The sequence below is a fragment of the Acidaminococcus fermentans DSM 20731 genome (assembly GCF_000025305.1).
GTDB classification, from domain to species: domain Bacteria; phylum Bacillota; class Negativicutes; order Acidaminococcales; family Acidaminococcaceae; genus Acidaminococcus; species Acidaminococcus fermentans.
Genome location: NC_013740.1, coordinates 1,091,994 through 1,322,679, shown reverse-complemented (window position 1 = coordinate 1,322,679; position 230,686 = coordinate 1,091,994). Strand labels below are relative to the sequence as shown.

Below are 230,686 nucleotides of genomic sequence, written 5' to 3'. Positions count from 1 at the left end.
CCCTGATGTTCGCCGTGTACAGCGCCGCCGCCGATGATGCGGAAAAAGTGCTGAAAGCGGAAAACTGCCAGTACACCAAGGTGGAAAACTGCGCCAAAGTGACCGTGGTGGGCTCCCACATGGGCGGCGTCCCCGGCATCATGGCCCGGTTCATCAATGCCCTGGCCAAATCCGGCATCGAAATCCTTCAAACAACAGATTCAGACAACCTGATTTCCGCCATTGTACGGGAAGAACAGGTAAAAGAAGCAGTCAATGCCCTGCACGCTGCTTTCCAACAATAAAAGGTGGTAAGCATGAACAAGAAACCCTATTTCGGACGACTGATTACAGCCATGGTGACCTTCTTCCATGAAGACGGTTCCCTGAATGCGGACGGGACGGCGGAATTCGCCGCCTGGCTGCTGGACCACGGCTCTGATTCCATCCTGGTCAGCGGCACCACAGGTGAAGCCCCCACCATGACCTATGCAGAAAAGGAAGAACTGTTCACCAAAGTCATTGCCAGGACCAAGGGCAAGGGCCAGGTGATCGTGGGTACCGGCTCCAACAATACGGCCGATGTACTGGAAATGAACAAACTGGCGGAAAAAGTGGGCGCCGACGGCGTCCTGGTGGTGGGTCCCTACTACAACAAGCCCTCCCAGGAAGGCTTCTACCGCCATTACAAGACCATTGCGGACAACACCAGCCTGCCCATCATCATCTACAACGTACCCGGACGGACCGGCAGCAACATCCTGCCCGCCACCATTGCCCGGCTGGCCCACGAATGCAAGAACATCGTGGCCATCAAGGAAGCCGCCGGCAATGTGAGCCAGGTGGAAGATCTGTACCGCCTGGTACCGGAAGATTTCTCCATTTACAGCGGGGATGACGCCCTGATCCTGCCCTTCATGAGTGTGGGCGCCGTGGGCCTGATTTCCGTCCTGAGCAATGTGAACGGGGAAATGATCCAGGAACTGATGCAGAGCTATGAACGGGGCGAAGTCCAGAAAGCCCGGGACCTGAACAGAACCATGGTACTCCAGTCCCGGAGCATGTTCCTGGTGAGCAACCCCATCCCGGTGAAAGAAGCTGTGGCCAAAATGACCCCCTTCAACCCGGGGCCCTACCGTCTGCCTCTGTGTCCCATGACCGACGAAGAAAGAGAAAAGGTCACCCGGGCCTGGAAAGAAAGCGGGCTGCTGAAGTAAATACGGTCAGCTGTCAACGGTCAGCTGCCGGAAGAAAGAACCTGTCCCCTGGGGGCGGGTTCTTTTTTGATGAGATGGGACCCGTTCCCAGTGGCCGCTGACAAAATGGAGACATTGAGGTTTTGCCTCAATGTCTCCATTTATATACCCTGACCTTTTTCTTCTTCTCCACTTCCGTGGCCTTTTCCTGGATTTCATCATCTTCTTCTGAATCCCACAACAGCTCGAACCGGGGATCGTTTTTCAGGTTCACGTACAGGGGGTCCAGATCAGTGGTGAGGAAGTGGGTGAAGGGATACCGGGTGACAAAATCACGGTAATCCAGTTTCCCCAAAAGCAGGGAGCAATATTCCTCCATCACATCTTTCTGGTGATTCAGTTTGGGCTTGAATACTTCCGCCCGGGTATCCATGTAGCAGGGAATCCCCTGGAATTCCGCATAGGGACCATCGTTGTATCCTGTCCACAGGCAGATGGGGTTGCTGCCGGCATCCTGTTTGATGATTTTCACACTTTTAGAGAGAATGACATCTTCCCGGGGCGGTTGGAACCAGGCCACGGAAAAGGGAATCATCAGCATCATGACAACCAGCGCAAAGAACATCCGGATATTTTCTTTCAGGGTTTCTTCCTGATTATGGGTTTTCCACAATCGCCAAAGAGACCAAAGGGTCATCAGCGCCAATAAGATAAAGCTCCCAAAGAACAGGGCTCCCCGTCCTTCCGGAATTTTGGTCTGTTGGAACAGGGCAACGGATCCTGCAATGGCTGCCAGCACCATAAGGGCCACCATCCGGCGGGCCCGGGACCAGGCATAGGAAGCACCGGCAGTCTTTTGGAATTTGTGGTTGGCCAGGATTTCCGCCAATGGAAACAGACCGGCCAGCAGGAACAGCAGACTGCTGCGGGTGGCCTGGAGGGCCATGAACCCGGTGCCCAGAGCCAGCAGCTGCTGCCGGAGAGGCAGGGAATGGCGGGCGTAACAGACCGTGCAAATAAACAACAATGTGAAAATCATGACCATAAAAGGAGTTCCGAAATCGAGGCATAAGGGATGCATTTCAGAAACCAGTTGGTTGATTTCATGGTATCCGTAAGAATGAAAGGCATAGGTCATGGCTTCCGTTCCATAGGGGTTGCAGAAACCTCCGGCCAGGACGGCTGCCAATAGCAAAAAGAAGTCCCTGGCCTGCCATGTCAGTTCCCATCGACCAAAAGGAAGTTTGGGCCCTGCCAAAGCTTCACAGGCATAGGGCAGCAGGAAAACGGTGAACATGGGCCACATGGCTCCATGCAGGTTACTCAGAAGAGCAGAAAGCAGAAAGAAAACCGGGAGAAGGAACCGGGGCATACGATCCCGTTTGGAGGACTTTTCCAACAGGTAGATTTCCAGAAGAAAAATTAAACCGGACATTGTCTGAGGCCGCTGGAACAAATACCCCATGGACATCAGAAGAAGCCAGAGCAGCAGAAAAAAGTAAACAGCTCCCGAAATCTGTCCAACTTTCAATTTTATCAAACGGGAATATAGAAAAAGAAAGACAGCTGATATAATCCAGTTGTAAGCAATCATGGCTTTCAGACCGCCCAGTTTATACAGTTTCCACAGCCCCAGATCAAAGAGCCACTGATGCATGACAAAATGGAAGTTCTGATGGATGGTAAAGGGCTCCACATGGGGAATGCCAAATTGTTCTACATACCGGCCACTGTTCAGCAGGAACCAGCCATCATTGTCAAACCGGTTGGTGAAAATCACTACAACCAATATCATCAGAAAAGCATAGACCAGAGATCCCATCTTATTTTTCATGGTTCTGCCCTCCCTGTGTTTCCGTTTCCTGGTACTCCTGTTCCGTATTCACCTGCCACAGAGCAGTTTTATTGGTTTCGCCCTGGCGGATCAGATCCACGGCAGTGAGGGCGGAGAGCATGGAATGGTCCATGTTGTTGTACCGGTGCTGGCCGTTCCGGCCCATGCAGTAGAGATTGGGGATGGTGTCCAGTTCCTGCCGGAGCCGGGGAAAATCCCGGTAGCTGCCATAATAAGCCGGGTAGGCTTTTTTCATCCGCACCACATGGCCTTCCTGCACGGCGCCGGGCCGGATCACCTGGATGGTTTCCAGTTCCTTGGCCGCAAAAGCCAGAAAATCCTCATCGGTCATGGACCAGAGGGCATCCCCTTCCTGGCAGAAGTATTCCAGGCCGATCCACAGGGTGTGGAGGGGATCCCGGACCAGATAAGGGGACCAGTTGTTGAAAATCTGCAGCCGCCCCAGTTTTACCTCCGGTTCCTGGACATAGATCCAGCAGTCCGGGACAATATGGTTCAGGGTGGGATGGTCCGTTTCATTTTTCAGTTCCAGCCGGTCCACCAGGAGCCCGGCCGTCATAAAGTCCCGATAGGGGAGGGTGGCAGCGGTTTCCCGGGCTTTGGGGGAAAGCCAGTCCTGGGGCAGCCCCGCAGCCAGGTCTTTTACCGGCATGGTGGAGAGGACAATATCCCCGGGCACCTGGTGCAGGTTCCCCTGCTGATCCCGGTACTGGACGGCGGACAGGGTCTTTCCCGGGCCGCTGGTGAATCCGGTGACCGTGGCTCCCATGCGGATCTCTCCGCCCAGCCGGATCACTTCGTCCCGGAGGGTTTCATAGAACTGGCCGGGGCCCAGTTTGGGATAGGCGAACCGTTCAATGAGGGAGGTCTGGACGGATTTGGGCTGGATGTGGAAAGTCCGCTGGAAAAGGTCCTTCAGCACGGCGCCGATGGAGATGCCTTTGATCCGCTGGCTGCCCCAGTCGGCGGAAAGGTTTTTGGGAGAGCGGCCCCAGACTTTTTCCGTATAGCCGGCAAAGAAGGTCTGGTAGAGTTTTTCTCCGAACCGGTTCACCATAAAGTCTTCCAGGGTGTGTTCCGGTCGTTTGTGGAGGCAGGAAGCCAGGTAGGAACAGCCGATTTCCGCCATGGTGCCCAGGCCCAGGTTCCGGATGGTGGTCCGGTTCAGGGACACCGGGTAATCAAAGAATCTGTGCCGGTAGAGGATCCGGGATACCCGCTGCCGGTCCAGAAATACCCGGTCGGCCTGTTCCGGGTCGGCCCCCTGGGGAACCAGGGTGCAGGAGCGGTGGAGCAGCCGGTCGTCCAGGGCCGGGGCGGAGGCATGGGGCATCAGCTGGTCCCAAAGGGCCTGGACCCGAGTGTTTTTGGTAAAGAACCGGTGGCCCCCGATGTCCATCCGGTTGCCGGAAAAGTTGACGGTGCGGGAAAGACCGCCTACCTGGGTATCAGCCTCCAGAAGGAGAGGATGGATGGAAGTGGTGCGCAGAAGTTCATAGGCAGCCGTAAGCCCTGCGGGCCCGGCCCCGATGATTACGGCCTGTTTTGTCATGTGGGATCCCTCTTTTGTCAGTGGTTTAAATAACAGTCAAAACTGTTTTTATTATATACGATTGTGGAAGAAGAAGGAAGAGGGCCCTTTTTCATACGATTCCTCAGCCAAACAGTGGTACAACCGGTGTAAATGTGGTAAAATAGAGAAAAATATTCACAATTCGGTCACGTGACCATTTGTGACGGATAGGAACAGGAGGAGGACGGTTTGGGGATGTTGCCGTCTTTTTCCGGGGAACGAAGGGGGAGCATTGTGAAGAAGCTGGAGAAACTCACTGAAATCATCGAGAAAATGTCGCCCAGGAAACTGATGCTGCTGTGCGGATCCGCGGCACTGGCTGTATTCCTGCTGCTGTACGTGATTTTATCTGCCCTGTTCCCGGACCAGAAGCCCGGAAATGTGGCGGCCGGGAATGTGACCGTGGTGGAAGCGGCCCGGGATATCGCACCCCAGACCGTGCTCACGGAGGAAATGCTGAAAACCGTGGAAGTACCGGCCAATCTGGTACCGGCCGGGGCTCTGACGGACAAGAAACAGGCCCTGGGGAAGAAAACCGGCATCGACCTGTTTGCAGGGGATATCCTGACGGAACGGAAACTGACCTCCCACGGGGGCGGCTTCGTGGGGATGATCCCTGACGGGATGCGGGCGGTTTCCTTCGGGGTCAATGATGTGACCGGGGTTTCCGGTTTTGCCAAACCCGGGGACAAAGTGGATATCCTGCTGGTGACGGATAAGGAAGGGAACGGAATCGTTTCCAAGACCCTGCTGAAAGATGTGCTGATCCTGGCAGTGAACAAAAGCTCCGACCGGCCCCAGGGTACCACCCAGACCAGCGGCAGCGATAAAAAGACCCTGACAAGCGGCAGCCAGCCGGCGGGAAATTCCGGCAGCACCGGTTCCATGGGCACTCCTTCGGTGGTGACCGTGGCCCTCACACCCTATGATGCAGCCAAACTGATCGGGTCCTCCCGGATCGGCCAGCTCCAGATGATGCTCCGGCCGGCGGATGGTTCCACAGATGACAAATCCATCGGCTATTACGTGATCCCTCTGCCTGGCAATACGGCATCCTCCAGTACCCCAGCACCGGCACCGGCAGTTCAGCGTGACTATACGCCCCGGCCGGCTCCCCAGGCACCGGCGGCTCCTTCCGGAGACGGTGGAGGCGACGCCGGCGGACTGTCGGGTATCGAAGTCATTCGGGGAACCAGTGCAACCAGGGGGAAATGATCATGATCAATTACAGTAAACGGATGGGCCTCCTTGTGACGGCGGCCATTTTGGGAATGACGGGACAGGCGCTGGCCGCCACCACCCTGAGCGTGGCGGTGAACGGGTCCCGGTATATGGAAGCTTCGGGAATCACCCGGCTGGCAGTGGGGAATCCGGAAATCGCCGATGTGCGGCTCCTTTCCGGCAATGATTTCCTGCTGGTGGGGAAAAAGCCCGGTTCCACCACGCTGCTGGTCTGGTCCGACAACGGCCGGGAAGAATACAATGTGTTCGTCTCCGGCAGTGATGCAGGCACGGCCCAGGCCATCCAGGAAGCCATCGGGTATCCGGAGGTCCAGGTGCAGATGATGAACGGCAAGGTGCTGCTCCGGGGCCGGGTCCAGAACCAGTATGAACACGATTCCGCCATCAAAGTGGCCCAGATGTATCTGGGCAGCGGCGGGGGCACCACCTCCACCGCCCAGGCGGGAGGCAAGGAAGGCACCGCGGCCCAGGGAGGGACCACTGATTCCAACATCATCGACATGCTGGACATGACGGAACCCACCCAGGTGCGGCTGGTGGCCCAGATCATCGAAATCAACACCTCAGCGGAAAAGGACCTGGGGATCCAGTACTGGTCTCCGACTCTGGGGGATAATACGACGGGGAACAGCAATTCCACGGACATTACCCGGGGGACCCCCGGTCTGTTCTATGCCGGGGAAAACTTCTACAAACAGCGGGGGAGTTTCGGCTGGTTCGGCAGCCATCTGTCCAACCTGAACGCCTCTCTCCAGGCCCTGGTAACCAGCGGCAAGGCCCGGATCCTGTCCCGGCCTTCCATTACCACCATGAGCGGCCAGAAGGCCAAGATCCTGATCGGGGGCCGGATCCCCATCCCCACCTCCGCCGGGGACGGGCAGATTGCCATTGACTGGCGGGATTACGGGGTGAAACTGGACATCGAGCCGGTGGTGGATGCGGACAACAAGATCACCTCCAAGGTCCATGCGGAAGTATCCACCCTGGATTACGGCCACAGTGTGAAGGAAAACGATTTTTCCATCCCGGCCATTGCCTCCCGGGAAGCGGAAGCCATGATCAATGTCCGCTCCGGTATGACCATGGCCATCGGAGGGCTGCTGAATTCCGAGGACAGCAAGTCCGTTTCCAAGATTCCGCTGCTGGGGGATATCCCCATTATCGGCCAGTTCTTCCGGCATACCTCCACCACCCGGGACAACCGGGAACTGCTGATCCTGATCACGCCGCTTCTGGTAGGGGACGATTCTCCTGTTTCCATGAGCCAGCGGATGAAGGAAAATTACGAGGCTTCGGAACGGTATGAACGGAATGCGGAAAAAGTGGATGTGAATACGCCGGTGAAACCGGGGAACGACAAGCAGGAACGGGATATCTGGGGCGGCCGTCCGGAAGAACATCCGGATACGGAGATCCTGGAAGAAAAGAAAGCACCGGAACCACCTTCCCGGCTGCTCCGGACCACTGACGAAAAGGGCGAAACCGTCCTGGTGCCTCTCTCCGAAGATGATTATCAGCTGCGGAAAGAGAAACTGAAAGTGGTGGGGGTGGAAAAACCCAACGGAGAGATCCAGCTGGACGAACCGGAAGCCCGGGAAGCGGAAAACAAGGGACGGAACATGGGGAAGGAACCCCTGCTGGTGGAAAAGAAAAAGCCGGAAACCCGGCGGCCCACCAGCTTCCGGGAACGGATCCGGAAGCTCCGGCAGGCGTACCGGAACCAGTGGCAGAACCCGGCCCGCCCCTGACAATCAATGAACCATGAACCAGAAACAGCAGGAGGCATGAAGCTATGGAAGGCAGGAAAGGGACCCTATTTACCGTTTTCAGCACGGCCTATGCCGTGGGCAAGACGCTGCTGGCCATCAACATTGCAGCGGAACTGGCCCGGCAGGGGCTGAAGGTGTGCCTGGCAGACCTGGATCTCCAGTTCGGGGATGTGTGCTACTACCTGAAGCTGAATCCGGAACGGACCATTGCGGACGCCCAGAAATCCATGGAACAGCATCCCAAAGATACGGTGGCCGTGGAATACCTGACCCGGTACCAGGAAGGGAACACGGGATTCGATGTGCTGGCCAATCCCAAACTGCTGGAAGAAGCCTACAATATGGACAACAACATCATCAAATCCCTGGTGCTCCAGCTCCAGCTGGAATATGATTATGTGATCCTGGACACCACCTCCACCTTCAGCGCGTTGAACCTTCTGCTGATGGATATGTCCACCCTGATCAACTTTGTGGGAATCGTGGATTTCATCCCCACCATCAAGAACATGAAGCGGGGGTCCGACACCCTGAAGGAACTGGGCTACGACGACAGCAAGATCCGCTACGTGCTGAACCGGAGCAATGCCAAGACCCGGATCGATGTGGAGGATGTGGAATCCATTCTGGGGAAGCATTTCGATTTTGTGCTGCCCAACGATTTCCAGACGGCCCAGGATTCCATCCGCACCGGGGTGCCCTGCATCCTGAGCAGCCGGCATACGCCCCTGGCCCAGGGGATGGCTTCCATGGTGGATGGCTACGTGCATCCGGAAACCGACAGCCGGGACAGCGGAGACGGCCATTCCGGCGGCAGCTGGCTGAGCCGTATCTTTTCCTGAGGAGGCATGAACCGTGGGTTACAGAACCGTACTGATCGAAGACAACCAGGTGATGCAGGAACGGCTTTCCAGTGTCATCCGGAATACGCCCGGGTTTGAGCTGAGTGCCCGGTACCGGAATGCAGGGGATGCCCTGGGCCAGATGCAGGCCTTCAAGCCGGAACTGATCCTCCTGGACATCGACCTGGACCGGAACAGCACCCTGCTGCCGGATTTGAAAAAAGCCTATCCCCACACGGTGATCATCGGCATGAGCCGCCGGTGGGATGCGGAAGCCCAGTCCCGGCTGCTCCGGTCCGGAGCCGGGGGCTTTATGGTGAAGCCCTTTTCCGGAGAGGAACTGCTGGATACCCTGAAGAATCTCCAGAACACCTCGGCATCCCGGCATTCCCAGGTGGTGGCCTTTTTCAGCCCCAAGGGGAAAAGCGGGAAGACCACCCTGATTGCCAATCTGGGGGCCGCCTTGGCCCAGCAGACCGGGGAACCGGTGGCCATCATCGACGGGGATCTCCAGTTCGGGGATATGGGGGTGTTCTTCAACCTGACCCCCCAGAGCACCATTGTGGAGGCAGTGCGGGATATTTCCTTCCTGTCCCCGGTGACTTTGAAATCCTATTTTGTGCCGGTGAACGAGAATCTCTCCGTGCTGTGCGGGGCCGCCAAGCCCGACCTGGCGGAAACGGTGACCATGGAAGGGATGACCAGCCTGATCGAAATGGCCCGGGGCATCTTCCGGTATGTGCTGGTGGATCTATCTTCCGGGTTTTCCGATGTGGCCTGCACCGCCTGTGAAATGGCGGACAAGACCCTGGTGATGGCCATGGTGAACGGGGGCTACGAAGTGGAACACATGAAACGGGCCCTGGAGATCTTCCGGGCCTGGGAGGACTGTGACCGGCGGGTGAAGCCGGTGTTCACCCGGGTATCCCCCTGCACGGAGGAAGAACGGGACCGGTATTCCCAGGCCCTGGGCTTCCCGGTATTCCAGGTGCTGCCCAATGAATACCTGGCGGTATCCGCCGCGGCGGACAATGGCCGGCTGCTGCTGAACCAGGCTCCGGAGAATCCCTTCTCCCAAGCCGTGGGACAGATGGCGGACCAGGTTAAACACTGGTGAAAATTTAGCAAACTTGACCGTTGTACAGCGGTCCATCCATGGTATAATACAGATAGAAAGGAGCGAAAAGCATGATTGGTCTGGTTTCTCTGCTTTTTGCCTTTCTGTTTTTCCTGGGGCTGTATGCGGGACTTTCCGTATACCTCCAGCGGCGGCGGGAAGTATCCCAGCGGATCCAGCAGTATGCAGGATACCAGCCGGCAGCTGTCCGGAAGACCCCGTTCTGGGAAATCCTCCGGAACCGGTTCCATGAGCTGTTTGCGGAACGGAACCGGAGACCGGGGCGTCCCTGGAACCGGAAGAAGCTGGATCTGATGATGATCCAGGCCGGGCTGCCTTTGTTGGGGAAGGAATATGTGGCCATTGCCGGGGGACTGGCAGTGCTGGTGTTCCTGGTTACGGCGGTGGCCGGCCGGAGCCTGGTGACCGGGCTCCTGGGAGGGATCCTGACACTGTTCGGGGCCGTGATCTTTCTCCAGCGGCGGATCAGCCGCCGGAAGGAAGCCTTTGAACGGCAGCTGGCGGATTGTCTCACCCTGGTATCCAACTCTCTCCGGGCCGGGTTCTCCTTTTTGCAGACCATGGAGATCATCTCCCGGGAAATGCAGCCTCCCATGTCCACAGAATTCGCCAATGTGATGCGGAATACCTCTCTGGGCCGGACCATGGAGGATGCCCTCCAGGAAATGGACCAGCGGGTGGGCAACGAGGATTTTTCCCTGGTGATCACCGCAGTGCTGATCCAGCAGCAGGTGGGGGGCAATCTGGCCACCATCCTGGATACCATCCGGGAAACCATCAGTGAACGGATCCGGCTCCGCCGGGAAGTGGGAACACTGACGGCTCAGGGGAAATTTTCCGGATTGGTGCTGACCTGTATTCCTGTGGCTCTGGGACTGTTTTTTGCGGTTACTTCTCCGGAATACCTGAAACCCCTGCTGACCACCAGCATTGGCAAAATGGCCATTGGGGCAGCCGTGGTGATGGAAATCATTGGCTACCTGATTATCAGCCGGATCGTGGACATCAAGATTTAACATGTCCCCTGAATTTTGGTAAAAAGGGACTTTCCCTTTTTATAAATACTGCAATTGTACAAACTTACTCAAGGAGGTGAAAACTATGATTACCATGGCAAAGATGATGTACGATATGTACATTAAACCCCGTCTGGGTGAAAAAGGCCAGGACATGGTGGAATATGCCCTGATGCTGGCCATCATCGTTGGGATTGGCTGGCTGATTTATCAGCAGACTAACCTGGCTGGTCAAATCAACAATGTATTTAACAATGCCGGCAACCTGATGACAGAGGCAGCAGCTAAAAACTCTAAAGGGCAATGATCTATTGATTGTCGCATTGGTTTTACAGCCAAAGAACTCCTGCTCTTGCAGGAGTTCTTTCGAAAGGGCGTCAGCTCCGGCTGGTGCCTTTTCGAAAGAACAGTAGAAAAATAACAACGAAAGGGGGAACCACCATGAAACGGCAAAGGGGACAGGATATCATCGAATTTGCCATTCTGGTCCCTCTTTTTTTTCTCATCCTGCTTGCCATGTGTGCTTTCGGGATGTTCTTCAGTGATTACATCACCTTCAACAATGTGGCCCGGTCCGTGGCCCGGGAGGCGGTGGTCCGGGAGCCCGGGGACAACTGGGACAATGTGCGGAACCGGAACTTCGACGAATACAAAACTGTGGGGAACCTGTACAATCTGACCAGTGTGGACAACATCACCATCCAGCAGACTACGGTGGATGGGTCTCCTTCGGTGACGGTGACGGTGCAGGCCCCCATCAAAACCCAGGGGGCTTTCTTTTCCAACCTGGCCTGGGCAGGGCTGCTCCAGGGCAGCGACCTGAAGACCATGAAGGCTACCTACACCATGTACGACGAAAATCAGCAAAAATAAGAAATGAACCGCCGGATCCGGGGACCTGGCGGAAACAAGGGGGATACGGCGTTGAAACTGCTGGAACGGCTGGGACGGAAAACTGAACAAGGCAAGCCCGAGGTCCGGGAGAATCCCATATTTGCCGGACGGGCGGCAGATGCCCGGGAAGAAGAATACCAGAACCTGAAGGTTACCGTCCACCGGGCCATTGTGGATGAAATGAGTGCGGAACAGCAGCGGGTACTGGATTCTGCCACCCACAGCCGCCAGGAAATCGAAAATGTGATTTCCGGCTATGTCCAGCGGGTGCTGGAGCACAATCCCTTTGTGGTGCCCCGGGGGGAACGGGCCCGGCTGGTATCGGACATCTGCGACGAAATCCTGGGCCTGGGGCCCATCGAACCCTTCCTGAAGGACGACAGCATCACCGAAGTGATGGTGAACGGGCCCAAGAAGATCTATGTGGAACGGATGGGGAAACTCCACCTTACGGGAGCCCAGTTCCACGACAACAATCATCTGATGGCCATCATCGACAAGATCGTCACCCCCATCGGCCGGCATGTGGATGAAGCCTCGCCTCTGGTGGATGCCCGTCTCCAGGACGGCAGCCGGGTGAACGTGGTGATCCCGCCTCTTTCCCTGATCGGCCCCTGTGTGACCATCCGGAAATTCTCCCGGACGCCACTTTCTGTGGAGAATCTCATATCCTTTGGCACTTTGTCGGAAGAAATGGCCATTTTCCTCCGGGCCTGCGTGAATGCCAAACTGAATGTAATGATCAGCGGCGGTACCGGTTCCGGTAAAACCACCACCCTGAACGTGCTCAGTTCCTTCATCCCTCATGATGAACGGATCGTGACCATTGAAGACGCGGCGGAACTGCGGCTGGAACAGCCCCATGTGGTGACCCTGGAAGCCCGGCCTGCCAACATTGAAGGCAAAGGGGCCGTGACCATCCGGGACCTGGTGAAGAACTCCCTGCGGATGCGCCCGGACCGGATCATCGTAGGGGAAGTCCGCGGGGGCGAAGCCCTGGACATGCTCCAGGCCATGAATACGGGCCACGAAGGGTCTTTGACCACCGCCCACGCCAACAGCCCCCGGGATGTACTGTCCCGTCTGGAAACCATGGTGCTCATGAGCGGCCTGGACCTGCCGGTACGGGCCATCCGGGACCAGATTTCTTCGGCTCTGGACCTGATCATCCATCAGGAGCGGATCCAGGACGGATCCCGGAAAATCACCTATATTACGGAAGTCCAGAAGATGGAAGGGGATGTGATCGTCCTCCAGGACCTGTTCCGGTATGTCCAGACCGGGTTTGACGAAAGCGGCAAGGCTCTGGGGGAATTCCGTCCCACCGGGCTCCAGCCCCAGTTCCTGAGCAAGTTCAAATCTCACAATGTGGAATATCCGGCCTTTATGCAGAAGGCCCGGCCGGGGATTGACTGGGAAGAAGGTGACTGACCATGCTGGCACTGTCTCTTTCCATTGCCTTGGCGCTGTTCTTCTATCTATCCCTGTCGGTGCTGGCCCTGAAGAAGATCCAGGGCGAAGAAGTGAAGCGCCGGCTGGAAACCTTCCGGGAAGAAGAAAAGCCCCAGGAAGCAGAGGACAATCCCAATGACCTGAAGAAGATCCCCCTGTACCAGCGGACCATTGGCCGGCTGCTGGCCCAGGCCATGGACTTTTTCTCCAAATTCGCTCCTTCAGCCCTGCCCCAGATGATGGAACAGCGGATCATCCTGGCCGGGAAGCAGGGGATCTGGAAGCCCCGGACCCTGGTGGGCATCTGGTTCGTTTCCATGATTTTCTGGGGGTTCCAGGGGTTCCGGTACACCACCGGCCATCCCATGAGCACCTTCGGGGGCCTTGTATTGATCTGGGGATGTCTGCTGTTCGGAGCCATGCTGCCTTTCGGGGTGCTGAACCATATCATCCGGAACCGGCAGACGAAGATTATCCGGCAGCTGCCGGATGTGCTGGATCTGCTGTCCATTTCCGTCCAGGCCGGTCTGTCGCTGGACGGGGCCATGCGAAAAGTGGTGGAACGGATGGAAGGCCCTCTGATCGATGAATTCCGCCGGATGCTCCGGGATGTGCGGATGGGCATGACCCGCCGCCGGTCCATGCAGCTGATGGCCAGGCGGTGTGATGTGCAGGATGTGTACCTGTTCGTCATGTCCGTGGTCCAGTCAGAACGGCTGGGAGCTTCCATGTCCGATACCCTGGTGATCCAGGCGGACAACATGCGGGACCTGCGGAGACAGCGGGCCAGGACCCAGGCCATGAAGGCACCGGTGAAGATGATCTTCCCCCTGGTGTTCTGCATTTTCCCCGCCATTTTCGTGGTGGTGCTGTTGCCGTCGCTGATTTCCCTGATGCAGGGGATGAAATGAGAAAGCGGGGCTGTTGCAGGAGCAACAGCCCCGTCGTACGTCATGGGGTCATACGCCGAAGGAGAAAATAAATTGTCCAAACAGGAAACCTGGTCCTTTGGGGACCATGCTGAAATCCGGATTGCTGTGGAAATCGCTGACACCTGGTGGGGACGGTTCCGGGGGCTGATGCTGCGGAAGCCTTTGCCTCCGGCTGCGGGCCTGTGGCTGAACCCCACCAACAGCATCCACATGTGCTTCATGGGGTTTGCCATCGATGCGGTGTATTTCAACGACCGGATGGAAATCGTGAAAATCGTCAAAAACCTCCACCCCTGGCTGGGTCTTTCCGCCTGCCTGAAGGCCACTTCCGTGCTGGAAATGAAAGCCGGAGAAGCGGACCGGCTGGGGATGAAGGTGGGGATGAAGCGGATTGTTGCATAAGCAACAATCCCTGTCAACGGTCAGCTGTCAAAATGGCCCGCCCGGGCGGGCAAAAAAAATCCACCCTCGAGGGGTGGATTTTTTTTATTTGATCTTCGTCTTGTTCAACTTGGCCGAAATCTTGTTCCCGATGGTCTGGACCAGCTGGACCAGGGCAATCAGGACGATGACGGTGGCAATCATAGTGTCGGCCTGGAACCGCTGATACCCGTAGCGGATGGCCAGGTCCCCCAGGCCGCCGCCCCCCAGGGCACCGGCCATGGCGCTGGAACCGATCAGGCTGATCACCGCCAGGGTGATGCCCAGCACAATGGAATGCATGGCTTCCGGCAGCAGCACCTTCCAGATGATCTGGAGAGGGGAGGCCCCCATGCTCTGGGCCGCTTCAATGACCCCGGGATCCACTTCCAGCAGGGAGGATTCGATGATCCGGGAAATGAACGGGGTGCAGGAAATGGTCAGAGGCACGATGGCGGCGGTGGTGCCGATGGAAGACCCCACTATGATCCGGGTGAGGGGAATGATGGCCACCATCAGGATAATGAAAGGCACGGACCGGAGGGCGTTGACAATGGAGCCCAGGGTTTTGTGGAGAGCCGCATTTTCCTTGATGTGGCCTTTTCCGGTAATGGTCAGGATCACCCCCAGGGGGATGCCGAACAGGGATGCAATGGCCGCAGAGAGGGCCACCATGTAGAGGGTCTCTCCCAGGGCCTTAATCAGCAGATGGATCATATTAGGAGACATAACCGATCACCTCGTCTTTGACTTTTCTTTCGTGGAGGTAATCCAGGGCTTTCTTCAGATGGGCCTCGTCCCCTTCCACTTCAATGAGCAGGGTCCCGAAGGGGGTATCCTGCAGGGTTTCAATGTTGGCCGTGAGGATGTTCACGTTGGTATCGTATTCTTTGATCAGCACGGAAACAATGGGCTCTCCGGCGCTGTCCCCGATGAAGCTCAGGCTGACCAGGGCCTTGTCTCCGGCTTTGTAATCCTTGTGGATGTCCAGTTTCCTGACGAAATCAGGCAGGTCGTTGTGCTGGATGCTGGCCACGAATTCCCGGGTGGTGGCTTTCTGGGGGTTGGTGAAAATATCCACCATGGACCCCTGTTCGATGATTTCCCCGTTTTCAATGACGGCGACCCGGTCGCAGATTTCTTTCACCACATTCATCTGGTGGGTGATCATGACGATGGTGATGTGGAGCCGTTTGTTGATGTCCCGGAGCAGGTTCAGGATGCTTTCCGTGGTCTGGGGATCCAGGGCGGAAGTGGCTTCATCGCAGAGCAGCACTTTGGGATCGCTGGCCAGGGCCCGGGCGATGCCCACCCGCTGTTTCTGGCCCCCGGACAGCTGGCTGGGGTAGTGGTCCGCCCGGTCTTTCAGGCCCACCAGGTCCAGCAGGGGTTCCACTTTCTTCTGGATGGCGGCTTTGTCCAGCCCCTGGATTTCCAGAGGGAAGGCAATGTTGCCGAAAACCGTGCGGCTGGACAGCAGGTTGAAATGCTGGAAGATCATGCCGATGTTCTGCCGGGCCTTCCGCAGCTGTTCTTCGCCCAGGGCGGTCATTTCCTGGCCGTCCACGATCACCTTGCCGCTGGTGGGTTTTTCCAGCATGTTGATGCACCGGACCAGGGTGCTTTTGCCGGCCCCGGAAAGGCCGATGATGCCGAAGATCTCACCTTCGTTGATGGTCAGATTGATGTCTTTCAGGGCGTGCAGGTCGCCGGAAGACGTATGATAGATTTTGTCGATGTGCTGCAGTTCTATCAAGGGGGTTCACCTCCGTAAAAATAAAAATTCCCCTTCATGAAAATGAAGAGGAATCAGTTGAGCTCACTCATCTTCATCTTTCAGGCAGTGCCTGATGGACTTAGCACCGTTCAGCCAATAGAAGCGCTGATGGTTGCCGTAACTTCATAGGGCCAGTCCCTCCGTTACTCTGGATGAATTCTGTGCGTATTAAATGATACCGTATAAAGTACAGTTTGTCAATGGGAATTGGGCCATTAAGTGCAGAAAGAAGAGTGCAGAGGGGGATGGAAGGAGCGAGCAGTCTTGAGGAGATTGCGGGCCTGTTTTATCGATATGTAATGTTTTAGAATAAGTCGGAATGGGAACCTGTACGAAAAAGGAACAATTCCAGTACAACGATTTTAAGGACTGCTGCACGTCACATTACGTGCAACAGCCCCCATTTATCACGCTGTTGCACGCGATTTCACATGCAACAGCTCACTTTGTTACGTTCTTATTTATCAAAATTTATTATCTGTCCATCATCCGGTACAGCTACCTGTTTGTCTATCTTTCTGCTATGGACAAAGTCGCGCATATTCTTGCGTGATATGGTGCAATGGTTAATGGCATCCATATGCACCGCTACAATTTTGGCATTTGGCATTCTCGTTGCCGCTCTGCCTACATCTTCTGTACCCATAATAATGGAATCATTGTAGCAGATGGACTTAGCATAACCAGTATTCATAATCAGAATATCGGGCTGACGATTTTGCAGCGTTTTATCAACCCGGGCCGTCCAGACTGTATCGCCCATCAGGTAAGTAGTTTTTTCACCGGGAGCAGCAAAGACCACGCCCATACTTTCTCCGAGCAGTGCGCTGTAAGCGGGATTGGCATACATCTCTTCCGTGCCATGCGTGCCTTCTACTCTGGTCAGGCGCACCCCTTGGAACTCGATATCCCGATCCAGCACCTGAATATTGCGGAAACCTTCCTTGCGAATTTCAGTAGCGTCCTTATCATCCTGCACAAATACAGGAATATCTTTGTTGATGAACTGCTGAGCTACTTCATCCCAATGGTCAAGATGGGTATGCGTGACAATTAACGCATCAACATCCTTTAATACATCCTCCTTTGATTCGGGCAAGTCCACCTTGGGATTGCGCACCTCACTGTTAAAAGAACCAGCAAAGCCTTCATAACGGCCTTTTTCTGCCAGCATGGGGTCTATCAAAAATACCGTATCGTTGTACGCCAGTTTGCCCGTAGCATTGCGTACATGCTGGTAAGAAACCTGTGCAAAGGCACTGCCCGTCATCATCGTCATTCCCAAGAATGCAGCCAGTAAAGTTTTTCTCCACTTCATTTCATTTCCTCCTCTGAATCACAATTTAATTTACATTGTGATTATACTTTGCTAGAATTTTACTTACGATACAGGATTTCAAGAGATGCAGACAAATCACTTGAAATTTTCAAGTTTTCAAGTTAGGAGCATTGCCATGAATTTTTTACCTGCCAACAACAAAAAAATTGACAAAACTGACCATGAAATCCTCAGCATTCTGCATAAAGAGGCCAGAATTTCCATGACTGAACTGGGAAAACGCGTTCATTTAACCAGTCAGGCGGTCAGGAATCGTCTTGACCGCCTGACTGATTTGGGCGTTGTCCATCACTATACCGTGAATGTCAACTGCCCCGTATATGGTTATAAAACACATGCCCTTATAAAAATAACCCCACACAGCGGTTTTATGAAGTCCCTGTTGGATTATCTTACTCAGTGCCACTGCCATATCAACCACTGTTATCAGATAACTGGTGCTCAAACACTGTCCATCGACAGTTATTTTACGGACGAGGCCGAATTGCAGGAATTTATTGACACAATCCAAAAATGGGGGGATTATGAAATCGAATTGGTATTAAGGGACATCTTACTCTCTGAAGGTGATGAATGATTTTTTTCTGTAACAGACACATTCACTATCCGCAGACATAAGATTTTGTGTGGTTTCCGTCAGGCTTTCCCAAACACCAAGGCTGACAGTGATACCATTTATCTGCTACGGCACTACGGGGGCGCGAGGCTGGAGAGGCGCATGAACTGGGGATAACAGAAACATATGAAGTAAATTTACATTCAGATACAGGAAAACTTGCTCGCAGGAAAGGGTACGGCAAGGGAGATGGTCCGTGGCGGGAGTCCTGCCACGGCTTTTTTCTTTAGTTGTCCTAAAATTAGCACAGCGGCTATGTTATAATAAACCATAGTATTAACAATGGAGAAACGCATTGAAAACAGCCAATGTAGTGGCTGCACCGGCAATCAGCCATGATAAAGTCTTTGACAAAATAAAAAATTATTAATAACTAGCAAAGTAAGGAGATATCAAAATGAATAAACAAAAACTGGCTTCCAAAATCTGGGAAAGCGCCAATAAGATGCGTTCTAAAATTGAAGCCAATGAATATAAAGATTATATACTGGGATTTATTTTCTATAAATATCTGTCCGACCAAGAAGAACGGTACCTGCTGCAGCGGGATTACCGTCCGGAGGATATCCGTGACTATGTGAACGAGGAAGATGCGGAAACGGTTCAAATGGTCCAGGACAATTTGGGCTATTTTATTGCTTATAAAGACATGTTTTCTACTTGGCTGAGCATGGGAAGAGACTTTACTGTAGACAATGTCCGTACGGCTCTCAGTTCTTTTACCCGTTTGATTTCTCCTACGCATAAACTGGTATTTGATAAAATTTTTAATACACTGGAAACCGGGTTAAGCAAACTGGGAGAAAATACCAAATCCCAGACCAAAGCGGTGCGAGACCTGCTTCAGTTAATCAAAGATATTCCCATGGATGGGAAACAGGATTATGATGTGCTGGGTTTTATTTATGAATATTTAATCAGTCAGTTTGCAGCCAATGCCGGGAAAAAAGCCGGGGAATTCTATACCCCCCATGAAGTTTCTCAGTTGATGTCAGAAATCATTGCCCACTATCTTCAGGGCCGGGAAGAAATTTCCATCTATGATCCTACATCAGGGTCCGGATCTTTGCTGATCAACATAGGGCATGCAGCGGCCAAGTATATGAAAGATGCCAACAAAATCCGGTATTATGCCCAGGAACTGAAACAAAATACCTATAACCTGACCCGTATGAATCTGGTAATGCGAGGCATCCTGCCTGCCAATATCATTGCCAGGAATGGGGATACACTGGAAGAAGATTGGCCCTATTTTGATGACAGTGATCCCACCGGGACTTACAATCCGCTTTATGTGGATGCGGTGGTCTCGAATCCTCCCTACAGCCAGCAATGGGATCCCAGCGGTAAAGACAATGACCCTCGGTATTCTCGCTTTGGACTGGCTCCCAAATCCAAGGCGGATTATGCATTTTTACTCCACGACCTATATCATCTTAAACCGGACGGCATAATGAATATCGTCCTGCCCCATGGGGTCCTTTTCCGGGGCGGCGAGGAAGGAACCATCCGGAAAAACCTGGTGGAATACAATCATATCGATGCCATAATCGGCCTGCCGGCCAATATCTTTTTCGGCACGGGGATTCCTACCATTATCATGGTACTGCGACAAAAACGGGAGAATACGGATGTATTGATTGTAGATGCTTCTAAGGGTTTTGTGAAAGAAGGAAAAAATAACAAGCTCCGGGCTTCTGACATTCGTCGGATTGTGGATACAGTCATCAGCCGGCGGGATGTACCCCAGTATGCCCGGAAAGTGAGCCGGGAAGAAATCCGTGCCAATGACTACAATCTAAATATTCCGCGGTATGTGGATTCATCAGAGCCTACGGAAAGCTGGGATATCTATGCCACCATGTTTGGCGGTATCCCGGAAAGCGAGCTGGCAGGACTCCAGCCCTACTGGGATACGTTCCCTACTTTAAAAGAGGAGCTTTTTGTCACTTGTCAGGGATACGCTCAGCTGAAAAATCCGGATATCCGAAAGACAGTGGAAAACAATCTGGCCGTAAGAGATTTTCAAGAAAAATTTACCCAGAATTTCAAGGATTTCCCCCAATATCTGCACCATACCCTGATTGACGGAATGGAGAAAATTTCCATTGCCCAGGCGGAAGAAGATGCTACCCAGGAGCTTTTTCGGCATTTTTCCACAGTTCCTCTTCTGGATCCCTATGAAGCTTATGAATTATTCCATAACCAGTATGGACGGATTGCCGGCGATCTGGAAATCCTCCAGGCAGAGGGACTTTCTGCTGCCAATCAGGTAGACCCTCATATGGTGGTGAAAAAGAAGAATGGCAAGGAAGCAGAAGTCCAGGAAGGCTGGCAGGGACATGTGCTGGCTTTCAGCCTGGTACAGGAGACGTATATGCAGGACCAATTGATCGAGTTGCATAACAAGCAGAACCGGCTACAGGAAATTCCCGAAGCAATCCAAAATCTATTGGATGAAATGGGGGAAGAAGAAAAAGAGAGCATAGCCTCTGCTTTGAATGAGAATGGCGATGCTTTTGTAGTGAAGAATATATCGCCTTTGTTGAAAGAACTGAAAAAAAATCCGGAAGAAAATGAAATGGCCCTGAAGACTCTTCAGCAGGTGGAAAGTCTTGATAAGGAAGAAAAGAGCCTGAAACGGGCAGTTAAAGAAAGCGAAGAGAAATTGGTGGAACAGACTCGGGAAAAGATCCATAATCTGACTCCGGATGAAATCATCCATCTGTTGGATTTACAATGGATACGGCCTATTTCTACCCAATTGGCGCAATTGCCTGTCAATCTGCTGGAATCCCTGATTCGTAAGCTGCAGGACCTGAATGAAAAATATGCTGAAACTCTGGATGATGTGGAACAGGGCATCCAACAAACGGAGCATGAGCTCATCCAGATGCTGGGAGAACTGACTGGACCGGAAATGGATCTGAAAGGGATTGAAGAGCTGAAGAAACTTCTGGGAGGGAAATAAAATGGCCCTAAAGAAAAAACCGGCACTAAGATTCAAAGGCTTCACAGACGATTGGGAACAGCGTAAGGTTTCTGATATCGTAGGCCGGTATGATAACCTTCGTGTTCCAGTATCGTCGAATAAACGTGTCCATGGAACAACTCCTTATTATGGAGCAAATGGGGTTCAAGATTATGTAGACGGATATACGCATGATGGAGAATATATTTTAATAGCCGAAGATGGGGCGAATGATTTACAAAATTATCCAGTGCATTATGTAAATGGGCGAATTTGGGTTAACAATCATGCGCATGTACTTCAAGGTAAAACTGGAATAGCAGATACTAAATTTTTGAGTTATGCTTTTAGTCAGATTGATATATCATCTTTGCTTGTTGGTGGTGGGCGTGCAAAACTCAATGCAGGCGTACTTATGAAGTTGGATTTGTTGTTGCCAGAGCATAAAGAGCAGGAAAAGCTGGGAAACTATTTTAGTCACATCGACTCCCTTATCACCCTTCATCAGCGTAAGTATGAGATGCTAAAAAAGATAAAAAAATCCTTTTTGGAAAAAATGTTTCCGAAAAATGGAAAACGGGTTCCAGAACTACGATTTAGCGGATTTACGGACGATTGGGAACAGCGTAAGCTGGGAGCTATCTTTGAAGAATACTCAGATAAAGGCCATCCGAATCTTTCTGCGCTTACAATAATTCAAGGTGGTGGAACGATACGGCGTGATGATTCAGACCGAAATTTACAATATGATAAGAAAAGCCTTGCAAACTATAAAAAGGTAGAGACAGGGGATTTTATCGTTCATCTTCGTTCTTTCGAGGGAGGTCTTGAAAAAGCAACGACATCAGGAATTATCAGTCCTGCATACCATACATTTCATGGGGAAGGCACAGACTCCAGATTTTATTATTGTTACTTCAGATCTGAACGCTTTATCAATCACGATTTAAAACCGCATGTCTATGGAATACGGGACGGTCGTAGTATTGATATTGAAGGCATGAAAACCATCAACATTCCTTGGACGAAAGTTGAAGAACAAAAAGCAATCGGGAACTATATTGATTGTTTGGATAACCTCATCACCCTTCATCAGCGGAAGCTCGAAAAACTTCAAAATCTGAAGAAAGCCCTACTAAAAAAGATGTTTATCTAAAGCAAGGATGAAGAAAAAGAGGACTAACAGTATTTTCAAGTCTTACGAATTGGTGAATATACATTAAATCCTAAATTATTGATTTTTTATACGTAAGAACTAGAATGCAATTCCGTAGCCAGCGCTTTTTTTGTGTTTTTTCTTGGGAACAGCGTAAGTTGGGGGAACTCACAATAGAGTTTAAAAGCGGTAAAGGAATAAAAGCGAATGAAATAGAAGCGCGAGGAACATATCCGGTATACGGCGGTAATGGTCTACGAGGTTATGCAGAGCAATATAACCATGACGGTGAATATGCCTTGATAGGTCGTCAGGGTGCACTTTGCGGTAATATGACTTTTTCGATGGGCAAGGCCTATTTTACAGAACATGCAGTGGCTGTAAAAGCCAATGAAATTAATGACACAAAATTTCTCTATTATATTTTATGTAATATGAATTTGGGACAATATTCGGGCCAATCTGCTCAACCTGGATTAGCCGTAAATAAACTTATTGCATTGAAGGCATTTGTTCCAGGTAAACAGGAACAACTTAAAATCAGTTCCTATTTGGGGGCCTTTGATAACCTCATCACCCTTCATCAGCGTATGCAAAAAAGTGCTTTTTGATACGATCTTGATTTAAACGGATATATATACAGTAAGGAGCCAAAAAATATGAGTGGATTTACGAAAGAAGCTGATTTTGAGGCCGCTTTGATACGGGTTCTGCAAAATCATGGATGGGCCAAAGAGGTCCTTCATCATCCGACGGAACAGGACCTGATCCAGAACTGGGCGGATATCCTGTATGAAAACAATCAGAATATCGACCGGCTGAATGGGGTCCCTCTCAATAAAGAAGAAATGGACCAGCTGCTGGACCAAATTCGTTCTTTGCGGACGCCTCTGGCACTGAACGGATTCATCAATGGCAAGACGGTTTCCATTACTCGGAGAAATCCTAAGGATGCCCTTCATTATGGTAAAGAAGTGAGCTTAAAGATTTACGACCGATTGGAAATTGCCGCGGGCCAAAGCCGATATCAGATTGTGGAACAGCCGGAGTTCGCTCGAAAAAATCTCCTGGGACAAGATCGGCGGGGAGATTTGATGCTGCTGATCAATGGGATGCCTTTGTTTCATATTGAGTTGAAACGGAGCGGGGTTCCCGTATCAGAAGCAGCCAATCAGATTGCGAAATATGCCGAGGAACAGGTTTTTACAGGGCTGTTTTCACTGGTGCAGGTATTCGTGGCCATGAATCCGGAAGAAACTGTCTACTATGCCAATCCGGGTCCAGAGGGAAAATTCAATCCGGATTTTTACTTCCATTGGGCAGATTTCAATAATGAACCAATCAATGACTGGCAGCGTATAGCTTCTGAACTTCTATCCATTCCCATGGCCCATCAGTTGATTGGGTTCTATACAGTTGCCGATGACAGCGACGGTATCCTGAAGGTTATGAGAAGCTACCAATACTATGCTTCCACCAAGATTTCCGACCGGGTGGCCAAAAATGACTGGGAAGATGGAACCCAGCTTGGGGGATATGTGTGGCATACCACCGGTTCCGGGAAGACCATGACTTCTTTCAAGAGTGCCCAGCTGATTGCCAGCTCCAAGGATGCGGACAAGGTCGTGTTCCTTATGGACCGAATTGAATTGGGAACCCAATCTTTGAAGGAATATCGGGGTTTTGCTGATGATGCAGATGATGTGCAGGCAACAGAAGATACCATTGCCCTGCTGACCAAACTGAAAAGCAATGATCCCAAAGATACCCTGATTGTTTCGTCCATCCAAAAGATGAGCAAAATACGGGAAGACGGCATGGCCAAAGGGCGGGAAAAAGATCTGGAAGAAATCCGGGAAAAACGCTTAGTCTTTATCCTGGATGAATGTCACCGGTCCACCTTTGGAGAAATGCTCAGCAATATCAAAACGACCTTCCCTCATGCCCTATTCTTTGGCTTTACAGGCACTCCTGTATTCCAGGAAAACGAAAAGGCACTCAGCACTACGGCAGATGTGTTTGGCAATGAACTGCACCGGTACAGCATTGCTGATGGAATCCGGGACAAGAATGTGCTTGGATTCGATCCTACGATGGTAATGGTTTATCCGGACAAAGCCCTGCGGGAAAAGGTGGGGCTGCAGGAAGCCAAAGCTCAGACTGTGGCGGAAGCCCTGGCAGATCCTGCCAAAAAAGCAATTTATTACCGTTTTGTCCGTCCCAATGAAGTTCCCATGGCAGGACGAGTAGGGAATGATGGAAACTGGATCAAGGGTATCGAAGATTATGTACCAAAAGCCCAATTTGAAACGGACGAGTATCAGAATGCAGTGGTGGACGATATCCTGAAGAACTGGATGACGTTGAGCCAGGGAGGACAATTCCATGCCATTTTTGCCACCAGCAGCATTCCGGAAGCCATCCGGTACTACAAAAAATTCCGAGCCAAAGCACCTCGGCTGAAAGTAACCGGGCTGTTCGATCCTACCATTGACAACAAAGGAGGTCAGCGGTCTTTATCCAAGGAAAATGGGCTCATAGACATGCTGCAGGATTATAACAATCTTTATCAGCAGCAGTTTGATTTGGCAGGATATGATCGGTTCAAAAAGGATGTGGCTGCCCGGTTGTCCCATAAAGCCCCTTATAGAGGATGCAAAAAGGAACAGCAACTGGATCTGCTGATTGTGGTGAACCAGATGCTTACGGGATTTGATTCCAAATGGATCAATACATTATATTTGGATAAGATGCTTACCTATGAAAATTTGATCCAGGCTTTTTCCAGGACCAATCGACTGTACAACATCAATGAAAAACCCTTTGGTTCCATTCGGTATTACCGGTATCCTCATACTATGAAACAGAATATTGAAAACGCCATGAAACTGTATTCCGGGGATAAGCCCTGGGGACTGTTTGCTGACCATTTACCTCAAAATCTACAGCACATGAATGAACGATTCCAGGATATGGCGCAGGTCTTCCGGGAAGCTGGCGTTCCTGATATGGAACGGCTTCCGGAAGACAATACAGTCCGGGGCAAATTTGCCAAGCTGTTCCGGGAATTTTCTACTTATCTGCAGGCGGCACAAATCCAGGGCTTTACCTGGGACACACAGGAATATTCGATTACGGATCTGGATACGGGAGAGAAAACGGGAACCATTTCTGTCATTCCGACCCGGGAACAGTATAAGATACTTCTTGAACGGTACAAAGAACTGCGGAATGAACCCTCAGGTGGAGGTGGCGGTGTGGATCCCACTTTTGCCATCGATCCTTATCTGACGGAACTTTCCACCGGATTGATTGATTCCCAATATCTGAATTCCCGATTTGAAAAGTATCGAAAGATCCTGACCCAGCCAGATGTGGATCCTGCAGAAAAAGAGACGACGCTGGAGCAACTGCACAAAGCTTTTGCGTCCTTGTCTCAGGAAGAACAGAAGTATGCCAATTTGTTCCTCCATGATGTGGAAGCAGGGGACGTTCGTATGGAACCAGACTGCACGTTTATGGATTATATCCATCAGTATGCCAATGCGGAACGAAAACGGCAGGTGGGAAAAGTTACAAAGTATTTTGGGATTCCGGAAGAAGTGGTCTGCCAAATGCTGGATGCTCACGTTAATGAACAAAATTACAATGCCTATGGACGGTTCGATGACGTGAAAAAATACATTGTGAAAGAAGATGCTGCTACCTATATAACGGCACTGGAAGGGAAAAAGGTGCCTCCTTTCAGAGTCAACAATATGGCTGAATCTATTTTGAAGGAATTCTTCCTTTCTGATGGAAAGAAACTGCCGGATGCACCGGATTTGGATAAGTAATCCCCTTCATCAGCATAGGAGTACGAAAGGAGTACACTTATGCAGGAGCGAAAAGGCGGGGAACAGCTGTTTCGAGAATACTATGCCCATTGGGTGACCATGTACAAAGAAGGAGCCGTACGGCCGGTGACTCTGGCGAAATATCAGATGACCCAATCCTGGTTGGAACGGTTACTCCCAGAATTACGGGTGCAGGATTTGACAAGGCTTGCTTATCAACAGCTGATTAATGATTATGCCCAGTACCATGAGCGTCAGACAACCATGGATTTCCATCATCAATTGAAGGGCGCCATTTTGGACGCTGTGGATGAAGGGCTTATCCAACGGGATCCTACCAGGAAAGTTATTATTAAGGGAATGGCTCCGAGAGAGAAGAAAATCAAGTATCTGAATCAGTTTCAACTCCACACACTCCTGAAACATCTGGATTTGGGTGAAAGAGTAAACTGGGACTGGTTCATCCTGCTGGTTGCTAAAACAGGAATGCGATTTTCTGAAGCTTTGGCACTAACGCCAGATGATTTTGACTTTGCCCATCAAACAGTCTGCATAAACAAAACGTGGAATTATAAAGGCAATGGAGGCTTTTTGCCGACCAAGAATCGGTCTTCTATACGCAAAATCCAGATTGACTGGAAGACAGTGATGCAATTTGCTGTATTGACTGATTCTTTGCCAAAGGAAGTGCCTTTCTTCATCCATAAAGGAAAATTGTATAATTCCACCGTGAATAACATCCTGGAACGGCACTGTAAGAGATTAGAGATTCCAATAATTTCAATCCATGGGTTGCGGCATACTCATGCTTCTCTGCTGCTTTTTGCCGGTGTTTCCATCGCCAGTGTAGCTCGCAGATTGGGGCATGCCAGTATGACGACTACGCAGAAAACATATCTTCATATTATCCAAGAACTGGAAAATCAGGATATTGACCTGGTGATGCGTTCATTGGCTAATTTGTTGTAATATATGGCTGATGAAGGGGATTGACATAAAATCAACCGGTGCCGGCAGCTGGTTATTGATTAAAACTGAAACGGAAAGCCTGTCATTTGACTTGCTTAAGCGGAATTACGATGCCAACCAACGTTACTATCTGAAAATCATCAACGCACGGACTGAAAGGGAAATCGATTCTCGGGAAGTGCTGCTGGATTTACCAGAGATGGAATACTGAGTTGGGGCATATGATGTGAATGGGACTGCAGACAGCATCATTACAGCTGAACTGTCGAATTGGAATGGCAAGGCAATCAAAATTCCCCGCATTGAAGTGATACAGTACTGAAAGAATCCGATTATGCTGTTATGGAAGAATTTATTGATGACGTTAAAGTGGTCATCAATGCATTAGGGTATAAGGTCCTTGAACCACTGATTCAAAAAGAGATTATTGGAAAAAATGATGAAGGATTGCTTTATATCTCTTCAGGATCAGCCAATGCAGTTGGAAAAATTACACCGGAAGGCTTTGTAGTTTTACAAGGAGCCAGACTAAATGAAAAATTAAGTGCGAAATATCTCAGCAATGGAATCGTTAAACTGAGAGAGAAATGGATGGCGGATGAAAAAGTAGAAGATTGGGTAACAACGGAAGATTTGCTTTTTTCCAGTTCTTCTGCAGCTGCCGATTTTGTGCTTGGATACAGCGTCAGTGGTCCTAAGGCATGGAAAGATGCGAATGGAAAGTCTTTAAAGGAAATCGAAGCAGAAAAAGATAACGGATGATTGTAAAATCAAATCGAACCATGGTTAAAAATAAAAAATCCATAGAACATCTCTTCTGGTAAAATGTAAGTGGCCAAATCAACACTCAAAGGAAAGAATTCTGTGAATCAAGTACATTTTACAATCCAAGTGGCAAGCGGATAAACAGCTACAGGAATGAACTGATTGTACAAAATGAGAGTCATGGTACGGCATCCGGGAAAAATCCCCGGATACGCAATCGCTTAGGAAGAACTTGTTGGGTGCACTGCTTTTTCAGGAGGAACTGAATGGGGTTATTCCGAAAGTTTGTAAACAATACAAGAAAGCCTGAAGGACTCCTTGGATCAATCATGATTTGGGGGATGAATGTAGGACATGCCAGAATGGCGAAATGGGGGATGAACCATTTTCCTCAGATGGATCCAAAGACAATTCTTGATATTGGATGCGGGGGAGGGCGGAATGCAAGTGAACTGCTCAAAAAGTACCAGAACGCTACATTGACAGCCATTGATTATTCCCCCTTATCGGTTGCAAAAACAAAAGCCTATAATCGCAGGCTTATGGAGCAGAAACGATGCATTGTACAGGAGGCCAATGTAGTTTCTCTTCCTTTTGAGAATGGTGCATTCGATTTGGCAACAGCTTTTGAAACAATTTATTTTTGGCCAGATTTGCCAAGGTGCTTTATTGAGGTTCGCCGCATTCTAAAAAATAGAGGATATTTCTGTATTGTATCAGAAAGCGATGGCACGGACATAGAGGGCCAGAAGTATGAAAAAATCATTAAAGGAATGAAAAACTATACAGTCCCTCAAATCATGGATACGTTGTATGCAACGGGTTTTGGCTCTGTGCAGAGTTTTCATCATGAGACCAGGCCATGGATTATAGTTATTGCCGAGAAATAAATGCTTTTATATTGGACCTTTCAAAAAATTGTAAATAAGAAATACATCCGTCAGCACAATCTGAGCAAAGAAGAAAAACAAATCTTGCTGGAACGGGCCGTATCTTCCGGGAGGATTCCAGGTGGCCGCGGACGATGAAATCTTGTGGAGAAATCCCTTTGCGGCCATCCTGGAGCGGAGACCGTCGCCAGGTCGCCCAGGGGGCTCTTTCCACAAGGTTCGCCGAAGGAGGAACGTAAAATGCGGATGTCTTTTTCACCAAGAGTAGAAGAACTTGAAAAGAAATTGAAACCTTATTTTGCAAGAATGGGTGGCATTGTTCCTGATGCTCCAAAAGAAATACAAGAAGCATTTGAGGAATATAAAAAACTCGTTAAAAAAGAAATGTGGTTGTAAGCCCCTGCTCCGGCAGCGGGCTTTTTTCTTATGCCTGAAAAGGAGGGGACCATGAATGCCATAGCGTGGGGTCTTCTCCAGAGAGGTCTGGTTGAGTGTGTGGCTTTTCTGCTATCATAGCAGAGAAAATTTCACCTGGAGCTGGTGAAGCGGAAGGCAGTCTACAACTATACTGATGTGGCGGTTGATAGAGTAAATATATTTCTCTATCAGCCGTTTTTTTTGCTTATAAGCATTGACATATCGCGAAAAATAGATATAATAGACGTATGGATAAGATTGAAATATTTAAAGCACTATCAAATGAAACACGGCTCAGCATTATTGAGTGGTTGAAGGAACCGGAGAAAAACTTTCCACCGCAGGGAGGACATTTTGATGATGGGGTGGATCTGAAAGGCGGTGTGTGTGTTGGAAGCATCCGCGACAAAGCCGGGATATCACAGTCAACCGTATCTCATTACCTGGATATGCTGCAAAAAGCAGGCTTGCTTCTTTCCGAAAGGCACGGAAAGTGGACATATTACAGACGGAATGAAGAGACCCTCGCTGCGCTGGCAGACTACTTCGGTCACGAAATTTAACCTAAGCCGCCAGAAGTCCTCCACCTCTTAGGTGGGGGATGAAGGCGGGTATGGCGAATTTACGTAAGTCATTGAGCCATACCATTGCTCTGTAGATAGTTATGTAGTATAATCAGTCGTAGATGAGAAAGGATTGATTATACTATGAAATTGGATAGTAATAACCATTCAGTGTTCTTACTCTATTACCATCTTGTTTTGGTGGTACAGTATCGCCGCAAAGTATTCTCTGACCAAATGAGCCAATACGCTAAAGATATTTTTGTCCGCATTGGTTCATCGTATAACATAACCTTGGAGGAATGGAATCACGACCAAGACCATGTTCATATCATGTTTCGCGCTCATCCCAATACAGAACTATCAAAATTCATCAATGCTTATAAAAGTGCCAGCTCTAGGCTGATCAAAAAAGATTTTCCAGAGGTTAGGCGTAAATTGTGGAAAGAAATGTTTTGGTCAAGAAGTTATTGCCTGCTGACAACAGGCGGTACTCCTATTGAGACAATACGAAAATACATAGAACATCAAGGCAGGTGAGATTATAGTGAATAAGACCTACCGATACAGGCTCTACCCGACAACTGAACAAAAGATTATGTTTGCCAAGACTTTCGGCTGTGCCAGATTCATCTATAACAAGATGCTTGGAGATCGTCTTGATTACTATAAGGAAACAGGCAAGAGGCTGAACAATACACCTGCACAGTACAAGAAAGAATTTCCTTGGCTGAAAGAGGTTGACAGCCTTGCTCTCGCCAATGCCCAAATAAACCTGAACAAGGCATATAACAACTTTTGGAGCAATAGGAAGCATTTTGGCAAGCCACACTTCAAGTCGAAAAAAACAGGTCATGCTTCATATTCTACGAATAACCAACATGGCTCTGTAAGAATCGAGGGAAACAAGGTCAAGCTGCCTAAAACAGGCTGGGTAAAGCTGTGTCTGCATCGTCCATTGATGGAGAATAGCACCATAAAGACTGTAACCATAAGTAAAACACCGTCCGGAAAATACTATATCAGTATTTTGGTTGAGTATGAAAACCAAATACTTTCCATCATACCGAAGAATTTTCTTGGATTGGATTTTGCTATGCACGGTCTGTATGTTGCTTCCGATGAGGACAATGCCGATTATCCAAATTTCTTACGGAAAGCCGAAGAGAGATTGGTCAAGGCACAAAGAAAACTCTCTAAGAGACAAAAAGGGAGCCGTAACAGGAATAAGCAAAGACTGCGTGTGGCTGTACTCCATGAGAAAATTGCTAATCAACGCCGTGACTTCCTGCATAAGAAAGCTCGTTATCTTGCAGACCGCTATGATGCGATTGGCATAGAGGATATTAGCGTAAAAGCCATGGCGAAGCGAAAGAAGGGTGGCAAGTTCAGCTTTGGTAAATCCATATCCGACAATGGCTGGAGCATGTTCACAAGTATGCTGGAATACAAACTTGCATGGCAGGGCAAGCAACTTATCAAGATAGACAAATGGTATCCAAGCAGTCAGCTATGCCATGTTTGTGGCTACCAGAACAATAACACCAAAGACTTATCTGTGCGGAAATGGGATTGCCCTAAGTGTGGCAGTCATCATAACCGTGACAAGAACGCTGCAATAAACATTAGAGAAGAAGCTAGGCGAATATCTGCCTAGCGTAACTTATAAAGTACCGTGGGTCGCACGGGAATCTACGCCTGTGGAGAGAGTGTAAGTCGCCATAACTCTTCGGAGTTAGCGGTGCTGTTCTCGCCGAAGCAGGAAGCTCCCGCCTCTATAGGCGGGGGTACGTTCACGTTGTGCATAGATTAGACGGGATGAAGATCCCGTTTAATTTAAACCATTACATATCGACAAAGCGAGATATAAGGATATATAGAAACGAGGAGGAATTCGTATGCATTTTTCATGTGGAATCGTCAGACCGCCTTATGAGGCTGGTTCCTGTTTTTTACAAGTAACGTCGGGTTGTTCGCATAATAAGTGCCGCTTTTGCACCTTTTACAAGGAAGCACCTTTTTCCGTATCTCCGGAGAGTGAGATACGGGAGGATCTTCAGGAGATCCGGGATTCCGGATGGAAGGTAAAGCGGATTTTTCTGCAGGGGGCAGATCCGTTCCTGCTGAGCTACGACAGGCTTAAAAGAATCATGGACCTGATAAAAGAATACCTGCCCTGGGGTGTTTCCGTCGGCGGATATGGCCGGGTGGATAGTGTAAGGAACAAGTCTGTAGGTGAGCTGAAGTCGTTGAAAGAGATGGGATACGACATGATCGTATTCGGGATCGAGTCGGGCGATGATGCTGTCCTTGATAAGATGAACAAGGGCTATCATGCCAGTGATATAGTGGAACAGCTCTCCAAGATGGATGAGGCGGGAATGCATTATTCTGTCATCTTCTTATACGGGCTGGGAGGTCATGAGTATGGTATGGGGCATGCCGTGAAAACAGCAGAAGTGCTAAACCACCTGTCGCCCGTCAGAGTACTGGCTTCCGGACTCTCGATCTTCCCTGATACGCCGCTTATGGAAGAAGTAAGAAGAGGTGAGTTCGTAGAGGCTACAGAGACAGAGAAGATACAGGAACTGTATACCTTTGTGAAGACGCTTGATATCCACACTCTGCTGGATGCGACGAATGTCTCCAACATGATGCCGGTATATGGATATCTTCCGGAGGACAAAGAGAAGATACTGGCGATGCTCAAACAGGGTGCAGACGAACAGGGGGAAGAGCGATTGCGGATGCGAAGAGACAGCATGAGAAGCCTGTGACCAGGACAAAAATCAGAAAGGCGGTATTTAGATGAAGGTGTATTATATTTTTGACAGCTATTGCGGATGGTGCTATGGGTTTGAGACAATTCTTAAACCGTTTATTGAAGCACATCCGGAATTGGAAGTAACGGTGCTATCAGGTGGATTATTTATGGACGGACATTCGCTTTCGGCATTTCCGTATATGAGTGATACGAATAAAAGAATCGCGGATATGTTTGGAGTGGAATTCGGCAAGCCATATCTGAACCTGTTAGAGACGGGAAGTATGGTTCCTGACTCGAATGATGCCGCAATAGGATTTGGAGTTCTCAGGAGCTTCTTACCCAAAGGAGAACATGTTAATCTTGCGTCAAAGATGCATGAAGCATTCTATTTGGATGGTAAATCACTTTCTGACGTGGAGACAATCGGATCAATCGCCAAATCCTATGACCTTCCTGCAGACAAGATTGCAGAGGAGTTCATCCGTATTTCTGAAGAGGGCAAGTACCATCCGGACTTTTATGAGGCAAGAAAAATAGGAGTCACATCCTTCCCGACGCTGTTTCTTGAAATAAATGGGAAGCATTATGACTTAAAAGGAAGTGCGATTACCCTCAATGATTTAGAGGAAAATCTGAATATCATTAAGGAAAAGGGCGGGATCCTCAATGATGGATACAATACGCCCGTTGCCTGAAATATCGACGGTACAGGTTGTTGATCTTAATCGAAATGTTATAATGAAATTGAGGATTTCCAGGTCTATTTGTGCCTGGAAAACGAAGATCAGCAGGTGTGATAGTTTGCATACACCCAGTGCACCCATCTGTATGAAACGAGGAAATACAGACCCAGTGTGCATTTTGGGTTAAGGAGTGTAAATGCCGGAAAAGTTACATTGTATCAGATATAGAAGGGCAACAGATACGGCGCGAGTGTCGGGATTAGATGTCATGTACAGCTAGAATCTTTTAACGATGGGTGTCGCGGAGCCAGTAGCAGAATGCCAGCCGAGAATCTGCGACGGTAGAAAACCGGACATTGAAAAGCAAAACTGGACATTCAAATAGAAAACCGTACATTGGAATCATGCCGGAGCAGGTTTAAGAAAAAAGCAACTTGATCGCTGACCGATCAAGATAAGCGACCAAGATACCGACCAAGTTAACGATATACGGGTTGAGACCCTGATCATAAACCGACTGAGCAGAGGAGGGGAGGTAGAGACGATGGCCTCCCTCCTGCCCGCCGTGTTATAGGTAGAAAAACAGGTGGACAAATTCCCGCAAACGGAGAGCACATGTAAAAGCACTGATTTTCGGCTTTGAGCAGTTCCCACAAACGGGCGGAAATGTGTACGGAATCCAGACATTCAGGTGCTTGTCTCATGCCAAAGTGGTCGGTTTCCCAATAAGGCGTGAGGAAAAGAGCAGGACCGCAGTCGAGGTGATTGTGGACTTTCTCTATTTTCAATGCTTGCGGATATATGCCGTAGCCGGACCAGAGCCGACTTTGCTGATATAGCCTTCTTTTACCAGACTGGACAAAGTGCGTTCTATAGTTCCCTGGCTGATATCCGGGCAGCGTTCCATCAGATCCTTTTTGCTGATTTTCCCTAGTGTTTGGGAGATGATGGCTTTGATACGGTCTGGCTTGGAAATCTTTTTGGTTACCAAGTATTGAATCCGGTCTTCGAATTCATCATATGCTTTTATGAGGATGCCCAAATAATATTTCACAAAAGGAGCATAGGTGTTTTGATTTTCGTGCCAGCCGAAAGAACTGGCCTGAAGGGCTTCATAGTAAGTTTTCTTGGTCTTTTCAATCAGCATTTCCAGGCTGATGTATTTCCCGACGATGTAGCCGGCACGATATAAAAGAAGGAGTGTCAGAAGCCGGCTCATCCGTCCATTTCCGTCATTGAATGGATGAATGCAGAGAAAATCCAGGATGAACATGGGAGTCAACAGCAATTTATCTATTATGTTTTCCTGCCAGGAATTCTGGAACGATTGACATAAAGAATCCATAGCGTCAGCTGTCTGAAAAGCAGGAACGGGAATAAACCTGGCCTTTTGATGCCCTTGTGCATCCGTTTCCGCAATGACGTTATCTGCGTTTTTATAATCTCCGCCAATGGCTCCTGTTGAGTAAGAGTACAGATCTCGGTGGAGCTGCCTGATGACATTAGGGGCAGGGGAAATATAGTCGTGATTTTCATGGATCAAGGCGAGTACTTCACGATATCCGGCAATTTCCTGTTCAGACCGATTGTGCGGTTTCGCTTTTTGGCTGACCAGTGCTTCTAATCGTTTGTCACTGGTGAGGATTCCCTCGATACGGTTGGAAGCCCCTGTACTCTGGATCATAGCAACGTCTACCAGTGTTTTCAGTTCGTCTGTATTCGCTTCCAGAAATAAATCCTGCCGTCCTTTGTGTTCATGGATACAGGTGAGAAGCTGGACGATTTCAGGTGTCAGTAAATTTTGTATTTCCTGCGAGTAGTTAAATGTCCGCATAAAAATCTCCCTCATCTTTTTATTATCTGCCACATTTTAGCATGAAATGAGGCAGATAGCAAGAGAATGAGGTAGATAAGGTGGGAGGAAAGAGAAGAGGGAAGATAAGAAGAAAAACGAATCTTGCTGGAACGGGCTGTATCTTCCGGGAGGATTCCAGATGACCAGGGACTGAATGAAGGAAGAGTGCAGAGTAAGAAGCAGGACGGTGTGGGTCCAACGATCTTTTGCAATGCCGTAGGGTCCGATCGGTGATCCGCCCGCTTACAGACCTGGGAACGGACGCCCCTGACGGGTCGTCCCTACGCATATCACGTACTGTACGATATCATTCCGTAGGGGCTACCCGTCAGGGGAGACCGTCGCCAGGTCGCCGGTCGGGCAAAAAAGCAGGCCCGCAGTCGTAGTGATTGCGGGCCTGCTCTGTAATTATCCGGCAGCAGCCACCTGAAGCTTTAAGTCCAGTGCCTGCAATAGTTTTACAAGCGTATCCAGTTTGGGAGTTGTCTTGAGGGTTTCGATACGGGCAATGGAAGATTGAGGAATACCGCACCTTTCTGCAAGAGTACGTTGACTGATTCCCAGTTCCTGTCTCCGCCGAATGATAGAAGAAACAATACTGCTTAGTTCTTCGATTTCTTCCATGTTGCGGCGTTCTTCCTCACTAATGGATTTTACGTGATTTTTATAATCTTCCCACGTTCTCATGACTTTTCCTCCTTCTGACGGATATAGTCATCCCGCTCTGACTTGGCTCGGATGATCTCGCGTTTTGGCGTTTTCTGGGATTTCTTGCGGAAATGATGGAGCAGTACATATTGGCTTTCGTCATAATAGAAATAAAATACTCGGTTATTTCCAGGACGAAGTTCCCATATATTATCTTCTAAATGCTTGGTGATATTGGTCGGGAGATTTGTCCCGTTTTTAGCAAGCAGGTCAATGTAGAAAATAATCTGGTTGTATTGAATACGAGCATCTTTGCTGGTTGTACTCTTTTTACGTAACGCTTCCAAGAAATCCCAGACGTCTGATTCGCCATGTTGATTCTCGTAGAATTCAATCTTGTACATTATATACTCCTTACAGTGTTCTCGTTTAATGATAGCATTAATGCTATCAAAAAGCAAGAAATCTACATATAAGATGTCCGGGAAAGAACTGGAGCAGGTGGGAGAAATCCAGGCCAAGGTGATCCGGTTTCCAAAGCTAAGTGCATAGTGAAGAGCGAAGAGTGCAGAGCAGGACGGAAGGGGTAAACCGTACCCCTTGTCAAGGACAGTTTCTAAAAGTAGGACCCCTTGTTTTAGACAGTTCAACAATCCTGGTACCTTTAAAATGGACGTTTGGTAATTGTCTATCAGAAGGCCCCTAACCATCCAATCTTATGCACTGGCTCCTTACTCATAAAATGGCTGCTTTTGCCATTTTATGAGGTGAGCTGGTTCCCCAGCTCACAGGCTCTCCGCTTCAATGTAGGAACCTCGGGCATCTTGGGAATATCGAGCGGATAAACCCCTGTTGTTACAAATTGGTAGAACTCGTTTGGCGACAGTTTCGCCAGTTCCCACTGGTAGCGCTCGTTGTTGTAATAATCCATGTAATCATCTACGATGGCCTTCACCTCCCCAAAGCTCACTGCTGCTGCAATTTTCTTTTTCACATGGTCTTTCATACGGCCGAAGAAGCTTTCCTGCGGCGCATTGTCCCAGCAATTCCCCCGCCGTGACATGGATTGTCTGAGATCCTTGTCATGGAGGATATCGATGAAGCTGTGACTCGTGTAATGGCAACCCTGGTCAGAATGCACGATGGTTTCAGCATGCAGTGAGACGCCGTGATCTCGAATCAGGTTGTTCACCGTTTCTACCACGAAATCCACCTCCAAAGAATCGCTGAGGACATACGCCAGAATCTGCTTGGTATAGGCATCCAGTATGGTGGAAAGATAAGCAAAGATCCCATTGTAAGGAAGATAGGTAATATCTGTCAGCAGTACCATGCGAGGACCATAGTCCTCAAACTGGCGCTGCAGCAGATTATCGGCCACCGTATTGGTCTTCAGGGCTTTCGCCAGCTGCCGATAGGGATTCGCCTTCCTGATGGGGCAAAGCAGGTGGAACTTTTTCATCAGACGACGGATTTTCTTCACATTCATAATGACGGGCGGATCCATGTGGAGCAGCTCCATATAGATGCTGCGGGCGCCCTTCTTGTACCCTCGTCTTTTGTAAGCGGCAAGGATCAGTTCAAAGTCCTTGCGGTCCTGTTCTTGCTGGGCCTGCCGAAATGCTTCCGCCTTTACCCAGGCATAATAACCGCTTCGGGACACGCCTGCCATCTTGCATAAACTGCTGATGGAAAGTCTGTTCTCGCTGGTACTTACCGTCTTTTCTATGATTTCGAACACACAAGAGGAATCGTTCATGAGCAGAGAACCTACCTTTTTGTGTTCTTGATCGCGGAAATTTTTTTTAAATATTCCACTTCCTGCCGCAAGTATTCAACTTCATGTCTGAGGGCCTTAATGTCATCTTCAGGCTTGACCTTGGCGGCGGTGTCAGACCTGTCGGCGGGTCTCCTGCCTTCATAGAAACAACCATATTTGGCATATTCCTCTTTGATATGCTGGAGAGCACCGCCAATGCGTCTTTCGCCCAGCACAGCAGGGTCAAAGCCGTATTTTTTGAAGACGTCTTTAGGATAGACTCCTTCCATATATTCGGTGTAAAAGATTTCTTTAAAGGACTTCCTCAGGACCAGGGTAGAGCGGCTTACGCTATACACATAAGGGTTCTGGCGCAACGCTGCAATCTGCTCCTCAGTAAAAAGTTTTCTGCTCATGTGGATTCTCCTTGGCTTTATTGGATTTGAGGATACCACATGCATATGATTGTGTTCAATAGGTTGGGTCCAAAATGAGCACGCCAATTTTAAAGGATTCAAATTGTAGCCTGTCCAATTTTGTGGGCAGGTGCTACTCTTAAAAAGTGTCCACACTTATGGGGACAGTATAGGGCGAATGGTCCATTGCGATGCCGTAGGGGCCTCACGCCGGGAGGCCCGCCAGATGCACGATCCCCCGATCCCAACGTGATAGGGGCTCCCCGCAGGAAAACCCATCCCCGGCCGCTCAGAAGGCAAAAAAGCAAGTCTGCCAGTATTATTCAGGCATTCTCCCGTACCAATCGACTGTATGACAATCAAAAGAGGTATGGGCAGATTGTGACTTTCCAGGTGCCGGCTCATTTCAAACGGGCAGTAGACCATGCAATGAAACTGTATTCCATGGGTGGCGGCAGCTATGTGCAGGCTCCTACTTGGGAAGAGGCAGAGGAAACCTTTAAGGAATCACTTAGACAACTTCGTAAGGTAGCTCCCACCCCGGAAGCAGTTGACGGTTTAACCCCGAAAGGGAAAATTCAGTTCTTGAAGGCTTACCGGGATTTCGATGATGCTTACTCTGATTTGCAGGTCTATTCGGAATACCAGGAACGGAATCTTGAACGGGATTATCATATTACAGAGCAAGACATAGAAGATTATAATGGCAAGTTCGTCAATGTTAAAGAGGAACTGAAAAAAGATCCTGCAGGGGGAGATGACCCGGATATTAATCTTGCCATTAGCTATGACCTGCGCTGCTGGCATAGAGACCAAATTGATGAAGACTATATCCTGCAATTGATGGAAGCAACACGTACAGATGAAACTGCTTTGATTATTGCTCAGGATACTAGGACTAAGAGAATTATTAAGGAAATCAACGAAGAAATCGCCCGCTTCCGGAAAACAAATCCTGCCCGTGCAGAGATTCTGGAAGGAATCTGGAAGGAATATCAGGACAACCCGTCAATGTTCATTAACCAGAATTTTGCCGACGTTATGAATAACCGTGTTCGTGCTAAGGTAAAAGGATTGGTGGATGACTTTGCTAAGGAATGGTGCGTTGAACCAGGAGCTTTGGAATTCTTCATTGAAACTTACGATGTCAATAAAGACCCGCATGAAAAACAGGTAAATCAGGATGCATTGAAAAGGGCAAGCAACATAAGGGAATATCGCAAGACTCATCCTAATATCGGACTGAAATATTGGGGACTTTTACTGGAAAACATTCGAAAGCTTTATGTAGAAAAGCTGCAGAAGCTGCTGGAATGCTAGGCCATGTTAAGCTCATCAGAAATGGTGGGCTTTTTTCTTTTGCTCTTAAATAACTGAACATTTTGTGTACTAGTAAGCGGGTGGAAGGAGGTTTGGTCATCATGAGCCTTAAAGAAGAAGGAACATACCTTGCGACTATGAACCTGGCAAAGCGGCTCCTGGCCCAAGGGCTTATTACTCGAAAAGAATATCGCCGGTTCAAGGAGCGGATGGAAGAGAAATACAAACCGAAGATAAGTACAATATTTATCGAATAATCGGCTTGCTATTATGTACCTTTAGAGTGATATATATACACAAGAAAAGGGGAAACACCCCAAAGAAAGAGAGGTACACAAAATGAAAAAGATGGAAATGATTGCAAGGTTCTACGAAAGAAGCCTGGACCTGGAAAAGAAATTCAACGAGGCCGAAAAGGCAAAAGACGAAAAGGGCATGGAAGCCTGCAGGGAAGGTTACCAGGAACTGCTCCAGGAGGTTCGGGCCGAAGGGAAAGACTTCAGCAGCATGATGCGGCTTTACAGCGAAATGAAGCAGCGCGGCAACAAGCTCCTGGACGTAAGCGGCTCCTACACGGAACCAGAAAGAATCATCCAGATGTTCAAAGAGTTTGGGGTAAAAGAATTCACCTTCTCCTCCAACTGGACCAACGCCAAGGACACCGCCTGGGTCTTCACGAAAATGGGCTGCAACCTGAAAGGTATGGTTGAAATCTACAGCGATAACAAAAAGCTCATGAACAACGAATATGAAAAAAGACCAACCTTCCTTTTCACACTTTAATAAAAAGAGAGCCTTTGGTAGGCTCTTTTTTTGTACCTTAAAAAACTGAATATTTCGTGGACTAGTAAGTGAGAAGTACTTGCTATTATCGGCGGTTAGAGTGATTAAAGAAATTGTTAATGTTTAGGAGTTTAGTCAAATTCTCCAAATCGAATGCAAGTAATTTTATTATTTAACAAATCAAATATCAGGTCAATTCTATCCTCTACTTCATAAACTATGGAGGTATCCATTGTACTATTCTTCCCATTGTATGAGAACGAAGGCTGGCCATAAGCATCAATAATGTCTTGAGCTGTCATGCCACAGTAAATTCCTCGCCGGGATGGAGCAGGGTATGGCAGCATAGCTACCGAGCTTGGGATTTCTATCAACACAGTAAAATCTTTCTGCAGGAGGAATAGCCTTACAGCGCCAAAGACGGGAACTGTCTGTGAAGAGTGTGGCAAACCGATCACACAGAATCCTGGCCGGAAGAGGAAACGCTTCTGCTCGGACGCTTGCCGCAATAAGTGGTGGAATAACCATCTGAACCTGGTGCGGAGGAAAGCAAACTATACTTTTACCTGCCCTGCCTGTGGAAAAGAGTTCATGGTCTACGGGGATAGCCACAGAAAGTTCTGCTCCCATGACTGCTATATTGCTTACCGGTTTAGAGGTGTTCGCCATGGATAAGAAGACGTTTCAACAAGAAGTAGCTTTCCAGGTGACCCTGCATTTGGCTCGGAAGATGCTGGCCAAGAAGCTCATCACAGAAAAGGAATATCATGACTTTGAGCGCGACATGCTCCGACGATACCAGCCGTTTTCTGGGGACTTATTTACTTGCTAATTGTATCAAACAGAGTGATATATGGTGTTGGAAGGAGTTGATACTATGCGGACAATTCGTAAAATCGAGCAAAGCGTTCCTAATCTCAGGCCACGTAAAAAAGTGGCTGCATATGCCCGAGTATCCATGGAATCGGAACGAATGCACCATTCCCTTTCAGCCCAGATTAGCTATTACAGCAGTCTGATACAGAAGAACCCGGAATGGGAATACGCCGGGGTCTACGCTGACTACGGGATTTCCGGGACGGGAATAAAAAAGCGACAGGAATTCCGGCGGATGCTGGAAGATGCTAAAGCAGGGAAGATTGATATTATTCTTACAAAATCCATCCAGCGCTTTGCCCGTAACACGGTAGACCTACTGCGTACTGTTCGACACTTGAAAAAACTGGGTATCGAGGTATGGTTTGAAAAGGAAAATATCCATACCATGAGTGGTGATGGCGAATTGATGCTGACAATCTTAGCATCCTTTGCTCAGAAGGAAAGCCGCTCCATCAGTACGAATGTGAAATGGGGAACCCGGAAGCGTTTTGCAAAAGGGATTCCCAACGGACGCTTTAGAATCTATGGATACCGTTGGAAAGGTGACCAGCTTGTTATTGAACCGAAAGAAGCGGCTGTGATAAAGCTCATTTATGATAATTTCTTGAATGGGCTATCCGCTGAGGCTACAGAAAAGCAACTGGCTGAACGGGGAGTGAAATCCTCCAATGGAAAACATTTTAGTAATACGTCCATTCGGGCGATATTAAAGAATATTACTTATACCGGCAACCTGCTATTTCAGAAAGAATATGTTACGGACCCCATTACAGGAAAGACAAAAATCAACCGTGGGGAGTTACCTCAATATTTCGTGGGAAATACCCATGAAGCCATCATCCCTATGGAAGTCTATCAAAAGGTACAGGCGGAGCAGGAACGGCGCAGGAAACTAGGGGCTTTGGCAAACTGGTCCATTAACACCTGTCTTGATGGTGGAAAGGAACGGTACTGGCGCTGCGCCGGCAAATGTGGCAATGGCTCCATCAAGGATAGCACTATGAAAAATTTGACAGCTTCTGTATTGGGAATGGCTTTCTTTGATGAAGGAAGAATGGATGAACTTCTGGAAAAGGCTGTCATCCAAAACGGCGAAGTAGTCTTTTATTTCAAGGATGGACATACAGAGACCAGGCAATATAAAGAAAAAATACATAGGTGCCGCCACAGTGCAGCATACCGGAGATATATGCATGACCTTATGAAATTGGCAAGAAGCAAGAACCCAGAAGCAAAAGTGAAAATAATGGAGTTAAAAAAGGAATGGAGGAGAGATGATAACCGATGGAAAGAATAGTAAGAGCAATTCCGGCGACAATCAGCCGTTATACAGCGGCTCCGATTAACAGCCGGAAGAAACGGAAGGTTGCAGGTTATGCAAGAATTTCAACAGATCATGACGAACAGCTTACCAGTTATGAGGCACAAGTTGATTATTATACGCGTTACATTAAAAGCCGATCTGACTGGGAATTCGCTGGAATGTATACTGATGAAGGTATCTCAGCCACCAATACAAAGCATCGAGAAGGGTTCAAACGAATGATAGAGGATGCCCTCTCGGGGAAAATAGACCTTATCATCACAAAGTCTGTTAGCCGTTTTGCACGGAATACAGTAGACAGTTTAATGACTGTACGTAAGTTAAAAGATAAGGGCATAGAAATTTATTTTGAAAAAGAAAACATTTGGACACTGGATGCAAAAGGAGAACTTCTCATTACGATCATGAGTTCCCTAGCACAAGAAGAAAGCCGGAGTATCTCAGAGAACGTTACTTGGGGACATCGGAAGCGATTTGCTGATGGAAAAGTTAGTCTTGCATTTAGTCATTTTCTTGGATATGAGAGAGGTGCAGATGGTAATCTGGTAATCAACAAAGAGCAGGCGGAAACTATAAAAAAATATACGGGCTATTTCTTAGCGGATATACATATCATTCTATTGCCCGTAAGCTGACGGAAGATGGTATTAAAAGTTCAGCAGGGAAGACTTCTTGGTGTGCAGGAACAGTACGAAGCATTTTAACGAATGAAAAATATAAAGGTGATGTCTTATTGCAGAAACGACTCACAATTAACTTCCTTACGAAAAAAATGAAAAATAATGAAGGCGAAGTACCACAGTATTATGTGGAACATAATCATGAAGCCATTATAAGTCCGCAAGTCTTTGAATGGGTCCAGGAAGAGATCCAGAAACGGAAACGAGAAAAAGTACGATACAGTGCTCAGATAGGCGAATTTATTGGTGTGCTCGAAAAGCAAGGAATTATCACCGAGTTTGATGAAAATTTATGGGTGAGTCTATTGGATTTTATAACAATATATAGTGAGAAAGATATGAGGATAACATTTTGTGATGGAACGGAAATACAGACGTAAAAGAAGCAAAGCTTTGAAACATGATGTGCCTAGTAAGCTAGAATAATTGGTCTAACGAGGTTGAGAGCAACAAGGGTCTCGTGAGCGTATTTTCAGAGCACTATTTAAAATGAATAAATATGCATAAATAGAATAAACTATCAAAAACATAAACTCATAGCAGCAGAAAATCCATAATTATATAGATAAAATATAATTATGGATTTTCGTACATTTACAGTAGGACATATTTTAAATAGCTTTGTAATTAATAAACAAAAACCACTATATATAGTAGGGAATACACTAAATAAAACAAAATATGTCAATATATAGATATATGACTATACATAAAAGTTTATAAAAATATAGAAAAATATATTGTTAAGTAGAAATAAGAATGATAGAATAAGGCAAAACAAATTTATGAAATGACAAAATTACTTCTATGATTTTGCTGCATAAATGAATATTTTTTCAAAAGGAGGCGATTAGATTGAATAGGGTTTACAAGGTTATATTCAATCGCGCAAAAGGGCAGTACCAGGTTGTTTCAGAATTAGCAAAAAATGGCGGAAAAACATCGGGAAATTCTTTATTAAGATCGATTGTTAAATCTGGGAAGGCACTGACTAGCACCGTATTAACAGCTATGTTCGTATTTGGAAGTGTGCATTATGTTAACGCAGAAGTTGTTCATGACGGTGATATTTTGAATGCCGGAACTAACATCTCTGTAACTAAAGACGACACAACAAAGACAATCACAATATCCACTGATGGGGTCGCAACCAGTGCAGAAGTGGATGCAGTTAAAACAGATGTACAAAATAACCAAACAGCTATTGCTGCCAATACTGACAAAATTGCGGATAACAGCACAGAGATTGCTAACAATAAGGCTGGGATTAACCAGAATGCCAATGAAATCCAGCAAAACAAGACGGATATTACAGCAAATAAAAATGCAATTACGACTAATACAGGAAAAATCAACAATAATACAGCCGATATTACAGAGCTAAAAAATGTGAATTCTGCTTTGGGATTGGATAAAACAAAACCGGGAATGAAGTATTTCCGCGCCAATTCCACAGGAGAGGACGCTGCAGCTGCGGGTAAAGATGCTGTTGCCATCGGTGTCAGTGCAAAAGCGAATGGCAAAGATTCTGTAGCCCTGGGCGATGCTGCTCGTTCTGCTTCATTTGCTGAAAACAGTATTGCCATTGGCCGAAAAGCTGTCAGCGGATCTTTCAACGGTATGACGTCTGATGGTGATAGCTCCACTGTGGTTACAGGCGGAGGCAAATCCAGCATATCCATCGGCGATGCAGCCAATGCTCGGGGAAATTCTTCGATTGCCCTGGGGGATGGAGCGACGGTCTATAATGACGGGACAAACGCTCAGCTCAACAATAACAGTATGGCAATTGGAACGAAGGCCAGCACGGTCGCTTCGAATCATGCAATTGCGATGGGCAACAGCGCTGCTGTGACGAAAAACAGTCATAGTGCTGTAGCAATGGGAGACAGCGCAAAGGCTGAGGCAGAAGAGGCAATGGCGCTAGGTAAAAGTGCGGCTGCTTCTGGAGCTGCCAGCATTGCGGTTGGAACGGAGGCAGCAGCCAGTGGAGCAGATGCCCTGGCTATGGGGAAGAGTGCGCAGGCCAGTGGGGCAGATGCCGTAGCTATTGGGAACGGAGCCGCTGCTGGGAGCAGTGCTTCTGTGGTTTTGGGTAAAGATGCCAGTGCCAATGCCGTCCGGTCTGTCGTACTTGGCCCGAATGCAGGGGTAGGTATGGTAGGGGATGTATTAGGGGCCAAAGGATCCCATGTGGTCATTGGCGATGGTGCCGGCAACAATATTGACGGACAGCAAAATATTGCAATTGGCTATAAAACGGGAAATGATGTCAAAAGCGACCATAATGTAGCCATTGGTTCTGAAGCTGGAACTAACATCGGGGCTGGCGGAAACACATCGGAAGGGAAAAATGTTTCTATCGGCTATCATGCGAACAAAAATGATGCGGCTGTTTCTCGGATCCAATCTACAGCATTGGGCAGTGAGACAAAGGCTGCCGATGACGCTGTAGCCGTAGGCTATCAGGCCCAAGCGAATGGAAATGGATCTACGGCAGTTGGGTTTAACGCCCAGGCAGCAGATGCAGCCAGTGTGGCTTTGGGGCAGGGGGCAAAAGCTTCAGAAGGCAATGTTGCCATCGGCAATGATTCCGTAGCGAATGCCGCAATGATCAGTGGAACCGGATATCTGACGGGCCAAGCGGCCCCTAAGACGGCTGTTTCAGTCGGCAGTGCATCGGCTTTGCGCCGCATCACCAACGTTGCTGACGGGGCACTGGATCAGGATGCCGTCACTGTGGCACAGCTCAAAAAATCAATAGACGCTACGGTAGCTCAGGTCAATGCGAATGTTTCTTCTGCAACGGCAAGTGGGGTATATTATGATACGGTCACTTCTGGAGAGGGAGACAGTATTACCCTTCGCAATCATGACAATAAGGGAACGAAAATCCATAATGTCGCTGCAGGGACACTGGGGACTGATGCTGCGAATGTCGCTCAGGTCAATGAGATCGTCGATACGGCAAAAACACATTACTACTCTGTAAAATCTGCCAATCTGAATAATTATGATAACGATTTGGCCACCGGGGAAGACTCTATGGCAGCTGGCGTGAGCGCCAAAGCTTTAGGTGACAGGAGTGTTGCCCTGGGGAATAATACGGAAGCACAGAGCCTTGGCAGTATCACAGTGGGAGCCGGTTATGAAGATCCGGCTAACCCGGGCAGCCTGAAACAGACGTTAGCCATCAGCGGTTATCAATATAACACGGCAATCGGGGCTGGCGCTCAGGCAGCCGGAAATCATTCTCTGGCAATAGGGTCTTTGGCAACCTCCTCTATAAAAAATGGTGGAAGCAGTGTAGATAAAGCTGTGGCCATTGGCTATTCTGCTGGCGTTTCTGATGACAAAGCCATCGCCATCGGCAGCGATGCCAAGAGCAACAGCAAAAGTGCTTCCGCTATTGGTGATACGGCTCAGGCACTGGCAGAAAATGCTCTCGCAGTGGGTACGAATGCACAGGCAGAAGGTGTTTCTTCCGGGGCGATCGGCACTAAAAACAGGGTCACGGGAGCAAATACATATGTTTTGGGCAGCCAGAACAGTACGGCTGCAACAGGTACAGCTGCTGATGTAAGTGCTTCGAATTCTGGGATCTTTGGGAATGAAAACCGGATGGAAGGGGACAGCAATCGTATTGTCGGGAATCAAAACGTGCTGAAAATGGAATCCCTTTCCAATAATTCTGCCAACCCGAAAGCTTTTGGTAATATCTTTGTAACGGGCAATCAGAATATGGTGACCGGAGATCCGGATACAAGTACAGCAGGCGATGCGGGCAGTGTGTCTGATATTACTATTACTGGTTCGGAAAACACCATCCGGTCAAAAAACCAGAAAAACATGAATCTGACAGATATCCAAATCGTGGGGAACCAGAATACCGTTGATGCCACGACTCAGAATACGGATTTGTCCAACACCCAGATCTTGGGCAGCCATGTAACGGCCACTTTGGGGAATTCCGTCTATCTGGGCAGTAACTCTGCTTATGTTGTATCGGGAGCCACTACGAAAGGGAAGGATGCTTATAGCAGCAATGGAACCTATCAATATGCTGGGGGGACCCCTGCTGGTATTGTAACGGTGGGCTCCGTAGGGAAAGAACGGCGCATCCAGAACGTTGCGGCTGGTCTGGTCAGTGCAAAGAGTACGGATGCTGTGAACGGAAGCCAGCTTTACACCATGACCCGGCCTCTGCGGTTTGCTGGAGATAATTCGACCATTGGCAATACTTCAGAAGCAGATGTCAATGTGCTCCATCGCGGTTCCGACCAGGCCATGTCCCTTTTGGGCGGTGCTGACAGCAGCAATTTAAGTGATCATAATATTGGGGTGGTCGCTGATCCTGCCAATAATACGATGAATGTGAAACTGGCAAAAGATGTGACTGGGCTGAACAGTATTACATCGAAAATCGTAAATGCTGAGACGGTAAAGGCTGGAGATACCACCATCAATAATCAGGGCATGACCATAACTGGCGGACCATCTGTGACCAAGGAAGGAATCAATGCCAACGGCACGAAAATTACCAACGTAGCTGCTGGTACAGCAGATACAGATGCTGTCAACGTCAGTCAGTTGACGAAACAGTCTGCTGATTTAACGGAAAAAGGGTTCGGATTAAAGGATCAGGATGGGAATATCGTCCACAAATCTCTGGGAGAGGATATTGAAGTTACCGGGGACGGCAAAAATATTTCTACGAAAGTGGAAAACGGAACGATGAAAGTGGTCCTGAACGATGATTTGAATGTAACCAGTGTAACTACCGCCGATACGAACGGAAATAAGACCGTGACCCAGGGAAGCGGCACGACCATTACGGATAAATATGGGAATGAGACAACGATTGGTGCTGGCGGTATTACGATCAAACCGAAAAATCCGGCACCAGGGACTTCTCCAGTTTCTTTGACAGAAAAGGGGCTGGATAATGGCGGCAACCAGATCCACAATGTGGCTGCTGGCACTGCTGAGACGGATGCGGTGAATGTCAGCCAGCTGAAAGATGAAATAGCCAAGAATGCCACCAAACTGGTAGACGGAAAAAATACCACAGTTACAGGCACAGGCACAACGGAAGATCCCTACAAGGTCAATGTCAATGACAATCTGAATCTGGGTGAAAAAGGCGAAAATGGTATAGACGGTTCCATCGGTGTAGCGGGCAAAGATGGCTCAGCTGTTACCATCAATGGGAAAGATGGCTCTATCGGAATGAATGGAAAAGACGGGAAAGATGGGCTTACCATGAAATCCGCGAAGGGTCAGGACGGCGTGGATGGTTCCAATGGTGCCAATGGTATGACCCGTATTGTTTACGAAGATGATGGGCATGTCACCCATGAAGTTGCCACATTAGATGATGGACTGAAGTTTGCGGGGAATACAGGATCTGTGGCCAAAAAACTGAACAGCACCATGACCATCAAAGGGAATGGGACGAAAGCAGACGCAGAATATGATGCTTCCAACATCAAGACTGTAGTGGATGCAAATGGAGATCTGGTCATTGGATTGGACAAGAATCTGAAAGCAGATACGGTTACCGTAGGCGGCCAGGGCAAAGACGGCGCTGATGGCATCAATGGGGCTATCGGTGTAAAAGGTGCTGATGGCAAAGATGGGGTTACCATTTCTTCTATAGGCAAAGACGGAACCAATGGTACCGATGGTCATATTGGCATCAATGGCAAGGATGGTGCTTCTGCTGACATCCATGTTGTAAAAGGTGTGAATGGAGTAGACGGCACGGATGGCTATAATGGCACAGATGGTATTGATCGGATCGTCTATGAAGATCACAATGGGAATACCCAGACGGTCGCCACTATGAACGATGGAATGAAGTATGGCGGTGACGTAGGGAATGTAATCAGTAAAAAACTCAATGGGCAAGTAAATGTCGTTGGGGGCATTAAGGATTCTTCTCAACTGTCAATGGAAGACAATATCGGAGTGGTATCTGATGGCAGTGATAACCTGAAAGTGCGGCTTTCAAAGGATTTGAAAGGACTGGATTCGGTTACCACGAAGACTGTTACAGCAGACACTGGGAATATCACGACGGTAAATGCCAGCACTGTCAACGTTGGAGACACCACCATAACCACAGGAGGGGTGACAATCCAAAACGGTTCCGCAGGTCAGGATGTTACGCTCAATAAAGATGGGTTGAATAATGGTGGAAATAAGATCACTAACGTAGCTCCTGGAGATATTTCATCGACCAGTACGGATGCCGTAAATGGAAGCCAGCTGTATCGTGCGGAAAATCGGATCAGCCGATTGGGAGATCGGGTGAACCGTGTTGGGGCAGGTGCCGCAGCTCTGGCAGGATTGCATCCTTTGGATTTCGATCCAGATGACAAATGGGATTTTGCTGCAGGGTATGGGAATTATAAAGATGCTCATGCAGTCGCTATCGGAGCGTATTATCGTCCTAACGAAGATACGATGTTCAGTGTGGGCGGTTCCTTTAGCGGAGGCGAAAATATGGTGAATGTAGGAGTCAGTTGGAAATTTGGACAAAAGAACCATATCTCTCGCTCTAGAGTGTCCATGGCCAAGGACATGCTGGCCATGAAAAACCAAATCGAAACACTCACGAAAAAATTAGCCGCTTATGAATCAGGCCAGCCTGCCAAGGCGATCCCTGCGTCTACGCACAGCATGAACTTCCCTGATGTACCAGAGAACCACTGGGCTTACCAATATGTGAAGACATTGGCCGAAAAAGGCTACTTGGAGGGATATCCGGACGGAGAATTTAAGGGAGATCGTTCTATGACTCGCTATGAGTATGCTGCGATCATCTACCGGGCTTTACAGAATGGGGCACCTTCTGATGGAAATATGGCCCGGTCGGTGGATGAATTTGGACCTGAACTGGTCAAAGTTCAAAATATTGACCGGTTCCGTGTGGATCGTATTTCTGGTAAGGATAATGACCGTCATAAGGTAGAACGTGTCCGTATCAATGATAAGGAAGATAAAAACAGAGGTGATTTCCGGGATGTGTATGGATCGCATATCCAGAAATCATAAAGGCATGTAGGATAAGTTATGAAATTGGGGCAATGCTTGATTTCGTTGCCCCAATTCTCTATTCAATTGTATTTGGGAGGGAACCCTATGAAAAAGTACATTTCAGAGTTCATTGGTACGTTTGTCTTGGTCGTGTTTGCTTGTGGCACAGCGGCTGTCTCGGGGGCTAAAGTCTTGAATGGAATGTTCATGCCTGCGTATTTTGCAACGGCTTTTGCCTTTGGCCTTTCTATTGTGGCAATGGCCTATTCCATTGGTAATGTTTCTGGCTGCCATGTAAATCCAGCAGTATCTCTTGGTGTATTTCTTTCAGGGAGGATGAGTGGACGAGACTTTATCGGATATGTAATTGCTCAGTTTTTAGGGGCTATTATCGGGGCCGCAGTCCTTTTTGCGTTGATTGGTACGAAAGGGAATTTAGGCTCTAATGGGCTCTACTTAAATGATGTTGGGGCATCTTTAACCGTAGAAGTCATTCTGACTTTTGTCTTTGTTTTAGCGGTGCTGGGTGTTACTTCAAACGTTGAAAATAATGTAGTTGCTGGATTGGTCATCGGGTTATCGTTGACATTAGTCCATTTATTGGGCATTTATTTTACAGGAACTTCTGTAAATCCTGCACGGAGCTTTGGCCCGGCTATCTTGTGTGGAGATCCAGCCGCTTTATCTTGCGTATGGGTGTTCGTGGCAGGCCCGTTCATTGGTGGAGCTTTAGCAGCATATGTGTATAAATTTATTTCAAAATAAAAAATTTGTAGATATACCATTGCTTATGTAATAAAAATAGTGAGACTTTATGGATGGGCATATCCATATTCTCCCACTGTTTCTAATTTAAACGACTGAATGAGAATGGCTTAGAATGGATACAGAAAACAACTCTTAGTAGTAAAAATATAGAGAAAAAATATTACTGATTGAAGTAATCATGGAATTTTATAGTGAATGTTCTTATGGGCAGAATCATCAGAAGGAGACATAGATGTTTACATTCATAAAAGAAATAAAACAAGCAATTAGTGAAGGGTTAGAAGAAGCCAAAGAAGAAATAAGGCGGGAAGAAGAGAAAAGGAAAAAAGAGGAAGATAAACAAAATGCAGAAAGGGAAAGAATTTATTCTGCACCGTTGAGCCTTGAAAAATTGGCGTTGGCATTCAGCTGCCCAATGAGAGAAATCTTAATTCCAGGGGATTCCATCCGTTTGTTTAAATTTTTCGCCCTTTCGGATGATGATAAAAATGCAGCTAGAATGGTACTTGAAAGAGATTTTGATATCCGGGACAGGGAAAGCTTTGCCAGGTCCGTGTTGGAATTTCAAGAGTTCGATGAGAAAAGCGTGTTCATCAGTTCGATTCTACTTTATCAGATCACTACTGCAGTTGATTTAAGATATGCTTCTTTGGAAGAGTATCGGGAGGAATGCAAACAGCTTATTCAGGAAATCGTAGAGCGTGATTCAGTGAATTCATGGGAGGAATTTTCAAAAGAATTTGTTGCTGGCGATGTCATTAATCATGCCATTGGAAAAAAGATAATTTCCAGAGCATCAAATAAACTTTTGCAAGAAAAAGATAGCCCGTGGACAAGATATCAGTGGGAAGACGTGGAAAACTTTTTTTGATTGATCAAATTAACTGTCTACGGATATAAATTCGTATGCCTGAACTATTAGCCGGCTAATAGTCTAATGGGGGGAAAGCATATATGATAGAAGATAGTCAAAATAGCTGTCTGTATGCGATGAGCATTCTTTTGCTACTGAATTTGATCATCATCATTTGGGACAGACAGGTCCAGGATAAAATACTCTATGTAATAAACGCTGTCTTAGCAGGAACTGAAATTACAACGTATTTCATTCTGGAATCTCTACCGCTAGGGTGGGGAGCAGACTATCCACACCTGGGCTTCCTTCCTTTTTTATGGGTAGGGTCTATTGTAGGGATTGTGTTGTTGTCTTATTTTATCTTATGGGACTTTTTTGACGCTCATCGCAAAACCTGGTGGGGAAAAACAGGGATGACATTTCTGATTTTGGCGCATATTGCCATTATAGCGGTCGGGTTATTCATCTTGTTTGGAGCGCTTTATTCACTGAAATGGGGATAAAGTTTACAGGAAAGAAATTAATTTAAATTGGGTAATCGTAAAGTAGGTGTTGATAATGAATACTGAAAACCAATGTCAATCTTAAAGATGAGGAAATCAAATCTAGAATCTACGTAAAATGATTATCGGCCTCTTTTCTTTTTAATTTTTTTAGCAAAACGAGAAATAGAAGAAATCAATTTGCAGAAGAAAACTGAATTATATGTAAAGCAAGGAGCGTTTAACGAGTGATTGAACATTTTTTTGATGGTCTCAAGCTTCTTTGGGATATAGCAATTTTCAGATATGCAGTGTTTGCAAATATTTCAATTATAACGTTTGTATTTGTGCGCAGGTTGACAGCCGCCTATCACAGTCAAGGAAGTTTTTTTTCGCCATATCGTATTTATAAGGGGGAGTTTTGCATTCATAATGCCCTTTATTTAAGGCAAAGAAACATTCCGCTAAACGAGATAAAGCGTATAGAAGTACATTGTGCTCACGGAAGAGGCGGTAAAATATATATTTTGAATATTGAAAGGAAAAACGGCAAACCTACTGGTAGTGTTATATTTGGGAAATCTAAAAGAAATGATAGGCTGTTAGAGAAGTTGGAAGAGGATGCTCAAAAGTATCACATTCAAATTTCTAAAGAAACATGGGATTAAAATTTGAGCTTGCGGGAAAAATGGAGAGAATGTGCGGTGCATGTGAATCTTGACCACCTTTGAGAAGGGGGGCAAATTGGCGGAATATCTTTTGACAGGAATGGAATTTGCTTGGAATGACTATGTAAGCCGCTCCCTATTGATCCTTATTGTCTCTGTTTGCACTTGTTCTTTTTCTACGCAGAGTATATGCAGTTCATCGCAGCGGCGGAGCGTTTTGGGCACCTTATCATATAGCCCGGGGCAATTTTTATATTCATTCGGCCCTGTTTTTCGGCAAGAGAGTGATTCCTATGAACACAATACAAAGCATCAGATTCATCGGCTATTTTGGCAGAAGAATGGGATCCGGTCTAAGGTACACCATGTATATAGAACGAAAACGGGGTAAGACAATGACAGTCTTTTTTGGAAAGTCGAAGAGAATCGATAAATTGATGGAGAGGTTGAAAAAAGAAACCAAAAGCTACGGGATTAGGGTTACTACATATCGGAGGCCGCTATGACAGAAGAAGAACGAGTGAAAAAATGGAGCCGGGGAATTTCTGAAATGGATGAGCTGTCCATGGACGAGAAGAAAACAGTCTGTCATCAGGCAGCGGTGCAGATGGTAATTTTATGGGGCGCTATAGAGATAGTAGTTGTAGGCTTCCTCATTTGGGTGGCATTCCAGTATCCGGAAATTATACCCGGTTTCAACCGCATAACTGATCTGGTGAACAGCAACTTTGAACATAGCGGAACACGGGCTAAGCGCATAGGAGCTATCATAGTCAGCCTGCCTGCTCTTCTTCCCTTAATCGCAACGGTGTCGATTCCTATGATTGCAGTTTTTGTTGGATGCAGAAAGCACTTGGTCAGAAGGGCCGCGGGGAAGCTGTCTCATCAATGGCGCATGGAAACAGATTTGAAAATGACACGGGGGATTACCTTTGCGGATGTGAAACAGGGAATGGAGCTTTTACAGGATGATAAGATCCAGTATTTGATTATATCGCCGCCGTTTGAAGTAATGGATAGCCTTTTCATGCAGACTGCTCATGAAAAAGGAAACCTGTTTACTATAGAAGTAAGCAGGAGGGAAAATAACGGCAGTGTTATTTATGAACAAAAAGAGCAGACGAAAGAACAGGTGCTGCATGCTATACAGGGCTATATAAACAGAAAGATCGTTCCGGATACCGGTAACTGGAAAAAAATTGCCTCTTTTGAGAGCGTACCAAAGGAAGTATTGAAAAATGTGTATTGGATGTTCAATGAAATAATATATGTTTCGACAAATACTTTTTCTCACGATGTGATGGAATACATAGAGGATAATCATAAGAATTGGCATCCCGGAGAAATGGCTGTCGAGGCGGAGAAAATATATATTATTTTTGAAGCTTTTATTATTGGAAAGGAAGCGTTGCTTGCCAATGAATATGTTACGGACATTTCGACATTAGAGGAAAAATGCAAAATAGATGGATTGTTCCAGACCGATATTGCCGCACTTCTTTTTGCTGATAATGGAAAATACTTTACAAATGAAGAACTGCTAATGAAAATCCATAATCAGATGGCAGAAAAAAATCTGGGAGACCATGACTTTTTTGAAGGATTGGAAAAGAGCGACCCATTAGAGGGGATCCCCTGTTACTACGTTTTGCTTGGATCCTAAGGAATAGTAGATACTGCCAATTCTACAGCTAGCCTCGTAGAATTGGCAAAGACTGGAAAAAGAATGGTAGCCTTTTAAAGGCGCTGCATATCAATCAGGATCTGAACGGGCGTGGGGGAGGAGGTTTTATCATGAGCATTTACAATTGGATTCAAAAAACGATTTTTAATATCTATGAAGAATGGCATATGAAAAATTCAAATTATAACCGTAACGGTTTTCATATTGATAGCATTAACAATTCACTAAAGAATATGCGGGATGGATATATCATGTATACAGAGATATGTCCGCCGTATGCAGTGAGAGGCTGTACTTCTATGAAGGCTGTTGTCGGAGAAGGTAAGGATTTGGTGAATTTATATATGGAAATCTTTGGCAAAAGATACTGTGCCGCTGATTTGAGCTACGATGAGACAGTACAGATCATGAGATCCTTTGTGAAGGATTCGGTACTGCCGGAAAAAGAAAAATACATAGAAGTTTTGGAGAATGATAGCGAGAAGATCAAGAATTCATTTGCTCAATTATCGGAGCTGCTGATAGAGGATTCCAAACATACTGAGACATTTCTAAAAAGGGTAAAGCTGGAAAATATGGAGGATGTCGAAACCGCATGGGGTAAACTTTGTGAAGATCTATTATTTAGGGGAAAGGCAGCAAACCTTGATTGGAAAAGTGGAAAAGATATTTTCCTTCATGCCGTAAAGAAATTGAGTGCAGATTTAGATCTTGAAATTAATGAAACCGTAATGGATGAGAATGAAGACATTCCGAGATGGAGTAAAATACTTAATGCCCAATGGACCGATTATATTTTAGCGGCTATGGATATGGGCAGTGACGGATATGTGTTAATTGTTCTTGAAAAAGGGGCCTTTCATAAGGCAAAAGAATTGGCAAGGGGCCTTTTGCATCGGATAGCTGCTGCGGAAGAAATGTGAAAAAGAGGTTGTGACATTTTTTCGTTTTGCCATTCTCTTTCTGCCTTTATTTTGCTGCAGCTTGACAGATGAGATGTTGAAAATGGTTCGCTAATTCCCTTTCCTGGGTGTTTGCATCTGTTATGTCCAGAGGACAATTTATATTATCTTTCAAGACTTTGTTCCATTCCTTATGTCCTTCTCTATTGATGCGGAAGGTCATGAGGTAAACGGCTTTTTTTAAATCCTCCTGGCCGGAAGGCAGATAATAAAAGGCAATGTTCCGTAATCCCAATGTGCGTAAAAGGGCATCATCATTATGGGGGCGGTAGAGATGATATATTTGTTTACATAGGTTCGCGGCATCCTCTCCTGTTGTATCAGCATTGACAAAAACGAAATGATTGGCCTGAAACAGAGGTATTTTATCCCCCATCCCTACCGTTCTCGTCAATTTGGAGGTCTGCAGTTCCTGGGCTTCAGCCTCCGTGGTTAGACGGATGTTTCGGGTAGCTTCGCTGGGGATGATGTTGGCATTGATATAGTGGCTATAGGCTGCAGCCTAATTGAACAATGCATTGGTGGTACGCTGACCTCCCGGGAATGGCAGTGTAGGGCGCCGTACATTGGCTGTGCAGGTGAAAAAGATGTCATGGGCTTGGTCGTACAGGTGGTAGAGATTGCGCTGGAAGGGTTTTTCTTTCTCCACTGCTGTAGATTGGATGACAAGGTGGGGTTGAAGGGCAGCAAATTCTTTTTCTACCATGGAAACGACATCGGCGGGTGTATAGGGATCTCCTTGTTCCGTAGTCAATAAAAACGAACATCCCGAAAGCAGAAGGATACATACAGTGAATAGAGAAGATAAGGCCAATTGCAGGAAAGTATGCATAGGCAGCACCTCGTTTGAAAAATCTATTTTAGCAGTTACTTATTTTAATTATACAGTAATTTGATTCCGTAAGGTTATAGAAAGATCTATTTATCTTTTCTCCGTCGGGGATGGACTGCAGAATGGCATCGTTGCGCCGCCCAATGGACAAAAATATATCAAAGGATACAAGAGAAGAAGGAGTCAGCCATGTATGCGTATCAGATTTTCTGGATTGCCTTTGTGGTATCCACCCTCGCCATAAGTTTTGGAATTATTTTCTTTGCTTGGCGGTATCAGGTGCATAAGCGAGAAAAACTGGCGTCCTCTCATAAAAGCAGTGCCATCATCCGGCTGCGGACAAAATCATGGCAGGGATTTAATTGTGCTTCTTCCGTATAGATTCTTACTGTGGATGGGAAGAAGGCAAAATCGTTTCTTTATAGGTGGCCATGGAAACGCGCAATATATGTGCCCCCCGGAGTACACCGCATGGAGGTTCGTGCGGATTGGCCTGTACGGTCCGGGCCTAGTGCATTTTGCTGGTTCCATTACACGGTGGAAAAGCTGCCGAAAGTTGTTGTGGAGGCGGGAGCTGTGTATGTGCTGGAGTATGAAGTGAAGACCGATACATGGAGTTTATTTCGTTTGGAAAAGGTTAATAATACCATCAGCGGACGTGAATTTGTGGAGGAGCGGTTTATCTGTCCTGAAGGATATGTATCGGATAATCATCTGTGGTTTTGGAATGCCGTAATTATTATTTTATGGATTGCAGGCGTGCTGTTTATGAAATATGGATAAGGAATTAACGTAATACTTATATTTTAGGATAGCATGCAGGGGTGTGCAAAATCGAAGTAATCGTTACATTGTATCAAAGTCGTGCTGCTCTGCGAGCAACAAGTGTTCGATGGAATACAACATTATGAACGGTGCGCATAGCTGAAAAGTCAACATGTAGCGGGGTTCCCGGCCAGGTCGGCAAGGGGCCGATTTTTTTTTGCTCAAAAATTGTGTGGATTTTAGCTTGAAGGAGACGCCAGCGGCCAATGAATATGAACACGGCAGTAACGATAGCTTTTTATCGTTACTGCCGTGTTTGTTCATGCCTAAAATTATTTTATCAAAACAATATGAATGTCATATTAGAAACTGAATACATCATTCAAAAATCCATATCGTCCTACATTTTTGCTTCCAGTAAATTCAATTACATGGATACCTTTCTTAGGATTTTCAGAAGGAATAAAAGGCATACGTTCTTTTTGCTCAATCATAATCACTTGACGTTTTAAAGCATTATCAATGAGGTATCGGATAAAATTATGTTTGATAGTTTCTATATCTTTGACCTGCTCAGGTTCAGAAAGTTGGGTCAGAGAAGAGTCCGTTATAAAGAAATCAGGAGCGTAGCCATTTTTACTAATAATGTATTCGCTCATTGCGTATGTTGTGATTGTATTAAAAAGCGCACAATATCCGCCACCCATTATAGATGCTTTACCTTTATTATTTATTTCAATATCAAAGTTCTTCATATTGAGGCGAGCGGTAGTAGCACCACTAACTTTTGATGCACTCAAAAATTTTATTAATGTTTCTTCAAAGCCATGTACAAGGTCATAATCAAAATAATCCGCTATTTTGTGTTTAACAGATACCGGATCTTCCTCATTTTCCTTGTCGAATAACTCCTTTCGGTATTGTGATTCAGTTTGACGTAAGAATTCTAGTTCACTAAACACTTGTATAAGATGCATTTTGTCTTCTAACTCTTTTTGGAACTCTGAAAGCCGCGGCGACAGTTCATTGGAGATCAGTACATCAATATTATTTTTTTCATCCTCTAGCACCTTGATATGTGTTTGTATGCTTTGCTTCTTCTTTTCAACACTTTGGTTTGCTGTGTATAAGCCTTTAAGATGTGATTTGATTTTTTCCAGTTCAGCTGAAGATGCTTCTATATATTTTGTATTAGGAGTTTTTGTTATATCAGAATTGCAGAAGGGGCAGTGTGCTACATGAGCGAGTTTTTGAGTAGCTAAGCCACCGTCAATTATAAACTCTAATCTATTAATATCAGATTGATACTGTTGATGAAGAATTGAAAAACTGTGAATAACAGTTTCACATTCAGCGAGCTTTCCATTTAAGTCATAAATTTTTGACATAATGGAATGTCCTTTAACTACAGCTGTATTAATCTGTTTTTGAACATTTAGCATTTCCTTCTTTAGGTCATTAACAGCATCGGTTATGTTCATATCCTCATACTGTGAGGCAATTTTTTCTAGGCTTTCTTGTCTGGAACTTAAATTATCGAGTTTATCTCTAATGTACGAGATAAGAGCTTTCTTTTTTGCTTTACTTATTTCAGGATCTTCTGGCTTTTGCAGATTATTAGCGTCCTTGCCAGTTAGTAAAAAAAGTAGAGTTGCTTTTGAAGGAGTTGAAGCAGGCCAACCTGGAGTTATAAAAGGTGAAGTCTCCCGAGCGATATCTGATTGACAGATAAAGAAAAAATGAAGCATCGTCCGCCAAGATAATTTTTGAGTATCTCCGGCTTCAGAAGACAAAATATTATGGTCAGAATTAACCCCTAAAAGTGCTAAAAAAACGAATTTATGTTTTTCTTTGTATTCGATTTAACACTATAACACCCAGATTCAACTGCAGTATCTGAGCTTGTCACCTCTATTTTATTTTCTCCAATTTTTCTTTTTAATGTGACGTCACCATTTGCTGTTTTAATTTCTAATGTAACAAATTCATAACCTTCGTTGGCATCAATGACTTTTGAAGGGTGATTTGCTTTAGGCATTGCTCCTAAAGCATAATCCAAGCAAGCCATTATAAAACTTTTTCCTGTATTGGAAGGACCAATGATAAGGTTAAATCCTCGAATAAAATCGATAGAAGAACTCTTATGCCCTCCGCCAGATACAATTAATTTTTTAAAATAAAATCTATTCATGGGAATCCTCCTGTAAAGAACGGAGTGTGTATTGATTGATTTCTTTTAGCATACGTGATTCTGAAAGTTTGTATGCGTTAATAACGGTTTCAACAGCCAACCTATATTCTTCAGCGTATGGCGCGGTAATTCCATCAGCAAAATTAAGACCTACAGCATTTATTTTAAAAAGATACCCCTTTTTGGATAACTTAAAATCTAGAAGCCGTTCGATCACTAAGTCCTTTACTGCTTCCCATACAACAGATTTTCTTGCTAGAAATTCACTGAATCTATATTCCCCGTATCCATGTAAATTTTCATCCAATAATCCGAAATCTGCAGCATATACAGCAATAAAGTCTATTTCGCATATTTGCATTATGTTTAAAGTATGACTTCTAACTCTACTTAATAAAAGTAAGATGCGTAAAGCCATTTCAAATGTTGAGCTAATTGCTTTTGTATTATTCATGCTTTTCCTTTATCCACCTTATTTTATGGTCGTTTACAAGATGGTGACACACACCTTTTTTGATTTTTCCGCTAATCCAGAATGGGGACGAACTTAAAAGGTAGTTTGGAACTGGCAATGCTACGGCAAGTTCCATTACGGAAAGCATTCGTTCGTACCCATTAGGGTGGGATTTTCGGACAGTATCTTTTACTCCATCTAGGACTTCCTCTTTAAGGACATCGAACTGGTTAGCGAGATTTTTACCGTGCAGCTCTAAAACACCTCTTTGGATAGAAACAGCAGCATAGAAATCAATCCGACGATCATTAAGGTCCTCGAAATAATCTGGGTATTTGTCTAGATCAGTTGCAGAAAACATCGGAAGATTTTCTGCATCACCATAGGCCCTGAATAATTCTTCAATATACTGTTTTTCATTTTCAGTTGCTTTCTTTGGAACCGGTACAGAGATCGGCCGAGGGAGGCACTTTATTTTTTCCTCTATATCATTAATTACTGACAAATCAACTTTTAGTTGTGAAACATCGTTTGATGAGGTGTTGTCGGTAAGTGCCAATATGATTTCTTCAAATAAGTCTGCACAGGCGTCATCTACATACTCATCATTTATACCATTACTTTCCAACCATTTTTTTATACCGTCATATGAATTAAATTCGTCATCCTGATGTGCAATCCAGGCCGAGAACTTTTTTTTGTCGCGATAATCATATATGTATTTGGCATCACTAGGGGTAAAGTTACGTTTACCTTGTATATATCGATATTTTGTGTCACGTTTTTTCCCAAGAACAGGGCATGAATCCAAAGCGGAATCTTGAATAAAATTTCCAATTAATTCATTGAAATATTGTTCTTTTTTCAAGCGTCCCGAACAAAAAGGGTATAAGCCATTGGCGAAATCTGAAAATTTCAATTAGTGCACCCCCTTCGGAAGATAGGTCTGTCCGAATCTGTCCGAATCTGTCCGTCCAGTCCGATTTTCAAAACAAGCAATTTGGTAGACTGAAGGCAGATCCAAGAAACAAATATTTGAATCCCAAGGAAAATATCACAATTTACCTATATTTTATCATACTCTCGATAAATACAAAAAAAATTACGGATCTTTGTGGAAAAATTTCTGTCCCAAAGTTCACTATCGGACGCGGGAGTGCCCAGAGCGATGGGACAGACGGATAATTTAGCACCAGCCTACTGGGATGGTTGGCCATACGGAGCGAGGAGCACCTATGACCGATTACAACAGGCTGCCTGTGTGGATCTTCGCTTCGCATTTTGCGAAGGAGTCCGCACATGGCCAATCAAGCGAAAAGCAGTGTCAAACAGCAGTACTACATTCCCTTGGAAGTGAAGGAGGGGACCATTATTACGAAGGAATTTGAAAACGCGCCACAGCAGTGGTTGAAAATTGGAAATCGGCTAGTCCGTGCTATCCTCATACCGGCTACCAAAGAACAATATGAGGCCTATATGCGGCCAATATGGAGGGAAGATAAACGGCAGCAGCGGCTGGCCGAAAAACGGAAGAAACGGGAAAAAGCCCAAGAGGAACACCGGTATGATCCCTCCGTCCAGGGTTGGGATACGCCTGTTTCCTTTGAGCAGCTGTGTGAAACGGAATACGGATTTATGGATGAAACTGGGCAGGATAGTTTGGACGAGATTTTGGTGAAAGAGGAACTTCTGAAAGTCTTGCGTGAGGAGCTGGCCAAGTTGGAAGAAGTGGACCGGACCATCCTGAACATGGCTAGCAACGGAATCAGTGAAGTGGACATTGGCCGTGAGGTGGGCCTTTCTCAGAAAGGGGTAAATAAAAGAAAGCATAAGCTCTTGGAACAGCTTCGCGAGCAGATGAATGACTATCGGTAAAGGTTTGGCACATCCGGCTGGAAAATTTCTGGCCGGATTTTTCTAAAATCGGTACTTAAACTAGGTGAACTTGTCCTGTTAATGGTGAAGGGGGGAAAAACAAGAAACCTTCAGAAAGGAGGACAAGCCATGGAGAATGCACAAGCGCTTCAAGAGCGGAGTCAGGCTTTGGACCGGGAACTGGCCAGAGTGCTGATGAAAATCAGTGACACGGCAGAACGTGCGGCCCGGCACATCATGATCCTGAGACAAGAGAGAAAAGCGAAAGGAGTCAAACATTATGACAAAGGAAACGTTGGTCAAATTATCCGCTGAGCTGGAAACCTGTGGAAAAGCCCTTCTGAAGATTGCGGAAGCCCTGCGGTCCGAAGAAAAAGCACCGGCTCCGGAATCCCCGAAGAAAGAACCCGTTCCCAGAACGCTGACACTGGAAGAAGTGAGGAAAGTGGCGGCGGACAAGTCCCGGCAGGGGTTCACGGAAGAAGTCCGGAACCTGATCCACCATTACAGGGCGGACAAGCTGTCCAGTCTGGATCCGGAAAAGTATGATGCTTTCTTGAAGGACCTGGAGGTGATGGGCCATGCCGGGTAACCATGCGGTCCTTTCCGCTTCGTCCAGCTACCGCTGGCTGGCCTGCCCGCCCTCAGCTATAGAATGCGCCAGACTGCCGGATGTACAGAGCGACTTTGCCAAACAGGGGACGGAAGCCCATGCCCTTTGCGAATACAAGATGAAGAAGGCCCTGGGACAGAAAGGGAAAGATCCCACCAAGTCCCTGACGTATTTCGATGAGGAAATGGCTGAATGCACCGATGCCTATGCCCAGTTTGTACTGGAAACCCTGGCCGCTGCCAAAACGACCTGCAAGGATCCCCTGGTCCTGGTGGAACAGCGCCTGGACTTTTCACGGTGGGTGCCGGAAGGATTCGGCACGGGAGACTGCCTTATTGTGGCGGACGATACCCTTTCCGTCATCGACTACAAGCATGGGCTGGGAGTCCTGGTGGAAGCGGAGAAAAATCCCCAGATGATGTGTTACGCCCTGGGGGCCCTGGAACTTTTTGACGGGATCTACGATATCCAGAAAGTCTCCATGACCATCTTCCAGCCAAGGCGGGAAAACGTCAGCACCTGCACCCTGTCCAAGGAGGAGCTGCTCCAATGGGCTGAAACGGTGCTGAAGCCTACGGCGGAACTGGCATCCGGGGGAGAAGGGGAGTACAAGGCCGGTGACCACTGCCGGTTCTGCAAGATCAGGGCTACCTGCCGGAAACGGGCGGAGTACAACCTGGAACTGGCCAAATATGACTTTGCCATGCCTTCCACCCTGGAAGATACCGAAGTGGAAGCCATCCTGGCCAAAGCCGATGAACTGGTGACCTGGGCTGGGGACGTGAAGGAATATGCCCTGCAGCAGGCTCTTTCCGGCAAGAACTGGGCTGGATGGAAAGTGGTGGAAGGTCGGTCCAACCGGCGGTACGTGAACGAAGAAGCCGTAGCCGCCAAGGTGGAAGAAGCCGGGTATTCTCCCTATGAGAAGAAACTCCTGGGGATTACGGCCCTTACCAAACTGCTGGGGAAACGCCGGTTCGATGAACTGTTGACGGACCTTATTGAAAAGCCCCAGGGCAAACCGGTCCTGGTACCGGAAACAGACAAACGGCCGTCCATGCATACAGCGGCTGATGATTTTTCTAAGGAAAATGAAGGAGAAAACGAGAATGTCTAAGAATTATGTGAATCCGTGCAAAGTGATTACCGGGGCAAGCACCCGCTGGAGTTATGCCAAAAGGTCCGGGCTGCCATCAAGGCCGCCTACCAAGAAGGGGAAGAGAAACTGAAGGGGAACGGCCGTGTGGTGCCAGCCCTGGAAGCCATCAAGACCCCGCTGCGGGACGGGGACCTGGAACGCCCTGGAGATGATGCCTACAAAGGCAGTTTCTTCATCAACGCCAACTCTGCCACGAAGCCCGGAATCGTGGACGCCGACTGCCAGCAGATCCTGGAACGCCCCGAAGTGTATTCCGGGGTGTATGGCCGGGCCTCCATCAACTTCTATGCTTTCAACAGCAACGGGAATAAGGGGATTGCCTGCGGCCTGAACAACCTGCAGAAGATCCGGGACGGGGAACCTCTGGGAGGCAAGCCCCGGGCAGAGGATGACTTTGCTTCCGCAGACGATGATGATTTCCTGGCTTAAGGGAGGATAAATTATGGAAACGACACTGAAACTGATTCTGGAAGCTCTGTATTGCCTTGTTGCACTGGGTATTTTTGGATTCATTCTGGCACTGACTTACACCGACATCAAGAAAGACCAGCGTGATGAAGAAATCGCCTGGCATCGGGAAGAAGAGTATCACCGTAAACAAATGGAATCTTTCCTGAAATAAAGAACGGAAAATGGTGGCGGCGGGGCTTTATGCCTCGCCGCTTTTCTCGAGGTGAAGTTTATGAAAACTCTCAGTATTGATATCGAAACATACAGCGATGTGAACCTGGCCAAATGCGGTGTCTATAAGTATGCCGAGTCTCCCGCCTTTGAAATCCTTCTTTTCGGGTATGCAGTGGATGGAGGACCCGTGCAGGTCGTCGATCTGGCCCAGGGAGAATCCATCCCGGAAGAAATCCTGGATGCCCTGACCGATGACACCGTTACCAAATGGGCCTTCAATGCCAACTTCGAACGGGTGTGTTTGTCCCGGCACCTCACTGACCTGGGAAGGAGCTTGGACCCCTTTCATGACCAGCATCCCCTATCCAAGAAATGTGCCCGGTTCCTGAATCCGGCCGGATGGAAGTGTTCCATGGTCTGGTCCGCCTATCTGGGGCTGCCCCTTTCTTTGGAGGGAGTGGGGGCCGTGCTGAATCTGGACAACCAGAAGATGAAGGAAGGGCGGGAGCTGATCCGGTATTTCTGCATCCCCTGCAAGGAAACCAAGGCCAACGGCGGCCGGACCAGAAATCTCCCTCAACATGCCCTGGACAAATGGAACCTGTTCAAATCTTACAACAAACGGGACGTGGAAGTGGAAATGGCCATTCAACAGCGATTGCAAAAGTACCCAGTGCCGAAACAGGTGTGGGAGGAATACCATCTGGACCAAGAAATCAACGATCGGGGTATCGCCATTGATCTGGAACTGGCCAAACAAGCGGTGGCCCTGGATGCCAAAAGCCGGGAGAGCCTAATGGCAGCCCTGAAGGAACGGACTGGTCTGGAGAACCCCAATTCTGTCATCCAGATGTTGGACTGGTTGGAACAGCATGGATTAAAGACGGATTCCCTGGGAAAGAAGAATGTCCAGGAACTATTGAAAACCGCCCAGGAGCCTTTGCGCAGCGTCCTGTTGCTCCGACAGAAACTGGCCAAGTCCTCGGTGAAGAAATATCAGGCCATGGAAATGACGGCTTGTAAGGATGGACGAGCCAGAGGTATGTTCCAGTTTTATGGGGCCAATAGGACCGGACGGTTTGCCGGCCGGCATATCCAATTGCAAAATCTTCCCCAGAACCATCTGCCGGACTTATCCGAGGCCCGGGAGTTGGTGCGTCAGGGAAACTACGAAGCCCTGGACCTTCTCTACGATTCTATCCCCGACGTGTTGTCCCAGCTGATCCGGACGGCTTTTGTGCCTCGGGCTGGGATGAAATTTGTGGTTTCGGACTTCTCAGCCATCGAGGCAAGGGTCATTTCCTGGTTGGCGGGGGAAAGGTGGAAGTCCGAGGATTTTGCAGCCGGGAAGGATATCTACTGTTCAACGGCCAGTCAGATGTTTGGGGTGCCTGTTGTGAAACATGGCATCAATGGGAATCTCCGCCAGAAAGGGAAAATCGCAGAATTGGCCTGTGGCTATGGCGGGTCTGTTGGTGCTTTGAAGGCTATGGGAGCTCTGGATATGGGAATCCCGGAAGAGGAGCTGGGGAACCTGGTTCAGTCCTGGCGGTCAGCCAATCCCCACATCGTAGATTTCTGGTGGCAGGTAGATGGGGCGGTGAAGACCACCATCAAACAGAGAATCCCCGTCTGGGTGAATAACATTCGCTTTTTTTGCCAGAGCGGGATGCTGTTCATCGAATTGCCCAGCGGGCGGAGACTTTCTTACGTAAAGCCCCGGATAGGCGAGAACCGCTTCGGCGGGGAATCCGTCACCTATGAAGGCATTGGAGCCACCAAGAAATGGGAACAGCTGGAAAGCTACGGACCAAAGTTCGTGGAAAACATCGTCCAGGGCATCAGCCGGGACATTCTCTGTTATGCCATGCAGACGTTGCGATGCTGTGCCATCGTCGGCCATGTCCATGATGAACTGATTATCGAGTGTCCCAAAGACACCAGCGTCGATGCTATCTGTGAAGAGATGGGACGGACACCTCCCTGGGCGGAAGGGTTGGTGCTTCGGGCAGATGGGTATGCATGTGAGTTTTATCAGAAGGACTAAAAAATAAATGGGTATGCGAGCGAATCACATACCCATTTCTATTATTCAAATAAAAAAGTACTCTTCTCTGGTGGCGGCTACCTTCACCAACCGGCTCCGGCGCCGATTCTATTCTGGACAGTAATCCGCCCGACGGAAAAGCTGCAACCTGATATATATTGCTGCTAATCCGCGACGAAAATCACCGCTCCGCAAAGTGCCGGAAAGAGCGCTGCCCTGAAGCCTAGAAAGAAGAGTACTTTGGATTGATTATTTTATCAGGTAACTACAAATCAGTCAAGAATGAAAACTGTGATATGTATGTCAGTAAGAAACATTGCGGATCAGGAATGTAGATTTCCTGAAGGTAACAACAGTATACTCCCATTACTTGTGCCATTGCGATTCAATCATAGTCCATCCACAAAATAACTAATAGCTTTAACATACCCTGATTTATTTAGGTGAAAACAAAGGTTATATGGGCCTTCTCCATAAAAATAAATATCTGATTGTACATAAGCAGGCCTTCCATATGCTTTTAGAATCTGCGTCTTATATTCTCCGACAGTTACTCCTCGTGGAGTGCTAAGTGTTTCACCAGTTGGAGAAGTTGGGAAAATTACAGTTGCACCGACAACTTTATCAAATAAAACATCAACAGTACCTCTTTCAAAATAATAGGTTTTTTCTATAAATCCAGTATCAGTTATTGTTTTTTCGACACTATCAAAAGGACCTAATACTTCACTAATCGTATCTAAGTCAAAATCATCATCAAAGGTAATGTTTCCTATACTAGCATTTTGGATATAATTCGAGTTGTCTATATCATTGGCATATACTGGTACAATAATAGTAAAAATGAAGAATACTATCAAAATAAATGTACATACAGATGCTCTTTTGGTTCTCAATTTATCAACATCTCCATTGCTTTCGATTTACTGATTCTGTGTATATTTAAGATTTTGCGCTAAATCTTTGACAGCATTATATATGTATTCTTCATCGCTTTCTGGAAAAGGATGGATATGACCTTCATATCGGATCCAAGGCGACGTCGGTTGTGCTACCCATATGGTTTTATCAACAAAATTAACGGAATATAATGTTTCTGGCCTATAATTATTAAGATATATTCTTTTTGTCCAAATTGAGTACTCAGATAGATCTGGATCATATGTTATTGTATCTTTTGCTACATATAATCCATATTTATCTGTCGAACGTAACCATTTCCAACGATCTGGACCCCCTGGGTATATTGGTTTAATGTGCAGTTCAGAGGCAACACTATTGGCCAAGGCTTCAATAGGAGTGTCTGGAGGAATATAACGCCATGTATATGTTTCTGAAATCTTTCTAGTTATCGGATCTCCATTATCATTATATGTAACAATTTGCATTGCCATATCAGAAGACTTATATTTAAAGGATATCGCTGATAACTCTAGCCTTTTTGATTCTCCACTTTTACTATCTGTACATAAAGTCCAGACTTTGGCAATTTGTTCATTAGGATCATATTCAATAGTTTTAATGTCATAATATTGATTAAGGCTGCTTACAGAGTTATATAATTTCCAACGTGAATCTAATGGTGCTGCTAATGCCTTGGAGTAACCAGATAGGAATATTGAAAATAGAAATGCAAAAAATAGAAGCGATTTGGTTACGACATACCCTTTTTTCATGTTTAATGCTCCTTCCTAAAATAAAAAATACCCCTATCTATTCTGCTGTCTTTATAATACTACTAATTGCCCATAAAGTGAAAATATCTTTAAAAATCAAATAATTCCGGTACTCAACCCAGCGGGTTCTGTCCTGTTACAGGTAGAGAAGAAGATCTTCTCTAGTCCATGTAGCGGGATTGGAATCCGCTGTTTATTTTTTGAAGGAGTGATAGCGCCATGTTTTATGTGAAGGAACCTATTACGGACAATATGGAATTCCAGATGGGAATCACGGACAAAAATGTATTCTGCCGGTGTCCGGTATGCGGGAAGGAAGTGCCGGTGAATCTGGAAAAAGTCTTGGGCAATTGGAGTCCTTCGGAAGATGTGTACTGTGGGCCTCAATGTGGACGGTACAAAGGGCGGGCACTCCATATTTCAGGTTTCCAGCGGTAAAAGAAAGGAGGGGCAACATGGATTTTATCAGCTACACCTTTGTAAACGCCGTGATCAGTGCCCTGGCCGTATTCGGGTGCTGGCTCATCCTGCGTCCTCAAAAGATTGAGAATCGGGCGCTCCACAAGAGTATCGACAATAATACCAAGGCCCTGGAGGACCTGACCGGTCTGATCAACGAAATGCGAGTGGCCCAGGCAAGTGTGGAGACGAACATTACCAATCTCTGGCACCGGTACAAAGATCTGAAGGGAGAAGTGGACAGAATCCATGACCACAATCGGGATCTGGGGAATCCGCCATGTTTGAAAAAGTAAAAGGGATACTGACTAAAGGCCTGGATGCGGTGAAAGCACGCCTGAACCAATTCCAGCAGCCCATCAAATGGATCGTCATAGGGTATCTTGTGACGGTCTTTCTTTTTGTGCTTTCCTACTATGGCTTCTGGCTGTATCTGGCGGTGACGGGGAAAATCCAGCTGCCGGACCTTCTGGCCATGGTGCGCGAACTGGTCGGGCCTGCCATGGTGGGGTTTGTCACCTTCATTGCAGGCTGCTTTGTGGATCTTGACGGGAACGGCATCCCGGACCACTTTGAAAAGGAGGAGAAGAAATGAAGATTTTTATCAATCCAGGGCATATGCCCGGTGTGGACAGCGGGGCTGTTAATGACAAATACGGCGTCACGGAAGCCGGTATCGTGAAGGAAATCGGGGCAGGAGTCCAGCAGTACTTGAACCGGGTGGGTTATGACTGCCTGCTGGTCCAGTCCGACAATCTCTGCGGGGAGTCTCCCAATTATACCAACATTTGTGCCAGTGCCAACGGATGGAAGGCAGATCTCTTTATCTCCATCCACTGCAATGCGGCGGCAGCAGAAGAAGCTAAAGGCACGGAAACCCTGGTGTACAGTGAAGACAGCAAGGAAGCCACGGCTCTTGCTGAATGCATCCAGAACCAGATTGTTAAGAGCCTCCATACGGTAGACCGCGGTGTAAAAGAGCGTCCGGGCTTGGCCGTACTCCGTGAAACGGAGATGCCGGCAGTTCTTGTGGAGACGGCTTTCATCACCAACGAAGAGGATGTGCAGCTCTTGATGAATCGGAAGGATGAATTTGCCCGTGCCATCGCCCGCGGGGTGACGGATTATGTGGCCTGGAAAGGATGAGAGACCATGGACATGTGGCGGATCAGCGATGAATTTCTCTTAGGCTATCTTTTGGGCATCTTGACCGGGGTGCTCCTGTTCACCTTGGTCATCTGAAGAAAGAGGGTGGGGATGATTGAGAAAAAGCGTCTGGGTCTTGCTGCTTTGTTTGTTATTCTCCTTTCCGCAGGTGTCCTGGGCCTCTACGTATACCATAACAGAAGAGGAACTGACCCAGTTGGAGCAGAATATCAGCGAGCTGCAGACCATCAACAACAGATTACAGAAGGAATCCAGTCAGCAGAAGAAACGCATGAAGGAATTGGAGACGCAATTGACCGCAGCACAGACCGAATTACAGAAAGCCAGGGAACAGTCCAATCGGCTCGGGAGTCAATTGAAAGATCTGGAGAGGACCTCGATCAGGCAGGAAGAATCCTTGCGGATTGCCAACGAATCCTTAGCCGCATACGAGAAAGAAACCAATAGAACACAGAAACGGCTGAAGGCACAGCGGAACCTGGCCTATGGAATAGGTACGGTTTTGCTGGTGGCTTTGGTGCGGAAATGAATAGAGCCATGGTGGGAATTCCTGCCATGGCTTTTTTTGCATTATGGGTACTTATTCCTACCATTCTTGTCCTGCTACTCTTAGAAACGAAATTTTAGGAGGAAACTGATCATGAAAGAACAAAGCCAAAAGCTGCCATTGAACCAGCGTTTTACGTTAACCCTGAAAGAAGCCAGTCAGTATTTCCATATAGGAGAAAAGAAACTTCGGAAGATGGCTGCCGAAGACCCTGGCGCGGGGTTTTTGATTCATAATGGACGGAAAGTGCTCATCATCCGGGAAGAATTTGAACAATTCCTTCGCCAAACTTCGTGTATTTGATAGAAGTTGACTTATTTTGTCTTCAGAGTGATGTATAGGATGCCAAAAGAAACGAAAGGGGAAAAGCAATGAAAAGACGTATGACAGGCCGGATCCGAAGAGATAAGAAAAGACGGATCCTACGGCCGGGAGAGTCTGTTCGGATTGATGGTAAGTACCAATTTAAATACATGGTGGATGGCAAACCCAAATTCTTTTACAGCTGGAAACTGGAGCCTACGGACCCATTGCCACCAGGAAGAAAGCATTGCCGGTCCCTTCGGGAGATGGAAGACAGCCTGGAGGTCCGCTTGGTGATCTGCCCCAATGCCAACAGCGATTCCATGACCGTCCTGGAACTGGTTCAGCGCTATCTGCTTCTCAAAAAGAGTGTGAAACCAAACACATTGACCAATTACCGGTTTGTGGTCAATGCCCTAAAGAAAGAGCCCTTTTCCCAGAAGGCTATTGGGAAGGTGAAAATGTCCGATGCCAAATTATGGTTGGTCAAGTTACAGTCAGAAGGAAAAAGCTACAGTTCCATCCACAGCATCCGGGGTGTGGTGCGGCCCGCCTTCCAAATGGCCGTAGATGATGAAATCTTGTGGAGAAATCCCTTTAACTTCGAACTGAAAGAAGTCCTGATCAACGACAGCGTAAGGCGGGAGGCTCTTTCAAAAAGAGATATGCGGATTTTTCTGGATTTCATTAAAAACGACTCCCACTACAAGAGATATTATGAAGGAATCTTCATCCTGTTCCATACAGGGTTGCGGGTATCAGAATTCTGTGGACTGACGGTGAACGATATCGACCTGGAAAAAAGGACGATCAACGTGGACAAACAGCTCCAAAAGGGGAATGGAAAATATTACATTCTTTCTACAAAAACCAAAGCGGGGGCCAGGTTGCTGCCCATGACCGATGAGGTCTACCAATGCTTTGCGGCTATCCTGGAGCGGAGAAGACCGCCGAAGGTAGAACCCATCATCGATGGGGTGGGGAAATTCCTTTTTTATGATGTGAATGGACATCCAACAGTAGCCTTGCACTGGGAACATTACTTCAAACTTATCGTGCGGAAACACAACAGCATCTATAAATATCAGCTTCCCAGGATTACGCCCCATGTTTGTCGCCATACATACTGCACCAATATGGCCCTTTCCGGGGTCAGTGCCAAGACTCTCCAGTACCTGATGGGGCACAGCGACATTTCCATCACCCTGAATGTGTACACCCACATCAAGTTCGATGACGCCCAGAAAGAAGTGGCACTCATCCAGGCCCGGCAGCAGAAGGAGATGGAAAACGTCCGAAAAGAACTGGAGCAGGTGGGCGAGATCCAGCCCAAGGTGATCCGGTTTCCCAATAAGGCGTGAGGGACTGAATGAAGGAAGAGTGAAGAGTAAGGAACAGGACGATGTGGGTCCAACGATCTTTTGCAATGCCGTAGGGTCCGATCGGTGATCCGCCCGCCCGCTTACAGACCTGGGAACGGACGCCCCTTACGGGTCGTCCCTACGCATATCACGTACTGTACGATATCATTCCGTAGGGGCTACCCGTCAGGGGAGCCCACCCCGGCCGCCCAGAGGGCAAAAAAAGAAGGCCTGCAGTCTTGAGAAGATTACGGGCCTGTTTCTGTCCGCTTTTTTGCACAGGTCATATGATATACTGAGAATAAGAAAGATTTGGGCATCACCAGAAAGTAAAGGAAGTGAACAAAATGAAAGTTTGGATACAGGCTCACAAAGGGGAACGTCCTGCCAGCAAGAATTTTTTTGAGGCCATGTGCGGGTTTGAAGAACTGGGGGCCGAAATCCGCTTCTTTCATAATCCCTTGGAAATGCGGCAGGCTGAGCCAGAAGATATTTTGGTTGGTTATGTAGAAGCGGTCCAGCAACATTTGGAAGAAATGGGTTTCTCCTATCCAGACTTGGATTATCCGGCAGAGCTGGAATATTGTCTGGGAAGAAAAATCTGGAAATCCACCATCAATACCATTAACTCCCATCCAGAACAGTGGCCTGTATTCGTCAAATCCATTGCTGATAAAGAAATCACCGGCGTACTGGTCCGTTCTCCCAAAGATCTGATCGGCTGCGGAAACTGGGAGTACGATGTACCTGTGTGGTGTTCGGAACCCGTCCGGTTTGTAACAGAGTGGCGCTGTTTTATTCGCTATGGAAGAATCCTGGATGCAAGGCACTATCGGGGAACCTGGGAGAAAATACCGGATCCGGCAGTCATCAAAAGGGCCGTACGGGATTACAAAACCGCGCCAGCCGGCTATTCTTTGGATTTTGGTGTGATGGATACGGACAAAACTCTACTCATTGAAGTCAATGATGGATATGCACTGGGAAGTTACGGGCTGTTTTATATTGACTATGCAAAAATCCTGGCAGCCCGTTGGGCAGAATTAACAGGCACGAAGGATGAGTATGAAGATATTTAACTATCTGGATTGTTGAGATACAACCATCTATTTTGATTGGAGAACTTTTATAGAACGTTTTCAATCTTTTAGGTGGGCTGTTTTCTCCAACTGTTGACATATATAATGAAGGGCATATGTCTATGAAAAAACGAAGAAATAACGTAATGATAAAAAAACGGCAAGACCCACCAGTAAGAAAAAAGCGGAAGAGACCATCCCGGGAAGAAAAAGAATTTTGGGAAAGATATAAGCAGGTTCGCAACTTGCCAATGGATAAACTTACAGCAGACGAAATATCAACTTTATGTATTTGTTATGATGGGCCCACAAAGCCACTAAAGATTACGCCAGAAGAAGCAGAGCTCCTTTTTCAAAAGAAGTTTGTGGAAGGGAAACCTGATAATGAGGAAGTATGTCCAGTTTGCGGAACCAGAAGTGTTGTGAAAGAATTTGGCAAATGTATTGAATGCGGATGGAAAGTGGATGACAGGCAAACCGCAGACCCGGACATGAAAAACGGCGCCAACAAAATGTCCCTGAACGAGGCACGTGAAGCTTGGAAAAAGGGGGATGAAATTACAGGATGAATCCTTGCGGATTGCCAACGAATCCTTAGCCGCATACGAGAAAGAAACCAATAGAACACAGAAACGGCTGAAAGCACAGCGGAACCTGGCTTATGGAATAGGTACGGTTTTGCTGGTGGCTTTGGTACGGAAATGAAAAGAGCCATGGTGGGAATTCCTGCCATGGCTTTTTACTGTCCGTATTTTCACTCTTGTAAGATGATATACTAGAATTAAAGATAGGATGCGCTATTTTGTTTTTTCAGAATCCGGAAGATGTAAATCATCCTCCTCAATGTATTCAAAAATATCTTCCACAGGTTTACCAAATACATGAGCAATGTCCAAGGCCAATTTTAAAGAAGGATTATATTTGCCGTTTTCAATATTACTGATTGTTTCTCTGCGGACATGAACTAATTTGGCTAAATCACTTTGTTGCATTTTATGGATCCGGCGTAAGTCACGGATTTTTGTAATTAGATACTCCATGATTCAAGCATCCTTTTCTAGGTCACTAAAAGTAAGTCCAGCAGCAGTCATTCCAGCTCCTAAGATAATATTCAACAGAGCTTCTTGTGGAAAGTTAATAGGTGTTGGTAAAAAACTATTACCTATGGCGAAGATAAGAGATAACATTGTGGTCATACACATAACCTTAAAACCCCTATAACAGGATTCCATAATATGGGATTTAGCCATTTCATCCCTTTCTTCTTCTTGTCCCATTGTAAATAAAATAATACTTAAAATAGTAGCCAGTGAAACGAAAACTAAAGCAGTCAATGTGAAAATGAAAGAATGCAGGAATTTACATATTCCAGCTATAATCCAGCATATACCGGTAAAAGTATAATTCAAAAAGATAGACTGCTTTACAGTAACAAAGATCTTTTTAGACATTACGGATACACCTCTACTTTGGGAAATAGAATACATATATTGAAAATACATATTTCATGTTAAAAATATATCACATACAGAGCAGGCGGTCAAGAGAGTAAAAAAGCAACTAGGCGCAGGCCCGGCGCCCCGCCAGATGCACGAGCCCATCCCCGGTCGTCCAGGGGACAGAAAAGAGAAAGCCCGCAGTCGGGGTGATAGACTCACGAGAAAAGAGAATAAAGAGAAGCCTTGCAGGATGTAAAAATCCTACAAGGCTTTTTTCTTGCAACAAATGGCATGGAGCTATTCTTGATGAATGATAATCCAGTGAAGAAGATCTTGCTGCGAGAGTTCTCCAGAGGCAATTTTTAAAAATGTATCTGACAGTTCATCTTGTGTATAGGTGAGCTCAATCTTATTAAGAGCGAGAAACACCAACATTACATGTGCACCGATACGTTTATTGCCGTCAATAAAAGCATGGTTCTTTACAAGACCATATCCGAGACGAGCAGCCTTCTGTTGTAAAGATGGATAAATGTCTGTGCCTGAGAAGGACTGAAATGGTGCGGCCAATACGGATTCCAGTAATCCTTCATCCCGGATGCCATCAGTTCCCCCTGTCTCTTGAATCAGTTGCGTATGAAGTTTGATGATTTGATCTTTTGAAAGAACAATCATTTGGCAAGAACCTCATAGGCCTTCCGATTCTTGGCGATTAAACGTCTGGAAACGGTAAGTACATCTTCGTCGTCAGCAAGCTGTTCCTGTTCAGCGTTGTTGAACTCAACCAGTAGATAGCGAGGCGAGTTGTTTTTCAGAATGACAACAGGACCTTTCTCATCAACCATTCTGGCTACACGGGAAAAGTTCTGGTTTGCTTCTGTGATGGAAACAAGATTTTCTGTATTGACATTCATAGTTGATGCCTCCTTAAAGTTTGATGATTTAATTGTAACCCATAAATAGGATAAATTCAACCTATAGAATAAAAAACGGTACTGTGGATATCCAATGACCCATTGCAATGCCGCAGGGGCTACCCGTCATGGGAGACCGTCGCCAGGTCCGCCCAGGGGGAAAAAACAGACCTGCAGTCAAGGCGATTGCGGGGCTTTTTCTTGCAATAAAAGGCATGGAGCTATTCTTGATGATTGGGGGTCAGCCCATTATTTCAGGCATGAAAAAAGCACCAGGCATTTCTGCCAGGTGCTTTCTATTAGATTTTATTCAGCTTCTGGATGCGCTGGTTCGTATTGAATCCCATGATCGCCTGGATACGGTTTATCATGCTTCACTTTTTCGGTAAAAATATCAAAAGGAATCCCTTTTGGAAATGCATCACAGTAGGGACATCCCCGCATATCTTCCCGCGGATAAACCACATAATGCTTACAACACCTACATCTATTTATCGGAAACATATTCCAGGGCTCCTTCTTTTTTTAACAAAATTACCACGGTTTGGGCATATTTGCAAGGAATTTTACGAAGCCATGCAGCAAGTGCATCTGCTGTAAACTCATACACATTAAAAGGGGAAAAGGAATGGCAGCGGGGCAGAGTTTCCTGAGAAAGCGATGAGATTGCAAGATTATTTGCGAATCCTGAAAATCTCGTTATAGCTAAAGAAAAGTTATATGATTATTGTTTGAATAAGGATCATCTATCAGGGGGCCAAACGCAGTTGCTTTTGAAAAATATTTAGGGTATACTCAAAGTGTCTATAAAAAGCTTGATGATTTGATAGGTCAAAATATTATTAATGCTAAGTTTGAGGATAGAGGAATAAACGAACAAGGCCATAATATGGCGCTAATTTCTTTGTTACTGATTTGCAAAATAACAGGATTTTGCTAACAACCGGGTGGATTATAGATAATGGTTCAATAAAGCCACGTCTAACATCTTCTTATTTAAAACCTGAAATTAAGGAGGGGAAGCCATGAAGGCAAAAGAGTTAGATTGTGTAGAACTAAAGAATGGGAGAAAAGGGTGCTTGCTTCACGAATTTCCTAACGGAGATTTCTTGATGGAACCTTATGAGAGCCCTGAAATAGAGGATCAGATAGAAATTTCAAAGGAAGACATAAAAAGAATAATTTATGTTTCATAAGCCCCCTGCCCCGGCAGCGGGCTTTTCTTATGCCTGAAAAGGAGGGGACCATGAATGACATAGCATTGGGTCTTCTCCAGAGAGGTCTGGTTGAGTGTGTGGCTTTTCTGCTATAATAGCAGAGAAAAATTCACCCCAGAAAAAGTTCGGTAGTAGGAAAATGTCAAGGCCGGGTTCAATAAGTTCGATGACGCCCAGAAAGAAGTGGCACTCATCCAGGCCCGGCAGCAGAAGGAGATGGAAAACGTCCGGAAAGAACTGGAGCAGGTGGGAGAGAGCCAGCCCAAAGTGATCCAGTTTCCTAATAAGGCGTGAGGGGTTGAATGAAGGAAGAGCGAAGAGTGCAGAGCAGGACGGTGTGGGTCCAATGATCTTTTGCAATGCCGTAGGGGCCGATCGGTGATCCGCCTGCTTACAGACCTGGGAACGGACGCCTTATGGGTCGTCCCTACGCATATCACGTACTGTACGATATCATTCCGTAGGGGCTACCCGTCAGGGGAGCCCGTCGCCAGGTCCGCCCAGGGGGCAAAAAAGCAGGTCTGCAGTCTTGAGAAGATTGTGGGCCTTTTTCTGTCCGCTTTTTTGCACAGGTCATATGATATACTGAAAATAAGAAAGATTTGGGCATCACCAGAAAGTAAAGGAAGTGAACAAAATGAAAGTTTGGATACAGGCTCACAAAGGGGAACGTCCTGCCAGCAAGAATTTTTTTGAGGCCATGTGCGGGTTTGAAGAACTGGGGGCCGAAATCCGCTTCTTTCATAATCCCTTGGAAATGCGGCAGGCTGAGCCAGAAGATATTTTGGTTGGTTATGTAGAAGCGGTCCAGCAACATTTGGAAGAAATGGGTTTCTCCTATCCAGACTTGGATTATCCGGCAGAGCTGGAATATTGTCTGGGAAGAAAAATCTGGAAATCCACCATCAATACCATTAACTCCCATCCAGAACAGTGGCCTGTATTCGTCAAATCCATTGCTGATAAAGAAATCACCGGTGTACTGGTCCGTTCTCCCAAAGATCTGGTCGGCTGCGGAAACTGGGAGCACGATGTACCTGTGTGGTGTTCGGAACCCGTCCGGTTTGTAACAGAGTGGCGCTGTTTTATCCGCTATGGCAAAATCCTGGATGCAAGACACTATCGGGGAACCTGGGAGAAAATACCGGATCCGGAAGTCATCAAAAGGGCCGTACGGGATTACAAAACCGCGCCAGCCGGCTATTCTTTGGATTTTGGTGTGACGGATACGGACAAAACTCTACTCATTGAAGTCAATGATGGATATGCACTGGGAAGTTACGGGCTGTTTTATATTGACTATGCAAAACTCCTGGCAGCCCGTTGGGCAGAATTGACCGGGACAAAGGATGAGTATGAAGATTTTTAAATATCTGAGCTGTTGAAATAACCGCCTATCATGAATTATTTTTGCGAACCGAGTAAGGGAGAAAATGAAATGTGGAAGTCAATTAAAAATGATATTATTGGTTCAGAGGGTGGAATCATTCTTCAGGATGAAGAGTATGAAGATTCGTGCCGCATAACATTGGAACGCTGTAGACGATATGATGCCATTACTTGTGGTGTATATGGTGACATGGTGCATACTGTCTATTCGGATCCTTTAGTATCCCAGCATCTTTATGAAATGATGAAAAAAGATTTACAGGCTTTCATTGATGCAGATATCGAAGATCTAGGCCAGCGCAGTGATTTTTATGAGGCATTTGTTGAAAGGTATCGTTGATTTGCCAATTCTGATATAAGCTGGCTGCCTATAGAAAAATAAAATGCTGATCAATAAAGATAAATAGGGGTGAGAAGATGAGAGTAAGATATGTTGGGCCTTCACAGCTGAGCCATTACGATGCCGTAGGACTCGCAGGACCGGTGCCCCGCCAGATGGACAAGTCCATGACTCCAACGGTGTAGGGGCTACCCGCAGGGGAGCCCATCCCCGGCCGCCCAGTGGGTAAAAAAGCAGGCCCGCAGTCAAATTGATTGCGGGCCTTTTTCTGTCGGGATTTTTGGATAGGTCATTTGCTATAATGAACATAAAGCAAGAAGTAAGGGGACTGTTGGTAAAGGAACAGGATGGAGGTGTGGCAAATATGAGCATAAACCGTTGTCATAAACATGGGTTGTCCATTGATACAATGTGGGATGACTTGAACCCCCAGGCACATCAGGTAATTCAAAAATACTTTGCAGAACATAACCTTTCAGTAGAAAAATTAAAGAAATGTCATGTAAGCGAGAATTATGAAAGCCGTGTCTATCAGGCTCCTGTCTCTCCCTATAATGTACCTAACAAGGACGACGATAAGAATTTACTGGATAATTCAGTTGTTCCGCCCATTGTTTTGATTCTGTATAAAAAAGACGACAGGCTGGAAATCGAAACTACAAGGTACACAAGACCGTTTTTAACGATGGAAACGGATTATCTGCTTGCGACGGCTGCCTATTTAAGATACCGGATCAATTCTTTGATTCAACATGTTCTTTTTGACTATAAAGGAATTCCTTGTGGAGTAGATCCATTTTCTCATAAAGAGTTCGATGTTTGGTATGGAGATAAGGCAGAAACCATGACAAGCATAGACGAGGTTATGAACAAACCGTTTTTTGATGGAAAAAGTCTTACGGAAATTGTTCCCGAAATCGAAAACCTGGAATTGTAAAACGGAGAGGTGAGGAAAATGCTCAACGACGTTATGACTTTGGCCGAAGCCTCTGTTATCTGGGGTATCAAGTATGAAGGCTTACTAAAATGTATAACCGCTGGGCCTTTAGATCAGCCCAAATTTCATGATGATGAAGTAGATAAAATCCAAGATACATGGCTTGTGACAAGGCAAGCCATGGAACGCCTTTTTTGGCCGATGAGGGCCATTACTGCTGATAAAGCTTATATGCTTGCCCAATTAGAATGGCCTGGTGCCCTGATTACGAACTATTATGAAACCGAGCGTGGATTCGTATTTTCTGGGCGATGGTATGGCGGAGGACTCCCAAAAGTAGAGAAAAAGACCGGTCGAGTCGGCTGGTATTTGGAGGAATGGGGTAATAGGGATAAAGCCGAGTGGAAAGCAACAGAAGATCTCTTTATGGGCAGTTTTGAGGACTCTTTAGGACCAATTTACGATTCTATAAAGGAAAAACAAGAAATAGTAAGGAAAAATCAGCTTCCTGGTGTCCACAACCCCTATCCTGAATCTAAAGAACATAAATCTATCCTTCAAAAGTTTTTAGATAAAATCGGTTTGTAGCAAATAGCTGGATAAAAGGGGTTTGGTGAAATGACCAACAATAGTATGACCGTAGGAGAAGCTTTGAAAATTGCCGAAAACCATGTGGGAACTAAATTTCATAAATATGCTGATTCAGAAGATAGTTTTGCCTTTTCCATTTTTAAACCTGGAGAGGTGGTATATGGTCCAAAGTCATATATAGTGTCTAAGAGTACAGGAGAAGTTAAGCAAGATCCCCATAAATTCTTTGACCCATGGCCATTTGGAGAATGGCATGTAGTGACGGATGATTTGAATTGAAAGGTAGTCGGCCATGACGAAAGAAGAACTGGAAAATGAAATGTTGGGAGACGTCGTTTGTTCCCTAGAAAATTTTCAGTTTGCAATATATACGGGGTTAAAAGGCCCTGGTAGCATTACCGCTACTACAGATATATATGGGAAATACAAAGACTCTGCTCAGGAATTTAAAGACATGGACGATTTATTGAATAATTTCATAGTGAGTGGACGTCCTTTGAAGGAAATTTTGCCAATGGTAGATGTGTCCCAATTGGATTAAGATGATTGTATTATGTGCAAGAAAAAAGCACCCAGCAAAAATGCCAGGTGCTTTTTTCTTGCCTGATTGCTATAATAACAGAGAAAATTTCACCCCAGAAAAAGTTCGGTAGTAGGAAAAACCCGTTTTACTACCATTTTTACTACTACAATGGGGAAAGTTGTGCCGTTTTTTGCAAAATTATGTCCTTTTCTCCGTGAACAGGTGAAACGGGCAAAACCGCATTAACTCGGCATATTTCGGCATAGAAGGGAGTTTCGTGTCCATGATCAAAATACTATTTATCTGCCACGGCACTACGAACACCTGTTTTTAAATACCCGCATAAACTGGGCGCATAACCAAACATGTGTACGAAAATGACTACTGTATTACTACTAACCACAAGATATAGTGGTTCATAAAATGTGGTACTAATACATATTGTGTACTTGGAAAACGCCTAAAATGCTGCGGATCTTGGAGAAAATGGCGCCCTGGCGTTCAGAGAAGTAAATTAATATTCGTAAGCACTCATACGTTCACTCAGAAAGGACAAACACCGTGGTGGGGAGGCTCCCGTCACGGTTCTTTTTTCTTCCCGTCCCAAATTTCGCACACTGTCTATGGTATAATAAACTATAATGTAACTGCGGGGAGAAGGGGAGATGGCTTTGAAAACGGTACGGGTTGTGGCAGCGCTGATTCTCAACCAGGATAAGGTTCTGGCCACCCAACGGGGGTATGGAGAATTCAAAGACGGATGGGAATTCCCTGGAGGCAAGATCGAGCTAGGGGAAACTCCGGAACAGGCCATCAAACGGGAAATCCGGGAAGAACTGGCTACGGACATCCGGGTGGAACAGCCTCTCACTACGGTGGAATACGACTACCCCACCTTTCACCTCTCCATGGAGTGCTTCATCTGCAAAGTGGAAAAAGGCGACCTGACTTTGCTGGAACACGAAGCGAAAAAGTGGCTTTCCTATGATGACTTGGATGATGTGGATTGGCTGCCGGCGGATCGGATTGTGGTGACGGCTTTTCGGAAATACCTAGTTAAAGATAGAGCTGCTCTTGTCACAACCTTGAAGGAATTTCGGGAAGAAATCACCCAAGAAGGGTTTGTGGCCGCTTGTCATGATTTTGTAGAAAAGACCTGCGGTTGTTCAGTAGGGGAGGCCAACGATCGCTCCTGGTACGATTGCTATGAGTTCCTTCAAAAATATCTTCCTATCGATGCGGCACTGGATAATTTTACCCTGGCCTTTGAATATATGATGCCCGATTCCCAAAAGCGTGCGGACGTACTGCTCCTTTCCCGGGATAAGGTGATCATCTTGGAATTTAAGGAAAAAAGGGCCATCCTCAAAGATGATGTGGCCCAGGCTGCTGGGTATCGGCAAAGCATTTCCCATTATCATTACGAAACGGAAAAGAACGAGATGCAGGTGGAAGCTCATCTGGTTTATACCCATGTGGACCCGGAAGGGAATCATCACCTGGTGGATGTGTTGCATCCTGGTAACTTTACGTCCACCCTTCTAAACACCCTAAAAGACCAGGTTCCCATGACCGAACAAGAATGGTACAATTGGATTGCTTCTCCCTTCTACCCATTGAAGAATATTGCCGATGCCACTCTGCAGCTTTTCAAAGAAGGGGACCTGCCCAATATCAAGACCATCCGAGAAGGCGATATTAAAGAGACCCTAGACTCCATCAATGCCGTCATTGCGGATCCCTCTATTGCCAAAAGCATCATCTTTGTTTCTGGCGTCCCGGGCTCGGGGAAGACCCTGGTAGGTCTGAAAACCGTCTACGATCATGCCCATGACCTGGAAACCTTGACACCCATCTACCTGTCCGGAAATGATCCCCTGGTCAACATTCTGCAGCATACCTTATCCACCAACGGGGTGGACAAAGAAGGCGGAAGCTACATCCAGTCCATGAAAGACTTCAAATACCTGGCCCATGGGGTAACGGTTCCTTTGCACCATATTATTGTATTTGATGAAGCCCAACGGGCCTGGGATACGGACACCAAGGAACCAGGAGAAAACGAAGCCACCCTGCTGTTACGTCTGGGGGACCGGATTGCGGCGAAATATGGAAAGGTGACCATCTTGTGCTTGATTGGAGATGGCCAGGCCATTCATCGTCACGAAGAAACGGGCATGCCCCTTTGGGTGGATGCCTTATCCAATAGAAGTGATTGGAATGCCTATGTTCCTGATTCTTACAAACAGCTTTTTAGCAGTGTTCCTACCCTTCATGTGAGCCCGGAATTGATGCTCACCACATCCATCCGGCATGACTTTATCAACGTAAGCCCTTGGGTGGAAGCGATCTTGGAACTCAACATGGACAAAGCCAGGAAGGCGTACCAGGACATGCTGGCCAAAGGGTTTCTATGTTGGAGAGCCTGGGACCCCAAGAAACTCCCCGGTTTCGTTTCCTATGTCCAGCAGAACTATCCAGGAGACCATACGGGGATCGTGGTTTCCTCCCATCTTCGACATATCCCAGGGATGTTTGGTCCCCAGTATAGGGGCAGCTATGTTAAGGCTACCGAAGCCTATCAATGGTATAATGAAGAAAGTTACAAGCTGACCCGGGGCGCATCAGAATTCCTGATCCAGGGGATCGAATTGGAATTTCCCATCGTTTCCTTCATCGGTGATTTCTACATCCAAAATGGAAAATGGGTGGTAGATCCCAAGGCCACCAATCCAGGGTTGAAGGATCTGAGAAAAGTCCTGGAAAACGTGTACCGGGTGCTTCTAACCCGAAGCCGCAAAGGGATGCTCTTGTATTTTCCCAGGGAATCGAAGGAGTGGAAACTGGAGGAGACGTATCAGTGGTTTGCGGGGATGATGGGGATAGAGGAGTAGGTATTTCGAAATATCTGATCATAAACTGAATTTGTTTTGTTGTTCAGTGAAGGTTGAAAGTAACACATTTATTCAGTATGGATAAGGAGAGTAATAAAATTATGGCTCGCAAGAAACGTATTTTGACTGTTGAGGAATTATCTAAGGCGCAACACCTTGATAAACTTAGAACGATCGATGCCTATGATCATCTAGATAAGAAACGAACAAATAATCCGCCCATAGGAATTGCTAAATTTGACCGAGTGGCTGAGGATATAACGACTTATCAGTTTGATCCTAATCTTGATCCTACACTTGAATGGGCAGGGAAAGCAGAAGGAGTTTCATTTGATGTTCCTGATACCTCTATCCATATTCAGGAGTCCATAAAGCCTTCTAAAATTTTGCGTCCCGTCCAGGTCATTGGTGATGATTTTGAAAATCCTCAAATGAGCTTATTTGGAGAGGATCCCTTAGAAAAACAGCGCCGCCGCCGTGATGCGTTGGAATTTTATAAACACGGGGTTGACTGGACGAACAGACTCATTGCCGGGGACAGCCTTGTCGTTATGAATTCGCTGTTGGAAAAAGAAGGCATGGCAGGGCAAGTACAGATGTGTTATATAGATCCACCTTATGGAATTAAATACGGGTCAAATTTCCAACCATTTGTTAATGATATGTCTCTTAAATCTGGAGATAAAGATGAGGATTTAACACAAGAGCCAGAAATGATTACTGCCTTTCGAGATACTTGGGAATTAGGTATCCACTCATATCTTACCTATTTAAGAAACCGAATTTTATTAAGCTATAATTTATTAAAAGATTCTGGAAGTATTTTTATTCAAATTAGCGATGAAAATGTGCATTTTGTAAGGAATATTTGCGATGAAATTTTTGGACCAGAAAATTTTGTTTCTCAAATTTCAATAAAAAAAGGATCAGTTATGTTTGCTAAAAAGTTGTTAAATAGTGCAACTTATTATTTAGTATGGTACGCAAAGGATAAAAATAAAATTAAATTTCATTCTTTGTTCAAAAAGAAAGATCCTCAAGATTTTGCTGATACTTGTGGTTCACATTTATGGTTAGAAAATATACATGGTCAAGGGTGCAAGCGGGTACCACCAAACAAACGACATAATATTGAAGCCTTTATGAAAGATAATAAAAACATCAAATTATTTGGCACTTGGAGTTTGAATGCACAAGGTAATGAAAAGCAACAAGGATACCAATATAATGGAAAAACATACTATCCTCCAAAAGGTACACAGTGGAAAACTTCTTACCCTAATGGATTGAATGACTTAAAAATTGCAAATAGGCTGCAAGAAGAGGGAGATAATCTTAGAGTAAAACTTTATTATGAAGATTATCCTATTTCGCGTCTTAATAATTTGTGGACAGGAATTGGGGCGGTAAATGATAAAATGTATGTTGTACAGACACCTAATGAAATTCCCAAAAGATGCATACTTATGACGTCTGATCCTGATGATTTAGTTCTTGATATCACCTGTGGTAGCGGTACAACAGCTTATGTAGCTGAACAATGGGGACGCCGCTGGATTACTTGCGACACGTCCCGCGTGGCCATTGAGTTGGCTAAGGAGCGCTTGATGACAGCATCTTTTGATTATTATAAACTTGCGCATCCAGATCAGGGAATTTCCAGCGGGTTCATCTATAAAACAGTTCCTCATATTACATTAAAATCTATTGCTAATAATGAGCCCCCAGCAGAAGAAACTCTTTATGATCAGCCTGAGATTGATAAAACGAAAGTGCGTGTATCTGGTCCATTTACAGTAGAATCTCTTCCTGCACCAATTGTCAAACCATTAGAAGAGACATTATCAACTGCTGAAGCCGAAAATATGACTTCTAAACAAAGTCAATGGAGAAGTGAATTACTTGCTACTGGGATACTGGGGAAAAATGGCAATAAACTTGATTTTTCCAGAATCGAGCCGCTTGAAGGAAGTGTTTATTTTCAGGCAGAAGGAGAAACTAAAGAAGATTCACCCAAAAGAGCTATCATTTGTTTTGGCAGTGAGACTAAGGTCATGGATGCCAGATTTATTGATATGGCTCTTAATGAAGCACAGAATATGCGTCCAACACCGGGATACATTATTTTTGCAGCTTTTCAATTTGGACCTGAAGCTTCCCAGATGCTTGATGAGGCATTGTGGCCAGGGGTCACGGTGCTTAAAGTCCAAATGAATACGGATCTGATGACGGAGGACTTGAAAAAGAAACGTTCTTCCAACCAGAGTTTCTGGTTAGTCGGGCAGCCTGATGTGGAACTTATTAAAGACGGAAGAACTAAAAACCGATATAAAGTAATAGTCAACGGTTTTGACTACTATGACGTAAAAAAAGGGACTGTTATTTCTGGTACGGATAGTAATATTGCCATGTGGATGCTGGATACAAATTACGATCCAATGAACTGTATTGAACCCAACCAGGTCTTTTTCCCTATGGGTGGAAAAAAGGATGGGTGGAATAAACTGGCAAAAACATTGAAAGCTGAAATCAATCAGGAATTGATTGGTAAATATGCTGGAAATGAATCTTTGTGGTTTACGGCAGAGCCCAATACCATGATTGCTGTCAAAATCATTGATGATCGTGGTATTGAAAGTTTGCGTGTTTTGAAAGTCGGTGAAGAGTGATGGCAGGAATTACAAAACTTATTATCAATTCTGCATATAAAGAACCATCTACTCACTGGAAATATGATATTCCAACTAAAAAGTTTTATCAGGAAAAAGGTAGGAGACCAGCGGGATATATCGTTTCGGGGCAGGAACGCAATGCTTATAATGATATGGGCCGTTTTGTTGAGCTGCCATTGGTCAATAAAATCCGTCCTAGAGTAAAAACGTGGAGAGAGGCAGGGTATCCTGGCATCACAGGGATTACAAAGCGATTACTGGAACATTGGCATGATAAGGATGCCAGGCAGTATCAATTTTTCTTCTGTCAAATGGATGCTATAGAAACGTTAATTTGGCTTACAGAAGCCCCTGATGCCGATAAAGTGGGCATACATATTCCATCTGATGGTGGATTATTCAGACGTCTCTGTACTAAGATGTGTACGGGCAGTGGAAAAACAACCGTTATGTCCATGCTAATAGCATGGCAGGTTTGTAATAAAGTCGCTTACCCACAGGATACAAGATTTTCTAAAAACGTATTTATTGTAGCACCTGGTTTAACAGTTAAAAGCCGGTTGGAAGTTCTGAAAACCGGTGGCAATGAAAACTATTATATCCAATTCGGCGTAGTACCAGCTGGCCTTTTAGATTATTTGCGCCAGGGAAACATCAAAATTATTAACTGGCAAAGTCTGGCATGGGAAACGGCAGAACAACTTGCAAAGAGGAAAAGTGTGGATAAACGCGGGCCATTGAGTGATGAAGCTTATACTCGTGAGATTTTAGGTGATATGGCAAATGCACATAATATCATTGTTATCAATGATGAAGCACATCATGCCTGGCGTAAAAATCCTGAAGTTAAAATTGCTTTAAAAGGTCAGGAAAGGAAAGAATATGTAGCCAATGAGGAACAGGCCACAATTTGGATTAGTGGATTGGACCGTATTAATAAAACTCGAAATATTCTTTGCTGCTATGATTTTTCGGCAACCCCATTTGCTCCTTCTGGGAAAAAAAACGGAGAAGAAGCTTTATTTGATTGGATTGTCAGTGACTTTGGCTTGAACGATGGAATTGAATCAGGGCTGGTCAAAACTCCTAGAATAGTAGTCCGAGATGATGGTATTTCTGTAAAAGATGGAAATGAATTCAGATCCAAACTTTATCATATATATTCAGATCCTGACGTAAAAGATGATATTAACAGACCTGCTGAGGCAACAGAACCATTGCCTGATTTGCTCATCCAGGCATATTACCTTTTAGGGAAAGATTGGCAAGTCACTTTTAAAAATTGGAAAGAACATGGAATGCCAACTCCTCCGGTTATGATTACGGTGGCGAATCGGACAGAAACGGCTGCACGCATCAAAAATGCTTTTGATAAGCATCGGATTGACATAAATGAACTCTGTGTACCAAAATATACGGTGCGGATTGACTCAAAGATTTTGGATGCGGCTGATTCAGGAAGCGGAACAAAGAAAGAAGCTGCCGAGAAATTACGTGAAATTGTTGATACAGTAGGACAAAAAGGAAAACCTGGAGAACAAATACGCAATGTGATTTCTGTTGGGATGCTTTCAGAAGGCTGGGATGCTAAAACTGTAACTCATATTTTGGGATTGCGCGCTTTCAGCAGTCAGCTTTTATGTGAACAAGTGGTAGGGCGGGGTCTTAGAAGGACCTCTTATGATCTACAGGAAGGTAATGAGCTGTTTTCTCCTGAGTATGTCAATATATTTGGGATTCCTTTTAGATTCTTGCCCACTGAAGATGATGGAAGCAATAGCGGCCATCCTCCTAAGCCTAAAACACAGATTGAATCTTTGCCAGAAAGAGCGGAGTATGAAATCGCATGGCCTAATATTATTCGTTTTGATCGTGTCTGGAAACAAAAACTTACTTTGGATGTTCAGCATATACCTGAATTAGTGCTTGATGCTACGGATACAAGACTTAGAGCTGATCTGGCCCCGGTTCTTGATGGGCAGACTGATTTAAGTCAATGTACCGAAATAGATCTTGAGAAGCTGGATAAAGAACTCAGACTTCAAAAGATAATTTTTGAAACGGCTGGTCAGGTTTATGATACTTTACAATCTTCCTGGCAAAATGAAGGGACGAAATATGCACTTTTAGGTCAGGTTATTCGTTTGACAGAACAATTTTTGAAATCCGGAAAAATTCATATCAATCCCGTGCTCTTTAACACGAGCCCTTTGAGGAAAAGAATTATGTATGTGCTGAACATGAATAAAATTGTCCAGCATATCTGGGATTATATAAAATCAGATCAGACCGAAAAAATGGTGCCACTCTTTGATTCAACGAAAAAAATTCGTAGTACGGCAGATATGATGACATGGTTTACCAGTAAGCCTTGTACAGTAACCAATAAATCCCAGATTAGCCATGTGGTTTCTGATAGCAGCTGGGAAGATACAGAAGCGTATGTCCTGGAAAAAAATCCCTATGTAAAAGCTTATGCTAAAAACGATCATCTTGGATTTAAAATCTTCTATACATTTAAAGGAGTAATCCATAGTTATTTCCCTGACTTTCTGATTAAGCTGAGCAACGGAATCATGTTGGTTTTAGAAACAAAAGGCCAGAAGTCAGAGGAAGTGATTGCTAAACAGAAAGCTTTGGAAGAGTGGATTATAGCTGTCAATGGTACAGGAGAATTTGGACATTGGGTCAGTGACATGTCATTTTCAGTTAAAGATGTAGATGGAATCATTAACAAATATATCAATATTTAATGATAGTTTGTTTTTAGATTTTTTGCATTGCGTGAAGAAAGGGCAAGAAGACAAATATAAGCAGGTAAAAAGTCGGTATATGGAATTTCTACCTTTAGAATGAATTCGAAGCAAAGCAAGACCAGCAAGATAGTGAACAGTGTTGAATCGGAGGATATGACTATGATGCGGCTAAAGAAAATGGATCTGGATCTTACGGTCTGCAAGGTCCCGACCATACGTGAACTTACTCTGGACCAGGGGTTTTATTTTATCGGGAGGACCGATGAAGAGATTTCCCTTGTCTGTGAGACGGACCGCACGCCGGCAAACACCCTGGAACGGGACGACGGCTGGAAAGCCTTCCGGATCGAGGGGATCCTTGATTTTTCCCTGATTGGCATTCTTTCAAAGCTTTCCTCCATCTTGGCGGAGGAGGGAATCGGGATTTTCGCTGTTTCCACTTTTAATACGGATTACATCCTTGTCAAAAAGGGAAATTTTGAAAAAGCGCTGCAGGTTCTGGCGGACAAGGGGTATGGGATCCGTTAACGGCAGCCGTTTTGCAGATCCTTAATCCCCGCAAGGGGACGGAGCACTGGTACGTCTGATTTCCACTATTTTCTTTGCCGCGCATGTCAGGCAGCCTAGGCTGCACTTACAAAGCAAAGGAGAGTTAAAATGGAACGGTATTATGATCTGGTGATGGCGAATGCACTGCAAGAGTACGCCAGGAAAAGCGGGCTGCCCGGTGTTGCCCCTGAGGGTGCTTCTGAAGAGGAGCGTTGGGAAGCGGCGAAAAGGGAGCTTTCCGGATCCAGGCTGGGGGTCATCACGGAATGGGGATTCATTGATTTTGATCCCAGTGGGCTGAAAAATCTGGTGGGCGGAGAAGGAATGTCCTATGAGGAATACCTGGAACTGCAGAAGGCATCCGGGGATCAGGTAAGACATGACTTGGAAAAAGCCTACTATGAAAATTGCTGGGTAGCCTGCAAAGGGCAGATTGAAAAATCAACAAGGCCAAAGGCCGGATTTGCTTTGAGTGGGTTTATCTGGGTGCCTCCTCCTGTGATGGGAGTGGATTCTTCGGCAAGGAAGACCATGTGTGGATGGAATGCCGTGGTTTTGAATCCTACAAGGCCGGAGACAATTTGTCTTTTACCGCAAAAATCTATCGCTATGTGAAGACCGGGAATGGAAAGATGCTGGATTTCGGCCTAAGGAATCCCCAGGGCATCTGGAAAATCGGGGCGTATGATCTGCCGTCAGATGAGGACCTGGAGCTTCAGACTGCAGATCAGTTCATCTGCCGTGAACTTTGCCTTTACAAGGATCACTGCAATGGGACGGCGTGTCTTGCCAATGCTGATTGGCGGGAAGATATGAGAAAGTAACCGCTTAATAATCCGGTGTATATACGAAAAGCACAAGGCCCTGCCGGTCAACGCCGGCAGGGTGGCTTTTTTATATTATTCTAGCTAAAAATAGTGATTTCATGTAATAATTGAAATATTTTGTGTGATTAAATAAGAGCATTCTAAGTTTTATTTTGGGATAAGACAAAATTTATTGACAATTTATTTTTTCTTGCTTATAATGAACTTGTAAGACAAGTTGTAGGAGATAAAATTATGATTAAAAAAATAAGTGTAACTGAACAAGTTGTCGATTATATCAAAAATAATATTCAAACACATGCATGGGAAGTTGGACAAAAAATTCCTTCTGAAAATGAATTGACTAAAATTTTAGGAGTCAGTCGCTCCAGTGTGCGTTTTGCCATTCAACAATTTATTGCTGTCGGAGCATTGGTTAGTCTTCATGGAAAAGGCACATATGTGAAATCGGAGGATTTAAGTGCTTTTTCTAATTTCACATCAACTCCTAAATCTGTTGAAAGTGAAATTATGCAAATGTTGCAGTTTCGTCAAATATTAGAGCCGGAAGCAGCTTATTTAGCAGCCTTAAATCGGACAGATGAGAATCTTGAATGTTTAACGAAAGCAACGGAAGAAATGCTGTTACATGTCGGTGATGATGATAAAATGGCAGATCTTGATGCTAAGTTTCATTTGGAAATCGCTAGAGCATGTGGCAATATGTTTATTGAAAGCAGTCTCATAGATACTATACGGAGAAGTGCATCAAATAAAAATAAAGCTAAAGAAATTTTTGGCTATCAAAATAACGGTTATCAAAATGCTATTTATTACCATACTATTTTATTAAAATCTATTCGTGAGCAAAAACCCAAATTGGCAAAAAAAATAATGAAGGAACATATTCAAGGGAATTTGAACAGAATCAGTATGATAAAAAAAGAATAAAAAGCAAACTTGTAGGACGAGTAACAAGTAGATAAAAGATTGAGAGGTGCAAAATGAAAAATAATTACAAAGATGTTATTTCAGGACTGTTTATTATGGCTATCTCAAGTATCTGCTTTTATATGACATTTTTCATGAAAAGATTAACGGTAATGGCCATTGGACCGGAATTTATGCCAAGGCTGGTATTCGGCTTAATGTTCGTCTTAGGTGCAATTGTTTTTATTTCAGCAATTGTGAAACTGAAAAAAATTGATAAAAACGACACGAACGGATCAGAAAGTGAAAAAACAAAATCCGTTTTAAAAACTTCTTTTATGACGCTGCTTTTGATGGTTGCTTATGCATTGTGTTTAGCGCAAATTGGTTTTCTTATTACGACAGCAGTTTATCTTTTCTTCCAAATTATGGTGCTTTGTCCTAAAAAGAAAAGAAAGCCTTTGCTCTTTGGCGTTGTTAGTATTGTGACTGTTTTGATTGTTTATTTCACATTCCGGGATCTATTTCAACTTATGCTTCCGGAAGGAATTTTAGGCTAATGGGAGGGGATGAATTATGAGTGAACTATTTTCTGTAGGATTCAGTAATATTTTAATGCCCACAAATATATTACTTATGGGACTGGGCGTGTTAATCGGAATCATGTTTGGTTCTATCCCAGGATTAACAGCAACCATGGGAATAGCTCTTTGTTTACCATTGACCTATTCTATGGATATGGTTCCATCGATGGCGTTATTATGTGGTATTTTCATTGGCGGTATATCAGGGGGACTGATTCCGGCAATTTTGATTAATGTCCCAGGAACTCCATCCTCCATTGCAACTTGCTTTGATGGGCACCCTATGGCAGTTAATGGGCATGCTCAGAGAGCAATGGGAATTGGCGTGTTTTACTCTTTTATTGGGGGGACATTAAGTTTTTTAGCATTGTTTTTCATTTCGCCGCCTCTAGCTAAAATTGCTATTCATTTTGGACCGTATGAATATTTCGGCGTTGCAGTTTTTTCTCTGACATTAATCGCTTCTATTTCAAAACAATCAATGGCTAAAGGTCTGATTGCTGGTTTGATAGGCATGGCGTTTGCTATGGTTGGACCAGCACCAATTGATTCTTTTTCAAGATATACTTTTGGCGTTAAAGGACTCAAAGGTGGCTTTGATATCTTAGTCGTAATGATTGGCCTTTTTGCAATCAGTGAAGTAATTAAGGCAGGAAATGACTCTCCTGAACTACAAAAGGCTACATTAAAAAGGGAAAATATAAAAGGTTTTGGATTTTCTATTAAGGAATTTAAAGAACAATTTGTAAACTTTATTCGATCTAGCTTCATTGGTATTGCGATGGGAATTCTGCCTGGAGTTGGTGGATCGACCTCGAGTGTGCTTGCATATTTTGCAGCTAAAAATAGTTCTAAACATCCTGAAAAATTTGGGACTGGGATAATGGATGGTGTTGTAGCTTCTGAAAGTGCAAATAATGCAACAATTGGTGGCGCAATGATTCCGCTTTTGACTCTCGGCATTCCAGGTGAATCAACGACAGCCATGTTATTAGGTGCGTTTATGATACATGGTTTAACGCCTGGACCACTGTTGTTTGCAAAAAATGGTACGATAGTTTATTCCATCTTTGCAGCTCTGATTGTTTCCAATGTCATCATGCTGATAATGGAGTTTTATGGTTTAAGGTTATTTACAAAGGTTTTGTATATTCCTAAATACATATTACTCCCGATTATCTTTGTACTTTGTGCAGTTGGGGCATTCGGACTAAATAACAGAACTTTTGATATTTGGACTGTTATTTTCTTTGGAATTATTTCCATTGCATTTGATGTCTTTGACTATCCATTGGCACCTGTTATTCTTGGGTTCATCTTGGGGCCAATCGCTGAAAAGAACTTGAGATCAGGATTGATGTTGACTGGCGGAAGCTTCTGGCCCTTTTTGCAACATCCCATTTGCTCATTCTTTATTGTTGCTACTGTACTCTCCATTGTTATTACCCTGATTCAGCAGGTAAGAAAAAATAAAAACCAGGAACACAGTAGAATAACCTTAGGTTAAAAATTTTAAAGGAGGCGTGTTAAAAATGAAAAAACAATTGGCAGTCCTTTCAATGGTGGTGGCACTTGGTATGCTTTTGGCAGGGTGCGGATCAGATGCAACCAAAAATCCTTCTAGTAAGGCAAATCAAGGTGCAGCAAAAAACTATCCGAACAAAACAGTGCAAATTGTAGTGCCCTATGGAGCAGGAGGAGATACAGATACAAACGCACGGGTAATGTCTAAATACTTAAGTAAGGAACTTGGAAAACCCGTTATTGTAACCAATGTTGCTGGATCTTCTGGAGTAGTTGGGTCCCAGCAAGTATTGGATTCTAAACCAGATGGTTACACTGTTTTGTTTAACCATCCCACTATGCTCATGAACAACTTAATCGGCCTGACAGATATCTCGTGGAAAAACTTCAAAAACGCTGGTATTGGGCTTACTGATGACGCCAATGTTTTTGTAGTTTCCAGTCATTCTAAATATAAAAATCTGCAAGACCTCATTAATGATGCAAAAGCAAATCCTGGGAAGATTCGCTTTGCTACTTCTATTGGGTCGTTTACGCACCTGCAACTGCTTGCATTTGAACAAATGACTGGTACTAATATCGTTGCGGCAGATCTTGGTGATATGGCTGCTTATACAACCGCTCTTCTCGGCAACCAGATTGAGGTAATCGGTTGTCAATATGGTGTAGTGAAAGATTACATTGAATCTGGCGATTTCCGTTGCCTTGGTGTAATGTCGGAAAAACGGAACCCGCTCATTCCAAACGTTCCCACTTTTAAGGAACAGGGAGTAGATTTGTCGATTTCTAAGTTCTTCTTCTACGCTTTTCCTAAGGATACACCTGATGAAATTGTTAATAAATTCTCCGCTGCAATGGAGAAGGTGTGCCAGAACAAGGATTATATTAAAGAAGCAAATTCTGTTTTAGTTACGCCTAAGTATATGAAACCGGAAGATGCGGTTACTTATATTGGTAAAGAAGAAGAAAACTATAAAAAGTGGCTTAAAGATTACAAAAAGTAAATAAAATATCATTTTTTGGTAAAACAATTAATGATAAATCTAACGGAACTGTTTCGCTTGAAATTTGCTAATGATGTGCAAATTTTCAATTGAGGCGCTTAAGCTAATTGGGGATGCCCGGAAAAATGTTTGCTAACAGAATCGCAAGGCGTCCCCAAATTTTTTCTAAAAGAGGTCATTGGTCTCTGTTACAGCGTCTTTTAATATAAAAATTCCAGTCCTTTTCTATATGGTCTTTTTCAAGCTTTTTGCGAAAAGCAAATGATTGAATTCTACTCGATGAAAAAGGTGAGAAAATGAAAGTATCAGTAATTCAATTTGAAAGAAATGAAAAGTATGATGTGGATGCCAATATTGCACAGATGGAACAACAAATTGATTTGTGTAAAGAGTCAAGTCTTATTGTTCTTCCAGAAATGTGGGCGACGGGCTATTATTGTTTTGAAAGATATCATCATATCGAAGAAAATAATAAAATTATTGATTTTTTATGTAGAAAAGCAAAAGAAACTGGTGCTTATATTGCAGGGGGGACAATTATTGAAAAAATAGAAGATCAATATTATAATTCTTTGCCGTTTATTTCTCCAGAAGGAAAATGTATTGCTACTTATCGTAAACGGAATCTTGTGACATTTAATTCTGAAGAAGTAAAACTAATTCAAAACGGTAAAGAATCAACAGTCGTCGATACTCCGTTTGGACGTATTGGATTCGCAATTTGTTATGATGTTCGATTCCCTAAGAATTTTATTGAAATGACAGAAAAAAATGTTGATATTATTGTTCTTTCAGCTGCTTGGTCTTTTCCGAGGTTGGAACATTGGTGCTTACTTTCTCAGTGCCGAGCTATAGAAAATGTCAGTTATTTACTTGCCTGTAACTGTGTTGGGACGGAACGAGGAAATGTTTATTTTGGACATAGTGCCATTTATGACCCTTGGGGTACAAAAATTGCAGCAGCAGGAATTGAAAAAACGATTGTTTCGGCTGAAATCAACCCAGAACATGTTCAGGAAATTCGTAAAAAGTTTCCCGTCCTAAGAGATCGTCTCCAGTGATGTTAGAGTCGGATTAAAACAGCCACTCAGAGTCGGTGTCAAGGCCGGACTTAAAATGAACAATTCTGGTCGGATTAAAATGACCAAAGCATCAGCCATCTTCTTTCATTTAGTAATTGTGTTGTTCGGATTTCTGCATCATGCTGTTCCCGGCAATAACCTCTATTATCCGACGGCAGTTGCCATCGGATGAAGAACTGAAACGCCAGGATGCAGATCAGTTCATCTGCCGGGAACTTTGCCTATACAAGGAGCATTGTTATGGGACGGCCTGCCTTGCCAATGAAGCATGGCGAAAAGCGATGCGGAAATTCCTGATTTCATGAACTGAAAATAACCAGGTGAAAGACGGAAACCAAACAGGATTTCCCCAGAAAACTTGGGGGAGTCCTGTCTTTTTACCTTTATTAAGCGAACTTTTGTTCGAGCGTAGCCATGATAAAATTTTCTTAAATCCGGAGGAGAAACCGGGAAAAATAAATTTTCTTGGAATTTTTGAGAAATCTTACACAGCTAAGAATCCGCAAAAGCCTAGATATAATGCGGTTTTGCTATCTTTCTATCCAAAAAGTAATCCTTTACCCTGAGAAACGGGCACAAAATTTTCCCTTCTAAAATTGCAGACTTATGCTATAATAAGCATATAAACGAACAAATGTTCAATAGCGTGAAAATCCGAGGGGGTATGGCAATATGGGGAAAGTGAGAAAACACATCCGGAATCTCCGCGATGGTTCTGCGGATGGAGAAAGATTGTTTGATGCCATTGTAGAGGGAGGCCGGGTGATCATTGAACTGAAGACCAGCAGGAAGCAGCTGGTCCAGGTTCCCTGGGAAGATATTTTGCTGCAGGTGGAGGCAGCGAAACGGGCAAGTTCAGAAGGATAAAGAAGTTACCATAACAGTCCGTATTTTGTACGGAGCTGTCAGACGGAGCTATCTACATTGACCAGAAGGTCATGTGGATAGCTCTTTTTTTGTATCTGTAAATTCCCGGCTCAAAGTTCACTCCCGGACGCGGGGGTGCCCAGAGCGATGAGCCGGACCCAAGTTTATCGTCAGCCTACTGGGGTGGTTGACCATGGAAGAGAGGATGCATCTCATGGTCAATACAGACAGGCAGCCTATTTGCGTCTTCGCTTCGCATTTTGCGAAGGAGATCGCACATGGGCAACCAAAAGAAAACCAGAGTCAAACAGCAGTACTACATTCCACTGGAAGTGAAGGAGGAAACGATCATCACGAAGGAATATGAAAACGCGCCACGGCAGTGGTCGAAAATCGGGAACAAGATGGTCCGCACCATCCTCATCCCGGCTACCAAAGAACAGTACGAGGCCTATATGCGGCCGGAGTGGAAGGAAGACAAGCGTCAGCAGCGGCTGGCCGAGAAACGGCGGAAGCGGGAACAGGCCCAGGAGGAACACCGGGTGGATCCGTCCGTCCAGGGCTGGGACACGGCCGTTTCCTTTGAAGAATTGCATGATACGGGATATGGATTTATGGACGATACCCGGCAGGACACCCCTGATGCCATTTTGGAAAAGGAAGAGCTTCTGGATGCCCTGCACAGAGAGCTGGCCAAGCTGGAAGAACTGGACCAGACCATCCTGCAGATGGCCATGAATGGAAGCAGTGAAGCCGCCATCGGTCGGAAAGTTGGTCTTTCCCAGAAAGGGGTCAACAAAAGGAAACACCGGCTCCTGGAACAGCTCCGGGAACGTCTGGAGGACTACCGGTAACGGGAACAGAAGATCCGGCTAAAAAATTTCTGGCCGGATTTCTAAAAATGGGTACTTATCCTAGGGGAACTTGTCCTGTTATGGATGAAGGGCAAAACAAGAAGCCCCTGGAGAGGAGGACAAGCCATGGAAAATGGACAAATGCTGAGAAACCGAAGTCAGGACCTGGACCGGGAACTGGCTGGGGTACTAATGAAAATCAGCGACACAGCGGAACGGGCTGCTAGGAATCTCATGATCCTGAGAAGCAAGAGAAAATCGAAAGGAGTCAATCTCAATGAAAGAGGAAACGTTGGTCAAATTATCCGTTGAACTGGAAAACTGTGGAAAAGCCCTGTTGAAGATTGCGGAAGCCATGAAGTTCAAGGAGGAAGCTCCGGCTCCGGAACCTCCAAAGAATGAGGTGGTTCCTACAAAACTCACCCTGGAAGAGGTGCGGAAGGTGGCGGCGGATAAATCCCGTCAGGGATTCACAGATGAAGTCCGTAGGCTGATCCAGAAGTATGGGGCCGACAAGCTGTCCAGTATGAAGCCGGAGAAGTATGAGGCCTTTTTGAAAGACCTGGAGGTGATGGGCCATGCCGGGTAACCACGCGGTTCTTTCCGCTTCGTCCAGTTACCGGTGGCTGGCCTGTCCGCCGTCTGCGCTGGAGTGTGCCAAACTGCCGGATGTGCAGAGCGACTTTGCCAAACAGGGGACGGAAGCCCATGCCCTGTGCGAATACAAGGTGAAGAAGGCCCTGGGGGAGAAGGTGACGAACCCCACAAAGTCCCTCACCACCTTCGATGAAGAAATGGCCGAATGCACCGATGCCTATGCCCAGTTTGTGCTGGAGAGCCTGGCAGCGGCCAAAACCGTCTGTAAGGATCCTCTGGTGCTGGTGGAGCAGCGCCTGGACTTTTCCCGGTGGGTGCCGGAGGGATTCGGAACCGGGGACTGCCTCATTGTGGCAGATGACACCCTGACCGTCATCGACTATAAGCACGGGTTGGGAGTGCTGGTGGATGCAGAGAAGAATCCCCAGATGATGTGTTATGCCCTGGGGGCCCTGGATCTTTTTGACGGGATCTACGATATCCAAAAGGTGTCCATGACCATCTTCCAGCCTAGGCGGGAAAACGTCAGTACCTACACTCTGCCCAAGGAAGAATTGCTTCAATGGGCAGAAACGGTGCTGAAGCCTACTGCAGACCTGGCGGCCAAGGGAGAAGGGGAATACAAGGCTGGTGACCACTGCCGGTTCTGCAAGATCCGGGCCACCTGTCGGAAACGGGCCGAGTACAACCTGGAGCTGGCCAAGTACGACTTTGCCATGCCATCCACTCTGGAAGATCCAGAAATGGAAGCCATTCTGGCCAAAGCCGATGAACTGGTAAGCTGGGTTGGGGACGTGAAAGATTATGCCCTACAGCAGGCTCTTTCCGGCAAGACCTGGGCCGGGTGGAAAGTGGTGGAAGGCCGGTCCAACCGGAGGTACGTTAATGAAGAAGCGGTTGCCGCCAAAGTGGAAGAGGCAGGATATTCTCCCTATGAGAAGAAACTCCTGGGGATTACGGCCTTGACCAAACTGTTGGGAAAGAGACGGTTTGATGAACTTCTGACCGATTTGATTGAAAAGCCCCAGGGCAAGCCGGTCCTGGTCCCGGAAACGGATAAACGGCCGGCCATGCATACGGCGGCAGATGATTTTTCTAAGGAAAATGAAGGAGGAAACAAGAATGTCTAAGAGTTATGTGAATCCGTGCAAAGTAATTACTGGAGTGAATACCCGTTGGAGTTATGCCAATGTGTGGGAACCCAAATCCATTAATGGGGGAACGCCCAAATACAGTGTCAGCCTGATCATCCCCAAATCCGACACCAAGACGGTGGAAAAGGTCCGGGCAGCCATTAAGGCTGCCTACCAGGAAGGGGAAGGGAAACTGAAAGGGAACAGCCGGGTAGTCCCGGCCCTGGAAGCCATCAAGACCCCACTTCGGGACGGGGATCTGGAACGGCCGGGAGATGATGCCTACAAGGATAGCTTCTTTATCAATGCCAACTCTGCCACTCAGCCGGGCATTGTAGATGCCAACTGTCAACATATTCTGGAACGCTCTGAAGTGTATTCCGGGGTGTATGGCCGTGCTTCCATCAGCTTCTATGCTTTCAACAGCAATGGGAATAAAGGCATCGCCTGCAGCCTGAACAACTTGCAGAAGATCCGGGACGGGGAACCTCTGGGCGGCAAGCCTCGGGCAGAGGACGACTTTGCCACGGCGGATGATGAGGATTTTCTTGGGTAAGCGGATAGAAGAACGGAAGGTGGCGGTGTTCCAACTGCCACCTTTTTCTATAAGGAGAAAGGTATGAAAACTCTTTCGTTGGATCTGGAAACCTATAGCGATGTGAACCTGGCCAAGTGTGGTGTGTACAAGTATGCAGAATCCCCGGCCTTTGAAATCCTTCTTTTTGGATATGCGGTAGATGGGGGAGCGGTGCAGGTCATCGACCTGGCTCAGGGGGAGACCATTCCGGAAGAAATTCTGGATGCCCTCACCGATGATACTGTTACTAAATGGGCCTTCAATGCCAATTTCGAGCGCGTGTGTCTCTCCCGGTATCTTACCGATCTGGGGCGGAGCGTGGACCCCTTCCAGGATCAGCATCCTCTGTCTCAAGAATGTGCCCGGTTCTTGAGTCCTGCAGGGTGGAAGTGCTCCATGGTCTGGTCCGCTTATATGGGGCTGCCTCTTTCCTTGGAAGGAGTAGGGGCCGTGCTGAATCTGGACAATCAAAAAATGAAGGAAGGGCGGGAACTGATCCGGTATTTTTGCGTTCCCTGCAAGGAAACCAGGACCAACGGCGGCCGGACCAGGAACCTTCCTCAACATGCTTTGGACAAATGGAACCAGTTCAAAAGTTACAACAAACGGGACGTAGAAGTGGAAATGGCCATCCAGCAGCGATTGCAAAAGTACCCGGTGCCGGAACAGGTGTGGGAGGAATACCATTTGGACCAGGAGATCAACGACCGGGGCATTGCCATTGACCTGGAACTGGCCAAACAAGCGGTGGCCATGGATGCCAAAAGCCGGGAAAGCCTGATGGCAGCCCTGAAAGAAAAGACCGGGCTGGAGAATCCCAATTCCGTCCTTCAGATGTTGGGATGGCTCGAAGACCATGGATTAAAGACGGACTCCCTGGGGAAAAAGCAGGTGAAGGAATTATTGAAAACGGCCCAGGAGCCTCTCCGCAGTGTGCTGCAGCTCCGTCAAAAGCTGGCCAAGTCCTCGGTGAAGAAGTACCAGGCCATGGAGAATGCAGTCTGCGAAGACGGGCGAGCGAGAGGAATGTTCCAGTTTTATGGAGCCAATAGGACCGGACGGGTTGCCGGCCGGCACATCCAATTGCAAAATCTTCCCCAGAACCATCTGCCGGACCTTTCCGAAGCCCGGGAGCTGGTGCGCCAGGGAAACTACGAAGCCCTGGACCTTCTCTACGATTCCATTCCCGATGTGCTGTCTCAGTTGATCCGGACGGCTTTTGTGCCCAGGGCGGGGATGAAGTTTGTGGTTTCGGACTTCTCAGCCATTGAGGCGCGAGTCATTTCCTGGATGGCCGGGGAAAAGTGGAAGTCGGCAGCTTTTGCAGCCGGGAAGGACATCTACTGCTCAACGGCCAGCCAGATGTTTGGGGTCCCGGTGGTGAAACATGGAGTCAACGGGGAACTCCGTCAAAAGGGGAAAATCGCAGAACTGGCCTGTATAGCAGAAGGTCAGCTTGTCCTTACAGACCATGGCCTTATCCCCATTGAGAAAGTAACAACGGATGACCGTGTGTGGGATGGAAATCACTGGGTAAAGCACGAAGGTGTGGTTTATAAAGGGGAAAGAGAGGTCATTACCTATGAAGGACTCACAGCTACTGCCGACCACCTGGTTTGGGTGCAGGGGAAACAAGAGCCGGTACAGTTTGGAATCGCCGCCTCCAGCGGCGCACATCTCCTGCAAACCGGAAATTGTAGGAAAGCAATACGGATGGGTGAAAATCATCAGTCCGGAAAAACGTTGGAACAAGAAGCAGAACCATTGTTATGTATTGACGCAATGCCAGGGCTGCGGCTCCATCCAATGGACTCTGTTCGATGCTCTGGTAAGCGGCAAAAGCAAGGGATGTCAGCATTGTTCGCAAACAAGAAAAATACCTTTGTGGCTCTACAAACGTTTGACGGCAGCCAAACAACGCTGCGAAAATCCGAGGGATCCTGGGTATCCGAATTATGGAGCACGGGGAATCCGTTTCATGTTTCCAAGTGTACTTGCAGCAGGGTTATATTTGCTGGAGCATTTCGGTATTCCAGAAAGAGGATACGAAATCGACCGAATCAACAACAATGGAGATTATGCTCCGGGAAATCTCCATATGGTCCCATTGAAGGTGAATCGGGGCAATCGCCGATTAACGGTACTGTCGGAATTCCAACAGAAATATTGGCCGTATGCTTACACAACTGTGATACGGAAACTGACGCACGGAGAAAGCAGAGAGCAGATTATAAAGGACGCAGTGGAAGCAGTGAAAGAGAAACGAAAAAGGTGGCATATCATAAGCGCACGGCTCGACTTTATGACATACGAAATGCCGGACCATATCACCGTTTTACCGTATCGGGATGTCTCGTCCACAACTGTGGCTATGGCGGGTCTGTTGGAGCACTGAAGGCCATGGGAGCCCTGGACATGGGAATCCCGGAAGAAGAACTGGGGTCCCTGGTCCAGTCCTGGCGCTCAGCCAATCCACATATTGTGGATTTTTGGTGGCAGGTGGATGGGGCTGTGAAGACCGCCATCAAGCAGCGGATCCCCGTCTGGGTGAATAACATCCGGTTCGTCTGTCAAAGCGGCATGCTGTTCATCGAACTCCCAAGTGGCCGGCAGCTTTCCTATGTGAAACCTCGGATCGGGGAGAACAAGTTCGGCGGGGAATCCGTAACTTATGAAGGCATCGGGGCCACCAAGAAGTGGGAGCGCCTGGAAAGTTACGGGCCCAAGTTCGTGGAAAACATCGTACAGGGAACGGCCAGGGACATTCTTTGCTACGCCATGCAGACCCTTCGGTGCTGTGCCATTGTGGGTCACGTCCATGATGAACTGATCATCGAGTGCAGTAAAGAGGTCAGTGTAGATGCCATCTGCGAGCAGATGAGTCGGACCCCACCCTGGGCGGAGGGATTGGTACTTCGGGCAGATGGGTATGAGTGTGCGTTTTATCAGAAGGACTGAAAAATAAAAGAAGCGGCCGCAAGGGAACCATCTCACTTGTGGCCGCTTCTTCTTTCAGTTATCTTTGTTTACCTGTTTCTTCTTCGTTTCATAGAGTGCGATTTGGTCAGGGGATAGAAATTCTGCCAGGCTTAAGGGCGGCAAGGGAGTACCGAATATCCAGGAAAGGCTTCGAATGAAATTCACGGTCTCAACTGACCGGTCAAAATATTTTACTTCTTCGTCCAGAACGGACTGGTTGCAGTACGCATCAAATCGTTCCCGTAAGTAGTTCCGGAGCCTTTCCTCGTCGGAAAAATTTTTCTGCATCTGGAGCTTGAAATAATTGATGGATTTCTTTTTGCTGATTTTACATTTTCTGGTATGAAAAGAATAGGAAAAAGTAAGGAGACTGGAATCAGCGGTTTTCTCTGAAACGGCTTCTAACCGGAAACAGAGGGTGGAGTCCATGGTATCGACTTCTTCGAGATGGACCGTTTCATATCCTCTGTCAAGGGCATAAAAGAAGGCCAGTATTCCCTTGAGCCCAGGTTCATAGAAGATAAAGTGATCATACGATCTAAGATTCCGCCCTTTATATTTCAGGCGGTACCATTCGCCACCAGATAAATCAAATTGAAATTTCAAGACATCCTGGGTTGCAAAATCAAGGCTGCAGTCAGAGACTTTTGCTTTCTTTGCAAAAAATAAGTCATCCGGAATATGCTGCAGCAACTCATCCATCTTTTCATCCCGAGAGGACTCCGCGGGATGGACTTTCTGCTTTTCCATATTGGTGATACGCCTCCTAAAACAGGAAATCATCAGGCCGAAAAGGCACTTTCTATAACAATATCATAACGAAGTTGACCCAGAAAGACAACCAGAGATTCTGCTCAAAATTTTTCTCTTTTTTGGTACTTAACCCCGCGGATTCTGTCCTGTTACAGGTAGAGAAGAAAATCTTCTCTAGTCCATGTAGCGGGATTGGAATCTGCTGTTTATTTTTTGAAGGAGTGATAACGCCATGTTTTATGTGAAGGAGCCGATTACGGACAATATGGAATTCCAGATGGAAATTATGGACAAGAATGTGTTTTGTCGGTGTCCGGTTTGCGGGAAGGAAGTGCCGGTGAACCTGGAAGAAGTCTTGGGCAAAGGAAAAGGGGACTTATTCGGGACAGCCGTCTTGTGTGAAGACTGTTCCCGGGAGCTGATGGAGGTGGGCCATGGAAATGGATCAAAAGCGGAATGCTGAACATTATCCAGATCCCACGGCTTATCAGGCTATCCGGAATGCAGAGCCGCCCAGGTTTCCCTTCCGACCGGTAGTGTACGTTTGTTCACCTTATGCAGGAGACGTGGAAAGAAATGTCCTGCGGGCTCGGCGCTGCTGCCGGTACGCCGCAGACCATGGGTGCATTCCCCTGGCGCCCCATCTGTTCCTGCCCCAGTTCCTGGATGAAAAGACGGAACGGAATCTGGCTCTTTTTATGGGGATTGCTCTTTTGTCCAAATGTGCGGAACTTTGGATTTTTGGGGAGACCATCTCCCAAGGAATGGAACTGGAGATCCGCTATGCCCAGAAAAAGGGAAAGCCCATCAAGTATATCAGTGAGGTGATCTAGGTGAAATTTACATTATTTACGGCATCCTATACAGGGGTGGAATCCAACTGCCGGTATCCTCAGAAACGGGAAATCCAAAATGCTCAGGACCTAAAAGTGGCGGCTCAATTCGATCATGTTTGCGCGGCCTACAAAAACAGCTACCGGAGCCGGGATAACTTCCTTTGGTCCGATGTGGCCGTCATGGATTGTGACAATGATCATACGGAAAATCCCCGGGAATGGGTGAGTGGAGAACAGTTCCTGGCCCAGGTGCCCCGGGTGGCTGTGGCCATCGTCCCTTCCCGGAATAATGGGAAAGCCAAAGACGGCCGGAAAGCCCGGCCTCGGTTCCATGCCTATTTCCCCATTCCGGAGATGCAGGACGAAGAAGCCTACACGGCCCTGAAGCAGGCCATCTGGGAGGTGTTCCCTTTCTTTGACGGAAAGGCCCTGGATGCGGCCCGGTTCCTTTATGGCACAGATGTCGATCCGGAAGATATCCTCTGGCAGGAAGGGGAGATGACGATAACTGAATTCCTGACTGGCCGGGAACCAGTGGAACATGACCAGATGGAGCCACCCCTGTACACGGGAAATTCCATCCCCGAAGGCAGCCGTAACAACACTATGTCCCACTTCGCCAGCCGGGTGCTGAAACGTTTCGGGGATACGGAAAAAGCGTATGAAGCCTACCTGGAAAGGGCAGGAAAATGCGACCCGCATTTGCCGGAAAAGGAACTGGGGACCATCTGGAAAAGCGCACTGAAATTTTTCAGGAACAAAATCGAAGGCAGTGAAGGGTATGTCCCACCAGAGGAATATGACAATGTATTCAGCAAAGGTATTTTGAAGCCGGAAGATTACTCCGATATGGGGGAAGCGAAAGTACTGGCCATGGCTTGTATTGGGAAACTTCGGTATACGAGTGCCACAGACTATATCGCCTTCGTTGGTGACCACTGGTATGAAGACCGGGCGAAGGCCCTCGGAGTTATTGAAGATTTTATGGATGACCAGTTGAAAGATGCAGGAGAGAAGATTCGCTTGGCGGAAGAAGCCCTGGTTGCCATCGGAGTCTCAGAGGCCGAGGTAAAGTCCAGAAGCAAGACCCTTGTGAACCAGATTCCCGAGAAAAGCTGGGATTGCTTTTGGCCCTGCAGGGAGCTGATGCCTACAAAAAATTCGTCATGAGGTACCGCAACTACCGGTATATCGTGAACACCCAGAATGCAGCCAAACCGATGCTGGCTCTGGATGTCAGTGAACTGGACTATGATCCGGAACTCCTCAATACACCTGAAGCTACGTATGACTTAACCCAGGGAACGAGGGGAAGCCATCCTCACGATCCGGATGACCTGATCACGAAAATTACGGCCTGCTCTCCGGGGGATAAGGGAATGGAACTCTGGCAGGAGAGCCTTGACCTTTTCTTCTGCCATGACCGGGAACTGATCCAGTATGTTCAGCAGATTGTTGGGATGGCAGCTGTTGGAAGAGTCTATGCCGAACAGATGATTATCGCCTATGGTGGCGGGGCAAATGGTAAATCCACCTTCTGGAATACCATCGCCAGGGTCCTTGGCACCTATTCCGGAAAAATTTCTGCAGATGCCCTGACCATGAGCTGCAAGCGAAACGTGAAACCCGAGATGGCAGAACTCAAGGGCAAACGGCTCATCATTGCATCAGAACTGGAAGAAGGGCAGCGTCTCAATACAGGAATGGTCAAACAGATTTGTTCGATTGATCCCATTGAGGCAGAAAAGAAGTACAAGGATCCATTCCATTTCGTACCCTCCCACACCCTGGTTCTTTACACCAACTACCTGCCCAAGGTGACGGCTAACGATGATGGTACCTGGCGCAGACTGATCGTCATTCCCTTCAACGCCAAGATTACCGGCAAGAGTGACATCAAGAACTACTCGGACTATCTGTTCGAACATGCAGGCCCTGCCATTCTGAAGTGGGTCATCGAGGGGGCGGAAACTGCTATCCGAAAGGGATTTAAAATCGAGGAACCGAAAGCAGTGCGGAATGCAGTGGAAAAATATCGGGAGGACAATGACTGGCTGGGGCAGTTTCTGGAGGATCACTGTGAAATTGACCCATCATTCACAGAGAGATCAGGGAAACTGTATCAGCATTACCGGGTCATCTGTCTGCAGAGCGGTGAATACATCAGAAGTACCACGGATTTCTATGGAAACCTGGAAAAGGCGGGATTCTTCCGTCATCGCACACGGGATGGAAGTTTTGTCCGTGGTTTGAAACTGAAGGAAGGACAGGATTTCCTGGACTAAATCTGGAAAGGTGTGACGCTCATGATACTCTCATTACTAAGTTCCTATAGGGATAAAAATAAATATACCTATATAAGAAGTTAAGAGTGGGATAAACATGAGTGTCACACCTCCAAAAAGTAAGGGAGGATAAGATTATGATTTATAAAAAAGAACGGACGCTTGACCTTTACAAGGAAGCTGGAGCAGAAATGAGACTGTTCATGGCTCTAGCTGATATACTTGTACTCCACATTTCTCAGGTTCTTTTGGCTCCGGATACGGATAAGTTTTTACGGGCCATTCAAAAGATTGATGAAGTGCGTTCCCGGGCAGAAGATAAATATGTTCCATGACCATCCGGAAATCAGCAATGAGTACCTTGATGTGTTTTACGGGAATTTCATCGAAAAACCGAGAAATGTCGTTGATGAAGAAATCAGGGCCCTGGCGAAGGAAAAAACGGATGAACTTTTTAAGAGAGAAACAGATTGAACACAGCCTGGTGACGGCAGTTCGGAAACAGGGCGGTCTGGCCCTGAAGTTCGTGTCTCCGTCCTATGCCGGCATGCCGGACCGGCTGGTCCTTCTGCCTGACGGGAAAATGGCCTTTGTGGAAGTGAAGGCACCTGGGAAGAAACCACGGGTGCTGCAAGAGAAACAGCACAGGATGCTGCGGGCCCTTGGCTTTCAGGTGTTTGTCCTGGATGATGCCAGCGCCATTCCCGGGCTGCTGAAGAAAATTGCGGAAGGAGGTGAGACCCCATGAAATTCGTACCCCATGCGTATCAGCAATACGCCATCGAATACATCAAGACTCATCCGGTAACGGCGCTTCTCCTGGACATGGGTTTGGGAAAGACGGTGACCACCCTTACGGCCATCCGGGACCTGATGCAGGACACCTTTGAAGTCCAGCGGGTCCTTGTGGTGGCTCCCCTTCGGGTGGCTCGGGACACATGGCCGGAGGAGATCCGGAAATGGGACCACCTGAAAGATCTCACCTGCAGCGTGGTGGTGGGCACCGTGACGGAAAGAAGGCGGGCCCTCCAGAAAGCGGCGGACATCTACATCGTGAACCGGGAGAACCTGGTGTGGCTCTCCCGGAACTGCCGACTGGATTTTGACATGGTGGTCCTGGACGAACTTTCCTCTTTCAAGAATCCCCAGGCCCAGCGGTTCAAAGCCATGAAGGCCCTGCGGCCTAAGGTGAAACGGATTGTGGGCCTTACAGGAACTCCCAGCGGTAATGGGCTTATGGACCTGTGGGCCGAATTCCGGCTTTTGGATATGGGGGAAAGACTAGGAAAGTACATCAGCCAGTACCGGAACACCTACTTTCAGCCGGACAAGCGGAATGGAATGGTGGTCTTTTCCTACAAGCACTTGCCAGGAGCGGAAGAAGCCATCTACCGGAAAATTTCGGATATCACCGTCTCCATGAAGGCCACGGACTACCTGAAGATGCCGGACCTGGTGAGCGTCCGGACCGAGGTGAATCTTTCAGAAGCGGAACGGAAGCGGTATCAAGATTTCAAAAAGTCTCTGGTGATGGAACTGCCAGGCGGGGAAGTGACAGCAGCCAATGCGGCTTCCCTGACGTTGAAGCTCACCCAGATGGCCAACGGAGCCATCTATACCGATGATGGGAAGACCATCCATCTTCACGACCGAAAGTTGGATGCCTTGGAAGATCTGGTAGAAAGTGCCAATGGCCGGCCGGTGCTAGTGGCCTATTGGTTCCGTCATGACAAGGAGCGGATCTGTCAGCGGATGGAAGCTAGGGAGCTGAAGTCATCCCAGGATTTTGCAGACTGGAATGCCGGGAAGATTCCGGTGGCTCTCATTCACCCAGCTTCTGCCGGCCATGGCCTCAACCTGCAGCAGGGTGGGTCCATCCTGATCTGGTTCGGGCTCACCTGGAGTTTGGAACTGTACCAGCAAACGGTGGCCAGGCTCTGGCGGCAGGGACAGGAAAGCCGGACGGTGATTGTCCAGCACATTGTGACCAAGAGCACCATTGACGAACGGATTCTGAAAGCCCTGGAAAAGAAAGACAGTTCTCAAGCGGCATTGATTGAAGCTGTCAAAGCGGATTTGGAGGAAAAAGCATGAACGCCAAAGAGTATTTGCAACAGGGATTCTACCTGGATAAAAAAATAGAGAGCAACCTGCGGGAAGTAGCCGAACTGCGGCACCTTTGCCTGGGAATCTCCGCAGCCGGACTGGAAGAAAGCCACAACCCCAACCGGCCTACAGAAGCACCCTTTGTCCGGACACTTGAAAAGATCTGGGAGAGGGAGCAGGAAATCAATCGGGAAGTGGACCATCTGGTGGATCTGAAGTATGAAATCGGTCAGGTCATCGATCAGGTGGAAGATGAAGCCCAGCGGTTGGTACTTCGAGATCGGTACATTCATTTCGATGCCTGGGAGGACATTGCCCGGAGCATGGGCAAAGGAATCCGATGGGTCTACACAGTCCATGGGGAAGGGATGGCAGCTGTTGAAAAAATTTTGGAGGCGTGCAGTGAATTGCAGAAAAATGCAGTAGATACACACTAGAATTTAATAGCCCCTTCGTGGTATGATAAACTCACGAGAAAAGGGAATAAAGACAAGCCTTGCAGGATGTAAAAATCCTACAAGGCTTTTTTTATACAAGGGAGTAGACTTTTTCAGGAATCTTCCCCGTTTCTTGATATTCCATAAAAGCATTATCAAGAAGCCGAAGGGCTATGAAATCAAACTTTTTAGTGTTGGCAGAATCTGAGTAAAATTTCCAGGCGAACCGAGAGTTATCTATTTCGATTAAACCTTTTTCCACTGCATTGCATACTATATCAATACAAGAAATATAGACGGGTCTAGTAACCAGCTTTTTCCTGCCAGATGGCATCTTTTTTATCTTTTGATGGATTTCTGGACCGACAAAACATTTCTTTGGGATCAGGATAGAACCATCAAGTGTGTAATCATCGTTCTTACATTCAGGGAGGTTCCAGTTGAAGGCACCATATGCGTAGAGCACATAGGTATTATCTTCATTTACTTTTTTTGCAATACCGCCGTAACCCAGACTCATGAGGTGCGCTCCTTCCCATTGTTTTTCTTATTTTATTGTAAGTTAAACCCTGTGAAAATACAATCGTGGGGTAGCCTTGCAGAGAAATCTGCAGGGCTTTTTTCATGCCTGAAAGGAGGTGGCAGCTGTGCCGAGAAAACCAAAACGACCCTGTTCTTTTCCTGGCTGCCCGAACCTGACGGACGGGCGGTACTGTGAGAAGCACCAGAAGATCATCGCCAAACGGTATGAAAAGTATGAACGTAGTCCTGCAACAAAGAAACGGTACGGCAAATCGTGGAAGAAGATCCGGGATGCTTACGTGTCCAGCCATCCTCTCTGTGAACTCTGCCTGAAGAACGGCCGGTACGTGGTGGCAGAAGAAGTCCACCATAAGAAACCTCTGGCCGAAGGTGGTACCCATGCCTGGAACAACCTGATTGCCCTGTGCAAAGCCTGCCATGCCCGGATCCATGCCCAAAGAGGAGATCGGTGGCACCAGAAAGTCACAAGAAAAAGTGAACTCTCAGAATGATAAATCTGAAACAAAGTGACATACCCAGGGGGCGTATGAATCTCTGGAAGCCCGGAAAGCCAGAACGGGCGAGGGGTCACGCGCACAAAAAACGCGTATTCAAACAAGGTATTGACCCATGGAAATAAGGGGGGTGTGAAAAATAGCCAAAGACGGAACCATGCGAGGCGGACTCAGAGTCGGCCAGGGCCGGAAACCCAGGGCCCTGCTGGACAAACTGCCAGACAATCCGGGGAAACGGCCGCTGAAAGTGATGGACATACCGGAAGGAGCGGACCTTAACGGAGAAGACATGCCGGAACCAAAAGCCTACATGAAGGAAAAACAGAGAAACGGTGGGAAGCTGGAAGCCGAAGAAATCTACCGGGAAACCTGGCTGTGGCTCAAAGCACGGCACTGCGAAAAGCTAGTGAGCCCCCAGCTGATCAGCCATTATGCCATGGCTGTTTCCCGGTGGATCCAGTGCGAACACGCCATCTCCGAATACGGGTTCCTGGCCAAGCACCCTACCACTAATGCGGCCATTGCTTCTCCCTACGTGACCATGAGCCAGAACTATATGAAGCAGGTGAACCAGATCTGGTACCAGATCTACCAGGTGGTGAAGGAGAACTGCTCTGTGGAGTTTGCCGGAAACACGCCCCAGGATGACGTGATGGAGCGGCTCCTGCGATCTCGAAAGGTTTAAAGGGAGGAAAGTATGGAAAAAACGACCAAGGAGATGAAGCTCATTCCCATCGATGAGCTGATCCCCTATGTAAACAATGCCCGGACCCATTCCCCGGAACAGATCAACAAGCTCCGGGCCAGCCTGCGGGAATTCGGATTCATCAACCCTGTGATCATCGACAGGGACAAGAACATCATCGCCGGCCATGGTCGGGTGATGGCTGCCCGGGAGGAAGGAATCAAAGAAGTCCCCTGCGTCCTGGTGGATTATCTGACAGAGGCCCAGAAAAAGGCCTATATCCTGGCCGACAACCGGATGGCTCTGGATGCCGGCTGGGACGAAGAGATGCTGCGGGTGGAAATTGAATCCCTCCAGGGAGTCGACTTCGATGTAAGTCTCACCGGTTTTAGCGATGATGAAATTGCCCATATCTTTGACGAAGAAACGGAAGCTAAGGAAGACGATTTCGATGTGGAAGAAGAACTCCAGAAGCCTGTGTTCTCCAAAGCTGGAGACCTTTGGCAGCTAGGCAAGCATCGGGTCCTGTGCGGGGACTCTACCAAACCGGAAAGCTATGAAAAACTTCTGGATGGGGTCAAGCCCAACCTGGTCCTGACGGATCCTCCGTACCTAGTTAATCTCCAGAGCACTTCCGGAAAGATCAAGAACGATGACCTGAACGACCAGGAAGGGTACGAATTCCTGAAGAAAGCCTTCTCCTGCTTCCATGATGTCATGGCCCAGGACGCCTCCATCTATGTGTTCTATGCCACCATGAAGGCTCGGGTCTTTTATGATGCCTTTGAAGATGCAGGATTTAAAGTAGGTGCCGGGCTCATTTGGAAGAAACCCAAAGCCCCGTTCATGCGTACCGATTGGAAGTTCAACATGGAACCCATCATCTTCGGGTGGCGGAAAGACGGGAAACACAACTGGTATGGGGATCAGAAGCAGAAAGCGGTATTCGAGTTTGATGGAATTAAGAATAGTAAAGAGGACGGATTTGGGCATCCTTCCAGCAAGCCCGTACCCATGCTGGCTTATCTGATCAAGTTGAGCAGCCAGATCAACGGGGTGGTGCTGGATGGCTTTCTGGGGTCTGCTTCCACCCTGATGGCCTGTGACCAGCTGGGCCGGATCTGCTATGGGGTGGAACTGGAACCCAAGTTCGTAGACGTAGCGGTAAAAAGATACCTGGCTTCTCATAAGAACGAAACGGTAACCGTCCTCCGAGATGGGAAAGAGTACACCTACCAGGAATTGGTAGGTCCTGAAAAATAAGTACAAAAAGGGCTACATTTTGCTTGCTATTATTCGCCTTTAGAGTGATGAATAACAGTACCAAAATACCCTAAGGAGGTACTCATTATGAAGGTTGAATACTACAGACAAGGTGCAGCGAGAAAAGAACTGGTGCAGGCCATCAGCGACATTACCTGCACAAAGGCGAAATACCTGTTTCTTCCCACCCGGGCTTACCAGATCGGCAGCATTCGGGTGGAGGAGTTCGGAACCGTGGAATGTGAAGACGCCGAGCTTCTCCAAAAGGTGGTGAAGGAACTGGTGAACCTGGGAATCAAGCCGGCAGAACCGGTGGACTTTTTGGAGGAAACGGCTCCGGAAACCACGGATCCAGTGGAAACGGTGGCAGCCGAGGAATCCCCAGAGCCAGCGGAAGAACCGGAAACAGCAGGAACTCCTGAAACAGAGTCGGCCCAGAATGGTACGGAATACGCAGAAGAACCGGAAACGAATGAGGCCGATACCCTGACCATTTCCCTTCCGGACAATCTGACGGACGAGGATTTTGCCAAGCTCCAAAACCTGGTGGATTCCAAGGCCAACCTGTTCAGAAAGGCCCTGGGGACCGACAACCTGACCATCCAGCGGGCAGATGGGAAGATTTCCTTCCCCTGGTTCCATGGAACAGGCAGTGCCAGAGCCCAGGCCTATGCCAAACTGGTGACAGCCCTTTGCCAAATGGCCAAGAAGTCTAAACGGATCACCGCCAAAGAGCACGAAGTGCTCAATGAAAAATACACCTTCCGGTGCTTCCTCCTGCGGCTGGGGTTCATCGGACAGGAATACAAGGAATGCCGGAAGATCCTGCTGGAAAACCTCAGCGGTTCCGCAGCCTATCGGGATGGAGGGGAAAAAGATGCGGTTTCCCAATAAAGAAATGCTGGAATTTCTTCGAAGAGAGTATCCTTCCGGGACGCGGGTTATCCTGGTGCGGATGGATGATCCCCAAGCTCCGCCTTTGGGGACAAAAGGGACGGTAACCGGGGTGGATGATATGGGATCTATTCTAGTGGATTGGGACAACGGTTCCCACCTGAATGTGATCCATGGGGTGGATGTAGTCCAAAAACTGAATAAAAAAGCAAAATAACGGATAATTATTCTCGAAATCCCTTGCTATTATGTGCGTTTAGAGTGATTAATACACATGCCAAAGAACACACAAACCTAGCGAAAGGATGACGAGAATTATGAAAACACTGCACTTCGGGATTGAAATGGAAATGACGGGGATTACGAGAGCACAAGCCGCCAATCTGATGGGCGCCTTTTTCGGGACGGGAAGAGGTACCCATAAAGGCGGTGCCTACGACACCTACACTGCCAGCGATGACAAGAGTAGAACCTGGAAAGCCATGAGTGATTCCAGCATTTGGGCGCAGAGAAAGGTGGACGGCCAGATCGAAGGAGCCACCAATGAGTATCGCACAGAAGTGGTTAGCCCCATCCTTTCCTACGATGACATCCCGAAGCTGCAGGAACTGGTACGGACTCTGAGAAAAGCAGGAGCCCTGGTAAATAGCTCCTGCGGGATCCACATCCATGTGGGAGCCGAGCAGTTCACTCCGAAAACCCTGCGGAACCTGGTAAACCTGATGGCCAGCAAGGAAGACATGATTTACCATGCTCTCCAGATCGATCCGATCCGGGAAGGCAGATATTGCCAGAAGACAGATTGTACTTTTCTTGCCAAACTGAACAAAAAGCAGCCTCAGACTATGGCAGAATTTGCCGATATCTGGTACATCCAGGCCCCCTTCGGACGGAATGAACATTACAATTGCAGTCGGTACCACGGACTTAATCTCCACGCCACTTTCACCAAAGGGACAGTAGAGTTCCGGCTTTTCAACGGTACCCTCCACGCTGGGGAAATCAAGGCATACATCCAGTTTTGCCTAGCGTTAGCCCATCAGGCCCTGACCCAAAAGAAAGCCTCGGCCAAAAAGACGGAGACGGACAACGAAAAATATGCCTTCCGGTGCTGGATGCTCCGGCTTGGGCTCATTGGAGACGAATTCAAGACCTGCCGGCTGCACCTGCTGAAACATCTTACTGGAAACGCCGCCTGGAGAAACGCCGCTTGAAGAAGGTAGCTACAGGTAGGGAACGGGGCCCCGAAGGCCCTGTTTCTCTCTCTTGTATACTTGCATAAATATACAGATTTTGCTTGCTATTATGTGCCTTTAGAGTGATTAATAGACATGCCAAAAGGCAAAGATACACAATCACAAGGAGGAAAAAACAATGACGAAGATGGAAATGATCGAAAGATTCTACGGGCGGAACGAGGAACTGGAAAGAAAGTTCGAGGCAGCCGAAAAAGCCGGGGACGCAAAAACCATGGATGCTTGCCAGGATGCCTACCAGGATCTTCTCCAGGAAGTCCGGGCTGAGGGGGAAGCCTTCGGGGATATGATGCGGCTTTACAGCGACATGAAAAAGCATGGCAACAGCCGGTTGGACCTTTCCGGGACCTACCGGGAACCAGAAAAGATCCTCGAAACCTTCCGGGAATTTGGGGTGAAGGAATTCACCTTTTCCTCTACCTGGTCCAGCGCCATCCAGGTGGCTTGGGAATTTACCCAGATGGGCTGCACTCTCAAAGGGATGACCGAGATTTACGGATCTGGCAGGAAACTCATGAGCAACGAATACGAAAAAGTCCCCGCCTACATCTTCAGCCTTTGAGGAGCGGGGAAAACCCAAAAGAAGGAGCCTGCGGGCTCCTTTTCTACTGCAACTTTTAGAAGAAGGGAGGGATCCTCGTGCGGAAACTCAAAAAGTACAAGCCCACCAAGTTCAAAGCTAAAACGTCCACCTACAACAAAGAATTAGCAGATTATGCAGTGGCCTTCATCGAGAGCCTGTGCCACACCAAGGGGACCTGGGCCGGCCATCCGGTGCGGGAATAATGCCCATGGGAGTGTCTATGATTCACGGGGGGTGTTGTTTGTATAAAAAAAGACCCTGCTCAAAACTGGGCAGGGGAGCTTTTATACACTTAATTTCTTTTTGGGCTCAAAGGATATTTTTAAAACCATTCCCATTCCTTCTGCTAAACGCTGCAGGATTTTTAGGGATGGGTTGCGGGTTCCATTTTCGATTCGGCTGATTTCTGTTTGTGCAATCCCAGCTTTTGCAGCTAATTCCTTCTGGGTAAGGTGTTGATTAATTCTTGCGTCCACAATAGCACGGATGATATTCATCTCGGGTTCAAGTTCCATATAAGCGGAAGCGAAATCAGGATCTTTCATTTGTTCCGCTTTGAATTCTTTTAAAGTTTTCATTTTGCCTCCTCCATTCGTCTGATGTAATCGGCTCGGCGTTCTTGTGCCAGACGGATTTCCTTCTGTGGTGTTTTCATTGTCTTTTTTATAAAGCCATTGGTGACAATGATTTTTTGGCCAATATAGAAGAAAAATAAGGCACGGGAAATATCGCTCGCTAGCTTACATCTCAATTCAAAAATACCATCTCCCAATGGCTTAGTGTAGGGCTCTCGAAGCGCAAGCCCTTTATCTTCAAGAATTTCCATCATTTGAACCATTTTGGTTCGCATTTTTGTGTTGAGGCTTAACAAAAAATCTTCAACAGGTTTTTGACCGTTTTCCGTTTCATAGAAAATTACTTCAAATTCCATTTGTACCTCCTGATACCATAATATGAGTTATATCTCATCATGTCAAGGGAAATAATTAAAATTTCTGTGGATGTCAACGAAAAAGTGAGCCATATATCAACTCCTCTTCTTCTTAATATGGCATTGCAAACTGAATGAGGTTATCATTCATGTTCAAAATCTGGAAGAAAAAATGAGAAGCCAATTCTTCCGGTGATCACTGAATCACTCTGCAATAGAAATCCCTGCCTTCAGAAGTCCCGGTTTTTACAAACCGGTGCCTTTTTTTGCTTATTTTCCGAACTGATCTTTGAGAATGGTGATGAAGTCCTTTTGGGCCTGATCCAGGACATGGCCTTTCCGTGTGGCAACGAAGAATTCGGATTGAATCGGTTCTGTTCCGGTAGAAAGGTACAGGGGCGGGGCATCGAAATCATGGAAACAGGATATACAGATATCAAAGCTGAAAGTACAGCCCAAACCACGGCTGGCGAGGGCCAGACAGGTATCCAGACTTCGCAGGAGCAGAACGGGCGGCTGGAGCTGATACTCCCGCAGCAGACGCTGGGCAATCTGTCCGATGCGCCACTGCAGAGGATCGTTGATGAGGAATGTTTCTCCCTGCAGGAGTCTCAGATCAAGCCAGGGATATTTAAAACCGGGTCTGGAAGTGATGAAACGTCTGCAGGGGTGGTCAGCAGCCAGACAGAGGACAACTTCTTCCGTGTTGATGGGATAATGTTGGAATTCCCGGTTTTGTTCAGCCTGAGAATAGACACCAATGTCAGCGAGGCCGTTCCGCAGTGCATTTTCCAATGCAGGAACCGACAGGTCCAGGATTTCGATATGGTAACTGGGATACAGCTTTTTAAAAGCCGGCAGTACTTTGGGAAGAACATAATAACCGCGGTTTGTTGTAATTGCAATATTCAGGGTCCCGGCTTTGTTGCTGGCAACCTGCTTCAGCGTATTCTTTAACTGGCTCTCAATCTGGAAAATCTGGGACCCGGCGTCAAGGAATTTTTGTCCGGCATACGTTGGAATGAGCCGGCGGTTGACCCGACTGAACAGAGGGGTCCCGATTTCTTTTTCCAGTTTCTGCAGAAATTTCGTCAGGGAGGGCTGGGAAACAAAAAGCTGTGCCGCTGCTTTGGAAAGAGTACCGGCCTGTGCAATCGCCTGCACAAAGGTGAAGTCTCGAAAATCCATAGAACCTCCTTGTATAACTTCAATGCATACAAAATATAGATTTCATGTAGTGTACTTATAAATTATATCCTGCGATAATAGAAGTGTAAATAGACTAAATAGTATGAAAAGAGGGAAAACAATGCGGAAGGGATATTTTGAAACCAGCGATCACGCTTTCATTTATTTCGAAGATACAGAAGTGGGAAACGATACGATTGTTTTTGTCCCTGGTCATATGTGCACGACGAAATTCTATCAGAAAAATGTAGAGGAACTTAAGAAAAATCATCGTGTCGTATGCTTTGACAGCCGGGGATTTGGAAACTCGTCTAAACCTCTCCAGGGAAATTCCATCGAACGGCACTGCGATGATATCCATGAACTGATCCAGTTCCTGCATCTGGAAAATATCCTGCTGATTGGATGGTCTCTTTCCGGAAGTGTGGTGACGACCTATGCCCATAAGTATCATGAAGAGAAAATGATTGCCCTGGGGTTGCTGGATGCCTGTCTGTTTCCGTTTTCGCCAGATGACTGGAATTCCTATAATTCCAAAAACTACAACATGGATGACTGGAATCGGAAATACAGACTCTGGTATGCAGACCCGGAAACCTATCTGGATAACTTTTGCAACAGGGTCAAGCCCGGGCTTTCTGAAGAAGCTGCGAATATGGTCCGGGAAGAAATCAAGAAGACTCCGCCCTGGATCGGATTTGCCCTGCACAGTGACTGGTGCCACCGGGACTGCACGAAATTTCTGCCGGAACTCACCGTTCCTGTCATTATTTTTAGCGGCAGTTCCAAAGGGCATACTCCTTCTATGGGAAAACATTATGAAGAACTGATCAGAACCTATCATGAACACTATATTTATCAAGAAGGGGGCCATATGCTCTTCTGGATCAAAGCGGATACGTTTAACCAGCAGATTGAAAACTTCTTACAGAAAGTCCATGAACAGCAAAATCAATAAGGGAGGCGTAAGTTATGTATCAAGCAATTATTGGGTATGGCATCCTGGCCGTCATGATGGTGATGATTTTGAAGAAAAAGGCAACGGCAGCCTTCTGCTTTGCCATGCTGCCGGTCATCGGTGCGGTCCTGTGCGGCTTTGGAGCCAAAGATATTTTAGGCTTTGTCAATAAAGGGGAAACCACCATGTGGAAAACGGCCATCCTCTTTATTTTCTCGGTATGTTATTTCAGTACCATGAATGATGCGGGGCTGTTTGATCCTCTTGTGAAGGCACTGGTCAGAAAAGCAGGAAATAATGTTACCATGATTATGGTGGCCACCAGTCTGATTGCTATGGTTGGCCATATGGATGGTGCTTCCGCTTCCACATATCTGATTACGATTCCTGTGATGCTGCCGATTTATAAACGGATGCACCTGAATCCGCTGGTGCTGCTGCTTCTGGTTGGGCTTTCGACAGGTATCATGAATCTGGTCCCCTGGGGAGGGCCGACCATCCGTGCGGCAACGGCTATCGGATATGATGCCACGCAGCTGTGGGTTGAAATGATCCCCATGCAGGTATTTGGTCTGCTGGTTTCTGTGGTGGGGGCTGTACTCTGCGGCAGGATGGAAAAGAAACGCCTGGCCAAAGAAGGCTATGATCTGAGCCAGACTGCTTCTGAACAGGAAGGCGGTACTGCGGATATGGATACATCCCTGGCCCGGTCGAAACTGTTCTGGATTAATCTGCTGCTGACGGTTGCTGTTATTGCAATGCTGGTATTTACGAAGATTACACCGTTCCTGATTTTCATGTTTGGAACGCTGATTGCCATGATGATCAATTACCCGGATATGGAACTGCAGAGCAAGCTGCTGAAAAAATATTCTCCCAACTGTATCGATCTGACGGTCACCCTGCTTTGCGCCGGTGTGTTCCTGGGAGTCTTTGCCAATGCCGGTATCATTACGAAGATGGCACAGGTCCTGATTAATCTGCTTCCTGCATTCCTGCTGCGCTATCTGCACCTTATCATGGGTGTGCTGGGGGCTCCTATCGGTATGATCATGGGGCCGGATCCGTATTACTATGCAGTTATGCCGCTGATCATCGAAACGGTGGCTCCTTATGGTGTTACAGCAACGGAAGTCGCTCATGCCATGCTGATCGGGGAAAACGTTGCCCTGAGCGTCAGCCCGTGCGTAGCTACTACGTTCCTGGGTGTTGGCTTGGCTGGTGTGGAGTTGAATGACCATATCAAGTTCACGTTCAAATGGGAATGGCTGGTCAGCATTATCATGCTGGTGTTTGCCGTGATTGTTGGCATTGCGTAAAGGAGAAAGTGAAATGACCGGGAAAAAGGACGCTGCAGTTTACTGTCTGGCCGGCAATCTGTGTGCTCCTGATGTCTTTGCCAAAATCCAGTTTCCGCCGTGCTTCCGGAAAGAACACTTTGATTATCTGAATCAGTGCTCTTCAGGAAACGTAGATCAGATTGCGGATGAACTGATCGGGCAGGTCAGAAAAGATCAATATGAAAAGGCTGTTCTGCTGGGATATTCGGCCGGCGGAGTCATAGCTCTGGCGGCCGCCTCCAAAGCACCTGAACTGTTCCAGGGGCTGATCCTGTCCAATACCGGTGTTTGTGCATCCGGGAACAGCCAAAGTCATTTTCCGCAGGAGCTGAAAGAGCATGGCCGGGAGCCGGAGTTTATGCAGGGTTTTTTGTCAAGCTGTTTTGTGGATGGCTGTCTGCCAGAAGAAATCGGAGGGAAAATGCTTCAGTATGCGTTTCAGGCACCTTTGGATAAAGCCATTGAAGTTTCAGCATCCCTGCGGGAGGCGAATTATTCGGAGTCTGTGAAAAGATTTAAAGCACCTGTCCTGATTTTATGGGGTGAAAAAGACCGGAGACGGACGCTGACTTCCTTACTGCAGCTGGAAAAATGTCTGCCTCAGGCGGAAGTTTATAAACTGGATGCCGGACATACTCCCATGTGGGATGCGGCCGCTGAATATCAGAAGCATTGTATGGAATTCTTAAACAGCCTGTTCCGGAAATGAACCGGAGCTGAAAATCAGATTCCATCAAAAATGCCCGTCAGAACATCTCGAAAAGATTGTTCTGACGGGCATTGCTTTATTCTGCAAGGCCTTGAATATGCTGTACAAACGCTTTCAGCAGAGGAAAATAGTTGGGATTTTTCTTATAAGCCAGATAGACACAGCGGGTGATGGGAGGATTTAACGGCCGAAGGACGATGTGCGAAAAATGGTAATAATCAGCTACTTCCGGACTGCAGAAGGCGATACCCATGTTTTTATCAGCCAGGGCCAGGCAGGATTCGATCTGGCTGCATTTCATGCTGTTTGCGGGCGGGGTATTTCCGGCTTTGATGTTTTCCAGGATGATTTGCTGGAGAACGAAGCTGTCGCTGCTGAGAATCAGCGTTTCTCTGGTCAGCTGCTCTGCAGTCAGCGCTGAAAAACCTGCCAGAGGATGGCTTTCATGGAGGGCGGCGCAGATGGGAGAGGTTTTGAATGGAAGGAAGGAAATGTCTTTTTCCAGATCTTTTTCTTCCAGAATGGCCAGGACTGCATCCAGATCATCTGAATCCAGTTTTTCCAGCAGCTGGCGGCTGCCTTCTACGGTCAGGGTTAACTTTACTTTCGGATAGATCCGCTGAAAATCGGCAATGGCTTCCGGCAGCTGGAGCGGGCAGAGGATGGGGAGCAGTCCGACACGAAGGGAGCCATTCTGCAGTCTGGAAAATTCCTTCATGGCGTATTCCAGATTGCGGCTCTGGGTCAGGATCTTATACGACTGGTTGGCAAAATACAGGCCGGCGTCTGTCAGATAGATCCGCTTGCGGCGGCGTTCCAGCAAAGGGATGCCCAGCTGTTTTTCAAGGGCGATGATCTGATTGCTCAGGGAAGGCTGTGAGATATGCAGCTGCTGGGCGGCTTTGGTAATATTCCCGGTGCGGGCAACAGCCAGCAGGTATTCCATTTGGATGTGGCTGATCACAGGAAGGCCTCCTTTTCAGTTTTTTTAAGAAGATAATATAGTTTTAAACTATGAAGTTTATAGAATCAATGATTTTTACTGCTTAAAATTTGAATATTATAATAAATATATAAAAAACAGGGGGGCATGTCAAATGCTGCGGAAAAATTATGATGTTGTGGTAGTTGGGGGAGGTGCTTCCGGGATTGCGGCGGCGATCGGGGCCGCCAAAACGGGAGCCAGCTGTCTGCTTTTGGAACGGTACGGATGTCTGGGAGGACAGGCAACCACGGCCAATGTGGCTTCCTACTGCGGTTTTTTTACCCATGGGAAGAATGCACAGCAGATTGTTAAAGGGGCAGGGGAAGAAGTGCTGGAGGAACTCCACAGGCTGGGATATTATGATGGATTCAGTTTCTCCCCGGTAGGAAATGCCATTGTAACGCTGGACCAGGAAGCAACAAAATTTGCTCTGGACAATGTGATTTCCCGCTATCCGGTGGATGTGCTCCTCCACTGCCGGATGATCCGGGCAGAAGCCGATGCGGAGAACGGAACGGTGCAGCATATTGTTTGCGTGGATGATCAGGACAGTTACGAATTTTCTGCTGATGCCTTTGTGGATGCCACAGGCGATGCCAACCTGGCCTATTTGGCAGGGGCCGAACTTCGGTATGGGGACGGAAATGGAAAAGGGCAGGCTTCCACCCGGATCCTGATGCTGGACCGGGTAGATCCTAAGGTCCGGTTCAAACTTGATCTTTTGGATAAGATCTTTACCCAGGCGAAAAAAGACGGGTATCAGCATCTTACCAAAGAATCGGGTATCGTATTCAGAGTCAACGACGATACAGCTTTTGCCATCCTGCCCAGTGTGTGGGTCCCTGATTTAAGTGCCAAGACGCTGACCCAATGCGAAATGGATACCCGGAGACAGGCACAGGATTATCTGGACGTATTCCGGAAATATATGCCGGGAATGGAAAACTGCCGGCTGATTTCCACTGGTGTTCAGCTGGGTCTGAGAGATACCCGGCATATCCTGGGAGAAAAAGTCCTTACCGGAGAACAGGTGCTCCATGCTGTGAAACCGGAAGATTCGGTGGCACGGGGCGGCTGGCCCTGTGAAATGCATACGGAAATTAATAAAATGGCAAAATATATTTTTGTGGACAATGACGATTATTATGGAATCCCGTTGAGCTGTCTCCGTCCCAGAAACTGGAAGAATCTCTGGTGTGCCGGACGGACCATCAGTGCCGATCCTGTAGCTTTTGCATCCGTCAGAGTCATGGGCTGCGGATTTGCTACCGGGCAGGCAGCCGGAGTTGCAGCAGCACTATACAGAAACGGAAAAGAATCGGTGAGTGCTGTTCAGCAGGAACTGCTGCGGCAGGGTGCTCTGATTTGAAAGAGAGGTAAGGGATATGAAACGAAATGTGGCAGTAATTGCGGGACTTCTCTGTATGGCTTTGGGAAAGGTACTTCCTCCATTGGGAGGACTGACACCTGCCGGAATGCAGGTATTGGGCATATTTGCTGGGGTGCTGCTCATGTGGCTGACCATTGCCATCCACTGGCCCAGCCTGTTGGCTATTGCCATGCTGGCCACGGTGCCGGGGCTCAGCCTGAATAAACTTCTGGCGGTATCTGTGGGGAATTCCACCTTTTCTTTTCTGCTTTTTACTTTTATGTGCACTTATGCACTGTCCAAGACTCCTTTTGTCAAACGGTGTGCCATTGGGTTCATCTGCAGCCGGATTGCCCGGAAGGGATCATGGTGGTTCCTGATTTCCTACTGTGCTTCCGTCCTGATTATCGGGATGTTTATGTCTCCTGTGGTGCTTTTTGTTATCTATCTTCCCATTCTGGACGCCATCTGTGAAGAACTGAAGCTTCGGAATGAAGATTCCCTAACCAACAGCCTGATCCTGGGACAGCTGATCTGTTCCGAGATGTCCTGTGGCATGACCCCTATTGCTCATGTATTTCCTATTATGGCGCTGGGCTTCTACAGTGCCGCCACCGGCAGGACCATAGCGTATGGGGACTATATGCTGTTTGCGGTTCCCGTAGGCCTGATCTGCTTTGCGGTACTCATGCTGATCTTCCGGTTTGTTTTGAAACCGGATATGTCGAAAATTGCCGATCTGGATTTTGATGCTCTGGAAAAAACGGTTCCGCCTATGGAAAAATACGAAAAAACCGTACTGGGCATTTTTGTCATGGTAGTGGTTATGTGGATTGTGCCCGGATTCCTGAAAAACGTCAGCCCGGCAGTCTACCAGTTCTTTAGAACACAGGGAACGGCTTTTCCGCCTCTTGTGGGGGCCAGCCTGCTGTGTATGCTGACGCTGGACGGCAAACCTCTGCTTGATTTTAAAGAAGCCGTCAGCAAAGGCGTGGACTGGGGCAGCATCATTATGGCCGCCGGGACTCTGGCCCTGGGTGCCGCCATGACCAATAAGGCTGTAGGAATCACCAGCTGGATTTCTCAGGGCCTAGCCCCTGTCCTGCAGTCTGCTTCTCCCCTGTCTCTGGTTGTCTTCCTTATTGCCTGGACATCCATCCAGACGAATGTTTCGTCCAATATGGTTACTGTCACGGTGGTGACAGCCATTGCCATCCCTCTGTGCAATGCAACACAGGGGGCGGTGAATACGGCGGTCATCTGTGCCCTGATCGGAATGATTGCCAGCTACGCTTATGCAACGCCGCCGGCCCATCCGGCCGTGGCACTGGCCATTGGTTCTGAAAAGACCACTACCGGTCAGGTCCTGAAAGTAGGGGGAGCCATGATGATTGTGGCTATTGCCGTGACCGTCCTGGTGGGGTATCCTCTCGGAGTGGCCGTGCTGGGGTAAAATGAATAGCAAAAGCACCCTGCCTGTAATGACGGCAGGGTGCTTTTGTTTCAGTTCAACCTGTTATCTTTTGATGAAATCTTCTTCAAGAATCTTATCCACTTCCTCAGCGGTATATACCCGCCCGGCCTTGAGGGAATCAATGCTTTTCAGAATTTCGGCAGTCAGTTCTTTTCTTGTCATACTGCCGAGAGCTTTTAGATTGTAAGAGGGGAACGTGAGTTCAGCAAGTTCTTCGATATTTTCCATATTGCGGCGTTCTTTTTCACGGAGGGATTTCACGTGGCTTTTGTAATCGTCCCAGGTTTTCATGAGCGGACCTCCTTCTGATGGAGTATTGACATCATCATAGTGTTCTACCCTATATTAAATAAAATTTCAAAGGATAAAACGATTTCCGCAGCGCAGGCATACATAGGAATGTTCCCAATCGCGCATTTTTTGCGGGAATGTATATTTGTTCCATCGGTAGGCATCACGAGCCATGAAGAAAGCTAAAATAACGGCTCCCCAAACGAGAATATTCACTATCAGATAATGGAAATTCAAATATTTACAAATTACACCTGGAATTGAAAACACCAACCAACTACCGAAGAAATCTCCTGCAGGACTTCGTTTTTTAGGAGGAGCTGTACTGGCTGACATGGCTGTCTGCTGGGTTCCATGACTTTCGGCTCTCCCAACTCCTAGGTTATTGGAATACCCAACACCGACAGTTGACAAATCAATTTTAGAGATACCCATGGAATGAATTAATGAATAGCTTTGTATATTTTCTGAATGACAGCGAGGACATTGATATTTTGAATTTTCTTGATTATCCGTCATAGTATGCCTCCTTTAGCTAGGCTTTAAAGTTTAAAACGGGCTCCACAACGCAGGCACATATATGAATGTTCCCAATCCTGTATCAGTTGGGGAAATACTGATTTGTTCCATTGAAATGCTAAGTAGGCTAGTATGCATCCCAAGATAAGTGATCCAATTTCTGCGATTTTAGCGATTAAATCAAATCTGCAAAGACGAAGTATCCAAACAATAGGCCCGCTTCCTATGGCCCAGGTAAAAAGAAAACGCTTCCAGACAGACTTCTTCTTGGGAGGAGTGGTGAAGGCAGCAAGATTTGTCTGTTTTGTTCCATGGCTTTCTGCCCGTCCTACTCCTAAAGAATCGGAAAATCCTACACCTACAGTTGTCAAATTGATTTTAGAGAACCCAGTAGAATGGATTACAGGATAGCTCTGAATATTTTCTGAATGGCAACGGGGGCATTGATATTTAGTACTTTTCTGATCATCTGCCATAACGTGTCTCCTTTGAGAACTAAATGCTTTCTTTTATTTTCGGACAAAACAAATAGACTTGTCAATAGTTTTACAGAAATACGGCATGTATTAATCGTTAGAACACAGAAACGGCTGAAGGCCCAGCGGAACCTGGCTTATGGGATAGGGACGGTGCTGCTGGCGGCTTTGGTGCGGAAATGAGTGCAGCCATGGTGGGAGTGTTCCTGCCATGGCTCTATTTTTATCTATATTTATAATAGCCTGTACCATTTAATTGATTAGCCGTACTTTGGGAAACGGGATGTGGTGCACTGTCTTTCAGAATTGCTTCAGCCGCAGAGTCTTTGTACATTATCTCTGATCCAAAATTTCCTTCTGCATTAAAAAGTTGTTGATAGGTGTTAGTATCAAAAACCTTGAAGCTTTTCATTACGACACTGAAGGCACCTTTGGCTGCAATCCTATAGCTGCATATAATTGTACCTGCATAAGTGCCTGATCCCATCGTTGTTCCGTAAACATTTAACGGGACAATTTTAACTTGGAACTGAAAACTGTGGTTATTATACTCATGGTGGTTATCACCAGTATCTGTTGAATGATCATGTTTATAATAGACATCATATGGTAACTGACTTTCAGAATCCCTCATAGACGTAATTCCGCGAAAGGTTGTTAGATGATTGATTAAATACATATCTACATTATGTGCAACTGGTGGGGTCCATAACAGACCAAATCGCCCAGCGTAAGTCCAGTCGTCATCCGCTGCAGAGACTGATGATGAAAACGCAAAGGTAAAAAGTGCAACAAGTATGAAAAAGAATTTTTTCATTTTTTCCAACCTCCCTATGTGAATAAAATTAAATTAATATAGCGGCTTTAGTTGGGAAATGAAGAGAGCTATGGTGGGATAGTTCCTGCCATGGCTTTTTTATTATAAACCAAATATTTTGTAATATTATAGTTATAGTTTTGTCATTTAAGTTGACTTTACTTTTTTGAATAATTTTTGAGATAGAAGTATTTAGCAATTTTGTATATCTTTTCTGAAGCGGTTTCAGGAACAACTGGTTTCCAAATTCGATTATTTTCATCATCTTCTATTTGATCTATGAGATTCCAATTCATATCATAAACATATACATTGTTCATCGAGAGCTTTCTATTTATAAGATCTACAGTCCAGTCACATTCCATTATCTCTTCTTTTGGAGAATTTCTATAAAATAACAACCATAAATTGACCTTTTTATAGCCATCTTCTTTTCTTGCATAGATTGATTGTCTATCAAACCATATACTTCTAGTAGAATTTGATGCAATCCATGTCCATCGCTTAGGATTTGGTTGAAACTCTGCAAAACAAGGTGTTAGAAAGCAAGAAAACATTGCAATAAGTAGAAAAACATTAATTATTTTTTTCATTTTAACCTGCTCCTTTTCAACAAAACGGAACTTGCTAGAACTAAATTTCATCTATAGAAATTTCGTCCATGCGTGTGTTTCCGTTCCTTACCGTAAACAGTGTCAAACTATAGCTTGTATATTGAATTCCATCTCCAAAGGGACTGGGTTTTTCTTCTATTTTTACTGGTTGTGATTTTGATCCAGCCTTAGCATCTTGTTCTTCATAAAGATATTTAAAACGGACATCATAGTTCCCAGGAGTTATATTTTTTGCTGTGAATTTTTCACCCTCTCTAATGGTAAAACACCGTACAGGTCTAGGGGAGCCATCTAAGGACCAAATCCTCACATAAACTGGTGCACTGTTCTGGGAATTGTCGACTTCGATCGTGCTATACCCTTTATTATTTTTAATGGGTTCTCCTTTGACATATCCTGTTACTACACCTTTTTTGGGAGTCAATTTAGAAGCGGATTTTACTGGGGCTGCTTTAGCAGGGGCTTTATTTACTGCTTTATATGGAGCTTTTGGCGGTTGAGATTTTTTACTTGTAGAATTCGATGAACTTACGCCTGCAAAAATTATTAAGCCCCATATAGCAAATGCAACAGCTTGCAATAATTTAAATCCGGAAGATCGCCTAGAACTTATGATAATGTATGAATCCAGGGAAGGACTCAAAACACGATATTCTTTTATAGGAAAAACAGGAATCCATAGAATGGTAAACCAGTATGATTTAATATAGCTTCCGCTATATTTATCTTCTTCTTTTTTTCCAATTAAGGTAAAGCCAATTCCGTTTACTCGCCTTAATGTTAATGGATCCTCTGGATTGTATATTTTTTCACCATTTTCTTTGGCTAAATGTAAGGCACGGAGAATACAAATTTGCAATGGTGATAGGTCATCGTATGTACTGTCATCTTGATATTGTTGTTTCTGTCTTTCGGTCGTGTTTTGGGATGAGTTTCTTCTTGAAGAAGATGTGTTTCGACTCTGATTATTTTGGGTTGTTTTACTGGCAGTTCCATTTCTCTGAGCATCATAAGCTCTTCTTTTGTCAGGATTACCTAATACATCGTAAGCTTCATTTAAAATTGCCATTTTTTTAACGGCAAATTCCTTGTCTGGATATACATCAGGATGATATTTTTTGGCCAAAGTAAAATAGGCTTTTTTAATTATTTCTTGGGATGCTTTTGGATGCACCTCTAAAATTTCGTAATAATCTGTCATCAATTAATACCTCCTGATGGGATATCGTGAATATATAGTTGTCTCTTATTGAAAAAAATTAAAACCACATAAATATTTTTTATTCTTTTAAAGACAAGAGCCGGTGTATGTTAGTAAATTAATTTTACCGCATTTTTCAAACAAATGCATTAGCAAAAATTGTACTCATCTTAAAGTTTAAATATAAGCTCATAATGCATTAGAATCCAACTTTACTGTCGATTTTTTCACCCAGGATATGTGATATAATGATTAAACTAGGAGATAATGATCGCAAAGTGAAAAAGGATTTTCGATTATGATTATTGGGAGAAGTTATGAAACGAAAGGGGCAAAGAAAATGAAAAGATTAAGCAGTCGAATTGTTATAGTTTTAGCAGTCTTACTTTCTTTTATGACTCTTTGTTTTGCTGAATTTCAGCCGGATCCAAGTAGATGGGTATGGATAAATTCCAATGAAACAACAGGGTTGTGGTTTGATAAAAGAACGGTATCCGTTAAACAAAATTATGGTAGGTATCAAGTAAGATTGTGGACATTACAATATGAAAATTCGCCAGATGAATATTATGCTAAAATTCTATACAATGTAGATATAAATAATAGACAGATTTACATTATGGAAGGCCTTAAATACGATATGCAGGGAAATTTAATAGACTCTGTGTATGCAAATCAAATTAAAGATAATCCAGTTAATGTTGTTCCCGATACGAACAGTGAACTTATATATTCAATTGCTACTATTTACATTCCTCATAAGGCATAGAATACAAGGAAATTTTCATACGGAACGAGCAAAGTCTGCATTTTTTGTGCAGTAATAAAGAGAGCCATGGTGGAAAAAATCCTGCCATGGCTTTTTTTCGTGGAAAAAGTACTTATTTCCCCCTTTCCTGTCCTGTTACCAGTAGAAACAGACAGAACAGGAGGTTTGAAATTATGGAAAGTAAAGAAATCCCCATCAACCAGAGGTACGCTCTGACCGTGAAGGAGGCCAGACAGTATTTCCACATTGGGGAAAAGCGGCTGCGGCGGATTGCGGCGGAACACCCTGGAGCGGAGTTTTTGGTCTGGAATGGACGGAAGGTGCTGATCATCCGGGAGGAGTTTGAAAAGTTCCTCCGCCAGACGTCCTGTATTTAAGTTGACTTATTTGACATTTGGAGTGATGAATTAGGATGCCAAACAAGGAGAAAGGGGAAAACCAATGAAAAAAATCCATATGCGGGGCCGTGTGCGCCGGGACAAGAAAAGAAGGATCTTACGGGCGGGAGAGTCCGTGCGGATCGATGGAAAGTATCAGTTCAAATATATGGTGAACGGGCGGCCGAAATTCCTGTACAGCTGGAAGCTGGAGCCTACGGATCCCTTGCCGCCGGGACGGAAACCCTGCCTATCCCTCCGGGAAATGGAAGACAGCCTGGAAGTGAAACTGGTGATCTGCCCCAATGCCCATTCGGATTCCATGACCGTCCTGGAACTGGTCCAGCGGTACCTGATGCTGAAAAAGGGTGTCAAACCCAATACCCTGAGCAACTACAAGTTCGTGGTCAATGCCCTGAAGAAAGAACGCTTTGCCCAGAAAGCCATTGGGAAAGTGAAAATGTCCGATGCCAAATTATGGCTGATCAAATTGCAGTCCGAAGGAAAGGGATACAGTTCCATTCACAGCATCCGGGGTGTGGTGCGGCCCGCCTTCCAAATGGCTGTAGATGATGAAATCTTGTGGAGAAATCCCTTTAATTTCGAAATGAAAGAGGTCTTGATCAACGACAGTGTGAGAAGGGAAGCTCTTTCCAAAAGAGATATGCGGATTTTCCTGGATTTCGTAAAGAATGACGAGTATTATTGTAGATATTATGAGGGAATTTTCATCCTGTTCCATACTGGGCTGCGGATCTCGGAATTTTGCGGATTGACGGTAAACGATATCGACTTGGAAAAAAGAACAATCAACGTGGACAAGCAGCTCCAGAAAGGGAACGAGAGGAAGTACTACATCCTTTCTACAAAAACCAAGGCCGGAGCCAGGCTGCTGCCCATGACGGATGAGGTTTACCAATGCTTTGTGACCATCCTGCAGCGCAGAAGACCTCCGAAGGTAGAACCCATCATCGATGGCGTTGGTAAATTTCTCTTTTATGATAAAAATGGGAATCCAATGGTAGCCTTGCATTGGGAACATTATTTTAAGCAAATCGTGAATAAATACAACCGCATCTATAAATATCAGCTTCCAAAAGTTACACCTCATGTCTGCCGCCACACCTACTGCACCAATATGGCTCTGTCCGGGGTCAGTGCCAAGACCCTCCAGTACCTGATGGGCCACAGCGACATTTCCATCACCCTCAATGTGTACACCCATATCAAGTTCGATGATGCCCAAAAGGAAGTGGAACTGATCCAGATACGGCAGCAGAAGGAGATGGAAAACGTACGGAAAGAACTGGAGCAGGTGGGAGAAATCCAGCCCAAGGTGATCCGGTTTCCCAATAAGGCGTGATAAATTAACGTAAAATAAAGGCCCATAAATCATTTCATTGAGGGTCTTTATTTTTTTAGTGAAAAGTAAATTTTTTTCTGTTACAATAAAATTACAAGTTTTCAATTTAGACTTAACTAATTCATGGAAACAGGAGGCTAAAATGCTCAAGACAATATTCATTGCCATATACCTGATGATGATACCAATTTTCACGTATGCCAATGATAACAGATGGGAATGGTTTTACCAAAATCCTTTTCATTTGAATTCTTTCTTTGATAAAAAATCAATTCAATATAATCCTCAAAAGAGAAAAGCAGTTGTATGGGTAAAATCAGAAGCCTTAGATGAACCTGGAACGTTCATAATAAGTAAATACTTGTTGGACTATGAAATTAAAAGCTATATTAGATTAGAAGAAGGAAGCCAAGTTAATCAACAAACTTCACATTTGAAGAAAGCAAATAAAGTCTTGATACCTAATGGGATTTCGCCGGAAGGATATGAAAAAGACTTAGCAGATAGAGTTTCTTCCTATTTAAAAATTCCTAAAGTATATGGAGATAAGCCCATCCAATGGAACTACATTGGCCAGTTTAATGGAAAATTGTATTATATAACACCTGACGCAAATGTTTACTTCAAGGACATAAATTATTTTAGAGCATTTTTTAAGACTAAAGATGTTCTTGAAAGCAGCGATAAAAGTGCAATGAAGCAGGTAGTGGATCAAATTCTTTCCATCAGGGGCTTTGGTTGTGAATTTAATAAACATAAGATTATTATTGGCAGGGGACCAGAAGAAATTATACCTGAATCAAGAGAAGAGGCTATTTATAACGCTGCTTTCAAGATGTTTAAAGATAAAAAATTTTATATAACATCAGAAGGAAAGAAACGATTAGTTTTATATGATACTAATGGAAATGCCGTAAAACATGATTTAAAAAAGGAAAAGAAGAAAAAAGTATTTCAAAAATCAAACAGGCGATCGAATAATTACAAAAATGAATAATAACAGTAACGTTTCCAAGTGTAGTTGAATAAGAAGAAAAGACCGACAGTCTAAACAGTTGTAGGTCTTTTCTTTTTGGTTAAAGATGCAGAGCCCTCATTTTCTGTTATAATAAATACGCATATCATATTACCGACAGTAGAAGGGATTTGTTAAAAGAAAGTCTTACTAATCTGATAAAGGGTAAAAAGATGATACTTTTGGAAATGCCCAAACCGTTCGTACCATTTTGGAGAAGGCCATAGCCTTTCAAGCAAATCGCTTAACAGGATTAAAAACACTTCCAAAAGACCTATCAACGTTAAATGAAGCAGATATAAAAAGATGCTTTCAAAAATTGTAAGGGAATTGATTAAGTGGATAGATTGTTAATGTATATTCATTTTCGTAATGATGAGCAGCTGTTTGTAACTAACTCTACCTCACAGGTGTAAAACAGAAGATTGCATGAGAAAAGCTGGTGTGGAGCATCGGGAAGGAGTTCCATACCGGCTTTTTTTGCTCCCAAAAGGTACTTAACCGTAAGCGCTTAAAAATCCGGTGTATGGAATCCCCACCTCCAGTTTGAGATAATACGAATGTAGAAAATGTCACACGAAAAGAACGAAATTCCCTACGGCGTAGAGATTGTCGCTTTTTTCGAGCCATTCGTGCTACTCATTCCTGGAGGTGGTTTTTTGAGTAAAATCCAAAACATAAAACATCAGCAGGCTCTGGAATACTGGATCCACATGGTGAAGGAGCAGCAGGAAAGCGGACTGTCTGTCAAGGCATTCTGCCGTTCCCGTCAGATAAGCCATCATGCCATGTACTACTGGATTAAAGAAATGAGGGAGGAAGTGCTGCTGGCCAATGCAAATCCCAATGCTTCTGCCTGCCCAACGACCCAATTTGCCGCCGTCTCTCAGGCGCGGGAGGAACACCATCCCTGCGGAAATATGGTTGTTCATGTAGGGCCTGCTTCTCTGGAAATCCCAGCAGGAATCTCTGCATCAGAGCTGCAGCGCATGCTGCAGGTGCTGAAAGATGTGTTTCTGTGTTAATATATGGAGTCCATCCAGGATAAGTCCTTTACGTAGTCCGATGGTTTCCCGTTGCCCCTTACCTAGATTCCAACAAATATGCTCCCAGATGTCAACAGCCTGGTCTGATGGACCTGTTGATAGCTGGGAGCATATTTGTTATAGATTTCCCGAAGGGGCAACGGACTTAAAATACCCGTACGCAACGTATCATGTCTGATCTGGGCTGCCTCTTTCAAAGATACACTCCAGATAATGTTTAATCCGCCATCTCACGGCCGACCATATCTACCTTGCCTGTGGATATACGGACATGCGGAAATCCATCGACGGCGTTGAAGCAGAATTGCAAGTGAAAATGGTCCCGAAAAGAAGGAAACCGTGGTAGGAAGACCCTGCCACGGTCCTTTTTTCTTGTTGTCCCAAAATTTGCACATTGCCTATGTTATAATAAGTGTAAATGCAGGGAGAAGTGGAAATGGCTTTGTGCCAGAACACTCATCTACGTACATGTTGATTTGCGGGGGGTTACATATGGAGAAAAAAATATACCATCAAAATAGTGGCCTTGCCGAGAAGCTGCGGAAAAATGCCAACGAACAAGAAAAAGTAGATACTGGTAAAATTGGCGGTTCTCTTTATGGATCAATGGATAGTGCCGCACACAACGAACAGATGTTACGGTTTAATGCCAGACAGGGGCAGGGATTTGCTGCGGAGCAGGCAAACGACCTTATTGACAGTATGGGAGGAAAAAACGCACAAATTGTTGGCAACGACAATGCTAAAAATGGTGCAGATCGGCTGGTGGATGGAATGCTCATCCAGAGCAAGTACTGTCAAACTGCCCAGGCTTCCGTCAATGCAGCATTTAACCCCCAGACGAAATACTACAGATACATTGATAGAAACGGAACACCAATGCAGCTCGAAGTACCCAGCGACCAATATAACGAAGCCGTTCAGCTTATGCGCAGAAAAATCGCCGAGGGCAAAGTGCCAGGTGTGAAGGATCCAGATGCTGCGACTAAGCTTGTACGCAAAGGGAATGTTACCTATCAGCAGGCCTGTAACATTGCCAAAGCCGGTACAATAGATTCTCTCGTCTTTGATGCTACGCACGGGGCAGTCATTGCCAAAAGCGCGTTTGGTATTTCTGCTGTGATCACATTTGCAAGGAGTATGTGGTCTGGGCAAAGTGTGGAGCAATCCATTGATAACGCCATGTACGTTGGGCTTCAATGCGGCGGTGCTGCTTTCATCAGCTCCGTCATTTCTGCTCAGCTGACGAGGACATCCCTTAACGCGGCTATCCAGCAACCAGTAATTGGTGCCATCAAGGCACTTCCACCGGCAATAAGAAAATCCCTGGTATCTGCCATGAAAAACGGGGCCCTGTTCTATGGCAGGGGAACGGCGGGCAATCTGGCAAAACTGTGGAGCAGTAATATCATTACTTCTGCAGTATTTACAATCGTTCTTTCTGCTTCTGACATCAGTCATTTCTTTAGTGGCAAGATTTCGGGGAAACAGCTCTTTAAAAATGTTACTACACTGGGTATCAGTATGGGTGGGGCCTATGCAGGGGCTGCAGCAGGGGGCGCACTTGGAGGACCCGCAGGAGCAATCATCGGTGGCATAGCAGGCGGTATGCTCGCGGGAAAGGGAGCGGATAGTGTTCTGGGGCATTTCATTGAGGACGATGCGGTCGCAATGGTAAGAATCCTGAATGACAGATTCGTAGTACTGGCTCAGGAGTATTTGCTGGATGAGGAAGAAGTCAACCTTGTTTTAGAAGATCTTAATGTCCAGCTTGTACAAGATAAACTACTCCAGATGTTTGCCAGCAAGGACAGAAAGCAGTTCGCCGACGAGCTTCTGAGAGAAATCATTGATAAGATTGTAAGGCTCCGTACCCGGATCCTAATTCCGGAGAATAGCGATTTTATGGAAGGACTTGGCAGGATTTTGGAACTGGGAAAAAATCCGGTTGCCTTGCAGAACCATCTGAAAGGAATACAGGTGGATACTGTCGCTATGGGAAAGCAACTGCTGGGTAGGGATATTTCTAAGCACGCGGCTGATAAGGCCTGGTACGCGACAAAGCAAATGAACCTGGTTGGCTTGCAGCAGGAGATGTTTCTATCAAGAATGAAACGTGATGAGGAAAGACACACTGAAAAAGTTAGGCGGCAGGAAAAAGAATTAACCGAGCTGAAAAATGCACTGGACGAACTTGTGGAGGAGTAAAGGCTATGGACAATCAACTGGCAATTGTAGATGGGAATGCCGTATTTACGGTAGAGGAGCAGAATGCTCTGAACCAGGAAATCGACCGTATCATCAGAGCTCATAAAAACAACCGGCAGGAAATCAATCGGCTTGCCTTTGAATGCACGGCTGCCCTTACGGAAGCGGATGACGCCTCAAGCCAACTGGCCAATAAAGGCTTTTTTCGCAGATTGATTGGTGGGATTACCGGAAGCAATAAACGCCTCCAGGACAAGATCAACAGTAATATGCGGGCTGCACGGTATGCTTCTCAGGTGACGCTGCAGAAGCTGGCGGAGCAGAACATGATGACTTTTGACTTGGTAACAGCCATCAACAATAAACTGAACGCGTCTATCGAGGCAACGAATGAGATGTTCAAGAATCAGTTCATGATGATGGGCAAGTTCTTCCTCAAAAATCGCAGGGACATTGTAAACCTTGAAATGCGGATGAACGCGGTCGAAAAGAATGTGAAGCTCCTCAACTGGCAAAATGCTATCGAATATCTTGACTATGATGGGATAGAATACAGCGAGCTGGATGATGCAAGTAAGATTGTCTGCCTGACCCGTGACTTTTATGATATTACAGGCGGCAACTGGACGACGTCCGATCTGCTGCTTTTAAAAGCAGCAATGGGGCAAGTGGGAATTTCTCCACATCAGAAAGTCAATTTCTTTGCAACAATCAAGGAAATTGCAGAAAATCCTAATCTAAAACAGAAACTCTTGGGGAAACAGGAGCTTAAAACGATTGATGATCCGTCCTATCTGATTTCTCTTGGTACTTTGGATAAGCTGGATGCGTTGGAAAACCGGGAAAATTATGTAGTAAATACTACGGTTTCCTGTGTGAAAAAAATAGGCGTAAATATGGCACCTGATACCATCAAAGACCAGTTGGTCAACGAATACATGAAACAGTGCGCCGCTGTGGACCTGCAATGCGATATAGAAGCGTATGATTTTCTTCTGGATCTGCTTTTTAACCTGTCGGAAGCTAAATCTGAAAAGCTCTTGAAACCTGTAGGTGATTCCCTCTCTCGTCTGTTTGTCGAAGACCATTCCAAGGAGGCTTTTGATACCATTCGTGAGGCAGCAGAACAGGAGGATGGGAAGGCACTCTATATGCTAGGAAAGTACTATGGAGGCGGATATGGAATTGTACCGATAGATTCAAAAAAGGCAGCGGAGTGTTATAAGAAATCCTTTGAGGCGGGGTACGCTGTTGCAGGATATGATTATGCAAGCCGGATGCCGGATTCTTCAGAAGAGAAAAATAAAACTATTGAAGAAGTAAAGAACGAAATATCTGTATTAGCAGATAAGGGGGATTTTTTGGCAGAGAACGTCAAGGGCCTTATGTATGACAGTGGAGTTGGTTTTCCTAGTAGCCAAACAGAAGCGGCCAAATGGTATCAGCGGGCTGCAGAACAAGGTTACGCCCGAGGTCAATGCAATCTTGGGTTTATGTATGAGTACGGGCAAGGAGTAGAGCAGTCGTACGAGAAGGCGGTAGAGTGGTACCGTAAGGCAGCAGAACAAGGAAATGCCAGAGGTCAATGCCATCTTGGTGTTATGTATGAGTACGGACAAGGAGTGGAGCAGTCGTACGAGAAGGCAGTTGAGTGGTATCGAAAGAGTGCTGAACAAGGAGAGGCATGTGGACAATATAATCTTGGGAGTATGTACCGATATGGGAAAGGGGTAACCCGGTCGATTGAAAAGGCACGTGAGTGGTACAAAAAAACCTCTGACCAAGGGATTGAGCAAGCAAAAAAAGCCTTAGCATCTTTAAAGGCTGCTGAAGAAGCTGCCGGTTCTAAGGTGAGCAGCTTCACTTCTCCCACTTCGGAGATTCCGCATGAAGAAAACATGGGATTAATAGAAAGCATAAGAAAATGCTTCCAAGAAGTGAACAAAAGGAAGTGAACAAAATGAGAGTATGGATACAGGCACACAAAGGGGATCGTCCTGACAACAAGAATTTTTTTGAGGCCATGTGCGGGTTTGAAGAACTGGGGGCTGAAATCCGCTTTTTTCATAATCCAACGGAAATGCGGCAGGCTGAGCCGGAAGATATTTTGGTCGGTTATGTAGAAGCGGTCCAGAGACATTTGGACGAAATGGGTTTCTCCTATCCAGACTTGGATTATCCGGCAGAGAATGTCCGAAAGGAACTGGAGCAGGTGGGCGAGAGCCAGCCCAAGGTGAGTGCAGAGTAAAGAGTGAAGAGTGCAGAGCGGTACGGAGGAAATCCAATGAGCTATTGCAATATCGTAGGACCCGCAGGTCCGGCGTTCCCGCTAGATGCACGAACCTATGACTCCAACGGTGTAGGGGCTGCCCGCAGGGAAGCCCATCCCCGGCCGCCCAGGGGACAAAAAAGCAGGCCCGCAGTCGAATTGATTGCGGGCTTTTTTCTGTCGTGATTTTTGGATAGGGCATTTGCTATAATGAATATAAAGCAAGAAGTAAGAGTGACTGTGGGTAAAGAACCAGGATGGAGGTGCGGCAAGTATGAGTACAAACCGTAGTCATAAACATGGGCTGTCCATTGATACAATGTGGAAGGACTTGAAACCCCAGGTTCATCAGGTGATTCAAAAATACTTTGTAGAACATAACCTTTCCGTATAAGGACGACGGCAAGTGTGTGTTGAATGATTCCGTTGTCTCGCCATTTTCCATAAAGAGTTTGATGTATGGTACGGTGATAAGGCGGAAACCATGACAAGTATAGATGATGTGATGAATAAACCGTTTTTTGATGGAAAAAGTCTTACGGAAATTGTTCCCGAAATTGAAAACCTGGAATTGTGAAACTGAGAGGTGAGCAAAATGCTCAACGACGTTATGACTTTGGCAGAAGCCTCTGTTATCTGGGGTATCAAGTATGAAGGTCTACTAAAATGTATAACTGCTGGGCCTTTAGATCAGCCCAAATTTCATGATGATGAAGTGGATAAAATTCAAGATACATGGGTAGTGACAAGGCAGGCCATGGAACGGCTTTTTTGGCCTATGCGGACCATTACTGCTGATACAGCCTACATGCTTGCCCAATTAGAATGCCCTGGTGCCCTAATTACAAACTATTATGAAACCGAGCGAGGATTCGTATTTTCTGGGCGATGGTATGGTGGGGGACTCCCAAAAGTAGAGAAAAAGACAGGTCGAGTCGGCTGGTATTTGGAGGAATGGGGGAATAGGGATAAAGCCAAGTGGAAAGCAACAGAAAATCTCTTTATGGGCAGTTTTGAGGCCTCTTTGGGACCAATTTACGATTCTATAAAGGAAAAACAGGAAATAGTAAGAAAAAACCAGCTTCCTGGTGTCCACAACCCCTACCCTAAATCTAAAGAACATAAAACCCTCTTTCAAAAGTTTTTAGATAAAATCGGGTGGTAGAGAATAGATGGATAAAAGGTAAACCGTACCCCTTGTCAAGGACAGTTTCTAAAAGTAGGACCCCTTGTTTTAGACAGTTCAACAATCCTGGTACCTTTAAAATGGACGTTTGGTAATTGTCTATCAGAAGGCCCCTAACCATCCAATCTTATGCACTGGCTCCTTACTCATAAAATGGCTGCTTTTGCCATTTTATGAGGTGAGCTGGTTCCCCAGCTCACAGGCTCTCCGCTTCAATGTAGGAACCTCGGGCATCTTGGGAATATCGAGCGGATAAACCCCTGTTGTTACAAATTGGTAGAACTCGTTTGGCGACAGTTTCGCCAGTTCCCACTGGTAGCGCTCGTTGTTGTAATAATCCATGTAATCATCTACGATGGCCTTCACCTCCCCAAAGCTCACTGCTGCTGCAATTTTCTTTTTCACATGGTCTTTCATACGGCCGAAGAAGCTTTCCTGCGGCGCATTGTCCCAGCAATTCCCCCGCCGTGACATGGATTGTCTGAGATCCTTGTCATGGAGGATATCGATGAAGCTGTGACTCGTGTAATGGCAACCCTGGTCAGAATGCACGATGGTTTCAGCATGCAGTGAGACGCCGTGATCTCGAATCAGGTTGTTCACCGTTTCTACCACGAAATCCACCTCCAAAGAATCGCTGAGGACATACGCCAGAATCTGCTTGGTATAGGCATCCAGTATGGTGGAAAGATAAGCAAAGATCCCATTGTAAGGAAGATAGGTAATATCTGTCAGCAGTACCATGCGAGGACCATAGTCCTCAAACTGGCGCTGCAGCAGATTATCGGCCACCGTATTGGTCTTCAGGGCTTTCGCCAGCTGCCGATAGGGATTCGCCTTCCTGATGGGGCAAAGCAGGTGGAACTTTTTCATCAGACGACGGATTTTCTTCACATTCATAATGACGGGCGGATCCATGTGGAGCAGCTCCATATAGATGCTGCGGGCGCCCTTCTTGTACCCTCGTCTTTTGTAAGCGGCAAGGATCAGTTCAAAGTCCTTGCGGTCCTGTTCTTGCTGGGCCTGCCGAAATGCTTCCGCCTTTACCCAGGCATAATAACCGCTTCGGGACACGCCTGCCATCTTGCATAAACTGCTGATGGAAAGTCTGTTCTCGCTGGTACTTACCGTCTTTTCTATGATTTCGAACACACAAGAGGAATCGTTCATGAGCAGAGAACCTACCTTTTTGTGTTCTTGATCGCGGAAATTTTTTTTAAATATTCCACTTCCTGCCGCAAGTATTCAACTTCATGTCTGAGGGCCTTAATGTCATCTTCAGGCTTGACCTTGGCGGCGGTGTCAGACCTGTCGGCGGGTCTCCTGCCTTCATAGAAACAACCATATTTGGCATATTCCTCTTTGATATGCTGGAGAGCACCGCCAATGCGTCTTTCGCCCAGCACAGCAGGGTCAAAGCCGTATTTTTTGAAGATGTCTTTAGGATAGACTCCTTCCATATATTCGGTGTAAAAGATTTCTTTAAAGGACTTCCTCAGGACCAGGGTAGAGCGGCTTACGCTATACACATAAGGGTTCTGACGCAACGCTGCAATCTGTTCCTCAGTAAAAAGTTTTCTGCTCATGTGGATTCTCCTTGGCTTTATTGGATTTGAGGATACCACATACATATGATTGTGTTCAATAGGTTGGGTCCAAAATGAGCACGTCAATTTTAAAGGATTCAAATTGTAGCCTGTCCAATTTTATGGGCAGGTGCTACTCTTAAAAAGTGTCCACACTTATGGGTACAGTATAAGGGGGGGGGTGAAACGACCAATAATAATATGACCGTAGGAGAAGCTTTGAAAATTGCCGAAAACCATGTGGGAACTAAATTTCATAAATATGCTGATTCAGAAGATAGTTTTGCCTTTTCCATTTTTAAACCCGGAGAGGTGGTATATGGTCCAAAGTCATATATAGTGTCTAAGAGTACAGGAGAAGTTAAGCAAGATCCCCATAAATTCTTTGATCCATGGCCATTTGGAGAATGGCATGTAGTGACGGATGATTTGAATTGAAAGGTAGTCGGCCATGACGAAAGAAGAACTGGAAAATGAAATGTTGGGAGACGTCATTTGTTCCCTAGAAAATTTTCAGTTTGCAATATATACGGGGTTAAAAGGCCCTGGTAGCATTACCGCTACTACAGATATATATGGAAAATACAAAGACTCTGCTCAGGAATTTAAAGACATGGACGATTTATTGAATAATTTCATAGTGAGCGGACGTCCTTTGAAGGAAATTTTGCCAATGGTAGATGTGTCCCAATTGGATTAAGATGATTGTATTATGCGCAAGAAAAAAGCACCCAGCAAAAATGCCAGGTGCTTTTTTCTTGCCTGATTGCTATAATAACAGAGAAAAATTTCACCCCACAAAAAGTGCAGTAGTAATAACATCCCGTTTTACTACCATTTTTACTACTACAATGGGGAAAGTTGTGCCGTTTTTTGCAAAATTATGTCCTTTTCTCCGTGAACAGGTGAAACGGGCAAACCCGCAGTAATTCGGCATATTTCGGCATAGAAGGGAGTTTCGTGTCCATGATCAAAATACTATTTATCTGCCACGGCAACATCTGCCGTTCCACCATGGCGGAATTTGTTATGAAGGAACTGGTCCGGCGAGACCATCTTGGGGATGCGTATGAAATCGCTTCGGCTGCCACCAGCCGGGAGGAAATCGGCAACGATACCCATTGGGGGACGAAGGAGCAGCTGGAGCTCCACCACATTCCTTACACGTCCCGGAAGGCCCGGCAGATGACCCGGGAGGACTATGGGTACTATGATCTTCTCATCGGTTTTGACGATGAAAACCTGCGGGAGATCCGCCGGATCGCCGGGGGAGACCCGGACCGGAAGATCCATCTGCTGCTGGATTTCACGGATCACCCCCGGGAAATCGCCGACCCCTGGTATACGGGGGATTTTGTCAGCACCTATCGGGATGTGATGGATGGGTGTGAGAGCCTGCTGCATGAGCAGCAGGCCTGTCAACATCCACGTTTAGGGAAACAGGGTCTGATTGATTGAATGGAAAGGATTCGACCAAAAGGGGCCTTACGACAAACGACTCACGGCCCACGATGAACGAACCCTGCTTCCTAATAATTCTCCCAAAACAACCGGGCGGACTCGTGGAGAGCCCGTCCTTTTTTGCGTACCAGGCACACCTGGCTTTCCAGGGCCTGTTCCTGGATGGGGACGGCGGTCAGTCCCTGGCTCAGGTTCACCACGCTTTCCGGCACCAGGGCCACACCCAGCCCGGCCTGGGCCCACTGGAGGCAGCTCCGGGCATCGTCGGCCAGGCAGCGGAAATAGAGCGTGAACCCCTGTTTCCGGCAGGTGTCCTGGATAATCCGCTCCCACCGCCGGTAGCCCAGAAGGGGCAGATCCTGGAGATCTTTCAGGGCAAAGGTTTCCGGCACAGGGTGGGGGAACAGGTCTTCCATCCCCACGGCGCAGAACTTTTCCCGGCACAGCTCCTTTCTCTCCACCCGGCTCCGGGAAAAGGGGGTCCGGATCACGGCCAGATCCACGGTTTCCTTTTCCAGGGCATCCAGCATCTGGTAGGTGTTCCCTTCGTACAGCTGGAAGGCGATATCCGGATACTTCTGGAGAAAATACCGGATCCCCCGGAAAAACCGTTTCCCGGCTCCCGAGGAGATCATCCCCAGATGGAGACTGCCTTTTTTCCCCAGATGGAAATTCTTCATATCCTCCTGGGCTGCCAGGGTCAGGCTCTGGATCCGTTTGGCGGTATCGTACAGGCTTTTGCCCGCTTCCGTGAGACGGATCTTCCGGCTGCCCCTTTCCAGCAGCTGTACTCCGCACTGGGCTTCCAGCCGCTGGAGCTGTAGGGATACCGGGGGCTGGGTAAGGTTCAGGCGTCGGGCTCCTGCAGAAATGGAGCCTTCTTCCACTACGGCAATGAGACAGTTCAGCTGTTCCAGATTCATGTTCCATCCTCCTATTTAGAAAACATATAGATATCTATAGATTCAATATCTATTATATAGCAATATCGGTGGTAAGATAAAGACAGTTCAAAAAATGAGGTGCGAATCATGAAAAAATTTCTTCCCTATTTTCAGGGATATGGCTGGGACTGCATCCTGGCGCCCCTGTTCAAACTGCTGGAAGCCCTGATGGATCTGGCGGTGCCCCTGGTGATCGCCGCCATGATCGACCGGGGCCTTTCCCAGGCGGATAATGCTTTCCTGTTCCACTGTTTCCTGGGGCTTATGGGGCTGATGGTGTTGGGCATGGGCTTTTCCTTTACCGCCCAGTATTTTGCCGCCCGGGGGAGCGTGGGGGTCATTACCCGGCTCCGGCAGGCCCTGTTCGACCATATCCAGAGCCTGTCCTACCGGGAACTGGATACCCTGGGCACCGATACCCTGATCACCCGGCTGACCAGTGATGTGACCCAGGTCCAGACGGGCCTGAATCTGGCTCTGCGGCTGCTGCTCCGGAGTCCCTTCATCGTGTTCGGTTCCATGGTCATGGCCTTTACCATCGATGTGCCCAGTGCCCTGGTCTTTGCCGCCGCAATTCCTTTGCTGCTGGTGGTGGTCCTGGGAATCATGCTCCGGAGCATCCCGCTGTTCACCCGGGTCCAGGAGGCCCTGGACGGCCTGCTCCAGACCACCCGGGAAAACCTCACCGGGGTCCGGGTGATCCGGGCCTTCTGCCGGGAAAAGGCGGAAGTGGATGAATTCGACAGCCGGAACGCCGACCTGACCCGGAAAAACCTCCATGTGGGCAGCTGGTCCGCCCTGATGACTCCGGGCACTTACCTCTTGGTGAACCTGGCCACAGTGATTCTGATCCGCCAGGGAGCCATCCGGGTGGAACTGGGTGCCCTGGCCCAGGGCGACGTGGTGGCCTTGTACAACTATATGGCCCAGATGATCATCGAACTGGTGAAACTGGGCAGCATGGTGATTACTTTGAATAAATCGGCAGCTTGTGCAAACCGTATCCAGAGCATTCTGGAGGTGAAAAGTTCCATGACCTGTCCCTCCGCCGACGGACCCCTTCAACCGGTAGGCCAGGGACCGGCCGTGGCTTTCCATCAGGTTTCCTTTGGGTATGCAGGGGGTGCGGATGCTGTTTCTGAACTTGATTTTACCATTCCCAAGGGTGCGACCGTGGGGATCATCGGGGGTACTGGCAGCGGCAAGACCACTCTGGTGAACCTGATCCCCCGATTTTATGATGTAATCCGGGGCCGGGTGGAAGTGGACGGCCGGGATGTGCGGGACTATCCTGCAGGCACCCTGCTGGACAAAATCGCCCTGGTGCCCCAGAAAGCGGTGCTGTTCGAAGGCACCATCCGGGATAACCTCCGGTGGGGCAAAGCCGATGCCACCGATGAAGAACTGTGGCAGGCCCTGGAAACCGCCCAGGCCAAAGACGTGGTGCTGGGCAAGGAGGGGCAGCTGGATGCTTTGGTGGAACAGGGGGGACGGAACCTGTCTGGAGGCCAGAAACAGCGGCTGACCATTGCCCGGGCCCTGGTGAAAAAACCGGAGATCCTGATCATGGACGATTCCGCCAGTGCCCTGGATTTTGCCACCGATCTCCACCTGCGCCAGGCCATCAAGGCTCTGGGAGGGGAAATGACCGTATTCATCGTATCCCAGCGTACCAGCAGTGTCCGCCAGGCGGATCTGATCCTGGTGCTGAACGACGGACGGCTGGTGGGCCAGGGAACCCACCGGCAGCTCCTGGAAACCTGTCCGGTGTACCAGGAAATCTTTGATTCCCAGTATCCGGGCCGCCGGGACCAGGAACTGGCACAGGAAAAGGAGGAAGCCTGATGGGCAAGGAAAAGAACGATTCCAGTTGGGAAACTCTGAAAAAAGTCTGGCAGATCATCGACGCCTACCGGCTGCTCCTCGTGGGGAGCCTGGTCCTGGCCGGGGCTTCCGTGGCCCTGCAGCTGTATGTGCCCATCCTGTTCGGCCGGGCCATCGACGGCATTGCAGGGCCGGGCAAGGTGGATTTCGCTCTGGTAAAAGGGTACACCTTCCAGATCCTGGTGCTGGTGGTCCTGTCCAGTCTGGCCACCTGGGCCATGAACCTGATCAACAACAAACTGGCCTTCAACACCGTCCGGGATATCCGGAGCCGGGCTATCCGGCAGATCCAGCAGCTGCCCCTTTCCTTCCTGGACAGCCACAGCACCGGGGACCTGGTCCAGCGGGTGATCGCCGATGTGGACCAGATCTCTGACGGGCTGCTCCTGGGCTTTACCCAGCTGTTCTCCGGTCTGGTGACCATTGTACTGACCCTGTACTTCATGTTTTCCACCCACGGGAAGATTTCCCTGATGGTGATGGTGCTGACCCCGGTCAGCTTTCTGGTGGCCCGGTTCATCGCCAACCGGTCCTACCGGCTGTTCCAGAAACAGACCGCCATCCGGGGGAAACAGACCGCTCTCATCAACGAAACCGTGGGCAATGAAAAGGTGGTCAAGGCCTTCCGCCATGAAGAACGGTCCTCCAGACAGTTCCGGGGCCTGAACGAAGACCTGCAGCAGGCCACCCAGGGAGCCCTGTTTTACAGTTCCCTGACCAACCCCTCCACCCGGGCAGTGAACAATGTGATCTATGCCCTGGTGGCCCTGGTGGGGTGCTGGGAGATCCTGGCGGGAGGGCTCACCGTCGGGGGGCTCACCGTGCTGCTCTATTACGCCAACCAGTACATGAAGCCCTTTACGGATATCAGCTCCGTGGTCACCGAACTCCAGAATGCCCTGGCCTGTGCCGCCCGGGTGTTCGCCCTCATCGAGGAAACGCCTCAGAGCCCGGATCCGGACCGGCAGCTGACCTTCCAGGAAGGCCGGCTGGCCATCGACCATGTGTATTTTTCCTACAATAAAAAGCGGCCGCTGATCGAAGACTTCAACTTCCAGGTGGAGCCGGGCCAGACCACCGCCATTGTGGGGCCCACCGGCTGCGGCAAGAGTACCTTCATCAACCTGCTCATGCGGTTCTATGATGTGGATCGGGGGACCATTGCCATCGACGGCCAGGATACGGCCCGGGTGGACCGCCATTCTCTCCGGCGGACCTACGGCATGGTGCTCCAGGAAACCTGGCTGAAGCAGGGGACCATCCGGGAAAACATCGCCTTTGGAAAACCGGAGGCTACGGAAGAAGAAATCATCCGGGCCGCCAAAGAAGCCCACAGCTGGGAATTCATCCGCCGGATGCCCCAGGGACTGGATACGGTGGTGAGCGATGACAGCCTGAGCCAGGGACAGAAACAACTGCTGTGCATCACCCGGGTGATGCTGGCCCTGCCGCCCATGCTGATCCTGGACGAAGCCACCTCCAGCATCGATACCCGGACCGAGATCCTGATCCAGAACGCCTTTGCCAAGCTGATGGAAGGACGCACCAGCTTCATCGTGGCTCACCGGCTCAGCACCATCCGCAATGCGGACCGGATCCTGGTAATGAAAGACGGGAAGATCATCGAACAGGGAACCCACGAAAAACTGATGGAACAGGGCGGGTTTTACAAAGACCTGTACAACAGCCAGTTCGCAGGGTGACTTTTCCCATTCATGCCGGTAAAACGCCCGTTCTTATCGGTGAGGGGTTTTCATTTCCGGAAACTCCGGTATAATGGAATCGAGGGGATATAAACTACCGAGGAGGAAGATCATCCATGGACAGAAACAAATCCGACTTCAGCTATGAAATCGCCGACGAACTGGGCACCCTTTCCACCAGCCCCAAAGGCTGGACCAAAGAGGTGAACCGGATCTCCTACAACGGCCGTCCGCCCCGGTTCGATATCCGGGAATGGGCACCGGGCCGGGAAAAAATGGGCCGGGGGATCACCCTCAGCGAAACCGAAGCCAAGGACCTGTGCAAGATCCTGTTCCAGTATTTCAAGAATCGGGGCTGAAAAAGAAGCAGAGGGGGTACCGCAAACGCAGGCGGTACCCCCTTTTGTGGGTTCTACCTCCATCTGGTGGGTTCCACCCTGCTGGCGCCTCCTTCTTCTCCCTTTCCCTGCAAAATGGTATAATAAAAACACCATTTCAGCTTTTCTAAGGAGGGGATCCTTTGGTGCTTTCTCGTATCCATTCTTTCTTCCTGGGCATCTGGGAGCGGAACCAGCGGTTCAAACCGGCTCTGATCGCCACCTGGGGCATTGCCCTGGCCTGGTTTTTTGTGCTGGTGTCCGGCAACCTTTCCTGGCTGCTCCAGAAGAACAACTTTTCTTCGGCCCTTTTGGCCGCGGGTGTCGTCGCCCTTGTTTCCGTGCCCTGGCGCCTGTACAACGAACGGTACGGCCGGGTGGAACTGCGTCGGGATGCAGCCTGCTTCCTGTTTTTTCTGCTTTTGTGGCGTTTTTTGGAGCGACTTCCCGGTACCGGCTTTTCCCAGTATGTGCTGCTGGTGCTGGTCGGCCTGATACCTTTCTGTCTGGGACTCAGCCTGTTTTTCTGTGACAGCCGGGAAGGCAAACCCCAGCTGTTTGGCCATTTTGTGGTGGCGGGCGTGAAGACCTTGCTGCTGGCGGCCGTGGTGAACTGTATGCTGGGTCTGTGCTATGCCAGCGTCAGCTTGCTGCTGTATCCCCTGGGCCTGCCCTGGGTGCTGTGGATTTCTTATCTTTCTTTTGGTGTGGTGGGGTTCCAGTATTTCATCTCCTGCATCCCCAAAGCTGACGACCCGGTCTCCGTGCCGCCGCTCTATACCACTCTCTGGAAACGGATCCTGCTGCCCTGCGCCATATTCCTGCTGCTGGTGATCTACCAGTACCTGGTGCGCATCCTGTGGCAGAAGAGCCTGCCCGTGGGGTTCATGAACCCCTTCGGCCTGTTCCTGATGGCGGTGTACGCCCTGTTGTATTTCTCCTTCTGGAAGGGGGAACCGGCCTGGCAGAAAAAAGCCCTGCACTGGGGCGCCCTGCTGCTGATTCCGGTGCTCATCGGCCAGTTTGCCGGCCTGCAGATCCGGCTTTCCGCCTACAGCCTGACCTCTCTGCGGTACCTGTCCCTGTGCTGTACGGGCTTCGGAATCTGCACCCTGGTGTGTGGCTTCTTACGGTGGAAACCCCGGAAACTGTACCTTTTGAGTAGCCTGCTGACTCTGGTACTGATCCTGACGCCGCTCAATCTCATCGACCTGCCCGCCTGGTTCCAGGCCCGGCGGCTGGATGAGGTACTGGCCCGGAACCAGCTGGTACAGGGAGATCAGCTGGCCAGCGGACGGAATCTATCGCCGGAAGACAGTAAACTCCTCCGCAGCAGCTTTGCTTACCTGTCCCATAGTCCGGGCAGATGGCGATATCCCAATGTGGAACGGATCCGGCAGCAGCTGGACTTTCTGGCCACGCTGCCTCGGGAACCTGTCCAGACCGCACGGGGCAATAACCTGCATTATCGGACTGAACGGCTGAAGATCCCTGTAGCCGGATATAGTACCGCAAGCCTGGAACGCGGGTTTGCCATCCGGGCAGGGAAACTGCAGTACGGGCTGCCCAGTCAGACGGAACAGACCTGGGACGTGTCCCGGCAGCTGAAGAAATTGACTGAGAAATACCCTTCCGGCGGCGCCGTTCCTCCGGAGGCCCTGGAATTCCAGCTGGACGGCCAGCACAAGCTGATTCTCTTCTCTCTGAGTGGAGACCGGGCAGGATTCCAGGCCCAGCCGGGTAAACAGATCAATGGCAGAGGAACCCTGCTGACAAAATAAAGAAAGAAGGCATCCTCCTCTATGACCAAGAACCAGAAGGCCATTTTCTGCATGCTGCTGGCAGGGGTCCTGTTCAGCCTGACGGAAGTGGCCATGAAAAAGATCAATGCGGATCTGAACGGGGTCCAGGTGAACGCCACTCGGTATTTTCTGTGCGGAGTGTTTTTGATGCCCTGGAGCCGGGCCCGGCTGAAGGCCACGGATACACACATCCATGCAGCCCAGATGAAGCTGTGTGCCCTGCTGGCCTTTTCCGGCATTACCATCGTAGGCCCCCTGTACCAGATGGCTTCAGCCACTCTGGGGGCAGGCAACACCGGCGTCATCTTTTCCAGTACGCCGCTCTTCATCATCATGCTGGCGGCCCTGCTGCTCCATACGCCTGTTACCCGGCGGGAGGGAATTGCCCTGGCGTTGCAGGTGCTGGCCATTGCCATTCTGGTGGATCCCTTCCATATGACCATGGAACCGGTGGGAGTGGCAGCCCTGCTGGTGTGCGTGGTCTGCTACAGCCTGTACGCCGTGGGCGGCAAGAAGCTGATAACAGATCTGGGCAGCATCACGGTGACTGCCTGGTCCTTTTTCTGGGGTGGTGTCCAGCTGCTGCTGGTGGCCGGCCTGTCCCACATCCCGGCTGTGTCCCAATGGCTGATGGCCCACGGCTTTGCCAATTACGCCTGTGTTCCTCTCTTCACCGGCTACACCTGGGAAAATCTGCCCTGGGTTCTGGTACTGTACATCGGCATCACCCTGGTGGCCTTCCTGAGCTGGTTCCTGGCCATCGAATGGGGTGGTGTGGCCCTGGGCAGCCTGACCTATTTCATCAAGCCGGCCCTGAGTCCCTTGTTTGCCCTGATTTTCGCGGGGGAACCCATCACGACGAAAATGATGATCGGCATGGTGCTCATGATCGGAGGGGCGTTTGTGGCATTAAAAAGATAAAAAAGTCTCCAGGCACTCGTCTCGAGTCTCTAGCCGATGGAGCAAATTTGCCTGAGGCAAATTTGGATCAATGGTAAACAATTAGAAAGCGAGCGTGTAGAATATGAAAGAAATCAACGATGCATTGCTGCAGTCCTTCCGTGCCAAAGTGGCAGCGGACCCCAGTGTTTCTGTTTTGAACAGTGCCCTGGCCAAAACCGATCTGGCCGACCTGTCCTTTGTGCCCATGGCGGCGGCCCGGCACCGGGGGCCTTTTGCGGTGGAAGTGAAGACCCGGGGCATCACCGCCCAGCAGAAATCCGGCCGGTGCTGGCTCTTTGCGGCCCTGAACATCCTGCGGGAAATCGTGGCGGAAAAATGCGGCCTGGAAGAATTCGAACTGTCCCAGAACTACCTGAGCTTCTATGACAAACTGGAAAAGGCCAACAATTTCCTGGAAATGGTCATTGAACAGGCCGGGGAACCGGTGAAAGGCCAGAGTATGCAGTACGTGCTCCGGGGCATGGTGGATGGGGGCTACTGGAGCGAAGCGGCCCATCTGGCAGCCAAATACGGGGTGGTGCCCAAAACCGTCCATCCGGAATCCTATCAGTCCGGCCATACGGACCGGTTCCTGGCCGCCATGAACCGCCTGCTCCGGAAAGACGCCATGGAACTCCGGGACCTGGTGGCTGCCGGGAAGGATCCCTATCCCCGGAAGAAGGAAATGCTGGCGGAAGTGTACAAGGCCGAATGCATCGCCTTCGGGGCTCCGGTGGAAACCTTCGATTTTGCCTGGCGGGACAAGGACAAGAACTATCACTGCGACCGGAACCTGACACCCAAAGCTTTCTACGACAAATACGTGGGCCTGGCCCTGGAGGACTATTATCCGGTGATCAACGAGCCCACCCCGGACAAGGAAATGGATACCCCGGTGGCTTTCCATGCGGTGGAAAACATGGTGGGGAAGGATATGGAAGCCCTGAACCTGTCCCAGGAGGCCCTGGAGGATCTGTGCATCCGGCAGCTCCAGGCCGGGGAGCCGGTGTGGTTCGCCTGTGATGCCGGAGCCTGCGGGGCCCGGAAAGAGGGCATCTGGGATCCGGACAGCGTCCAGGTGGAAAAACTCCTGGGCGGGATTTCCTGGGAGATGCCCAAAGGGAAACGGCTGGAATACGGAGCCAGTTCCGCCACCCACGCCATGCTCCTGACCGGTGTGGATTTCGACGGGAACGGCCGTCCCACCCGGTGGAAGATCGAGAATTCCTGGGGCAGTGGGGTGGGCGAGAAAGGGTACTTCGTCTGCTCCGAAAAGTATTTCAAGGAATACGTCTACGAAGCAGTGATCAAAAAATCCCATTTCACCCCGGAACAAAGAGAAATGCTGAAAAAAGAACCCATCCGGATCAATCCCTGGGAGGAAGACGTATAAGGAAAGAGGGTGTGAAAAAATGCTTTTTCACACCCCGTCACTAGTCACTAGTCTCTAGTCACTAGCCGATGGAAGCCAGCTGACGCAAGCGAAATAAAGGCGCTGTGGATGATTTTTTCACAGCGCCTTTATTTATAGGATTACGCTCTTTCCTTCTTTGCCAGTTCCGGCAGGATGAATCCGATGCCGATCAGTACCAGCGGGGTCAGGATATTCATGGCAAACTGGAAATACCAGGTGTCCGTACCGCTTTGCACCCCACGGGGGAACATGCCCATGATGCAGGCAAAAGCGGTAAAGGCAAAGCACCAGAACCCGGCCAGCATGCCCAGGCCGCGGCTCTTCACAAAATGGTATGCAGAAACATACTGGTCCGCGTGTTTCTTCAACATCATGTAGGCGAAGAACACCCACAGGTACCGGAGCGGCATGCACACCGCATTCAGGCGGATCAGCCAGTTGTAGAGGCTGGTCATGTCGCCGATCCCCAGGGCCGGGACGATCAGCAGGATGGAAACCAGCACGGCGGTCAGTTTATACCCGGTGACCGGCACCCCTTTGGCGTTCACTTTGGTGAACACTTTGGGCACGAACTGGGGATCCACGTCCGCCAGCAGGATCTTGATGGGGGCGTCGATGGAAATGGCCAGGGTGGCCGCCTGTCCCAGGGTGTTGCAGATGGCGTAGATGATCACGAAGGTCTGGCCGATGCCATAGTATTCACCCAGCTTGGAGAAGCTGTAGTAGGCCCCGTTCATCATCAGGTCCTTGGGGATGTTGGTGGGGTCGAACATCAGGCCCATGGCAAAGGTCCCCAACAGGGCGGTGACCGCCACCATAGTGGCCATGAAGATCATGGATTTGGGATATTCCGAAGAAGGTTTCTTCAGGTTGTTGACATAGGGGCTCAGCCGTTCGCAGCCGCCCACCGCAAAGACCAGGATGCCCAGTGTGGTCATGTAGTCAAAATCGAAGGTGGGCATCAGGGTATCCCAGTTCAGGCTGTAGGTGAAGGTCCTGGCGGTGGTCAGGTGAGGAGCCGCCAGGGCCAGCAGGATGTAGAGGATGCTCATGACGAACATGAAGCTCCCGGCCAGGGCCCCGATCCGTTTCAGGGCGTTGACCCCTTTGGAGGCGTACCACAGGAAGAAAAAGAAAATCACCAGAGCAATGCTCTGGAGCACCAGGGGCGAGATGGTCTTGGTCAGGCTGCCGTTCTGGAATACCGCCCAGCCAAAGGCAATGAGCATGTTCTGGGGCTTTTGGGCCAGATAGGGCATATGGACGATCCAGTAGGTCCAGCCGGCGAAGTAGGCCAGTTTGGCTCCGGAGGTGGAGCGGATCCAGGAGGATACCCCGCCTGCGCTTTCCTTGAAGGTGGAGCCCATTTCGCCCACCATGAGCACATAGGGGATGAAGTAGAGGGCAAACATGAGGATCCAGGATACCACCGCTTTGAGACCCTGGTTGGCATAGCCGTTGACGATGTTCCCGAACCCCCATACGGAGGTGAAGGTCATCAGGCCCAGCGCCTGCCATGACAGAACTTTGTTGCTTCCATTGAGTGATTTTTCTTTTTCGGCCATTGGAAAGCCTCCTTTTCAAAAGATGGTATTATTATACCATGGAAGCTTTTACTTTCCCAGTTAAATGAAAAAGTTTTTGAACAATTTTGTATCTTATGATACAATGGCCCCAGGAGGTGTCAACATGAATCAAACCACAAAAGAGTTACTGAACCTGATCCACAAGAGCACGTCCCCGTATCATACGGTGGCAGCCAGCCGTGACCTGCTGCTGGCCAACGGCTTTGCTGAACTGTCCCTGGCAGAGGACTGGACCCTGGCCCCGGACGGCAAGTATTTTGTCACCTGCTTCGATTCGTCCCTGTTTGCCTTCCGCACCGGCAAGGCAGGCTCCCGGGGACTGAAGATTGCAGCAGCCCATACGGATTTTCCCTGCTTCCGGCTGAAACCGGCTGCCGAAGTCAATACCCAGGGCTACGGCACCCTGAACGTAGAAGGGTATGGCGGCATGATCGTATCCACCTGGATGGACCGGCCCCTGTCCCTGGCCGGGAAGATCGTCACCCGGACCGAAGATCCCTTCAAACCCCATACCCACCTGGTGGATTTCAAACGGCCTCTTTTGAGCATGTCCAGCCTGGCCATCCACATGAACCGGGAAGTGAACGATGGATATAAATGGAACAAGCAGAAAGATGTGCTGCCCCTGGCCACCATGCTGGGAGAAGATCCGGAAGACAAGCACTTTTTCACCAACTTCCTGGCCAAAGAACTCCAGGTAAAGCCGGAAGACATCCTGTCCTTTGAACTGTCCACCTATCCGGTGGAAGAAGGCTGTACCTTCGGGCTGAAGGACGAATTCATCTCATCCGGCCGGCTGGACAACCTGACCTCCTGCATGGGCTGCCTGAAAGGCATCATCAACGGCAACGGCACGGAAGGACTCCATGTGGCCTGCCTGTTCGACAACGAGGAAGTGGGCAGCAACACCAAACAGGGTGCGGATTCCCTGGTGCTGAACAACCTGCTCCACCGGATCTACGCCAAACTGGGGCTGACGGAAGAAGCCCTGTACCAGGATATGGCCACCGGGTTCATGCTCAGCGTGGACGTGGCCCATGCCCTTCATCCCAACTATACGGACAAATGCGACATCACCAACAAGCCCCTCCTGGGCAAAGGGGTGGTGCTGAAACAGGCCTGCAGCCAGTCCTATGCCGGGGATGCGGAAGCGGTGGCCATTGTGAAAGGGCTCTGCGCCGCCAACGGGATTCCCTGCCAGCTGTTCGTGAACCGCAGCGACATCAAGGGCGGATCCACCCTGGGCTCCATGGCCTCGGCCCTGACTCCCATCCGGACCATGGATATCGGTGTGGCCCTCCTGGCCATGCACAGCGCCCGGGAAACCATGGGCGCCGCCGACCAGAAGGCACTGGAAGATCTGATTACGGTGTTCTTTGGGTAAAGAGTGTGAAAAAGAAAAGGTGTGACCGCGGTCACACCTTTTCTTTTTCCTTCAAAATAATGTCATACGCCTTGTTCACATTCTCCCGGATGGCCGCTGCGCAGGCTTCGAACTGTTTCTGTTCTTCCGGGGTCAGGGGCAGTTCCAGGACCTTTTCCACCCCTTCTTTGCCGATTACAGCCGGGACGCCGATGAACAGGTCCTGCTGGCAGTATTCCCCGTCCAGTTCCACAGAGCAGGGGAGCACCCGCTTTTCATCCCGGAGGATGGTGCCCACCAGGGTGGCTGCAGCTCCGGCAATGCCGTATTCCGTGCACCATTTGCCGGAAACCGTCACCCAGCCCCCTTTGATGGCCTGTTCCTGGATGGCTGCCCGGGCAAAAGGCCGGCCGCTGTGCTTTTCGTACTGGTCCACGGTCATGCCGGAGAAGTTCAGCAGGGACCAGGGGACAAACTGGGCATTCCCGTGCTGGCCCAGCATAAAGGCGTTGAAACTGCGGCTGTCCAGGCCGGTGGCATCGCTGAGGGCATGGCACAGCCGGGCCGAATCCAGCAGGGTGCCCGTGCCCATTACCTGGGAACGGGGCAGGCCGGACAGATTGGCGATTTCCGCCGTGATCAGATCACAGGGGTTGGTGATATTCACAAAGATCCCGTCGAACCCGGCATCCATGATCCGGGGAATGAAACGGGCCACCTGGACCACACTGTTTTTCAGTTCGTCATCCCGGTTGAAGTTCCGGCACAGGGAAATATCTCCCACTGCGTTGACGATCACCGCACAGTCCTTGAGACCGGCATAATCCGTGGTTTTATACTGGACCCGGTGGGGCATGAAAGGGACGGCATCGTTCAGATCATTGCATTCACTGGCAAGCTTTTTGGCATCGATGTCACAGAGCAGGATTTCGTCAGCAATTCCCATCATCCCCAGGGAATAAGCCACATGGGCGCCCACATGGCCAACGCCGACAATGCCTACGGTGGTTTTTTCAATCATGGCAGAGCCTCCTTGGTTTGGCATAAAATGAATCCCTTGTGTCATCTATTGTAACATGGTTCCAGAACTGTCGAAAGACAAAACAGAAATGTATACTGGATACAGGGAAATGGTCATGGGCAAAGGAGACCATCTGCCGGCGGCAGCCGGGCCTCCCTTATTTTTTGAGGATCTCCGTCAATGCCAGGCTGGCCTTTTTGTAGATCAGATAGGTGATCCCCGATACCAACGCGTACTTCAGCAGGTTAAAGGGAAGTACCGTCAGCAGCAGAAAATCCGTCAGGCTGTGGACCAGGGGATTGGTGGCACTGGCCATTTTCAAAATCGCCGCCAGGGGGATCTTGTACAGCTTCACATACAGGGGAATGGCCAGGAACCGGTTGGCCCCCACCGCAAACACACTGGCCACCAGGCTGCCGGCCAAAAGCGCCGTCATGGCCCCTTTCCGGGTCCGGTGCAGGTGGTAGAACACCGTGCAGGGCAGCACATAGGCCAGGGCGCACAGCAGGTTCATCCCTTCTCCCACAAAGGCGGAAGAACTCCCCACCAGCACCAGTTTGATCAGGATCTTCAGCAGCTCCGTCAGCCCGCCGGCCAGAGGCCCGATAAAGAACCCGGCAAAGAGGGCCGGCAGATCCGAAATCTCAAATTTCATATATGCCGGGGCAAAGGGCAGGGGGAATTCAAAAGCCATCAAAAGAGAAGACAAAGCCCCCAGCACCGCAATAAAGACCATGGCCCGGGGCGTAAGTGCACGATTCATGGGAAAATCTCCTTTCCATATAAAAACAAGTCCAGTGTAGCAAAAGGGGTGGGGGATGTCAACGGAAGAAGGGGAGTGGAAGTGACCAGGTGGGTAAGTGGGATGTCAGCTGACTAACCACCTAACCACCTAACCACCTAACCACCTAATCACTTACCCCCTGATTCCCCTACAAAATTCCCTCCCCATCTGATATAATAAATAGTCAAAACAATATCCATTCCAGCCATCTGCGGCTGTTTACTTTTGGAAAGGATGGCTTCCATGCCCAAACAACTGATTGTCAATGCTGATGATTTCGGCCGCCATACCCTGATCAACCGGGCGGTGGAACAGGGAGTGGCCCGGGGACTGATCCGGTCGGCCACGGTCATGGTCACCGGCGCCGCCTTTGCAGAGGCGGTGGAACTGGCTCGCCGGACCCCCGCCCTGGGGATGGGCATCCATTTCACCCTGGTAAATGCCAGACCCGTCCTGCCTGCAGCGGAAATCCCAAGTCTGGTGGATCCGGCCACCGGGGAACTGTATCCGGACCACGGTGCTTTCGTGAAACGTTTCCTTACCGGCAAGATCCGGCTCCAGGATGTGAAGCGGGAATGCACCGCCCAGCTGGACCGGTTCCTGGATACGGGACTGGTGCCCACCCATGCGGACAGCCACCAGCACATGCACGTGCTGCCCGGGATCATCGACATCATCCTGGACCTGTGCCTGGACCATGGGATCCCGGCAGTGCGGATCCCGTCCATCCCGGTGAGCCTGCTGGCCACCCGTCCTTCCAACCTGGGGGAACAGGTGGGAAGGACCGGGCTCCATGTGCTGGCGGAACGGGCCCGGAAAAAAGCCCGTGCCCTGGGCATCCAGGCCCCGGGTCATTTCGGGGGCATCGTGGCCGGGGAAGCCGTGGACAAAAAGGCCCTGCGGACCATCCTGCTGAACCTGAGGGAGGGCACCACGGAAGTGATGCTCCATCCGGGCACCAGCAATGAGATCCTGATCCCCGCCACCCAGTGGGATCACGATTTCGAAGGAGAACTGGACGCCGTAACCGACGACGGAATCCTTCAGCTGGTGCAGGAACAGAAGATTAGCGTACAAAATTTCAGGGACCTGTAAAAAAGGAAACGGCGCCGAACAAAAGCGGCGCCTAACCCACCACTTCCATCCAAACAGAAAGGAAGCTTTTCATGATTTACACCATCACCTTCAACCCCTCCCTGGACTACGTGGTGACACTGTCCCAGCTCCAGGTGGGGGCCATCAACCGGAACCAGGCCGAGGAAATCTTCCCCGGAGGCAAGGGCATCAACGTATCCTGGATCCTCCAGAACCTGGGGGTCCCCACCCGGATCCTGGGCTTCAAAGCCGGCTTCACCGGGGACGAAATCCAGCGCCTGGTGGAAGATCGGGGCATTCCCTGCAGCCTGCTGCCGGTGGAAAGCGGCTTTTCCCGGATCAACGTGAAGATCCGGGCGGAAGAAGAGACCGCCCTCAACGGCAAGGGCCCGGAAGTGACCCCTGCCCACCTGGACCGGCTGTGGCAGCAGCTGGAAGCCTTGGCAGAAGGAGATTTCCTGGTTCTCTCCGGCAGCGGTCCCAGCGGCTGCGCGCCCTCTTTGTACGGGGACATTGCCGGAAAAATGCACCAGCGGAACATCCCCTGTGTGGTGGATGCCACCGGGAAACTGCTGGCCGGGGCCCTTTCCGCCCATCCCTTCCTGGTGAAACCCAACGGGGAAGAACTGGAAGACCTGCTGGGCCGGAAACTGCCCGATGATAAGGCCCTGATCCAGGGCGCCCGGGAACTCCAGGAACGGGGGGCACGGAATGTGCTCATCAGCCTGGGAGGCGACGGCGCCCTGCTGGTGGATGAAACCGGCAAAGTCCACCGCCACCAGGCCCCCAAAGGGACCATGGTGAATACGGTGGGAGCCGGGGACAGCATGGTGGCCGGTTTCCTGGCCGGCTATCTGCGGAACAAAGACTATGGGGAAGCCCTCCACTGGGGCATCTGCGCCGGCAGCGCCACGGCGTTCACCATGCATCTGGCAGAAAAGGAAGCTATTGAACAACTGGTAAAGGGGAATTGACATGCAGATCACAGATCTACTGAAACGGGAAAGTGTGGAACTGAACGGTTCCGCCGGCAGCAAGGCGGAAGCACTGGACAAACTGATCCAGCTCATGGTGAAACAGGGGAACATCGCCGATCCGGAAGAATACCGGAAAAAGGTCTTTGCCCGGGAAGAAGAAGGCAGCACCGGGGTGGGCGAAGGGGTGGCCATCCCCCATGCCAAGACGGCAGCCGTCACCCGTCCGGGCCTGGCCTTTATGCGCTGCACCGACGGGGTGGAATTCGATTCCCTGGACGGCCAGCCGGCCAGGCTGTTCTTCCTGATCGCCGCACCGGATACCAGGGACAATGTGCACCTGGATGTGCTCAGCCGCCTCTCCACCCTGCTCATGGATCCGGATTTCATCGACGGGATCATGGCCGTGGACAGTGTGGATGGGCTGTATGACCTGATCGGCAAAGCGGAAAAAGAGAAGTTCCCGGAAGAATCCGGGGAAGATCAGCCCGCAGAAGAAGCCACTCCTGCACCGGAAGCCGCTCCCCAAGGGTACCAGGTGCTGGCGGTCACCGCCTGCCCCACCGGCATCGCCCACACCTATATGGCGGCGGAAAGCCTGGAACAGCACGCCTCCCGCCGGGGCATTTCCATCAAGGTGGAAACCAACGGTCAGAGCGGGGTGAAGAATGCCCTGACGGCGGAAGACATTGCCGGTGCCACCGGGATCATCGTGGCGGCGGATAAGTACGTGCCCATGAACCGGTTCAAAGGCAAACCGGTGGTGATCGTGAAAGTGGCCGACGGCATCAACAAGGCGGACCAGCTGCTGGATGAAGCCCTCAGCGGCCAGGCACCCATCTACCAGGGCGAAGCCGGTGGGGAAGCTGCCGGAGAAGCGGTGGCGGAAGAAAGCGGCGCCCGGAAAGCCTACAAGCATCTGATGAACGGGGTTTCCCACATGCTGCCCTTCGTCATCGGCGGGGGCATCCTGATCGCCCTGGCCTTCCTGTTCGATATGGGAGCTGCCGGTACCGCCCAGTTCGGTTCCAGCACTCCCCTGGCCGCCTTCTTCAAGAACGTGGGCGGGCTGGCCTTCAGCTTCATGATGCCCATGCTGGCCGGGTTCATTGCCGCCAGTATCGCCGACCGTCCCGGGCTCCTGGCCGGGTTCGTGGCCGGGGCCATGGCTTCTGCCGGGGGCAGCGGATTCTTCGGGGCCCTGGTGGGAGGCTTTGCCGCCGGGTATCTGATCCTGGCCCTGAAAAAAGCCCTGTCCTTCCTGCCCGAATCCCTGGAAAACCTGAAACCCATCCTGCTGTATCCTGTACTGGGACTGATGATCATGGGGGCCCTGATGGTGGTTCTCATCAACCCGGTGATGGGGGCTGTGAATCACTGGGTCAATGACGGGCTCACCGCCATGAGCGGCGGCAGCAAGGTGCTCCTGGGCCTGGTGCTGGGGGGCATGATGAGTATCGACTTCGGCGGGCCCCTCAACAAGGCGGCCTATGTGTTCGGGACCGCGTCCCTGGCCGGGGCGGATGGCCAGGCCGTATCCTCTCCCTTTATGGCATCCGTGATGATCGGGGGCATGGTGCCGCCCCTGGCCATTGCCGTGGCCTGCCGGCTGTTCCCCAAAAAGTTCACGGAACAGGAACGGAACTCTTCCGTGACCAACTTCGTCATGGGGCTCAGCTTCATTACCGAAGGGGCCATCCCCTTTGCGGCGGAAGATCCTTCCCGGGTGATCCCCGCCTGTGCCATCGGGTCTGCGGTGGCCGGGGCCCTGTCCATGGTGTTCGGCTGCACCATCCCGGCTCCTCACGGCGGCATCTTCGTGTTCGGTGTGGTCCACAACTGGCCCATGTACCTGGCCGCCCTGGCCGTTGGAACGGCCGTAGGCGCCGTGCTGCTGGGTGTGTTGAAGAAGAACAGGGAATGAAAAAGAGGGGTGTGAAATTTTTCACACCCCCTTTTTGTCAGCTGACTGAATTTCCTGTATAATAGAACCAAAAGGAGCGTACCTCTGCCATGACATTTTTTCCTGTGATCCTGCTGCTCCTGGCTGCGTTGGGGGTAGCCTGGGGCGGGTCTTTCTGGATCGACCGGCTTTATGACCGGAACCGGCCCATCCTTACTTTCCCCGACGCCACAGCCTCCCGCAGCCGGTGGCGGAAACCCCTGCTGGGTCTGGGCTTTTTCGGCTGCGGATTCCGGCTGCTCCAGATGACCTCCGGCCTGCCCCTGGTGCTGATGCTGGTGTTCACCGCCTTCCTCCTGTGGATGACCGCCACGGATTTTGAGCAGTACTGCCTGTTCGATACCATGATGCTTCCCTTTGCCCTGGGCGCCCTGGTGATGCTGGCCCGGTACCCGGATATGCTGGTGAGCCACCTTTTGGCCGGCCTGGCCGGGGGCGTGGTGTTCCTGGCGGTGGGGCTCCTGTCCCGGGGGGCACTGGGCGGGGGAGACATCAAACTGCTGGCCGCCCTGGGCCTGTGGATGGGGCCCCGGCTGGTGTTTGTGGCTGCCGCCGGTACTGTTTTAGGGGGAGCGGCGGCCCTGGTGCTGCTCCTCACCGGGCAGAAAAGCCGGAAAAGCGCTTTTGCCTACGGACCGTATTTTACCCTTACCGCCCTGGCCCTGATGCTGGTCCGGGGATTGTAAGAAACCTGTTATCTGCTGTTTGAAGGAGGCGGCTTCGTCATGATGAGTCTGCATAAAGAACGGAAACAGAAAGGGGCCTTCCTGGTGCTTTTCGCCGTCCTGCTGCCGGTGTTCCTGCTGCTGGTGGCCCTGGTCAGCGAAATCGGCCGGATCTGGGCCTACCACACCAAGCTCCAGAACGCTGCTGACGCCGCCGCCCTGGCCGGAGCCGCCAATTTCGTCAACGGGGATACCATCGATGCCCATCCCAATGCCGATACCTTCGCCGCCCGGTACGTGGCCGCCAACCTGGGCCACAACCTGACCAGCAGCCCCAACCTCCAGCAGTTCGAGGCCGAAACCAAAGCCGCCTCCGGCAGCGAAGGAGAAAAAGCCTACTACCGGGTCCATCTGGAAGAAGAGATCCCCCTGATCCAGGCCACCGCCGCCTGGCTCCACCGGCCCACATTCCTGGTAAAGGCCACCGCTGTGGCGCTGATCGGGAAGGAAGGGACCAGTGGAGGGGGAGATGGAAAGAAACTGGGGAAAATGATCAGTATTGGATTGGAATTCGCAGGTTCTGTAAATGAAGCCAATAATGCGGCTATATACGGAAGTGTCTTTGATGGTGATGTTGCGATTTGGAATCGACAAACCTATGAGCGAATGATGCAGACTGAGAAGGATTCCAAATATTTTATGAAAGAGGCAAAGGATCGTTATTTGACCAGAGAACAGGCAATCGCAGCAGGCTTATATAAAGAACCCCTATGGGCAGGGAATGAGTATCCAGGATTGGATACTCAGGCCTTGATGAATCAGCGAAATGCCATCATTGCTGAAGATGCGGAATCTGTAAAAAAAATATTTGACAATGCCAACAACGTTGTTGTAAAAAATGACCGGCAAACCTATAATTTGCCACAAGATACTGGCTCAGACAGTAGGTATTATAAATTGACCTCCAGCGACAGCAATAATTTTACGATTAACTTGTATAATTTTGGCGGCAATCAGGATGAACCGGTTTATATTTATATTCCCAATGATTACCCATCCATAGAAATACAACTGCAGGAAGATATTGTTCGACCGATCATATTTTGTTATTTTGGGAAATACCCAAATAACCCGTGGTATATGCCTTCTGATACCAGAACAACAATTCGATTCGTGGGCAATTATCACAGCTTTAGAGGAAGTATTTACACACCAACGGCAAAAATAGAACCTTTCAATTATGAATATGGTAATTTCACAGGATCTCTTTATGCTGATAAAATTCAGTTCAATTCGAATCACGCCAATTTCAAGTTTGAGGAGTTCTCTCTTCCCGGTGGTAGCGGCGGAAGCGGCTCCCCGGCTGTCAAGCCCCGGCTGGTGGACAACAGCCTGTGGTGAGAAAAACAGTGAAGAGTGCAGACTGCTATAATAGATACCATCCTATACTACAACGGAGAGATTACCATGCCAGGAGAATTGCCGACCATTGCACAGCTGGAATGCTTCATTATATATGGACGGGTGGGGAACTTTGCCCGGGCAGCCCGGGAGGCCAACATTACCCAATCGGCCTTCAGCGCCCAGATCAAACACCTGGAGACCACCCTGGGGGTGACCCTGATCCACCGGTCCAAACGGGGGAGCCAGCTGACAGAAGAGGGGAAACTGTTCCTGGCCCGGATCACCGGCTGGATCGACGGGCTGCGGAAAATCGTCTACGACACCCGGGCCACCGCCGAAACAAAGCCCACGGAATTGAACGTGGGGATCCTCCGTTCTCTGGGAGACATCCATATGAACCGGCATATCGCCCATTTCCGACGGGATCTCCCTTCTCTGCGATTCAATGTACTGGACCTGCCCACCTACCAGATCCACCGGGCCCTGACAGAGGGACGGCTGGATGTGGTGTCCACCTATTTTGTGAAGGAGAGCCTGCCCCAGAAGGCCCGGCCCGGGGATTTCACCATTGTCCATTTCTGTACGGACAACCTGGTCTACTACGCGCCGCTGCTGAAACTGGAGGAAAGCCGCCTGACCCGGGAACGGATCCTCAGTTTTCCCCTGGTGCTGTATCCCACCAGTTATTACATGAACGAGATCTACCACCGGTACTTTGCCGGGTCTCCCATGGAACCGCTGATCTATGCCCGGCTTTCCACGCCCTATGCCATGATCCACTACTGTCAGGAAAACGAAGTGGGAGCACTGCTGCCGGAACGGCTGCTGAAGACCCTGGGGCTCCGGGAAGGGTGGCACCAGCTGGAGAAACCCCTCAAAGCCGGAGGATTCCTGATCTATCGGAAAAACAATCCCAAACGGCCTCTGATCGAAGCCTATGTGAACCAGGTGCTCTCCAGTTTCCATGGGAAAGAGCCGCCGGCCATCCAATAAAGGGGTACTTTACATGTTATCGTTTTTTGCGATAACATGCATCTTTTTTATCCGCTACAAAAAGGAGCGGCATCCTCGTATAATCAGGGTAGATACAAAGAACCGTAACCCTGTACAAAGAAAGGATGCTGATTTCTGTTATGGCTGCCAAACCTCGTCTGTGGACCAGAGGGTTCGTGCTGGACACCCTGGTCAATTTCCTGATCTACATCATCTATTATATGCTGATGGTCATCATTGCTTCCGAGGCCATCCATTCCCTGAATGCTTCCGTCAGCGAAGCGGGCCTGGCTTCCGGGCTGTTCGTGCTGGGGACCCTGGTGGCCCGTCTGTTCGCAGGCCGCTCGGTGGAACTGTACGGCCGGAAGAAGATGCTGTACGCCGGGATCCTGTTCTACCTGGTGACCACCTGCATGTACTTCCTGGTGGAATCCCTGCCCATGATGTACGGGGTGCGGCTGCTGAACGGGGTGGGCTACGGCATTGCCTCCACCGCCACCAGCACCATCGTGTCCGCCATGATCCCGGCCGAACGCCGGGGCGAGGGCATCAACTACTATGCCCTGAGCATGAGCCTGGCTGCGGCCATCGGACCGTTCATCGGCATGCTCCTGCAGCAGATGTTCCCCTTCAGCGTGATCATTATGTTCTCCATCGCCATGGTGCTGGTGTGCCTGGCCGCTGCTTTCGTGATGAAAGTGGACGAGATCCAGCTGACCGAAGAACATCGGGCTGCCCTGAAACAGCTGTCCCTGTCCAATTTCCTGGAACCCCGGGTGATGGGGATCTCCATCGTGGGCTTCTTCGTGGCAGTGTGTTATTCCAGCGTGCTGAGTTTCCTGGCCACCTATGCGGCTGAACTGCAGCTCATGACCGCCGGGACCCTGTTCTTCGTGGTCTATGCCCTGTCCATCACCCTGGCCCGCCCTGTGGCCGGCGTGATGTTCGACCGGAAAGGGGAGGACTTTGTGATGTATCCCACCTACGCCTGCCTGGCCATCGGGCTTCTGGTGCTGTCCATCACCACCCAGAGCTGGGAGATGCTCATGGCCGGTGTGTTCGTGGGCCTGGGGTACGGGACCTTCATGTCCAACGGACAGGCCATCTGCGTGAAGCTGGTGGAGGAAGTACGGATCGGGGTGGCGGTATCCACCTATTTCGTCATGCTGGACCTGGGGCTGGGGGTCGGTCCCTATATCCTGGGTGCCTTCAAGGAATCCCTGGGCTTCCAGGGCATCTACTCCGCCGTAGGCCTGGGGGCCATCGGCTGTGCAGCTCTGTACTGGCTGCTGTATGCTAGAAGACGCAGCAGCAGGGTAGAAGAGGAAGAAGCCGAAGAACTGGAAGAGGTGTAATAGGTAAAACGGAGACTGCAAAATTCGCAGTCTCCGACGTGTGACGAGCGAGTGAAAACTTTTTCACTCGCTCTATTTTTTTTGCACCACTCCCCGTGCACGCACCCCTTATACTACTTCCTTAGTAAGAAATACTATCCATGATTTAACTGGTAACGAATTAGTTTTGAATTACTCAAAGTATGAATTCAATAAACGGTCCGGAAAAGATGTGTACAGCTATGATTGCAAACCGGGGGAAGGCTCATTCCTGGATAATCTTCCGGATTTCGATCTGGAGGAACTGGTCATTTCCTACATTCAGCTGAAGGAAAACTATTATGTGCTTTCCAACTCCATTGCCAATCATTCTACAACTATCAAAATTGAATGTGAATTCATTTCCAGGGACCCGGCTAAAAAAGGACAACGTGCAGTTGTACAGGTTAAAGGAGGCAGAGACAAAAAGCTGAAGGCTGAAGATTTTAAGGAATTTACGGAAAAAGGGTGTTTGGTGTATTTGTATGCCCCTCATATCGAGAATCCGGAAAAGGATGAGCGGATCATCGTCATTACAAAAGAAGAACTGGAGCGATTTTATCAGGAGTACAAAGGGCTCCTGCCGGACTCCATTACCCAGTGGGAGAACCTGTTCCAATAATGTAAAAAGGAGTCCTTATCGTGTCTCACTTAGTGGACATCCAACCTTGGTTATTGATGCATCCGGGAAATGATGTGCTGGCGCCGGAAGAGATGAAAGCTGCCACAAAAATCATGGGGAAGTTACTCAGAGGATATATCGATTTCACAGGAGCTTTGATTGAATCCTACAGCTAGTGACTGTGGACTAGTGACTAATGACTGGGAAGGGGGGGAGTGAAAATATTTTCACTCCCCTTTTCCTTATGGTATAATCAAGGCATAAGAACTGACGAAGGAGAATTGCCATGCTGGCCGATTTACATATCCATACCACTTTTTCTGACGGCATCTACACACCGGAAAAAATCGTGGCCCAGGCCCGGGCTTCCGGGATCACGGCCATTGCCATTACGGACCACGACAACATCCAGGCCTACAACCGGGCAGCCCGGACCATCCATTTCCGCCATCTGGATCTGGAACTGATCCGGGGGGTGGAAATCGATACGGATTACAAGGGAAAGGATGTCCATGTGCTGGGCTACCATTTCGACCCGGATAACCAGCCCCTGCTCCAGGCCATGGCCTGGACCCGGGTGGGACGGATCGCCCGGATCCGGAAGATCGTGGAAAGAGTCAATGCCCTGGGATATCCCCTGACCTTTGCCGAGGTCCGGGAGGAAGCCAATGGTTCCAAAAGCCTGGGCCGGCCCCACATTGCCCGGGTGCTGGTGAAAAAGGGGCTGTTCTCCCATACCCAGGCGGTGTTCGATGCTCTGATCGCCAGCGGCCGTCCTGCCTACTGCCGGCAGGTGAAGCTGTCTCCCAAAGAGGCGGTGGACCTGCTCCATGGGGCCGGGGGCATTGCGGTACTGGCCCATCCGGCGGAAATCGAAGACCCGGCCCTGGTGGAAGAACTGCTGGATACGGTGCCTTTCGACGGGATGGAAGTGTGGCATCCTTCTGTGCTGAAGGAAAATCCCCGGCACGACTGGCTGAAGGTGGCCCGGGACCATGGCCTCCTGACCAGCGGCGGCAGCGATCTCCACGGCAATGCCGGCCGGTTTCCCCTCCATCTGGGGGAATTTCCCATTCCCTATGCCAGGGTGGAAGGGATCATCCGGGGAAAGAAAATCTGACGGAAAAAGCAGGTGCATACCATGAAAGTCGTAGCTTTTGTTGGCCCCAGCGGTACCGGAAAAAGCTTCCGGGCCATCGGGGTCGCCCATGACCATCACTGCGACGGCATCATCGATGACGGTCTCCTGATCGAAGGGACCAAAATCCTGGCCGGGACCAGTGCCAAAACGGAACAGAACAAGGTCCAGGCGGTGAAACGGGCCATCTTTATGGAAAAGGACCATTGCCGGGAAGTCCGTTCCGCCCTGGCCGGCAGCGATATCCAGACCCTGCTGGTGATCGGCACTTCGGACAAGATGGTGGGGACCATCTGCAAACGGCTCCAGATCCCGGCGCCTTCGGAAACGGTGTACATCCAGGATGTTTCCACCACCCGGGAGATGAAAAAGGCCCGGGAGACCCGGATCAAGGAAGGCAAGCATGTGGTGCCGGTGCCCACCATCGAACTGAAGCCCCATCTTTCCGGGGTGCTGGTGGACCTGCCTCACCGGCTGTTTTCCCGGAACCGGAAGCACCAGGCCCTGCCGGAAAAATCCATTGTCCGGCCGGCTTTCAGCTATTACGGGAAGATCACCGTATCCGATTATGTGGTCAGCGACATTGTGCGGATCGTGGTGAAAAAGAACAAGGAAGTGGACCGGATCACCTCCATCAAGGTGCGCCGCCCTTCGGACACCAGCAAGGGCATGACCATCTATCTGGAGATCATCCTGTTCTTCGGGGCACCCATTTATGAAGTGGTGAAGAGTCTCCAGACCAGGATCAAACTGAAAGTGGAAGGCATGACCAGCATGCCGGTGAAAAATATCGATGTCTCCATCCGCAGCCTGACGGTGCGGCCCCCGGATCTGCCCAAACATCTCCAGGAAGCGGCAGCCGGCGGGGAAGGAGATGCAAAGGAGGAACCCGGGGCATGACCCCTTGTGATTTTGCGCAGTATGTACGCCAGGTGCGGGAAAAACTCCAGCAGCTGACGGAAGAACCGGTGGAAGAAAAGGAAATCAATTACGGCCGGCAGCTGAAGGTCCGGAAAGGACCGGATACGGTAAACCTGGCCCTGTACAACGGGAAAAAGGGCCTGAAGCAGGTGTGGAGCGGCAAAGTATCCCCTCTCCAGGACCAGTGCCGGAACGCCCTGGGGGAGGGGGACACTGCCTCTTCCGGGGCCATTTCTCCTGCCCTGGAACCGGGGGGAGTGACCCTGCTGGCGGGAAAACCAGGGTTTGACGGTCTCTGGTGCGGCAGCGACGAAAGCGGCAAGGGGGACTATTTCGGTCCTCTGGCCGTGGCGGCGGTGTGCCTGGACCTTGCTGCGGCCCGGCAGTATGCGGCCTGGGGCATTTGTGACAGCAAGGCCCTGACGGACGGAAAGATCCGCCTTCTGGCGGAAAAGATCCGGCAGACGGCCCGGGCCCATACGGTGCTGGTGCTGAAACCCCGGTTCTACAACCAGCGGTATGCCCAGCTGAAGGCCCGGAAACAAAACCTGAACCATCTTCTGGCCAGCGGCCACATCCATGCCCTGGGCCGGGTGATCCAGCAGGTGCCGGAGTGCCGTTTTGCCCTGGTGGACCAGTTTACCCGGCACAATGCCATCGCTTCCACCCTGGAGACGGGATTCCCGGGGCTGAAGGTGTACCAGCAGCCCAAAGGGGAAGCGGATATGGCGGTGGCGGCGGCGTCCATCCTGGCCCGGGATGCATTTGTGGAAGTCATGGACCAGCTCTCGGCACAGGCCGGCTTCCCGCTGCCCAAGGGGGGCGGGGACCAGGCCACGGCGGCGGCCCGGAAACTGGTCCGGGAGCAGGGAAAGGACGCCCTGGAACAATATGTGAAGCTCCATTTTGCCAACACAGGAAAGCTGTAAGACCGATTCACGATTTGTTTTATGTTTTTGTCCCGGTCCTATGGTATAATGTACAAAGATTGGTTTCAGCATTTACAGACTGAAGTTTTTTTCAAATACAACGATACTGGCAGGTCATATTCTATGAACAAAACCCTTCTGCGCATGCTGTGCGTGCTGTTTTTTGTGGTCATCCTCGTATCAGCAGGCGTTCTTTATTTTACTTTTGATGTACGGGCCCTGGTATATCTCACCACCTTCAAGTGGTACTATGCGCTGCTGGCGCTGGGTGTCCTTTCCGTGGGGCTCTTTTTTGATGCCACCCGGCTGATCACCCTCACCCGGCTTTCCGGGGAAAAAATGGACTATGCCCATATTTTCTACGCGGTGTTCAGCAACTATTTCCTGGCTCTCCTGACTCCCGGACAGGGAGGCGGGGGCATTGCCATGCTCATGTTCATGAAGCGGGCGGGCGTGCCGGTGGCCAAATCCACCCTGATCGTCATTGTCCGGACGGTGTTTTCCATCCTGTTCCTGTTTTTGATGATGCCCCTGGTGTTCTGGTTCGACCCGGAACTGGTGAGCTGGATGCCCACCAGCGTCATTGCCTTGGTCTGTGCCTTTTTCATCGGGGCTCCCTGGCTGCTCTGGCATCTGGTGATGGGGGGACGGCTGGAAAAATGGCTGGCCCGGTTCAGCCGCCGGTTCTCTCCCCGGGTCCAGGAGGCCATTTTCCTGGGCTACCGGGATTTCCAGCAGGCCATGTTCATGCTGAAGGACAACCCCCGGCAGGTGCTCCGGGCTTTTCTGGAATCGGGGATCAGCCTTTTGTTCATCTATTCGGTGGTGCCGGTGTTCATCAAAGCCTTCGGCATCGACCTGCCCCTGCACATTGTCATGGGGCGCATGTGCCTGATCAACCTGGTGCTGTATTTTACCCCCACACCCGGCGGCAGCGGCGTGGCGGAAGGGGGCTTCCTGGTGCTGTTCAATTCCCTGCTGCCCCCTGGGACGGCCGGGGTGCTGGCCATTTTGTGGCGTTTCTTCTGTGAATACATTCCTTTCACGATCGGCGCCGTGGTAACCATCAAATGCTTTGGTCTGGATATCCTGACCAAAATTCGGGATCGGAGGGATATGGATTCATGAGAAAGATTCTGGTAACGGGAGGGGCCGGGTTCATCGGCTCCCATGTGGTACCGGCGCTGTTGGGCCGGGGTGATTGTGAAGTGACGGTGCTGGACAACCTGTCCACGGGGAAACGGGCCTATGTGCCGGAAGGCGCCCGGTTCCGGCTGATGGACATCCGGTCCAGGGAACTGACGGATTTCCTGATGGAGGAAAAATTCCAGACGGTAATCCATCTGGCGGCCCAGACCCTGGTGCCCTATTCCATGGAGCATCCGGAAGCGGATGAGGACCTGAACGTGACGGGCCTGGTCCATGTGCTGGAAGGCTGCCGGAAAAGCGGCGTGGAACAGATCATCTTTTCTTCCAGTGCGGCCATCTACGGGGACAACCAGAACCTGCCCCTTCTGGAAACGGAAGTGCCGGCGCCCACTTCTTTCTATGGCCTGTCCAAAGCGGTGGGAGAGGATTACATCCGTCTGTACAGCCGGTGCTTCGGCTTAAAGCACATCATCTTCCGGTTCGCCAATGTGTACGGAGAACGGCAGGGGGAAACCGGCGAGGGCGGCGTGATCTCCGTCTTTGCCCGGAAGATTGCCCGGAAGGAACCGGTCACCGTGTTCGGAGACGGGAACCAGACCCGGGATTTCGTCTATGCCGGGGATATTGCCCGGGCCATGAGCCTGGGGGTGGGCTACGCAGGCTGTGCCACCCTGAATGTATCCACCAATGAGGAAGTTTCCCTGAACCAGCTGATCGGCACCATGGAAAAGATCCTGGGACATAAAATGGACGTCCATTACGGACCGGTGCGGCCGGGGGACATCTATGCCTCGGTGCTGAGCCACCAGGCGCTGGTGGAGACCCTGGGGATGAAGGAATACACGGATCTGGAAAAGGGCCTTGCAGGAACGCTGGCCTATTTCCAGAAATAACAGGAGCAGGGAGAACAAGGAGGGACTTATGAAGAAAATCATCCTTTCCGTTCTGGCCCTGCTCCTTTTCTGCCTGGCAGGATGCAAAGACCAGACGGGTACGGTTCCCCGGCGGAAAGCGCCGCCCAGGGAAATGGTGCTGGCGGCCGGGCAGACGGTGGGCGGTTACGGAAGCCTGGGAGGGGATCTGGTGAATCTGGTGAACCAGGATGGGAAACAGCCTCCTTTGAAGGCGGCGGATAGTACCGGCTCCCTGGCCAACCTGGAACTGCTGCGCCAGGAAAAAGCGGACCTGGCCCTGGTCCAGAGTGATGCGGCCTGGTATGCCCGGACCGGCACGGGGCCCTATGAAGGGCGCCCCATTGAAGACCTGGAACAGGTGGGGACCCTGATGCCGGAAACGGTCCAGATCATCACCTACGACCTGACCGGGATCCGGAGGCTCCAGGACCTGAAGGGAAAGACGGTTTCCGTGGGAGCCCCCGGCTCCGGTTCCGCCCTCAATGCCCGGCAGCTGCTGGAAGCGGCGGGGATTGCGGAAGACGATGTGCGGATCCAGTATCTTACGGTGGAAGATACGGTACGGGCCCTGAAGGAGGGGACGGTGGATGCGGCCATTCTGACCAGCTCCCTGCCTCATCCGGCCCTGAAGGATCTGGCCCGGCAGCGCCGTCTGGTGCTGGTCCCTGTGGAAGGGCAGGACCTGGACGACCTGGTGGCTGCCTATCCCCTGTACCAGCCGGTGACCATTCCCATGGGGACCTATCCCAACCAGACCCGCCCCTGTGCCAGTGTGGCTCTCCAGTGCCTTCTGGTGACCCGGCAGCGGGTGGACCAGGAACAAGTACGGAACTTCCTGGCCCGTATATGGCCCCATTGGCAGGAACTGAAGGCTGGCCATCCCGTCCTGCCAGTGGATCTGAAAAAACGGTTTTTCCAGGATCCGCTGCTGCCGTTGGCCCCCGGTGCCGAACAATTCCAGAAAGACAGCCAATCCGGTTCCTGAGCCTCACCCCAAAAGTTTATTTGCAAAACAGGCATCAAACCTGTATAATGTTGAACAAGAGACTAGTCCTATAGGGTCCGTCCGGTTCCAATCGTTCGGATTCGTAGGGGATACGGGAATTGAAAACATAGTTTCGAAAAGGGAGTATGGAACGCGAAGATACTCCAGTCTTTTGATATGCAAATTTTATCCTGACCAAAAATATTGAGGAGGTGTCCCTTTGAATAACAACAGCAAAGGACAACAAAAAAAATTATCCATCATTCCGCTGGGCGGTCTGGGGGAAATCGGCAAGAACATGACGGCATTCGTCTACGGCAATGACATGATCCTGGTGGATGCCGGGCTGGCATTCCCGGATGATGACATGCTGGGGATCGATCTGGTGATCCCGGATACCACGTTCCTGATGGAAAACAAGGACAAATTCAAAGCCATTTTCCTGACCCACGGCCATGAAGACCATATCGGTGCCCTGCCCTATGTGATGAAGGATTTCGACGTGCCGGTATATGGAACGCCCCTGACCCTGGGCATCCTGTCCGGCCGTCTGAAGGAAAACGGCGTTTCTGACAGCAAATGCAAAATGGTGAAACCGGGGGCTACGGTCCGGGCCGGCGCCTTCCGGGTGGAATTCATCCGGGTCAACCACAGCATTCCCGATGCGGTTGCTCTGGCCATCCATACCCCGGTCGGGGTAATCGTCCACACCGGTGACTACAAGTTCGACCAGACTCCGGTGGACGGACAGGTGACGGACTACGCCAAGCTGGCGGAAGTGGGCCGCAAAGGGGTCCTGCTGCTGATGAGCGATTCCACCAACATTGAACGGACCGGCTACACCCCCAGCGAAAAGAGCGTGGGCAAGACCCTGGATGAACAGTTCCGGCTGGCCCGGAACCGGGTGATCGTGGCCACCTTCTCCTCCAATGTACACCGGATCCAGCAGGTGATCGACGCTGCGGTGATGACCCGCCGGAAAGTGGCGGTCATTGGCCGGAGCATGGTGAACGTGGTGAACATTTCCATTGAAATGGGCTACCTGAAAGTGCCCCAGGGGGTACTGATCGACATCGATGAATGCCGGAACTACGCACCCCGGCAGATCGCCATCATCACCACCGGCAGCCAGGGCGAACCCATGAGTGCCCTGACCCGGATGAGCAACAGCGATCATCGGAAGGTCTCCATTATGCCCGGGGATACGGTGATCATTTCCGCCACCCCCATCCCTGGCAACGAAAAGGGTGTGGCCCGGACCATCGACAACCTGTACAAACAGGGCGCGGAGGTGATCTACGGACGGGAACAGGGCATCCATGTTTCCGGCCACGCCAGCCAGGAAGAAATCAAACTGATGCACCGTCTGGTCCATCCCAAGTTCTTCATGCCGGTCCACGGGGAATACCGTCATCTGGTGAAACACAAGAAACTGGCCATGCAGCTGGGGATGTCCAAGGACAATATCGTGATTGCGGAAAACGGGTCCGTGGTCGACCTGACCAGGGATTCCATCGGGATCTCCGGCAAAGTCACCGCCGGCCGGGTGCTGATCGACGGCCTGGGCGTGGGCGACGTGGGCAATGTGGTGCTCCGTGACCGCCGGCAGCTGTCCCAGGACGGGATCCTGATCGTGGTGGTGACCATCGACCACAGCACCTACCGGATTGCAGCCGGTCCGGATATCGTATCCCGGGGCTTTGTGTATGTCCGGGAATCCGAAGAACTGATGGAAGGGGCCCGGGACCGTGTGCTGAGCACCCTGGACAAATGCCATGAAAACAACATCACCGAATGGTCCGCACTGAAGAGTGCCGTCCGGGACAGCCTGGGCCGGTATCTGTTCGAAAAGACCAGACGGCGTCCCATGATCCTGCCTCTGATCATGGAAATCTGACACTCCAACAAAAAATCTTCAGGAAGGGAACAGCGTGGAAAAAAAAGAACGGACTCGCAGAAACAACAGGAAAATCGAATTCACCTTCAACCGGGAAGTCCTGGGCATCCTGCTGGCGGCTTTCGCCGGCATCATGCTCTGCGCCCTGGGGGGATTCCCCATGGGCAGCGCCGGGGCGTTCCTCCGGAAGGTCCTGACCTACGCCCTGGGGGTGGGAGCCTTTCTCTTCCCCCTGTACGTAATGGTGCTGGGGTTCGGTTACATCCTGAACCATGAACATCTGCGGTTTTCCAAAAAGTTCTTTACGCTCCTGCTGTTCCTTGTTTCTGTCCTGAGCCTGTGGCATATGTACAAGGTGCCGGAAGGCCATGAACTGATCCCTGAGTATCTGATGAACGGTGGTGGCCTCCTGGGAGGCACCATCGTGTTTGTTTTAACGAAAGTGGTGGGCCGCATCGGGGCGGTGATCGTCCTGGTGGCTTCTGCCCTGGTTTCCATGGTGCTGTCGGGGAAATTCTCCCTGCGCAGCCCGCTCCTTTCTGCCCAGGACGGGGTGAAGGAAGGGGCCGAGACCGTGGCCCAGAAATGGGAAGACTATCAGGAACGGCGGAAGAAGAACCATGATTCCTTCTATGACCAGGAAAAGGATGACGGTTCTTATGCCCGGAAGCCGGCGGCGGAAAAGAAACCCACCCTGGCAGAACGGCTGAAGGATAAAGTGACGGCCGCCGGGAACGCACCGCTTCTGAAATTCCAGAAGGATCAGGTGGGGTCCGGGGAACCGCCCCGGAAGTTCACCATCACCACGGCGGAGGATGCCCGGAGCCAGGAGGAACCCCAGTGGGAAGCTCCTGGAGCGGAAGCCCAGACCACCCGTCTGGAAAATGCGGAAACGGGAGAAGTGATCCCCTACGAATTCCCGCCCCTGGATCTGCTGAACCGGGACAAACCGGTGAACAAGAAGAACTTCCAGGCGGAGATCGAAACCCAGGGAGGGACCATCGAACAGACCCTCCACGATTTCGGGGTGAACGCCACCCTGGTGAATGTGACCAAAGGGCCGTCGGTGACCCGGTACGAACTGGAACCGGCTCCCGGGGTAAAGGTGAACAAGATCCAGAACCTGTCGGAAGACATTGCCCTGAAACTGGCGGTGTCCAGTGTCCGCATCGAGCCCATTCCGGGGAAGGCGGCCATCGGCATCGAAGTGCCGGCCAGGACTTCGGAGCCGGTATCCTTCCGCTCCATCGTGGATTGTCCGGAAGTGAAAAGCGCCAAGGGGAAACTGGCCATCGGCCTGGGGAAGGATATTTCCGGCCATGTGGTGGTGGCGGATCTGACCAAGATGCCCCATCTGCTGATTGCCGGATCCACCGGGTCCGGGAAAAGTGTGTGCATCAACACCATCATCTGCAGCCTGCTGTACAAGGCGGCACCGGATGAGGTGAAACTGATCCTGGTGGATCCCAAGGTGGTGGAACTGACCAACTACAACGGGATCCCCCATCTGCTGACGCCGGTGGTCACCGGGCCCAAACAGGCGGCTTCGGCCCTCCACTGGGCTGTGGTGGAAATGGAACGGCGGTACAGCCTGTTCGCCAAGACCCAGGTCCGGAAGATCGACGATTACAATGCCCAGGTGCAGCCGGGAGAAAAGCTGCCCTTCATTGTGGTGATCATCGACGAGTTGTCCGACCTGATGATGGTGGCGGCGGTGGACGTGGAAGATGCCATCCTGCGGCTGGCCCAGAAGGCCCGTGCCGCCGGGATCCATCTGATCCTGGCCACCCAGCGGCCGTCGGTGGACGTATTGACCGGGACCATTAAGGCCAATATCCCCTCCCGGATCGCCTTTGCCGTATCCAGCCAGATCGACAGCCGGACCATCCTGGATGCCAGCGGGGCGGAAAAGCTCCTGGGCCGGGGGGATATGCTGTTCTTCCCTACCGGGGCCAACAAACCCATCCGGGTCCAGGGCGCCTACATTGCGGATGACGAGCTGAACCGGGTGGTGGATTTCATCAAGGCGGAAGCCATCCCCACCTCCTATGCCAGCGAGGTGACCACCCAGAAGCTCAATGGGGCGGACAGCGAGAAAAAAGAGGAAGGCAGCGAGGAAGACGAACTGTTCCAGGATGCGGTGGAACTGGTCATGGCCACCCAGCAGGCATCGTCCTCCATGCTCCAGCGAAAGTTCCGGATCGGGTACACCCGGGCGGCACGGCTGGTGGATGCCATGGAGGAAAAGGGCATCATAGGACCGGCGGACGGCAGCAAGCCCAGGCCGCTGATCATGAGCCCCACCACCATCAAGGAAAAGTTCTTCACCAAAGGGCTGAAGCAGGAAGGGGATTGAGCCCGGCCTGTGCCCTGAAACCCCGTTTAGAAGTGAGGTCGTACGATGAAAAATAAAATTGGAACCTATTTACGGCAGCATCGGGAAGAAAATCATCTGACCCTGGAACAGGTTGCCGAACATACGGGCATCCGGGAACCCTACCTGGCGGCTCTGGAAGACGGCGATTTCCACAAGATTCCCGGGGATGTATTCATCCGGGGATTCCTCCGCAACTACGGAAACTATCTGGGACTGGACGGCAACGGACTGGTTGAGGCCTACCGGACCGGCAGTGAACCGGAAAAGATCCTGAAGACGGCGGAACACCTGGTGCCCGAACCGGAGCTGCCCAAAAGTTCCGATACCATGATCCTGGGACCGAAACCTTTTTCCGGAACCCGTGGGGACCAGTCCGCTGACCGGGCGGAGAAACCGGCCGCCGAAGCCGGGGACCATCAGCCGGAACCCTTTGACAAGGTCCAGGCCCTGAAGCAGATGGAGCCGGTGGGATTCGGCGGAAGCCGCCGGGCGGACCGGAAGGAGACGGCACCCCAGGACCCTGTAAAAGAATCCATGGATGCCACCCGGGTGATGAAACCGGTGAAACCGGCCCCGAAACCGGAACCGGTGCCGGAAAAACCGGACCCGGTGAAGGAAGCTTCCCAGCCGGCAGAAAAGAAACTGGAACCGGCAGCAGGAGAAAAACCGGCAGCCGCACCGGTGGAGAAGGCCGTCCCTGAGAAGAAATCCGGGGAGAAGACGCCGGAGCAGCCGGCCAAAGAGGAAGGGAAAGCTTCTGCCGGTGAGAAGGGAGCCGTACCGAAAGGGGCGGCAGCAGGAGCCGCAGCGGTGGCTGCCGCAGATGCCGGGGAAAAGAAGAAGCATGAGACACCCAGGGAAGCCCTGAAAAAGATGGAAACGACCCTGAACCGGGAAAACATGGAAGAAGCCCTGGACGCCAGCAAGGCCAAGATGGGCAGCTGGCTGGACCGGATCCGGGATTTCATCGATGAAAATCTCTATGAAACCGTGCCGGAAGATGAAGCCGGGGAAGAATACGGCGCCACCTCTGCCGGCAGCAGCAAGACGCCGGCTTTCAGCTTCAAGGTGTTCACGGGCGTGTTCGTGGCCTGTCTGGCGGTATTCACCGTGGTGATGGCTTACTTTGTGTTCGGGGGCAAGACCACGCCGGATCTGAAGGAGACCACCAGCATTTCTGACGGCGTGAAGTCGGACCATTCTTCGGAAAAAAGCGACAAGGACAAGAAAGAAGCCGAAGAAGTAAAGGAAAAACAGGAAGAGGCCACGGGAGATGAAAAGACCCTGGGCCAGGGCAACGGGGTTACCGTGGTGGTCACCTACAAGAAGCCCGTGTGGACCCAGACCACCATTGACGGCAAGCAGGTGGAAGCGGCCACCATCGCCAAAGGATCCACCCGCACCTACAAAGGCAGCAAAAGTGTCTCTGTGAACCTGGGCAGCATCCGGGATGTGGAAATCACTGTCAACGGGAAGAAAGTGCCCTATGGCTCCAAGGAATGGGGCGTAGTGACCCGTACGTTCAAAGCAAAATGATCTCTCCGGCTCAAAGCCCCTGGAACGGGGCCTGACCGGAGACTGTGGATAGGGGACAGCCGGCAGAACGGCAGTCCCGAAGGAAGGAGAACAAGTTGGAAATCGGAGTAGTCAGCCTTGGGTGTCCCAAGAACCTGGTGGATTCGGAAGTGATGATGGGCCTTATCAGAGAGCGCCAGTGGACCATTACCAATGACCCCACCCATGCGGATGTGATCATCGTCAACACCTGCGGCTTCATCGAAAGTGCCAAAACAGAGTCCATCAACACCATCCTCCAGATGGCGGAATACAAAAAGGATGACCCGCACCGGAAGCTGATCGTCACCGGCTGTCTGGGCCAGCGGTACGCGGATGAACTGTTTGCGGACCTGCCGGAAGTGGATGCCATCATCGGCACCGAATGCTATGACCAGATCGGGACGGTCATCGACCGGGTGGAAAAGGGGGAACGGTTCACCCTGCTGAAACCCCCGCAAAAATATACCCAGAAGGCCAGACGGGTGCTGACCACCCCCCAGTACACGGCTTATCTGAAGATTGCCGAAGGATGCAACAACCGGTGTTCCTACTGTGCCATCCCCAAGATCCGGGGGCCCTACCGGAGCCGTCCCTATGAGGAAGTCCTCCAGGAAGCCCGTGATCTGGTGAGCCAGGGCGTGCGGGAACTGATCCTGGTGGCCCAGGACACCACCCAGTACGGCATCGATCTGTACCACAAGCTGCGGCTGGCGGATCTGCTCCGGGATCTGAACACCATTCCCGACCTGAAATGGATCCGGATCCTGTACTGCTATCCGGATTCCTTCACCGACGAACTGATCGAGACCATGGCCCAGTGCGACAAGGTGTGCCATTATGTGGATCTGCCCCTCCAGCACGCCAGCAACAGCCTGCTCCACACCATGCACCGGCGGGATACACGGGAACAGGTGGAGGAACTGCTGGCCAAACTGCGGAAACGGATGCCGGATATCTGCCTGCGGACCACCTTCATCGTGGGCTTCCCGGGAGAAACCGACGGACAGTTCCAGGAGCTGCTGGATTTTGTCCGGAAGGAACGGTTCCAGTGCGCCGGGGTGTTCCCCTACAGCCAGGAAGACGGCACCGAAGCCGGGGCCATGCCCAACCAGATCCCGGACGAAGTGAAACAGGACCGGTACCATGCCCTGATGAGCCTCCAGGCGGAGATTTCCGAAGAAATCCAGCAGGAACGGGAAGGAAAGGTGCTGGAAGTGCTCATCGAAGGCAAGGATGAGGAAGATCCCAACCTGGCCCTGGGCCGCAGCTATGCGGAAGCCCCGGACATCGACGGGAAGATTTATGTGGAAGAAGCGGCGGATCTGAAGGCCGGAGACTTTGTGAAGGTCCGGATCAGCCAGGGCTTTACCTATGAAGCGGTGGGGCAGATCGTAAAGGAGTGATCCCAGTGAATGTTGAAGTCATCAATACAGGTACGGAACTGCTGCTGGGGGATATTGTGAACACCAGCTTCCAGTACCTGTCCCGGACCCTGAACGATGCGGGTTTCAATGTGCTGTACCAGACCACCATCGGGGACAACGGGGACCGGCTGCTGGAAGCCCTGTCCATTGCCCTGGAGCGGGCGGACATCATCATCACCACCGGGGGCCTGGGGCCCACCCGGGGAGACATCACCAAGGAAATGGTGGCCAGGAAACTCCATCTGCCCCTGGTGCCCAGCGCCTTCTGGCTGGATAAGCTGACCCGGTATTTTGCCGCCCGGCATGTGGTCATGACGGAAAACAACAAGAAACAGGCCATGATCCCGGAAGGGGCGGTGGTCTTCAACAATGATGTGGGAACGGCACCGGGAGTGGGTGTCTGGACCCCGGATCACAAACTGATCGTTATGCTGCCGGGCCCCCCGGCGGAAACCACCCATGTGTTCAGCCGGCAGGTGATGCCCTATCTGCGGAAGAGCTATGCGGCCCAGGGAATCATCCATTCCCGGGTGCTGCACCTCCGGGGACTGACGGAATCCATGGTGGCGGAAAAACTGGATGCCATCATCATGGCCCAGACCAACCCCACCATTGCCCTCTACGCCCGGAAAGGGGAAATCATCATCCGGATCACCGCCAAAAGCGACACCCTGGAAAAGGCGGAAGCCATGAACCGGGATGTGGAGGAAAAGATCCGGGCCATCCTGGGGTCCTATATCTACGGGGTGGATTACGAAACCCTGCCGGAAGCCCTGGGGAAACGGCTGAAGGAAAAAAATCTGACCATCGCCTTTGCCGAATCATGCACCGGGGGCCTGGCGTCCAGCCTGGTCACCGATATCCCCGGCAGTTCGGAATATCTCATGGGTTCGGTGGTCTCCTATACCAATGATGTGAAGCACCGGCTGCTGGGGGTGAAACAGGAAACCCTGGACACTTACACCGCCGTCAGCGAACAGACGGCCCGGGAAATGGCCCAGGGGATCCGGGAAAAGATCGGAACGGATCTGGGCATCAGCATCACCGGCATTGCCGGCCCCGGGGGCGGAACCCCCACCCAGCCTGTAGGTCTGGTGTACATCGGTGCAGCAGACAAAAACGGAACGAAAGTCCTGGAATGCCGGGTCAAGGCAGCCCGGACCACCATCAAACTCCGGGCGGCCATGAACGCACTGTCCCTGGCCATGGACCGGGTCAAAGAGCTGTAACGACAGCCTTTGTTTTTCATAAGGAGAAATCATGACAGAAATCAATAAAATGGAAAATACAACGGCGGAATCCAAGCCGGAAATCACGTCTTTCGAAGACCTGAACCTGGACCGGAAGATCCTGGCAGCCCTGAAGGAAATGGGCTTTGAAGAACCGTCCCCCATCCAGAAAGGCGCCATTCCCATGGCCCTGGAAGGGGAGGACCTGATCGGCCAGGCCCAGACCGGTACCGGCAAGACCGCGGCTTTCGGGATCCCCATCATCCAGAAGATCAATGAAAAGGACCGGCACATCCAGGCCCTGGTCATGAGCCCCACCCGGGAACTGTGCATCCAGGTGGCGGACGAAATCAGCAAGATCGGCAAGACCAAACGGATCCGGGTACTTCCGGTGTACGGCGGCCAGCCCATCGAACGGCAGATCCGCAGCCTGAAACGGGGCATCCAGGTGGTCATCGGGACTCCGGGCCGGCTGCTGGACCATATCCGCCGGGGCACCATCGACCTGGAATACGTGAACTTCCTGGTGCTGGATGAAGCCGATGAAATGCTGGATATGGGCTTTGTGGACGATATGGAAAACATCATCAAGAACGTTCCCCCGGAACGGCAGACCATGCTGTTTTCCGCCACCATGCCCCGGCCCATCCTGAGCATCAGCAAGAAATACATGCGGGCTCCCAAGGTGGTGGCCATCCACAAGGAAGTGGTGACGGCTCCCACCATCGACCAGTACTATTATGAAACCCGGGACAAAGTGGACGGCCTGTGCCGGATCCTGGACACCACCGACGACTGCAAGATGATCATCTTCTGCCGCACCAAAAAGGGTGTGGACGAACTGGTCATCGCCCTGGCCACCCGGGGCTACGAGGCGGAAGGCCTCCACGGGGACCTGAGCCAGAACCAGCGGGACCGGGTGATGAAGAAGTTCCGCAGCGGCCAGGTGGATATCCTGGTGGCTACCGATGTGGCGGCCAGAGGGCTGGATATCGACAACATCACCCATGTGGTGAACTTCGATGTGCCCAGTGACAGCGAAAGCTACGTGCACCGGATCGGCCGTACCGGCCGTGCCGGGAACACCGGTGTGGCCCTGACCTTCATCACTCCCCGGGAATTCCGTCAGCTGAAACTGATCGAACGGAGCATCAAGACCAAGATCATCCGGGGCACCCTGCCCACCGACGCCAGCGTACTGGAACGGCAGCGGGAACAGATCGTTTCCAAGATGCAGACCATCCTGGAACAGGATCGGTACCAGGATTATCTGCCCATTGTGGAAACCCTGGAAAAGGATTATGATGTGCAGGATATCGCCGCGGCAGCCCTGAAGTTCATGCAGGAAGGGGCCAAGGCCCTGGAAGAACCGGCGGAGGAAGAAAGCCTGCCGGATGCCCTGGCCAACACCGGTGCCAAACCGGGGATGGTCCGTCTGTTCGTGAACATCGGCCGTTCCAGCCGGGTCACCGTACGGGATATTGTCCAGAGCATTGCCATCGAAGCGGAAATCCCTGCCCGGAGCATCGGCCGGATCAGCATCTACGACAAATTCAGCTTTGTGGAAGTTCCCATGGAACATGCGGAAAAAGTTCTGGCCGTGATGCACCGGAACACCATCCGGGGCTGCCGGGTGAACATGGAACCTGCCAAAGCACGGGTATAATACCAAGAGGAGTTCTCCTATGACTCAAACGATCTACGGAAAGACGGAGGGCCTGAAAAAACAGGTCCTCACCCAGTTGGAAGGGATCTATGAGCTGAGAGCGGACGAGGGCCAACTGATCAGTCAGGAGTTGGCCCTTGTTTTGCGGGACCTTTCCGATGCCATCAACCGGGAAATCTCCCTTTACATCGACCGGAAGGGACGGGTGACCGCCGTTGCCGTGGGCAGCGACTGCCATGTGGAACTGCCCGGGACGGATTCCCGCCGGAGCCAGAACCGGCTTTGCGGGGTGGCCTGCATCCATACCCATCCTTCCGGGGCGCCCCGGCTCAGCGGGGTGGATCTTTCCGCCCTCCGGGACCTGCGGTTCGATGCCATGGCTGCCATGGCCTGGGAAACACCCCAGAGCGAACCTCTTCTCAGCTTCGGGATGATCACCGACCTGGATGAGGACCAGCAGCCGGTGCTCCAGGAATTCGGCCCCTTCAAGGTGAAGGATGTGGCTGCCATGCCTTTTGGGAACGTGGTCCACACTGTGGAAAAGATCCTGGCCAAACGGTCCCGGAACCACAATCTGGCGGAAGGGCCGGAACGGGCCATGCTGATTTCCCTGGCCTGGGGGGATACGGCCTCCCGCTGGAGCGCCCAGGATTCGGTGGAAGAACTGGCCCAGCTGGCGGAAACCGCCGGTGCGGAAGTGGTGGGCAAATTCGTCCAGTCCCGGCCCAAACCGGACCCGGTGTTCTTCATCGGCAAGGGAAAGGTCCAGGAAATGGCCCTCTTTGCCCAGCAGGAAGACATCGACCTGTGCATTTTTGACGATGAACTCTCCCCGGCCCAGCAGCGGAACCTGGAACGGGCCCTGGGGGTGCGGATCATCGACCGGACCGGGCTGATCCTGGATATTTTCGCCAAACGGGCCCGGACCAGCGAAGGGAAACTCCAGGTGGAACTGGCCCAGCTCCAGTACATGCTGCCCCGGATCATGGGCCAGGGCACCAGTCTCTCCCGTCTAGGGGGCGGCATCGGTACCCGGGGACCCGGGGAAACCAAGCTGGAAGTGGACCGGCGGCGGATCCGGGATCGGATCGCCTTCCTGGAAGACCAGATCCGCCGGATGAAGGGCAACCGGAAACAACAACAGCGGGCCCGGAACAAGAACGAAGTGAAGCAGGTGTGCCTGGTGGGGTATACCAACGCCGGGAAGAGCACCCTGCTGAATACCCTGACCCATTCGGACATCTATGCCCAGGATCAGCTGTTCGCCACCCTGGACCCCACCACCCGGCAGCTGGATCTGCCTGACGGCAGCAGCTGCACCCTGACGGACACCGTAGGGTTCATCCAGCGGCTGCCCCATCAGCTGGTGGCGGCCTTCAAATCCACCCTGGAAGTGGTGAAGGATGCGGACCTGCTGCTCCACGTGGTGGACAGCTCCCATGAACTGGCCCGGGAGCAGACGGAAGCCGTCTATCAGGTGCTCCAGGAACTGGGTGTCACTGATAAACCCATCCTGACCGTCTACAACAAAGTGGACCGGCTGAGCCAGCATGAAGGGTTGCGCCGTCGTCTGGAACAGGAAGACAACGCCCTGTGCATCTCCGCCCGTACCGGAGAAGGGGTCCCGGAACTGCTGGAGACCCTGGCCCGGCTCCTGGGCCAGGACCGGGTGGAAGCGGATCTGTGCATTCCCTACGGGGAAAGCCGGCTGGCCGCCCGGCTCCACGAGGAAGCCCAGGTGCTTTCGGAAGAATACGGGGAAACCGGCATCCTGATCCGGGCCAGAATGGACAAGGCCCTGGCCGACAGACTGGCGCCCTACATCCAGCCGTGAAAAAGTATGAATCAATTGAATAATTAATAATGATCAAGGAGGAAATCCAATCCAATGATACAATGGGATGAAATCGAAGGGAAAGCCCTGGACGCTGTAGCCAGACATGCCCAGAGCCATGAAGCCGCTGCCCTGGTGAACACCAAAAAGGTGCTGGACGCCTTTGCCAAGTACCAAGTGGCCGACTATTATCTGAAACCCACCACCGGCTACGGCTATTCCGATACCGGTCGGGATCAGCTGGACCTGATCTACGCCGATATCTTCAGGACGGAAGCCGCCCTGGTCCGGTCCCAGTTTGTGTCCGGCACCCATGCCCTGGCTGTGGCCCTGCTGGGGAATCTCCGTCCCGGGGATGAAATGATCGGGGCCACCGGGGAACCCTATGACACCATGCAGACCATCATCGGGTATCCGGTGAAGACCCCCGGTTCCCTGGTGGATCTGGGCGTCACCTACAAGGAAATCCCCATGGAAGGGGATCATCCGGACATCCCGGCCCTCCTGGCCGCCATCACGCCCCGCACCCGCCTGATCCATATCCAGCGGTCCTGCGGCTACAGCAGCAAACGGAAGACCCTGACCGTAGGGGAAATCGGGGAGATCTGCCAGGCGGTGAAACAGGTCCGTCCGGACATCATCTGCTTTGTGGACAACTGCTACGGGGAATTCATCGAAGAAAAGGAACCTACGGAAGTGGGCGCAGATCTGATGGCCGGTTCTCTGATCAAGAATCTGGGCGGCGGTTTTGCCCCCACCGGCGGCTATATCGTCGGGAAAAAAGATCTGGTGGAACAGGCCTCCTACCGACTCACCGCTCCCGGTCTGGGCGGCGAAATGGGCTGCACCCTGGGGGATACGGCCCGGGAATTCTATCAGGGACTCTTTATGGCTCCCCATGTGGCGCTCCAGGCGGTGAAAACGTCCCTGTTCGCCGCTTCCGTGTTCCAGTCCCTGGGCTTTGAAGTGTCTCCGCTGCCCGATGATGTGCGCAGTGACATCATCCAGACCATTACCCTGAAGACGCCGGAAAACCTCTGTGCCTTCTGCGAAGCCATCCAGGCCCATTCTCCCATTGATGCCCATGTGACTCCCGTACCCTCTCCGCTGCCCGGGTATCAGGATGACATCATCATGGCTGCCGGCACCTTCGTCCAGGGTGCCTCCATCGAACTGAGCGCCGATGGTCCCATGCGGGCCCCCTACAAGGTCTTCATGCAGGGCGGACTGACCTTTGAACACGGCCGGATCGCCGTGATGGCCGCCGCCCGGCAGATCATGGAAAAACAGAAATAAGGAACCAAAAAACGGCCTCTGAATTTTGTTTCAGAGGTCGTTTTTCTATTGCTTGCATATAAGGAGTCATGAAAATAGAAAAAGACGCTCAAAATGGAAATTTGAGCGTCTGAAGGGAAATCGTCTGTTTAAAGGCGGAAAACTCAAAGAGTCCGGAATACTGCGATGACTTTTCCCTTGATTTCGATGTTGTCGGTCCCTACAATGGGCGGGTAGGCATCATTTTCCGGCTGGAGACGGATCTGTTTCAGTTCCCGGAAATACCGTTTGATGGTGGTTTCCTCACCGTTGAAGAGGGCCACTACAATATCCCCGTTGGTGGCATAGTTCTGCTTCCGGACGAACACATAATCATGGTCCAGGATCCCGGCATTCTTCATGCTGTCGCCTTCCACCACCATCATGAATACATCCTCGCTGCAGCCAATCAGATCCAGGGGGATGGGGTAGGTGTCCTCGATGTTTTCCACCGCCAGCATGGGATCACCGGCATGGACGGCACCCACCAGAGGCACGGGGACCATGCTCTTTTTCCTCCAGCTGATTTCTTCCCGGAGCCCGTAGGTGCGGGGCTTTTCCGGATCCCAGCTGACAAAACCGGCTTCCGCCAGCTTTTTCAGGTTGTTGTGGACGGAGGCACTGGAAGAGAGCCCCACAGCACTGCCGATTTCCCGTACAGAAGGGGGATAGCCGTTATTGAAGATATATTGACGGATAAAATCAAGGATCTGGCTCTGCCGGGTATTGATGCCCCGGGACCGGGTGGATTTCTTTTCTTCAGATTCAGTCATAATGGAACTCTCCTTTAGACAGGATGGAATTTGCGTACAAGTTTCCAATCTAATTAAATTTAGTATAACAGGAAAACAATTGTGTGTCAAACGAGTGTTTAGGACAGGAACAGAATCTCCGGAAAAACCCATCGATTGGAAAGAAAACCTGCTCAAAGAAGAAAAAAACGGCAAAATCCAAAAGAAAAATCTCAGTTTCAAGACAATTTGAAATATCTGGTTTTCAAGATTATTGCGTCCAATAATATATATTATGTAAAATAGTGTGGATAAAAGCCCGGGGGAGACACGGTTCCGCCCCAGAATTTTTCAAACCGTTCCTTTTATCCGGCGTTCTTCTGTTGGCGGAAAGCTGCGGCATCAAACTGCGGGTACGTCATTTTGCGTGAAAACAAGGGGGATGCTGCACAGTGCGTGCACCACATCCCCCTTGTTTTTGTCAGCGGTCAACAGTCAGCAGTCAGCAGCCCCCTTATTTCCTCTTCTTCTCCAGCAAATGGGTCACGATAATGGCACAGGAGGCGTCACCGGTGATGTTCAGGGTGGTCCGGCCCATATCGAAGATCCGGTCCACACCGGCCACCAGGGCAATGCCGTCCACCGGCAGGTTCACCGAAGCCAGCACCATGGCCAGCATGATCATCCCGGCCCCCGGCACACCGGCCGTCCCCACGGAAGCCAGGGTGGCGGTGATCACAATGGTGAGCATCTGGGGCAGGGTCAGGTCGATTCCGTAGCAGGATGCGATGAATACGGCGCAGACCCCCTGATAGATGGCCGTACCGTCCATGTTGATGGTTGCCCCCAGAGGCAGGGCAAAACTGGTGACTTCCCTGGAGGCTCCAAGCTTGTTGGCACATTCCATGTTGATGGGAAGGGTCCCTACGGAAGAGGCGCTGGAAAAGGCAAACAGCATGGCCGGCATCATCCCTTTGAAGAATTTCAGCGGGCTCATGCCTCCGATGGCCCGGACAGCCATGGAATAGACCAGGATGGCATGGAGGGCATAGGCAATGTAGGCACAGAGGATCACCTTGGCCAGGGAGCCGATCACCGCCGTCCCGTTCTGTGCAATCACCGGGCACAGCAGGCAGAATACCCCGATGGGAGACAGGGCCAGGATCATTTCCATGACTTTCATGAATACATCATTCCAGGTATTGATGAAAGCGGCCGCCTTTTCTCCCTTCTCTCCCAGGGCGATGATGGCAATCCCGATCAAAAGGGCCATGACGATGACCTGGAGCATATTGGCGCTGGTCAGCGGAGCCAGAAAATTGGAGGGGAACAGATCCACCAGCATTTTCATGGGCCCGGGGCTGGCATTTTTGACCTTAAAGGCCAGATCCGCCGTGGACAGAACCGGAAACAGGGGCTTGAAGCTGTTGGCGATAATCAGCCCGATGGTGGTGGCAATGGCAGTGGTAAAAAAGTAATAGACCAGGGTAATGCCGCCGATGGATCCCAGTTTCCGGATATCACTGAGGGATACCACCCCTGCCATAATGGAAAACAGGACAATGGGCCCTACGATGAATTTCACAAGATTCAGAAAAATCGTCCCGAATGGTTTGATGTAGGTAACGGCAAATTTCACATTGCCCTGAAGGGCCAGGCCGGCAATGATGCCCAGGATCAGGGCAATGAAAATCTGCCCGGCCAGAGGCATTCCCTTTTTCTTTTGGACTCCATCCATAACAATCAACCTCCTTTGGAAAAACAAAACAGGGAAAACTGTATCCTATCCTTCAACAGTATACTGTAAATCTATTATAGCATACTCCAAAACGAAAGAAATCTGAAAACAGAGAATATTGCAGGCAGTGTTAAAATCAATTTGCAAAAATTGATTTCCATCGGCTGCGACCGTTGACAGCTGACAGCTGACAGGGGCTGTTACCCGGGCAACAGCCCCCTTCCCTATCCTGCCAAAACCGCCATCACCCGCAGGGCCATGCCGCTGATCATGAGCAGGCCGAACAGCACCAGGAACAGGCCCAGGATCTTCTGGATCCGGGGCAGCCAGGCATAATGCCGGCGCAGATGGGGACCGATCTTTTCCCAGAAAAGAGCCGCCAAAAGGAATGGCACACAGAAGCCCAGGGCATAGGCCAGCAGCAGGAACACACCTTCCTGTACGGTCTGCCGGCTGCCGGCGGCCATCAGGATGCCGGTAAGGATGGGGCCGGTACAGGGAGTCCAGCCCAAGGTAAAAGCCGCGCCCAGCAGGAAGGAACCCAGGACTCCCTGCTTTTTCTGCTGCAGGAAAGGCCGCCGGTCCCGGAGCAGGAACAGGGGCGTCCACAGGCCGCTTAAAAACAGACCCAGCAGGATCAGCAGCGCTCCCGCCAGTTTTTCCAGCACTTTCCAGTATTGGAGCACCAGCTGCCCCACCAGGGTGGCCGTGGCACCCATGGTCAGGAATACCAGGGTGAAACCGCCCAGGAAGGCCAGGGTGTTCAGGAGCAGCCCTCCCCTTCCCTGTTCTTTTTCTGCCCCGGATCCGGCCAAGAGCAGCAGGAAGGTGGGCAGCATGGGCAGGACGCAGGGAGAAAGGAAGGACAGGAAGCCGGCGCCGAAAGCAGCCCCCAGGGTCAGGGAGCCCATCAGAGCTTTCCTTTCAGGAGCGTTTCCAGCTGTTGGGCGGTAATCACCCCTTCATGGCGCTGGAGGATATTCCCCTTTTCATCCAGGATCACCGTGGTGGGAATCACCCGGACCTTGTACAGGGTGGCGGCTTTTCCTTCCTGGTCCAGGAGCACCGGCATGGTGTAGCCGTTGTCCTTCAGGAAACCCTGGACCTTGTCCCCTTCTTCCTGGAGATTCACTCCATAGAACTGGACTTTTTCTTTGTGTTTCTGGGCAAAGGTATTCAGCTCCGGCATTTCGCTCCGGCAGGGCGGGCACCAGGTGGCCCAGAAATTGATCACATACACTTTGCCGTCGCCGGGCTGGACGGTCCGTTCCGGACCGGCTGCTTCCTTCAGGGTAAAGCCGGGGGCCGCGGCCTTCTGGGCAGAGGCCTGGGAAGAAGCAGGGGCATTGGTCTGGGCTCCGCCGGAAGAGCCTCCGCATCCTGCTGCAAGAAGAACGGCGGACGCAAAAAGGGCAGTCAGAATCATCTTGGCTTTCATAAATTCCTCCTGTAGAAAGAATCGTAATCAAGAATTTTTCTTCATAATACCATAAAGGACCTGCTGCATGCAACAGGTCCCTGTTTCTTTGCTCAGTGATGACAGCCGCCTTCGTGGTGTTCACCGTGGTGATCGCACCGGATGTCTTCCTGATACTGGAGCTTGTCTGCCTGGAGTACGCCCACCAGCGCTCCATGGCCCTGGCCCTGGGTGCTGCACACTTCTGCTTTCTGGATTTTCCCATCTGCCAGGTCATAGACCTTGAAGGTTTCCGTCCGGCCAAAATGCTGGAAAATTTCTCCGTTTTCCGGGTTGTACGTTACGGCAAGTTTCATTTCTTTTTCCTCCTGTTTTCATCAAGAAAAGTGCACAGTTCGGTTTCCCTGTAAAATGTTCAACGAATCGGCGAATTTGGCGGGCTGCCCGGCGTGCAGCCCCTACGGAACCGGTTACAGTCACGGCCTGTTGGGATGCCGGGTTCCTGGGTCCTTTGCCCGGTTTCAGATGCCCTTCTGCAGACGCAGGGGGAGTTCCAGGCCACAGGCTTCCAGCAGGGTCTGGTTGGACAATACTTCCCGGGCTGCCCCATCCTGCTGGATCCTTCCCTCCGACAGCAGGATCACCCGGTCACAGGTATCCCAGATGAAATCCAAATCGTGAGAAGCGATGAGCTGGGCGCAGGACAGCTGCCGGAGGATTTCCGCCAGTTTCCGCCGGTTTCGGGGGTCCAGGGCAGCAGAGGGTTCATCCAGCAGCAAAAGCTCCGGTTCCCGGGTCAAAAGGCCGGCAATGGCGGTGAGCTTTTTCTGTCCTCCGGAAAGCCGGTAGATCTGCCGCCGGGCCAGCCCTTCCATCCCCACTTTTTTCAGGGCTTCCGCCGTGCGCCGGGCTGCTTCTTCCCCTGGCACTCCGGCATTCCGCAGGCCAAAGGATACATCGCTTTCCACCGTAGGCAGGAACAGCTGGCTTTCCGAATCCTGGAACACGTACCCGGCCTTTTTCCGGATTTCCGGAAGATTTTTCCGGTCCATGGGGAGGCCGCATACCTCCATGTTCCCTTCCTGGAGGGGCAGAAGCCCGATGACCAGTTTCAGCAGGGTGGACTTCCCCACCCCGTTGCAGCCGATAAGCCCCACTTTTTCTCCAGGCGCCAGGGCAAAGGACAGATCCTGGAATACGGGAACCGTTGGTTTTTCAGGCCCCGGCAGGATATAGCAGAACCGGATATGGGACAGGGCAAGAATGGCAGACATGGGCAGGACTCCTTCCGCAGCAGCATACGATGATCAGATTGGATGAATTTCACCCCGGGAACCGGCACAGAAGGCACCAGGCCAGGGTCAGGACCAGCAGCAGGATGCTGCCTCCGGGATTCCCCTTTTTTCCCGTTTCCGGGAAACGGCCCCGGAAGCCCCGGAGCTCCATGCTTTCGTAGACGGACCGGGCCCGGTCCAGGCTCCGGAGGAACAGCAGGCCCAGCAGGCTGCCGGCGATTTTCCAGGGAATTCCCCGGCTGTCCGGAGCCCGGAGATGGAAGGCCTGTTCCATGCGCCGGCTTTCCTGGAGCAGCAGCACCAGGTATCGCCAGGTGAGCAGGGTGGAAACGATCAGCACCCGGGGCAGGGGCAGTTTCTGGAGGGCGCAGGCCAGCCGTTCCATGCCGGTGGTGGCCAAGAGCAGATACCCGGCCAGCACGCAGCCCAGTCCCTTCAGTACCAGAACCAGGAAGGCGGCGGTTCCGGCGCCGATCCGGAACGGTCCCACCGGAACCGGCGGAGCCTGGACATAGAGCAGGTTCACCAGTCCCAGCCCGGCAAGGAGCAGCACCGCCGGCAGTGCCTGCCGGAAAGCGATCCGGAAGGGAATCTTCCCCGCCCGGTACAGCACAGGCAGGGGCAAAAGCATCAGCAGCCCGGAAAGCAGCGCCCCTCTCTCCAGGCTGGTCAAAAATCCCAGATACAGGAACAGGGCGGCCAGCTTGGCCAGAGGGAACAGCCGGGTCAGCAGGGTGTCCCGGGCAGCCAGGTCATCCAGCCAATGGATGGCTTCAATGGCCCTGTCCAGAGATTTCATGGGTCCTTCCTTTCTGCAGCTTCCGGCCCAGCGCCCACACCAGGCCCAATACGGCCAGGGTGCCCAGGATTCCGGAAAGAGCCGTGCCCAGAGCCGGACTGAGACCGGGCACCTGGTAATCCGGGAACAGGGCCGTCAGGTTCTGGAACCAGGCTGTCAACCCGTGGACGCCCTGCTCCGTCCCTTCCAGTTCGGTGGAACCGGTGATCCGGGCCAGGGACCATTCCAGGCCGTCAGGATCTTCCGAAGCAAAGTGGGACAGGATCCCTCCCATGAACAGGGCGGCAGCCGTCAGGACTCCCAGGACTTTTTTCCGGTTTCCCACAGCCGGGGCATCCGTCTGTTCAGCCGGGGACCGGAGCAGTTCCGGACGGTTTTCATAGAGAAACACCAGCACGGCGGCGGTGATCATCCCTTCCACCAGCCCGATGGCCAGATGGATGGGCTGCATCAGCAGGAGAAAGGTGGAAAAAGGCAGTTCCGCAATGCCGGACAGGGTGGTTTCCGCCGCCACGGAAAAAGCCCCCATCTGGAGGGTCACCACACTGCCCAGGATACTGGCCAGGATGATGCGTTTTCGGGTCATTCCCCGGCGGACCAGAAAAGGCCATACCAGTCCGCCCCCGATGAAGCAGCCGTAAAAAGCCATGTTCCACACATTGGCTCCCAGCGCCAGCAGGCCCCCGTCCCCAAAGGCCAGGCACTGGAGCACCAGCACCCCGATCAGGGTCAGAAAGCCTCCCCAGGGGCCTACTACGGCTGCAAGGAGCATGCCCCCGCACAGATGGCCGGAAGATCCGGTCCCCGGGATGGCAAAATTCAGCATCTGGGCGGCAAATACAAAGGCCCCCAGTACCCCCATTTCCGGCACCAGAGCCGGGTCCTCACTGTTTTTTACTTTCCGGGCCGCCAGACAGGCCGCGGTCCCTGAAAGTACGTACATCACCCCGGCTATTCCGGGAGAAAGGAGTGCATCCGCCATATGCATGGGTCAGCCCTCCTTTTGGGCAGCCCGGGCCAGGTCTCCCAGCACCTGCTGCCACACTGCCTGCCAGCTGCGGCCGGTACGGGTACACAATTCCCTCATGGATTCCGCTTCCGGATACAGCCGGGTTTCCGTTTCTCCGGTGAGGGCCCCTTCCGGAGAAAGCACCGGTACCTGCACTTCCTTTGCGGCCACCGGTCCCAGAGCCGTCTCCACGGTCTTTTCCCGGCGTCGGAGAATGCTCCGTTCCATCCGGCTCCGGCGGATCCCGATGGTGGTGGTTTCCCGGAACAGCAGGGCCTCCAGGGTCTTCCTCTGTTCCTCTTTGCACAGGACGGTGATCAGCCAGCCCGGACGGTTTTTCTTCATCTGCACAGGAGCATATTGCACATCCCGGGCTCCGGCGGCAAAAAGCCGGTCCATTACCCGGCCCAGGGCTTCCCCGGTACAGTCGTCCAGGTTGGTTTCCAGCTTCCAGATGGAATCCTTCTCCCAGGGAGATTGTTCCTCTTCTGGCTGCACCTCCAGCACCATGGCTCGGAGGATGCTGGGCATGGCCTGTTCCCGTTTTCCCGCGCCCAGGCCCACTTTGGCAAGGGTAAAGGTTTCCGGCAGATGGCTCCGGGTGCGGATGGCCGCTGCAATGGCCGCCCCGGTGGGTGTTACGTATTCCCCGGCAAAAGGCATGATGTGGAGGGGCAGATGATGGGCTGCGGCGATGCTGGCCACCGCCGGCACCGGAATGGGCAGGATGCCGTGGGCACAGCGGACGCTGCCGGTCCCCTCATTGAGCACCGGGATCACCGCTTCATGGATTCCCAGATTGTCCAGGCACACCGCCGCAGCGGCAATGTCCACAATGGAATCCACAGCCCCCACTTCGTGGAAATGGACCTGGTCCAGGGTGGTGCCATGGGCTTTTGCTTCCGCTTCCCCCAGGATGGTGAAGATCTTCACTGCCAGGTTGTGGGCCCCTTCCGTCAGGTCTCCCTGAGACAGGATATCCAGCACGTCCCGGAGGCCCCGGTGTTCATGATGATGGGCATGATGGGGTTCCGTCCCTGCCATCTGGTGCTCATGGTCATGGTGATGATGATGGTGGCCATGATGCTCCTCCCTTTCCGGGGCTTCTTCCCGGTTTTGGGCAAAACCGTAGAGATAGTCCATGTCGTGGTCGTGGTTCTCGTGTTCTGCATCCAGCCGCACCAGGAAGTCACAGCAGTCCAGGCCGGCCTTCTTTACCCGGCTGATTTCCACCGTATATCCGGTCAGGGGCAGGGAGGCCAGGGCCTTCCGGAGCACCTGTTCATCCGCACCCAGATCCAGCAGGGCCCCTACGGTCATATCCCCGCTGATGCCGCTTTTGCATTCCAGATAGAGTATTTTTTCCATACCGTCACCGTTCCTTTCCGCAGGCCAGCCGGTTGATCTGGGTGGCCATGTATCCGGCTCCGTAGCCGTTGTCGATGTTCACCACCGCAATGCCGTTGGCACAGCTGTTGAGCATGGTGAGAAGAGCCGAAATCCCCTGGAGGCTGGCCCCGTAGCCGATGGAGGTGGGGACGGCGATCACCGGATTGCTCACCAGGCCTCCCAGCACACTGGGCAGGGCCCCTTCCATGCCCGCCACCGCAATGACGCAGTTGGCTTCCTGAATGGGGTCCAGGCTGGCCAGGAGCCGGTGGAGTCCGCTGACTCCCACATCATAGACCCGGTTCACTTTACTGCCGAAGAATTCCGCCGTCTGGGCCGCCTCTTCCGCCACCGGGATATCCGCCGTACCGGCCGTGCACACTGCTACGGAGCCCCGGAGTTCCACCGGTTTCCGGATGATTTTCACCAGGCGGGACAGGGAGTCATATACCGCATCCGGACACAGGGCGCGGATCAGTTCATATTGTTCCCGGCTGGCCCGGGTCCCCAGCACATTGCCTTCCTCTTCCGCCAGTTTCCGGAAAATCTGCTGCAGGTGCTCATCCTTTTTTCCGCTGCAGAACACCACTTCCCCGAAGCCCGTACGGATCTTCCGGTGGGTATCCAGTTTGGCAAAGCCCAGGTCGTCAAAAGGCTTCTGCCGGAAGAATTTTTCCGCGGCTTCCACGGAAATCTCTCCATTCCGGACTTTTTCCAGGATCTTTTTCGCTTCCATGGTCAGGCCTTCTTTTCCGGGGACAGGGTTTCATTCATGCTGCCGGTCCGGTAGCCCAGAAGGTCCAGTGTCACATAGGCAAAACCGTATCCCTTCAGTTTTTCCGTGATCTCCAGCCGGTGATCCAGCACTTTCCGGAGTTCTTCCGGCATCACTTCGATCCGGGCCAGGTTCCCCCCGTGGATCCGCACCCGCAGCTGATGGAAGCCCATATCCAGCAGCAGCTGTTCTGCCTTGTCCACCATACCCAGCCGCCGGGGCGTGATTTCTTCCCCATAGACGAACCGGGAGGACAGGCAGGCAAAGGACTGCTTGTTCCAGGTGGGGAGCCCCAGCTCTTTGGAAAGCGCCCGGATTTCCTTTTTGTACAGGCCCGCCCGGCGCAGGGGGCTGGCGATCTTCAGTTCCGCAATGGCCTGGAGCCCGGGACGGTAATCGCCCTCGTCATCCAGGTTGGAACCTTCCACCACAGCCGCCAGGTGGTTCTCTTTGGCCACTTCCAGGATCTTTTCGAACAGTTCATGTTTGCACAGATAGCACCGGTTGGTGGGATTGTGGGAAAAGCCCGGAATGGACAGTTCTTCCGAATCCACTACCAGATGGCGGATCCCTTCTTTCTCACAAAAAGCTTTGGCTTCCTTCAGTTCCCGTTCCGGGAAAGAACAGGAACGGGCCGTTACGGCCAGTACCTTGTCTCCCAGTGTATCATGCGCCACCTTCAGGAGAAAGGTGGAATCCACCCCTCCGGAAAAAGCCACCGCCACACTGCCCAGGTCCCGGAGGATGGCCTGGAGCTGTTTCAGTTTCGCTGTATCTTCAGAATTCTGCATGTGAAAATCCTTTCTGGTTCTGTTTCTTCCATCTTACAGAAATAGAGTCTTGAAAGGAAGACTCTATTTCTAAGACAACCTATTCATTTTATTAAGGCAACATCTCAAACCGCATTGTTATTATTATAGCATGGAAGTGTGCCGAAAGACATGGCCTTCACCGCTTCAGCAGCACCCGGATCAGCCCCAGGCTGATTTCATACAACAGCATCAGGGTCAGGTTGAAGAAAATCCCCACCGGCAGCACCATCAGCACCACGAAATCCAGATCTGGCGGGCAACCGGCGTGCGGCCCCTACGGCATCGCAATGGGTCATTGGATTTTCAGCGTCCGTGCTCTTCACTCTGCACTCTGCACTGAGTATGGTATAATATGCCGTATGACTATGCAAAGGAGACTTTTCCATGACTGAATGTGTGATCGTTGGTCTGGGGGGCTGTATCGGCGCCATCTGCCGGTATCTCATCGGGCTGCTGCCCCTGAGCCACAGCAGCGGCTTTCCCCTGAAGACCTTTTTCATCAATATTGCCGGTGCCTTTCTCATCGGCCTGGTAACGGCCCTGGCCGCCCGAAACTCCCTCCATCCCCGGCTGGCCCTGTTCCTCAAAGTGGGCATCTGCGGCGGGTTCACCACGTTTTCCTCTTTTGCCCTGGAAAGCCAGCAGCTGGTGGATAAGGGAGCCGGAATCACCGCAGCTCTCTACATGGGGCTCAGCCTGTTTTTCGGGATCCTGGCCTGCATCCTGGGCCAGAAGGTGCTGTAATGGAACTTTTTCTCGCTCCGTCCTCCCTGCCCCAGCGACTGAAATCCTTTCTCCGGGACCAGGGCCTTTCCGGCACCTACTGGAAGAAGCTGAAGGCCGCCGGTGCCCTCCAGGTGAACGGGGAAATCATCCAGCGGGATCTGCTGCTCCAGCCGGGAGACCGGGTTGCCTGGACCTTTCTGCCGGAACCCTGCACCCTGGAACCGGAAGAAGCACCCCTGTCCATCCTGGAGGAAACGGAGCTGTATCTGGCTGTGGACAAACCGGCCGGCCTGGTGACCCACAATGCAGGAAAGGAACGGACTCCCGCTCTCAGCCGCCGGGTGGCCTGGTATTTCCAGACCCATCACATTTCCAGCGCCGTCCATCCGGTATCCCGGCTGGACCGGGAAACATCCGGAGTGGTGCTTTTTGCCAAAAACGCCTGTCTCCACCATATGCTGTCCCGGAACCGGCTGGAAAAGACCTATCTGGCTCTGACCCTGGGCCATTGGGAACAGCCGGCAGGGATCCTGGACTGGCCCATCGGCCGCCGGCCCGGTTCCATTGTGGAACGGCAGGTGGATCCGGATGGACAGCCTGCCCGTACCCGGTACCAGGTACTGGGCGAAAAGGAGGGCCTGTCCCTGGTCCGGTTCCAGCTGGAAACCGGCCGCACCCACCAGATCCGGGTCCATGCGGCAGCCGCCGGCCACCCCCTTCTGGGGGATACCCTCTACGGCACCCCCGGGGCTCCCGGCCGCCATTATCTCCATGCCTGGAAGGTGGCCTTCCGGGAACCCTTTACGGGCAGACCGGTGGAAATCACCGCTCCCCTGCCGCCCGATTTCCGGAAAGTATGGTATAATAAACAATAACTGATACTCAAGGAGGTTTCACCATGCCATTTGTAACCACGAAAGAAATGTTCAAGAAAGCCTACGAAGGCCATTATGCCGTTGGCGCCTTTAACGTCAACAATATGGAAATCGTCCAGGGCATTGTGGATGCTGCCAAAGAAGAAGAATCTCCCCTGATCCTGCAGGTATCCGCCGGGGCCCGGAAATACGCCAAGCACAGCTACCTGCTGCACCTGGTGGAAGCCGCCATGGAAGACACCGGTCTGCCCATTGCCCTGCACCTGGATCACGGCGCTGATTTCGATATCTGCAAGGCCTGCGTGGACGGCGGTTTTACCTCTGTCATGATCGACGGCTCCAAATATCCTTTTGAAGAAAACATCAAACTGACCAAACGGGTGGTGGACTATGCCCACAACAAAGGGGTCGTGGTGGAAGCCGAACTGGGCAAACTGGCCGGCGTGGAAGATGCCGTAAAGGTCAACACCAAAGACGCCACCTATACGGATCCGGACCAGGCTGTGGAATTTGTGGAACGGACCGGTGTGGACTCCCTGGCCATCGCCATCGGCACCAGCCACGGGGCTTACAAGTTCAAAGGCAAACCGGAACTGGATTTTGCCCGTCTGGAAAAGATCACCAACATGCTCCCCGGGTTCCCGCTGGTGCTCCATGGAGCTTCCACCGTTATCCCGGAATTCGTGGCAGAATGCAACAAATACGGCGGCAAACTGGCCGGTGCCCAGGGCTGTCCGGAAGACATGCTGAAAAAGGCCGGCACCTACGGGGTCTGCAAGATCAACATCGATACCGACCTGCGTCTGGCTATGACCGCTTCCATCCGGAAGTACCTGTATGAACATCCGGAAGATTTCGATCCCCGCTCCTATCTGGGCAAGGGCCGGGAAGCCATCAAGATGATGGTGGCCCACAAGATGCGGGATGTGCTGAATTCCTCCCACCGTCTGTAAGAAAGTGCGGGATTCCGGGCCGCCCGGCGTGCGGCCCCTACGGGACCGTGGATATGATATTCATCGGGTCCGCAGGGCGGCACACCCGGCCGCCCGCCATTCTGCCACAAAAAAAACTGCCTCCCTTACCGGGTGGCAGTTTTTTCTTTGTGTCCGTACAGGAACCGGTCGATCATGCCATCCACGACCCTTTCCCGGTTTTCTTTGGTAAAGGCTCCCTGGTTGCTGAGCATGAAAATACTGAAATAGAAATTCTGGCTCATCAGCTGCAAATCTGTAAGAGGCTTCAGATACTGCCTGTCGATGGCTTTCTGGAAAATGCTCTGGAGCAGCTGGATTTCCCCATAAATCAGCTCCGCATACCGCCGTTTCATGGCCACATCCTTTTCTTCCGGCTTTTTGCCCCACCGGACATCCAGCCGCCAGTCCTGTTTCTTTTCATCCCAGAGAAGCCGCCAGCCGGCCTGCTGGTTCAGCAGTTCGAACAGGATCACCGACCACAGGGTCTCATTCTTCTCCAAAAAATGCAGGAACGCTTCCACATAGCCCCGGAACTGATCGGAAAAAGTTTTCCCTTCCTCCACGGCCGTTTCCATGGCCTTCATCAGCTTCCGGTTTTTGGCCTCCACCAGGGTATAGAACAGATTTTCCTTGTTCTTGTAATATTTGTATACAGTCCCCTTTCCGGTATCCGCGATCTGGATGATCTCATCCAGGGTTGCCTGGGTGTATCCCTTGTGGGAAAACACCTGTTCCGCGGCTTTCAGGATTCTTTTTTCTTTGGATAAAGATGCATTGATTTTTACCATATCTTTGGGGACCTCCCTGTTTAGACTGTCTTTACAGATAGTATATCATTTTTGGAGTGTATTTTTCAATTTGATCATAACAGTCCCAGATTTTTCGTAATGAACACCCAGAGGAACATGGTGATACAGGAAAGAGCCGAGCTGAAAATTACGCAGTTGCCGGCCAGCTCCCCGTCACTGTCCATCTGTTGGGCCATGGCAAAGGAAGCCACGGCGCAGGGGGTGGCGGACATGGCCATAAGAGAAGCCAGATCCACCTGCCGGTAGCCCAGGGCCACGGCTCCCCCGATGACGATCAGCGGAGCAATCACCAGCCGGCCGGTCACCGTAAAGGCCAGTTCCCGGATTTCACTGATGGCCCCCTGGAGGGTAAAGGAAGCACCCAGGACGATCAGGGCAAAGGGAGTGGTGCTGCCGGCAATGGCCTTGATGCATTTCAGCAGGGCCACGGGCAGCGGAAAGGGCAGCAGCTTGCACAGAAGACCGGCCACCGCTCCCATGATCATGGGATTCCGGGCTACCCCGGCCAGGATATGGAGCGGATTGAAGGTGCCGCCCCGGAAAGTTTCCAGGGTGAACACCGCCAGTACATTGTAGATGGGGATGATGATGGCGCAGAGCATCAGAGGCACAGCCGCCGCTTCTGTTCCGTAGAGATTTTCCACCAGGGGCACCCCCAGCAGGATGAAATTGCTCCGGTAAAAGGCCTGGATCATGGCCCCCCGCTTTTTGTTGTCCTTCACCAGGGCGGTCACCAGCACCCAGCCCGTTACAAACACCGTCAGCAGGGCTCCCACCGCAAACAGCACGAACCCGGGCCGCATCACCTTGCCAATGTCGGTGAAATACACCGAATAGAACATGTTGGTGGGCAGGAACACACCAAAGACGATTTTGTTGAAGTTGGAAATATGACTTTCATTGAAGTGATACTTCCGCCGGGCCAGAAGACCGATGGCCATGTAGATCATCAGAGGCAGCACCGCCCCTGCCGCAATCCAGAAATTTTCCATAAGGCTCCCCCTCAGTGCAAAGATATACAACATTCCTTTCTAAGGGTACCATATTTTTCAAAATTCATCAATAATTATGCCCTTTCCGGCACCGTAGCCAGACGCCCGGCGGCCTGGATCACCCGTACGAAAGCCGGAGGCACTTCTTCCTTCTGGAAGGACTGGCCGATGAGCCGTCCCAGGATGACCCCCTTGTTGCTGTAGAGCCAGGCAAAATAATACACCCATACCGGTCCCTTATGGGGTTTGGCCTTGTACAGGGGACCGGGCGGAAAGTCCCGGGGATCCAGCTGGAGCTTGTGACAGGCCTTTTTCACCATGTCGTAGCTGGTCCGGCCCGTGCCGCCGCATGCCACGTCGATGATTCGGTCCAGAGCCTGGCGCTTTCCACGCTGGAGCATGGTCTGGGACAGGTCCATTTCAAAACAGACTCCATCGGTGAAGTACACCCCTTTTTCCCGCTTGTGGGCCTCCTTCACGTCCGCATCGTACAAAGCCACCACCGGCAGCCGGAAATATTCCAGCAGCTTCTTGATCTTGGCAATGGAACTTTCGCCCCGGGCGTTGATGAGACAAATGCCGTAATAATCGAAAGGAACCCCTACCGTCCGGCCGAACAGCTGGAAGCAGCCGTACTCCGTCTCCCCTTCCACCAGGATCACACTCCGGGCGTAAAGTGCCTCCTTCACTTCCGGAAAATGCATGATCAGATGCTTCTCGATTTCCCGGTTGACATGGAAACTGGCCCCGCAGGCCGCCTTGACCAGACCCCTGCGGTCATGGTACAGCCGGAGGATGTTCCGGTAGTCGTCGATCAGGGAATCCGTGGAATGTGTCACCACAAACAGCTGGCCCCGGAGCCCGTCCAGTCCGAACAGATCCTTGAGCAGGGCACAGAACTGGGGATCCTCGTTGTTCAGCAGCTGCTGGTAATACTGGAGGATGGAACGCTGCATATAGGGGTGCAGATGGATTTCCGGTTCGTCGATGGAAATAATCAGGGGCAGGTACCGTTTGCCCTGGCTGTCCACAATGATGGTATGCTCCAGAGGAACGGAAAGACTGTGGGCCATCTGGTACACCTGGGTGATGATCCGGAGAGCCGCCAGGGAAATGAACTTTAGATTGTCCGCCCGATGCCGGTTGCTCCGGCAGAGGATCCGGGACAGGTAGAAAATGCATTCATAATAGGAAGAATCGAAATACCCCACATTCACTTCGTGCTGGATAAACTGCCGTTCCTCCTCCGGCAGGGGACCGCAGTGGCTGGCTTCCCACTGGGCCAGACACTTTTCCAGAGCCCGGTACACCTGGGGCCGCACCGCCTGGTCCTCCTGGCTGATGGCGGAATAGCTGATGTAGCGGAGCCGGCGGATGGTTTCCAGGGGCATTTCCTGTCCGGTCTCCCCATCATAGAGATGGGGACAGATATCCGTCACCTTCATTTCCAGCCGTACCCGGATTTTTTCCGGATGGTCCTGGGGGGTGTCGGCAAAGTATTCATTCGGGCTCTGGAGCAGATGGAGATCCAGGGTGATCCGGATGGGCTGTTTGGGATCGTCATAGTCGTTTTCCGGCAGGGTCCAGGCGTTGGCCATATAGGACAGGAGCCGGAGGAACCCGCTTTTGCCGATGTCGTTCTCCCCCACCAGATAATTGGCCAGGGGATGGAAGGTCATGGTGATGTCTTTGAAATTTCGGTAATTCTGGATACGCATACTGGATAAATACATGGGTGCACCTCCAGGAGCCACAGACAGCAGAAAAAATCCCGCCGGGAAGGCAGGGCGCCAACAGGCCCCGGTCCCTCCCCAGCGGGACTTCAGGATGCAGCCTTACCGGCTGCAAACTGGATTATTTTGCGAAGTAACGGGCCAGCAGACCATCGAATACACGGCCGTGACGGGCTTCGTCCTTGGCCATTTCATGGACGGTATCATGGATGGCATCGTAGCCCAGCTGTTTGGCCAGGGTGGCGATTTCCTTCTTGCCGGCGCAGGCACCCTGTTCAGCGGCAGCCCGCATTTCCAGGTTCTTCTTGGTGCTGTCGGTGACCACTTCACCCAGCAGTTCAGCGAATTTGGCAGCGTGTTCCGCTTCTTCGAAAGCGATCCGTTTGTAGGCTTCCGCCACTTCCGGATACCCTTCCCGGTCTGCCACACGGCTCATGGCCAGATACATGCCCACTTCAGAGCATTCACCGGTGAAGTGCTGACGCAGGCCTTCCAGCACCCGTTCATCCACGCCCTTGGCAACGCCGACCACGTGTTCGTCAGCGTATTCCTTGACGCCTTCCTTCAGTTCATCGAATTTATCTTTCGGAGCGCCGCACTGCGGGCATTTTTCCGGAGCTTCTTCGCCTTCATACACATAACCGCACACTCTGCAAATGAATTTTTTCATAAGAAAAGCCTCCCCTTGAAACTGTGGCCATCGGACTGTTAATCCGATAAGTCTACTTTTTAATAATTTTTATTAAAAACTTCTTACAGCCCTAATTATAGCAGGTTTTTGAGGAAAAGCAAGGGGGAAAATAAAAGAAGGCAGATCCAAACCACCATGCGTCCACCGAAACCGTAGGGGCTGCACGCCGGGCAGCCCGCAAAACATCGTACACCCGTGCGGAAACGGGCCAACCGGCCTACGGCCCCTGCATCTGGTGCGCAATCAGTCTTCCTCTCCTGTTTTCTTTTCCCAAATCGGATCTTCCTGTATGCTGTATTCCCCTCTCATGGTTTTTGCGTTGTCTTTGGTAATGGCATAGGCAGGATGGGAAAGGTCATACTGGGGATTGTAATGGTTGGACGGAGCCTGGATCAGCCCGCATACGGTTTCAAAAATCAGGTCGTTGGTGAACACGGTGTTTTCATGGGCTTGAAGAGCCTTTCCTGTGGCAGGATAGGCTCTCCGGTACGCCGGGGAAAGATAAATCCACATAGGGATCCGCACCATATCGAAGGTAAACGGATGGGAAACATGCTTGTATTTCATGTTTTCTCCATGATCGGAAAAATACACCATCACCTGAAGGTTCAGATGTTTATGGCTGTACTGATACACCTGCTGAAGCACTTCATCCGTATAGGCCAGAGAGGTGTCGAACTCTCCCTCTTCCTTCGGGACTTGAGAGAAGGTGTGGTCCTGGGCAAACTTTTTGGGCACCCGGTCCCGATACCGATAGTGACTTCCATTCAAATGGAGGATGATGAAATTGTTCTGATCGGCCGGTACCATTTTCAACAGTTCCAACAGCTGGCCATCATGCTTCCAGGGCATCCATTTCCGGGTATCCGCCTGACTGGCCAGTGTGGTAATGGCCGCATCCCACACTTCGCCCTTTCCCTGAGTGGAAAACCAGTAGGTATGGTAACCGGCTTTTCTGGCCAAACTGACCAGATCCACGGATTCTCCCAAAGGCATGTTGTTATACTGATTGGAGCTGGTAAGGGACTGACTGAGGGCCATCACGGTATTGGAAAAGTTGGAATAGGCCTGGGGGAAGAAGAAAAAACCATCGGTTCGCCGTATGCTGGACTCCCAAGGGGTGGTTTCCAAGGGGTATTCTGGGTTGAAGGCAGCCATATAATCCCGACAGGCAGTTTCTCCCACCACCAGGATCACTGTTCCCGGCAACTTCATGGGCAGGGCTTTCTCTTTGTCTAAAGAAATCTGTTGTTGATTCTTCCGGATGTTTTTCTTCAGAGCATCGAATGCGTGCATGGGGCCCCCCTCCAGTTTATGCAGCCCCACATACACATCCAGAGGGAAATAGGCACTGCCTTTATAGGCAACGGTGAAAAACATGACAAAGACAAAAAACACAAGGACGGCCTGCTGGAGTTTGGTGTAGAGGATTTTCCTCCGAGGTTCCCGTATGCTGAATTTCCAGCTGATTGCCAGAAGAAGCAACAGCCCACAGGCGAAAATGGCCAGCTGGCCTCCGGAAAACATGGAACGCAGGTATTCTCCGGCTTCCTTAACATTGGTGGCCAGAATGGAAAGAAGCGAGATATCGTCAAAAAGGCTGCGGTATTTCATAAAATATCCAACATAAACCAAAGGACAGAGCTGCAGGAAGAATGTGAGAAAAAAAGCGGCCCCCTGCTGGATCCACAGCAGCAACCTGTTTTTCTTCTGATTGGCCAGCAGAAGTTCCACCATCAGCAGAAACAGGAAGAACATGATGCCGCTGCGGTAATACCGGACATACAGTCTGGTATACATGGTGATGTTGTACGGATTGTGGACCAGATGGAAAAAAATCCAGCTGTATCCAGCCAGCCAGCTGAGTATGGCCAACAAGGCCGCCCTTGCTTTGGAACGGAATTCTTTCAAAGGGAAAATGCCGGTAAGGAAATAAACCAGGCCAAAAACCACGGCCAGGGATTTACCAAGGGGCAAATAATCCTGGAAAGCAACAGGAATTTGTCTGGATACACCGAATGTCGATAAAAAAGCAAAACTGTAAAGTACCAGGACCCAAAAAAGAGTAGAACCCAAACGATCTTTTCCCCGGTTTTTCATGAAAGCTGAAAAATGGACACATTTCTTTTTGAAAACAAGCTGCAGCTGCTGCAAAAGACTTCCCCCCTGATTGCATGTATTTGTCTACTCGAGGTATTTTTCCATTCCGTCGGCAAACGCCTTTGCATTTCCCTGCAGGAGATGGTCCAGCAGGGATTCCAGACGGGATACGGAAAATCCCGCCCGCATTCGATCCAGGATCTCGAACCGGTAGATGTCCTCCACTTCCCTGTGAAGAAGATGGAAGAGATTTTCCCGGGTTTCCGGTTGTATCTGTTGAAGCAGCAGACGGATGATTCTGTTTCCGGATGTATTGACCCAGTAATCCCCTATCTGCCCTTCCTTGAAGAAATTGATGACGGACCAGGGGTTATAGATCTCATCTTTTCCAAAATGATACCCGTCATACCCAAAGTGAGCGTTTTGCCAAACCGTCTGGAGCGGGTCAGCAGGGTTACTGCGCTGTGTCCATCGATCAACTGCCGGATAAAATCTGTCTTATCCACAAAATAGTACTGTTCTTTTCGAAGTTTACCAAAATCATCGATTCCAATGGGCATTGTCCACTGCATCTCCCATACCCTCTCTTTCTATAAAATCACCTGGAACAGGTCTACGGTCTGAAACAAGCTGTTCTGTGACCATTATACCAAAGAAACAGCTTTCAGGCGAATCGGGAAAAGTGACCCTGCAGGCTGTGCACCCAATCCCCGACCACTTAACCACTCAACCACTCGTTCACCTCCCCCTCACCCCCCAAATATGCTACAATATTCCCTGTAACTACAATATGAAATGAGGTCTTGTTTCCTATGCATACGTTTTCCCATACTCTTTGCCGTGCGGTGCTCCTTGGATGCATGGGGGCCGGATTTTTGACACTTCCGGCCCGGGCGGCTGCCTTGCCTCCCGTCCGGAAACCGGTGGCTGCAGCCAAAACGGCGGTTCCCGTTCTGCGCCGGCAGCCGGTGCCCCAGTTCACCACCCACTATACGGCGGCCCATCCCGCTTCTCTCCACCCCACCCTCCGCTGGAAACCCATTCTGGGGACGGTGTACTACAATGTATCGGTAACCCTGCCCAACGGCACAGCCCTGCCCGATGACCGGACCTATGTGGCCGGATACAACCTGTCCCTGCCGGCGGGCACCCGGGGGGATGTTTCCGTGAAGATCCAGTCCTTCAACCTGGACGAAAAGCCGGTTTCCGCCCTGTCGCCTGTGGAAAAGGTCCATGTGGATCCGGAGAAGAAAACCGCCCTGTATCCGGAACCCATCAGCCGGTTCAACAGCGGCAACGGCACCACCCTGCTGTACCCGGTGTACAACTGGGTGCCCCTCCACGGGGTGCGGAACTATCAGGTGGAAGTGCTGAACACCAGCTCCGTTTCCCCCACCCGGGAAGCCGCACCGGAGCAGCTGCTGGAACGGGGCAGATCCACCGGTTTCGACTGGTACGATGACGAATCCCACTATGCGCCCTACACCATGTACTGGCGGGTACGGGGTGTGGACGAAGCCGGGAACCCGGTGGGCCAGTTCTGCCCGCCCCAGCCCATGACCGTGAATCCGGAGGACAACTGGCAGGTGGGGACCCTGGGGGACAGCATATCCCACGGGGGAGGCGATCTGTCCTATTCTCCCAGTGATTTCACCTACAGCTATCAGTATTATCTGCCCTTTGACACCATCAACCTGGCGGAAAGCGGGGACACTAGCGAAGCCACCCTGGCCCGGTTCGACAAGGACGTGGTCCCCTTCCATCCCAGATACCTGATCATCATGACCGGCAGCAACAGCCTCCGGGGCTGGGTCCGCGGAGAAAGCGTGATCAGCGATCTGAAGGGCATCCGGGAAAAATGCGAGGACAACGGGATCACCCCCATTTTCATGACCCTGCCTCCGGTGAACCCTGCCAACATCAAACGGGCCTTCGATGAACCCACGGCGGAAGGCTGGAGGGCGGAAATGGCCAAGGTGAACCAGTGGATCCGGAGCCTGCCCTGGTTCATCGACCTGGGAACCCAGTTCGACGAAAACCAGGACCTGCCCACCCGATACGCCCTGGACGGCCTGCACCTGAATTTTCGGGGCAAGCGGCTTATGGCCAGAGCCATAACGGAACAGTGGGACGGGATCATGGCCAAAATCAAGATGGCCCGGGAACAGGAGCAGAAAGCGGATCAGGAAGAAGAATAACTGCCGCTATCTGCGGCCATAGGTCTTTTCGGTTCTTTTGTATTTACAACTGCCCTCCTTTTATGATAGAATATGAAACATATTACAGCTGAATATCAGCAATTTTATCAAATACTGTATACATTTATTTTTTGTATACCATGAGGGGAGAAATTGGTTATGACCATTCGCATTGGGATTTTAGGCTACGGAAACCTTGGACGAGGGGTGGAATGTGCCCTGGAAAAAGCGACGGATATGGAACTGGCAGCGGTATTCACCCGCCGGGATCCTGCCCAGGTGAAGATTGCCTCGGCTCATGTGCCTGTAGTGAATGTGAAAAACATGGCAGACTGGAAGAACAGCATCGATGTGCTGATCCTCTGCGGCGGCAGTGCCACGGATCTGCCGGTGCAGACTCCGGAAATGGCCGGGCTGTTCAATGTGATCGACAGCTTCGATACCCATGCCCGGATTCCGGAACATTTTGCGGCGGTGGACAAGGCGGCCAAAGCTTCCGGACACCTGGGAATCATTTCCGTAGGCTGGGATCCCGGCCTGTTCTCCCTGGCCCGGCTGTACAGCAATGCCATCCTGCCGGACGGGAAAGATTACACCTTCTGGGGCAAGGGTGTGAGCCAGGGCCACAGTGACGCCATCCGGCGGATCCCCGGAGTCAAAAACGCCAAACAGTACACGGTACCGGTGGAAGCGGCCCTGGAAGCCGTGCGCAGCGGCAGCCAGCCGGAACTGACCACCCGGCAGAAACACACCCGGGAATGTTACGTGGTGCTGGAAGAAGGGGCCGATCCCAAGGCCGTGGAACAGGCTATTGTGACCATGCCCAACTACTTTGATGAATATGATACCACCGTCCATTTCATCGATGAGGAAGAGTTCCGGAAGAACCACAGCGGTCTGGCCCACGGCGGGTTCGTGATCCGCAGCGGAGTGACCGGACACAACCGGGAACACAAGCATGTGGTCGAATTCAGCCTGAAACTGGATTCCAACCCGGAATTCACCACCAGTGTGCTGGTAGCCTACGCCCGGGCCGCCCATCGCCTCCATCAGGAAGGCCGTACCGGCTGCCTGACCGTATTCGACGTGGCACCGGCCTATCTGATGCCGGAAGATGGGGAATATCTCCGGGCTCATATGCTGTAAGGAAAAAACGGGGGTGTGAAAAAATTCACACCCCGGCTGCAGTCTGCAGCTGTATAAATCGTTCCCGCAGGGGCGGCAGGCCCGGCCGCCCGCCAAATCAGCGATTGTCCATGTGGTATGCGGGCCGCCGGGCCTGCGCCTCCTACAGTTCATGCTGTTCAAAATCAATTTGCAAATTTGATTTCCACCGACAGTTGCCAGCTGACAAAAAACAAGGGTTGCTGCACAATTTATGCAGCAACCCTGTTTTTTTATGATTACTTCCGGTTCTTGATTTCGTCCTGGAGTTTGGCGATGAATTCGTCCACGGGCATTGCACCCTGTTCGCCGTTGTCCCGGCTGCGGACGGAAACGGTACCGCTTTCCACTTCTTTTTCCCCTACAATCAGCATGTAAGGAACTTTCTTGACCTGGGCTTCCCGGATCTTGTAGCCCACTTTTTCGTTCCGGTCGTCCAGATGGGCCCGGATCTTCTGGGCTTCCAGTTTGTCCACGATCTGTTTGGCGTATTCGTTGTACTTGTCGGTAATGGGCATTACCCGGACCTGTTCCGGAGCCAGCCATGCAGGGAAGGCACCGGCGTAGTTTTCGATCAGGATGCCGATGAACCGTTCAATGGAGCCGTACACTACCCGGTGGATCATAACAGGACGGTGTTTCTGGCCGTCTTCCCCGGTGTAGGTCAGGTTGAATTTTTCCGGCAGCAGCATATCCAGCTGGATGGTACCGCACTGCCAGGTACGGCCGATGGAATCCTTCAGATGGAAGTCGATCTTCGGGCCGTAGAAAGCGCCGTCCCCTTCGTTGATGGAATACTTCAGGCCAAAGTCGTCCATGGCTTTCCGCAGGGCGTTGGTGGTCATTTCCCAGGTGGCATCGTCCCCCATGGAGTTGTCCGGACGGGTGGACAGTTCTGCATGGTAGGTCAGGCCGAAGGTGGCGTATACTTCATCGAACAGACGGATGGTTTCCTGGATCACGTCTTCGATCTGGTTGGGCATCATGAAGATGTGGGCATCGTCCTGGGTGAAGCAGCGTACCCGGAACAGACCGTGGAGCGCGCCGGACAGTTCATGCCGGTGCACCAGGCCCAGTTCGCCCACCCGCAGGGGCAGCTCCTTGTAGGAATGGGGTTCGTTGGCATAAACCAGCATGCCGCCGGGGCAGTTCATGGGTTTAATGGCGTAATCGTCCCCATCGATCTGGGTGAAGTACATGTTTTCTTTGTAATGATCCCAGTGGCCGGAGGTTTCCCACAGCTGCCGGTTCATAATCATGGGGGTCATGACTTCCTGGTAGCCGTATTTGCGGTGCACTTCTCTCCAGTAGTCGATCAGGGTATTCCGGATGATCATGCCATTGGGCAGGAAGAACGGGAACCCGGGGCCGTAATCGCTGAGCATGAACAGACCCAGCTGTTTGCCCAGTTTCCGGTGGTCACGTTTTTCCGCTTCTTCCATCATGTGCAGGTAAGCTTCCAGGTCTTCCTTGCTGGCAAAAGCCGTGCCGTAGATCCGCTGGAGCATCTTGTTGTGTTCATCCCCCCGCCAGTAGGCACCGGCAATGCTCATCAGCTTGAAGGCTTTCACCCGGCCGGTGGACGGGCAGTGAGGACCGGCGCACAGGTCCGTGAAATCGCCCTGGGTATAGGTGCTGATCACCGCATCTTCCGGCAGGTCTTCGATCAGTTCCACTTTGTAGGGTTCATCTTCCGCCTTGAATTTGGCCAGGGCTTCCGCTCTGGGGATTTCGTTCCGGACCAGAGGATAGTTGGCTTTGATGATCTTGCTCATTTCCTTTTCGATGGCCCGCAGGTCATCAGGAGTGAACACATGGTCGCTGTCCAGGTCGTAGTAGAACCCTTTTTCAATGGCAGGACCGATGGCGAATTTGGTGCCCGGGAACAGGTGCTGGATGGCCTGGGCCATAACATGGGAAGCGGTATGGCGGATGGCATGGAGCCCTTCTTCGCTGTCCGGCGTCACGAATTCCACTTTGGCATCGTGATCCAGTACATCGCTCAGGTCTTTGTTTTCCCCATCCACTTTGGCCAGGAGAGCGGTCTTCCCCAGTTTCTGGTTCAGGCTCTTGGCAATGGACAGCAGGGAGCTGCCGGCTTCGAATTCTTTCACGCTGCCATCCGGCAGGCTTACTTTAATGTTGGACATATTGATTTCCTCCTTGAAAATACCAGCAAGGTCAGGACGGACATACAAAAAAGACCCGTCCCTCACAGGGACGGGCCATAAGCTCGCGGTTCCACCCTTATTGAACTGGCTGGGCCAGTTCCACTCGGTATCCTTTAACGCAGGATATACGACCTTGCCTACTTTGTTCAGCAGATGGCTCCCAGGTGGTTGACTGTCATTTGTTTCCGGGCCCTTCTCAGCTTCCGGGCTTCTCTGTACTGTATCCCTGACAGGTTGTCCTCGTCATTGCCATTGGCTCTTTGAAATTGTTTACATTATACCACCGGGAAAAAGTTTGTCAAGGAAATTTTAATATTCTTCCTGGGCTTCCCGATGATTGAATCGGTCCTGCTCTTCTTCAATGATCTGCACCATATCCGCGGCGCAGGTTTCCCGGTCTCTGTAGCCTTTTTCTTTCCAGTCCCTGGCCATTTCCCAGGCCAGTTCTTCGATTCCCTGATCCATCTTTCTCTCCTTTTCCGGCAGCTTCACCACAGGCTCAGCTGCTCGCCTTCGTCTTTTTTGTTCAGCTTCTGCCGCACCTTCTCCAGGAAATCCTCCAGGGAGGGATACTGGCGGCCGGCGTCTTCCTTCAGTTTCCGGAAACAGGTTTCCGTGGTTTCCACATCGCTGAGGGCCCGGTGGGCCTCCTTGTTCTCCACATGATACCAGGCGGCCAGGTTGTTCAGCCGGTGATGGTCCCACAACGGGAACAGGGTCTGGGCCATGGGCAGCACATCCACCCAGTCATTGGCCAGAGGCCGGTACAGCTGGTCCTGGAACTGCTGCTGGAGAAAGCCCATGTCGAACCCCACATTGTAGCCCACCGCCACCCGGCTGCCCAGGAATTTCCCGAAAGCTTCCAGGGCCTGCCGGGGCTGGGGGGCCGCAGCCAGCATTTCATTGGTAATGCCGGTGAGCCGGGTGATGAAGGGAGAGACGTACTGTCCTTCCAAAGGCGTCCGGGGCTGGAGCAGGGTGGAAAATGTCCTCCCCCGCTTTCCCGCCGTCACTTCCAGGGCCCCGATCTCGATGATCTGATCCCGTTCCGGGTCCAGCCCGGTGGTTTCCAGATCCACCACCACATAGGTGTCCGGAAAGGCCACCAGACCCCGTCCCGTACCGGGAAGAGACCCGGCAAAATTCTCTTTTCGCTTCACAGGTGGTCAGTCCTTCTTCAGCAGCTTTTCCAGTTCCGGCATCACATCGAACAGATCCCCCACAATGCCGTAATGGGCAAACTGGAAAATGGGCGCATCCGGGCTCTTGTTCACGGCAATGATCAGCCCTGCCTCCTGGATCCCCAGTTTGTGCTGGATGGCCCCGGAAATCCCCAGAGCAATATAGATCTTGGGCGCAATCTTTTTGCCGGTGACCCCCACCTGCCATTCATAGGGCGCCCAGCCGGCATCCACCAGGGGTTTGGAAACCCCGAAAGCCGCACCGATCCGTTTGGCAAAGGACTGGACTTCCCGCATCCCCTCTTCGTTCTGCACACCCCGGCCGGCGCCTACCACCAGATCCGCCGTATCCAGAGCCAGTACATCCTTCAGCTGTTCCAGGGAGGTGAAATCCAGCATCTTTACTGCTGCATCTCCCGTCACGCCCTCCAGAGACACCGGGAAAATCTCTCCCTGCCGGGATTCGTCTTTGGGATTGCCGTGGAAGATCTTGTCGCTGACCGTACCCAGCTGGGGACGGGTGGTGGTCTGGATCTTTACGAACAGTTTGCCCGTATAGGCAGGACGGATCCAGGTCAGGGTATCGTCCTCTCCTTCGTACCGCACATCGGTGCAGTCAGCCACCAGCCCTGCATCCAGCCGGGCGGACAGCCGGCCGCCCAGATCACGGCCGTTGGGAGAGGCGCCGATGAACAGCACACTGGGAGTATAGAGGCTCAGGGCTTTGGCCACCGCTTCCGTATAAAGAGCGGCATCAAAGGAGGCCAGGGCGGGAGCCTGGAGCAGGGCCACCCCGTCCGCTCCATAGGCGATGGCTTCCTGAGCGGCGGCTTCCAGGTTGTCACCAGCCAGGATGCCCAACACCTGATTGGGCCGTGCATCCGCCAGCTGACGGGCTTTCCCCAAAAGTTCCACACTGAGAGAGGTGAGCCTGCCGTCAGAGGTTTCCAGATAGACTCCGATATTGTTTTTCCATTCCATGATAACGCCTCCTTACAGCAGGTTCTTTTTCCGCAGTTCATTCACCAGGTTGGCTGCCGCTTCCGCCGGGGTAGCCCCCTGGATCATGGTGCCCACAGGATGGGGCTCCGGTGCGAACAGTTCGGTGACGGCCGTGGCGGATCCGGCTTTGCCGGCCTTTTCCGGCTCCAGTTCAATGTCTTCCAGACGCCATACGGGGAATACGGCCTTTTTGGCGGCCATTTTGCCCCGGATGCCGGGAGTACGGGGATTTCCGCATTTTTCCGTTACGGAGATCACTGCCGGCAGAGCCGCCTGGAGGGTTTCCACCCCGCCCCGGTTCAGTCGGCGGATGGTGGCCTTTCCTTCCTTCACTTCCAGTTCGTCTGCATAGGAAAGCAGGGTCATACCCAGCCGCTGGGCCAGAGCCGGAGGGATTTGCCCGGTATCCCCGTCGGTGGACCGCTTCCCGGTCAGCACCAGATCAAAAGGTCCCAGTTTGCCCAGCGCCGCCGCCAGGATCCGTCCGGTGGCCAGGGTGTCGGATCCGGCCATCCGTTCATCGGACAGCAGGATCCCCTTGTCCGCCCCCATGGCGATGCCTTCCCGGAGGATATCGCTGGCCAGGGCCGTCCCCATGGTCACCAGGGTCACCGTGCCCCCTTCCTGGTCCTTCAGAGCCAGAGCCGCTTCCAGGGCGTGGAGATCCACCGGGTTCAGCATGGAGGGAGCCCCCACCCGGACCAGATTGTTGTCTGCAGCCAGTTGGATATCCGAAACCGCCGGTACCTGTTTGAGCAATACCGCTATATTCATGATGCAGCCTCCTTTATGAGAAAATAGTCTTTTATCGATCTACAGTGATTATACTATGTATTCAAACTTTTCGCAACTGATAATTATTCTTATTAAATCAAAAGAGCATCATCTCTGGAAGATGGAGGCAAAAAAGCCATGATGCGCTTTCTTTGTACACAGTCTTTTACAGTTTGATCCAGGAAAAGGAAAATTTAAAAAATCTCCGTAACCCTATTGACAGTATACTGTATCCATGGTATCATTTCATCCATAGTCAACAAACGCCAAAACGCGATGACGCAAACTAGTACGCCTGATTCCTGGCTCCAGAGAGCTGCCGGTTGCTGCGAGGCAGTGGAAGGGACGGGCCGAACTGCCTGCTGAGCGGCCGGACCGAAATCTTGCAGTAGGTCTCTCCGGGAACTCCCGTTACAGAGCATGGATATCGCCCACCGGCCGTATCCGAGAGTGCGTCCCCAGGACGAATCAGAGTGGTACCGCGGAAGGTCACAAACGCCTTTCGTCTCTCAGCTGCCAAATGCGGAGAGACGGAAGGCGTTTTCGTTTCTCTGGAGAAACCCATTCCAAGGAGGAAACAATCATGATCAACGGAACATCTGCCATCAAAGGGGCTTCCCTCTCCCTCTGCTTTTCGGTGGGCGCAGTGCTGTTCAGCTCCCACGCCGGCGGCGGCTTTGCCACCGGCAATCAGGAAAACGTCTATTTCATCAGCCTGGGGTGGCTGGGCCCCATTACCGCCATTGTGACCATGCTCCTGTTCACCCTGACCATCAAGGAAGCCATGAACATGTACAACAGCCGGCACCTGACCAGCTACAAACAGCTGTTCCAGAATCTGTACCGTCCGGTGCCCGGCATTGAATTCCTCTTTGAAGGGTTCTTCTACATCATGGTCCTGATGGCCGTTTCCGCCACCATTTCCGGTGCCGCTTCCGCTCTGGCCGCCCAGACCGGGCTCAACTACTACACCGGCATCGGTGTGGTGGGCGCCATCATCTTCGTCCTGACCATTTTCGGGGCTGACCTGGTCCGCCGGGCCACCACCTACATGGGCATCGCCATCCTGGCCATGGCCATCACCATCTTCTCCGTGGGCATCGCATGGGCGGTCAGGTGGAAGGCACCCGGTTCTTCCTGGATGCCATGGCCCAGGATTTTGCGGTCAACGGGTTCAGCAAACTGCCCACGGCCATTCTCCACGCCTTCACCTATTCCGGCTTCCAGTGCGTGGTCATCCCCACCATGATCGTGGTGGGCACCCCTCTGGTGACCCGGAAGAACTGCGCCGCCTCCATGTGGATGTCTTTTGCCATGAACGCCACGGCCCTCACCATGGCCGTCTGCATGCTGCTGGGCTGGACCGGCATCTACGGAAAGACTCCTCTGCCCACCCTCATGAGCCTGAAAGCCATGGGTATGCCCTGGCTGACCCTGCTCTATTCCGTTTCCCTGATGCTTTGCCTGATTTCCACCGGGGTGACCACCGTATTCGGTTTCACCGCCCGGTTCTCTGAAATGGACTGCCTGAAAAAAATCACCGGCAGTTCCGTGAAACGGTCCGCCCTGGTGACCCTGTTCATCATCTGCCTGTCCATGACCGTATCCATGGTGGGCCTCACCAACATCATCAAATACGGCTATGGCTACTGCGGCTATCTGGCCATCGCCATCATCATCGTTCCCTTCCTGACCATCGGCCGGGCACGGAACAAACGGTATGCCGCCGATGCAGAATACCGGGAACGGATCGACGCCATGAACCAGTATCCGGGCCTGGAAGAAGCAGAAGTGGAAGAAGCATAAGAGCTGACAAAAAAGGGGGTGTGAAAAAATGCTTTTTCACACCCCGTCACTAGTCTCTAGTCACTAGCCGATGGAAGCCAGCTGACGCAAGCGAAATAAAGGCGCTGTGGATGATTTTTTCACAGCGCCTTTTCTTATGCCCCAAAGGGGAAATTGAAAATTCCCATAGGGCCTTTTTTCCACTGATACGACGTGTCATTGAGGACGAACACAGCATGCTCTCCCCATTTGTTCATGCCCAGCACCGTCACTGAGGCGGGCCGGATATCAAAGGAGATCCTTTTTTCCGCCACTTCCTCGATGCTCAGCCCCAGCCAGGCAAAGAGGATGTTCTGGATGGTCCCCTTGTGGGAGACGATGATCAGATCCCGGTCCGGTTCCTCCAGTTCCCGGAAGCCCCGGATGGTCCTTTCGTAGAAGGTCCGCCGGGTCTCTCCCCCATCGTAGTTCACATGGTCCAGTTCCCGGCCTGTCACCGGGGGATGGTAAAAGGCCAGGGCCTCTTTTTTGTTCAGTCCGGCGGCTTTTCCGTTGTTCTTTTCCCGCAGAAAGGAAAAACATTCCACCGGGTCCGTCCCCAGTTTTTGGGCGATGATCTCGGCCCCGGTCCGGGCCCGCCGGAGATCGCTGGAAACGATCCGGGGCAGGCTCCGGCCGGCAAAATCCCCGGCCAGGCAGTCTGCCAGCTGCTGGAACTGCTGCTGGCCCCGCACCGTCAGGGCGGAGTCCGTCCAGCCCCCTGTCAGTTCTTTTACATGATGATCCGCTTCCCCATGCCGAATCAGTAAGATCATAATGACATCCTTCCTTAGATGTACCGTTTCAGGGTAATGGCATACCGTCCTTTTTTTGTGGTGCCCCGGACTTCCGCCAGTTCCACCCGGCCCCGGGACCGGAAAGAGATCACATCCCCCTCTTTCACCGTCTGGGACGGGCTTTTGGCTTCCTGCCAGTTCAGTTTCACATTCTGTCCCTTGATCTCATCCGCCATCCGGCTCCGGGATACCCCATAGCCGCTGGCCGCCACGGCATCCAGCCGCAGGGCCGCCACCGTGGCAGAGATCAGTTTGATTTTCTGTTCCTTTTCCTTCAGGTCTTCCAGGGGGATGACCTTCACTTCCACCGTGGCTGCCCCGATCTTGGTCAGGTTGCTCAGGATGAAATCCACCATGGGGGTATCCACCGCCAGCTGTGCGCCTTCGTCGATGAACACAATATCCCCCAGGATCTCCCGTTTGCAGCCCAGGCCCATAAAGGCCCCCAGCACATCCCGGTGTCCGATGTCATAATACCGTTTGTCCCAGAGGATTTCCAGGGCGGTAATGGCAAAATCCGGCTGACCGTAGAAATCTTCTGCAATAAAAGCCACCTTCTGCCGTTCCGCGTTCTGGAAGCCCCCGTTCATCTCATACCGGACCTGCGGATAGTTGGCGGCCACGATTTCCGCCACATTCTGGCCATGAGGGTCCAGAAATCCGGACACCCTGGCCCGGCGGCTCTTCCGGGCCCCTTTTGCCAGATCCAGCAGCTGGGCCGCCAGTTCCGCATCCCCGCTGGCCTTGAAATACCGTAATACCGTTTCCCGTTGTTGTGTGGTGTTTGCCATATTATTTCTTCAATGCGGCACTCCGGTCCAGGACGGCCTGCACCGCATCGTAAAACGCTCCTCTCACTCCATGGTTTTCCAGGGCCTTGATCCCTGCAATGGTGGTGCCGCCCGGGCTGGTTACCTGATCCCGGAGCTGGGCCGGATGGAGACCGGTCTTCAGCCCCATGACACCGCTGCCCGCCATGGTCTGGGCCGCCAGTTTGATGGCCAGGGCCCGGGGCAGTCCGGCCATGACTCCGGCATCCGCCAGGGCATCCATCACCACGAAGAAATACCCAGGGCCGCAGCCGCTGATGGCGGTAATGGCTTCCATGGCTTTTTCGTCCACCCGGACCGTTTCGCCGCAGGACTGGAAAATGGCTTCCGCTTCGTCCAGCACTTCCGGCGCCACCTGGTCATCGGCAGTAAGGGCCGTCATTCCCATGCCTACGGAAAGGGGCGTGTTGGGCATAGTCCGGATCACCGGATGGCCGGGCACCAGATCGTGGAGCATGGCCAGATCATAGCTGCCCATAATGGACAGGATGGTGGCCTTTTCCGGCAGGGCAGCCACCAGATCCCCCGTAACCGCTTCCTTGGCCATCTGGGGTTTCACTGCCAGGATCACCAGATGGGCACCGGCCACAGCTTCCCGGTTGTCCCCGGTCACAGGGATCCCGTAGGTTTCTTTCAGATAGGCCTGCCGTTTGGCCGTGGGGACCGCCGCCGTCACCTGTTCCTTCCGGACCAGTCCCCCCTGGAGGATGCCTTTGAGGATGGCTTCCCCCATGGCACCGCAGCCGATGAAGACGATTTTATCCGTTTCCTTTATCTTTGCCATGGATCATTGCTCCCTTCCGTCCCAAAATTGGTGTTTTCCGTATCGATATCCACATTGGGAGGTGCACATACCAGCAGGTTCCGGCCGATTTTCCGCAGAGTCCCGTCCAGGGCATAGATGGTGCCGCTGATGAAGTCGATGATCCGCTTCCGCACATCCGCATCCGTATCTTCGAAATTGATCACCACCGGCTGGTTCTTGCACAGGTAATCCGCCATTTTCTGGGAATCATTGAAATCGATGGGCTCGATGACCACCACACTCACCGGGCTCCGGTTCACCGGCATGGAAAGCACCTTGTCCCCGGTCCGGCTGGAAGAGACTTCTTCCTTGGGCGCCTCCGGAGTGCTGTCATAGTCCCGGTCGAACACCTTGTCATAGGGTTTGTCATAGGTTTTTTCGTAAGGCCGGTCATAGTCCTTTTCGTAGCTTTTGTCCCGCCAGGAACTGCTGCCGCTGCCGAACATGGGAACCACTTTGCTGTCCTCCTGTTCCGGGGCCGGAGCCGTTTCTTCCTCTTCCTGCCGGTTGTCACCGTTGTACAGGCCAAAATATTCCAAGAGCTTGCTGATTTTTTTCATACAATCCACCATTTCTGTTTAAAATTTTAATGAATAGTCCCGGGCTCCGAAAAGAGCGGAACCCACCCGCACTTCATTGGCTCCTTCTTCCACCGCGATCCAGTAATCGTGGGTCATCCCCATGGAAAGGATATCCACCGGAATGTCCGGAAGGGCATCCCGTAAAAACAGGAAATCCCGGTACCCGGCAGCAAACACCGGACGGGTTTCCTCCACATGGTCCGTGGCCTGGGCAATCACCATGACCCCCCGCACCCGGATATGGGGATAGTTCTTCAGTTCCGGAACCGCAGCCCGGAAATCCTCCGGAGCGAAGCCGCTTTTCTGCACTTCTCCCGCCTCGTTGATCTGGAGCAGCACATCCTGGACCTTGTCCAGTTCAGCCGCCGCCTTTTCCAGATGGGCCATCAGCTTCAGGCTGTCCACGCTTTCAATCAGGGCAAAATGCTCCACCGCATGCCTGGCCTTGTTGGTCTGCAGATGGCCGATCAGATGCCAGTTGCCCCCAGGGGGCAGCACCGCCTGCTTGTGCATGGCTTCCTGCACCCGGTTTTCCCCGATTTCCGTAAGCCCTGCCGCCAGGGTTTCCGTGACGATGTCCGCCGGGTGATTCTTGGTCACCGCCAGGATGGTCACCTTGTCCCCCGTTGCCTTGGGCTCCTTCCGGTTGGCCAGGGCTTCCTGGATTTTGGCCTCCACCGCTGCAATCTTATCCTGTAACATGGGATTCCCCATCTCCTTTTATTTTCGATAAATCACCGCATACAGGCGGCCTGTTTTCCCCTTTTCTGCCCGGTAGGAGAAGAACCGGTCCCTGTGGCAGCTGGTGCAGCAGTCCGCCCGGAAAATCTGTTCCCGGGGCACTCCCGCTTCCAGGAGTTCCAGGGTATTCAGCTGCCACAGATCCAGCATCCAGTGGCCGGGTCCGTGAGGGGTCAGGCAGCCGGGCCAGGCTCCCGCCCGGTCCGCCACTTCCTGGCTCACTTCATAACAGCAGGGACCGATGGACGGACCGATCCCTGCCGCCACATCCTGGGGCCGGGTGCCAAAGGCTTCTTTCATCACTTCCAGGGCATGGGGGACGATTTTCCCCACACTGCCCCGCCAGCCGCCGTGGACAGCGCCCACTGCTCCTGTACGGGTATCCGTCAGCAGGATGGGCACACAGTCCGCATAGGAAATCAACAGGGGCAGCCGCCGGCAGTCCGTCACCATGCCGTCCGTTTCCGGTACGGCATCCGCCAGAGTCAGGGTACCCTTGCCGGCATCCTTCTCCGTTACCACCGCCACATGGGTGCTGTGGACCTGCTGACAGGCCACTGCCCGTTCCAGAGGAAAACCCAGGGCCGCCGCCATTTTCTGCCGGTTGGCCAGGACGTTGGTCCGGTCATCTCCCACATTGTAACTCAGGTTCAGTCCACCTGGGAACTGGGGACTGCAGCCCCCGTTCCGGCACAGGAATCCGTGGACCACACCCCACTTTTCCCAGGCAGGAAAACAGCCCCATTCCACACCTTCCGCTTCTGCAAAGGCAAAATCAGCCATTTTTCCCACCTCATTCCGTCAAATTCTGTCCTGCACAGCAGGAAATCCTGGAAAGAACTTCCAGTAACCTTCATTGTACTGTTTTTTTACGGGTTTGTAAACGTTAAAGCACCGCTTCCATCCGATGGATCATGGTTTCCAGGACTTTCAGCCGGGCATACAGTTTGTTGTTGGCTTCCACCACCGTCCAGGGCGCCTCTTTGGTGTCCGTCCGATAGAGCATTTCGTTCACCGCATCCACATAGGCATCCCATTTGTCCCGGTTCCGCCAGTCTTCCGGGGTGATCTTCCAGGTTTTGTTGGGATCGTTTTCCCGGGCCTGGAACCGTTTCAGCTGTTCCTCCGGATCGATCTGCATCCAGAACTTCTGGACGATGATCCCCTGTTTCACCCACTGGGCCTCCATATCGTTGATTTCCTCGTAGGCCCGGCGCCATTCGCTGATCTTGGCAAAGCCTTCCACCCGTTCCACCAGCACCCGGCCATACCAGGTCCGGTCGAAAATAGCGATTTCTCCCGGGGCCGGGATTTTGGTCCAGAACCGCCACAGATAATGGAACTGCTTTTCCCATTCATTGGGGGCGCTCACCGGATTCACCCGGTAGCCCAGGGGATCGAAGGATTCCGACAGCCTCTTGATGGCGCCGCCCTTGCCTCCGGCATCCTGGCCTTCAAAGGCCACAATGGTGCTGATTTTCCGTTTGGCCAGTTCAAACTGGAGTTCTTCCAGCCGTTTCTGGTATTTTTTCAGCTTCTTGCTGTATTCTTCCTGTTCCATGGGCTGATAGGGGGTATAGGTGGAAAGGATATCCGGGATGGTCAGGTCTTTGGCCGGTCCTTTTTCCGGATCCACCGGCCGCTGCCGGTCCTTCAGGGCTTCTTCCAGGGCGGTGATCAGGACCCGGAACACCGCTTCCGTCCCGGTGCGCTTGTCCTCCATGGGAACGATGTGCCAGGGAGCCAGGTCCGTATTGGTGGCGGTCAGCATGGTTTCATACACATCCCGGTAGGCGTTGTAGTCGATACCCTCGATGCCTCCGGGGGTCAGTTTTTCCCACCGGCTGCCCATGGTTTCCTGTCCTTTTTCCATATTCTCCTTCTGCTTCTTTTTGGAGATGTGGGTGAAGATCTTTATCAGCACACAGCCGCCCTGGACCAGTTCCTTTTCAAAATGGTTGATTTCATCAAAACTTACATCATACCATTCCGAAGCTTCATCCGGATCTCCCACTGCATGTTCATTCCGCAGGAAATACCAGGCCCGGTGATGGATGGTGATCTGTCCCGCCGGCGGCAGTTCCTTCCAGAACTGGAGAAAGAACGGGCTTTCTTTCTGCCTTTCCGTGGTCTTGGACGAGGAAAACACCCGGAATCCCCGGGGGTCCAGGGCATGGATCACCTTGCTGATCAGCTGGCTCCGCCAGGACGCCCGGAAACCTTCAAACAGGATAATTACCGGGATTCTGGCATCCCGGACTGCCCGCTGGAGAAAGCCCAGGCGGTTTTCTTCCTCTTCCATCCGCTTTGTATATTCTTCTTTGGAAATTTTCGTCTTCAGATCGATTTTATCCAGCACGGAAAATCCCTTCTTTCCCAAACTCCCATATTTTCCTTATTATAGCACGAAAAAAGGGTGCTGCACGGACTGCAGCACCCTTGGGAAGGAGCAAAATTATTTGATCTTGTTGGGGCAGTCGCCGGTTTCAGCCAGATCTTTCAGGTTCTGGTAGGAAACTTCCACCATGTTCTTTACGGCTTCGTCGGTGTAGGAGCCCAGATGCGGGGTGATCAGGACTCTGGGATACAGGTCAACCAGTTTTTCGAACAGCGGATTTTCCAGTTTCTGGCCTTCCAGATCCTTGCCGAATACGCTGGCTTCCCCATCCAGAACGTCGCAGCCGTAGCCGCCCAGTTTACCGCTTTCCACAGCTTCGATGACAGCTTCGGTGTCAACCAGCTGGCCGCGAGCGCAGTTCACCAGGATGGCGCCGTCTTTCATCTTCTTCAAGAAATCGCGGGTAACCACAGCGCCGTTTTCTTTGATGTACGGAGCATGGATGGTGATGATGTCGGATTTTTCCAGGACTTCATCCAGGGAAACCTGGGTGCAGTAATCTTCGATCCCTTTGATTTCGAAAACGTCTTCCCCGATAACGGTAGCGCCCATGCCATGGAAGATCTGGGCAGCCACACGGCCGATCCGGCCCAGACCAACAACACCCACGGTGCAGTTGCGGACTTCTTTGGAGAACATGAAGGCATCAACCTTGAAGTTCTTCTTGGCAGTGCGGGAAGTGGTGTAAGCGGTATGACGCAGCAGCATCATGGCCTGGGTTACAGCCAGTTCAGCAATGGCGTTGGGGGAATAACGGGGAACGAAAGCCATGGGGAAGCCCAGTTCCTTGGCATATTCCTTATCGATATGATCCGTGCCGGCGGTACGGGTCAGGATGTATTTTACGCCCAGTTTTTTGTAAATGTCCAGGTTCTGTTTATTGGCGAAGCAGTTGCCGCGCAGGATAACCGCATCAAAGCCAGCAGCCATTTCGGCGGTTTCTTTCGTGTTCAGATAATCAGGGACACATTTGATGTCGTAACCAAATTCTTTGTTGCAGGCTTCAAAAATCGGCAGTTCTACATCTCTTACACCATAACATAAAACCTTCATAGCAATACCTCCTATAATGGGAAACACACAATTTGGGCAATCCGGAATATGCTTCCGTCTGCCCGCTGACTACATTGTAGCATGGAAAAAAGATTTTTCCAATGTTTTTCGTATTTTGTATACAAATTGATTGAAAATTTTGTGGAAATCACCGGTTCCTTTCCTTCATGGCCCGGTCCATGTCCCGCTTGGCCGCCCGGTCCGCCATGGCCTGGCGCTTGTCATAGAGCTTTTTCCCGGTAGCCAGGGCCAGCTTGCATTTCACCAGTCCGTGGCTGAAATACAGCTGCAGGGGCACCAGGGTGAATCCCTTTTCCCGGGTCTTTCCGATCAGCTTCTGGATTTCCCGTTTATGCATCAGCAGTTTCCGGTCCCGGAGCGGGTCCACATTGAACCGGTTCCCGTGTTCGTAGGGACTGATGTGCAGGTTGTACAGGTACACTTCGCCGGATTTGGTCACTGCCGCATAGGAATCCTTCAGGTTGGCCTTGCCCTGACGGAGGGATTTCACCTCCGTACCCGTCAGGACGATGCCGGTTTCATAGGTTTCGTGGATGTTGTAATCATGCCTGGCTTTCCGGTTTTCTGCGATTGCCTTCACTGGTTTTTCCATGTTTCCGATCCCTTCTTCTCCGCCGCCGGCGGTTGTTTTTCTTCTTTTTTCCGCTTTCCCCTGCAGGAGTCGTTTCCTGGGGCACCAATTGGCTCAGTCCGGTCCCGTTTTGTCTGGGGGAGCCGTTCTTCTTCTTTTTCCGGCGTCCGCCCCGGCTGTTTTTCTTCCCGGATTCCTTCCGTTCCCCGGATTTCCGGCCGGTGGTGTCATTCCGCAGCTTCCCGGTGGCAATGCCGGTCTTGGTCTTTTTCTGACGTCCCAGTTCCCGGCGCATCTGATCCGCCGCTTCCGGCGCCAGTCCGGCCAGGACAAAATCAATCTTCCGCTCCGCCACATCCACCTGGAGCACCTGGATATCCACCTGGTCCCCCAGCCGGTACCGGTGGCCCAGATGCTGGCCGATCAGGGCATACTGGCCCTCGATATAGTCATAATAGTCATCGTTCAGGCTGGACACATGGACCAGTCCTTCCACCCCGTTGTCCAGTTCCACGAAGAAGCCAAAGGAGGAAACCCCGGAAATGGTCCCGGTGAATTCCTTCCCCACGAACTGGACCATGTATTCGGCCATTTTCAGATCCACTGTCTGCCGCTCCGCGTCGATGGCCGCCCGTTCCCGCACGGAACAATGGGAGGCCACCAGGCTCAGCCGCTGGGTCCGCTCTTCCGCCTGCTGCCGGCTCAGCCGTTCTCCGTCCAGCTGACGGCGCAGGAGCCGGTGGACCATCAGATCCGGATAGCGGCGGATGGGAGAAGTGAAATGGGTATAGAAATGGGCTGCCAGGCCGAAATGGCCGATGTTTTCCGTCTGGTACACCGCCTGGCGCATGCTCCGCAGGGCCACCGTGGAAACCAGCTTCTCTTCCGGTTTTCCGGCCACCTTGTCCAGGGCCCGCTGGAGATCCTTGGGCCGCATCTTTTCTTCCACCTTCAGGGTCACCCCGAACAGGGCCATGAGTTTGGCCAGGTTCTGGATCTTTTCCGGATCAGGCAGGTCGTGGACACGGTAAATGAAAGGCCGTTTGTGTCTGGCCATGAATCCGGCCACCGTTTCGTTGGCGGCCAGCATGAATTCTTCAATGAGCATCTCGGCCACGGACCGTTCCCGCTTCACAATGGCCACCGGATGCTTCTGATCATCCAGCAGCACCTTCTGTTCCGGCAGCTCGAAGTTGATGGCGCCCCGCCGTTCCCGTTTCTTGTGGAGCACCTGCTGGAGCCGGGCCATGTCTTCCAGCATGGGGACGATGTCCGCATATTTTTCCCGCAGGGCCTCATCCTGGTCCACCAGGATGGCCCGCACATCGGGATAATTCATCCGATGGTGGTTGTTGATCACACAGGGGGCGATGGTAAAGGAAAGGGTCCGGCCGGTTTTCCCGTCCAGGAGCATTTCACAGGCCATGGTCAGCCGGTCTTCCCCTTCGTTCAGGCTGCAGATGCCGTTGCTCAGTTCCACCGGCAGCATGGGCAGCACCCGGTCCACCAGGTACACGCTGGTGCCCCGTTCATAGGCTTCCTGATCCAGGACGGAATGGGGCTGCACATAGTAGCTTACATCGGCAATGTAGACCCCCAGGAAATAGTTGTCCCCCTGTTTTTCCACATACACCGCATCATCCAGGTCCTTGGAATCCACTCCGTCGATGGTGATGATGTTCCAGTCCCGCCGGTCCAGCCGGTTCTGGATTTCCTTCTTTTTGATCTTCTGTTCCACTTTTTCCGCGGCCACCTGGACAGGAGCCGGGAATTTGGTGGGCAGGTCGTTGTCCTTGATGATGGAAAGGATTTCCAGACCGATGTCCCCGGGTTTCCCCAGGATCTCCACGATCTTCCCTTCCGCGTTCCGCCGTTCGTCCGGCCAGGTGGTGATCTCCACCACCACCTTTTCCTTGTCCCGGGCCCCGTTGAAGTCTTTCCGGCGCACATAGATGTCCCGTCCCACCCGTTTGTTGTCCGGGATCACGAAGCCGAATTCCCCGGATTTGCTGAAGGTCCCCACCAGTTTGTGATGGGCCCGGTTCAGGATCCGGATGATCTTTCCTTCCTGCCGGTCATCATAGCCGCTCTGCATCACCCGGGCGATCACCGTATCCCCGTCCATGGCGCCGCTGAGGCTGCTGGCCGGGATGAACAGATCCCCGTCTTCCGTCTTTTCTTCCGGGATCACAAAGGCAAAGCCCTTGCTGGTCACCTGGCAGCGGCCCACCACCAGACCCATGGCCGCCGGCAGCCCATAGATGTTGAACCGGGTCTTGATCACCTGGCCCCGGTCTTCCAGCTCCTTCATCACTGTCCAGAACAGTTTCAGGTCCGCCCCTTCCAGGGTCAGGGCCTGGAGCAGTTCATCGGCGGACAAGGGAGCCGTGGGGTGTTCCTTCATATACCCCAGGATCTTGGTTTCCATTTCTGTATTTGTCATGCTCTCTCCTCGTACATCAGCTTGCCGTCCGCTTCAGCCGCCACGGTACCGTCTTCCCGGATCACCTGGCCGGTCATTTCCAGCAGCATTCCCTTTCTCCGTTTCACTTTGGTGATCACATCGATCCGTTCCCCGATGCGCACCGGCTGCCGGAAGCGGACTTCCAGCCGGGCCGTGTAGGCCACCTTGTGTTCATACATGTAGGGATAATTGCCCATGGTTTCGTCCAGCAGGGTGGAGATCAGCCCCCCGTGCATCCGGCCGTCATAGCTCTGGTGCACCGGCTGGGGCACGAAACTGGTGTAGCAGCCGTTTTCGTCCGTGCGGAAATGGAGATGCAGCCCCATGGGGTTGTCCTTCCCGCAGCCGAAACACATGGTATCTCTGTTGTTTTCCATATCTCTATTCCTCCAAAAAGGCCTCAATGGCAGCATAAATGGCCTGCCGGCCTTTGTATAATGTCATCACATGCCGGGCCTGGGGCACCCACAGCACCTGTTTCCGGGCCGACGCCGCATGTTCTTCGATATAGGATGCGCTTTCCGGCCGCACCGTGTGGTCCGTCCTGGACTGGATGATCAGCAGGGGCTGCCGCACCCGGGGCAGCCAGGACCGTTTCACCGCCTGAAGCAGCCGCACCAGCTGATGGACCCCTTTGATGGGCATGCACCGGTAGGCCACATTGTACCGGGCCGGAGCGTCGATGGTCCGGGGACGCTTGGGAATGGCCCAGTAGGGCAGCCGGTCCGCCAGCCACAGGAAGTACACCCGCCAGTCGTACAGATAGATGGGGGTGGAAATCACCACCAGTTTGTCTGCGGACGTTGCCGCCCCGGCGTACAAAGCCAGGAGCCCTCCCATGGAAAGACCGATCACCGTCACCTGGGCACAGGTTTCCTTCAGATGGGCCACACCCTGGCGCACCTGTTCCTCCCACTGTTCCGCTTTTGCCTCCAGCAGGTCCCGGGGATCCGTCCCGTGGCCCTTCAGGAGAAGGCCTTCCACCGTATACCCTTTCCGGTGCAGGATTTCTCCCAGTTCCCGCAGTTCCGACGGACTGCCGGTGAACCCATGGACCAGCAGCACCCCTTTTCCCCGGGTCCCGGGCCAGAAATACGGTTCCGCTCCCTGGAGCATGGTCTCCCCTCCTTCCCCATAGCAAAAATGGCATTACCCTGCCAGGCAATGCCACTGTGAAATGTATGAACGTTCTTTAATTGCTTACTGCAGGCGGGCAATTGCCACGTTGATGACCGCAAAAACCAGCCCCAGCACCACGGTGATCCGTGCCAGTGCTTCATCCATGTCCGTAGGTTTGCCGCCGAACAGGGATTCTCCCCCGCCCAGACCGCTGAACCCGGCGCTTTTGCCGGACTGGAGCAGGATGGAACCGATCATCAGGATGCTCACAATCACATCAAGAACCATCAATATATCCAAAGCCACAGGTATTCCCTCCACATATCAGATTCTTATATTATAGTCCATACAGAGGCGTTTTGTCCAGAGTTTCCAAACCATAGTATAATTCACGGTGTAACTGTTCCTTCAATCCGTTCCATTGTCGCTTCACCTGCCGTCCCTGAGTTCCATAATTTTCTACTATTATATCATATTCCTATTTTCTTCATCAAAAATACGGCAGAGAATCCTGCGTTTCCTCTTGGATTCTCTTCCGTAATCCTTTTTTCCTGCTTATGCTCTGATTTCCGTCCCGTCCTTGAAGGTCACCCGGATATCGTCTTTGCTGTACACTGTGATGAAATCCACCCGGCTGCCCCACAGCCGGGCGTCGAACTCCTTGATGAGTTCCTGCTCCCGAACCTCCTGGATGAAGTTGTCCATCTGACGGCTCCGGGCCTTGCGATAAGGGAACACTCACCTTGCCATCAGCGAACCGCTTCCGATGGCCCCAGGTGACGTTTTCCGAGATGCTCCGGCTTTCTTCCTGTGCCAGGCTGCTCATGATGGTGATGAGGAGTTCCCCTTTACCGCTAATTTTGATACAAAATAACGATGCACCCCCTAAGTTATTAAATCAGCTATTTCTTGCCTGACGTTATTAACCAGACATATGGCTAATGAGAAAAGGTCAATGATTCGCCCACACATTTGCTCCTGTAATTTCCCTGCATTTTCTTTTCCGTATTTCTTTTCCAAAAATAAGCAACGCACCCCAAACAGCTCCGCATTTCACTTTTGCACCGCCAGCGTAAGGTGCGGCAATGTATTTTGCTTCAGCATGGGAAATGCCTGCATCATCGCAAAAGGCACACATTACAGACTGGGAGCAGCTATATGAGCCTTTCCATCGACAGGATTTTTTCTTTATCAATTATGCCTATCAAAACAGTTATGCCGCCCTCTCGGCAAAGGATAACCGCCTGATTACTATTGGCGAGGGGGAGTGCTATATCGGGCAGCCATATAGTGGCCATGCCTTGCGCGGAGCGGCTGCCGATTATGATAGAAGTTACCCGCCGCTTTGCCATAGATAAATCCGATATCCGTCCTAAATCCATTTCCGAGCAGATTATGGATTATGAGGAAATATCCGCTATGCTTGGCTACAGCAACCACAGCAACTTTTACAAGGCATTCAAGGAGTATTACGGGATAACACCGCGAGAATACCAACACTCAAAAGCGACATAAAGCTAATCCTTTTGTATGCACTCCACGAACTTATCAAGCGCCGGGTTGGTATTTTTTTCCTGCCAGATAGCAGCTACTTCGGCGGGGAGCGCGCTGTCCTCCAACGGAATAAACAGCAGATTGATTCCTGCCGGAGCGCATGGCAGGAAATACTCGGGAACGATAGTGATTCCTTTGCCCAACGCCACAAACAGCAAAATACTTTCTATGGCCTGATGCTGGAAGTTTATATTCGGAACGAGGCCGACATCCGCAAAATCAGCCAGAATGGCCTGTGTGGGGTCATATTCGCTGAGAGCGTTTTGCCGATAGGAAATGAATATCTCATCTGCCAGCTGCTCCCTTTTCAGGGAATGGAATTCTGCAAAAGGATGCTGGGGCGGTACTGCTACATACAGCGGATAGCGAGCAAGCACCATTTCTTTCAGTCCGGACTTCTTTTTGCCGGGCAAGGGCAGATTGAAAATAATATCATACTTTCCTTCTATCACCCCATCATATAAGGCTGCCACTTCATCCCGTTCGATAAGGATTTCAATATTTGGGTATTCGTACTGAAAATCCTGCAAAACTCTCGGAAAGACAGTACGTTCAAAGCCCCATTGGTAGCCCACATGGATTTCTCCGGCGAATCCCTCGGCGGCATCCTTGGTGTGTTGGACGGCTTCCTCGATTCTCGTGATGATGCTTTTGGCTTCCTTGACAAAGACTTTTCCTGCTGGGGTGAGAAGAACCTTTCGATTATCCCGCTGAAAAAGCTGCACGCCCAGTTTTTCCTCTAAGGCTTTGATTTGATTGGAAACCGCCGTTTGTGAAATATAGTATTTTTCCGCTGTTTTGGTAAAACTCAATGTGTCGGCCAAAACGAGGAAATATCTTAGCTGCTGAATGTTCATGTTCAGAAATTATCCTTGTTTTCGGCGTAAACTTCCGGCAGGATTGCAGCCAGATTGGTAAACTCTTTGATATTATGGGCAAATAAGCCCTTGGATACTTCCACTGGAACTTTCGCACCCTCGGGCAGAGTGCAGCGAATCTCCCCGTCCACCACGCCGTAGCCGATCCAAAAACGGGAACACAGCATCACGCCGTCCTGATAAGGATACCATTTATGCACCATCGCCGCTGCGCAGGAGCCATCACCGATGCCGCAAACAAGGGATGCGCAGTTTTCCTTGCCAATCAGGGACGTGTCAAAGCCAAAATCAGCAGGGCTTTTGAAGCAGATCTTCAAAAAACCGGGGCCATCACCCACATCCTCCAAAATATAATGATTAACTCCCCATGTCTTTTCGTTGACCGGCACATTGGGGTCACAAACATAATCCGCTTTATCGGCGCGAGCAAAATAATGGTCTTCTGAATCCCAAATCTTATAGCGCAAATCCGAGCCTACGCTGTGCCACGGGAACCACCAGTCCAGCATTTCCGGTGTGACACCTGGCATATAGGTTTCGTTGCAGACAAAGCCGGTGCCGTTTGCCGCCGTGCCGTAACCGACTTGGGCACAGTCCTTGTCTTTCCCTGCCAAATAGAGGTTTTTCTCTTCAAAAGGCACAGCGGACTTTTCCTGCGGCGCATCCAGAAGAGCGATTTTCTCCGCCGGGATGTTCGCCATATCCCGCTCAAAGAATTTGTAATAAGAAATTGCCTTCTCCTCTTTGCTCACGCCGACCTTTTTGCCCAAAAACAGTTTCATGATGATTTCCTCCCTGCAAAAGTCATGTTATTTGAAATATGTCCTTCCGTGAAACGCAGGATGCACTGCTGCACTGCATTAAGAAAGGCACCGACATACCAAACGCCGACTGCCATTGCCACGGCTATCTGTATGGCATAGCTGCCTTGCAAGCCTTGTTCAAGGGGTGACAGCACCGTAAGGGTGATTGCCCAGCCGCAAAGCCATGACGGACAATGTATCATCTCTGAACCCATAGCCGCTATGATGACCGCCGCTCCGCCCAGCAAAAACAACGTCATGAAGGTGGTGACATCTGCGTTCCAAGAGGAATTTTGCATAGCATTCACTGCCAGCCACCCCCAAAGATTCCCCAGCAAGAATCCAATGGTTATCTTGGGGGCATCCATCAGCTTGTTGCCATTGGTGACATACAATCCGGCGCAAATCAGGGCAACCGCACCCACATCGACGCTGAGATAAGGTGCCAAGACCGCCCATATTGGCGGAAGAATGGCGATACAAAGGGCAAGGCTCCATGTTTCTGCCGACAAATTTTTCATAACCGCATTTCCTCCCTTCTTGCTTTGTTGATTTCATTATACAGAAGGAAGGCGCAGAAGGGAAATATCTATTTCGTTGGTTGCTATAATCAAATGGTTATGATAGGGGAATTTGATGTAAAGCCAAAGCCATGTACCGTAACATTTCTCAAGTATGTATCCCCGTCCCATTCCGGAACATCACGGTCAGCCGCTTGTCCACGCCCACCGTCACATAGTCCACCATCGCACCCCACAGCCGCTCATCGAACTCTGCCACAGGCTCCATCTGCGCCTCAAGCGTCCTGATGACCCCCCTTGCCCCCCTGCCTATCGTTAAGCAAGTATTCCTCGGAAGCCGCACGGGACAAGGCTTCGACAAAAAAAGAAGGGGGGTGCACTTGCACCCCCTCGGTGGGGATTTTGCTCCCCCTAAATTGGACAAGTTCTGTCACTTTTCCATTTGTTCCATATCCTCATCAGTTCAAAAATGGCGCATACCACGAACGTTCCCGTTCTGCCCCCACCGTAGTCGGTTCCGTATGTCCGGACAGCAAGACGGTTTCCTGCGGCAGTTTCAGTATACGCTGTGTGATACTCTGCACCAATGTTTGCTCATCCCCACCGGGAAAATGTGTCAGCCCGAAACTGTTCTTGAAAATGGAATCACCCACGAAGGCCACATTGTCCTTGGCGCTATAATAGAATACGCTGTCCGTAGTATGACCGGGAACGTAGTGCATGGTCAAAGAAAATACAGGATTCCTTTCGAGGGCAATCCTGCTCCCGTCCGGCAAATAGCTCACATCATCCAGTTTGATATATAGCCCGCAACCTTCCGAGAGATTCCAACGAGGATTCTCTGTATATTCCCGCCCTCTCTCGTGCATACAGATAGGGATGGACAGTGCATCCTGGATTTGCGCTGCGGCACCCATGTGGTCGAAATGTCCATGGGTGAGCAGAATTTTTTCGATGACGAATCCTCTTTGTCGAATAACGGCTAAAAGAGTATCTGCTTCTGCGCCGGGGTCGAGCAAAAAGCCGTGCCCTGTGGCATCATCAACATAAAAGTAGGCATTGGTGTTAAAAACGCCTGTCACGGGCAACGATAAAATCATGATGCTCCCCCGCCTTACTGCACAATATGGCAGCCATCCGCCCCGCAGACCATGCCATCTAATGATGTTGCCGCTGACGTTTCCTCAGCCAGTATCTTTTCGATGGCTTTTTTCAGCATGGCCGTCGGTTGTGCACCTGATGCCGTGTACTTGCCGTTGATAAGGAAATAGGGTACGCCGTGAATGCCGTGCTCCATTGCTTCCTGCTCATCGGCACGTACCTCATCGGCGTATCGGTCGCCGGACAACACTGCAGTCACTTCGTCCTTGTCCAAGCCACATTCGCCTGCGATTTGTGTCAGCACATCATGGTCGCTGAGTTTCAGATTCCTGGTGAAGTAAGCATCAAATAACTTCGTGATAATTCCTGTTTTCCCTTTTTCCTGGGCATATTTCGTGAGACGCAGGGAGTCAAAGGTGTTGGTGTAACGTGTAGAGACGTAGCGAAAGTCGATTCCCTCACTCCTGCCCATGCGGGAGATGGCTTCAATACGCTCTGCTGCCTCCTCTTTGCTCAGATGATACTTCGCGGCAAAACGATCCACCGTAGAGGAAACGACCTCCCGGCTGGCATAAGGGTCAAGTTCAAAGCTCTTGAATTCGATTTCCACTTTATCTCCGCCGTCAATTTCCGCCAAAGCCTTTTCCAGCCGCTTCTCACCGATATAGCAGAAGGGACATGCGTAGTCCGACCATAATTCGATTTTCATTTTCCGTGCCTCCTTAGCAATATATAGAACTTGTTCGATATTGCAATTATACACAGAGCAGTATATAATGTCAATAGAAATAGAGCGTGTTCTAAAAATATTTTCAACGAAGGGAGCAAGCCATATGAAAAAATGCGGACGTCCACCCAAGAAAGATAATCCGGAGGAAAACAGAGAAAAAGTCATAGCTGCGGCCATAGCCCTCATCGAGGAACATGGCGCGGACTCCATCACGGTGCGGCGTGTCTGCGAGAAAGCGGATATTGCCACGGGAACATTCTATTATCACTTCCGTAATAAGGATGACCTGATGATGCACTTTGTGCGAGGGCTCTCCTTCGAGACAGTCGAGCTTACGGCTCCACCCTTCGATATTGCCGGACGCATAACAGAATTATATATGCTCCTTATCCGGAAGTACATGAACCTTGGCATAGCTTTTATGCGTAGTTTTTACACGCCGGACAATCAGGCACTCCACACCTATATGGGAGAAAAAGACGGGAAGTTTGCCGCTGGAACGGTCATGGCCAGATGTGAGCGGGAACTTGTCACGGCACAAGCGGGGGGCGGCATACCAAAAAAAGCAGATATCCACCAAATGAGCGCGGATATCTGCACGATTGTAAAGGGCTGTATCTTCGAGTGGTGTCTCAGCGAGGGGAAGATGGATATAGAAGCGGCGGTTCAACGAATGCTAAAAGCATACATATATGGCATAGAAACCGATTGACATTGATATCATTCCTCAACCTCGGGGATGTCAAGAATTTTGTGTTTTTAGATTAACCAATCGTATTTAGTGATTCATTTGCTCATACGTTCGTCAATCAATAATTGGTTCATAACAGCCTGCCAGTTAAAGACCTTTCCTTTGCCCTTCCATTTGTGTTCCCCTTCAGGAAGGACAACTATGGTACAATGGTAGCAAATTTGATCAGTAACGGAGGTCTTTCTCTATGATTCGTGAAATCATGCGTGACGAATATTTCCTGCAACAGAAATCCCTGCCTGCTTCCCCTCTGGATAAACCAGTAGCCATCGACCTTCTGGAAACCCTGAAGGCACACCGGGACGAATGTGTGGGCATGGCAGCCAATATGATCGGGGTGGCCAAATGCATCATCGTGGTGAACCTGGGGCTCATGGACATGGTGATGTTCAACCCGACAATCATAAAGCAGGAAGGTCCCTACGAAACGTCCGAAGGGTGTCTGTCCCTTTCCGGCGAGCGGAAAACCACGCGGTACCGGAAAATCCAAGTGGAATTCCAGGACATGGATTTCAAGAAGCAGACTTTGGAGTTCACAGGCTTTCCGGCCCAGATCATCCAGCACGAGGTGGACCATCTGGCAGGGATTTTGATTTGAAAAATGGGGGTGTGAAAAAATAATTTTCACATCCCCGTCACTAGTCACTAGTCTCTAGCCGATGGAAGCCAGCATGACCCCAATGACGCCTACGGTGATGCCATAAGTAATTTTATTTTTCATACCGCTCCCCCATAATCACTTATTATGGATTCCCTTATCGCTAAGCACGATATTGCCAGGCATATTCTCAACCATGTGAGTCATGCTGAACATAGGCATGACCTCCATCATATATGTTTGGCATGCTTCGGAAGCCTGATATTTTTCGAAAGCTTCTCTGTCACGATAGATTTCCATGGTATGGATGACGTTTGGTGCGTCGTGTTCTGCAGTAACGAACATCCCCAGAACACCGCCATCTTCGTTTACAGCCCTGCGAGCCTCCTGGGTTACCAGCTTCTGATACTTGGCCAGCTTTTCCGGGATGACTTCATAGCGGTGCATGTAAACCACCTTGCCCACGCCCTTGTCTTTTTGCTCCAAGGCGATGCCATCCGCTTCCAATATCTGCAAATTTTTCAGAACAGGCAGTCTGGCTGCCCGATATGCCTGAAAAGCTTCACTGGTGCTGTGTATGCGATACGCTTCATAACTTTCATAGATTTCCAGAAGCCTCATCACATCTGGATTCTGGGCATCGATACCACCATACAGCGCATACGTGCCTGCTTCGCGGGCCGACTGCGGTCCAACCGTTTCCTGGGCAATGCGTCCCATAGCTATCATACCTCCCGGCGTAGATTCCACCACTGCCCAATGCACCATGGGCATATTCCCCTCCGGGGTACGGATAGAATGGGCTGAACAAAAGGAATGAAACATGGCTCTTCCCTCCCAGTCAAAGATTCTTGCCCGCTTCATAGGCTTCCTGCATGGCTGCCGAGGCACGGATGGCTCCCGGTGCCAGAGCCGAAGTGCCGATGATGGCTCCGGCATTCCTCATATTGGCATGGGGGTTGAACTCGCTGAAGCAAGCCACATACATATTGAAATCGGACAGGATATTGGCCATGAGCTTCTTGTCCGGCACTCCTCCCAAGGTAATCAGGTAAAAATCCTTGTCATGGAGTGTTGTCAAAAGGGGATAAGTGCGGTCAAGGAAACGCTTCATCAATCCCGTCCAGGTAAAATAGTACATGGGAGAAGCCAGCACAATAACATCGGCT

At 50.3% G+C, this 230,686-nt stretch carries 240 protein-coding genes, 3 pseudogenes, 1 riboswitch and 1 other annotated feature (2 of these 245 only partly in view); of the genes and pseudogenes, 159 read left to right on the top strand and 84 right to left on the bottom strand.

What is annotated here, in order from left to right:
- Together dapG and dapA are read left to right on the top strand one after the other, a co-directional pair.
- Positions 1-284, top strand: partial view of an aspartate kinase gene (dapG, locus tag ACFER_RS06095; protein WP_012938542.1) — the final stretch only. The gene continues 928 nt to the left of window position 1, outside the view; only the last 284 of its 1,212 coding nucleotides appear in the window; its start codon lies off the left edge, out of view; the stop codon is at positions 282-284.
- Between the two features lie 12 nt (positions 285-296).
- The gene (gene dapA / locus ACFER_RS06090) at positions 297-1,196 is read left to right on the top strand and encodes a 4-hydroxy-tetrahydrodipicolinate synthase (protein WP_012938541.1); all 900 of its coding nucleotides are present in this window, start codon (positions 297-299) and stop codon (positions 1,194-1,196) included.
- Between the two features lie 127 nt (positions 1,197-1,323).
- Here dapA and ACFER_RS06085 read toward each other — a convergent pair whose 3' ends face one another.
- Both ACFER_RS06085 and ACFER_RS06080 read right to left on the bottom strand, forming a co-directional pair.
- Entirely contained in the window at positions 1,324-3,009 is a 1,686-nt protein-coding gene (locus tag ACFER_RS06085; protein WP_012938540.1) for a hypothetical protein, read from the bottom strand.
- The gene (locus ACFER_RS06080) at positions 2,999-4,582 is read right to left on the bottom strand and encodes an NAD(P)/FAD-dependent oxidoreductase (protein WP_012938539.1); all 1,584 of its coding nucleotides are present in this window, start codon (positions 4,580-4,582) and stop codon (positions 2,999-3,001) included. The genes ACFER_RS06085 and ACFER_RS06080 overlap by 11 nt, the downstream gene beginning before the upstream one ends.
- Before the next feature lie 255 nt (positions 4,583-4,837).
- On the opposite strand from ACFER_RS06080, the gene cpaB reads away from it, so the two are divergent.
- The 10 genes from cpaB to ACFER_RS06030 all read left to right on the top strand — a co-directional run bounded on the left by cpaB (position 4,838) and on the right by ACFER_RS06030 (position 14,290).
- Positions 4,838-5,818: a Flp pilus assembly protein CpaB gene (gene cpaB, locus ACFER_RS06075; RefSeq protein WP_187287511.1), complete on the top strand. Its 981-nt coding sequence runs from the start codon at positions 4,838-4,840 to the stop codon at positions 5,816-5,818.
- 2 nt (positions 5,819-5,820) lie between these two features.
- Positions 5,821-7,593: a type II and III secretion system protein family protein gene (locus ACFER_RS06070; RefSeq protein WP_012938537.1), complete on the top strand. Its 1,773-nt coding sequence runs from the start codon at positions 5,821-5,823 to the stop codon at positions 7,591-7,593.
- Between the two features lie 44 nt (positions 7,594-7,637).
- Positions 7,638-8,456 carry a CpaE/TadZ family protein gene (locus tag ACFER_RS06065; RefSeq protein ID WP_012938536.1) on the top strand — a complete coding sequence of 273 codons (819 nt, stop codon included), beginning with the start codon at positions 7,638-7,640 and terminating at the stop codon, positions 8,454-8,456.
- 13 nt (positions 8,457-8,469) lie between these two features.
- The gene (locus ACFER_RS06060) at positions 8,470-9,573 is read left to right on the top strand and encodes a CpaE/TadZ family protein (RefSeq protein WP_012938535.1); all 1,104 of its coding nucleotides are present in this window, start codon (positions 8,470-8,472) and stop codon (positions 9,571-9,573) included.
- Positions 9,574-9,644: 71 nt separating this feature from the next.
- Entirely contained in the window at positions 9,645-10,610 is a 966-nt protein-coding gene (locus tag ACFER_RS06055; RefSeq protein ID WP_012938534.1) for a type II secretion system F family protein, read from the top strand.
- An 85-nt stretch (positions 10,611-10,695) separates the two neighbouring features.
- Positions 10,696-10,917, top strand: coding sequence for a Flp family type IVb pilin (locus ACFER_RS06050; protein ID WP_012938533.1), 222 nt, complete (start codon positions 10,696-10,698; stop codon positions 10,915-10,917).
- Positions 10,918-11,051: 134 nt separating this feature from the next.
- Positions 11,052-11,483, top strand: coding sequence for a TadE/TadG family type IV pilus assembly protein (locus tag ACFER_RS10865; RefSeq protein ID WP_012938532.1), 432 nt, complete (start codon positions 11,052-11,054; stop codon positions 11,481-11,483).
- Positions 11,484-11,534: 51 nt separating this feature from the next.
- Positions 11,535-12,935: a TadA family conjugal transfer-associated ATPase gene (locus ACFER_RS06040; protein ID WP_012938531.1), complete on the top strand. Its 1,401-nt coding sequence runs from the start codon at positions 11,535-11,537 to the stop codon at positions 12,933-12,935.
- 2 nt (positions 12,936-12,937) lie between these two features.
- Positions 12,938-13,867 (top strand): type II secretion system F family protein, encoded by a 930-nt coding sequence (locus ACFER_RS06035; RefSeq protein WP_012938530.1) that lies wholly within the window; start codon positions 12,938-12,940, stop codon positions 13,865-13,867.
- A gap of 72 nt (positions 13,868-13,939) precedes the next feature.
- Positions 13,940-14,290 carry a DUF192 domain-containing protein gene (locus ACFER_RS06030; RefSeq protein ID WP_012938529.1) on the top strand — a complete coding sequence of 117 codons (351 nt, stop codon included), beginning with the start codon at positions 13,940-13,942 and terminating at the stop codon, positions 14,288-14,290.
- Positions 14,291-14,374: 84 nt separating this feature from the next.
- Here ACFER_RS06030 and ACFER_RS06025 read toward each other — a convergent pair whose 3' ends face one another.
- From ACFER_RS06025 to ACFER_RS06015, 3 genes are all read right to left on the bottom strand, one after another.
- A complete protein-coding gene (locus tag ACFER_RS06025; protein ID WP_012938528.1) occupies positions 14,375-15,037 on the bottom strand; it encodes a methionine ABC transporter permease in 663 nt (220 codons plus the stop codon).
- A complete protein-coding gene (locus tag ACFER_RS06020) occupies positions 15,027-16,064 on the bottom strand; it encodes a methionine ABC transporter ATP-binding protein (protein WP_012938527.1) in 1,038 nt (345 codons plus the stop codon). Before ACFER_RS06020 ends, ACFER_RS06025 begins: the two co-directional genes overlap by 11 nt.
- A gap of 70 nt (positions 16,065-16,134) precedes the next feature.
- Positions 16,135-16,244: riboswitch (SAM riboswitch) on the bottom strand.
- Positions 16,245-16,542: 298 nt separating this feature from the next.
- Complete coding sequence (locus ACFER_RS06015) at positions 16,543-17,403, bottom strand: MBL fold metallo-hydrolase (protein ID WP_012938526.1); 861 nt, start codon at positions 17,401-17,403, stop codon at positions 16,543-16,545.
- A 136-nt stretch (positions 17,404-17,539) separates the two neighbouring features.
- On the opposite strand from ACFER_RS06015, the gene ACFER_RS06010 reads away from it, so the two are divergent.
- From ACFER_RS06010 to ACFER_RS05950, 14 genes are all read left to right on the top strand, one after another.
- Positions 17,540-18,001, top strand: coding sequence for an Lrp/AsnC family transcriptional regulator (locus ACFER_RS06010; protein ID WP_012938525.1), 462 nt, complete (start codon positions 17,540-17,542; stop codon positions 17,999-18,001).
- A gap of 436 nt (positions 18,002-18,437) precedes the next feature.
- Entirely contained in the window at positions 18,438-21,011 is a 2,574-nt protein-coding gene (locus tag ACFER_RS06005; protein ID WP_012938524.1) for a type I restriction-modification system subunit M, read from the top strand.
- A gap of 1 nt (position 21,012) precedes the next feature.
- Complete coding sequence (locus tag ACFER_RS11110; protein WP_012938523.1) at positions 21,013-22,167, top strand: restriction endonuclease subunit S; 1,155 nt, start codon at positions 21,013-21,015, stop codon at positions 22,165-22,167.
- A gap of 104 nt (positions 22,168-22,271) precedes the next feature.
- Entirely contained in the window at positions 22,272-22,778 is a 507-nt protein-coding gene (locus ACFER_RS05995; RefSeq protein ID WP_012938522.1) for a restriction endonuclease subunit S, read from the top strand.
- Positions 22,779-22,826: 48 nt separating this feature from the next.
- A complete protein-coding gene (locus tag ACFER_RS05990; RefSeq protein WP_012938521.1) occupies positions 22,827-26,003 on the top strand; it encodes a type I restriction endonuclease subunit R, EcoR124 family in 3,177 nt (1,058 codons plus the stop codon).
- A 39-nt stretch (positions 26,004-26,042) separates the two neighbouring features.
- Positions 26,043-26,972 carry a site-specific integrase gene (locus ACFER_RS05985; protein WP_012938520.1) on the top strand — a complete coding sequence of 310 codons (930 nt, stop codon included), beginning with the start codon at positions 26,043-26,045 and terminating at the stop codon, positions 26,970-26,972.
- A 342-nt stretch (positions 26,973-27,314) separates the two neighbouring features.
- Positions 27,315-27,734: a DUF4357 domain-containing protein gene (locus ACFER_RS05980; RefSeq protein ID WP_049763451.1), complete on the top strand. Its 420-nt coding sequence runs from the start codon at positions 27,315-27,317 to the stop codon at positions 27,732-27,734.
- A 269-nt stretch (positions 27,735-28,003) separates the two neighbouring features.
- A complete protein-coding gene (locus ACFER_RS05975) occupies positions 28,004-28,627 on the top strand; it encodes a class I SAM-dependent methyltransferase (RefSeq protein ID WP_012938518.1) in 624 nt (207 codons plus the stop codon).
- Positions 28,628-28,867: 240 nt separating this feature from the next.
- A complete protein-coding gene (locus ACFER_RS11580; RefSeq protein WP_187287510.1) occupies positions 28,868-29,023 on the top strand; it encodes a hypothetical protein in 156 nt (51 codons plus the stop codon).
- A gap of 269 nt (positions 29,024-29,292) precedes the next feature.
- Complete coding sequence (locus ACFER_RS05970; protein WP_012938517.1) at positions 29,293-29,607, top strand: ArsR/SmtB family transcription factor; 315 nt, start codon at positions 29,293-29,295, stop codon at positions 29,605-29,607.
- Between the two features lie 144 nt (positions 29,608-29,751).
- Entirely contained in the window at positions 29,752-30,147 is a 396-nt protein-coding gene (tnpA, locus tag ACFER_RS05965) for an IS200/IS605 family transposase (RefSeq protein ID WP_012938516.1), read from the top strand.
- 1 nt (position 30,148) lies between these two features.
- A complete protein-coding gene (locus ACFER_RS05960) occupies positions 30,149-31,264 on the top strand; it encodes an RNA-guided endonuclease TnpB family protein (protein ID WP_041666194.1) in 1,116 nt (371 codons plus the stop codon).
- Positions 31,265-31,505: 241 nt separating this feature from the next.
- Positions 31,506-32,384 carry a radical SAM protein gene (locus tag ACFER_RS05955; protein ID WP_012938514.1) on the top strand — a complete coding sequence of 293 codons (879 nt, stop codon included), beginning with the start codon at positions 31,506-31,508 and terminating at the stop codon, positions 32,382-32,384.
- A 31-nt stretch (positions 32,385-32,415) separates the two neighbouring features.
- On the top strand, positions 32,416-33,069 hold the full coding sequence (locus tag ACFER_RS05950; RefSeq protein ID WP_012938513.1) for a DsbA family protein: 654 nt from the start codon (positions 32,416-32,418) through the stop codon (positions 33,067-33,069).
- Between the two features lie 772 nt (positions 33,070-33,841).
- On the opposite strand, the gene ACFER_RS05945 is transcribed toward ACFER_RS05950, so the two are convergent.
- The 5 genes from ACFER_RS05945 to ACFER_RS05925 form a co-directional block, all read right to left on the bottom strand.
- Complete coding sequence (locus ACFER_RS05945) at positions 33,842-34,891, bottom strand: Fic family protein (RefSeq protein WP_012938512.1); 1,050 nt, start codon at positions 34,889-34,891, stop codon at positions 33,842-33,844.
- A 429-nt stretch (positions 34,892-35,320) separates the two neighbouring features.
- Positions 35,321-35,599, bottom strand: a complete 279-nt coding sequence (locus ACFER_RS05940) for a helix-turn-helix domain-containing protein (RefSeq protein WP_012938511.1) — start codon at positions 35,597-35,599, stop codon at positions 35,321-35,323.
- The gene (locus tag ACFER_RS05935; RefSeq protein ID WP_012938510.1) at positions 35,596-35,964 is read right to left on the bottom strand and encodes a type II toxin-antitoxin system RelE/ParE family toxin; all 369 of its coding nucleotides are present in this window, start codon (positions 35,962-35,964) and stop codon (positions 35,596-35,598) included. The genes ACFER_RS05940 and ACFER_RS05935 overlap by 4 nt, the downstream gene beginning before the upstream one ends.
- 356 nt (positions 35,965-36,320) lie before the next feature.
- Positions 36,321-37,319, bottom strand: a complete 999-nt coding sequence (locus ACFER_RS05930; RefSeq protein WP_012938408.1) for an IS3 family transposase — start codon at positions 37,317-37,319, stop codon at positions 36,321-36,323.
- An 11-nt stretch (positions 37,320-37,330) separates the two neighbouring features.
- Positions 37,331-37,735: an HTH domain-containing protein gene (locus tag ACFER_RS05925; RefSeq protein WP_012937547.1), complete on the bottom strand. Its 405-nt coding sequence runs from the start codon at positions 37,733-37,735 to the stop codon at positions 37,331-37,333.
- Between the two features lie 249 nt (positions 37,736-37,984).
- Here ACFER_RS05925 and ACFER_RS12005 point away from each other — a divergent pair.
- From ACFER_RS12005 to ACFER_RS05860, 15 genes and pseudogenes are all read left to right on the top strand, one after another.
- Positions 37,985-38,116 (top strand): annotated as a pseudogene (locus ACFER_RS12005) (type I restriction enzyme subunit R domain-containing protein); the annotation flags it as partial.
- A gap of 48 nt (positions 38,117-38,164) precedes the next feature.
- The gene (locus ACFER_RS05920) at positions 38,165-39,055 is read left to right on the top strand and encodes a type I restriction endonuclease subunit R, EcoR124 family (protein WP_148213934.1); all 891 of its coding nucleotides are present in this window, start codon (positions 38,165-38,167) and stop codon (positions 39,053-39,055) included.
- Positions 39,056-39,156: 101 nt separating this feature from the next.
- A complete protein-coding gene (locus tag ACFER_RS11575) occupies positions 39,157-39,312 on the top strand; it encodes an SHOCT domain-containing protein (RefSeq protein ID WP_012938509.1) in 156 nt (51 codons plus the stop codon).
- 82 nt (positions 39,313-39,394) lie between these two features.
- Positions 39,395-39,838, top strand: coding sequence for a DUF7698 family protein (locus tag ACFER_RS05915; RefSeq protein WP_012938508.1), 444 nt, complete (start codon positions 39,395-39,397; stop codon positions 39,836-39,838).
- Positions 39,839-40,150: 312 nt separating this feature from the next.
- Complete coding sequence (locus ACFER_RS12000; protein WP_071818349.1) at positions 40,151-40,513, top strand: RNA polymerase subunit sigma-70; 363 nt, start codon at positions 40,151-40,153, stop codon at positions 40,511-40,513.
- Positions 40,506-40,670, top strand: a complete 165-nt coding sequence (locus ACFER_RS11570; protein ID WP_012938507.1) for an SHOCT domain-containing protein — start codon at positions 40,506-40,508, stop codon at positions 40,668-40,670. The genes ACFER_RS12000 and ACFER_RS11570 overlap by 8 nt, the downstream gene beginning before the upstream one ends.
- 45 nt (positions 40,671-40,715) lie before the next feature.
- Entirely contained in the window at positions 40,716-42,014 is a 1,299-nt protein-coding gene (locus tag ACFER_RS05905) for a recombinase family protein (RefSeq protein WP_012938506.1), read from the top strand.
- Positions 42,002-42,945 (top strand): annotated as a pseudogene (locus ACFER_RS11810) (recombinase family protein); the annotation flags it as partial. The gene ACFER_RS05905 and the pseudogene ACFER_RS11810, both read left to right, overlap by 13 nt.
- 631 nt (positions 42,946-43,576) lie before the next feature.
- Positions 43,577-49,780, top strand: coding sequence for an ESPR-type extended signal peptide-containing protein (locus ACFER_RS05895; protein ID WP_012938505.1), 6,204 nt, complete (start codon positions 43,577-43,579; stop codon positions 49,778-49,780).
- Between the two features lie 87 nt (positions 49,781-49,867).
- Entirely contained in the window at positions 49,868-50,527 is a 660-nt protein-coding gene (locus ACFER_RS05890) for an MIP/aquaporin family protein (RefSeq protein ID WP_012938504.1), read from the top strand.
- Between the two features lie 235 nt (positions 50,528-50,762).
- On the top strand, positions 50,763-51,401 hold the full coding sequence (locus ACFER_RS05885) for a DUF1266 domain-containing protein (RefSeq protein ID WP_012938503.1): 639 nt from the start codon (positions 50,763-50,765) through the stop codon (positions 51,399-51,401).
- 83 nt (positions 51,402-51,484) lie between these two features.
- Positions 51,485-51,889 (top strand): hypothetical protein, encoded by a 405-nt coding sequence (locus ACFER_RS05880; protein ID WP_012938502.1) that lies wholly within the window; start codon positions 51,485-51,487, stop codon positions 51,887-51,889.
- A 227-nt stretch (positions 51,890-52,116) separates the two neighbouring features.
- On the top strand, positions 52,117-52,536 hold the full coding sequence (locus ACFER_RS05875) for a hypothetical protein (protein ID WP_012938501.1): 420 nt from the start codon (positions 52,117-52,119) through the stop codon (positions 52,534-52,536).
- 502 nt (positions 52,537-53,038) lie between these two features.
- Positions 53,039-54,199 carry a hypothetical protein gene (locus ACFER_RS10855; RefSeq protein WP_012938499.1) on the top strand — a complete coding sequence of 387 codons (1,161 nt, stop codon included), beginning with the start codon at positions 53,039-53,041 and terminating at the stop codon, positions 54,197-54,199.
- A gap of 131 nt (positions 54,200-54,330) precedes the next feature.
- Positions 54,331-55,143 carry a DUF6630 family protein gene (locus tag ACFER_RS05860; RefSeq protein WP_012938498.1) on the top strand — a complete coding sequence of 271 codons (813 nt, stop codon included), beginning with the start codon at positions 54,331-54,333 and terminating at the stop codon, positions 55,141-55,143.
- A gap of 46 nt (positions 55,144-55,189) precedes the next feature.
- On the opposite strand, the gene ACFER_RS11280 is transcribed toward ACFER_RS05860, so the two are convergent.
- Together ACFER_RS11280 and ACFER_RS11675 are read right to left on the bottom strand one after the other, a co-directional pair.
- Entirely contained in the window at positions 55,190-55,558 is a 369-nt protein-coding gene (locus tag ACFER_RS11280) for a hypothetical protein (RefSeq protein WP_081443263.1), read from the bottom strand.
- 126 nt (positions 55,559-55,684) lie between these two features.
- Entirely contained in the window at positions 55,685-56,014 is a 330-nt protein-coding gene (locus ACFER_RS11675) for a hypothetical protein (RefSeq protein ID WP_222831703.1), read from the bottom strand.
- 471 nt (positions 56,015-56,485) lie between these two features.
- Here ACFER_RS11675 and ACFER_RS05850 point away from each other — a divergent pair, with 471 nt between their 5' ends.
- Positions 56,486-56,797, top strand: coding sequence for a hypothetical protein (locus tag ACFER_RS05850; protein ID WP_012938496.1), 312 nt, complete (start codon positions 56,486-56,488; stop codon positions 56,795-56,797).
- A 344-nt stretch (positions 56,798-57,141) separates the two neighbouring features.
- Here ACFER_RS05850 and ACFER_RS05845 read toward each other — a convergent pair whose 3' ends face one another.
- The 4 genes from ACFER_RS05845 to ACFER_RS05835 are packed head-to-tail and all read right to left on the bottom strand — an operon-like array spanning position 57,142 to position 60,343.
- Positions 57,142-58,572, bottom strand: a complete 1,431-nt coding sequence (locus tag ACFER_RS05845) for an AAA family ATPase (protein ID WP_227898293.1) — start codon at positions 58,570-58,572, stop codon at positions 57,142-57,144.
- Positions 58,573-58,604: 32 nt separating this feature from the next.
- Positions 58,605-58,970 (bottom strand): AAA family ATPase, encoded by a 366-nt coding sequence (locus ACFER_RS11800; protein WP_227898294.1) that lies wholly within the window; start codon positions 58,968-58,970, stop codon positions 58,605-58,607.
- On the bottom strand, positions 58,963-59,424 hold the full coding sequence (locus ACFER_RS05840; RefSeq protein WP_012938495.1) for an ABC-three component system middle component 2: 462 nt from the start codon (positions 59,422-59,424) through the stop codon (positions 58,963-58,965). Before ACFER_RS05840 ends, ACFER_RS11800 begins: the two co-directional genes overlap by 8 nt.
- Positions 59,417-60,343 carry an ABC-three component system protein gene (locus tag ACFER_RS05835; RefSeq protein ID WP_012938494.1) on the bottom strand — a complete coding sequence of 309 codons (927 nt, stop codon included), beginning with the start codon at positions 60,341-60,343 and terminating at the stop codon, positions 59,417-59,419. The genes ACFER_RS05840 and ACFER_RS05835 overlap by 8 nt, the downstream gene beginning before the upstream one ends.
- Before the next feature lie 380 nt (positions 60,344-60,723).
- Between ACFER_RS05835 and ACFER_RS05830 the strand changes: the two genes are divergently transcribed.
- The 7 genes from ACFER_RS05830 to ACFER_RS05800 all read left to right on the top strand — a co-directional run bounded on the left by ACFER_RS05830 (position 60,724) and on the right by ACFER_RS05800 (position 65,742).
- On the top strand, positions 60,724-61,299 hold the full coding sequence (locus ACFER_RS05830) for an RNA polymerase sigma factor (protein ID WP_012938493.1): 576 nt from the start codon (positions 60,724-60,726) through the stop codon (positions 61,297-61,299).
- Positions 61,300-61,428: 129 nt separating this feature from the next.
- Positions 61,429-61,614: a hypothetical protein gene (locus tag ACFER_RS05825; protein ID WP_012938492.1), complete on the top strand. Its 186-nt coding sequence runs from the start codon at positions 61,429-61,431 to the stop codon at positions 61,612-61,614.
- Positions 61,580-61,891, top strand: a complete 312-nt coding sequence (locus ACFER_RS05820) for a hypothetical protein (protein ID WP_012938491.1) — start codon at positions 61,580-61,582, stop codon at positions 61,889-61,891. Before ACFER_RS05825 ends, ACFER_RS05820 begins: the two co-directional genes overlap by 35 nt.
- Entirely contained in the window at positions 61,881-63,029 is a 1,149-nt protein-coding gene (locus tag ACFER_RS05815; protein WP_012938490.1) for a DUF2800 domain-containing protein, read from the top strand. Before ACFER_RS05820 ends, ACFER_RS05815 begins: the two co-directional genes overlap by 11 nt.
- 15 nt (positions 63,030-63,044) lie before the next feature.
- A complete protein-coding gene (locus ACFER_RS05810; protein ID WP_012938489.1) occupies positions 63,045-63,500 on the top strand; it encodes a DUF2815 family protein in 456 nt (151 codons plus the stop codon).
- A gap of 13 nt (positions 63,501-63,513) precedes the next feature.
- Positions 63,514-63,693 carry a hypothetical protein gene (locus tag ACFER_RS05805; protein WP_012938488.1) on the top strand — a complete coding sequence of 60 codons (180 nt, stop codon included), beginning with the start codon at positions 63,514-63,516 and terminating at the stop codon, positions 63,691-63,693.
- A gap of 60 nt (positions 63,694-63,753) precedes the next feature.
- Positions 63,754-65,742 (top strand): DNA polymerase, encoded by a 1,989-nt coding sequence (locus ACFER_RS05800; protein ID WP_012938487.1) that lies wholly within the window; start codon positions 63,754-63,756, stop codon positions 65,740-65,742.
- 389 nt (positions 65,743-66,131) lie between these two features.
- Here the strand turns inward: ACFER_RS05800 and ACFER_RS11430 are convergent, their stop codons facing one another.
- The gene (locus ACFER_RS11430) at positions 66,132-66,638 is read right to left on the bottom strand and encodes a hypothetical protein (RefSeq protein WP_012938486.1); all 507 of its coding nucleotides are present in this window, start codon (positions 66,636-66,638) and stop codon (positions 66,132-66,134) included.
- A gap of 27 nt (positions 66,639-66,665) precedes the next feature.
- Positions 66,666-67,418, bottom strand: coding sequence for a hypothetical protein (locus ACFER_RS11425; protein ID WP_012938485.1), 753 nt, complete (start codon positions 67,416-67,418; stop codon positions 66,666-66,668).
- A gap of 219 nt (positions 67,419-67,637) precedes the next feature.
- On the opposite strand from ACFER_RS11425, the gene ACFER_RS05795 reads away from it, so the two are divergent.
- From ACFER_RS05795 to ACFER_RS11270, 9 genes are all read left to right on the top strand, one after another.
- Positions 67,638-67,856 (top strand): hypothetical protein, encoded by a 219-nt coding sequence (locus ACFER_RS05795; protein WP_012938484.1) that lies wholly within the window; start codon positions 67,638-67,640, stop codon positions 67,854-67,856.
- 17 nt (positions 67,857-67,873) lie between these two features.
- Positions 67,874-68,173, top strand: coding sequence for a hypothetical protein (locus tag ACFER_RS05790; protein WP_012938483.1), 300 nt, complete (start codon positions 67,874-67,876; stop codon positions 68,171-68,173).
- Positions 68,158-68,472, top strand: coding sequence for a hypothetical protein (locus ACFER_RS05785; RefSeq protein WP_012938482.1), 315 nt, complete (start codon positions 68,158-68,160; stop codon positions 68,470-68,472). Before ACFER_RS05790 ends, ACFER_RS05785 begins: the two co-directional genes overlap by 16 nt.
- Positions 68,469-69,023, top strand: a complete 555-nt coding sequence (locus ACFER_RS05780) for an N-acetylmuramoyl-L-alanine amidase family protein (RefSeq protein ID WP_012938481.1) — start codon at positions 68,469-68,471, stop codon at positions 69,021-69,023. Before ACFER_RS05785 ends, ACFER_RS05780 begins: the two co-directional genes overlap by 4 nt.
- 217 nt (positions 69,024-69,240) lie before the next feature.
- Positions 69,241-69,573, top strand: coding sequence for a peptidase M24 (locus ACFER_RS05775; protein ID WP_143025783.1), 333 nt, complete (start codon positions 69,241-69,243; stop codon positions 69,571-69,573).
- A gap of 111 nt (positions 69,574-69,684) precedes the next feature.
- Entirely contained in the window at positions 69,685-69,894 is a 210-nt protein-coding gene (locus ACFER_RS05770) for an excisionase (RefSeq protein WP_012938479.1), read from the top strand.
- A gap of 68 nt (positions 69,895-69,962) precedes the next feature.
- Complete coding sequence (locus ACFER_RS05765; RefSeq protein ID WP_012938478.1) at positions 69,963-71,255, top strand: tyrosine-type recombinase/integrase; 1,293 nt, start codon at positions 69,963-69,965, stop codon at positions 71,253-71,255.
- Positions 71,256-71,602: 347 nt separating this feature from the next.
- Positions 71,603-72,334 carry an ATP-grasp domain-containing protein gene (locus ACFER_RS05760; RefSeq protein ID WP_012938477.1) on the top strand — a complete coding sequence of 244 codons (732 nt, stop codon included), beginning with the start codon at positions 71,603-71,605 and terminating at the stop codon, positions 72,332-72,334.
- A 122-nt stretch (positions 72,335-72,456) separates the two neighbouring features.
- The gene (locus ACFER_RS11270; RefSeq protein WP_205407947.1) at positions 72,457-72,903 is read left to right on the top strand and encodes a CPCC family cysteine-rich protein; all 447 of its coding nucleotides are present in this window, start codon (positions 72,457-72,459) and stop codon (positions 72,901-72,903) included.
- Between the two features lie 228 nt (positions 72,904-73,131).
- Here ACFER_RS11270 and ACFER_RS05750 read toward each other — a convergent pair whose 3' ends face one another.
- The 4 genes from ACFER_RS05750 to ACFER_RS05735 all read right to left on the bottom strand — a co-directional run bounded on the left by ACFER_RS05750 (position 73,132) and on the right by ACFER_RS05735 (position 74,687).
- Positions 73,132-73,374, bottom strand: coding sequence for a helix-turn-helix transcriptional regulator (locus tag ACFER_RS05750; protein ID WP_012938474.1), 243 nt, complete (start codon positions 73,372-73,374; stop codon positions 73,132-73,134).
- Positions 73,375-73,377: 3 nt separating this feature from the next.
- On the bottom strand, positions 73,378-73,785 hold the full coding sequence (locus ACFER_RS05745; RefSeq protein WP_041666190.1) for a hypothetical protein: 408 nt from the start codon (positions 73,783-73,785) through the stop codon (positions 73,378-73,380).
- Positions 73,786-74,070: 285 nt separating this feature from the next.
- Positions 74,071-74,448 carry a type II toxin-antitoxin system death-on-curing family toxin gene (locus ACFER_RS05740; protein ID WP_012938473.1) on the bottom strand — a complete coding sequence of 126 codons (378 nt, stop codon included), beginning with the start codon at positions 74,446-74,448 and terminating at the stop codon, positions 74,071-74,073.
- Positions 74,445-74,687 (bottom strand): type II toxin-antitoxin system Phd/YefM family antitoxin, encoded by a 243-nt coding sequence (locus ACFER_RS05735; protein ID WP_012938472.1) that lies wholly within the window; start codon positions 74,685-74,687, stop codon positions 74,445-74,447. Before ACFER_RS05735 ends, ACFER_RS05740 begins: the two co-directional genes overlap by 4 nt.
- Positions 74,688-74,815: 128 nt before the next feature.
- Between ACFER_RS05735 and ACFER_RS11565 the strand changes: the two genes are divergently transcribed.
- The 26 genes and pseudogenes from ACFER_RS11565 (at position 74,816) to ACFER_RS11795 (ending at position 101,471) form a co-directional block, all read left to right on the top strand.
- Entirely contained in the window at positions 74,816-75,076 is a 261-nt protein-coding gene (locus ACFER_RS11565) for a hypothetical protein (RefSeq protein WP_041666189.1), read from the top strand.
- Between the two features lie 636 nt (positions 75,077-75,712).
- Positions 75,713-75,883 (top strand): hypothetical protein, encoded by a 171-nt coding sequence (locus tag ACFER_RS11560; protein ID WP_176767972.1) that lies wholly within the window; start codon positions 75,713-75,715, stop codon positions 75,881-75,883.
- 658 nt (positions 75,884-76,541) lie between these two features.
- On the top strand, positions 76,542-77,273 hold the full coding sequence (locus ACFER_RS05725) for an ATP-grasp domain-containing protein (protein ID WP_012938470.1): 732 nt from the start codon (positions 76,542-76,544) through the stop codon (positions 77,271-77,273).
- Between the two features lie 69 nt (positions 77,274-77,342).
- Complete coding sequence (locus tag ACFER_RS05720; RefSeq protein ID WP_148213932.1) at positions 77,343-77,633, top strand: hypothetical protein; 291 nt, start codon at positions 77,343-77,345, stop codon at positions 77,631-77,633.
- Positions 77,634-77,997: 364 nt separating this feature from the next.
- Positions 77,998-78,570 (top strand): hypothetical protein, encoded by a 573-nt coding sequence (locus tag ACFER_RS05715; RefSeq protein ID WP_012938468.1) that lies wholly within the window; start codon positions 77,998-78,000, stop codon positions 78,568-78,570.
- Positions 78,571-78,588: 18 nt separating this feature from the next.
- Positions 78,589-79,158 (top strand): helix-turn-helix domain-containing protein, encoded by a 570-nt coding sequence (locus ACFER_RS05710; protein ID WP_012938467.1) that lies wholly within the window; start codon positions 78,589-78,591, stop codon positions 79,156-79,158.
- A 30-nt stretch (positions 79,159-79,188) separates the two neighbouring features.
- On the top strand, positions 79,189-79,440 hold the full coding sequence (locus tag ACFER_RS11405; protein ID WP_187287509.1) for a hypothetical protein: 252 nt from the start codon (positions 79,189-79,191) through the stop codon (positions 79,438-79,440).
- Positions 79,441-79,453: 13 nt separating this feature from the next.
- Entirely contained in the window at positions 79,454-79,702 is a 249-nt protein-coding gene (locus tag ACFER_RS05705) for a hypothetical protein (protein WP_041666187.1), read from the top strand.
- Between the two features lie 653 nt (positions 79,703-80,355).
- A pseudogene (locus ACFER_RS11995) lies at positions 80,356-80,739 on the top strand ((deoxy)nucleoside triphosphate pyrophosphohydrolase); the annotation flags it as partial.
- A 219-nt stretch (positions 80,740-80,958) separates the two neighbouring features.
- Complete coding sequence (locus ACFER_RS11265; RefSeq protein ID WP_419186766.1) at positions 80,959-82,578, top strand: DNA/RNA helicase domain-containing protein; 1,620 nt, start codon at positions 80,959-80,961, stop codon at positions 82,576-82,578.
- A 101-nt stretch (positions 82,579-82,679) separates the two neighbouring features.
- The gene (locus tag ACFER_RS05695) at positions 82,680-85,247 is read left to right on the top strand and encodes a site-specific DNA-methyltransferase (RefSeq protein ID WP_012938465.1); all 2,568 of its coding nucleotides are present in this window, start codon (positions 82,680-82,682) and stop codon (positions 85,245-85,247) included.
- Positions 85,247-88,003, top strand: coding sequence for a BPTD_3080 family restriction endonuclease (locus ACFER_RS05690; protein ID WP_012938464.1), 2,757 nt, complete (start codon positions 85,247-85,249; stop codon positions 88,001-88,003). The genes ACFER_RS05695 and ACFER_RS05690 overlap by 1 nt, the downstream gene beginning before the upstream one ends.
- Before the next feature lie 165 nt (positions 88,004-88,168).
- The gene (locus ACFER_RS05685; RefSeq protein ID WP_041666586.1) at positions 88,169-88,534 is read left to right on the top strand and encodes an ACT domain-containing protein; all 366 of its coding nucleotides are present in this window, start codon (positions 88,169-88,171) and stop codon (positions 88,532-88,534) included.
- Positions 88,535-88,663: 129 nt separating this feature from the next.
- A complete protein-coding gene (locus ACFER_RS05680) occupies positions 88,664-89,170 on the top strand; it encodes a hypothetical protein (RefSeq protein WP_041666186.1) in 507 nt (168 codons plus the stop codon).
- Between the two features lie 446 nt (positions 89,171-89,616).
- Complete coding sequence (locus tag ACFER_RS05670) at positions 89,617-90,312, top strand: FadR/GntR family transcriptional regulator (protein WP_012938462.1); 696 nt, start codon at positions 89,617-89,619, stop codon at positions 90,310-90,312.
- A 53-nt stretch (positions 90,313-90,365) separates the two neighbouring features.
- On the top strand, positions 90,366-90,851 hold the full coding sequence (locus ACFER_RS10845; RefSeq protein WP_012938461.1) for a tripartite tricarboxylate transporter TctB family protein: 486 nt from the start codon (positions 90,366-90,368) through the stop codon (positions 90,849-90,851).
- A gap of 16 nt (positions 90,852-90,867) precedes the next feature.
- Positions 90,868-92,382 carry a tripartite tricarboxylate transporter permease gene (locus ACFER_RS05660; protein ID WP_012938460.1) on the top strand — a complete coding sequence of 505 codons (1,515 nt, stop codon included), beginning with the start codon at positions 90,868-90,870 and terminating at the stop codon, positions 92,380-92,382.
- Between the two features lie 25 nt (positions 92,383-92,407).
- Positions 92,408-93,403, top strand: coding sequence for a tripartite tricarboxylate transporter substrate binding protein (locus ACFER_RS05655; protein WP_012938459.1), 996 nt, complete (start codon positions 92,408-92,410; stop codon positions 93,401-93,403).
- A gap of 296 nt (positions 93,404-93,699) precedes the next feature.
- On the top strand, positions 93,700-94,464 hold the full coding sequence (locus ACFER_RS11090) for a nitrilase-related carbon-nitrogen hydrolase (RefSeq protein WP_012938458.1): 765 nt from the start codon (positions 93,700-93,702) through the stop codon (positions 94,462-94,464).
- Positions 94,465-95,157: 693 nt separating this feature from the next.
- On the top strand, positions 95,158-95,352 hold the full coding sequence (locus tag ACFER_RS05645) for a hypothetical protein (protein WP_012938457.1): 195 nt from the start codon (positions 95,158-95,160) through the stop codon (positions 95,350-95,352).
- A 278-nt stretch (positions 95,353-95,630) separates the two neighbouring features.
- On the top strand, positions 95,631-96,206 hold the full coding sequence (locus ACFER_RS05640) for an RNA polymerase sigma factor (protein ID WP_012938456.1): 576 nt from the start codon (positions 95,631-95,633) through the stop codon (positions 96,204-96,206).
- 126 nt (positions 96,207-96,332) lie between these two features.
- Positions 96,333-96,518 carry a hypothetical protein gene (locus ACFER_RS05635; RefSeq protein ID WP_012938455.1) on the top strand — a complete coding sequence of 62 codons (186 nt, stop codon included), beginning with the start codon at positions 96,333-96,335 and terminating at the stop codon, positions 96,516-96,518.
- On the top strand, positions 96,484-96,795 hold the full coding sequence (locus ACFER_RS05630; protein ID WP_012938454.1) for a hypothetical protein: 312 nt from the start codon (positions 96,484-96,486) through the stop codon (positions 96,793-96,795). The genes ACFER_RS05635 and ACFER_RS05630 overlap by 35 nt, the downstream gene beginning before the upstream one ends.
- Positions 96,785-97,933: a DUF2800 domain-containing protein gene (locus ACFER_RS05625; protein WP_012938453.1), complete on the top strand. Its 1,149-nt coding sequence runs from the start codon at positions 96,785-96,787 to the stop codon at positions 97,931-97,933. The genes ACFER_RS05630 and ACFER_RS05625 overlap by 11 nt, the downstream gene beginning before the upstream one ends.
- Positions 97,926-98,492, top strand: a complete 567-nt coding sequence (locus tag ACFER_RS05620; protein WP_012938452.1) for a DUF2815 family protein — start codon at positions 97,926-97,928, stop codon at positions 98,490-98,492. The genes ACFER_RS05625 and ACFER_RS05620 overlap by 8 nt, the downstream gene beginning before the upstream one ends.
- Positions 98,493-98,555: 63 nt before the next feature.
- Positions 98,556-101,471, top strand: coding sequence for a DNA polymerase (locus ACFER_RS11795; RefSeq protein ID WP_012938451.1), 2,916 nt, complete (start codon positions 98,556-98,558; stop codon positions 101,469-101,471).
- A 54-nt stretch (positions 101,472-101,525) separates the two neighbouring features.
- Here ACFER_RS11795 and ACFER_RS05610 read toward each other — a convergent pair whose 3' ends face one another.
- Positions 101,526-102,242 carry a hypothetical protein gene (locus ACFER_RS05610; protein ID WP_012938450.1) on the bottom strand — a complete coding sequence of 239 codons (717 nt, stop codon included), beginning with the start codon at positions 102,240-102,242 and terminating at the stop codon, positions 101,526-101,528.
- A 235-nt stretch (positions 102,243-102,477) separates the two neighbouring features.
- On the opposite strand from ACFER_RS05610, the gene ACFER_RS05605 reads away from it, so the two are divergent.
- From ACFER_RS05605 to ACFER_RS05575, 8 genes are all read left to right on the top strand, one after another.
- On the top strand, positions 102,478-102,708 hold the full coding sequence (locus ACFER_RS05605) for a hypothetical protein (protein WP_012938449.1): 231 nt from the start codon (positions 102,478-102,480) through the stop codon (positions 102,706-102,708).
- Between the two features lie 103 nt (positions 102,709-102,811).
- Positions 102,812-103,078, top strand: coding sequence for a DUF7768 domain-containing protein (locus ACFER_RS05600; RefSeq protein WP_227898297.1), 267 nt, complete (start codon positions 102,812-102,814; stop codon positions 103,076-103,078).
- Positions 103,079-104,251 (top strand): primase alpha helix C-terminal domain-containing protein, encoded by a 1,173-nt coding sequence (locus ACFER_RS11790; protein ID WP_012938447.1) that lies wholly within the window; start codon positions 103,079-103,081, stop codon positions 104,249-104,251. It abuts the gene before it with no gap.
- On the top strand, positions 104,248-105,366 hold the full coding sequence (locus ACFER_RS11785; RefSeq protein WP_012938446.1) for a DNA primase family protein: 1,119 nt from the start codon (positions 104,248-104,250) through the stop codon (positions 105,364-105,366). Before ACFER_RS11790 ends, ACFER_RS11785 begins: the two co-directional genes overlap by 4 nt.
- 137 nt (positions 105,367-105,503) lie before the next feature.
- Positions 105,504-105,701, top strand: coding sequence for a hypothetical protein (locus tag ACFER_RS11660; protein ID WP_012938445.1), 198 nt, complete (start codon positions 105,504-105,506; stop codon positions 105,699-105,701).
- Positions 105,702-105,811: 110 nt separating this feature from the next.
- The gene (locus ACFER_RS05585; protein WP_012938444.1) at positions 105,812-106,114 is read left to right on the top strand and encodes a VRR-NUC domain-containing protein; all 303 of its coding nucleotides are present in this window, start codon (positions 105,812-105,814) and stop codon (positions 106,112-106,114) included.
- The gene (locus ACFER_RS05580; RefSeq protein WP_012938443.1) at positions 106,111-107,460 is read left to right on the top strand and encodes a DEAD/DEAH box helicase; all 1,350 of its coding nucleotides are present in this window, start codon (positions 106,111-106,113) and stop codon (positions 107,458-107,460) included. Before ACFER_RS05585 ends, ACFER_RS05580 begins: the two co-directional genes overlap by 4 nt.
- The gene (locus ACFER_RS05575; protein WP_012938442.1) at positions 107,457-107,909 is read left to right on the top strand and encodes a hypothetical protein; all 453 of its coding nucleotides are present in this window, start codon (positions 107,457-107,459) and stop codon (positions 107,907-107,909) included. Before ACFER_RS05580 ends, ACFER_RS05575 begins: the two co-directional genes overlap by 4 nt.
- A gap of 91 nt (positions 107,910-108,000) precedes the next feature.
- Here ACFER_RS05575 and ACFER_RS05570 read toward each other — a convergent pair whose 3' ends face one another.
- The gene (locus ACFER_RS05570) at positions 108,001-108,429 is read right to left on the bottom strand and encodes a hypothetical protein (protein WP_012938441.1); all 429 of its coding nucleotides are present in this window, start codon (positions 108,427-108,429) and stop codon (positions 108,001-108,003) included.
- 127 nt (positions 108,430-108,556) lie between these two features.
- Between ACFER_RS05570 and ACFER_RS05565 the strand changes: the two genes are divergently transcribed.
- The 8 genes from ACFER_RS05565 to ACFER_RS11260 all read left to right on the top strand — a co-directional run bounded on the left by ACFER_RS05565 (position 108,557) and on the right by ACFER_RS11260 (position 113,830).
- Complete coding sequence (locus ACFER_RS05565) at positions 108,557-108,943, top strand: HNH endonuclease (RefSeq protein ID WP_012938440.1); 387 nt, start codon at positions 108,557-108,559, stop codon at positions 108,941-108,943.
- A 160-nt stretch (positions 108,944-109,103) separates the two neighbouring features.
- Entirely contained in the window at positions 109,104-109,631 is a 528-nt protein-coding gene (locus ACFER_RS05560; protein WP_012938439.1) for a P27 family phage terminase small subunit, read from the top strand.
- A gap of 12 nt (positions 109,632-109,643) precedes the next feature.
- Entirely contained in the window at positions 109,644-110,894 is a 1,251-nt protein-coding gene (locus ACFER_RS05555; RefSeq protein WP_012938438.1) for a site-specific DNA-methyltransferase, read from the top strand.
- Between the two features lie 87 nt (positions 110,895-110,981).
- Entirely contained in the window at positions 110,982-111,788 is an 807-nt protein-coding gene (locus ACFER_RS05550) for a hypothetical protein (RefSeq protein ID WP_012938437.1), read from the top strand.
- Positions 111,772-112,005 (top strand): DUF4314 domain-containing protein, encoded by a 234-nt coding sequence (locus tag ACFER_RS05545; protein ID WP_012938436.1) that lies wholly within the window; start codon positions 111,772-111,774, stop codon positions 112,003-112,005. The genes ACFER_RS05550 and ACFER_RS05545 overlap by 17 nt, the downstream gene beginning before the upstream one ends.
- 100 nt (positions 112,006-112,105) lie before the next feature.
- Positions 112,106-113,002: an amidoligase family protein gene (locus ACFER_RS05540; protein WP_012938435.1), complete on the top strand. Its 897-nt coding sequence runs from the start codon at positions 112,106-112,108 to the stop codon at positions 113,000-113,002.
- 160 nt (positions 113,003-113,162) lie between these two features.
- Positions 113,163-113,606 carry a DUF7698 family protein gene (locus ACFER_RS05535; RefSeq protein WP_012938434.1) on the top strand — a complete coding sequence of 148 codons (444 nt, stop codon included), beginning with the start codon at positions 113,163-113,165 and terminating at the stop codon, positions 113,604-113,606.
- Between the two features lie 77 nt (positions 113,607-113,683).
- Complete coding sequence (locus tag ACFER_RS11260; protein ID WP_012938433.1) at positions 113,684-113,830, top strand: hypothetical protein; 147 nt, start codon at positions 113,684-113,686, stop codon at positions 113,828-113,830.
- Between the two features lie 81 nt (positions 113,831-113,911).
- Here the strand turns inward: ACFER_RS11260 and ACFER_RS05530 are convergent, their stop codons facing one another.
- The 3 genes from ACFER_RS05530 to ACFER_RS05520 form a co-directional block, all read right to left on the bottom strand.
- Positions 113,912-114,205, bottom strand: coding sequence for a helix-turn-helix domain-containing protein (locus ACFER_RS05530; protein WP_012938432.1), 294 nt, complete (start codon positions 114,203-114,205; stop codon positions 113,912-113,914).
- Complete coding sequence (locus ACFER_RS05525; RefSeq protein WP_012938431.1) at positions 114,202-114,558, bottom strand: type II toxin-antitoxin system RelE/ParE family toxin; 357 nt, start codon at positions 114,556-114,558, stop codon at positions 114,202-114,204. The genes ACFER_RS05530 and ACFER_RS05525 overlap by 4 nt, the downstream gene beginning before the upstream one ends.
- Positions 114,559-114,828: 270 nt before the next feature.
- Positions 114,829-115,746, bottom strand: coding sequence for a LysR family transcriptional regulator (locus tag ACFER_RS05520; protein WP_012938430.1), 918 nt, complete (start codon positions 115,744-115,746; stop codon positions 114,829-114,831).
- Between the two features lie 121 nt (positions 115,747-115,867).
- Here ACFER_RS05520 and ACFER_RS05515 point away from each other — a divergent pair, with 121 nt between their 5' ends.
- From ACFER_RS05515 to ACFER_RS05505, 3 genes are read left to right on the top strand one after another with little or no spacing between them, the layout of a single operon-like run.
- A complete protein-coding gene (locus ACFER_RS05515) occupies positions 115,868-116,704 on the top strand; it encodes an alpha/beta fold hydrolase (RefSeq protein ID WP_012938429.1) in 837 nt (278 codons plus the stop codon).
- A gap of 14 nt (positions 116,705-116,718) precedes the next feature.
- Positions 116,719-118,023, top strand: coding sequence for a CitMHS family transporter (locus ACFER_RS05510; RefSeq protein ID WP_012938428.1), 1,305 nt, complete (start codon positions 116,719-116,721; stop codon positions 118,021-118,023).
- A gap of 13 nt (positions 118,024-118,036) precedes the next feature.
- Positions 118,037-118,753 carry an alpha/beta fold hydrolase gene (locus tag ACFER_RS05505; protein WP_012938427.1) on the top strand — a complete coding sequence of 239 codons (717 nt, stop codon included), beginning with the start codon at positions 118,037-118,039 and terminating at the stop codon, positions 118,751-118,753.
- A 76-nt stretch (positions 118,754-118,829) separates the two neighbouring features.
- Here the strand turns inward: ACFER_RS05505 and ACFER_RS05500 are convergent, their stop codons facing one another.
- On the bottom strand, positions 118,830-119,717 hold the full coding sequence (locus ACFER_RS05500) for a LysR family transcriptional regulator (protein ID WP_012938426.1): 888 nt from the start codon (positions 119,715-119,717) through the stop codon (positions 118,830-118,832).
- 133 nt (positions 119,718-119,850) lie between these two features.
- Between ACFER_RS05500 and ACFER_RS05495 the strand changes: the two genes are divergently transcribed.
- Together ACFER_RS05495 and ACFER_RS05490 are read left to right on the top strand one after the other, a co-directional pair.
- Positions 119,851-121,107 carry an FAD-dependent oxidoreductase gene (locus ACFER_RS05495; RefSeq protein ID WP_012938425.1) on the top strand — a complete coding sequence of 419 codons (1,257 nt, stop codon included), beginning with the start codon at positions 119,851-119,853 and terminating at the stop codon, positions 121,105-121,107.
- 16 nt (positions 121,108-121,123) lie between these two features.
- Positions 121,124-122,560, top strand: coding sequence for an SLC13 family permease (locus tag ACFER_RS05490; RefSeq protein WP_012938424.1), 1,437 nt, complete (start codon positions 121,124-121,126; stop codon positions 122,558-122,560).
- A 63-nt stretch (positions 122,561-122,623) separates the two neighbouring features.
- Here ACFER_RS05490 and ACFER_RS05485 read toward each other — a convergent pair whose 3' ends face one another.
- The 6 genes from ACFER_RS05485 to ACFER_RS11085 form a co-directional block, all read right to left on the bottom strand.
- The gene (locus ACFER_RS05485; protein ID WP_012938423.1) at positions 122,624-122,872 is read right to left on the bottom strand and encodes a hypothetical protein; all 249 of its coding nucleotides are present in this window, start codon (positions 122,870-122,872) and stop codon (positions 122,624-122,626) included.
- 66 nt (positions 122,873-122,938) lie between these two features.
- The gene (locus tag ACFER_RS11255; RefSeq protein WP_012938422.1) at positions 122,939-123,391 is read right to left on the bottom strand and encodes a hypothetical protein; all 453 of its coding nucleotides are present in this window, start codon (positions 123,389-123,391) and stop codon (positions 122,939-122,941) included.
- Positions 123,392-123,414: 23 nt separating this feature from the next.
- Positions 123,415-123,867, bottom strand: coding sequence for a hypothetical protein (locus tag ACFER_RS11250; RefSeq protein WP_012938421.1), 453 nt, complete (start codon positions 123,865-123,867; stop codon positions 123,415-123,417).
- A 223-nt stretch (positions 123,868-124,090) separates the two neighbouring features.
- A complete protein-coding gene (locus ACFER_RS05480; RefSeq protein ID WP_012938420.1) occupies positions 124,091-124,684 on the bottom strand; it encodes a hypothetical protein in 594 nt (197 codons plus the stop codon).
- 158 nt (positions 124,685-124,842) lie between these two features.
- Entirely contained in the window at positions 124,843-125,277 is a 435-nt protein-coding gene (locus ACFER_RS05475; RefSeq protein ID WP_041666181.1) for a hypothetical protein, read from the bottom strand.
- Positions 125,278-125,317: 40 nt separating this feature from the next.
- Positions 125,318-126,499, bottom strand: a complete 1,182-nt coding sequence (locus tag ACFER_RS11085; protein WP_012938418.1) for a J domain-containing protein — start codon at positions 126,497-126,499, stop codon at positions 125,318-125,320.
- A 298-nt stretch (positions 126,500-126,797) separates the two neighbouring features.
- On the opposite strand from ACFER_RS11085, the gene ACFER_RS11390 reads away from it, so the two are divergent.
- The 10 genes from ACFER_RS11390 to ACFER_RS05435 all read left to right on the top strand — a co-directional run bounded on the left by ACFER_RS11390 (position 126,798) and on the right by ACFER_RS05435 (position 136,711).
- Entirely contained in the window at positions 126,798-127,268 is a 471-nt protein-coding gene (locus ACFER_RS11390) for a hypothetical protein (RefSeq protein ID WP_012938417.1), read from the top strand.
- Between the two features lie 173 nt (positions 127,269-127,441).
- Complete coding sequence (locus ACFER_RS05470) at positions 127,442-127,645, top strand: excisionase (RefSeq protein ID WP_012938416.1); 204 nt, start codon at positions 127,442-127,444, stop codon at positions 127,643-127,645.
- Between the two features lie 64 nt (positions 127,646-127,709).
- A complete protein-coding gene (locus ACFER_RS05465; protein ID WP_012938415.1) occupies positions 127,710-129,008 on the top strand; it encodes a site-specific integrase in 1,299 nt (432 codons plus the stop codon).
- 142 nt (positions 129,009-129,150) lie between these two features.
- Positions 129,151-130,005, top strand: coding sequence for a hypothetical protein (locus ACFER_RS05460; RefSeq protein WP_012938414.1), 855 nt, complete (start codon positions 129,151-129,153; stop codon positions 130,003-130,005).
- 229 nt (positions 130,006-130,234) lie between these two features.
- Positions 130,235-130,348, top strand: a complete 114-nt coding sequence (locus tag ACFER_RS11990) for a hypothetical protein (protein ID WP_222831701.1) — start codon at positions 130,235-130,237, stop codon at positions 130,346-130,348.
- 244 nt (positions 130,349-130,592) lie between these two features.
- Positions 130,593-131,048, top strand: coding sequence for an IS66 family insertion sequence element accessory protein TnpA (tnpA, locus tag ACFER_RS05455; protein WP_041666180.1), 456 nt, complete (start codon positions 130,593-130,595; stop codon positions 131,046-131,048).
- Positions 131,049-131,561: 513 nt separating this feature from the next.
- Positions 131,562-133,277: a hypothetical protein gene (locus tag ACFER_RS05450; protein WP_049763449.1), complete on the top strand. Its 1,716-nt coding sequence runs from the start codon at positions 131,562-131,564 to the stop codon at positions 133,275-133,277.
- 5 nt (positions 133,278-133,282) lie between these two features.
- Positions 133,283-135,232: a tetratricopeptide repeat protein gene (locus ACFER_RS10840; RefSeq protein WP_012938411.1), complete on the top strand. Its 1,950-nt coding sequence runs from the start codon at positions 133,283-133,285 to the stop codon at positions 135,230-135,232.
- Positions 135,233-135,237: 5 nt separating this feature from the next.
- Positions 135,238-135,525, top strand: a complete 288-nt coding sequence (locus tag ACFER_RS05440) for a hypothetical protein (protein ID WP_012938410.1) — start codon at positions 135,238-135,240, stop codon at positions 135,523-135,525.
- A gap of 616 nt (positions 135,526-136,141) precedes the next feature.
- Entirely contained in the window at positions 136,142-136,711 is a 570-nt protein-coding gene (locus ACFER_RS05435) for a helix-turn-helix domain-containing protein (RefSeq protein ID WP_012938409.1), read from the top strand.
- Positions 136,712-136,903: 192 nt separating this feature from the next.
- On the opposite strand, the gene ACFER_RS05430 is transcribed toward ACFER_RS05435, so the two are convergent.
- Together ACFER_RS05430 and ACFER_RS05425 are read right to left on the bottom strand one after the other, a co-directional pair.
- Positions 136,904-137,902, bottom strand: coding sequence for an IS3 family transposase (locus ACFER_RS05430; protein WP_012938408.1), 999 nt, complete (start codon positions 137,900-137,902; stop codon positions 136,904-136,906).
- A gap of 11 nt (positions 137,903-137,913) precedes the next feature.
- On the bottom strand, positions 137,914-138,318 hold the full coding sequence (locus ACFER_RS05425) for an HTH domain-containing protein (protein WP_012938407.1): 405 nt from the start codon (positions 138,316-138,318) through the stop codon (positions 137,914-137,916).
- A gap of 219 nt (positions 138,319-138,537) precedes the next feature.
- Between ACFER_RS05425 and ACFER_RS11385 the strand changes: the two genes are divergently transcribed.
- The 3 genes from ACFER_RS11385 (at position 138,538) to ACFER_RS05415 (ending at position 139,776) form a co-directional block, all read left to right on the top strand.
- A complete protein-coding gene (locus ACFER_RS11385; RefSeq protein ID WP_187287508.1) occupies positions 138,538-138,756 on the top strand; it encodes a hypothetical protein in 219 nt (72 codons plus the stop codon).
- Positions 138,757-138,769: 13 nt separating this feature from the next.
- The gene (locus ACFER_RS05420) at positions 138,770-139,018 is read left to right on the top strand and encodes a hypothetical protein (RefSeq protein WP_041666179.1); all 249 of its coding nucleotides are present in this window, start codon (positions 138,770-138,772) and stop codon (positions 139,016-139,018) included.
- A 266-nt stretch (positions 139,019-139,284) separates the two neighbouring features.
- On the top strand, positions 139,285-139,776 hold the full coding sequence (locus tag ACFER_RS05415; protein ID WP_012938406.1) for a low molecular weight protein-tyrosine-phosphatase: 492 nt from the start codon (positions 139,285-139,287) through the stop codon (positions 139,774-139,776).
- 71 nt (positions 139,777-139,847) lie between these two features.
- Here ACFER_RS05415 and ACFER_RS05410 read toward each other — a convergent pair whose 3' ends face one another.
- Positions 139,848-140,702 carry a LysR family transcriptional regulator gene (locus ACFER_RS05410; protein ID WP_012938405.1) on the bottom strand — a complete coding sequence of 285 codons (855 nt, stop codon included), beginning with the start codon at positions 140,700-140,702 and terminating at the stop codon, positions 139,848-139,850.
- A gap of 108 nt (positions 140,703-140,810) precedes the next feature.
- Here ACFER_RS05410 and ACFER_RS05405 point away from each other — a divergent pair, with 108 nt between their 5' ends.
- The 6 genes from ACFER_RS05405 (at position 140,811) to ACFER_RS05380 (ending at position 148,824) form a co-directional block, all read left to right on the top strand.
- A complete protein-coding gene (locus ACFER_RS05405; protein WP_012938404.1) occupies positions 140,811-142,568 on the top strand; it encodes an ABC transporter ATP-binding protein in 1,758 nt (585 codons plus the stop codon).
- The gene (locus tag ACFER_RS05400) at positions 142,568-144,310 is read left to right on the top strand and encodes an ABC transporter ATP-binding protein (protein ID WP_012938403.1); all 1,743 of its coding nucleotides are present in this window, start codon (positions 142,568-142,570) and stop codon (positions 144,308-144,310) included. The genes ACFER_RS05405 and ACFER_RS05400 overlap by 1 nt, the downstream gene beginning before the upstream one ends.
- Positions 144,311-144,426: 116 nt before the next feature.
- Complete coding sequence (locus ACFER_RS05395) at positions 144,427-144,669, top strand: YdbC family protein (RefSeq protein ID WP_012938402.1); 243 nt, start codon at positions 144,427-144,429, stop codon at positions 144,667-144,669.
- A gap of 164 nt (positions 144,670-144,833) precedes the next feature.
- Positions 144,834-146,468 carry a DUF4153 domain-containing protein gene (locus ACFER_RS05390; protein WP_227898373.1) on the top strand — a complete coding sequence of 545 codons (1,635 nt, stop codon included), beginning with the start codon at positions 144,834-144,836 and terminating at the stop codon, positions 146,466-146,468.
- Between the two features lie 21 nt (positions 146,469-146,489).
- Complete coding sequence (locus ACFER_RS05385; RefSeq protein ID WP_012938400.1) at positions 146,490-147,410, top strand: DMT family transporter; 921 nt, start codon at positions 146,490-146,492, stop codon at positions 147,408-147,410.
- 103 nt (positions 147,411-147,513) lie between these two features.
- Positions 147,514-148,824: a C1 family peptidase gene (locus ACFER_RS05380; RefSeq protein WP_012938399.1), complete on the top strand. Its 1,311-nt coding sequence runs from the start codon at positions 147,514-147,516 to the stop codon at positions 148,822-148,824.
- Between the two features lie 140 nt (positions 148,825-148,964).
- Here the strand turns inward: ACFER_RS05380 and ACFER_RS05375 are convergent, their stop codons facing one another.
- Positions 148,965-150,410, bottom strand: coding sequence for an amino acid permease (locus ACFER_RS05375; protein WP_012938398.1), 1,446 nt, complete (start codon positions 150,408-150,410; stop codon positions 148,965-148,967).
- A 124-nt stretch (positions 150,411-150,534) separates the two neighbouring features.
- Between ACFER_RS05375 and ACFER_RS05370 the strand changes: the two genes are divergently transcribed.
- Entirely contained in the window at positions 150,535-151,815 is a 1,281-nt protein-coding gene (locus tag ACFER_RS05370; protein ID WP_012938397.1) for a M18 family aminopeptidase, read from the top strand.
- Between the two features lie 31 nt (positions 151,816-151,846).
- Here ACFER_RS05370 and ACFER_RS05365 read toward each other — a convergent pair whose 3' ends face one another.
- Entirely contained in the window at positions 151,847-152,815 is a 969-nt protein-coding gene (locus ACFER_RS05365; protein WP_012938396.1) for a lactate/malate family dehydrogenase, read from the bottom strand.
- Positions 152,816-152,972: 157 nt separating this feature from the next.
- On the bottom strand, positions 152,973-153,578 hold the full coding sequence (locus tag ACFER_RS05360) for an ECF transporter S component (RefSeq protein ID WP_012938395.1): 606 nt from the start codon (positions 153,576-153,578) through the stop codon (positions 152,973-152,975).
- Between the two features lie 264 nt (positions 153,579-153,842).
- On the opposite strand from ACFER_RS05360, the gene ACFER_RS05355 reads away from it, so the two are divergent.
- The 23 genes from ACFER_RS05355 to ACFER_RS05250 all read left to right on the top strand — a co-directional run bounded on the left by ACFER_RS05355 (position 153,843) and on the right by ACFER_RS05250 (position 182,004).
- Positions 153,843-154,694, top strand: a complete 852-nt coding sequence (locus tag ACFER_RS05355; RefSeq protein ID WP_012938394.1) for a ChbG/HpnK family deacetylase — start codon at positions 153,843-153,845, stop codon at positions 154,692-154,694.
- Between the two features lie 71 nt (positions 154,695-154,765).
- Complete coding sequence (pfkB, locus tag ACFER_RS05350; RefSeq protein WP_012938393.1) at positions 154,766-155,668, top strand: 1-phosphofructokinase; 903 nt, start codon at positions 154,766-154,768, stop codon at positions 155,666-155,668.
- 1 nt (position 155,669) lies between these two features.
- Positions 155,670-157,592 carry a PTS fructose transporter subunit IIABC gene (locus ACFER_RS05345; protein WP_012938392.1) on the top strand — a complete coding sequence of 641 codons (1,923 nt, stop codon included), beginning with the start codon at positions 155,670-155,672 and terminating at the stop codon, positions 157,590-157,592.
- Between the two features lie 89 nt (positions 157,593-157,681).
- The gene (locus ACFER_RS05340) at positions 157,682-158,317 is read left to right on the top strand and encodes a prepilin peptidase (RefSeq protein WP_012938391.1); all 636 of its coding nucleotides are present in this window, start codon (positions 157,682-157,684) and stop codon (positions 158,315-158,317) included.
- Between the two features lie 39 nt (positions 158,318-158,356).
- Positions 158,357-159,697: a pilus assembly protein TadG-related protein gene (locus tag ACFER_RS05335; protein WP_012938390.1), complete on the top strand. Its 1,341-nt coding sequence runs from the start codon at positions 158,357-158,359 to the stop codon at positions 159,695-159,697.
- 66 nt (positions 159,698-159,763) lie between these two features.
- Entirely contained in the window at positions 159,764-160,693 is a 930-nt protein-coding gene (locus ACFER_RS05330; protein ID WP_012938389.1) for a LysR family transcriptional regulator, read from the top strand.
- A gap of 140 nt (positions 160,694-160,833) precedes the next feature.
- Positions 160,834-162,048, top strand: a complete 1,215-nt coding sequence (locus tag ACFER_RS05325) for an MFS transporter (RefSeq protein ID WP_012938388.1) — start codon at positions 160,834-160,836, stop codon at positions 162,046-162,048.
- Between the two features lie 211 nt (positions 162,049-162,259).
- Positions 162,260-162,688, top strand: a complete 429-nt coding sequence (locus ACFER_RS11650) for a hypothetical protein (protein ID WP_222831722.1) — start codon at positions 162,260-162,262, stop codon at positions 162,686-162,688.
- A gap of 20 nt (positions 162,689-162,708) precedes the next feature.
- Complete coding sequence (locus ACFER_RS11555; RefSeq protein ID WP_012938386.1) at positions 162,709-162,864, top strand: hypothetical protein; 156 nt, start codon at positions 162,709-162,711, stop codon at positions 162,862-162,864.
- Positions 162,865-162,974: 110 nt separating this feature from the next.
- The gene (locus ACFER_RS05315; RefSeq protein WP_012938385.1) at positions 162,975-163,808 is read left to right on the top strand and encodes a PHP domain-containing protein; all 834 of its coding nucleotides are present in this window, start codon (positions 162,975-162,977) and stop codon (positions 163,806-163,808) included.
- Positions 163,809-163,829: 21 nt separating this feature from the next.
- Complete coding sequence (locus tag ACFER_RS05310) at positions 163,830-164,726, top strand: Asp23/Gls24 family envelope stress response protein (RefSeq protein WP_012938384.1); 897 nt, start codon at positions 163,830-163,832, stop codon at positions 164,724-164,726.
- Positions 164,723-165,676: a ribonuclease HIII gene (locus ACFER_RS05305; protein ID WP_012938383.1), complete on the top strand. Its 954-nt coding sequence runs from the start codon at positions 164,723-164,725 to the stop codon at positions 165,674-165,676. Before ACFER_RS05310 ends, ACFER_RS05305 begins: the two co-directional genes overlap by 4 nt.
- Before the next feature lie 123 nt (positions 165,677-165,799).
- Entirely contained in the window at positions 165,800-166,804 is a 1,005-nt protein-coding gene (locus ACFER_RS05300; RefSeq protein WP_012938382.1) for a lysylphosphatidylglycerol synthase transmembrane domain-containing protein, read from the top strand.
- Complete coding sequence (locus ACFER_RS05295) at positions 166,801-167,718, top strand: NAD-dependent epimerase/dehydratase family protein (protein ID WP_012938381.1); 918 nt, start codon at positions 166,801-166,803, stop codon at positions 167,716-167,718. The genes ACFER_RS05300 and ACFER_RS05295 overlap by 4 nt, the downstream gene beginning before the upstream one ends.
- A 28-nt stretch (positions 167,719-167,746) precedes the next feature.
- The gene (locus ACFER_RS05290) at positions 167,747-168,724 is read left to right on the top strand and encodes a TAXI family TRAP transporter solute-binding subunit (protein ID WP_012938380.1); all 978 of its coding nucleotides are present in this window, start codon (positions 167,747-167,749) and stop codon (positions 168,722-168,724) included.
- 220 nt (positions 168,725-168,944) lie between these two features.
- Positions 168,945-170,621, top strand: coding sequence for a ribonuclease J (locus ACFER_RS05285; protein WP_012938379.1), 1,677 nt, complete (start codon positions 168,945-168,947; stop codon positions 170,619-170,621).
- A gap of 34 nt (positions 170,622-170,655) precedes the next feature.
- Positions 170,656-172,977, top strand: coding sequence for an FtsK/SpoIIIE family DNA translocase (locus ACFER_RS05280; protein WP_012938378.1), 2,322 nt, complete (start codon positions 170,656-170,658; stop codon positions 172,975-172,977).
- A 45-nt stretch (positions 172,978-173,022) separates the two neighbouring features.
- Positions 173,023-174,534, top strand: a complete 1,512-nt coding sequence (locus ACFER_RS05275; protein ID WP_012938377.1) for a helix-turn-helix domain-containing protein — start codon at positions 173,023-173,025, stop codon at positions 174,532-174,534.
- A 95-nt stretch (positions 174,535-174,629) separates the two neighbouring features.
- On the top strand, positions 174,630-175,958 hold the full coding sequence (rimO, locus tag ACFER_RS05270) for a 30S ribosomal protein S12 methylthiotransferase RimO (protein ID WP_012938376.1): 1,329 nt from the start codon (positions 174,630-174,632) through the stop codon (positions 175,956-175,958).
- Positions 175,959-175,963: 5 nt separating this feature from the next.
- Entirely contained in the window at positions 175,964-177,208 is a 1,245-nt protein-coding gene (locus ACFER_RS05265) for a competence/damage-inducible protein A (protein WP_012938375.1), read from the top strand.
- 31 nt (positions 177,209-177,239) lie between these two features.
- Complete coding sequence (locus ACFER_RS05260) at positions 177,240-178,874, top strand: DEAD/DEAH box helicase (RefSeq protein ID WP_012938374.1); 1,635 nt, start codon at positions 177,240-177,242, stop codon at positions 178,872-178,874.
- A 19-nt stretch (positions 178,875-178,893) separates the two neighbouring features.
- The gene (hflX, locus tag ACFER_RS05255; protein WP_012938373.1) at positions 178,894-180,708 is read left to right on the top strand and encodes a GTPase HflX; all 1,815 of its coding nucleotides are present in this window, start codon (positions 178,894-178,896) and stop codon (positions 180,706-180,708) included.
- Between the two features lie 54 nt (positions 180,709-180,762).
- On the top strand, positions 180,763-182,004 hold the full coding sequence (locus ACFER_RS05250; RefSeq protein ID WP_012938372.1) for a methionine gamma-lyase family protein: 1,242 nt from the start codon (positions 180,763-180,765) through the stop codon (positions 182,002-182,004).
- Positions 182,005-182,147: 143 nt separating this feature from the next.
- On the opposite strand, the gene lexA is transcribed toward ACFER_RS05250, so the two are convergent.
- The 11 genes from lexA to larE all read right to left on the bottom strand — a co-directional run bounded on the left by lexA (position 182,148) and on the right by larE (position 191,966).
- Positions 182,148-182,795 (bottom strand): transcriptional repressor LexA, encoded by a 648-nt coding sequence (lexA, locus tag ACFER_RS05245; RefSeq protein ID WP_012938371.1) that lies wholly within the window; start codon positions 182,793-182,795, stop codon positions 182,148-182,150.
- Between the two features lie 472 nt (positions 182,796-183,267).
- Positions 183,268-184,491: a dicarboxylate/amino acid:cation symporter gene (locus tag ACFER_RS05240; protein ID WP_012938370.1), complete on the bottom strand. Its 1,224-nt coding sequence runs from the start codon at positions 184,489-184,491 to the stop codon at positions 183,268-183,270.
- 224 nt (positions 184,492-184,715) lie between these two features.
- On the bottom strand, positions 184,716-185,402 hold the full coding sequence (locus ACFER_RS05235) for a cytochrome c biogenesis CcdA family protein (protein ID WP_012938369.1): 687 nt from the start codon (positions 185,400-185,402) through the stop codon (positions 184,716-184,718).
- Positions 185,402-185,929: a TlpA family protein disulfide reductase gene (locus ACFER_RS05230; protein WP_012938368.1), complete on the bottom strand. Its 528-nt coding sequence runs from the start codon at positions 185,927-185,929 to the stop codon at positions 185,402-185,404. The genes ACFER_RS05235 and ACFER_RS05230 overlap by 1 nt, the downstream gene beginning before the upstream one ends.
- A gap of 92 nt (positions 185,930-186,021) precedes the next feature.
- On the bottom strand, positions 186,022-186,264 hold the full coding sequence (locus ACFER_RS05225; RefSeq protein WP_041666178.1) for a NifB/NifX family molybdenum-iron cluster-binding protein: 243 nt from the start codon (positions 186,262-186,264) through the stop codon (positions 186,022-186,024).
- Positions 186,265-186,429: 165 nt separating this feature from the next.
- A complete protein-coding gene (locus ACFER_RS05220) occupies positions 186,430-187,182 on the bottom strand; it encodes an energy-coupling factor ABC transporter ATP-binding protein (RefSeq protein WP_012938367.1) in 753 nt (250 codons plus the stop codon).
- A gap of 49 nt (positions 187,183-187,231) precedes the next feature.
- Complete coding sequence (locus tag ACFER_RS05215; RefSeq protein ID WP_012938366.1) at positions 187,232-188,002, bottom strand: energy-coupling factor transporter transmembrane component T family protein; 771 nt, start codon at positions 188,000-188,002, stop codon at positions 187,232-187,234.
- A complete protein-coding gene (locus tag ACFER_RS05210) occupies positions 187,977-188,990 on the bottom strand; it encodes an energy-coupling factor ABC transporter permease (protein WP_012938365.1) in 1,014 nt (337 codons plus the stop codon). The genes ACFER_RS05215 and ACFER_RS05210 overlap by 26 nt, the downstream gene beginning before the upstream one ends.
- A gap of 3 nt (positions 188,991-188,993) precedes the next feature.
- Positions 188,994-190,379, bottom strand: coding sequence for a nickel pincer cofactor biosynthesis protein LarC (gene larC, locus ACFER_RS05205; protein WP_012938364.1), 1,386 nt, complete (start codon positions 190,377-190,379; stop codon positions 188,994-188,996).
- A gap of 4 nt (positions 190,380-190,383) precedes the next feature.
- Entirely contained in the window at positions 190,384-191,136 is a 753-nt protein-coding gene (gene larB / locus ACFER_RS05200; protein ID WP_012938363.1) for a nickel pincer cofactor biosynthesis protein LarB, read from the bottom strand.
- Between the two features lie 2 nt (positions 191,137-191,138).
- Positions 191,139-191,966, bottom strand: a complete 828-nt coding sequence (gene larE / locus ACFER_RS05195) for an ATP-dependent sacrificial sulfur transferase LarE (RefSeq protein WP_012938362.1) — start codon at positions 191,964-191,966, stop codon at positions 191,139-191,141.
- A 405-nt stretch (positions 191,967-192,371) separates the two neighbouring features.
- Here larE and crcB point away from each other — a divergent pair, with 405 nt between their 5' ends.
- The 3 genes from crcB to fba are packed head-to-tail and all read left to right on the top strand — an operon-like array spanning position 192,372 to position 194,541.
- Positions 192,372-192,731 (top strand): fluoride efflux transporter CrcB, encoded by a 360-nt coding sequence (crcB, locus tag ACFER_RS05190; RefSeq protein ID WP_012938360.1) that lies wholly within the window; start codon positions 192,372-192,374, stop codon positions 192,729-192,731.
- Entirely contained in the window at positions 192,731-193,588 is an 858-nt protein-coding gene (locus ACFER_RS05185) for an RluA family pseudouridine synthase (RefSeq protein ID WP_012938359.1), read from the top strand. The genes crcB and ACFER_RS05185 overlap by 1 nt, the downstream gene beginning before the upstream one ends.
- Positions 193,589-193,611: 23 nt before the next feature.
- Positions 193,612-194,541, top strand: coding sequence for a class II fructose-1,6-bisphosphate aldolase (gene fba / locus ACFER_RS05180; protein ID WP_012938358.1), 930 nt, complete (start codon positions 193,612-193,614; stop codon positions 194,539-194,541).
- Positions 194,542-194,666: 125 nt separating this feature from the next.
- Here the strand turns inward: fba and ACFER_RS05175 are convergent, their stop codons facing one another.
- From ACFER_RS05175 to ACFER_RS11645, 5 genes are all read right to left on the bottom strand, one after another.
- Positions 194,667-195,350 carry a TetR/AcrR family transcriptional regulator gene (locus tag ACFER_RS05175; protein WP_012938357.1) on the bottom strand — a complete coding sequence of 228 codons (684 nt, stop codon included), beginning with the start codon at positions 195,348-195,350 and terminating at the stop codon, positions 194,667-194,669.
- A gap of 74 nt (positions 195,351-195,424) precedes the next feature.
- Positions 195,425-196,363 carry an AEC family transporter gene (locus ACFER_RS05170; protein ID WP_012938356.1) on the bottom strand — a complete coding sequence of 313 codons (939 nt, stop codon included), beginning with the start codon at positions 196,361-196,363 and terminating at the stop codon, positions 195,425-195,427.
- A 74-nt stretch (positions 196,364-196,437) separates the two neighbouring features.
- A complete protein-coding gene (locus tag ACFER_RS05165) occupies positions 196,438-198,096 on the bottom strand; it encodes an ATP-dependent nuclease (protein ID WP_012938355.1) in 1,659 nt (552 codons plus the stop codon).
- A 121-nt stretch (positions 198,097-198,217) separates the two neighbouring features.
- Complete coding sequence (locus ACFER_RS05160) at positions 198,218-198,766, bottom strand: ferritin family protein (protein WP_012938354.1); 549 nt, start codon at positions 198,764-198,766, stop codon at positions 198,218-198,220.
- A gap of 264 nt (positions 198,767-199,030) precedes the next feature.
- Positions 199,031-200,083 carry a phosphoethanolamine transferase gene (locus tag ACFER_RS11645; protein WP_222831721.1) on the bottom strand — a complete coding sequence of 351 codons (1,053 nt, stop codon included), beginning with the start codon at positions 200,081-200,083 and terminating at the stop codon, positions 199,031-199,033.
- Positions 200,084-200,101: 18 nt separating this feature from the next.
- Here ACFER_RS11645 and ACFER_RS11640 point away from each other — a divergent pair, with 18 nt between their 5' ends.
- Positions 200,102-200,815 (top strand): hypothetical protein, encoded by a 714-nt coding sequence (locus ACFER_RS11640; protein ID WP_222831720.1) that lies wholly within the window; start codon positions 200,102-200,104, stop codon positions 200,813-200,815.
- 401 nt (positions 200,816-201,216) lie between these two features.
- Here ACFER_RS11640 and ACFER_RS11985 read toward each other — a convergent pair whose 3' ends face one another.
- Positions 201,217-201,447: an AAA family ATPase gene (locus tag ACFER_RS11985; protein ID WP_227898374.1), complete on the bottom strand. Its 231-nt coding sequence runs from the start codon at positions 201,445-201,447 to the stop codon at positions 201,217-201,219.
- 252 nt (positions 201,448-201,699) lie between these two features.
- Between ACFER_RS11985 and ACFER_RS05145 the strand changes: the two genes are divergently transcribed.
- Positions 201,700-203,085 (top strand): SGNH/GDSL hydrolase family protein, encoded by a 1,386-nt coding sequence (locus ACFER_RS05145; protein ID WP_012938352.1) that lies wholly within the window; start codon positions 201,700-201,702, stop codon positions 203,083-203,085.
- Between the two features lie 159 nt (positions 203,086-203,244).
- Complete coding sequence (locus ACFER_RS05140) at positions 203,245-204,231, top strand: diaminopimelate dehydrogenase (protein ID WP_012938351.1); 987 nt, start codon at positions 203,245-203,247, stop codon at positions 204,229-204,231.
- A gap of 257 nt (positions 204,232-204,488) precedes the next feature.
- Here ACFER_RS05140 and thrS read toward each other — a convergent pair whose 3' ends face one another.
- From thrS to ACFER_RS05115, 5 genes are all read right to left on the bottom strand, one after another.
- Complete coding sequence (gene thrS, locus ACFER_RS05135; protein ID WP_012938350.1) at positions 204,489-206,399, bottom strand: threonine--tRNA ligase; 1,911 nt, start codon at positions 206,397-206,399, stop codon at positions 204,489-204,491.
- 330 nt (positions 206,400-206,729) lie between these two features.
- The gene (locus ACFER_RS11550; RefSeq protein WP_012938349.1) at positions 206,730-206,885 is read right to left on the bottom strand and encodes a hypothetical protein; all 156 of its coding nucleotides are present in this window, start codon (positions 206,883-206,885) and stop codon (positions 206,730-206,732) included.
- A 23-nt stretch (positions 206,886-206,908) separates the two neighbouring features.
- A complete protein-coding gene (locus ACFER_RS10825; protein WP_012938348.1) occupies positions 206,909-207,580 on the bottom strand; it encodes a 3'-5' exonuclease in 672 nt (223 codons plus the stop codon).
- Between the two features lie 6 nt (positions 207,581-207,586).
- A complete protein-coding gene (locus tag ACFER_RS05120; protein WP_012938347.1) occupies positions 207,587-208,582 on the bottom strand; it encodes an electron transfer flavoprotein subunit alpha/FixB family protein in 996 nt (331 codons plus the stop codon).
- A 12-nt stretch (positions 208,583-208,594) separates the two neighbouring features.
- Positions 208,595-209,377, bottom strand: coding sequence for an electron transfer flavoprotein subunit beta/FixA family protein (locus ACFER_RS05115; protein ID WP_012938346.1), 783 nt, complete (start codon positions 209,375-209,377; stop codon positions 208,595-208,597).
- A gap of 267 nt (positions 209,378-209,644) precedes the next feature.
- Positions 209,645-209,890: a binding site (T-box leader), on the top strand.
- A 70-nt stretch (positions 209,891-209,960) separates the two neighbouring features.
- Here ACFER_RS05115 and ACFER_RS11635 point away from each other — a divergent pair.
- Positions 209,961-210,626: a hypothetical protein gene (locus ACFER_RS11635; RefSeq protein WP_222831719.1), complete on the top strand. Its 666-nt coding sequence runs from the start codon at positions 209,961-209,963 to the stop codon at positions 210,624-210,626.
- The gene (locus ACFER_RS11630; protein ID WP_222831718.1) at positions 210,524-211,183 is read left to right on the top strand and encodes a hypothetical protein; all 660 of its coding nucleotides are present in this window, start codon (positions 210,524-210,526) and stop codon (positions 211,181-211,183) included. The genes ACFER_RS11635 and ACFER_RS11630 overlap by 103 nt, the downstream gene beginning before the upstream one ends.
- A gap of 134 nt (positions 211,184-211,317) precedes the next feature.
- Here ACFER_RS11630 and ACFER_RS05105 read toward each other — a convergent pair whose 3' ends face one another.
- From ACFER_RS05105 to ACFER_RS11980, 15 genes are all read right to left on the bottom strand, one after another.
- Positions 211,318-211,977, bottom strand: a complete 660-nt coding sequence (locus tag ACFER_RS05105) for a histidine phosphatase family protein (RefSeq protein ID WP_012938345.1) — start codon at positions 211,975-211,977, stop codon at positions 211,318-211,320.
- A 14-nt stretch (positions 211,978-211,991) separates the two neighbouring features.
- On the bottom strand, positions 211,992-212,789 hold the full coding sequence (locus tag ACFER_RS05100) for a YlmH family RNA-binding protein (protein ID WP_012938344.1): 798 nt from the start codon (positions 212,787-212,789) through the stop codon (positions 211,992-211,994).
- Between the two features lies 1 nt (position 212,790).
- Entirely contained in the window at positions 212,791-213,612 is an 822-nt protein-coding gene (gene proC / locus ACFER_RS05095) for a pyrroline-5-carboxylate reductase (protein WP_012938343.1), read from the bottom strand.
- Positions 213,600-214,193, bottom strand: coding sequence for a cell division protein SepF (locus ACFER_RS05090; RefSeq protein ID WP_012938342.1), 594 nt, complete (start codon positions 214,191-214,193; stop codon positions 213,600-213,602). Before ACFER_RS05090 ends, proC begins: the two co-directional genes overlap by 13 nt.
- A gap of 18 nt (positions 214,194-214,211) precedes the next feature.
- Positions 214,212-214,916 carry a YggS family pyridoxal phosphate-dependent enzyme gene (locus ACFER_RS05085; RefSeq protein ID WP_012938341.1) on the bottom strand — a complete coding sequence of 235 codons (705 nt, stop codon included), beginning with the start codon at positions 214,914-214,916 and terminating at the stop codon, positions 214,212-214,214.
- An 18-nt stretch (positions 214,917-214,934) separates the two neighbouring features.
- The gene (gene pgeF, locus ACFER_RS05080) at positions 214,935-215,738 is read right to left on the bottom strand and encodes a peptidoglycan editing factor PgeF (RefSeq protein WP_012938340.1); all 804 of its coding nucleotides are present in this window, start codon (positions 215,736-215,738) and stop codon (positions 214,935-214,937) included.
- 103 nt (positions 215,739-215,841) lie between these two features.
- Positions 215,842-217,314: a polyphosphate:AMP phosphotransferase gene (gene pap / locus ACFER_RS05075; protein ID WP_012938339.1), complete on the bottom strand. Its 1,473-nt coding sequence runs from the start codon at positions 217,312-217,314 to the stop codon at positions 215,842-215,844.
- A 96-nt stretch (positions 217,315-217,410) separates the two neighbouring features.
- Entirely contained in the window at positions 217,411-218,406 is a 996-nt protein-coding gene (locus ACFER_RS05070; protein ID WP_012938338.1) for a 2-hydroxyacid dehydrogenase, read from the bottom strand.
- 148 nt (positions 218,407-218,554) lie between these two features.
- Positions 218,555-219,019, bottom strand: a complete 465-nt coding sequence (gene smpB / locus ACFER_RS05065; RefSeq protein ID WP_012938337.1) for an SsrA-binding protein SmpB — start codon at positions 219,017-219,019, stop codon at positions 218,555-218,557.
- Positions 218,970-221,441 (bottom strand): ribonuclease R, encoded by a 2,472-nt coding sequence (gene rnr / locus ACFER_RS05060; RefSeq protein WP_012938336.1) that lies wholly within the window; start codon positions 221,439-221,441, stop codon positions 218,970-218,972. Before rnr ends, smpB begins: the two co-directional genes overlap by 50 nt.
- Positions 221,438-221,839 carry a PaaI family thioesterase gene (locus tag ACFER_RS05055; RefSeq protein WP_012938335.1) on the bottom strand — a complete coding sequence of 134 codons (402 nt, stop codon included), beginning with the start codon at positions 221,837-221,839 and terminating at the stop codon, positions 221,438-221,440. Before ACFER_RS05055 ends, rnr begins: the two co-directional genes overlap by 4 nt.
- A gap of 4 nt (positions 221,840-221,843) precedes the next feature.
- Positions 221,844-222,578 carry an alpha/beta hydrolase gene (locus ACFER_RS05050; RefSeq protein WP_012938334.1) on the bottom strand — a complete coding sequence of 245 codons (735 nt, stop codon included), beginning with the start codon at positions 222,576-222,578 and terminating at the stop codon, positions 221,844-221,846.
- Positions 222,579-222,662: 84 nt separating this feature from the next.
- Positions 222,663-222,887 (bottom strand): preprotein translocase subunit SecG, encoded by a 225-nt coding sequence (secG, locus tag ACFER_RS05045; protein ID WP_012938333.1) that lies wholly within the window; start codon positions 222,885-222,887, stop codon positions 222,663-222,665.
- A 249-nt stretch (positions 222,888-223,136) separates the two neighbouring features.
- The gene (locus ACFER_RS11065) at positions 223,137-223,286 is read right to left on the bottom strand and encodes a hypothetical protein (protein WP_244830056.1); all 150 of its coding nucleotides are present in this window, start codon (positions 223,284-223,286) and stop codon (positions 223,137-223,139) included.
- A gap of 247 nt (positions 223,287-223,533) precedes the next feature.
- A complete protein-coding gene (locus tag ACFER_RS11980; RefSeq protein ID WP_187287531.1) occupies positions 223,534-223,776 on the bottom strand; it encodes a C-GCAxxG-C-C family (seleno)protein in 243 nt (80 codons plus the stop codon).
- Positions 223,777-223,904: 128 nt separating this feature from the next.
- Here ACFER_RS11980 and ACFER_RS11235 point away from each other — a divergent pair, with 128 nt between their 5' ends.
- The gene (locus ACFER_RS11235) at positions 223,905-224,096 is read left to right on the top strand and encodes a helix-turn-helix domain-containing protein (RefSeq protein ID WP_218125692.1); all 192 of its coding nucleotides are present in this window, start codon (positions 223,905-223,907) and stop codon (positions 224,094-224,096) included.
- A 2-nt stretch (positions 224,097-224,098) separates the two neighbouring features.
- Here the strand turns inward: ACFER_RS11235 and ACFER_RS05035 are convergent, their stop codons facing one another.
- From ACFER_RS05035 to ACFER_RS05015, 5 genes are all read right to left on the bottom strand, one after another.
- Positions 224,099-224,992 carry a LysR family transcriptional regulator gene (locus ACFER_RS05035; protein WP_012938332.1) on the bottom strand — a complete coding sequence of 298 codons (894 nt, stop codon included), beginning with the start codon at positions 224,990-224,992 and terminating at the stop codon, positions 224,099-224,101.
- A 2-nt stretch (positions 224,993-224,994) separates the two neighbouring features.
- A complete protein-coding gene (locus ACFER_RS05030) occupies positions 224,995-225,795 on the bottom strand; it encodes a DAPG hydrolase family protein (RefSeq protein ID WP_012938331.1) in 801 nt (266 codons plus the stop codon).
- Positions 225,792-226,337 carry a DUF1097 domain-containing protein gene (locus ACFER_RS05025; RefSeq protein WP_012938330.1) on the bottom strand — a complete coding sequence of 182 codons (546 nt, stop codon included), beginning with the start codon at positions 226,335-226,337 and terminating at the stop codon, positions 225,792-225,794. The genes ACFER_RS05030 and ACFER_RS05025 overlap by 4 nt, the downstream gene beginning before the upstream one ends.
- 458 nt (positions 226,338-226,795) lie before the next feature.
- Positions 226,796-227,437 (bottom strand): MBL fold metallo-hydrolase, encoded by a 642-nt coding sequence (locus ACFER_RS05020; protein WP_012938329.1) that lies wholly within the window; start codon positions 227,435-227,437, stop codon positions 226,796-226,798.
- 14 nt (positions 227,438-227,451) lie between these two features.
- Positions 227,452-228,333, bottom strand: a complete 882-nt coding sequence (locus ACFER_RS05015) for a DsbA family oxidoreductase (protein WP_227898302.1) — start codon at positions 228,331-228,333, stop codon at positions 227,452-227,454.
- On the opposite strand from ACFER_RS05015, the gene ACFER_RS05010 reads away from it, so the two are divergent.
- Entirely contained in the window at positions 228,272-228,880 is a 609-nt protein-coding gene (locus ACFER_RS05010) for a TetR/AcrR family transcriptional regulator (protein WP_012938327.1), read from the top strand. The two genes, ACFER_RS05015 and ACFER_RS05010, sit on opposite strands and share 62 nt — an antisense overlap.
- Before the next feature lie 226 nt (positions 228,881-229,106).
- A complete protein-coding gene (locus tag ACFER_RS05005) occupies positions 229,107-229,517 on the top strand; it encodes a peptide deformylase (protein ID WP_012938326.1) in 411 nt (136 codons plus the stop codon).
- 138 nt (positions 229,518-229,655) lie between these two features.
- Here ACFER_RS05005 and ACFER_RS05000 read toward each other — a convergent pair whose 3' ends face one another.
- Positions 229,656-230,342 carry a putative quinol monooxygenase gene (locus tag ACFER_RS05000; protein WP_012938325.1) on the bottom strand — a complete coding sequence of 229 codons (687 nt, stop codon included), beginning with the start codon at positions 230,340-230,342 and terminating at the stop codon, positions 229,656-229,658.
- A 16-nt stretch (positions 230,343-230,358) separates the two neighbouring features.
- Positions 230,359-230,686 carry the 3' portion of a flavodoxin family protein gene (locus ACFER_RS04995; RefSeq protein WP_012938324.1) on the bottom strand. The gene runs 224 nt beyond the window's last position, so the window shows 328 of its 552 coding nt (coding positions 225-552); the start codon falls outside the window, past its right edge; its stop codon occupies positions 230,359-230,361.

Coding starts and splice junctions, on each gene's coding strand:
- ACFER_RS05585 (WP_012938444.1), top strand. CDS start 105,812: ATGAACTTTTTAAGAGAGAAACAGATTGAACACAGCCTGGTGACGGCA.
- ACFER_RS06080 (WP_012938539.1), bottom strand. CDS start 4,582: ATGACAAAACAGGCCGTAATCATCGGGGCCGGGCCCGCAGGGCTTACG.
- ACFER_RS11675 (WP_222831703.1), bottom strand. CDS start 56,014: ATGCATACTTTCCTGCAATTGGCCTTATCTTCTCTATTCACTGTATGT.
- ACFER_RS05380 (WP_012938399.1), top strand. CDS start 147,514: ATGAAAGAAATCAACGATGCATTGCTGCAGTCCTTCCGTGCCAAAGTG.
- ACFER_RS05905 (WP_012938506.1), top strand. CDS start 40,716: ATGCGGACAATTCGTAAAATCGAGCAAAGCGTTCCTAATCTCAGGCCA.
- ACFER_RS05710 (WP_012938467.1), top strand. CDS start 78,589: ATGCTCAACGACGTTATGACTTTGGCCGAAGCCTCTGTTATCTGGGGT.
- ACFER_RS05620 (WP_012938452.1), top strand. CDS start 97,926: ATGTCTAAGAGTTATGTGAATCCGTGCAAAGTAATTACTGGAGTGAAT.
- ACFER_RS05465 (WP_012938415.1), top strand. CDS start 127,710: ATGAAAAAAATCCATATGCGGGGCCGTGTGCGCCGGGACAAGAAAAGA.
- ACFER_RS05145 (WP_012938352.1), top strand. CDS start 201,700: ATGCATACGTTTTCCCATACTCTTTGCCGTGCGGTGCTCCTTGGATGC.
- ACFER_RS11235 (WP_218125692.1), top strand. CDS start 223,905: ATGATAGAAGTTACCCGCCGCTTTGCCATAGATAAATCCGATATCCGT.
- ACFER_RS05220 (WP_012938367.1), bottom strand. CDS start 187,182: ATGTCTGCCATTCTTGCCCTGTCCCATATCCGGTTCTGCTATATCCTG.
- ACFER_RS05975 (WP_012938518.1), top strand. CDS start 28,004: ATGGGGTTATTCCGAAAGTTTGTAAACAATACAAGAAAGCCTGAAGGA.
- ACFER_RS05325 (WP_012938388.1), top strand. CDS start 160,834: ATGGCTGCCAAACCTCGTCTGTGGACCAGAGGGTTCGTGCTGGACACC.
- ACFER_RS11390 (WP_012938417.1), top strand. CDS start 126,798: ATGATTATTGGGAGAAGTTATGAAACGAAAGGGGCAAAGAAAATGAAA.
- ACFER_RS05890 (WP_012938504.1), top strand. CDS start 49,868: ATGAAAAAGTACATTTCAGAGTTCATTGGTACGTTTGTCTTGGTCGTG.
- ACFER_RS06070 (WP_012938537.1), top strand. CDS start 5,821: ATGATCAATTACAGTAAACGGATGGGCCTCCTTGTGACGGCGGCCATT.
- ACFER_RS05335 (WP_012938390.1), top strand. CDS start 158,357: ATGATGAGTCTGCATAAAGAACGGAAACAGAAAGGGGCCTTCCTGGTG.
- ACFER_RS11785 (WP_012938446.1), top strand. CDS start 104,248: ATGAGGTACCGCAACTACCGGTATATCGTGAACACCCAGAATGCAGCC.
- ACFER_RS05655 (WP_012938459.1), top strand. CDS start 92,408: ATGAAAAAACAATTGGCAGTCCTTTCAATGGTGGTGGCACTTGGTATG.
- ACFER_RS05820 (WP_012938491.1), top strand. CDS start 61,580: ATGACAAAGGAAACGTTGGTCAAATTATCCGCTGAGCTGGAAACCTGT.
- ACFER_RS05580 (WP_012938443.1), top strand. CDS start 106,111: ATGAAATTCGTACCCCATGCGTATCAGCAATACGCCATCGAATACATC.
- ACFER_RS05020 (WP_012938329.1), bottom strand. CDS start 227,437: ATGATTTTATCGTTGCCCGTGACAGGCGTTTTTAACACCAATGCCTAC.
- ACFER_RS06010 (WP_012938525.1), top strand. CDS start 17,540: ATGAATTTTTTACCTGCCAACAACAAAAAAATTGACAAAACTGACCAT.
- larE (WP_012938362.1), bottom strand. CDS start 191,966: ATGCAGAATTCTGAAGATACAGCGAAACTGAAACAGCTCCAGGCCATC.
- ACFER_RS05480 (WP_012938420.1), bottom strand. CDS start 124,684: ATGAAAAAATTCTTTTTCATACTTGTTGCACTTTTTACCTTTGCGTTT.
- ACFER_RS11645 (WP_222831721.1), bottom strand. CDS start 200,083: ATGCACGCATTCGATGCTCTGAAGAAAAACATCCGGAAGAATCAACAA.
- ACFER_RS06005 (WP_012938524.1), top strand. CDS start 18,438: ATGAATAAACAAAAACTGGCTTCCAAAATCTGGGAAAGCGCCAATAAG.
- ACFER_RS05550 (WP_012938437.1), top strand. CDS start 110,982: ATGAAGGTTGAATACTACAGACAAGGTGCAGCGAGAAAAGAACTGGTG.
- ACFER_RS05365 (WP_012938396.1), bottom strand. CDS start 152,815: ATGATTGAAAAAACCACCGTAGGCATTGTCGGCGTTGGCCATGTGGGC.
- ACFER_RS11630 (WP_222831718.1), top strand. CDS start 210,524: ATGGCCCAGGATTTTGCGGTCAACGGGTTCAGCAAACTGCCCACGGCC.
- ACFER_RS11065 (WP_244830056.1), bottom strand. CDS start 223,286: ATGGACAACTTCATCCAGGAGGTTCGGGAGCAGGAACTCATCAAGGAG.
- ACFER_RS11800 (WP_227898294.1), bottom strand. CDS start 58,970: ATGAATAGATTTTATTTTAAAAAATTAATTGTATCTGGCGGAGGGCAT.
- ACFER_RS05330 (WP_012938389.1), top strand. CDS start 159,764: ATGCCAGGAGAATTGCCGACCATTGCACAGCTGGAATGCTTCATTATA.
- ACFER_RS05495 (WP_012938425.1), top strand. CDS start 119,851: ATGCTGCGGAAAAATTATGATGTTGTGGTAGTTGGGGGAGGTGCTTCC.
- ACFER_RS05210 (WP_012938365.1), bottom strand. CDS start 188,990: ATGCATATGGCGGATGCACTCCTTTCTCCCGGAATAGCCGGGGTGATG.
- ACFER_RS05105 (WP_012938345.1), bottom strand. CDS start 211,977: ATGATCTTACTGATTCGGCATGGGGAAGCGGATCATCATGTAAAAGAA.
- ACFER_RS05950 (WP_012938513.1), top strand. CDS start 32,416: ATGAAGGTGTATTATATTTTTGACAGCTATTGCGGATGGTGCTATGGG.
- ACFER_RS05745 (WP_041666190.1), bottom strand. CDS start 73,785: ATGTCTAAAAAGATCTTTGTTACTGTAAAGCAGTCTATCTTTTTGAAT.
- ACFER_RS05695 (WP_012938465.1), top strand. CDS start 82,680: ATGGCTCGCAAGAAACGTATTTTGACTGTTGAGGAATTATCTAAGGCG.
- ACFER_RS05450 (WP_049763449.1), top strand. CDS start 131,562: ATGGAGAAAAAAATATACCATCAAAATAGTGGCCTTGCCGAGAAGCTG.
- lexA (WP_012938371.1), bottom strand. CDS start 182,795: ATGACTGAATCTGAAGAAAAGAAATCCACCCGGTCCCGGGGCATCAAT.
- ACFER_RS11550 (WP_012938349.1), bottom strand. CDS start 206,885: ATGGATCAGGGAATCGAAGAACTGGCCTGGGAAATGGCCAGGGACTGG.
- ACFER_RS05760 (WP_012938477.1), top strand. CDS start 71,603: ATGAAAGTTTGGATACAGGCTCACAAAGGGGAACGTCCTGCCAGCAAG.
- proC (WP_012938343.1), bottom strand. CDS start 213,612: ATGGCAAAGATAAAGGAAACGGATAAAATCGTCTTCATCGGCTGCGGT.
- ACFER_RS05625 (WP_012938453.1), top strand. CDS start 96,785: ATGCCGGGTAACCACGCGGTTCTTTCCGCTTCGTCCAGTTACCGGTGG.
- ACFER_RS05985 (WP_012938520.1), top strand. CDS start 26,043: ATGCAGGAGCGAAAAGGCGGGGAACAGCTGTTTCGAGAATACTATGCC.
- ACFER_RS05300 (WP_012938382.1), top strand. CDS start 165,800: ATGAACAAAACCCTTCTGCGCATGCTGTGCGTGCTGTTTTTTGTGGTC.
- ACFER_RS05935 (WP_012938510.1), bottom strand. CDS start 35,964: ATGTACAAGATTGAATTCTACGAGAATCAACATGGCGAATCAGACGTC.
- ACFER_RS05750 (WP_012938474.1), bottom strand. CDS start 73,374: ATGGAGTATCTAATTACAAAAATCCGTGACTTACGCCGGATCCATAAA.
- ACFER_RS05930 (WP_012938408.1), bottom strand. CDS start 37,319: ATGAACGATTCCTCTTGTGTGTTCGAAATCATAGAAAAGACGGTAAGT.
- fba (WP_012938358.1), top strand. CDS start 193,612: ATGCCATTTGTAACCACGAAAGAAATGTTCAAGAAAGCCTACGAAGGC.
- ACFER_RS06025 (WP_012938528.1), bottom strand. CDS start 15,037: ATGTCTCCTAATATGATCCATCTGCTGATTAAGGCCCTGGGAGAGACC.
- ACFER_RS05660 (WP_012938460.1), top strand. CDS start 90,868: ATGAGTGAACTATTTTCTGTAGGATTCAGTAATATTTTAATGCCCACA.
- ACFER_RS05090 (WP_012938342.1), bottom strand. CDS start 214,193: ATGAAAAAAATCAGCAAGCTCTTGGAATATTTTGGCCTGTACAACGGT.
- crcB (WP_012938360.1), top strand. CDS start 192,372: ATGACTGAATGTGTGATCGTTGGTCTGGGGGGCTGTATCGGCGCCATC.
- ACFER_RS05795 (WP_012938484.1), top strand. CDS start 67,638: ATGTTTTATGTGAAGGAACCTATTACGGACAATATGGAATTCCAGATG.
- ACFER_RS05575 (WP_012938442.1), top strand. CDS start 107,457: ATGAACGCCAAAGAGTATTTGCAACAGGGATTCTACCTGGATAAAAAA.
- ACFER_RS05825 (WP_012938492.1), top strand. CDS start 61,429: ATGGAGAATGCACAAGCGCTTCAAGAGCGGAGTCAGGCTTTGGACCGG.
- ACFER_RS05435 (WP_012938409.1), top strand. CDS start 136,142: ATGCTCAACGACGTTATGACTTTGGCAGAAGCCTCTGTTATCTGGGGT.
- larB (WP_012938363.1), bottom strand. CDS start 191,136: ATGGAAGCGAAAAAGATCCTGGAAAAAGTCCGGAATGGAGAGATTTCC.
- ACFER_RS05035 (WP_012938332.1), bottom strand. CDS start 224,992: ATGAACATTCAGCAGCTAAGATATTTCCTCGTTTTGGCCGACACATTG.
- ACFER_RS05235 (WP_012938369.1), bottom strand. CDS start 185,402: ATGGGCTCCCTGACCCTGGGGGCTGCTTTCGGCGCCGGCTTCCTGTCC.
- ACFER_RS05670 (WP_012938462.1), top strand. CDS start 89,617: ATGATTAAAAAAATAAGTGTAACTGAACAAGTTGTCGATTATATCAAA.
- ACFER_RS05440 (WP_012938410.1), top strand. CDS start 135,238: ATGAGAGTATGGATACAGGCACACAAAGGGGATCGTCCTGACAACAAG.
- ACFER_RS05400 (WP_012938403.1), top strand. CDS start 142,568: ATGGGCAAGGAAAAGAACGATTCCAGTTGGGAAACTCTGAAAAAAGTC.
- ACFER_RS05345 (WP_012938392.1), top strand. CDS start 155,670: ATGCAGATCACAGATCTACTGAAACGGGAAAGTGTGGAACTGAACGGT.
- ACFER_RS11635 (WP_222831719.1), top strand. CDS start 209,961: ATGATCAACGGAACATCTGCCATCAAAGGGGCTTCCCTCTCCCTCTGC.
- pfkB (WP_012938393.1), top strand. CDS start 154,766: ATGATTTACACCATCACCTTCAACCCCTCCCTGGACTACGTGGTGACA.
- ACFER_RS05840 (WP_012938495.1), bottom strand. CDS start 59,424: ATGAATAATACAAAAGCAATTAGCTCAACATTTGAAATGGCTTTACGC.
- ACFER_RS05025 (WP_012938330.1), bottom strand. CDS start 226,337: ATGAAAAATTTGTCGGCAGAAACATGGAGCCTTGCCCTTTGTATCGCC.
- tnpA (WP_041666180.1), top strand. CDS start 130,593: ATGTCACACGAAAAGAACGAAATTCCCTACGGCGTAGAGATTGTCGCT.
- ACFER_RS05555 (WP_012938438.1), top strand. CDS start 109,644: ATGGAAAAAACGACCAAGGAGATGAAGCTCATTCCCATCGATGAGCTG.
- ACFER_RS05970 (WP_012938517.1), top strand. CDS start 29,293: ATGGATAAGATTGAAATATTTAAAGCACTATCAAATGAAACACGGCTC.
- ACFER_RS05425 (WP_012938407.1), bottom strand. CDS start 138,318: ATGAGCAGAAAACTTTTTACTGAGGAACAGATTGCAGCGTTGCGTCAG.
- ACFER_RS05725 (WP_012938470.1), top strand. CDS start 76,542: ATGAAAGTTTGGATACAGGCTCACAAAGGGGAACGTCCTGCCAGCAAG.
- ACFER_RS05605 (WP_012938449.1), top strand. CDS start 102,478: ATGTTTTATGTGAAGGAGCCGATTACGGACAATATGGAATTCCAGATG.
- ACFER_RS05100 (WP_012938344.1), bottom strand. CDS start 212,789: ATGGCAAACACCACACAACAACGGGAAACGGTATTACGGTATTTCAAG.
- ACFER_RS05685 (WP_041666586.1), top strand. CDS start 88,169: ATGCGGCTAAAGAAAATGGATCTGGATCTTACGGTCTGCAAGGTCCCG.
- ACFER_RS05785 (WP_012938482.1), top strand. CDS start 68,158: ATGTTTGAAAAAGTAAAAGGGATACTGACTAAAGGCCTGGATGCGGTG.
- ACFER_RS05715 (WP_012938468.1), top strand. CDS start 77,998: ATGAGCATAAACCGTTGTCATAAACATGGGTTGTCCATTGATACAATG.
- ACFER_RS05940 (WP_012938511.1), bottom strand. CDS start 35,599: ATGAGAACGTGGGAAGATTATAAAAATCACGTAAAATCCATTAGTGAG.
- ACFER_RS05770 (WP_012938479.1), top strand. CDS start 69,685: ATGAAAGAACAAAGCCAAAAGCTGCCATTGAACCAGCGTTTTACGTTA.
- ACFER_RS05515 (WP_012938429.1), top strand. CDS start 115,868: ATGCGGAAGGGATATTTTGAAACCAGCGATCACGCTTTCATTTATTTC.
- ACFER_RS11795 (WP_012938451.1), top strand. CDS start 98,556: ATGAAAACTCTTTCGTTGGATCTGGAAACCTATAGCGATGTGAACCTG.
- ACFER_RS11560 (WP_176767972.1), top strand. CDS start 75,713: ATGAAGGCAAAAGAGTTAGATTGTGTAGAACTAAAGAATGGGAGAAAA.
- ACFER_RS05610 (WP_012938450.1), bottom strand. CDS start 102,242: ATGGAAAAGCAGAAAGTCCATCCCGCGGAGTCCTCTCGGGATGAAAAG.
- ACFER_RS05030 (WP_012938331.1), bottom strand. CDS start 225,795: ATGAAACTGTTTTTGGGCAAAAAGGTCGGCGTGAGCAAAGAGGAGAAG.
- ACFER_RS05240 (WP_012938370.1), bottom strand. CDS start 184,491: ATGGATGGAGTCCAAAAGAAAAAGGGAATGCCTCTGGCCGGGCAGATT.
- ACFER_RS05225 (WP_041666178.1), bottom strand. CDS start 186,264: ATGAAACTTGCCGTAACGTACAACCCGGAAAACGGAGAAATTTTCCAG.
- ACFER_RS10865 (WP_012938532.1), top strand. CDS start 11,052: ATGAAACGGCAAAGGGGACAGGATATCATCGAATTTGCCATTCTGGTC.
- ACFER_RS11250 (WP_012938421.1), bottom strand. CDS start 123,867: ATGGCAGATGATCAGAAAAGTACTAAATATCAATGCCCCCGTTGCCAT.
- dapA (WP_012938541.1), top strand. CDS start 297: ATGAACAAGAAACCCTATTTCGGACGACTGATTACAGCCATGGTGACC.
- ACFER_RS05525 (WP_012938431.1), bottom strand. CDS start 114,558: ATGGAATTTGAAGTAATTTTCTATGAAACGGAAAACGGTCAAAAACCT.
- ACFER_RS05630 (WP_012938454.1), top strand. CDS start 96,484: ATGAAAGAGGAAACGTTGGTCAAATTATCCGTTGAACTGGAAAACTGT.
- ACFER_RS05000 (WP_012938325.1), bottom strand. CDS start 230,342: ATGTTTCATTCCTTTTGTTCAGCCCATTCTATCCGTACCCCGGAGGGG.
- ACFER_RS05735 (WP_012938472.1), bottom strand. CDS start 74,687: ATGAATGTCAATACAGAAAATCTTGTTTCCATCACAGAAGCAAACCAG.
- ACFER_RS05055 (WP_012938335.1), bottom strand. CDS start 221,839: ATGGAAAACAACAGAGATACCATGTGTTTCGGCTGCGGGAAGGACAAC.
- smpB (WP_012938337.1), bottom strand. CDS start 219,019: ATGGAAAAACCAGTGAAGGCAATCGCAGAAAACCGGAAAGCCAGGCAT.
- ACFER_RS11085 (WP_012938418.1), bottom strand. CDS start 126,499: ATGACAGATTATTACGAAATTTTAGAGGTGCATCCAAAAGCATCCCAA.
- ACFER_RS05215 (WP_012938366.1), bottom strand. CDS start 188,002: ATGAAATCTCTGGACAGGGCCATTGAAGCCATCCATTGGCTGGATGAC.
- ACFER_RS05275 (WP_012938377.1), top strand. CDS start 173,023: ATGAAAAATAAAATTGGAACCTATTTACGGCAGCATCGGGAAGAAAAT.
- ACFER_RS05305 (WP_012938383.1), top strand. CDS start 164,723: ATGACCCCTTGTGATTTTGCGCAGTATGTACGCCAGGTGCGGGAAAAA.
- ACFER_RS05790 (WP_012938483.1), top strand. CDS start 67,874: ATGGATTTTATCAGCTACACCTTTGTAAACGCCGTGATCAGTGCCCTG.
- ACFER_RS11255 (WP_012938422.1), bottom strand. CDS start 123,391: ATGACGGATAATCAAGAAAATTCAAAATATCAATGTCCTCGCTGTCAT.
- ACFER_RS05510 (WP_012938428.1), top strand. CDS start 116,719: ATGTATCAAGCAATTATTGGGTATGGCATCCTGGCCGTCATGATGGTG.
- ACFER_RS05560 (WP_012938439.1), top strand. CDS start 109,104: ATGCGAGGCGGACTCAGAGTCGGCCAGGGCCGGAAACCCAGGGCCCTG.
- ACFER_RS06050 (WP_012938533.1), top strand. CDS start 10,696: ATGATTACCATGGCAAAGATGATGTACGATATGTACATTAAACCCCGT.
- ACFER_RS05545 (WP_012938436.1), top strand. CDS start 111,772: ATGCGGTTTCCCAATAAAGAAATGCTGGAATTTCTTCGAAGAGAGTAT.
- ACFER_RS11280 (WP_081443263.1), bottom strand. CDS start 55,558: ATGGGGGATAAAATACCTCTGTTTCAGGCCAATCATTTCGTTTTTGTC.
- ACFER_RS05070 (WP_012938338.1), bottom strand. CDS start 218,406: ATGAAGGTTTTATGTTATGGTGTAAGAGATGTAGAACTGCCGATTTTT.
- ACFER_RS05530 (WP_012938432.1), bottom strand. CDS start 114,205: ATGAAAACTTTAAAAGAATTCAAAGCGGAACAAATGAAAGATCCTGAT.
- ACFER_RS11565 (WP_041666189.1), top strand. CDS start 74,816: ATGGGAGACCGTCGCCAGGTCCGCCCAGGGGGAAAAAACAGACCTGCA.
- ACFER_RS05860 (WP_012938498.1), top strand. CDS start 54,331: ATGAGCATTTACAATTGGATTCAAAAAACGATTTTTAATATCTATGAA.
- ACFER_RS05885 (WP_012938503.1), top strand. CDS start 50,763: ATGTTTACATTCATAAAAGAAATAAAACAAGCAATTAGTGAAGGGTTA.
- ACFER_RS05570 (WP_012938441.1), bottom strand. CDS start 108,429: ATGAGTCTGGGTTACGGCGGTATTGCAAAAAAAGTAAATGAAGATAAT.
- ACFER_RS05535 (WP_012938434.1), top strand. CDS start 113,163: ATGACGAAGATGGAAATGATCGAAAGATTCTACGGGCGGAACGAGGAA.
- ACFER_RS05800 (WP_012938487.1), top strand. CDS start 63,754: ATGAAAACTCTCAGTATTGATATCGAAACATACAGCGATGTGAACCTG.
- ACFER_RS05830 (WP_012938493.1), top strand. CDS start 60,724: ATGGCCAATCAAGCGAAAAGCAGTGTCAAACAGCAGTACTACATTCCC.
- ACFER_RS05115 (WP_012938346.1), bottom strand. CDS start 209,377: ATGAATATAGCGGTATTGCTCAAACAGGTACCGGCGGTTTCGGATATC.
- ACFER_RS05990 (WP_012938521.1), top strand. CDS start 22,827: ATGAGTGGATTTACGAAAGAAGCTGATTTTGAGGCCGCTTTGATACGG.
- ACFER_RS05505 (WP_012938427.1), top strand. CDS start 118,037: ATGACCGGGAAAAAGGACGCTGCAGTTTACTGTCTGGCCGGCAATCTG.
- ACFER_RS05175 (WP_012938357.1), bottom strand. CDS start 195,350: ATGGTAAAAATCAATGCATCTTTATCCAAAGAAAAAAGAATCCTGAAA.
- ACFER_RS11270 (WP_205407947.1), top strand. CDS start 72,457: ATGAAAAAACGAAGAAATAACGTAATGATAAAAAAACGGCAAGACCCA.
- ACFER_RS05490 (WP_012938424.1), top strand. CDS start 121,124: ATGAAACGAAATGTGGCAGTAATTGCGGGACTTCTCTGTATGGCTTTG.
- ACFER_RS11090 (WP_012938458.1), top strand. CDS start 93,700: ATGAAAGTATCAGTAATTCAATTTGAAAGAAATGAAAAGTATGATGTG.
- ACFER_RS05720 (WP_148213932.1), top strand. CDS start 77,343: ATGTGGAAGTCAATTAAAAATGATATTATTGGTTCAGAGGGTGGAATC.
- ACFER_RS05385 (WP_012938400.1), top strand. CDS start 146,490: ATGACCAAGAACCAGAAGGCCATTTTCTGCATGCTGCTGGCAGGGGTC.
- ACFER_RS05805 (WP_012938488.1), top strand. CDS start 63,514: ATGGAAACGACACTGAAACTGATTCTGGAAGCTCTGTATTGCCTTGTT.
- ACFER_RS05485 (WP_012938423.1), bottom strand. CDS start 122,872: ATGAAAACCTGGGACGATTACAAAAGCCACGTGAAATCCCTCCGTGAA.
- ACFER_RS05460 (WP_012938414.1), top strand. CDS start 129,151: ATGCTCAAGACAATATTCATTGCCATATACCTGATGATGATACCAATT.
- ACFER_RS05915 (WP_012938508.1), top strand. CDS start 39,395: ATGAAAAAGATGGAAATGATTGCAAGGTTCTACGAAAGAAGCCTGGAC.
- ACFER_RS06065 (WP_012938536.1), top strand. CDS start 7,638: ATGGAAGGCAGGAAAGGGACCCTATTTACCGTTTTCAGCACGGCCTAT.
- ACFER_RS05295 (WP_012938381.1), top strand. CDS start 166,801: ATGAGAAAGATTCTGGTAACGGGAGGGGCCGGGTTCATCGGCTCCCAT.
- ACFER_RS05410 (WP_012938405.1), bottom strand. CDS start 140,702: ATGAATCTGGAACAGCTGAACTGTCTCATTGCCGTAGTGGAAGAAGGC.
- pgeF (WP_012938340.1), bottom strand. CDS start 215,738: ATGGCTGATTTTGCCTTTGCAGAAGCGGAAGGTGTGGAATGGGGCTGT.
- ACFER_RS11405 (WP_187287509.1), top strand. CDS start 79,189: ATGACCAACAATAGTATGACCGTAGGAGAAGCTTTGAAAATTGCCGAA.
- ACFER_RS11580 (WP_187287510.1), top strand. CDS start 28,868: ATGCGGATGTCTTTTTCACCAAGAGTAGAAGAACTTGAAAAGAAATTG.
- ACFER_RS05680 (WP_041666186.1), top strand. CDS start 88,664: ATGGAACGGTATTATGATCTGGTGATGGCGAATGCACTGCAAGAGTAC.
- ACFER_RS05880 (WP_012938502.1), top strand. CDS start 51,485: ATGATAGAAGATAGTCAAAATAGCTGTCTGTATGCGATGAGCATTCTT.
- ACFER_RS05375 (WP_012938398.1), bottom strand. CDS start 150,410: ATGGCCGAAAAAGAAAAATCACTCAATGGAAGCAACAAAGTTCTGTCA.
- ACFER_RS05980 (WP_049763451.1), top strand. CDS start 27,315: ATGGAAGAATTTATTGATGACGTTAAAGTGGTCATCAATGCATTAGGG.
- ACFER_RS05005 (WP_012938326.1), top strand. CDS start 229,107: ATGATTCGTGAAATCATGCGTGACGAATATTTCCTGCAACAGAAATCC.
- ACFER_RS11110 (WP_012938523.1), top strand. CDS start 21,013: ATGGCCCTAAAGAAAAAACCGGCACTAAGATTCAAAGGCTTCACAGAC.
- ACFER_RS05015 (WP_227898302.1), bottom strand. CDS start 228,333: ATGACTTTTTCTCTGTTTTCCTCCGGATTATCTTTCTTGGGTGGACGT.
- ACFER_RS05085 (WP_012938341.1), bottom strand. CDS start 214,916: ATGTTACAGGATAAGATTGCAGCGGTGGAGGCCAAAATCCAGGAAGCC.
- ACFER_RS05010 (WP_012938327.1), top strand. CDS start 228,272: ATGAAAAAATGCGGACGTCCACCCAAGAAAGATAATCCGGAGGAAAAC.
- ACFER_RS05780 (WP_012938481.1), top strand. CDS start 68,469: ATGAAGATTTTTATCAATCCAGGGCATATGCCCGGTGTGGACAGCGGG.
- ACFER_RS11265 (WP_419186766.1), top strand. CDS start 80,959: ATGATGCCCGATTCCCAAAAGCGTGCGGACGTACTGCTCCTTTCCCGG.
- ACFER_RS10845 (WP_012938461.1), top strand. CDS start 90,366: ATGAAAAATAATTACAAAGATGTTATTTCAGGACTGTTTATTATGGCT.
- ACFER_RS05475 (WP_041666181.1), bottom strand. CDS start 125,277: ATGAAAAAAATAATTAATGTTTTTCTACTTATTGCAATGTTTTCTTGC.
- ACFER_RS05395 (WP_012938402.1), top strand. CDS start 144,427: ATGGACAGAAACAAATCCGACTTCAGCTATGAAATCGCCGACGAACTG.
- ACFER_RS11660 (WP_012938445.1), top strand. CDS start 105,504: ATGATTTATAAAAAAGAACGGACGCTTGACCTTTACAAGGAAGCTGGA.
- ACFER_RS05290 (WP_012938380.1), top strand. CDS start 167,747: ATGAAGAAAATCATCCTTTCCGTTCTGGCCCTGCTCCTTTTCTGCCTG.
- ACFER_RS05635 (WP_012938455.1), top strand. CDS start 96,333: ATGGAAAATGGACAAATGCTGAGAAACCGAAGTCAGGACCTGGACCGG.
- ACFER_RS05415 (WP_012938406.1), top strand. CDS start 139,285: ATGATCAAAATACTATTTATCTGCCACGGCAACATCTGCCGTTCCACC.
- ACFER_RS05690 (WP_012938464.1), top strand. CDS start 85,247: ATGGCAGGAATTACAAAACTTATTATCAATTCTGCATATAAAGAACCA.
- ACFER_RS10855 (WP_012938499.1), top strand. CDS start 53,039: ATGACAGAAGAAGAACGAGTGAAAAAATGGAGCCGGGGAATTTCTGAA.
- ACFER_RS11425 (WP_012938485.1), bottom strand. CDS start 67,418: ATGAAAAAAGGGTATGTCGTAACCAAATCGCTTCTATTTTTTGCATTT.
- ACFER_RS06015 (WP_012938526.1), bottom strand. CDS start 17,403: ATGAAGTGGAGAAAAACTTTACTGGCTGCATTCTTGGGAATGACGATG.
- ACFER_RS05945 (WP_012938512.1), bottom strand. CDS start 34,891: ATGCGGACATTTAACTACTCGCAGGAAATACAAAATTTACTGACACCT.
- ACFER_RS05430 (WP_012938408.1), bottom strand. CDS start 137,902: ATGAACGATTCCTCTTGTGTGTTCGAAATCATAGAAAAGACGGTAAGT.
- ACFER_RS05315 (WP_012938385.1), top strand. CDS start 162,975: ATGCTGGCCGATTTACATATCCATACCACTTTTTCTGACGGCATCTAC.
- ACFER_RS05850 (WP_012938496.1), top strand. CDS start 56,486: ATGGAGGTTCGTGCGGATTGGCCTGTACGGTCCGGGCCTAGTGCATTT.
- ACFER_RS05640 (WP_012938456.1), top strand. CDS start 95,631: ATGGGCAACCAAAAGAAAACCAGAGTCAAACAGCAGTACTACATTCCA.
- ACFER_RS05920 (WP_148213934.1), top strand. CDS start 38,165: ATGAAACTGTATTCCATGGGTGGCGGCAGCTATGTGCAGGCTCCTACT.
- ACFER_RS11640 (WP_222831720.1), top strand. CDS start 200,102: ATGCAGCCCCACATACACATCCAGAGGGAAATAGGCACTGCCTTTATA.
- ACFER_RS05230 (WP_012938368.1), bottom strand. CDS start 185,929: ATGAAAGCCAAGATGATTCTGACTGCCCTTTTTGCGTCCGCCGTTCTT.
- ACFER_RS05995 (WP_012938522.1), top strand. CDS start 22,272: ATGCAATTCCGTAGCCAGCGCTTTTTTTGTGTTTTTTCTTGGGAACAG.
- ACFER_RS05815 (WP_012938490.1), top strand. CDS start 61,881: ATGCCGGGTAACCATGCGGTCCTTTCCGCTTCGTCCAGCTACCGCTGG.
- ACFER_RS05405 (WP_012938404.1), top strand. CDS start 140,811: ATGAAAAAATTTCTTCCCTATTTTCAGGGATATGGCTGGGACTGCATC.
- ACFER_RS05160 (WP_012938354.1), bottom strand. CDS start 198,766: ATGAAAAAATTCATTTGCAGAGTGTGCGGTTATGTGTATGAAGGCGAA.
- ACFER_RS05140 (WP_012938351.1), top strand. CDS start 203,245: ATGACCATTCGCATTGGGATTTTAGGCTACGGAAACCTTGGACGAGGG.
- ACFER_RS06085 (WP_012938540.1), bottom strand. CDS start 3,009: ATGAAAAATAAGATGGGATCTCTGGTCTATGCTTTTCTGATGATATTG.
- larC (WP_012938364.1), bottom strand. CDS start 190,379: ATGGAAAAAATACTCTATCTGGAATGCAAAAGCGGCATCAGCGGGGAT.
- ACFER_RS05340 (WP_012938391.1), top strand. CDS start 157,682: ATGACATTTTTTCCTGTGATCCTGCTGCTCCTGGCTGCGTTGGGGGTA.
- ACFER_RS05120 (WP_012938347.1), bottom strand. CDS start 208,582: ATGGAATGGAAAAACAATATCGGAGTCTATCTGGAAACCTCTGACGGC.
- ACFER_RS11575 (WP_012938509.1), top strand. CDS start 39,157: ATGAGCCTTAAAGAAGAAGGAACATACCTTGCGACTATGAACCTGGCA.
- rnr (WP_012938336.1), bottom strand. CDS start 221,441: ATGACAAATACAGAAATGGAAACCAAGATCCTGGGGTATATGAAGGAA.
- ACFER_RS05185 (WP_012938359.1), top strand. CDS start 192,731: ATGGAACTTTTTCTCGCTCCGTCCTCCCTGCCCCAGCGACTGAAATCC.
- ACFER_RS05170 (WP_012938356.1), bottom strand. CDS start 196,363: ATGGAAAATTTCTGGATTGCGGCAGGGGCGGTGCTGCCTCTGATGATC.
- ACFER_RS06055 (WP_012938534.1), top strand. CDS start 9,645: ATGATTGGTCTGGTTTCTCTGCTTTTTGCCTTTCTGTTTTTCCTGGGG.
- ACFER_RS05645 (WP_012938457.1), top strand. CDS start 95,158: ATGGGGAAAGTGAGAAAACACATCCGGAATCTCCGCGATGGTTCTGCG.
- ACFER_RS05470 (WP_012938416.1), top strand. CDS start 127,442: ATGGAAAGTAAAGAAATCCCCATCAACCAGAGGTACGCTCTGACCGTG.
- ACFER_RS11985 (WP_227898374.1), bottom strand. CDS start 201,447: ATGCCCATTGGAATCGATGATTTTGGTAAACTTCGAAAAGAACAGTAC.
- ACFER_RS05050 (WP_012938334.1), bottom strand. CDS start 222,578: ATGCTCCAGGGAGCGGAACCGTATTTCTGGCCCGGGACCCGGGGAAAA.
- ACFER_RS05420 (WP_041666179.1), top strand. CDS start 138,770: ATGACGAAAGAAGAACTGGAAAATGAAATGTTGGGAGACGTCATTTGT.
- ACFER_RS05520 (WP_012938430.1), bottom strand. CDS start 115,746: ATGGATTTTCGAGACTTCACCTTTGTGCAGGCGATTGCACAGGCCGGT.
- ACFER_RS05925 (WP_012937547.1), bottom strand. CDS start 37,735: ATGAGCAGAAAACTTTTTACTGAGGAGCAGATTGCAGCGTTGCGCCAG.
- ACFER_RS11570 (WP_012938507.1), top strand. CDS start 40,506: ATGGATAAGAAGACGTTTCAACAAGAAGTAGCTTTCCAGGTGACCCTG.
- tnpA (WP_012938516.1), top strand. CDS start 29,752: ATGAAATTGGATAGTAATAACCATTCAGTGTTCTTACTCTATTACCAT.
- ACFER_RS05765 (WP_012938478.1), top strand. CDS start 69,963: ATGAAAAGACGTATGACAGGCCGGATCCGAAGAGATAAGAAAAGACGG.
- ACFER_RS05370 (WP_012938397.1), top strand. CDS start 150,535: ATGAATCAAACCACAAAAGAGTTACTGAACCTGATCCACAAGAGCACG.
- hflX (WP_012938373.1), top strand. CDS start 178,894: ATGACTCAAACGATCTACGGAAAGACGGAGGGCCTGAAAAAACAGGTC.
- ACFER_RS05165 (WP_012938355.1), bottom strand. CDS start 198,096: ATGTATTTATCCAGTATGCGTATCCAGAATTACCGAAATTTCAAAGAC.
- ACFER_RS05310 (WP_012938384.1), top strand. CDS start 163,830: ATGAAAGTCGTAGCTTTTGTTGGCCCCAGCGGTACCGGAAAAAGCTTC.
- ACFER_RS05355 (WP_012938394.1), top strand. CDS start 153,843: ATGCCCAAACAACTGATTGTCAATGCTGATGATTTCGGCCGCCATACC.
- thrS (WP_012938350.1), bottom strand. CDS start 206,399: ATGTCCAACATTAAAGTAAGCCTGCCGGATGGCAGCGTGAAAGAATTC.
- ACFER_RS05360 (WP_012938395.1), bottom strand. CDS start 153,578: ATGAATCGTGCACTTACGCCCCGGGCCATGGTCTTTATTGCGGTGCTG.
- ACFER_RS05740 (WP_012938473.1), bottom strand. CDS start 74,448: ATGATTGTTCTTTCAAAAGATCAAATCATCAAACTTCATACGCAACTG.
- ACFER_RS06035 (WP_012938530.1), top strand. CDS start 12,938: ATGCTGGCACTGTCTCTTTCCATTGCCTTGGCGCTGTTCTTCTATCTA.
- ACFER_RS05250 (WP_012938372.1), top strand. CDS start 180,763: ATGATACAATGGGATGAAATCGAAGGGAAAGCCCTGGACGCTGTAGCC.
- ACFER_RS05705 (WP_041666187.1), top strand. CDS start 79,454: ATGACGAAAGAAGAACTGGAAAATGAAATGTTGGGAGACGTCGTTTGT.
- ACFER_RS10840 (WP_012938411.1), top strand. CDS start 133,283: ATGGACAATCAACTGGCAATTGTAGATGGGAATGCCGTATTTACGGTA.
- ACFER_RS05540 (WP_012938435.1), top strand. CDS start 112,106: ATGAAAACACTGCACTTCGGGATTGAAATGGAAATGACGGGGATTACG.
- ACFER_RS05955 (WP_012938514.1), top strand. CDS start 31,506: ATGCATTTTTCATGTGGAATCGTCAGACCGCCTTATGAGGCTGGTTCC.
- ACFER_RS05260 (WP_012938374.1), top strand. CDS start 177,240: ATGACAGAAATCAATAAAATGGAAAATACAACGGCGGAATCCAAGCCG.